This is a genomic window from Bacteroides sp. 90-K9/2, assembly GCF_047310725.1.
In the GTDB taxonomy this organism is placed as follows: Bacteria; Bacteroidota; Bacteroidia; order Bacteroidales; family Bacteroidaceae; genus Bacteroides; species Bacteroides vicugnae.
In genome coordinates, this window is record NZ_JBCGVL010000004.1 from 115,344 (window position 1) to 346,029 (window position 230,686).

A 230,686-nucleotide genomic window follows, 5' to 3' on the forward strand; every position below is an offset into this window, starting at 1 on the left:
AATCTAGCACCTTTTGGTAAACTTCTGCCCCGTGTTCAAAAGCGTAGTCATCGTATATACCAGCTTCTTCACCTCCGCAGAGCGAGGGCCAAAGGGTGTTTACCCAGATTTTGGAACCTTGGGCAAGGATATCCTTCATACATTTTCTTACTTCTGGAGTTTCTTGTTGCCAGCATACTTCATAAGCCAAAGGGACGATTTTCTTGTCCATATATTGGCGGAATAATTCCTGTCCGCTTGGTTTGTTAATATCAATAATGGGCATGTACATCATAGCATGCTTATACTTCTTTGTCTGTGCATCTACAAAATCTACCGGTTTTTTGCCTTTAATCAGGATTTGTTCTGTGACTCCCAGTTCTTCTGTAATAGCCATCACTAAATCATAATATTGATACCCTTGGTCTATATTAACCACTATACGGTCTTTGCAAACAGCCAATGCTTCTTTTAAAGTCGGCATCTTGTATTTGGTAGGGCAGTTATGTCCAGTTTTCAGGAAACAGTTTTTGATATAATCGTAAGGTACGTCGCTGACTCTGCCTTTTCCTGTAGTAGTCCGGTCAATGGTACCGTCGTGGCAGAGGACAAGTACACTGTCGGCTGTTAGCTTCAGATCCAGTTCCATAACATCAACTCCCATTCGGATAATTGATTCAATGGCGGGGATCGAGTTTTCCGGGTAATCCCTCCAGTCTCCCCGGTGAGACACTACTACTACATAGTCTGTTTTCGGGTTGTGGATGGCTTCTACTATCTTTTGCGCATGTGTCTTGCCCGAAGTGACAGGAGTAGCTGCAAAAGTGCTTAGAGTCAGCAAGAGCAGAAGTCCGGCGAATAAAATTCTTTTTTTCATATTCATATCATTTTAAGGATTAATTCTTTTTGAATAAAAGAGGGCGAAGCACAAGATGTTGAAGATCGTAGGCTGTGATGATGACATGGCCTTCGTCAAAATCATTCTCGAATGTCACTGTAAGAGTATGAGTCTCTTTGTCGAGTGTTGCTTTAACGTTTACTGCCTGAGCAATAGTAATTATCGCGTCTCCTGCTGATGTTCCCGTCACTTCATATTCAATTTTCAGAGGACTGGAAAGGTCAGTCACCTTGGTAACCGCTTCAGCTTTCAACTTGAGATTCAGTGAGTTGAATACTTCCAATGTAAGGGTTTCTCCGTTGCCCAATGTGATATTGAGATATCCATCGTCAGTTTTGGATATACTCTTAAAAATGGCAGTCGCGTCGGTGGTAGCTGTAATAGGAGTGCCTTTGCTATCTTTAAGGACTTCACCGTTGACTGTCCAGTAACCGTCGGCGTTTACCCCCATTTCGGGGGTATAGCCGCAGACTGGGACTTTTTTCCCGGCATCATCAGTGAGCCAGTTTGTTTCATTGTCAATGGTTGTAGTCCAATAATACAATTGGTCATCATCGCTGAGGCGTACACCTAGTATCGGAGCTTCTATTACATCTTCCTGGGTTGCTACGACGACTGCTTTTTCTTCATTATTGCTATCTTTGTAGGTAATGACATATTGTCCATCCGAGTTCCGGGTAACGGAGGTGATAACATTTCCTTCCGTCAGATAGCTCAGCTTTGAAATATCTTCGTTGAGTTTATTCGCTTTTGTTTGAAGAGCAGTTATTCGTTCTTTGAAATCATTGAGCTTATTCTGAATCGCGGAGTCGTCATAATCCCCACAACTGGTTAGCAGGAGGGAAAGAAGCAACGAACAGAAAAAATATATTCTTTTCATATCTTGTGTCTTTTAGAAATTAATACTGGGATCGAAATTCTGGTTTGCATGGCAGAATGCATTCTCGTTGGTGGCATCCGGTGCAGAAGTGGGATCGTCCTTATACTTGCTGTAATCACCGACATAACCTCCGCATACACAAGCTTTGCAATTAGTCCAGGTTGCGGTAGAAGCACCCGAATAACCACATAACCACCCCGGACCATGTCTGTTGGTTCCATTTCCTTCGGTAAATACATCTCCCAGAACAGCCCCTTTGTTTACACAGCCGATAATCTGTATGTTGGAGTGACCGATGATACCTCCGGTGCGGACACTTAGGTGAGTCATGACATTTCCATAATTTGTGCAGGACTCTACTGTACATTCTGGTTTCGTTTTCAGGTCATCCGTACCTCCCACAATTCCACCCATACGTTTGTAATTGTAGGTTATGCTCGCTTCTTTACCTTCGAATTGTCCTACCTTATCATCTTCGATGGTTCCTCTATTGTCGCAGTTGTAAATGTTGCCATACATCAGTGTTGCTACAATTCCGCCTGTTCTTCCACTCGGACAACTAATATCACCATAGTTAGTACAGTAATTCAGTTTGCCACCTTCTGCTTTAGCCATGAAGGCGCAGATTCCGGCAGTCTGCATGCCCGTACCTCCATTGCCTGTATTACTGATGTGTCCTGTGCGGACAAATCCTCTGTTGGCACAACCTTGTGCTTTGGATTCTCCTCCGATCGTCGTATTTATAATAGCACCTACCAGACCGGAAAGTGCGTTAAATTCTCCAGATTTATTATCGGCTGTGAAGTCGATATTATAATAGTTAGTACAGCCCTCTATTACTGAATTTTTGGCGAAGCAAACAAGAGGAGCGATAACAGTATATTTAGGTGCTGTTCCACTCATGATCCAAATAGTAGCGGTACCAGCATCTCCTAAAGCCAAATTCTTGACCGTTGCGTTTTCTATTGAACCGAACAGGCCGTATGCCAGCCCTCCGTTCGTTATATCTGCACTGCAATTCAGATTCTTGATGGCGTAACCTTGTCCGTTGAAGGTTCCGGTAAACGGATGTACGGAAACGTAAGGTTCGGCAGTTGTATAGTTGGAAGCATCTATGTCGCCTATCGGTGTCCAGCTGGTCACGGATGACATATCAATGTCATTCAGCAAAACTACTTCTCCGGCATCATTCTGCCAACGGGAAGTATTTGTTCCATTATTAACGGCTTTCGCAAAGTTAACCAAATCAGTGGCCGTACTGATTCCTCCCTTAGCTTCCACTTCTTTTGCTTCCTGTATCACGTCAATGCTTGAAGAAATATTATACAGCGAGTTGGAGAATGTTATTTTTCCGGTACGTTCGTCGCCTGTTTCATTGGCCAGAATGGTGAAAGCGTGTGTGGTTGTAACCAGTGCGCGAGTCCCGTTGTAGGTGATCCACTCATTTTCTGTATTGACCTGATAGGATATGTTCGCAGATATTTGCATCTCAATATTCATTTGTGTACCTTTAAGTTGGATAGGTCCTACATGACCTTGATATATTGGTTCGTCCAGAATAGCAGTACCATATGTGAAGTATATCGGTTTCAATACGGTATTATTACCAGCACTTGCCAGTAACAGGATATTCCCTTCAGTTGCCCCTTCTTTCATGGTGGCGATAAGGGTGGAAGAGATCTTGTCTATTTTGACTTCCATATTGTAGGCAGTAAACAAGTCTACATATGCATTTTCCGACTGTGTACCATATATTTCGTATGGGATACTTACGGGAGTGGTATAGTCTGTTACTGCGTTGTATACCGGACTGTTGAAGCGGATGCCGAGTGCTTCCTGCAAACTCATCCGCAATTCCTGGCCGTCTGCCAGAATAAATACGGCTTCTCCTGTTTTATCATCGATATAGGCTGATTTGAATAACATATTACTTAAATCATTAGCCAATACACCGGTACTACTACCGTTCACACTCCAGTAACCATTCTCGTTTATTTTAACGTCAGGCATCGTTCCGCCAATCGGGAATTTCTTTCCGTCACCGTCAAGGATGAATGTGTAAGTCTTCCCCTTATCAGTAGTCTGTGCCCAGTAGAATTTACCGTCACTATCTTGCTTTGCTGTGATGATTGGGAATTTGATAACATCTCCTTGGGTGGCGATGGTAACGGTGTGGGTTTCCCCACCACCGTCGCTGTAAGATATTATGTAGTTACCATCAGCATCCTGACTGATTAAAGTGATAAACGAACTTCCGAGCACTTTGGACAGTGAGGCCATTTGTGCAGTCAATGTTTCGGTTTGAGCTTCATAATCTCCAATCGTTTTTTCTATTTCGTTGAGGTCCTGCCAAATTCGTTCGTCGTCGTAAGAACTACAACTTCCTAGAAAGCAGGCAGATATAAATAATGATATACTTATAAACTTTTTCATATATTCAGTGATTAACATTCGTTTGATTCATTATTCAAGTACTCTGACATGCAGATAGTTCATGCAGCTTCTTTCACCATTCGCATCCGACACATGATTGATTACATTTCCGATACCATTTTCATAAGTCCACATTACCGTAGAACCTCCTCCATCGAAACGGATTACATCATATAACCCCAACTTTTTGCAGACACGATAAGCTTCATAAAAATCAAGTCCTCTGTCGTTATCTGTTCTTCCGTCTACACAGAATATAATTACCTTCGATTTATCTTGTGTCATTCCAAGATTAGTAGTCGGGTTGATTGTCTCTGCATCTTCTTTCTTGGGAGGAGCGGAGTATATACCATTGTATACGTAGCGATACATGCTGGAATTATGTACTTTAATCGGATCGGTAGAACTACCTATTTTAAGTTCGGCACTAATTTGTACTTTATCTCCTGTTTTCAGACTTTGAGCCAGTTCATTGGCTTTGTCACCTGTCACTTGCAATACCCATTCATTTTTATCTATTACGTATGGAGCTTCTACAGTAGTGCTTCGCCCGTCAATGATTTGGGTAATTGTAGCTTCAAAATCACCGGAATTAACCTTCAATGGTTGGTTATTTTTGCCTATGATAAACAAAGCTTTGGTTCCTATTGGGTTGGTCAACCCCGGATGAGGCTCTTTCACATATCTGAAAGTATATAAATTTGCATCGTATGATGGCTTGCCATTCAAGCGGACAATGGTGTCATTGACTGAATAATATTCATATTCTTTGGTTCCGACTTTCAATTTACCAGTAAAGTCTCTCTTTTCGAAACTGATGGAACGGTTATCAAAGAAGGTGAATCCCCAGACATGATTGGTCAAAGTGGAACGCACATACGGATTATTGACGAATACAGGTTCTCCTTCTTCAATATGCATTCCTCTGGGGAAGCCGTCGTGAGAATTGAAAAAGCCGGTATTGATACCTACGACGATATTTCTTCCTTCTCCTCTTCGTCTGACACAAGTCTCTGACAATGTTTCGCGAAGAATTTTACCATTATTAGAGTTGTTGTTACCATTAGGATTCGGGCAGATCTCATCTGCCATGACTGTTTCGAACGTCACTTTCGGATTGTTCATATCAATCTCGATAGCATAGATATTCTGATTGAAATTGGTGAAAGAATAGTGTTTGTATACGATACCCGATGCCAATTCGCGGTCTTCGGTCACCTGCCAGTCATAGTATGCTTCATCCTGATTAGAGAAGTTATTAGCTTCTTTGGAGAAAGCTCCGTGGCGGACGGCATTGCTGTAAGTGGCAACCGGAGCATCTTCCGGATTGTTCTTGTAAACACTGTAATCTCCGATTTTGCCTCCGATGTGGCAGTCTGTGATATAGTCTGTGCCAGTTTTTGTACCGCTATAGCCACAAGCCCATCCGGCTCCATGTTTGTTGGCTCCGTCTGCGGTTGCATCCGACAGAATGATTCCGTTGTTTGTACATGATTGAACAAATCCGGCGTTGTGTCCGACGAATCCGCCTGCACGACTTCCATTTTGAGAGTAGACGTTTCCGTTGTTAATACAATTCTTGAGGTATTTATCTGTGTTGATTCCCCCTGCAAGTCCTCCGATACGTTTCACATTATATCGTTTGGAGTTTGAGGCAAATACATCGTTCACGTCATCCTGAATAAGTCCTTCGTTAGTGCTGTTTTCAATCGTTCCTTCCTGTAAAGTTCCTACGATTCCTCCGCCACGTCCGGAAGGTGCACTGATATTTCCTTTGTTGATTGCATATCCGATATAGGCTTCATCAATTTCTATATATCCCGCAATTCCTCCCTGGTTGAAAGCGGAATAGGCCCCGGAGCCCGTGTTGACAATATTGCCGCAAGTCAGGTTGCCTTCATTTATACAGCCATTTGTTTGTGTTGTGTCGCCTATTTTATTTCCATACAGTACACCAGCCAAACCTCCCATTCGAACACCGATATTAGCGGCGTTTGTTCCTTCAAAGGATAAGTTTATTTTATTGGTGCATGCCAGTATGCTTCCTTCACAATAGCCTACCAATCCGCCAATAGCTGCCCCTTGCGGAGCTTTACCTGTAATGGTGGCATTACCGGAAACCACTAAATTTCTGATAATTCCCGAACTGCCGAGTGAATTAAATAATCCGTGGGCGATATTGCCGTCTTCAAGATTATACGTACAAGTTAGGTTGTTAATTGAATGTCCTTTACCGTCAAATACCCCGTTGAAGGTTTGCTCGCCGATTGTATAAACTACTTTTGTATTAGCACTGGTAGTATTACTTGTAACTTTACTTCCTACACCGCTCGTCAGTGTAATATCTTTCATATCGATATCATTCAGTAGGATTACGTTTCCTTCTGTGTCTTTGAATTTACGTAAACTACCTCCATTCGTGACCGCATCTATAAATGCTTTAAAGTCTGTTGCAGTAGCAATGCCTCCGTTTTCGACGATTGGTAGAGTAAAGCGTACCGGCTTGATTAATACATTATCTTCAGTATCATAGAGCATAATCATGGTTACTCCCTCTTCAAAATCATCGGTAAAGGTAACAGCCAGTGTTTTATTGCTGCTATTCAACTTGACTTCTACTCCATCGTCGCTACGTGTGATGAGCACCAGTGTTTGTGCTGCCTTTTTCCCGATAATATTATAATTTAAGGTAAGGCTTTTCGTTCCTTCCTCTATAATAATAGGAGAAATGGCAGGTTGACCTGCATTTTTAAATTCTACATTAAATAGCGTAAAGGTACTGACCGATAGAATTTCTCCGTTGCCTAGTGTTATTGAGGCAGTTCCGTTATCGTTCATTTCCACTTTAGTAATCAGTGAAGCCGTTTTACCTTCGGCCTTAATCGGCTTTTGGTTACTGTCGAGAATCTGCTGGCCATTGATAACCCAATATCCATTCTCATCCACTCGTATTTGAGGAGCGCTACCCGATACTGGGATTTTTTGTTTGTTGGTATCCAACAGGAAAGTTGTTTGTCCTTTGGTGGTAGTAGTCCAGTAATAAGTTCCGGCTTCTTCTTGTATTCCGATAATCGGACTGGAAACCATTTGATCGGTGGTAGCGATGGTGAAGCTATGCTCTACATTGTCACTTCCTTTATAAGAAATGACATAACCGCCATTAGCAGCTTCTGTGACAGAGGTGATTGCTCCTCCTTTCACAATTTGGCTCAACGCATTCGCTTGTAGTTGCAAACTGTTTAGCTTCTCTTTCAGTTGATCGAGATCTTTGTAGATTCCATCAATGTCCTTCCAGGCAGCCGAGTCATCATAGTCATCGGTGCAACTGCCAATCACAGGCATGAGTAGCAAGAATAAAAGTAGAAAATTTCTCATGTTTTTTAAATAATTTGATTCAATGGTTAATAGCGCGCTATTTATAACTCGTTTCTATAATGAAGAACACATCACTTGGAGGGGGTACGTAATCGGATTTGAACTTTTTTTTTAATCATCACTATTTTCAATAAGACTTGAATTTTTCATATTAATTTCATAGTTTTGTCATCAGAAGCATACTATTTCCTGTTTACTCCTCCCTTACATATTACAATATGATGTGATTTTAAATAGGGTTTGGTATATCTTCTATATTATTTATAGCTTTGTTGCCTAGAAATCTTTTTCGGAATAAACGATGAATAAAACTGATTTATCTTCTGTTACTGAAGAACAACTGTTGTTACGGCAGTTGAGAGAAGGGGATATAGGGAGCTATGAGACCCTGTTTCATCGTTATTATCCCACCTTTTTTGCTTTTGCCAGAGGTATGCTGAAGGATGCAGGGGCAGCAGAAGATATTATCCAGAATGTATTTATGAAGATCTGGATACATCGTGAAGCTTTGGATGAAACGATGTCAATCAAGAACTATATTTATGTACTTTCCAAACGGGAGGTTTTCAATTATCTTCGGGCCAAATACAATACCCATGTTGTGTTAACGGAAGACATGATGACATTGGAGCAATCTTCAAGTACGGATGAGCCAACTACAGACTATCGTGAATTGCGTGAAGCAGTACAAAGTGTGATTGATACGATGCCGCCTAAACGTAGGAGTGTGTTTTGTCTTAGCCGTTTCAAATCCCTGACTAACCAAGAGATTGCTGATAAACTCGGTATTTCTATTCGTACCGTTGAGAAGCATATAGAATTGGCTCTTCGCACTTTTAAAGAACAGTTGGGGAGTTTCTTTGCTCTTTTTGTGGGGTGGTTCCTTTGAATGAGGCTGTAGCGACTGCAGGGGGGCTACTTGTATAACAGAAAGAGATATGGTATTTGAACACCATATCTCTAAATAACTTATTAAAAGTGAGAGGAATAAGCTGAATTAAACTCGTATTTCCCATCCTTTTTCATACTCTCTTCCCCAGAGCTTATTAGCCTCCAAATCGTTGAGAATACGGCCGCTTCCCGGATCGATTTGTAATGAATGACCGACGCGCTGAGCGATATTACCCAATTGTACTAGCTGGGTACTGATACAGGCATCTACAATTCCGGAGTTTAACTTAGTACCTTTGCGGATAGCATCAAACCAGTTCCGGAAGTGGAAAGAGTCCAGCTTTTCTGAAGGATTCAGGAGATTTCCGGTTTCAAACTTCAAATCACTCTTTACCTCCTTGATCGTTTTGCCTTTGATATCTGCTATCTTATATTCGTTACCACCACCAATAAAAAGAGTGCCCGTATCTCCATAGAATGCAGTACCGACTCCATATCCGTCTACCGGCATCGTATTGCAACTACGTCCCTCCCAGGAGAAAGATGCTTCGTCGCCAAACTGGAAAGTGATAAGCTGTGTATCCGGCGTCTGCCAATCATCCTGAAAACGATAACGTCCTCCGATTGAATCTACTTTGGTTGGATAATCCACACCTAGTCCCCAGCGAAGCATGTCGACAAAGTGAGTACCGTTATTTAAAGCTTCTCCAGTTCCCCAGTTCCAGAACCAGTGCCAGTTGTAATGAATGAAGTTATCCTTGAAATCGGGTACACGAGGGGCAGGGCCTTGCCACAAATCCCAGTCCAGATAATCCGGTACGGGAATGACTTTACCTGTTCCGATAGAAGGACGGTTGTTGACATACCATGATTTGGCATATCTCACTTTTCCGATGGTGCCGGACTTGATTTCCTCCATCGCTTTGATTACATTCGGGAATGATCTGCGTTGATTGCCAACCTGAACGATTCGATTGTATTTTAAAGTGGCTCTAACCAACATTTCATTTTCTGCCGGATTGTGGCTGGTTGGTTTTTCCAGATAAACGTGTTTGCCGGCTTGCATAGCCATAATGGCTGCCTTAGCATGCCAATGGTCCGGAGTGGCGATTACTACTGCCTCAAACTCATTGGATTCTAACATTTTGCGTATGTCTTTTTCTCCTTTTGGAGTCCGTCCGGTCAGTTTGTGAATCGCAGCTTGGCATTTTTCAAGTGCTCTTGAGTCTACATCGCAAATGTAAGTTACTTCACAATCGGGTTGTTTGGCAAATCCTTGCGCGAGAGCACTGCCTCTGGAATTTACGCCAATAACTCCGATACGTATTTTCTCATTAGCTCCCAGAATATCTTGATATCGGCTGGAACCAAACCCTGGAAGTATGCTTCCTAAAGAAAGTGCAGCTGTACCTGCTACTGTTTTTTTGATGAAATCTCTTCTTGTTGTCATAGTATCTATTTTTCTCCAAAATTAAGTTGTTATTAGGATATGTGAATGAGTATTTCCGTCAATTCTCCCTCAAAAAACGTAAATTTCTTATTTTTTTCTTCGGAAAAGACGGATCAGGATGCTAAGAATTCCCCGGGGAATCCATAGGATGAAATAAATGAAAATGCTGATGACAATCACATATCCGATTTGAGAAATTACTTCGATCCATGGTCGGGAATAGACAATGATTGCAATAACATTGACGATAAACGCAAGTATGAAACTTAGAAGATAGATATTTCTTTCTCGTTTCAGCTTTTGGGATGTGATGATAATATCTTTCATGGTTTAGAATTTCATATAAGGTATTTTATATTCGTCAGGAAAGAATATGTGGCGTTGTTCTTCCATGGCCTGATTTCCAAGTAAACAAAGAACCGTTGAACAATATGCTTCTTCAACTATATTCTGTGCTTTCTCTCCGGTGATACATGACTGGCAGAAAGAGGACAGGATAATGTCCGAACCGTCTTTGTCTGCTCCGATCATACTCAATCCACTGTTTACGTGGATATCTCCATCAATGATAAAGTGTGGTGTATACTCCATTTTTGTTTCTGGTCTCCAACTAGGACCTGCTGTCGGGATAGCGGCAAAGACCTTGTCTTTTACCTGGTCAATCAGTTGCCGGATACCCGAAGTTAAATGATCTTCTTCCAGATAATAAATACCTTTTGCCATTTCCACGGTTCCTTTACTTCCCAGAATTTGGTCTTCCATTCCGTTGAACTTATTGGAAATCAATGATTCGTATGCAATCTTAACTCCATCCGAGTATCTGTAAGTGACATTGACGCTATCATAAACCTCTCGTCCATCTTTCCAGTATACAATGTCACCCATTCCCATAATGGATTCCGGCATTTTCTTGGCTGCCCAGTTACAAACTTCCAACTGATGGCATGCTAATTCCGTCATTAATCCTCCGGAGCTCTCTTTGTATAATCTCCAGTTAATCTTGCGTTCCAGCTCTGGTGAAGGAACCGGACGACGCCAGTCTGCATTACGGAACCAGTGACAGCGAAGACCTACCACATCTCCGATGAGACCGGAATGGATCATCTGCATTCCCTTGATGTACTTCTCGTCATACATTCGCTGCATACAAAAGTAGAGAACCTTGTCTGACTGGTTGTAAGTGTCATAGATAGCTTTGCACTCGTCAAGAGTACGTGCCATTGCTTTCTCGCAAAAGACATGTTTGCCGACAGCTAATGCGTCCAATACAATAGGTGCATGCCAGTTTAGTGGTGTGGATATGATGACTCCATCGATGTCTTTCGATTCCAGTAGTTTGCGGTAATCCGTATATGACTTTGCATCCGGACAAAGTTCCAATGCTTGTTGAAGATTGGGTGCATAATTATCACATACGGCAACAATTTGTGCATGAGGTATTTCTTTGAGGTTATGGATGTGGTATTGTCCTCTGGACCCGGTACCAATCAAAGCGATTCGTGCTTTCTCATGCTTGATCTCTTGTAGTTTCTCCGGAGTACAGGAAGTCAGCCAAGGGGTGGTCGCCAATAATGCGGTTCCTCCGGCAACGTATCCCAGGCTTTTGATGAATTGTCTGAGTCCTAAGTCTACTCCTTTTTCTTTATGTTCTTTCATATCATAAATTGTATAGGGTTGCTTGTATATTATTGAACTTTTCTGAAATCTTTTTTTGTTCCTGTTCATTGGCAATCATCCAGACCGTACTAAGAACTTCGGCTTCCAACGGGTCGGGGGACAGGATAGAACTTGCTTTTCGTTGTTCATTAAATATGCCTGTAAGCGGATTCATAATGTGTCCGGTATATTGTAACGTATTACCGGAAGTGGATAATGTTGTATCCTGCAGATCGAATTCTTTTAGAAGAGACTGATTGTACGGGTTCAGAAAACTGACTTTCCAACAATCTCCATAAGGATGATGTCCCATACCCAGGATCGAACTGTTTCCAAAATTAGCAAATGCATCACTAATATTCTCCTGTTCAATGAATTCTCTTATTTTTTTCAAAGCATATCCTTTGGCAAAACCTCCAAAATCAAGTGAAATATCAGGAGATATAAAGGAGATGCATGAATATTCATGAAGTTGTATTCTGGAGAAGTTTTTTAATGTAATGTCGAATAAGTGTGAAGTGGTCTCATAATAGTATGAGCAAAGCTGTAAGATTGATTCCATCTCTTTGCTGATTTGAATCTTGCTTTGAGAAGCATGATTATTAATCTTGGAAACTTCACTATGAGGATCAAAACGATTTAATATTTTATTCAATCGCTCCAGCTCATAGGTGATATCTGCCCAAAGTGTATTCAATCGGTCGATATCGGAATGAATGAGCAGGATATCGAATCGGGTCCCCATGATATGAGGAATGAAGCCATGAAACATGGCTTCATTTTCATAATATTTGCATCTTGTTTCTAACACCTATTGTTTTGTTTATTTGTTTCCTTTCTTTGCCATTTCTACAGCAGTAGTAGTAATGTAATATTTAGCTAGTGTATTTTCATTTTCCCATTTCGGCGTATCCTGATTGTGTACATAATGCAGGAAAGCCTTTGCCACTTTGCTGAAATGTTCTTCGTGTCCTAATCGTTTTTCCTGTGGTATGTCAATCAGATAAGTTCCATTCTTTTTGTTTTTGACAGATAAGAACGGATAAGTTATTTGAAGCTGTTCCACTGTTTTTTGCAATTGAGCTTCAAATGTCCGATTGTCAATGTCCGATTCTTTCTGTATATATAGCTCTTTTACAAATCCATTTTTTTTATCCTGAACGATTTTTAAAGTGGCTTTACTTCCTTTCTTTATGGAAGTAAATGTATCTCCTCCGTTGGTGGGTGGAGTATAATTCCATGTGACTTTCATTCCTATACAAATCCCTTTAACGGTATAGTTGAGACTTCCGTTTGCCATCACCTCCAATACATCGTTTTTTATGTATCGGTTAAGATAAGCGGGAAAAGAATCGATTTGTGTCGATTGACTGAACTCTGCTAATGTAATTGGAGTTGGCCAGTGTTTGGCGGCATTCACAGTGACATCCGATAGATAATGAATCGTTTCATCAGGAAAACATTGCCAGTTGATGAGGTCGATCAGATGTGTTGTAACATCTGCAATGCCTTCTCCTTGTTGCTCTACATCATAATACCATGCCGGGCGAATTAATGGTTTGCCGGAAACAGTCTTGAAAAAATGATGTACGCTTTCCATTATGACAGATGGATTGTCCGGTGAACCTTTTTGTAAATTTCCGAATAATTCCGTCTGATGCAAAAGCTCTTTTTCTATGATATTGAGGATATCATATCGTTCCGTCATCAGATCGTATAAAAGAAGATTCTTTTTTTGGGCGAGTTGATAGGCTTCTGTCAATAACTTGAAATCCTGTAGATTGATAGCCAGTGGCTTATCGGCAAGGACATGATATCCGGCTTTGATAGACTCCATGATATAGCGCGTCTTTTTCTGATTGTTTCCAGCCAATACTACTACATTACCTTTATGATCGGCAAGCATTTTCTGGAGATAGTCATCTCCGGTATATACTTGTTTTTTCCATGTCGTAGGAGATTCTGCCCGCTGGTTATAAGAATCAATGCTTTCCAGATATTGATTGACGCCTGTTCCTTCGGGGGCATATATCCGGATGGTGTCACTGACATCTGTCAACGTCTCTTTTTGAAGCAGGCTGGCATGGAAATGTCCGGGATCGAGTACAATCAGATCTATTTTATGATATCCGCTTATATCTGCTTCATCGGTAGTCTGTCTTTTAGATAAAGAGCATGAGGCAACCACCAATAAAAACACTAAAAATCTAATGTTGTATGCGAGTTTCATCCTTTTATTTCTTATTATAAACCTTGACTAATTTCTGTGCATCTTTCCAGCCTTTCTGATACGCTTCTTTCAGTGTAATAATCTTGCTATTTTGCTCTTTACTCATATTAGAGGCTTTCATAAAAGTGAAGATTTCAATCGTTTCTTCTTTTGAAATAGGTGGAACTCCGGTTCGGAAGAATATTAATATTTGTTCAAGGAGCACTTTATATCCCTGATATCCTCCAACGGCTATTGCGCCTTTCGAGGTAAAAGCTGTCCCTCCGTAAATTTGCGGTCCTTTGGTGATTCCTCGGAATGTGCCGATTCTTCCATCCTTCCAACGTCCCACTACAATATCCCCTTTGTCGGAAGACATGCGATTGACGGATTCGCATCCCGTACCCATGACTGTATACAGAGCCTCAATTCCATGGATTCCATAAAAACCGAAATCTGGATGAGTGGGTTCCACTTTATGTGGAGAATAGCAGTCAGCTCCTAAGATTTGCCCTAGTTCACTGTTTCGTAGTTTTTGATTTTGAGGAGTAAACCGCAAGGCAGAGGATGAGAAGATTGGTATATTGTATTTTTCCGCCATCTCATAGATAGCAATGGCATCTCCTAATGTAGCTCCGATAGGCTTGTCTATATAGCAGATTTTACCGGCTTTGAAGACCTCCATTGCTTGCTCCAAGTGAAGCCGTCCGTCATTCGTTTCTAGAAGTACGCAATCCACTTTTTCCAATAAGTCTGCTATGGAAGAGGTGATTTCTACTCCTTGTGCCTTTACTTTTTCAATATATCCGGGAATACGTTCATAACTGGATTGAATTGTTTTAGAACCATATGGATAGGCGGCTACTACCCGGAAATCTTTAGAAAATGTTTCGTCCGAGCTGCTATTGATCAATTCAGTAAAAGCGGTAGAATGGGAGGTGTCCAAACCGATAATTCCTATTCTCATTACTTTTTGTGCGTATATACTGGTACTGATCATCAGCAATACAAAGAAAAGAGTGATTCTGTTTTTCATGATTGGTTATAGATTTATCTGTTCTGCACTTTCGGTGTCCAAATATAGCGAAGATTTTTCTTTTCTTCGCAATATACTTGCTGGACATTTTTCTGAAATTTCACCGTAAATGGCTCGATATACCGCATGAGCTTTATTCTTGAAAGGAACAATACAAAACATCCATTCGGCCTTTAGTAAAGCAGGTATTGTTAGTGTCAAAGCTTCTTTAGGTACTAAATCTAGTCTTTCGAAGCATTTTTCGTTAACTTGCTGTTGGCGGCATACCGGATCAAGTTTTACGATTTTCACCAGTTTGGGATCATTGAAATCGGCTACATCCGGATCATTGAAAGCAATATGTCCGTTTTCTCCGATACCCAGGCAAACAATGTCTACTGGATATTTAGTAAGCAGATCGGCATATCGTTTGCATTCCTCTTCAAGACTCTCTGCGAGTCCATTCAGGTAGTTCACCTTTTTGAAAGGAACTTTGTCAAAGATACGAATACGGAGGAAATGCCCGAAACTTTGTGGCGCGTCCGGATGAATACCTATGTATTCATCCATATGGAAGGCGTTGATTCTGGTCCAATCTATTCGCTTATCATGGATTAGATGATTTAAAAATTCGTCTTGTGAAGGAGCGGCGGCAAAGATCATATTGATTTCAGCCTTTTCTTCCAAGAGCTTGCAGATTCTGTCAGCTACTTCCTTTGCGGCTTCATTGCCCATTTGTTGGAGAGTGGGGTAAATTTTAATGGTTAATAGCTCTTGTTGAAATACTTTGGTTTCAGATTCATTTACTATAGATAACATGGCCTTCTGATATTGTGTTAATAACATTGATTTGATTGTCGAAAATGATAATGTCAGCATCTTTACCTGCTTCAAGAGAACCTTTTGATGCGTCAATGTGTAAAATGCGGGCAGGGGTGAGTGTCATCATGCGGATAGCATCGGTGAGGGGGATGCCAGCTAATTGTACCATGGTTCTAACTAAACGGTCAGTGGTGGCTACACTACCTGCAAAAGCAGAACGATCCGGCATTTTTGCAACGCCATCTTCAATAATAACTTTTTGTCCGTTAGTCAGGCTTCCTAGAATGGACTCTCCATCTGGCATTCCAGCGCCTCGCATAGCATCGGTACAGAGTGCGGTTTTGTCAGGTCCTTTGAATTTATAAACAAATTGAAGGAGCGGCTTGGGGAGATGTATACCGTCAGCGATGATTTCGACTGTTATATCATCAATCAAATAGGCAGCTTCCACTACTCCTGCATGTCGAAAAGCATTTCTGCGTGTTACGGATGACATGGCCGAATATAAGTGAGTTATATGAGTATATCCGGCTTTGTTTGCTTTTTCCACCTCTTCATAGGTTGCGTCAGTATGTGCAATGGAAGGGAGGATATGCTGTCTTTGCAACTCTTCCCCCATTTCGATAGCTCCTTCCAATTCTGGCGCAACGCTCCAGCGTACAATATCCTGTGAGATATTTATAAAATGGTTATATTCTTTCGGACATGGTTTTTTAAGATAATTAGGGTCTTGTGCTCCACACTGGGAAGGTGAAAAATAAGGACCTTCAAGATGTATACCTATAAATTTAGCACCTTTATTATTCAGAACTTTCGCTTTTTTATAAATAGTAAAAGTATTCATTAACTCTTCATCGGTGCAGGTCAGAGTTGTAGGCACCATAGCTGTTGTTCCATACTTCGCATGAACTTCCGCTATTCTTAGAAATGCCTCTACTGTTCCGTCCATGAAATCATGTCCGCCACCTCCATGAACATGCATATCGATAAAACCAGGAGATACATATTGTTGTTTGGCATCTATTATTTGGTCGTCTGGGTTTATCTCAAGCATTTTGTCGGCAAGGATTTGTTCGATCTTTCCGTTTTTGCAAATCAATGCCTTGCCCGTATCTATGCGATCAGGAAAGATGAGTTGTCCGTTTAGAATGATTAGTCTCTTCATTTTATATTGTTTGAGGTTTATTCATTTGTTTTTTATCTCCATGAAGTGATTTTGTGTCCTTTGACAGCAAAGAATACAAGATAAAGGAAGCAGGGGATTAATACCCAATAGCCGATACATAAATCGTATATTTCAGCAAAATGACCATAAACTAACGGAAGGATTGCATTTCCGCAGAGTCCCATGATTAACAGTGAGGAACCTGTTTTGGTAAACTTTCCCAAGCCATGAATGGATAACGGCCAGATACCTGCATAAATCAGTGCATTTGGGAAGCCTAATGCATTGAGAAAAAAGATGGAGGCATTGGCTTGATGGCCGAAAAGGGTTACATTAAAGTCGGCAAATACAACTCCGAATGAAAGGAATAATCCTAGTACTGTACATATAATCAGTGCGTTTTTCTGTGAGATATATTTAGGAATTACGATGATCCCTAATATATAGCCGATCATCGTACATGCCAGAGTATATGAGGGAAATGCTTTTGCCTCCAATAGATCCATGCCCATGGAATTGGCATAATTGATGATGGTATCAATGGCTATTACTTGTGTTCCTACGTGAAAGAAGATAGCCAATGCGCCTAAAATAAGGTATGGAAAACCAAAAATGTTTTTCTGATTACTATGACCGCTTTCTTTTTCGTCTGTCGCGTTCTGTTCATCCGTATTAATTTCGGGTAAGACAGAATATCGAATGACGATACCCGCTAATAAAAGTAGTATTCCTAGTATAGTGTACGGAACGATGACACGTTGTATCAGTTCGTCAAGCATAACACTTTGGGTTATAGTGTCCAGTGTACCCGATTCTATCAGGGCAAAAAGTTCGCTGTCATCAGCTTTTAGAATCAATGCGGCGAAAATGAGAGGAGAAATAATTCCGGCAAACTTGTTACATATACCCATGATACTGATACGGCGGGCAGCGCTGTCAATCGGACCAATAATGGTTACGTACGGATTAGCTGCCGTTTGCAGGATTGCCAGACCTGTTCCTATGGAGAACAAACCGATCAGGAAAATTTCGAATTGTCGAGCTAAAGCGGCTGGAACAAATATGAAGGCTCCTAATGCGGTTAACATAAAGCCATACATGATTCCTCGTTTGAAGCCTACTTTCTTTAATAGTATCCCTGATGGAACAGCCATCACAAAATAGGCAATGTAGAAAGCAAATGCTACAAAGTAGGATTCGAAATGTGTAAGTTCGCAGGATATACGGAAATAAGGAATGAGTATGGAGTTGACCCAGGATACAAATCCAAAAATAAAGAACATTCCGGCTAGAATGGCTATTGAGATGTAGTAGGTTTTTTTTTCGTTTGATAGGTTCTTATTTTTCATAGTAACTGTGTTCTATTGAGTAATTATTTAAAGCAAAAGTATGCTTTCTTTGGTTTATGGATTGATGAAAAAGCGAAAAATCATATTCAAAAAACGTATTCTTATCAAGTATTATTTTATAAAATCATTCTGTAGCTCTTTGTATATGCTTTTCATTTGCCAGACATCCATACTAATAAGAGTAGCATCTCTTCCTTGTGATTTTAGAGAAATCCCTACACTTTCTTTTTTGCCTGGATAAACTCGGGTTGTTACTACTTGTTTGTCATTAACAAAGATTTCAATAATACTTTTGTCTATAAATATATGTAACTTAAGCGTTTCGTTCGGCTTAAGATATACAGGAGCAAGTTCTGGTGCTCTGGATATTACATCCGGGAGTATGGAAGAGTGGGCGGTTTCAAGTGAAATCAAACTCCATCTTTGATTTTTCAGTGCAGGATTTGTTCTGACTAAGTCAACTCCTCTATCTTTGAAAAATTTGATAGAAGTAAATTCCTCTTTATCAGGTGAACGTAGAACATTCATTTCTATCATTGGTGAAGATTTTATATTGATCTCAGCTTTGATTTCAAGTGCATTTCCCTGTATGTTATCGATTATGATTTCTTTGTTTGCCGGTAGATGGGTCTTATCTATATGTTGATGGTGGGTACGGAGTGATTTATAATCTCCATAAGGTTGTATGTTGATTGTGTCACATTTGTCTAATGTGAGTTTTCTCGGAAGTGTTGTAATACCTCTCCAGCCGGGAGATTTTTTGCCTGTATGCATGTTATGTATAACTATAACTCCTCCTTTGCCATCACTTGTTGCGCTTGGAGCATGTACCCCTCCGGGGAGAAAAGACATGAAGTTGAAACGTCCGTGAAATGTTGGATAAAAACAATGTTCTTCTTTATCGTAGTCTCCTAATAAATACTGGCTACCGGTTGTATGGCTAAAAAATAAAAAGATGTATCTGTTTCCTATTGGCCAAAAGTATGGACATGAAGCATCCTCTCCTGGTGGTAAGAAACATTCATTTTTCATGAAGTTATGTTCGTATTTCCAGTTTTTTAAGTCTTTTGAAGAGAAAAGAGAAGTTGATCGCATCGCTTTGTTACCAGGACCTGTATTTGTCCGTCCTCCCGTCACGGCATAGTATATGCTGTCTTCTTTCCAAATGGCAGGGTCAAACACATAGTATGGCAGAGTCTCTCCTGATTTTACTCTTGGAATGGCCGGTGTTGCTACCTTTTCCCAGTTTAGTAATAACGGATCGTTGGATGTAGCCACAATATCTCCTAAGTCAACTCCATAATACATAGCTATGACTTTGTCTTTTTCGGCTAGGGTGGCACCGGAATAACACATGTTTTCCGGGCTGGGATATAAAGCTATGGGCAGATCTTTCCAGTGAATTAAATCATGACTGACTGCATGTCCCCAGTGTTGTCTAAAATCTTTAGAGGGCAAATATTGATAAAATAAATGCCAATTCCCCTGCCAATAGCATAAACCGTTAGGATCGTGCAAAATACTTTCCGGACTAGAAAAGTGATAGATTGGTCTGTAGGGGTTGTTCTTCCATTCTTCCCGGCATTCGTTTAAATATTGTACGAAAGAATCTTTTTCTAGTTCTCTTAATTGATCTTTAAGATTGTTGGAAAAGTTTTTTTGTAATATCTTTGATTTGGGATAAGATGCCTGTTGAGCATAACATCCTATTGCAAGGAATATCGTACAAAATAGAAACGTGTAAATATTAACTCTGATCATTTTTTTTGATTGTTGATTTTATCTAACTGGTTCTCCAGTCTCTTTAGGGGTAAAAGGATCTGAATAGTAGATATGATCTTTCTTATATAAATCAAATTGTTTTTTTAGACGTATATTGAAAGAATTGATATTCTTATTCATTTCTTTTGTCCATGCATTTTCAGCTAGCGCTGCTATCCGAGGAAATAGCATATAATCGAGTCTGTCCTCTGTTTCAATACGCTCTGTCCATAGATTAGCTTGTATTCCTAGTATGTTACAATTTTTAGGATATTTGACTGGTATATCTTGTGGACTGAAAGAATATACTTTCTGATAAGAGTTGCATGAAAATTTTCTCCAGTCAACCCCATGTACTTGTAAAGTGTCTTGTGCATAATCAAGATACATTGGTAATCGTGGACATAATACAATATTAAATTTTCTAGCTAATGATTTCTGGAGTTGTTCAGGTCTATTCTGTCTCCAGAAAAATACGATGGTATGTTCAGGAGATAATTGGGAATCAGCAACTTCGTCCCAAGCTGCAACTTTGTTATGAATAAGCAGAAGAGAATCAGCCATCCTTTGAAAAAAGTAATTTTCTACGTCTTTTAAATTCTTCATTTTTTCATGTTTCATCAAGTCTTGGATATCCTTGTTAGTATTCCAATCCTGATTGCCATAATGTACTTCATCTCCTCCAAGGTGGATTACTTGCGAGGGGAACAGCGCATCTACTTCTTTTAGGATGTCCGTTAAATAAGTGTATACGGAATCTTTCCCGGGATTAAAGGTATATCCAGGATATTTAGGAGAACCGCCACCGCTAAATTCCGGATATGCTTTAGAAGCTGCAGATGCATGTCCCGGCATATCGATTTCAGGTATAATGTGGATGTTTCGTTCTAGAGCATAAGTTACGATTTCTTTTATTTCTTCTTGTGTGTAGAATTGAGCAGGAGTGTATTCTTCTCCATAATTGCCGATTCCTCCTATGAGGGCTAGTTTGGGATATTTTTTTATTTCTATTCTCCAACCTTGGGAATCGGTTAGATGCCAATGGAACCTATTTAGTTTATAAAGGGCCATCCAGTTTAAAATCTGTTTTACTTTTTTTATACCCCAGAAATGACGGGCCTCATCTAACATAAAACCTCTCCAGGCATATAAAGGGTTGTCCTCTATTTCCCAGCACTCGATAGGTACAAGGGGGGCTTGTTGCGTGGATAATCTAGTTAATTGAATTAGAGACATGATACCATTTATCATTCCGCTTGGTTGTTCGGCTGTAATAGTTATGTCTTTGGTATGCATTTTTAAAGAATATCCTTCTGTTTTGAATTTATAGCCTTTCTTGAGTTTTATAATATTGTATACTATGTTTGAATTCTGAGTTTCTTTATCAGGAAGTGTGCTTACGGCGATTGAAGTATATCGGAGAAGCTCTTTCTGTAAAAGGTAAGCTTGAGGTTCAAACTCTTCGTTATATACAATAACACATCTGTTTGATAGTTGGAATGTTTCATTTATCCTACTACTGTTTTGTGGACATGGAATTAGAGGACAAGTATTCTGTCCACGTATGATGGTAGTATTTAATATGTTTCCAATGAGAAATAATATTAGAAGAATTTTATTCATGTTTTTATCGGATAAAATGAAGAATATTACAGTTTAATATAAATGAGTTAAGATTCCATTTATATTAAACTGTAATTAAAGAATGTTCTGTTATTTCGTTTCTGTTAAACTGATGTCATCTAGATTGACTAATGTTTTCAGTGTCTTTTGTGCACTGTCTATCTCCGGTACAATGTTGAAAAATATGGCACATTTTTCAAAACTTTTACCTGGATTTTTCTGGATAATATCGGGAAGATCAAAAGTGATATTATATTCTTTCCAACCTTCTGTTTTCTCTAACGTGATAACTTTTTCATACGTATAGTCTGTATTTGTGTTTGCTCCTGTTGAGGACACAATTCCCACGACTATTTTTTCTGCATGGTTTATATTTGCAGCAACATTCGTTGTACCCCAAACAAGATTTGGACGATAATAGAAAAATTGTAGTTTGTATTTTTTGCTGTCATCCAGGGATAAACGTTGTGCAACTCCCTGAAGGTGTTCTAAATTATTGGCATGACTGCTATATTTAGCTGCATCAGCATTAGCTGCAGTATAAATAACTACAGATTTGTTCCCAGAATGTGAGATTGGTGTCCCGCCACCTGCATAGGTAATAGATGTATCATCAATATAGGTAAACCAGAACCATGAGTTATTGTTACATCTATGGAACCAGACATTATCAGGAACAGTAATGGCACCATCTGCTGTAGGAAATGTTTTTTGTGCTGTAGTATCAAAGAAACCGCTAAGCCTTAGAGGGCGGACAAGTTCGTTTGTATGTACAACGGGGGCTATGGAAGATGGCTCTATCTTATCCTCAAATCCGCCATTTGTAATTAGGTTATCAGTAGCAGGCTTTTCTTCTTCGGGTAATGTCTTGTCGATAATATTTTTATGATTTTCGTAGAAAGTTTTTGTAGCCTTCATGATACCTAAGTTTTCACTATATTCGATAGGGTCATTTTTTTGGCAATTACCGATAATGACAATACCATCACATCTTCGGTACAAATATTCAAGAGCATTCAACCAGGTAGCTTCCTTGATTGGCTTGTATGCATCGGCAAAAGCTTCATAGTCTTCTGGTATAGTTCCTGTCTTGTTGAAATAATTAGTCATGATACAGGCGAATATTTTCTTGTTTGGATTGTTCCACTTAGCTTCTTCCAGAATTGCGGAGCAATCTTGTTTCCAGGTATCCAAATCGTCATTGATGATTGTAACTTCAGGATATAATACATCCGCATATTCCCTGATTCCTCTCATGGGTTCTACCGCGTATCTCTGCCATGAGTCATTTCTTTGAAAATCAGATTGAGTATAGTTGGTGACTCTGAGAGAGGTGAGACTTGTGGGACCAACACCACGATACCCGATTGTAACTTTTGAGTTATTATCTTTGAATGTGCTATATACAGTTTGGAAACGTGACATCATTGCACTATTATCTGTAGAACGGTCCGCATGCCATGTACTGATAGATATACAAACTGGATGTGTGGCATCAGTTGCTAAATTCTTGATCTTGTCGATGACAGGAGGATATACACTACCTTGCTTTTCTGTTTCGGAAACATTAGCTTCACTGATTACTGATATGGGTTGTATACCATAGCTTAATAGATTTGAAGGAGTATTCTGGAAATTTAATGAACCATATACATAGAATTCTGTAGGCTCTGATCCGCCATCATCGCCACCGCCTATCGGCTTGTCTAATTTAATGTTAGCTTTGTGCCGTTCGATAAATGTTTTTGTAGCACTATACATTGCCTGGACTTTTGTGTCATTCCACGCAACGTCAGTTTCACCATCTTCACCTTTTCCATTCGACCATATCACTGCTCCATCTAAATATGTATAACATCCTTCCAGTATCTTATCCCATTTTTCAGCAGGAATGAATTTCATATAGTCAGGATTGTTTTTGAGATTATAATATTGCGGCCAGATATATCCGATAATCTTTTTATCAGGAAATTTCTCTTTGATATATTCTACTGTCGTTTTCAAATCTTTCAGCCATTGATCTACGTCCGGAGTCATGATATATAATGAGGGATAAAGAACATCTGAAACTTCACCGGCAGAGAGCCTTCTTTCGCTGTTTTTCTTCCATAATTTAATAATCTCTTCTTCTGGTTCAGTTCTATTATATCTGAAAACATTTAAATCGCTCACAGGTATACCATAATTACCGACAGTACAACTGGGAATTTCTTTTTTAAAAGCGTCAAATACGGTTTTCAATCCGGTTTTAATTTCTTCATCGGTCTTGTTTGAATACCAAGCTTCAATGTCAGTGCTGACGGCTTGATAGTTGGATGTTTTTGTGATACTGATTTGAGTAGCAACTTTATCCATATCAATCTCTTCATTAGTTAACAAGAAAGCTTCATAAATTAAGCGTATGTTAGAGATCATATCCGATGTAAGATCCGGTTTATTTTTATAACTCATCGCATCGTAAACAACAAATTCTTTTGTTTCCGGAGTAGGTTCAATTTCCTCTTCTAAATAAGGAGGACGAATGGTGTCGTCACTACATGCAGTAATGAACAGCATGGCAGTGAATAGTAACATGGTCAACCATTTAATCTCTGATGTTTTCATATAGTTCTTGATTTTGTGATAAATTACTTAATAGCCAGGGTTGTTTTTCCAACCTCTGAGTTCGCATTGTCTTACAGGTATCGGGAAAAGATAATTCTCTTTATTAGCGTTTAATCTCGCTCCAATTGCTGCATTCTTGCCTATAGCCTCGTCTACTTTTTCTGTTCTTACCAATTGGAACCATCTTTTGAATTCAAATACATTTTCCCAGCCAAATTCATCGAATACCGCATCTGCAAATTTTTCTGGTGTTAAACCTGCATATTGATGACTTTGATCTCCAAATGCTCTGTCTCTGACTCTATTTAAACATTTATACGCAAGAGTGTTGGGGGAACCCTCTGCTTTATTGCTGGCTTCGGCATAAATTAGCAATACGTCTGCAAATCTGTAAATAGGAGTGAGACCTTCTGAAAGTGAACTACGTGTAGAGGTGTTTCCATCAATACCGTATGTTCCACAGCCTCCATAGTTCCTGTATTTCTGGATAAAAGGTGCGCCTATATCAAAGTCTTCCCAGTCAATCCGATTTCCTTTAGTATCCACGGTTGATGTAATATAGCAGAATTCTTTTCTTTTGTCATTAGGGAAGTTTTTGAAGAATACAGGATCACCTACATAGTCATACCAGCCATTTTCTTCTTTTCCAAGATAGGATATGCCGTATTGGCTTGGTAAATAAGACAGTGAATGCTGTAGTGCGAATATATGTTCAGTTTTATCCGTCTTTTTAGCGTTCATCCAAAGATCTTTATATTCACCGACCAGATCGTAAGGTCCGTTTTCGATGATATCTTTTGCAGTTTTAGCAGCTTCTGCATAATAATTTTCTTCTTTTAATGGCCATCCAGCCATGGTTATATATACGTCACTAAGCAAAGTCTTGGCGGCCCAGGTGGTTGGAGCCTGATTGTTATTGTCACGGCTTTGTAATGGTAGCAGGTTGATTGCATTACTTAAATCAGGAAGAATTATTCTTTCATAGATGTCTTTCACCGGTTTACGTGGCATATTACTACTCCCATCTATGTCTGTACTTGAGTTAGGGTCTGTAATAGCAGGAGCATCTCCCCAATATCTTACGATATAGAAATAGGATAAGGCTCTGAAGAAATAGGCTTCTCCTAAATACTTATTACTTATTTGGGTGTCGAGATTTTCGTTTTCATTGATTAGATATATTATATTATTTGCAGAGTATATTGTTTGATAAAAATATTTCCATAAATTTAGCACATCTGCATTATCTATTGGAACTTTTAGTTGATCGTCCAAAACATTCCTTACTTTGTCCAAAGCACCTGAAGTCATATCGTCACCAGCCAATGCGAGTGATGCCAACCGGCAGTTAAAGCCGAAATTTTCTCCCCATAAATCTTTGTAAAGCCCATTGGTCATGCTTTCAAGAGTTTGTTCTGTCAACTCGATGGTGGCAGGCGTTAATTTGCTTTGCGGTTCTTGCAATAAGTCTACGCAAGAAGTTAAAGAAAAACTTGTCAGAAGTATGAATATATATTTTTTCATTGTATTCTTGTATTTAGAATGAAACATTTAAGCCAAGTAGATATTCTCTTTGACTGGGATAAGTTCCCATATCAAGTCCGGGGCGTAGAGGGTTACTTATTGACAATTCAGGATCGTTTCCGGAATATTTGGTGATTGTACAAACATTCTTTATCGAAAAATATACTCTCGCTGCACTTAGATTTATTTTTGACAATAAACCTTTGGAGAAATTATAACCTAAAGTAATACTTTTCAATTTTACGAAATCTCCTTTTTCTATAAATGTAGATGATGCTACCGTTTCAGGGCTTGTTATAGCGTCCCGGTCCTTACCGAATCCGGCAATAATTGCATTCTCATTTTTGCCTGCAATCCAGCGTTCGGCTAATTCGGGGAATGGAGATAAGGAACTTGTAAGTCTGGCTCTTGGGTAATTGTAAATATCAAATCCATGAAAACCGATTAAGAAAATATTCAAGTCAAAGTTTTTATAGGTAAATGAATTATTCATTCCCCAATTGAATTTGGGTTGCCCGTTACCAATAATGACATAATCATCTGCATCTATAGTTCCACTATCGTCTTGATCAACGTATTTGTAAGAGCCGGGTCTTACTGTAGGAGAAGTTGGTTTTTTAATATCAGGGTTATTATACTCTTCGGTACTCCATACTCCCGTGGATTGAAGACCGTAGATTGCACCGATCGGTTCTCCTACAAAGTAACGATAGAATGAATTTCCCCATCCTGTGCCTATTTCCATGAAATCCGAATCTATATCTCCTAATTTTTCAATTTTAGCTTTATTGTGAGCCAATGAAATGTCGGCTTTCCAATAGAAGTCTTTTGTCGTAAGCGGAGTGATTCCCAAAGTAATTTCAAACCCCTTGTTGCTGATTTCAGCAGCGTTTCTTAGTCCGGATGATAAACCTGTATCTGCCGGGAGAACTACAGTATTAATGGCATCTTTTGTTTTTTTGTCGTAATAATCGAATGTGAATGAAATTCTGCCATTTAGAAAAGCAGCATCGACCCCATAGTTATGTTGATGTGTTTTTTCCCATTTTAATATAGGATTACCCGGGACAAGCGTATAAGCTATTTGGCCGTTTCCTATTGTTGCATTATATTGTGTATATGCCGAATAAACTGCTACTGCCTGGTTTCCGGAAACTCCATATCCATATCTTAGTTTCAATTGGTCTAAAGAATTAATATTTTTAAGGAATGATTCTTCTTTTAGATTCCAAGCCAGACTGAAAGAAGGAAAGTTATCCCATCTATGGTCGTAAGACAACAAGGAAGAACCGTCTCTTCTGAATGTTACTGTGGCCATATAGCGGTTCATTAAGACATAGTTGATTCGTCCGAAATACGATATGGCTGTTGTCTTGCTAACCTCATTGTCTTCTAGTTTGCTGGTTTCTGCCAACATCATATTTTTCCAGCCGATGCTTTCGGAAGTTAATCCTTCTGCAGTCTGCCTCATGATGTATGAACGTGATAGGCTTTCTTCTACACCAATAGTAGCGTTGATGCGATTATTTTTGTTTAGTTCCTTTGTATAGTTAAGTGTATTTGTCATGCGCCACCCCCATGAATTTGCATCATAATATGTAGCTAATGATTTTCCTTTTAGGAACCCATTCATACTTTGTTTGCTGCTTGTGGTTCCATAAAAACGGTTTCCTATATTTATTTGCTGTTCATTTCTGAATGTTAATCCGGGAATAATTTCATAACTGATATATGCCTGTAACCAGTTATTAAAAGTCATATCCTCGTTGTTATTCTTTTTTTGTTCATCAATGAAACCTATTGGATTGTAAATACCGGTATTGTCGATAGTTCCTTGGGTGAGGTTTCCTTCTTTATCATACGGAAGTACAGTTTGCGGAAATTGTTGTGCCAAAGTGAGTAGACTGTATTGTCCGGAGAAGTTATTTCCTGCAGCACTATTAATCATTCCATAAAAATTAGCTCCAAATTTTAGTTTTTTAGTGATATTAGCATCCACTTTTAAACGATAGTTCCATCTGTCATTTGTGGAATGGCCGGCAATTCCTTTATTATGAATATATTGAGTGGAAAATAAGAAGCTCATTTTATCATTTCCTCCTTTGATGCTGATGTCATGAGAATGGCTGATGGCATAATCATTGATGATATTTCCCATATAATCATAAGTATCATATCCATTGGTGAAATTAGTGATTTGTCTTTCTGTATATAGGTCTTTACCATAATATGCCTGATTCCAATCATTGGCCATACGGGCGAACTCATTTACGGGCATGATGGAAGGTTTGTCGGCTGGTGTTCCGGCAACAACATAACCATTGTAGTCTACTGATAATTTGCCCTCTTTAGGAGATTTTGTTGTAATCAAGATGACACCGTTGGCTCCTCTTGAACCATATATTGCTGTTGATGAGGCATCTTTTAGTACTTCAATAGATTTTATATCTGCGGGATTTATAGCACTGAGGTTACCACCAGGAAAACCATCGATAACGACTAATGGGCCACCGTCTGCTTTTATGGAGTTTACACCGCGGACACGTAGCGTAGGGGTAGCCCCTGCAGCTCCGGATGAGTTTACAATACTAAGCCCGGCAATGCGTCCTTGGAGTAAATCGGCTACTTGGGCCGCAGGCATTTTTTTTAGAGTCTCAGCTGCATTAATGGAAGATATAGCTCCGGTTAAGTCGGACTTTCGTTGTACTCCATAGCCAACCACTACGACTTCATCTAAATTGCTAGTTTCTTCATTCATCTTTACATTGATGACATTTCGACCTTGTATTTTAATTAGTTGTTCTTCATAGCCAATATATGAAAATCTTAGTGTTGCATTTGTGGAACTTATATTGAGAGAGTAGGTACCATTCATATCTGTGATGGTCCCATTTGATGTTCCGGTTTCCAAGATACTAACTCCAATAAGAGGGTTTCCTTGAACATCTTGTACGCTTCCTGTTATTTGCTTTCTACTCTGGGAATAAACAAAGGGAGTAAAAAGGAAAAAGAACATAAAGATGCATATCGGTAAAAAATTTATTCGTGATGCATCTCGCAGAATTTTGCTTTTCAATAGTTTTATTTTCATCTTGTATTAAATTTAAATTTGGCATTGCAGTTTATTGATTGGATATCCTAATAGTGCAAATATAGCTTGATATGTCAAGGTGTCGATTTGATTTTACGCAGACTAGTCCTCAAAAAACGTAAGTTTAATCTACTGTATTCTTCATTTCTCTTATGAATTTTAAAGTTTCTTGCCATATTGCTGTATTCGTGTCAGGTAGATTGTTGTTTATATCATGTATTATTATACCGTTACACCATTGGTGGGCGGTTTTCAATGCAGTTTTCCATTCCGTTGCTTTTATTGTATAATTGTTATTAAACGAGGCGGTTGGCAAATATACATATATTGGTTTTCCTTCAGATTTGAATTGTGCTTCTTTTATCGTAATGTATAATTCTTTCTTCCAAGTGATTGTGTCATTATCAACGATAGGGGCATTTATGATAATGGCATCTGTGAATTTTTCCAGCTCTTGCGGAGAATTCATTGTATTTATTGCCCAACTTCCCATGTTGACATGCATATTTGAATTATGAAGCCTTAGTTTACCTAAACTTGTGGAGGGTATTTGCCATATTTGATTACCATTGTCTTTTTTAAATAGTTTGTAAATTTCTTGATAATCTGATGTATCACTCTTTTTATTAATCGGTGCAATACATATAGGCGTATTGGAGGATTTTGGAGTTTGTATGGCAAGTTGTTTCACTTTGTCTACATCAAGAACAAAAGTTTCATTGCTACAGTTTCCCAAATCTTTTTCATTAATCATTTGTATCGTCTGAACTCCATATTGGGCTAATTGGGGATGATTTGTGTTTAAATATATATTGAATTCTTGTGGAGTAGAAGTTAATATGGACAAGTTTTCTTTTTCAGGAAACACAATCTGTCTTTTGTGGGAATGGATAAAATGTTTTGTTACTTCCCAGATTTGTTGCACCCGAAGATCTTCCCAGAATACTGATTGGTCATTTTCATCAGTTCTACTTGACCATATGATACTTCCATCACAATATGTATAAGTAGCCTCTAGCATTTGTTTCCAAATGTGGGGGGAAATGAATTGTTTATAATATGGACTATCTTTTTTATCATAGTATTGGGGCCAAATATATGCTATAATTTTTTTATTAGGGTAGTGCTTTTTTATTTCTTTTACTGTTATTTGCAGATCTTTTATCCAAGATTCGATATTAGGCTCGGCAATGTAAAGAGAGGGTTGAGCTACATCTGCGTATTTGAGTGCAGCCCAACGTTTTTTATTGCTTTTTCGCCAAGTCATCAATATACTATCTTCTGACATTTTGGAATGGTAGTATCGGTGTACACATAAGGCTGTAGGAGCGGCTCCATAGTTGCCGATTGTTATGTTTGGTGAAATTTTTTGTCTAAAGTAACTAAATAATGTGTCGAATCTTTGTTCTATTTCCTGGTCTGTAAGTGAAGGCTCGTAATACCATTGTTCTATATCCGTTGAAATCATAGTTCTCGGAAATAAGGATGCAAGTTTGGCTTGTTTCTCGATTTTGTTGAAGTCAAGTATGACTTTTGAAGAATGATCGGAGTGTTTTTTTGTCAAGGTTACTTCATACATTAGATAAACAGGCTGAAGACCATAGTGACTTAAGTCTGGTTTGCCGATGTATGACATAGCATCATAAATGAGAAATTGTTTTATTTCCTGTTCCTTATTACTACAATATGCTGTGAAAATATAGCATAAAGTGAGAGAGAGCAAAATGAATCGATTGATAGTGGCTCTGCAATTAATTTTTGAGTTTTTCATAAGATATTTTTTATTATGTAATGTTTTTTGTCAACTAGTGGGACATAAATACCACTCGAAGAAATTGTAAAGGATTTCATTTGATTCGGGATCAGGATCATGTTTCGCTCTATTGGTCATCGCTACCCTGTTTTCATACCCTAGAATTCGATTAATGAGTATTGTATGATTTAGAGGTATCCATCTTTCAGGTCCGTCAGAGAAGCCTCCGGAAACAAGAAAAGGGCGGGGAGCCATAAGTGCATGAATTTCATGTAAATCATGCCCATTTTTACGTAACTGCGAATAAATTCCTTTTACTTTAGTATATCCGTTTTTGTTCCAGGTATCTTTCCAGGGCGGAGGGTAATAGCCAAGATACCAAGGTTCCCAATAGTTGATGTATCCCCCTTTTGTTTCATCAAAAACAATACCCGGATCACTCCATGCAGCGCATGCAAATTTGTCATAGAGGCAAGATGCAAACATTGCCCATTTTCCTCCATATGAATGTCCGACAATGCCAATTTTAGTAGAGTCTACATCAGGGACTTTGGCTAATGCTTCCCATGCATTGGCAGCTGCATAGGCTAATGCTGATAGAGGTTGTAGAGAAGCATTATTGATCGTCGGATAATATATGGAGTATGTTTTTTCTTTCGTTGTTTGGGTTGTTCCTAATGACAGGGTGATAAATCCTCTTTTAGTAAGTTGATAAGCGAAGTCACGATTAGGCTTTCCATCGATTCCAATGGCAGTTTCAGGTTCATAAAAAACAGAAATAATAGCAGGCTTCTTCCCTCTCTTATCAGGGATTAGTAAATACCCCTCTGTTTGTTCATTAGGAACCCAATAGAAGCGGACACGATATTGATAGAAGTTCTCACGTTTAAGCGTATCTAATATTTCAAATTTTTGATTTTTAATTATAGGAGGCCATTTCCCCATTAAATTCATCCATGTGTCCTTTATTTCTTTTCGTTTTTTATTCCAATCATTTACATTCTTGATAGTGTCTCCATTATTCAGTAACAGAGGGGAACGATAATTTCCATAATTATCTTTATATATCACTGGCGGATTGAAATAATCTTTTATTTTATTCCATGCTTTTGTATTATATTGCGGTGAATTAGTTTGTTTATTCTCTATACAACTAGCAGTGCAGAACCCTATGCAGATAATTATATAGTATATAAAAAACTGTTTGGAAAATCCGAACTTTATTGTTAGCTGCATTTTCCTTTTGCATTGTTTTTGAATGGTACTTGACATTTTAGAAATTATATATAGTATATTTATTTAAGGATATAACAAAGATTGGATATAGCTAATACATTCTTCGTTACTTTGAGAGAGTATTAACTTTTATGGCAAAAGTAGGTTGTTTCTATAATAGTTTTTATAGTAAAAACGAAAAGTACTATTCAAAAAACGAAAATTAAATATGACTAGTCTTCTTTTGGCGATATTCCAGAGGTGAACAACCTTTATATTTTTTAAAGACACGCGAGATATTATTATAATCTTTGAACCCCACCTCTATTGCCAAATCGGCTAAAGACCGATCTGTCGTGAGTAATAAATCTGCCAGATGGTTACAACGACAATTCAGGATATACTGATATATAGAAGTATTCATTGCATGTTTGAATTTCACCTCAAAGTTTCTGCGGGATAACGGAATGTTGGCAAGCAAAGATTCTATCGTTAGGTCGGAACTGTAATGTGAATCTATATATTTCACCACTTCGAGAATATAAGGGTCTTTAATATTGTGTTTCTCTGTTGATTGGCGTAGTTCGATGCGGATGGGGTTGATAACAATATTGAAAGTGCCTTCATGTTCCTTCTTTATTTGTTGGTGGATGAGTCTGCCGATAGAATAGCCTCCTCTTTCTACTTCAAGCTCTATGGATGAAATAGGCGGGTCGGAAATATTACACATTAGTTCGTCGTTATCTACACCCAATAGAGCGATTTCTTCCGGGATATGAATGTTGTTCATCCGGCAAGTTTCAGAAATGAACAGGGCATGTGCATCATCGCAACAGAATAAGGCGACAGGCTTGGGAAGTTCCTGTAACCACTGGCTTACTTCCATTCTTATCTCGTCTTCCTGCTTATCCGATTCGAAACTGAAAAATTCGCCTCCGATACGTTTTACCTCCTGCCGATAACCTTCGCAGCGTTCGTCAGACCATACGACTCCTTTAACACCGAAATAAGCAAAATTGCGAAACATTCTTTTGGCAAAAAACTGGGCTGCCATTCTTCCCGTACCTTTATAATCACCTGTCAGGTTGGAGTAAGTAACACTTCGGTGATGATAGTTTTGTAGCACTACCGGAATATTCAACTCTTTCTGCAAATCGATCGTGTCGTTATTCCATTGACCAATAATGGCATCCGCTTTCCATTCTTTCGCCCATTTCAGAATACCTTGTTCCCCATACATCGCGCTATAATAAGAAGGTAGCCGATAAAAGAGCCAGGGGCCGTTTTCTTTGGAGTATTGGACAAGTCCCCGTAGCAGTTTCCTGTCAAATTCGCTTGAATAGTCTATCAATAGAAGAATCTTAATCATAGTTCTATGTTTTTCTTTAGTATAATGTAGGGATGCACAAATATAGAAGAATTCTTTTGTTCTCTCGCAATAAAGACTTAATTTTGTTGCAGCCAACACTTATCTGACACCCGGGTCTCATGAGCACTGACACCCGGGTGTCAGATAGAACACGAGTATAAACGAAAAAAGAAAGGAGTATAGACGATGGCAGTACCTTATGTAGTGAGAAAAAAAGCCGATTTAACATCGGGAGAAAGAAAAGAATTATGGTATGGTGTACCCAAAAAACTGATAGATCCGATTCGGAATAGAGAATTTGCTGAGTACATGGAAAAACGGAGTGGATTTCATCGCGGGCAGATAGATGGTATATTGACGGAAATGGTTGATGCTATCCGTAGTCTGTTGTCTATCGGACAGCCGGTTACTATCGAAGGACTTGGCACATTCCATACGTCACTGACCAGTCCGGGATTTGAACGCCCCGAACAGGTAACTCCGGGAAAGGTGTCCGTATCACGTGTCTATTTCGTGGCTTGTCCTGAATTTAGCCGGGAAGTGAAAAAAATGAAATGCATGCGTATTCCTTTTAATCTGTATATACCCGAAGAGATGCTGACCAAAGAAATGAAGAAAGCGGACTGGGAGCAGGAGCGAGAAGAATATGACCGTATGGTGGCACCGGAAATCGGTGAAGAAGTTCAGGAATAAGATAAATTAATACCCTCCCTGTCTTATTTATGAGATAAATCCCTATCTTTGTGGCACTTTTTACGAAAAAAGCAAATTCAAATTAATAGATATAGAAAAGAAAATGGCACAAGAAGACGTTTTTAAGAAGCTTGTATCGCATTGCAAAGAGTATGGTTTCGTATTCCCTTCGAGCGATATCTACGACGGACTAGGCGCTGTGTATGACTACGGTCAGATGGGCGTTGAATTGAAGAATAACATCAAGAAATACTGGTGGGACAGCATGGTGCTGTTGCACGAGAACATTGTCGGTATCGACTCTGCCATCTTTATGCACCCTACTATCTGGAAGGCTTCCGGACACGTAGACGCATTCAATGACCCTTTGATTGACAATAAGGATTCTAAAAAACGTTATCGCGCTGACGTACTGATTGAAGATCAGTTGGCAAAGTATGACGATAAAATCAATAAAGAAGTAGCGAAAGCTGCCAAGAGATTTGGTGAATCTTTTGATGAGGCTCAATTCCGTTCAACTAACGGACGGGTATTGGAACATCAGGAAAAACGCGACGCACTTCACACTCGCTTTGCTAAAGCTCTGAACGATGGTGATTTGGAAGAATTACGCCAGATCATTATTGATGAAGAAATCGTATGCCCGATCTCCGGTACTAAGAACTGGACAGAAGTTCGTCAGTTCAATCTGATGTTCTCTACTGAAATGGGTTCTACTTCCGAAGGAGCAATGAAGATTTACCTTCGTCCGGAAACTGCACAGGGTATTTTCGTAAACTACCTGAATGTACAGAAAACAGGCCGCATGAAAGTTCCTTTCGGTATTGCACAGATTGGTAAGGCTTTCCGTAACGAGATCGTTGCCCGGCAGTTCATCTTCCGTATGCGTGAGTTCGAACAGATGGAAATGCAGTTCTTCGTGAAACCGGGGACAGAACTTGACTGGTTCAAGAAATGGAAAGAAATCCGTCTGAAATGGCATAAGGCACTTGGCTTCGGAGATGCAAGCTATCGTTATCACGATCACGATAAACTGGCTCACTACGCAAATGCCGCTACTGACATCGAGTTCCTGATGCCGTTCGGATTCAAAGAAGTAGAAGGTATCCACTCTCGTACTAACTTCGACTTGTCTCAACATGAGAAGTTCTCCGGCAAGAGTATTAAATACTTTGATCCGGAACTGAACGAGTCTTATACTCCGTACGTAATCGAAACTTCTATCGGTGTTGACCGTATGTTCCTTAGTATCATGAGCGCATCTTATTGCGAAGAACAGCTGGAAAATGGTGAAAGCCGTGTTGTTTTGAAATTGCCTGCTGCTCTGGCTCCGGTGAAACTGGCAGTTATGCCGTTGGTAAAGAAAGACGGTCTGCCTGAAAAAGCCCGTGAAGTTATTGACAGCCTGAAGTTCCACTTCCATTGCCAATATGACGAAAAGGATAGTATCGGTAAGCGTTATCGCCGTCAGGATGCTATTGGTACTCCGTACTGTGTAACAGTCGATCATCAGACATTAGAAGATAATTGTGTGACATTGCGTAACCGCGATACCATGCAGCAAGAGCGTGTCGCTATCTCTGAACTGAATAATATCATCGCAGACAGAGTAAGCATCACTTCTCTATTGAAAACTTTACAATAAACCTTTGACGAATGAGTAAAAAGATCTATTTATTCTCCTTAGTATTGCTGGCTCTTGCGTTCACTGCTTGCAGTGAGACGGAAGAGACGAGTCGTTATGATAATTGGCAGGCACGTAGTGTGGCTTTTATAGACTCGATCGCTAGTGTGTATGATAGTCCTGAAAATCAGGCTTTAGCTAAGAATGATCCGGAGAAACTTTATCGTTATCAAGATGAGGTAACTGGTCAATGGATATATGTTAAGAAGGTGAAAAAAGGGACGGGCAAAGAGGTGCCTCAATATACTTCTACAGTAAGTGCACATTATCGTATGTCTTATTTCAATGGAGATGTAGTTCAACAGACTTACACAGGAACAGAACCTACAGACTTTGATTCTCCGGCAAATTTTACTTTGAATGGTGTTATTTCCGGCTGGTCTTATACGCTGATACATATGGTAGTTGGTGATTTTTGGACTTTGTATATTCCTTATCAAAGTGGATATGGCTCAAGCACTAATGATGGTAATCTGCAAGCTTATTCGGCATTAGTATATAATGTTAGATTAGAGAAGATTGTAGAGAGATAATCTTATAACAATATAATAAATATAAATAAGGTGTTGTATCGTTTAGATGCAACACCTATATTTTTTATTTATCTCAATAGCAGAATTTACTTTTTCATTTTTCTACTATATATTTCTTTCCTGAATTTATTTTATACTACTCTCCCTAATCTGCAGATGTGTCGGAATTGTAACCTGTTTGATTGTCTTATTTCCTTTAATCTGATCTATTAATAGTTGGCAGGCAGTTTCTCCCATTTTATAGGTTTGATGCGAAACGGCAGATAATTTAGGTTCTACGTAATTGGCATGCTGCTCGTCGGTATATCCGATAATAGCAATGTCATTCGGTATACGAAGTCCACGGCTTTTGATAACTTCCATAGCTGCAAAAGCCAGCGTATCATTCATGGCAAGGATAGCATCGGGAGGTTGGGGGAGAGATAACAGTGTCTCTGTGGCAATCTTCCCCTCTTCATAATCAATCTTCCGGCAAACGACTAACTCTTTTTCGATAGGAATCCGATTTTCGCGTAGAGCTTCCAGATAACCGTGCTTTCTTCTCTTTACAATATCCAAGTGATTCGCTCCTCCGATAAAGGCTACCCGTTTGCTTCCATTATTGAGAAGATGTTGCGTTGCCATTTGTGCAGATTGCACTCCGTCCGCTACCACTGAAGAAAATTGGTCGGTCAAACAAACGCGGTCGAATAGGATAAGTGGCATATTGATGTTTTTCAAGGCGGATAAGTGGGAAAAATCGGTTGTTTCTTGAGATAGGCAGGCGATAATACCCTCTACCCGCATATTCACCAGATTCTCAATATTCCTTTTTTCATGTTCGTACGACTCATGCGACGTGGTGATAATCACGAAATATCCGTTGGCAATGGCCATATTTTCTATTCCGTTCAGAATAGACGCAAAGAAGTGAGTCACAATATCCGGAACTACTACTCCGATGATGCGCGGTGCATTCTTCCGTAAGCTCATGGCAAAAGGATTGGGACGGTAGTTCATCTCTTTGGCCAGTTCTTTTGCTTTGGCACAAAGTTCACGACTGATCTCCGGACTGTCTTTCAGTGCTCTGGATACAGTGGGAATCGATACCCCCAGTGCTTGGGCGAGATCTTTGAGTGAAGTATGTTTCCGGTTTTCCATTTGAAAGTCTGTAACTTAGATTCTTTTTACAAAGAAAGCACATTCCCGGAAAATTAAAAACATCTGAAGCAATCTTTTTTACGTAAACCGTTACGTTGGTTTTTCGACTGTTCTCTGCTGCACTGAAACCATTCCTTACCTACTTTTGTCACATACAAAATGATTTAAAACCTAAAAGTTATGCAATACCATGAAATCGGAAAAACAGGGATGAAAGTGTCATCTCTTAGTTTCGGAGCTTCTTCCTTAGGAGGAGTTTTCCATGATTTGAAAGAAAAAGAAGGCATTCAGGCCGTGTTCACAGCTGTTGAATCGGGAATGAACTTTATAGATGTCTCTCCTTATTACGGACATTACAAAGCAGAGACAGTTTTAGGAAAAGCACTGAAAGATCTTCCCCGCAATCGCTATTATCTCTCTACCAAAGTGGGACGCTATGGAAAGGACGGAGTGAACCTGTGGGATTACTCTGCAAAACGTGCGACGGAAAGTGTGTACGAGAGCATGGAACGCTTGAATATAGATTTTATCGACCTGATTAATGTGCACGATGTGGAATTTGCCGATTTGAATCAAGTGGTCAATGAAACACTGCCGGCTTTGGTCGAGTTGCGTGAAAAAGGTGTGGTAGGTCACGTAGGAATTACTGACCTGCAACTGGAAAACTTGAAATGGGTCATCGATCATTCACCCAGCGGTACGATTGAATCTGTACTTAGCTTCTGCCATTACTGCCTGTGTGATGATAAATTAGCAGACTTTCTGGACTATTTTGAATCCAAAGCAATCGGTGTGATTAATGCTTCTCCGCTTTCAATGGGATTGTTGAGTGAACGTGGTGTTCCTGTCTGGCATCCGGCTCCCCAACCATTGGTAGAAGCTTGCCGTAAAGCCATGGAACATTGCAAGGCAAAAAACTATCCGATAGAGAAACTGGCTATGCAATTCTCCGTCAGCAATCCCCGTATAGCAACGACTTTGTTTAGTACGACTAATCCGGAGAATGTGAAAAAGAACATCGCTTTCATCGAAGAACCTATTGATTGGGAACTCGTTCAGGAAGTGCAGGAGATTATCGGAGAACAGAAACGGGTAAGCTGGGCAAATTCATAAAACAGAATCATTTGTATGGACTATACAATTATTGATGCGCACGCTCATCTGTGGATAGAGCAGAACACGGTAGTAGATGGTTTACCCATTCGTTCTTTACAGAATGGACGTTCGGAATTTATGGGAGAGATTCGCCAGATGCTTCCTCCTTTCATGGTGAATGGGGTGAATGATGCGGAGACGTTTCTTTCGAATATGGATTATGCGCAGGTAGCTGCCGCAGTCATCACGCAAGAATTTATTGATGGAATTCAGAATGATTATCTGGCAACAGTAGAGGAACGTTTTCCCAATCGTTTTATTGTTTGCGGCATGTGTGAATTCCGTAAACCGGGATTTCTGAATCATGCCAAAGAACTTATTGACAATGGTTTTAAGGCAATCAAGATTCCGGCACAACGGTTATTACTGAAAGAAAGAAGAGTGATGCTGAACAGTGAAGAGATGATAGATATGTTCCATTATATGGAAGATAAGGACGTTCTGCTTTCTATTGATTTAGCCGACGGAGCCACACAGGTTCCTGAAATGGAGGAGATTATTCAGGAATGTCCGGATTTGCGGATAGCTATCGGACACTTCGGAATGGTGACACGGCCCGACTGGAAAGAGCAAATCCGTCTGGCACGTCATTCCAATGTGATGATTGAATCCGGTGGAATCACCTGGCTTTTCAATGACGAGTTTTATCCTTTTAAAGGAGCCATAAAAGCCATCTGTGAAGCGGCAGATCTGGTAGGAATGGAAAAACTGATGTGGGGCTCGGATTATCCGCGTACCATCACAGCGATCACCTACAAAATGTCTTATGATTTTGTGGTGAAGTCTTCTGAATTGACGGAAGAGGACAAAAGACTCTTTTTAGGAGAGAATGCCCGGAATTTCTATGGATTTACAGATCTCCCCGTGCTTCCTTACATTAAGAACATGTCCGAATGATTGAGAAAACAATCTTATCGTGAAACTATATTTATACCATGAAAAAGAATACATATACAATACCCTTAGCTTTGGTTTTCTGCCTTTTCTTCTTGTGGGCGATAAGCAGTAATCTGCTTCCTACGATGATCCGGCAATTAATGAAGACCTGTGAACTGAATACCTTTGAGGCTTCTTTTACAGAGACAGCCTATTGGCTTGCCTACTTTATTTTTCCTATTCCGATAGCTATGTTCATGAAACGATATAGTTATAAAGCGGGAATTATATTCGGACTTATCCTGGCTGCTATCGGAGGTCTGCTCTTTTTCCCTGCTGCCATGCTAAAAGAATATTGGGCTTACCTTTGCATCTTCTTTATCATTGCCACCGGAATGTGCTTTCTGGAGACGGCTGCCAATCCGTATGTAACAGTGCTGGGTGCCTCTGAAACGGCTCCCCGCCGATTGAACCTAGCGCAGTCTTTCAACGGACTCGGAGCCTTCATTGCTGCCATGTTCTTAAGCAAACTCATCCTTAGTGGGAACCATTACACACGGGAAACACTTCCTGTAGATTATCCGGGTGGTTGGCAAGCCTATATCCAACTGGAAACAGATGCCATGAAACTTCCTTATCTGATATTGGCCTTACTGCTCATTGCCATAGCCGTTGTATTTGTCTTTTCAAAGTTGCCGAAGATTGGAGATGAAACAACCTCTTCAGATGCAATGGTGACTGATGCTAAGAAAGAAAAACTGATAGACTTCGGAGTATTAAAACACTCGCATCTTCGTTGGGGAGTGATTGCCCAATTCTTTTATAATGGCGGGCAGACAGCCATCAATAGTCTTTTCCTGGTCTATTGCTGCACCTATGCAGGATTGCCGGAAGATACGGCTACCACTTTCTTCGGACTCTATATGCTGGCTTTTCTTTTGGGGCGTTGGATTGGTACAGGCTTGATGGTGAAATTCCGTCCTCAAGATATGCTGTTGCTCTATGCCCTGATGAATATCCTCCTGTGCGGAGTGGTGATGATATGGGGAGGAATGATCGGACTATATGCGATGCTGGCTATTTCGTTTTTTATGTCCATTATGTATCCCACTCAATTCTCATTGGCTTTAAAAGGACTTGGAAATCAGACGAAGAGCGGTTCGGCCTTTCTTGTAATGGCGATCGTTGGTAATGCCTGTCTCCCGCAGTTGACAGCTTATTTCATGCATGCCAATGAGCATATTTATTATGTGGCTTATTGCGTGCCGATGATTTGCTTTGTCTTCTGTGCCTACTATGGCTGGAAAGGTTATAAAGTAATCGATTAATAAAATTTTATCAAATACATATCAAATGAAAGCAGTTCAAATTATCAATCCCTCCGAAATGAAGGTGGTTGAACTGGAAAAACCGACCGTTGGAGCCGGTGAAGTATTAGTAAGAATCAAGTATGTTGGTTTTTGTGGTTCCGACTTGAACACATTCCTGGGTAAAAATCCGATGGTGAAATTGCCTGTGATACCGGGACATGAAGTAGGAGCAGTCATTGAGGAAATCGGCCCGGATGTTCCGGCGGGTTTTGAAAAAGGTATGAATGTGACCTTGAATCCGTATACCAACTGTGGAAAATGTGCTTCTTGTCGTAATGGCCGTGTTAATGCCTGCGAACATAATGAAACATTAGGCGTGCAACGCAATGGAGTGATGTGCGAATATGCTGTATTGCCTTGGACAAAGATTATTCCGGCAGGTAATATCTCTTCTCGTGACTGTGCCTTGATCGAACCGATGAGTGTCGGTTTTCATGCCGTATCTCGTGCACAAGTAATCGATAATGAATTTGTGATGGTGATTGGTTGTGGTATGATTGGTATCGGTGCCATTGTACGTGCCGCTTTGAGAGGTGCAACGGTAATTGCTGTTGACCTGGATGATGAAAAGCTGGAACTGGCGAAAAAGGTAGGCGCCTCTTATGTGATTAACTCCAAGACAGAAAATGTGCACGAACGGATGCAGGAGATCACAGAGGGATTGGGTGCTGATGTTGTGATTGAAGCTGTTGGCAGTCCGGTGACTTATGTTATGGCAGTAGATGAAGTCGGTTTCACAGGACGGGTGGTTTGTATCGGCTATGCTAAGAGTGAAGTTGCTTTTCAAACGAAACTCTTTGTTCAGAAAGAACTGGATATTCGTGGTTCCAGAAATGCCTTGCCGGCAGACTTCCGTGCAGTCATCAATTATATGAAAGAAGGAAATTGTCCGGTAGAAGAGTTGATTTCGAAAGTTGCCAAACCTGAAGGAGCTTTAGAAGCTATGCAGGAATGGGCGGCTAATCCGGGGAAGGTATTCCGTATTTTAGTTGAGTTTTAAGTAACTGTTTTGTCGGCTCTTATGATCAGATCAGGATTGCACGGAACAGGGATTTTTATTTGATCCGTGCAATCTGCATCTAAGAAGATGATCGATTGAGTTACTGCTGCAATCTACTCCATTAAGAACTGGCGTATTGAACAGTGGCGTATCCCTTCATAGCTATTTCCATTGAAGTTATCCTCTGTTATTACCATTTTAGGATAATTATCTTGTATTTTCAGTAGATTCCCGAATTCTCTTTCAGCGGTTTTTTCGCTGTCTATTTTTAAAGAAACTTGTATGTAGAGTTTTTCTCCGTTTTTTTCTCCGATGAAATCAATTTCCTTATCTCCATAATAACCAACCTTTACTTCATATCCTCTATATAAAAGATGATTATAAACCAGATTCTCTAATATTTTGGCTTTGTCTGTAATGCGATATCCAATAACAATATTGCGGATTCCCATATTTTCGAAATAGTATTTCTCTCCTATTTCAAAGACACGTTTACCTATTAAATCATATCTTTCTACCCGGTGAATAAGAAAAGCGTTGCTTAGGTATTCTGTATAATTTTGAATTTGATTCACAGAAACTGTCGCATGTTGTGATTTTAAATAATCACTGATATTTTTAGCCGAGAACAGATTTCCTATGTTTTCGGATAAGAACTGGATTAACTTCTCTAAAAATAATGTGTTTCGTAGTTTATACCGACTGACTACATCACGAAAAACAATCGTAGAGTATATGCTTTTTAGATATTCATTTACTGTTTCGTCTTCGAGAGGAAGGTTCAACAAGTAAGGAAGCCCACCATAACGACTATATAGTTCATAGCTTTTTTCATTGTCAGTTAATCCATGAAATTCGAGGAATTCCAAATAAGAGAGACTGTATATTTTGAATTCAATATATCTGCCGCTTAAATAAGTTGCAAGTTCTCCTGAAAGCATATTGGCATTGCTACCGGTAATGTATATATCGTTATCTTCATTGAGGAGAAGAGAACGAATCACTTTCTCAAATCCCGGAATGTCCTGTATTTCGTCGATAAATATATAGTTCTTGTCTTTCTTCTGACTTTGAGAAATGATGTAGGAATGTAAATCTTGGGCTGTTTGTAATGAACTGAATTCAAAGTCTTCCAGATTGATGTAAATGATATTGGCATTTGGCTCTTCACCTAAAATTTCTTCAATAAGTTGATAAAGGAGAAAGCTTTTGCCTACACGTCTCTGACCTGTCAGTACCTTAGCTACAGATTTCCGCATGAAAGGTTTTATCCGTTCGATGTAGCCTTTTCTTTTTTTGAGAATTCTAGGAAAGTCCATTTTATTATAGGTTTTATTTGTATTTAAAACTTTTGCTAAGATAAGGAAAAGTTTTAAGTATACTTCAAACTTTTATTGGAAATCGGGAAAGTTTTAAGTCTATTTTAGTTCTGTTGAAATGTAATATCAGGAAATCTTGGTTTTTCTATGCATATATGTAACACGAATACAAGTCTTTGATACATGATTATATATACTATTGGCTGAAATCCGTTAACTTTGCGTTGAAACAAGATAACCTACTAATATGTAATAACATGAATACAGGACTAAAATTTGCGCTTGGAGTATGCAGTCTCTCTTTACTTTTTTCTTGCGCTCAAAAATTACCTTATCAAGACACTTCTTTAACGGCTGAACAACGGGCGGAAGATTTATTGCCCCGATTGACTCTGGAAGAGAAAGTTGCACTCATGCAGAATGCCTCACCCGCTATTCCGCGTCTGGGAATCAAAGAGTATGACTGGTGGAATGAAGCGTTACACGGAGTCGGACGCGCAGGGTTGGCCACAGTTTTTCCCCAGGCTATCGGTATGGGGGCTTCTTTTAATGATTCGTTATTGTATGAAGTATTTGATGCTGTATCCGACGAGGCTCGTGTGAAATCCCGTATTTTCAGTGAAAACGGTGTTTTAAAACGCTATCAGGGACTGACATTCTGGACGCCGAATGTAAATATATTCCGTGATCCTCGTTGGGGACGCGGACAGGAGACTTATGGCGAGGATCCTTATCTGACAGGACAGCTGGGAATGGCTGTCGTTCGTGGCTTGCAGGGACCGAAGGATGGTAAATACGACAAACTGCATGCTTGTGCCAAACACTTCGCAGTCCATTCCGGACCGGAGTGGAACCGCCACAGTTTTGATGCGGAGAATATTGCTCCCCGTGATTTATGGGAGACTTACCTACCGGCTTTCAAAGACTTGGTGCAGAAGGCGGATGTAAAAGAGGTGATGTGTGCCTACAATCGTTTTGAGGGAGAGCCTTGTTGTGGAAGCAACCGTCTGTTAATGCAGATTTTACGTGATGAGTGGGGATATAAAGGGATTGTTGTTTCCGATTGCGGTGCAATTTCCGATTTTTACAGGCCGGAAACACATGGAACTCATCCGGACAAGGAACACGCTTCTGCCGGGGCTGTATTATCAGGAACAGACCTGGAATGTGGTGGTGAATATGGCTCGTTGGCAGATGCTGTGAAAGCCGGATTGATTGATGAAAAGCTGATTGATGTTTCGCTGAAACGTTTGTTGACTGCACGTTTTGAGTTGGGAGAGATGGATGAACAACCTGCCTGGGCGGAGATTCCTGCTTCTACTCTTAATAGTAAGGAACATCAGGATTTAGCCCTGCGTATGGCGCGTGAGTCATTGGTGCTTTTGCAGAATAAAAACAATATTCTTCCTTTGAATACTGGTCTGAAAGTGGCTGTTATGGGACCAAATGCCAACGATTCTGTGATGCAGTGGGGAAACTATAATGGTATACCGGGACATACAGTTACTTTACTGGAAGCTGTCCGTTCCAAATTACCCGAAGGACAAGTGATGTATGAGCCCGGTTGTGACCGCACGAGTAGAGAAGCACTGCAAAGTCTGTTTAGTGAATGTAGTATAAATGGTAAGCCCGGCTTCTTGGCAGAATATTGGAATAATCGGACTCGTGAAGGAGAAGTGGTTGCCACTGACCAGATTTCTACTCCATTCCATTTTGCTACAACAGGGGCTACTACATTTGCTCCCGGTGTAGAAATAACAGATTTCTCGGCTCGTTATGAATCTGTTTTTCGTCCTTCACAGTCCGGTGATGTTGCTTTCCGTTTCCAGTTGGATGGTGAAGTAACTCTGATGGTTGATGGTGAACAAGTAGCTCAAAAAGTATATGTCAAGAATCCGACGAATCTCTATACGTTACAGGCGAAAGCTGGAAAGGAGTATCATATTGAGATTCTGTTTAAGCAACGGAATGAGAGAGCTACATTAGACTTTGATTTGGGTAAACAAGTCGAAATTAATTTGAATTTGGCAGTAGAGAAAGTGAAGGATGCTGATGTCGTTCTTTTTGCCGGCGGAATTTCTCCCAGTCTGGAGGGTGAGGAAATGCCGGTGGAAGTGTCCGGATTTAAAGGGGGCGACCGTACGGATATTGAACTTCCTGCTGTTCAGCGCGACTTGCTGAGGACCTTGAAGAAAGCTGGAAAGAAAGTAGTCTTTATCAATTATTCCGGTTCAGCCATCGGATTAGTGCCGGAATCAAATACTTGTGAGGCAATTTTGCAGGCGTGGTATCCGGGTCAGGCAGGTGGTACGGCTATTGTAGATGTACTGTTTGGAGATTATAACCCGGCAGGACGTTTACCGGTCACTTTCTATAAGGATGCCGGTCAGTTGCCGGACTTCGAAGATTATTCCATGAAGGGACGTACTTATCGATATATGCAACAGCAACCACTTTACCCATTCGGGTATGGGCTGAGTTATACAACGTTTATTTATGGTGAGGCTAATCTGGGTAAGAATACGATTGGAAAAGGAGAAACAGCTATGTTAACTGTTCCGGTAAGTAATGTAGGGCAGCGGGACGGAGATGAAGTGGTTCAGGTTTATCTGCGATCTCCGGCAGATAAAGACGGCCCCCGTTATACCCTGCGTGCTTTCAAACGTGTCCATATTCCTGCCGGGCAAACAAAATCAGTAACTATTCCTCTTACACATGAGAGTTTCGAATGGTTTGATGAGGCGACTAATACAATGCATCCGGTGGCAGGTACTTATGAATTGCTGTATGGAGGCTCTTCCGATAAAAATAAATTGAAAGCGATAGTGATGAACGTGCAATAATCATACTTCCTGATTTTATCCAGTATATTGGAACTATCTACCTTCTACAACCAATATAAATTGAGCGCTGAATTCAAATTTAAATTCAGCGCCCTGCAAACGATTTTTCATTTTCATTTCTCATATTCTCATCATTTTATATAATATATAGATTATCAGGGAGATGCATTATGAGAAATACTTTCTAGAAATTCATTTCTCATACTTTTCTCCTATTTTAGTCCCGAAATCCTTTTATTCTCATCCTATTCTAGGGCATATCAAGGTATTTCTCATACTAAATGTTCTACTTCGCTTCTCTATCCAATGAGAAATATAGGAATACTGTACGCAAACCATTAATAGAAAAGTTTCTCTTCATTACCGACAAACATGTTTTTAGTTACCGGTAAAGTTGTTTTGCGCCTATTATAAACTATAAACGCAAGTTTTGTTTTTATAAATGAAGCTTGCATTTTTATAATTGCAAGTTCTGATTTTATAATCAAAGCTTGCAATTATAGATTGTAATTAGGGAAGAGTAAGTTTGTATACTGATCTACAGAAGTTTCCCCTTAATAGTGAACAAGTTTATTATTAATAGATTAGATTCTTTCTATTAATACTTATCGTGAAATCTTCTCATTCCATGGACAACTGTCCCTAGTTGTCTTTTCAATGTAACATTTCTCTTACCATTTTATGGATTTAAATGCTTGTGTAACACCAAGAAAGAAGAATGTTACATGTCTGTGATAAATGTAACCTCTATATAGAAGCCTGTATCGTGATTATTCAGATACGATGAAATCAAATCAATACATTTGCCATCACTACTATGGAACAGGAAATTATAGAAAATAAAAAGTGATAATATGAGAACATTAAAATTGATTTTGTCGGGCTGTCAATCCGTGGGCCTTGTCGTATTTATTATGCTGTTTTTTAATATGGAGGTGAGTGGCAAGGGTAAAATAACGAAAAATGCTCCTGTCTTTACGCAATTTATTTATCAGGGGGAGGATGCTATTTATCAAAACAATCCTTTAAAGCCGGGTGAGTTCTATAATCCTATTTTGCAGGGTTGCTATCCCGATCCGAGTATAACGCGGAAAGGGAATGATTATTATTTGGTGTGCTCATCTTTTGCCATGTTTCCCGGGGTACCTATTTTCCATTCTAATGATCTGGTCAACTGGAAACAAATCGGTCATGTGCTGGACAGAACGTCACAATTAAAGGTTGAAGATTGTGGTATTAGTGCTGGTGTATATGCTCCTGCTATAAGATATAATCCCAATAATGATACGTTTTATATGATAACCACTCAATTTTCCGGAGGCTTTGGAAATATGGTGGTAAAGACAAAGAATCCGGAGAATGGTTGGAGTGATCCGGTCAAACTTCAATTTGAAGGCATTGATCCTTCTCTTTTCTTTGATGATAATGGCAAGGCATACGTGGTGCATAATGATGCTCCTGCTAAAGCAAATGAATGTTACTCAGGACACCGTGTCATAAAAATATGGGATTATGATGTGGAGAATGATAAAGTGGTTCCGGGATCGGACCGGATCATTGTCAATGGTGGCGTCAATATAGAAGAAAAGCCAATATGGATTGAAGCTCCTCATATCTATAAGAAAGATGGACGTTACTATTTGATGTGTGCGGAAGGTGGAACCGGAGGCTGGCATAGTGAAGTGATTTTTGTAAGTGATTATCCGAAAGGACCTTATCTTCCGGCAAGTAACAATCCGATTCTCACCCAGCGTTATTTTCCTGCAAACCGGGTGAATAAAGTAGACTGGGCTGGTCATGCAGACTTAGTGGAGGGACCGGATGGAAAATATTATGGTGTATTTTTGGGGATACGTCCCAATGAGAAGAATAGAGTGAATACCGGACGTGAAACTTTTATTCTTTCGGTGGACTGGAGCGGAACATTTCCTGTTTTTGAGAATGGGCTTATTCCTATGAAACCTACATTGAAGATGCCTTCAGGAGTAGAGAACCAAACAGGGCAAAATGGTTATTTGCCTAGTGGTAACTTTGTCTTTAAGGATGATTTCTCCGATAAGACATTGGATTTTAGATGGATCGGTCTTAGAGGTCCTCGTGAGGAATTCGTGGATATCACCGGTAAAGGTTTACGAATCATTCCTTTTACCACAAATATCAATGAAGTGAAACCTACTTCTACCTTGTTCTACCGCCAGCAGCATAATCAATTTACAGCGGCAGCGACAATGGAGTACAAACCGAAAAATGAGAAAGATTTTGCCGGTGTAACATGTTATCAGAATGAAAGATATCACTACGTTTTCGGTATTACTAAAAAAGAAAAAGACTATTATCTGATACTGCAAAGAACCGAAAAAGGGCAAACAAGTGTTCTAGGCGAGGTGAAGATAGAGATAGAGAAACCTGTGACACTGCAAGTAACAGCCAATGGAGATGATTATCGTTTTAATTATTCGACTGATGGCAAAAGTTTTATAAATTTAGGAGGAACCGTTTCCGGTGATATTCTTTCTACTAATGTGGCTGGTGGCTTTACAGGAGCAATGATCGGCCTGTATGCAACATCTGTTGGTAATTAATTAGAAACCTTATCATTCTGTAATTATGAAAATACATCCTTTGAAGAATCTAAAAAATAGAAATATGATGAAATTTTTTATAGCAATGGCTATGTTATTGGTTAGTAGCGTTGCGAGTGCAGAAGATAAACAGATAGCAAGTCCTGATGGGAAGCTGGTGGTAACAGTTTCGGATAGAGATGGGAGACCCTCTTATTCTGTCAGTTATGACAATGTTCTCTTTTTAGAGCCATCTCCATTGGGGATTGTTGCAAATATCGGAGATTTTTCATCGGGGATGTCGCTAGAGAAAAATGTTTTAATAAACGAAATAGATGAAACCTATGAGCTACCTTCTATTAAACAGAGCAAGGTTCATTATGTGGCGAATGAAGCTGTATTTTTGTTTACACAACAAGGGAAAACAGTTTATGATGTTATATTCCGCATAAGTAATAATGATGTTGCTTTTAAATATAAGATGTATCCGCAAGGTGAGACACTAAATTGCGTGATTAGGAAGGAAGCCACAGGATTTGCGTTTCCTGACGGAACCACCACTTTCCTTTGTCCGCAAAGTAAACCGATGGGGGGATTTGCCCGTACTTCTCCAAGTTATGAGACGTCTTATACAGCAGATGATGTCGCAGGGAAAAATGGCTGGGGAGAAGGATATACATTTCCCTGTCTGTTCCGTAATGGAGATAACGGTTGGGTGCTTGTTTCCGAAACGGGAGTAAATGGCGGATATTGTGCGAGCCGTCTGTTGGGACAAAAAGGAGGAGTATATACCATTGGATTTCCGCAAGAAGGTGAAGCGAATGGGAATGGTACGGTTTCTCCGGGGATAGCATTACCGGGCGAGACGCCTTGGCGTACTATTACTTTAGGTAAGACTTTGGCTCCCATAGTGGAGACGACCGTTCCTTTTGATGTTGTAAAACCGCTTTATCCGGCAAAAGGAGAGTATACGTATGGCCGGGGTTCATGGAGCTGGATTATCGGTATGGATGGAAGTACTAATTACAAAGAGCAACTCCGGTATATTGATTTCTCGGCAGCGATGGGGTATCAATCTGTGTTGGTCGATGCCTTGTGGGATAAACAAATTGGGCGTGATAAAATTGAAGAATTGGCTAAATATGGGAAGGACAAAGGGGTAGCTCTTTATTTGTGGTATAATTCGAATGGGTATTGGAATGATGCTCCGCAAACTCCGAGAGGTATTATGGATAATGCGATAGCCAGACGTAAGGAGATGAAATGGATGCAAAGCATTGGTATCCGCGGAATAAAAGTTGACTTTTTCGGAGGTGACAAGCAAATGACTATGCAGTTGTATGAGGATATCTTGGCGGATGCAAACGAGTACGGCCTTCTGGTTATTTTTCATGGATGTACTTTGCCTCGTGGTTGGGAACATATGTTTCCTAACTACGCATCGAGTGAAGCTGTGTTGGCTAGTGAAAATCTTCATTTCTCTCAAGGTAGCTGTGATCATGAGGCTTTTAATGCCACCCTGCATCCGTTTATCCGTAACACGGTAGGTAGCATGGATTTCGGAGGTAGTGCATTGAACAAATATTACAATGCGGATAATGCTCCACGAGGAAGTCGACGGGTGACATCAGATGTCTTTGCATTGGCTACGGCGGTTTTATTTCAAAGTCCGGTACAACATTTCGCTTTGGCACCGAATAATCTGACTGATGCTCCTGCGTGGGCAATTGATTTTATGAAAGAGGTCCCAACGACTTGGGATGAGGTACGTTTCATTGATGGTTATCCTGGCAAATACGTTATTCTTGCCCGTCGTCATGGAGACAAATGGTATATTGCCGGAGTAAATGCGCAGAAGGAAACACTGAAACTTAAAATTAATTTGCCGATGTTCTCCAATGGAGAAAAGGTGAGACTGTATGGTGATGATAAGGCATTGCAGGGTAGCGTAAAACAAATAGAAATAGGTAAGAAACAAGAATTGCAATTGGCCATTCCTTGCAATGGTGGAATATTAATAACCCAATAACTTTAAACTGATAGAATATGAAAAACTTGAATTTTTGGGGTGTATCACTCCTGTTGGTTATGATGGCTGTTTCGGGAACGGCACAAAATCCTATTATCCAGACAAAATATACCGCTGATCCGGCTCCAATGGTATATAATGATACCGTTTTTCTTTATACCACTCATGATGAGGATGATGCCGAAGGTTTCAAAATGCTGGACTGGCTGCTTTATACTTCTACAGACATGGTAAACTGGACGGATCATGGTGCAGTCGCTTCCTTGAAGAGTTTCAATTGGGTGAAGCGTGATAACGGTGCCTGGGCAGAGCAAGTCATCGAACGTAATGGTAAATTTTATATGTATTGCCCGATTCACGGTAATGGTATCGGCGTATTGGTATCCGACTCTCCTTACGGTCCTTTCAAAGACCCTTTGAATAAACCGTTAGTATGGCAAAAAGAGCATTGGGATGATATCGACCCTACCGTATTTATTGATGATGACGGGCAAGCCTATATGTATTGGGGCAATCCAAATGTCTATTACGTGAAACTGAATGAGGATATGGTTTCTTATTCGGGAGAAATCGTAAAACTGGCTGATAAGCCGGAACATTATCAGGAAGGACCTTGGACGTATAAGCGGAACGGACATTATTATATGGCTTTTGCTTCAACTTGTTGCCCGGAAGGTATTGGCTATGCCATGAGTGACAAGGCTACCGGTCCATGGGTTACAGAAGGATATATCATGCGTCCTACGGAAAGAACCAGAGGCAATCACCCCGGAATTATTGATTATAAGGGGGACTCGTATGTGTTTGGCCTAAATTATGATTTGCTTCATCTGGAGACTTTCGATCATAAAGAGCGGCGTTCGGTATCTGTTGCAAAAATGCATTATAATCCGGATGGGACAATTCAGGAAGTCCCCTATTGGCAGGATACAAAACTGGAGCAAATCGGGACCTTTAATCCTTATCGCAGAGTGGAGGCTGAAACGATGGCTTGGGGGTATGGGCTGAAGACCGGGAATTTAGAGAATGGAGGTTTATATGTGACAGATATTGACAATGATGAATACTTGTGTGTGCGAGGTGTTGATTTTGGAGCAAAAGGGGCGAAGAAGTTTAGTGTCAGCGCTGCCTGCATTGAAAAAGGAGGAAATATTGAGATTCGTTTGGACGGTGTTGACGGACAGATAGTTGGTAATATCAGCATATCTTCTACAGGAGGAATGGATATCTATAAACTGATGTCATGCAAGATAAAGAATGCCAAAAGGGTGCATGATCTTTATTTTTGTTTTAAGGGAGAGAAAGGGAAGAAACTTTTCAATTTGGATTATTGGGAATTTAAATAGTTCCAATACACAGCAATTGTTTTTTAATTTTATATATCAAGAATATGGTCATGAGAAAACTGTTTGTTTTGTTTTTGTTACTACTATCCGGGATAATGGGATATGCAAGTGATACATTTCGTAATCCGGTTATTTATGCGGACGTTCCTGATATGTCTGTGATTAGGGTAGGTGATGATTTTTATATGATCAGTACTACAATGCATCTGATGCCCGGAGCGCCTGTCATGAAATCAAAAGATCTTGTAAATTGGGAAATTGTAGGTTATGTATTTGATAAACTGACGGATACTCCGAATTATGACCTGAAAGACGGTACTGTCTATGGACGGGGACAATGGGCGTCATCGATTCGTTATCATAATGGTAAGTTTTATGTATTCTTTTCCCCTAATGACAAGCCGCACAAAGGATATATTTATTCGACAACTGACCCGGGCGGTAAGTGGGAGTTGGTATCTCGTACACCGCATTTTCATGATGCATCTCTTTTCTTCGATGATGATGGTAAAGTGTATATTTTTTACGGGACAGGCTCTCTTGTTGAACTAAAGAGTGATCTTTCAGGAGTGCAACCCAATGGTGTCAATATGAAAATCTTCGAACGTGACGAGACGGAGAATGGACTGTTGGAGGGAAGCCAGGTGATAAAACATAATGGAAAGTATTATTTGTTGATGATTTCATGGCCGAGAAATGGCATCCGCAGAGAGGTATGTTATCGTGCTGATAATATAACCGGGCCATATAAAAAGAACGTGATTTTAGAAGATGCTTTTGATACGTATGGAGGAGTGGGACAAGGGAATATTGTTGATACACCGGACGGTCGTTGGTATGGCATGATATTTCAAGACCGTAACGGAGTGGGACGTGTTCCTACCTTGATGCCATGTCGTTGGGTAGACGGTTGGCCGATGCTGGGGGATGAAAATGGACATGTACCTTTGGTGATGGAGAAGCCGATTCAAGGCTATCCGGAAATCCCTTTGGTGGTAAGTGATGATTTTGATGTCTCCAAGTTAAAGCTTAACTGGCAGTGGAACCATAATCCGATGAACGATTTCTGGTCCTTGAGTGAACGTCCCGGTTACTTGCGGCTTAAGACGGATCGGATAGTCGATAATTTGTATGCTGCTCCCAATACCATCACACAGCGTATGGAAGGACCTGCGTGTAGTGGAACTATTTCTATGGATATATCCCACATGAAAGATGGGGATGTCGCCGGATTTAGTGCATTTAACGGGGATTCGGGGTTATTGTCTATAATAATGGATGGAAATAAGAAATATCTCACAATGAGTACGAATGTTGTAGAATTGAATGATTCTGACAAAGCGATTCTGAAAGTTGACGCTGTTGAGGAAGAGCGGATAGGCTTGGATCAGAATATGATTTATCTGCGTATTGACTGCGATTTTAGTCAGCATCGTGATTTGGCTACTTTCTATTATAGTTTGGATAATCGCAAATGGATAAAGGTCGGACAGGATTTCAAAATGAAGTTTGATTTTACCAAGTTTTTTATGGGAACAAAGTTTGCCATATTCAATTATGCTACGAAAACGAAAGGTGGATATGTGGATATTGATTTCTTTCATTATAAAAAAAATAGAAATGTAATACATTGATAATCAGTGTGATTGTTTTACTGTGCTACAAGGGAAAAGATAGATGTAACATTGAAAATGAAGATGTTATTTTGGAAAAGAAGCCCGTAACATAATTATGTCTGTAGTTTTATGAGCTGGGATATCTTTGCAGAAAAGATCAGTAATTCATATTTGATTATAAAGAAAATAAGAAGTATTATGAAGAATACACAGGTTATGCAATCAATGTCAATCGTTTGGCTCTCCATATTTATGTTAGGGATAACAATGATGTCATGTAACTCAAAGAAAGAACAACAATTACCGACTATTGGAAAATTTGTGGCTCTCTTTGATTATTTTTCCTACAAAGGAAATGATGATTTTTATATTTCCAATCCTCTGTCAGGTGAAGATTATTTTTATAATCCTATTTTGCCAGGATGGTATTCCGATCCTAGTGTTTGCACAAATGGAGAAGGTGATTATTTCCTGGTAACATCTACATTCACCTATTTTCCCGGTGTTCCTATTTTTCACAGCAAGGATTTGGTGAATTGGAAACAGATAGGACATGTGTTGAATCGCGCTTCGCAATTAGTGAAGATGGAAGGACAGAAAGTGAGTGGCGGTATTTTTGCTCCGGCTATTTCTTATAATCCGTATAACAAGACATATTATATGGTAACAACCAATGTCGGAGCCGGGAATTTCTTTGTTAAGACGCAAGACCCGTTTGGTGAATGGTCGGAACCCGTCATGTTGCCGGAGGTCGGAGGTATTGATCCTTCTTTCTTTTTTGATGAAGATGGTAAGGCATATATTGTTAATAATGATGAGGCTCCGGATAATAAACCTGAATATAGCGGACACCGTACTATACGCATACAAGAGTTTGATGTGAAGGCGGATAAGACGATCGGTCCCCGTAAAATTCTTGTAAACAAAGGAGCTCAACCGGCAGATAAACCAATTTGGATAGAAGGCCCTCATTTATATAAAATAAATGGAAAGTATTTCTTGATGTCCGCCGAAGGTGGAACGGGGAACTGGCATTCGGAAGTGATTTTCCGTGGTGATTCTCCGATGGGTAAATTTCTTCCATGGAAAAACAATCCGATTCTGACGCAAAGACATTTGAATTCTGACCGTCCTAATTCGGTAACCTGTGCTGGTCATGCAGACTTGATTCAAACAAAAGAGGGAGATTGGTGGGCTGTTTTTCTGGCTTGTCGCCCTATTAATAATCAGTTTGAGAATTTGGGACGTGAAACATTTATGATGCCGGTGAAATGGAGTGAAGACGGATTCCCGTACATGACACAAGGCGATGATTTAGTACCTATGATTGTAAAACGTGAAGGTGCGAAACGCGATACGACAGTTACTTATGGTAATTTCGAGTTAATAGAGAACTTTGATTCTCCTGTACTTGATATGCCATGGATGACTTTAAGAACTTCTGCATCCGATCTATATTCTTTGTCGGAAACACCCGGATATTTGACCTTGAAGTGTGCAGATATTAGCGCTACGGAGAAGAAGACTCCGGCATTTGTCTGCCGTCGGTTGCAACATCATAAATTTGAATGTGCTACCCGTATGTTGTTCAATCCTTCTGACGACAAGGAAATGGCAGGAATGCTGTTGTTTAAAGATGAGACGCATCAATATTTCTTCTGCTTGAATAAAGTGGGTGAGAATAAAAATATTTCTCTGAAACAAATTGGTGAAAAGGAACAGACATTGGCTTCAGATGAAATAGACGCAAATACAAATGAAGTATATTTGAAATTAGTATCTCAAGGAATTGGTTACGATTTCTATTATTCTATTGATGGTGAAAAAAGCTGGAAACTGCTTTGTAAAGATGTAGATTCCAGTTATCTCTCTACTACAACGGCTGGTGGATTTACTGGTACTACAATCGGATTATACGCTACTTGCAAATAATTATTTTTTTATATAAATCTAATACTAGTAACTATGAGTGGTATTTATAATGACGGCTAGTGCAATTAAAAAAAGAATGATGATTAGAAAACAATGTGGTTAATTAACATCTTAAACTAATGGTAATGAAAAATGTAACGAAGAAAATTCAAAAGATTCCTTACTTGTTTCTCCTTATGTTGTTTAGTTTTGTAACAGCACAAGCACAAAAAGAAATGACGGTGAGGGGAACAGTTCTTGACAGTAATGGTGAGACGATTATTGGGGCCTCAGTAGTTTTAAAGGGTAATAATTCAATAGGTACGATTTCAGATATAGATGGAAATTTTGTATTGACCGTACCCAATGAGAAGTCTACCCTTATTGTTTCGTATGTAGGAATGAAGCCACAGGAAGTAAAAGTGGTTTCCAAAGGTCTTATTAAAGTGGTGTTGGAAGATGATACTAAACAACTGGAAGAAGTCGTAGTTGTAGGTTACGGACAACAGAAGAAAGCGAGTGTGGTAGGTGCTATCACGCAGACCACTGGAAAAGTATTGGAACGGGCGGCTGGCATTTCTGATATTGGTGCGGCGTTAACCGGTAACCTGCCGGGGGTTATAACGACTCAAAGCTCCGGTATGCCGGGTGAGGAAGAACCGAAAATCACAATACGTGGGACTAGTTCATGGAATAATAGTGACCCGTTGGTACTGGTGGATGGCATAGAACGTCCGATGAGCAGTGTGGATATTGCTTCTGTACAATCTATTTCTGTCTTGAAGGATGCTTCTGCAACTGCTGTTTATGGTGTGAAAGGTGCAAATGGTGTCATTTTAGTAACGACCAAACGCGGAACTGAGGGAGCTGCCCAAATAAACATTGCAGCCAATGCCACGATGAAGATACCTTCTAAACTTCCTAACAAGTTGGATTCTTATGATGCTTTGATGGCGCGTAATATGGCTATTGAGCATGAGTTGAGCTTGTATCCGGATTCATGGTCGTACATAAAGCCGCAGGCAATAATTAATAAGTATCGTAATCCGGCAAATTTGGAAGAAGCGGAACGCTATCCGAATGTGGACTGGCAGGATGTATTGTTCAAAGACTATGCGATGTCCTACAATGCAAATGTGAATGTCAGCGGTGGTACTCGATTTGTAAAATATTTCGCTTCTGTCGATTATGTGCATGAGGGAGACTTGTTCGATGTATTTGATAATGGGCGTGATTATAATTCCGGTTATGGGTATGACAGAATTAATGTACGTAGTAATCTGGATTTCCAGATAACCAAGAGTACTGTTTTTAAGGTTAATGTAGCAGGCTCTAATGGATACAAGAAAACTCCTTATAATAATTCCAATTATGATAGTTCGGCCGACTGGTCGATTGCCCAGCAGTGGGCGGGGGCGTATAATATTGCTCCGGATGTATTCCTTCCGAAATATTCGGATGGTTCGTGGGGATATTATCCGAATATCTCGAATGTTACCAACTCTGCAGAAAATGTGTCATTGGGAGGTACGATGACTACCACTACTACACAGATAACAACTGACTTTGCATTGGAGCAGGATTTGAGCTTTATAACGAAAGGATTGAGTGCAAGAGCTATGGTTTCTTGGGATAATACTTTTGTAGAATGGAAGCGCGGTATCAATGACCTATATAACGACGCACAACATAAATGGATTAATCCGGATACAGGTGAGGTCAGTTATAAAAAGTCGTATGACAACAATACTGGTTTTGATTTTATGCAGGGTGTAATGTGGAATACGGAAGGTGGTGAAGTCAAGAATTGGGCGACACAGCGTAATCTTAATTATCAGGCACAATTAAATTGGGCCCGTAGTTTTGGAAAGCATAATGTTACCCTTATGGGATTGTTCAGTCGTCAGGAAACGGCTACAGGAAGTGAAATTCCTCACTATCGTGAAGACTGGGCATTCCGTACTACTTATAATTGGTCGGATCGGTATTTTATTGAATATAATGGTGCTTATAATGGTTCCGAGAAGTTCAGCAAAGAAAATCGTTTTGCGTTTTTTAATTCCGGTGCTATCGGATGGATGGTTAGTGAAGAACCGTTTATGAAATTCTTGAAAGAACGCAGAATTTTGGATATGTTGAAAATTCGTGCTTCTTACGGTGAAATTGGTGATGATAATGTAAAAACACGTTGGTTGTATATGAACCAATGGGCTTACGGCGGAACCTCGTCTTTGGATGTAGATCGTGGTGAAAGCCCATATACTTGGTATCGTGAATCAGCAGTAGGTAATTCTGATGTGCATTGGGAGAAAGTAAAGAAATTGAATTTTGGTATTGATTACTCGTTTTTGGATGGCTTGTTTGCAGGTAGCGTGGAAGTCTTTCGTGATAAACGTACTGATATTCTGGTGGGTGGAAGCGATCGGGCTATTCCTTCTTATTTTGGTACTACAGCAGTTACCGCTAACTTAGGTAAGGTTAGAACCAAAGGTTATGAGTTGGAACTTCGTATCAACAAGACATTTTCCAATAGGATGCGCGTTTGGGCTAATATGAGCATGACCCATGCGGAAAATAAGATACTTGAAAAAGACGATGCTCCATTGTTGGCTGGGTATCAAAAGGTGGCTGGTTATGCCATTGGTCAGAATAAGGCATATATTGATAATGGATATTTGAATTCTTATGACGATGTGATTGGTAGCCCGCAGCATGATACAAACAATTCACAACGTCTTCCCGGAGACTATTATATCGTCGATTTCAATGGTGATGGCGTAGTCGACAGCAAGGACCAAGCTCCTTACGGTTACTCTGATACTCCACAGAACACATATAATGCTACTCTTGGCTTTGAGTGGAAGGGATTCAGCGCTTTTGTACAGTTCTATGGTGTAAATAATGTGACTCGTGTCGTTCAGTTGACCAGTTTCGGCAGTCAGATGAATACGGTGTACGACCAGGGTAGTTGGTGGTCTGAGGCTGGCGATGCGGCCGATGTTGTAACTCCGCGCTGGTTGTCAAAGGTGAGCGGTTACAGTAATGGTACGCAATACTATTATGACGGTTCTTACATTCGTCTGAAAAATGCAGAGATAGCCTATACCTTTACAGATGGATGGGTGCGAAAACTCGGGGTGAAAAATTTGAAGATTTACTTAAATGGAAACAACTTATGGGTATGGTCTAAGATGCCGGACGACCGTGAATCGAATTATGCAGGTTCGGGCAATCAAGGGGCGTATCCTACGGTGAAACGTTTCAACTTAGGTGTTAAATTTACATTATAATCAAAGTACTATGAGAAAAATATATAGAACTCTTTTATGCGGTAGCTTATTGCTCTTCTCGTTGGGATTTTCATCTTGTGAGGACTATCTGGACAAGGAAGCTGACTCTACCGTGTCTGAAGAAGAAGCATTTAAGAACTTTAGGAATTTTCAGGGGTTTATCGAGGAAATATACAACTGTATTCCTGATAAGGAGAAGAACAATTATACTACTTCCTGGAACTGGGGAGATGATGAAATATTCAACCCGGAAGGTGACAGCCACATGACGCATCAGGTCGATTTGGGTAACTTCCGTGCATGGTCTACCAATAATCAATGCTGGCTCTATCGTACCGGCAGTGATCCTACGGCTACTTATCATCCGAACAGTGACGGCAATGCTAAGTTTAAACATTCACTGTGGCCACATGCATGGTATTGTATACGTAAGGCTAACATTGGCATCGCTAATCTAGAAAGGTTAACGGAAGCTACGGATGAGGAGAAAAACCTGATTGCCGGTCAACTTTATTTTTTCCGTGCATGGTGGCACTTTGAAATGATGCAATATTTTGGCGGATTGCCCTATATTGATACAGTCTTATCTGCTACAGAGAAAATGTCTTTGCCACGTCTGAGTTATCAGGAATGTGCGGATAAAGCGGCAGCCGATTTCCGTATGGCAGCGGATTTGCTTCCTATTAATTGGGATAACACAACTGTTGGCAAACAAACCGCGGGTAAGAATGATTTGCGTATCAACAAGATTATGGCATTAGGCTATCTGGGCAAGAATTATCTTTGGGCTGCCAGTCCTTTGATGGAGCATGGTGCGCAGCTAGGTGGAAGCAATACTTACAATTACAATACAGAATATGCAAAAAAAGCTGCAGAGGCATTCGGAGAGTTACTGACACTTGTCGAAAGCGGGCAGACGCAATATGCATTGGCGCAGTTTGATTATAGTGATATTTACAATCATACCAAATCGGCATCTGCTTCTGATAGTTATTCTGAAATATTCTATACTACTGGTCAGAACTGGAAAATGCCGGGTACTACAGAAGCTATTTTCCGTGGTCCGTCCGAAGACTTCAACGGTAGTAACTGGAATATGACCAAATTGTGGGGACCTAAAATTTATGGTTTGGTTGAACATGATAATATCATTCACCAGCCTACCGCCAACTATGTGAATTTGTATGGTATGGAGAACGGTTTGCCATTGAGTGAAGATGAAACAAAATCCGGTTTTAGAAAGAATTTTCCATTTAGAAATCGTGATGCCCGTTTTTATCATGACATAGTTTTTGACGGATTCCATTATGTCAATGCAGCTATTCCTGAAGCAGACAAGGAATTCTTGCGCTATTGCACCCTGTATACGGGTGGAGCTATGAGAGCCGTGGCCAATGCCAGCCGTACCGGCTATTTCATCCAGAAATTAGTACCGCATCAGGCTAATAAATATGATGGGCTCTATAATTGGTCAGGTAACCTGCATACATACTTACCTTACATGCGTTTGGCGGATATTTATCTGATGTACGCTGAGGCTTGTGCGGCAGTAGATGGTGCTGCAGGTAAATCTACGAATTTTGGTAAAACGGCCGAAGATGCGATCAATACTTTGCGTAAACGTGCGGGAGTAGGCCCTGTTGGTGGAGGAGAGCCGGGTGATGAAAAAGGTACTCTTTGTCCGGAATATATTTCCAATTCCCGGAAATTTATGGATGAAGTTCGTCGTGAACGTGCTGTCGAGTTGTCTTTCGAAGGTTTCCGCTTTAACGATTTGCAGCGTTGGTTGCTGCTGACCGAAGAACCCTATATTATTAAGACTTCACAAGAATTCGAACGTGTAGAGAATGAAGACTTTTATAAGAATAATGATCCGGCAGAGGCAGAAGTGAGAAACTTCCGTGAGGTGACTATTTTGAAACGGGTATTTGGAACGAAGCATTACTGGTTCCCCTTATTGGATAATGACGTGTATCTGTATGCTGAATTCCCGCAGAATCCGGGATGGTAATTCCTTATGGTTACTGAATGTATAATTATAAATGAATAAACAATGAAACATATATATAGAAGATTCATTCTCAGTGCAGTGCTTGTTTTTCCGGTTGTTATTTCTACCGGTGCACAAGAGTTGGCAGGGGATAATGCAAGTTCGCTGCAAAACGATTCGTTGGTGCAGGTAGCTTTCCGAAAGGTTTCTCAGAGCAATTTATTAGGAGGTGTCTCAGTAGTAAATGTAGAGGAATTGACGAAGAAAAATTACAATACATGGAGCTTGACCGATATGCAGGGATATGTCGGTGGTTACAATGGAAACTCATTGTGGGGAATGGATGAAAAGCTGATATTGGTGGACGGGGTACCTCGCAATATTGATTATATTTCTCCTACGGAAATCAGCCAAATAACCTTTTTGAAAGGTGCGCAAGCTGTGGTGCTCTATGGTAGTCGTGCGGCTAAAGGAGTAATTATGATTACAACCAAAAGAGGTAAGAGTACGGACCTTCAAGTAGATGTACGTGCTAATACAGGGTTTTATGTCGCAAAGAGTTACCCCGAATATTTAGGTTCGGCCGAATACATGACTCTTTATAATGAAGCACGTGCCAATGACGGGCTCGGTACTCTCTATAGCGCGGAAGATATTTACCATTATGGATCCGGTGAGAATCCTTATCGTTATGCTAATGTGAATATGTATTCGTCGGACTATATCAAGAAGGCATATAATCGTTCGGATGTTACAGCCGAAATTTCGGGTGGCAATCATCGTGCCCATTTTTATACGAATATAAATTATCTTCGTTCCAATGACGTTTTCAAAATCGGTGAAGCGAAGCATAATGGGACCAATGGTTTAAATATTCGCGGTAACGTAGATTTGACATTGAATGACTTTATTACAGCTTATGTGAATGCTAAAGTATCTTTCTATTCACGTCGTAGTGCCAATGGCTCTTATTATTGGAGTGCGGCATCTGCATTGCGTCCCAATCGTATTTCTCCGTTGATTCCGTTGAGCTATATTGATGCAAATGCAGCCAGTGCATGGGATTTGGTGGCGAATAGCAATAATATAGTTGATGGAAAATACTTTTTGGCAGGAACACAATCTGATATGACAAATGTATTTGGCGATTATTATGCTTCAGGTTATAGCAAAGCAACAGATCGTTCGTTCCAGTTTGATGCGGGAGTGAACATTGGTTTGGACAAGGTGTTGAAAGGACTCTCTTTTCATACTCGGTTTTCTGTAGATTACTCTACTGCTTATATCACTTCTTATAATAACAGCTATGCCACATATGCTCCTACCTGGTCTAATAATGGGGGGAAAGATATTATTGTCGGTTTGACAAAATACAATGAGGATAAGAAGTCTGGTGTGCAGAATATCAGCGGCAGTTCGGATAACCAGACTGTTTTATTCTCCGGTCAGTTCGATTACGAGAACACTTTTAATGATGATCATCATTTGGCTGCCATGTTAATAGCCTCCGGTTATCAACAAAGTTATTCAGGAGAATATCATAAGACAAGCAATGTAAATTTGGGCATGCAGTTGGGATATAACTTCCGCAATAAATATTATGCCGATTTTGGTGGGGCTGTTATACATTCTGCAAAGTTGGCTCCGGGACATCGTAATGCTTTCTCACCTTCTTTGACATTGGGCTGGAGATTATCCAACGAGAGCTTTCTGGAAAAATCTCCGGTAGTGGACGAACTGATGTTGAGTGTGTCTGGCAGTATCTTGAATACGGATTTGGGAATTGACAACTATTATATGTATGATGGTTATTACAACCAATCGGACGGTGCATGGTGGGGATGGCGCGAGAGTGTATCACTACACTCTACTAACTCTAAACAAGGGGCGAATGAAGACTTGAGCTTTATCAAGCGTAAAGAGCTTTCTGTTAATCTGAAAACTTCTTTATGGAACCGGATGATAACAGCGGATGCATCTTTCTTTGTTAATTCAATCGAAGGTAAAATCGTGACTTCTACTACTCAGTATCCGGAGTATTTCTTCACTTATTACCCGACCGCTTCGTTTCGTCCGTACATCAACTACGATAATGACCGTCGCATGGGATTTGATTTCAACGTAAACTACAACAAACGTTTCGGTAAGGTTGATTTTACAGCGGGCGTTACCGGAACTTACTATACAACGAAAGCTACCAAGCGGGATGAATTGCATCAGGATAAATACCAATACCGTAAAGGATATGCTGTTGACGGTATTTGGGGATTACAGTGCATCGGATTCTTCAAGGATGAGCAGGACATCATAGATTCTCCTGAACAGCGTCTTGGCGGTACAATAAGACCGGGTGATTTGAAATATGTAGATCAGAATAATGACGGTATAATTGATGATAAAGATCAGGTTTATCTGGCTCGTGGCGGTTGGTATGGAGCTCCCTTGGCGTTGGGTATAAACTTGACTGCTAAATGGAAAGGATTAACTTTCTTTGTATTGGGTACAGGTGAGTTTGGCGGACATGCCATGAAAAACAACGAGTCTTATTATTGGATATCCGGTGAAGATAAATACTCGGCAGTAGTCCGGGGGCGTTGGACTCCGGAAACGGCAGCAACAGCTACTTATCCGCGTTTGACTACAGAAAGTGGAACTAATAACTTTTATTCTTCCGACTTCTGGATGTATAAGACGGATGCTTTCCGTCTGGCAAAAGTACAGGTCACGTATGATCTACCTTCCAAGTGGTTTAAGAATAGTTTTGTTCATGGAGTATCCGCATATATCAGCGGTTCTGATTTACTCACAATATCCAAGGAACGCAAGGCGCTGGAATTGAATGTTGGCTCCGGCCCGCAATGCCGCTTCTATAATTTAGGTGTGACTGCAACTTTCTAATACAGATTATTTCAATAATTAAAGAACGAAATTATGAAAAATATATTCAAATTATTGGCTTTCTTACCTCTGCTGACTGCTTGTGACGATTTGTTTGAACCGGCACTGGAGAACAACAGAGATCTTGAAGCTATGCATAAAGAGCCGAGCTATGCGCAGGGTATACTTGCGAACGCTTATATTATACTCCCTTACGAAACTTCACCTACAAGTGACTTGGCTACGGATGATGCTGTGACTAATGAGATTTCCAGTAACTATCTGCGAATGGCTACAGGTTCCTGGACTGCCAATAATAATCCGGTTTCCCAATGGCAGAATCGTTTCAACGCTATCCTGTATATCAATCTTTTTTTAGAGAATGTGGATAAGGTAGAATGGGCGAAAGACGAACGTATCTCTACTATGTTTCTTGATCGTTTGAAAGGAGAGGCTTATGGGTTGCGTGCACTGCATATGTATTATTTGTTACGTGCACATGGTGGTAAGATTGCGGACGGCACATTGATGGGAGTACCTATTATTTTGAAATCAGAAGGACCGGATGCGGATTTTAATCATGCTCGTGCCACTTATTCCGATTGCGTGAAGCAAATAATGGAAGATGCCGGTAAGGCTATCGAATTATTGCCGCTCGATTATAAGAAATTTGCAGATAGTGAGATACCGGAAAAATATAGAAACATCGGTGTGACGAATGCGAGTGATTATCGGCGTGTTTGTGGTGAAGAATATAGAGGGTTGATGAGCGGACGGATTGCATTGGCAGTCCGTGCACAAACGGCTCTGTTAGCTGCCAGTCCGGCATTTCAAAGCGGGTCGGGAATGACTTGGGAACAAGCTGCCGATTATGCTGCTGAAATTATAGAGAAAGCTAACGGTGGCGGCGGCTGCGGGCTGGATGCAGATGGATTGGAGTGGTATACACTTGCGGATAAAGATTATGGAACGGGCGGCAGTCCCGCCGAGGTTATCTGGCGTAGTAGTACAGATGATAATAATACATTGGAAACAGCTAACTTTCCTCCATCACTTTACGGAAACGGTCGTGTCAATCCTACCCAGAATCTGGTGGATGCCTTTCCTATGGCGAATGGTTACCCTATTTCTGAAACATCAGGCAATTACAATGCAGAAAACCCGTATGATAACCGTGATCCGCGTTTGGCAAAATACATCGTTTACAATGGTAGCAAGCAAGGTCCTAGTGATACGGAAATTATTACAGGGACTTACGGTACGAATACGGACGTTGTGAATAAGGAAAGCGGAAAGTCTACTCGTACAGGTTATTACTTGCGGAAACTATTGCGTAAAGAGTGTAACCCTAATTCACAGTATAATACAAAGAAGAAGCATTATACGGCACGTATCCGTTATACAGAGATGTTTCTGATTTATGCGGAGGCGGCTAATGAGGCTTGGGGACCACAGAATAATCATGGACATCTTTTTAGTGCTTATGATGTAATCAAAGCCATTCGTACGCGTGCCGGTTTAGGTCTGGATAATGGAGATGCTTATTTGGAGAGCATAAAGGATAATAAAGACAAGATGCGTGAACTAATCCGTAATGAACGCCGTATCGAACTTTGTTTTGAGAATTTCCGTTTCTGGGATTTACGTCGCTGGAATGTTGATTTGACCAAACTGAATGAAACTGCTCTTGGGGTGGAAATAAGCAAGAGCGGTTCTATAATGAGCTACTCTCCGCTTACGGTAGAGAAAAGAAAGTATGAGGAGTATATGATTTACGGGCCAATACCTTTTGCTGAAGTAATGAAGTGGAGCAATCTGGAACAGAATGCCGGTTGGAAATAATTGTAAAATAATAAATAATGAAGCATATGAAATTAATTAAATTAATATTTGCCATGTCAGTTGGAGTTTTTGTTTCATGGACGATGACATCCTGTGAAAATCAAGATAATGAATTTCCTGATTATGAGGGCGGCACTTCAGTCTATTTTGCAACCCAGTATCCGGTGAGAACGTTGGTTATGGGTGAAGATGAGTATGATACGACGTTGGACAACGCTCATAAATGTAAGATTAATGCTACTATGGGCGGTGTTTATGCTAATAAGAAGGATATCACGATAGATATTGAAGTAGACAATACATTGTGTGATAACCTTTATTACTCGTACACTTCTACATCTGAGAATGTGCCGGTAAAAGCTATGCCTTCCAATTACTATACATTATCCGATGATAAGATCACTCTGAAGAATGTATTGATGGATGGTGTGGAAGTCTCATTTACTGATGCTTTCTTTGCTGATCCCGAAGCGCTGACCGCTACCTATGTCATACCTTTGGTAATGACAGGTGTGACTAATGCTGACCGTATTTTGAATGGTACTTTGTCCGAAGGAGCAGAAGCCGTCAGATGTAATTCGTCAGTGTGGTTGGTGCAACCACAGGATTATGTACTTTATTGTGTGAAATACATCAATAAATGGACTGGTAAGTATCTGCGTCATGGCGTGGACAAAGTGACAGAAAACGGGACAACTACCGAGAATGATCGTCATAACGAGTATGTAGAAGATGATGAAATATGTCAGACTGTAACAAAATCCTTGACTGAAACCATTCTTACAGTTACTACCAATTTGGGGACAACGGACAATCCGCGTAATATCAGTTATAAGTTACTGCTGGCTTTTAATGGCGATGAATGTGTGGTTTCCGGGTTGGACGGCGTTACGGCTACTGGTACAGGTAAGTTTGTTCAAGACGGTGAGAAGAATAGTTGGGGCAATAAAGATCGTGATGCCATTTATTTGAAGTATACTGTGGATTTCAGTAATGGATTAAAGTTTGAAACAGAAGATACATTGGTTGCGCATAGTCGTGGTGTGGCAAGAGAAGATTTTACGCCGGTCTATGTGAAGAATTAATCGTTAAACTAGAAGAATATGAAATACTATAATAGAATTTTACTGCTTGCTATGGTTGTCGGAATAACTGTATCTTGTGCGGATGCGCTTTTTGCGGACTACAAGACGGAGAAACCGGAGAGTCTGAAAAAGTATGAGTACTTGAACGAATATGGTGATTTGAAAACATATATTGATCGTATCTCCCATCCCGACTTCAAGTTGGGAACGGGAGTCACGGTGAGTGACTTCTTGAAGCAAGATTTGGTTTATACTTTGACTGTCAATAACTATGACGACGTGACGGCTGGTAATGCCATGAAATATAGCTCCTGTGTAGATGCCAAAGGAAATATGGATTTCGGTACAGTCAAGAAGTTTGTGAAAACTGCTAAAGAAACGGGAATCAGTATTTACGGGCATACGCTCTGTTGGCATTCACAGCAGCAAAATGCTTATTTGAATGGGCTGATTGCTGATAAAGAACCGGAACCGGTTCCTGGAAGTTCAGAAATCGCACTTCATATAAAAACCTCGAAGCCTCAAGCGAATGTATGGGATTGGGAATTGTATTATGATTTAGATGAATCATTAATAGCAAATCAAGAATATACCATAAGTGTGCGGATGAAGGCTTCTTCGGCTATAACCTTTCCGTTCTGGCCCGGGAAGAAAGATGGATCTGACACTCAATATGGTGCAGGGACTTTTTCAGCGGGTGAGCAATGGTCAACTAACACATTCACGTTTACGCCTTCTGCTGATATAGATAGGTTACGATTCTGTTTCGGTTTGTTTGGCGGTGATTTGTATTTTGATGATTTAACATTGACTGCCGCGGGCTCTGATAGAAATTTGATTATAAACTCTACTTTCGAAGAAAGCAAAGATTTGTCCCGATGGAGCAAAGCGAGTTGGATTGATTTTACCTATGGTATAGAGGAGGTTCAGGAAAGTGGATCCGTGTTAACTAATGTATATATATTAGAGGATGACTTTTCAAGTGGAACAGCTATGATGGGGTGGGGAAATAATTCGACTCGGCAGGTGATTGACGGAGTACATCAAATGACAAATTCGTCGGAAGTAAATCCTTGGGAAGCACAGGCTGGCTATGATTTTTCAGCTCCTTTGACAGAAGGGACTACCTATTTCTTAAAGATGAAGATTAAAGGCAGTGTAGCAGGTAGTATTGGGGCGGCCTTTCAAAAACCGGACGGATTTGCCGGGCGTGGTGACTTCCCTTCTATACCAATTACAACAGAATGGGAAGAGGTTACTGTATTTACCAACTGCACGGGAGATGCGGCTACTCGTATTCTTTTTAATTATGGGAAGTATGTCGGTACCATCTATATTGATGATTTGTCTATATATTGGCAGAAATCGGGTAATACGATTCCTCTGACTCCGGAAGAGAAAGAAGAAATCCTAACGAACGAATTGGAGCGTTGGATTAAAGGTATGTTGGAATCTTGCGGTGGTTATGTTAAGGCATGGGATGTCGTGAATGAACCTATTTCCGGAAAAGATTCGGATGGGGATGGCTATTACGATCTTCAGTCAGCTTCTCAAACAGATGATAATGGTGTCTCCGGTGAGAACTTCTATTGGCAGGATTATTTGGGTGATGATTACGCCCGTATTCCGATTAAGTTTGCGCGTAAGTATTTTGCGGAGTTCGGTGGTAATCCTGATGAGTTGAAGCTTTTTATTAACGACTATAATCTGGAATCCGACTGGGATCAGAATAAGAAGTTAAAGAGCTTGATACATTGGATCGAACGTTGGGAGTCTGACGGGGAAACAAAGGTGGACGGTATCGGTACTCAAATGCATGTGTCTTACTATATGAATCCTGCTACTCAGGCTAGTAAGGAAAACGCCATTATCAATATGTTTACCCTGTTAGCTTCTACCAGTAAGCTCATAAAGATCACAGAATTGGATATGGGGATTGTCGATGCAACCGGTGAAACGATACTGACAGAGAATCTGACAGACGAAATGCAGCAGAATATGTCTGATTTCTATCAGTTTATTATTGAGAAATACTTTGAGATTATTCCAGTGGCACAGCAATATGGCATCACTCATTGGAGTCCGACAGACAGCCCTTCTGAAAACTCCTTCTGGAGAAAAGGACAACCAATTGGTCTGTGGGATTTGAATTACAATCGCAAACCTGTCTATGTTGGTTTCCTTGAAGGTTTGAAAAATGGTACTGCCAGTAAATAAATGAGATAGAGAACTATCATGTAGTTTATGCTGATTTAGATTAGGCACGCTCGTCCGGATAGCGGAGTCTCTCGATAGAGCTCCGCTATTATTTTAAATAGATGTAATTAAATAGATTGATGAAATTATGAAAAGAATAATAGGTATATTAACTTTGTCTTGTCTGCTGTTTTCTGCTTGTGGCAAGGATGAAATTTCGCAAGAGGAAAATGAAAAGAAAACAGAAGAAACAACAGTCGGTGATGATACCGGTGGTGATAAATCGGATGATGATCCTGATTCTCCGAAACTGGTTGTTTCTTTACATGTAGAGGGACGTTATCTGAAAAATGAACAAGGGAAAATTGTCAACTTGCATGGATTTACGCAGACCTATAGTCCCTATTTTAATAACAACGCATGGAGTAATTATGATGTAAGCAGTTGCCTTAGCTATAACAAAAGTATGGTGGATAAAATACTGGCTGCCGGATGGAAATTTAACTTTGTACGTCTGCATATGGATCCTTATTGGAGTGATGATACTACGCTGCCTTATGTACGTTATGAAGAACATGAACGTTTTTCGGAAACACGTTTCAAGAAGTACCTGAAAGAGTTGTTTGTCCCGATGGCGGAATATTTTATTTCTAAAGGGATGTATGTGGTGATGCGCCCGCCGGGAGTTTGTCCACATGCAGGTGATACTGAAGATAACAGGTATCTAGGTATAGAGTTGGGAGATTCTTATCAGGAGTTTCTACTGAAAGTGTGGGACATTGTATCGCAGAATGCTGTTGTGAAGAATAATCCTGGGATTATGTTCGAGTTGGCTAATGAACCCGTTCATATAAAAGGTGCAGACGGTATATATGGAGGAGACGGTGATGCTTGCTTCATTAATATGCAAAAGTATTTTCAGGCGATTGTTGATAAAATACGTGGAAATGCTTGTAACAATATCATTTGGGTACCCGGATTGGGCTGGCAATCTCAGTATAGTGGCTATAAAGACCATCGTATAGAAGGAGAAAATATAGGTTTTGCCGTACACTGTTATCCGGGCTGGTATGGAAGTGATGCCGAACAGGACAGTGGTGAAGGAAATGGATCCTCTATAGGAGGGGGATATGAACCTTTCCAACGTGGTTGGGACAAGCAAGTAGGTCCGGTAGCTAGTTTTGCTCACTGAGATAGACTGGGCACCGAAGAAATATGATGCAACATGGGGGAAAAGTATTACGGGAGTGGCGAAAGGCGGAGGTTTTGGAGCTAATTTCAAATACATAGCCGATCAATCCGGCAATGTTTCCTGGCTGTTCTTTACTACAAAGTCTCATGAACTGGCTGCTTTTAGGGATGTAGCGGGTGAACCGGGAAACTATACTTTTTTGAATGACCCGGAAGCGTGCCCGTGGGCTATTTATCACTGGTTTAAAGAGTATGCTGAAATGGATGAATAATAATATCAATTTTGTTACAAAATGAAAAATATTATTTTATTGAGCTGTATGTTATGTGCAAGCATATTTGCCTTTGCACAAGACCCTAATTTCCATATTTACCTTTGTTTAGGACAATCCAATATGGAAGGGAATGCAAAGATTGAAGCGCAGGATACGTGCAATGTCAATGAACGTTTTCTGATGATGGCGGCTGTTGACTGTCCGTCTTTGGGACGTGTCAAAGGACAGTGGTATAAGGCTATTCCTCCGTTAGTACGTTGCCATACAGGGTTAACACCGACCGATTATTTCGGGCGTACGTTGGTGAAAAGGTTGCCTGATAATATTAAGGTAGGTGTTATCAATGTAGCTGTAGGTGGTTGCAGGATTGAACTGTTTGATGAGGAGAATTGCGAAGAACATATTGCCTCTCAACCGGAATGGCTGAGAATTACCGTGAAAGCATACGGTAATAATCCTTATCGTAGACTAAAGGAATTGGCTGTAGAAGCACAGAAAGCTGGGGTGATTAAAGGTATTTTGTTGCATCAAGGCGAGTCTAATACCGGTGATAAAGAGTGGCCTCAAAAAGTAAAGAGAGTCTATGAGAATCTGTTGAGGGATTTGAATCTTCAGGCAAAGGATGTTCCCTTACTGGCGGGAGAAGTAGTGCATGCCGACCAGAATGGCAGATGTGCAAGCATGAATGAGATAATCAATACGCTGCCACAGGTGATTCAGAATGCGTACGTGATTCCTTCTTCAGGCTGTCCTGCCGCAGAAGATAATTTGCATTTCACGGCAGAAGGATACAGAAAATTGGGAGTGCGGTATGCCGAGAAACGACTCCTTTTGTTAGAGAAAGAACCAAACTCCGGGATTACTACCCAACCGGCGTCCACTAATATTCTGGGATATGACTATCCTCGGGTGGATAAAGAGGGGCGTGCTCATTTTCGTTTCTATGCTCCGCAGGCTAGCAAGCTACAAGTGGATTGTTGCGGAAAGAAGTATGATATGTGGAAAGATACCGGAGGACTCTGGACGGTAACGACCGACCCTCTACCTGTAGGATTCCATTATTATTTCCTGATAGCAGACGGAGTGTCGGTAACAGATCCTTCCAGTTATACGTTCTTCGGTTGTTGCCGTGTGGCAAGTGGTATCGAAATCTCTGAAGGTGAAGAGGGGGAGTATTATCGTCCTCAACAAGTACCTCACGGACAAGTTCGTTCCTGTACGTATTATTCGGAAACACAAAAAGAGTTTCGTCGGTGTATGGTATATACGCCGGCAGAGTATGAAACTCATCCGAAGAAGCGTTATCCGGTACTATATTTGCAGCATGGTATGGGAGAAGATGAAACCGGCTGGGGCACACAAGGACGTATGAATCACATTATGGATAATTTGATTGCATCTGGCAAGTGTGTGCCGATGTTGGTAGTGATGGATAGCGGAGATGTGGAAGCTCCGTTCCGGCCGCGTCCCGGAAAGGATATAAACGAAGAGCGGGCTCTGTATGGCGCAACTTTTTATGATGTTATCCTGAAAGACTTGATACCTATGATAGACCGTACGTTCCGCACCAAGACCGACCACGAACATCGTGCAATGGCAGGATTGTCGTGGGGAGGACACCAGACTTTCAATACTACACTGCCCCACCTTGACAAGTTCTCTTATATAGGGAGTTTTAGCGGAGCAATTTTCGGACTGGACATGAAAACTTGTTTTAACGGAGTATTTTCTGATGCGGACGGATTCAATAAAAGAGTGAATTATTTCTTTCTTGGTTGTGGTACGGAAGAACAAATGGGAACAAAGAAAATGGTAGAATCACTCCGTGAATTGGGAATCAAAGTGGATTATTATGAATCGAAAGGTACGGGACATGAATGGTTGACTTGGAGACGTTGCCTGAAAGAGTTTCTTCCAAATCTGTTTAAACATTAAATAATACGAATATGAAATTTAAACAAGTTGCAGCAGTATTGCTGTTTTTAGGGATATTGCCACATCATTTATCTGCGCAAAATCCGATTGTACAAACATGCTATACTTCAGATCCTGCCCCTATGGTGCATGATGGCACATTGTATGTCTATACGGGACATGATGAAGATAAGGCGGATTTTTTCTGGATGCAGGAATGGCGCGTGTATTCTACCAAAGATATGGTGAACTGGACTGACCATGGTTCTCCTCTTGCTATTGAATCATTTGCTTGGGCGGACGATCGTGCCTGGGCAGCACAGTGCATCGAACGTAATGGTAAATTTTATTGGTATGTCTGTTTGCACTCTAAACTGACCAATACCATGGCGATCGGTGTGGCAGTCGGTGATACGCCTGTCGGTCCTTTTAAGGATGCCATCGGTAAACCCCTTCATGACGGGAGCTGGGATTATATAGATCCTACCGTATATATAGATGATGACGGTCGTGCTTATCTGTATTGGGGAAATCCGAATATCTATTATGCAGAATTGAATGAAGATATGATTTCTTTGAAAGGTGAAGTGGGTAAACTGGAACAGACTGTTGAGAGCTTTGGTGCACCCAATCCGGAAAAACGTGTCAAAGGTGTTAAGTATAAAGATACTTATACAGAAGGCCCATGGCTTCATAAACGGGAAGGAAAATACTATCTTCTTTATGCTGCCGGAGGTGTACCCGAACATATTGCCTATTCTATGAGTGACGGACCTCTTGGGCCGTGGAAGTATATGGGAGAAATCATGCCTTTACAAGATACAGGCTCGTTTACTAACCATTGTGGGGTGATAGACTATAAAGGCAATTCTTATTTTTTCTATCATACGGGTAAGCTGCCGGGGGGTGGAGGCTTCGGGCGAAGTGCAGCGGTGGAGCAGTTCAAATATAACGCTGACGGTACTTTCCCGATTATTAATGCTACCCGGGGAGGGGCATCACCGATAGGTACGCTCAATCCTTACGAAAGGGTGGAAGCTGAAACTATAGCGTTTTCTGAAGGAGTGAAGTCCGAGCCAAATGTGAAAACCGGTATATATATATCTGAAATTCATAATGGAGACTATCTAAAGGTACGTGAAGTGGATTTCGGCAATAAATCTCCCAAACGGTTTACAGCTACCGTTGCCAGTGCCCTTCGTGGCGGGACACTTGAAGTACGTACAGACAGTATAAGCGGACCATTAATTGCGGAACTGACTATTCCTTCAACGGGAGGTTGGGAATGCTGGAAAACATTGCAGGCTGATATTGTAAAACCGGTCACAGGAATACAAGATATTTATTTTGTATTCAAAGGACGTAAAGGCTGTAAACTGTTTAACTTTGATTGGTACAAGTTTAACAGATAAACATGCTAGAGAGCAGTTGGGTTACTCTTCTTTTTTACTCAACTGCTCTTTCATATACATTGAAGGCGGCATTCCATACAATTCTTTGAATGTTGTCGAGAAATTATTAGGATCAGTGAATCCTGTTAACATGGCTATCTCGGATATAGTATGCTGTTTTTCGGACAATAGACGAGCGGCTTCTTTTAAACGTATATTACGTATAAAGTCACGGGTTGTCTGGTTGGTGAGCTCCTTGAGTTTCCTGTGAAGATGTACGCGGCTGATACCTACTTCGGTGGTGATTGTCTCTATTGTCAAGTTAGGGTTACTGATGTTTTCATTGATCACTTTCATAATACGTTCCATCAATTTCTCATCGGGTGATTTCACTTCCAGTTTCTGAACCTTGTTCTCCTGGTTTTGCTGGCCTGTAAATACTTTGCGTAACTGCTGCCGTGTATTAATCAGATTTTCTACCGTCTTTTGCAGAATTTCGATATTGAATGGCTTCATGATATAGGCGTCGGCTCCTGTATTCAGACCTTCAAGGTTGTCTTCTTCCCTCGTTTTCGCAGTAAGCAAAATGACTGGGATATGGTTGAGGTTTACATTCTGCTTGATCTTCCGGCATAAGGTAAGTCCGTCCATTTCGGGCATCATGATGTCACTAATGACTAAATCCGGAGCCTTTTTAAATATTTGCTCTAATGCTTCTTTACCATTACGGCTTTCCATGATATGAAATTTGTCCCCAAACTCCTTCGCTATATAATTTCGGATTTCTTCTTCGTCTTCTACAATTAATACGCGATATTTAGTTTTTACCCTGACTTTCTTTTCTTCCTCATTTTCTATAATGGAAGAGATGACAGGAACAGTTGGTACGGTAACTGTTACCTTTTGCTTATTGTTGTCAACTTCTTCAGGTCGTAGATGCTTGTTACCCAACGGTAATCGGATAATAAAACGGCAACCCGGTTGTTCTTTATTATTTTCTACATAGATAATTCCATGATGTAATTCCACTAATGAACGAGTCAGATGTAATCCTATTCCTGTTCCGCCTTTTGGATTCTGTTGGCTGTTACGGATCTGGTAGAAACGTTCGAAGATATGTTCTTTTTCCTGTTCATCGATGCCTGTTCCGGTATCCGAGATAATTATTTCGGCATATTGTTTCAAGGGAGTGGGCAGCGTATTATCTTCTCCCGTACGGATGGTAATATCTATGTTTCCTTTTTCAGGAGTAAACTTGAAGGCATTAGACAGAATATTCAGGATAATCTTATCAAAATTACCTGTGTCTACCCATACATTTAGTTCCCGGAGCGTACTGTGAAGTTGTAGCCGGATATTTTTTGTATTTGCCTGTTGACTGAAAGTTGTACATAAATCCTCAATAAAAGGAATAATGTTGGTTTCCCGGAACATCAGGAACATTTGTCCTTTATCAATTTTCCGAATATCCATTAGTTGATTGACAAGATTCAGAATACGTTCCGCATTTCTGTAGATAATATGATATATTTTCAGGCGTTCATTGTTGTCCTCATTCTTAATCAGTTTCTGTAGAGGGCTGATGATTAGAGACATCGGAGTGCGTATCTCATGAGAGATGTTGATAAAGAACTGCAATTTTGCTTCATTGATTTGTTCGGCATGGATATGTTGCAGCATTTCCTGATGCATTCTGTACCGATGTCTGATCTGAAGAATAATGATAAATATAATGGTCAGTAATAATAAGGAGTAGATAACTTTGGCCCACCATGAAGCATACCATGCAGGAGATATAAAGATGGTAATATCTTTTATATTTGAATACACAGTGTTGTCTTTTGCTCTGATTTTAAAGTTATAGGTACCGGGTTTCAGATTGCTGAATGAGATACGGTTTACACCTTTGGGCAAACTAATCCATTTTTCATCGTTGATAGAATAAAGGTAGTTGATATGTTCGGGGGCATTTAATTCCAGAGTGGCAAACTCGATACTGAACACATTGTCTTTATGGGATAGATAAAACTCTTTTGCGTTGAATACAGGGCAGTTGATAATATTATGAATACCGGATTTCATTCCTTTTCTAACCGGATTGTTATGCAGGAAAAAGTCGGTGATCCGGATATTCCATGTTTTTGCCGGATTGATAATGTCTTGTGGATTGAAATAGGTGATGCCATTCATTCCGCCAAACCAGATAATACCTTGTTTATCTTTGAAGGAGGCATTCTTGTAGAACTCATTTCCCTGTAATCCGTCGCTGACATAATAATTGATAAATTTGTTGTTTTTCTTTTGGAATTGGGAAATTCCGGCATTGGTGCTTATCCAAAGAAAATCATTTCCATCTCCTTGTATGGCATATATTGTATTACTGGGCAATCCGTCTGCAGTAGTATAACTGGTTAGTTCTTTCGTTTTTTTATTCCAACCGGATAATCCTTCGGAACTGCCTAACCAGACAACTCCGTCGGCATCTTCAAAGATTGAATAAATAACATTTTGTGAGAGTATCTTATGACTTTGAAAATCAGGGCTGTCAAGGTCTATACAGTTGACACCGTCATAAGTTCCGACATACAGTTTATTGTCATCGGAATAGTGCAGGCAACCTATCCATTCGTTGATTAAAGATGTTTGAGATTGTACGGATGTAAATTCTTTCGTTTTCAGGTCATAGTAGAACAAACCGAATCCCATTGTCGCAATCCAAAGACGCTTGTTTTTATCTTCTGCGAAGTCATATACACGTTGTATATAGTTGTTGTTCTTATCTACCAGTTGGTACTGGTAATCGCATAATCCTGTCTGTTTGTTCAGCTTTCCCATACCGTTGATAAATGAACCAATCCACATATTGTGTTCGGAGTCTTCATACAATTTAATAACAGTTGAGGGGACTGAATGAGGATGGGTGGTGTGTGAGAAATGTTTTGCCGGCTCTAATTTTTCTGTAAGGGCATAAATACCGTCATTATCCGTTCCTACCCATAGAGTCCCGTTATTATCTTTGCAGAACGAAGTAATGCAACAGGAGCCTATGCAATTTTTATCTGTTGATTTATGTCCGATATACTTAAAGCTGTTGGTGCGGGCTGGAATTAATATAACTCCTTTCTGATAAACAGCTAACCATAAGTTACCCGAATTGTCCTTTAGGATGGAGTGTATTTTCGAGTTCCCCGAATCAAAATAATTATTGTCAAACTTGTATTCGGAGATTTCGTGTGTTCGGATATTATAAATGGCTACTCCCTTGCCGTCAGTGCCGATATACAATTCATTTGGTATACCAGAATAAAGGAAGCAAACAGGAAGTTCTCCTTTCTCTTTCAAATCGACAGGGACAAAGGTTTTACATTCTTTGTCGTAAATGAATAGCCCTTTTCGTATACTTCCTACATAAATGTTGCCTCGCTGATCCTCACATATACTTTTGACGTATCCGTTGTCTTTAGACAAGTGTAACGTAAGCTGATTGTCGGGAGTGAGTTGATATACTCCTTCTTCCCCTTTTGCCATCCATACATTTTGTTTTTTATCTTCAAACAGGCTCCCGGGTGAAGTGACTGCAATATCGACTTTCCGGACAGTCAACAGATGGTCTTTGATGTTTAGTTTGCACAACACATTTCCAGATACCCATATCTCTCCGTTTTTTCGCTCGATGAAAGAATTAATGTTGCTTTCAAGCGTTTCTCCGGTATCTTCCAATTTGGCAAGTGGAGTAAAATTGTCCGTGGCCGGATCATACATTTGAATTCCTATATATGTGCCGATAAGCAAATGACCTTTGCTGTCTTCAAAAACAGTACGAACAAAATTGTGTGCTAACGAATGTTCATTATTAGGCTCATGTTTGTATATGGTAAATTTAGCACCGTCATAACGGTTCAGACCATCTTCTGTTGCAATCCAAATGAAACCGTTTCGGTCTTGATATATTTGATTAATCAGACTACTGGATAGCTCTTTGTCAGTAGTGAATAACTTAGGAGATTGTCCGTTGCATAACAAAGAAAACAATGATAATAGAAAAATCAATACATTTCTCATAGTTTATAGATCGTTGTTGGTAGTACAAAGAAAACTAAAAACCTAAATATAACCTAATAAAAGATGAATATTTTCAATAGGCTCCGGGAGTGCAATCGGATGTTGTAACATCGTTCGTGAAAAATGTAACATGAGAAAAGATTAACCTTTCCTTATGTATTATTGTTTTCCTTTTATTGTATTTACAATATAGCTTTTACCGGCCTTTGTTTCGATGTCATATTCGTAAACCTTCTGCAGTTTGGGAGACTGCGCACTTACCCCTTTGGCTACAAGAGGTTGCTTGATAGGAGTGGTGGCGAATAATCTATTTGAGCACTCTTTCCCGTTTACTTGTTTTAAGCCTTTCCCTTTCAGGGGAACATAAGACCGGATGCGGAGCGTACCGCCTATATTCGACTGGATGATCGCTTTATTTAACACATTGTTTTTCCAGTCCATATCAACAGTAAAGTTTCCACGTGCCACCAGCCCCTTCACACTCCCTTCTTCCCATGCATCAGGCAATGCCGGCAATAAATGTACGGCACCGTCATGACTTTGGAGCAACATTTCCGCTACTCCGGCTGTATAACCGAAATTACCGTCAATCTGGAAAGGCGGATGAGCATCCAGCATATTGGGATAGGTACGTCCGCTCGGATATTCTTTAGCCAAGTTATCGTTGGGCAATAGTTGAATCATATTTTTGATGATTTGGAAGGCATGGTTTCCATCCAGCATACGTGCCCAGAAATTGACTTTCCAGCCGATACTCCAACCGGTAGCCTTATCACCGCGTTGCACCAATGTGTTTTTTGCTGCCTGAAATAACTCGGGATTCGAGTATGGAGAAATTTGGTTACTCGGATATAGCCCGTACAAATGTGAAATATGACGGTGCTCGTCCTTGGGATTGTCAACATCTTCCAGCCATTCTTGTAGTTGGTTATGTTTCCCTATTTGCATAGGTGGCAATTTCTCTAGCGTTTGTTTTAGGGAGTCTTGGAAAGAAGGGGCTTCACCAGCGATGTATGAAGCCAGTAAGGTATTATGCAGTGCATCAAAAGCAATCTGGTTATCCATGGTGCATCCGGCAGTGACCGGACCATGTTCCGGTGATACGGAGGGAACTACCACCAGCCATTTATAGGTAGGATGTTCCACCAGAAAGTCCATATAGAATTGTGCGGTTCCTTTCAGTATCGGATAATATTCTTTTAGAAATTCTTTATCTCCGGTGAAAAGATAATGTTGCCAGATATGTTGGGCCAACCAGGCGCCGCCGCTAGGCCACATGCCGGCTGCTGCAAAATCGACTACACCACAGATTCTCCATAAGTCGGTGTTATGATGTGCCACCCATCCGCGTGAGTTATACATGCTTCGGGCGGTTTTGGCTCCTGTGACGGATAAATCTCTCAACATTGAGAATAGCGGGCTATGTGTTTCACTTAAATTAGTGACTTCTGCCGGCCAATAGTTCATTTCTGTATTGATATTGATGGTGTATTTGCTATCCCAGGGTGCATGAGTACTGTTATTCCATATACCTTGCAGATTAGTCGGTTGCCCACCCGGTTGCGAAGAAGAAATCAGCAGATAACGCCCATAATGGAAAAGTAGAGCTGCCATTGCCATGTCTTCCCCATTTCCGAAGTTTTCAATTCGTTTGGGAGTCTCCAGTTGGGAAGCTTTGCCTGCCGGTAATGTAAGGCGTACACGGTCAAATTGTTTTTTATAATAAGCGATATGGTTTTTGAGAGCTTTTTCGTAAGGTATTTGCATTGCTCTTTTCAGATATTCGCTGGTCCGGTGGGATTCATCGGCGCTGACATCCTGGTAGTTTACGTAGTTGGTTGCTGCCGATATATAAAGGGTGGCTTCTGTTCCTTCATTTATTTGGAGAGTATTTCCTGCCGGGCGGAGAGTGCCATTCGTTTTTACTTGGATTTGACATTCTGCCCGTAGTGCGGCTTTCAAACCTTCCTGCTCTTTCCCTTGACAGGTGACGGTCAGCTTATCATTCTGAACATTCACCTTATGTACTAAAGGACAGTTATATGCAATAGTAAAGTTCAGTGCGTTTGCTTTACTTGCTTTGATATGCATAATAATGACATTATCAGTAAATGAAGTAAAAGTGGTGCGGGTATAAGTGACGTCATCCACTTGATAACGGGTAGTTGCCGTTGCATTCTCCAGGTTCAGATCGCGGTAGAAGCCGGATGCATTTTGGTGTTCCGGAAATTCTAGGTAAAGACTACCTAATGTCAGATAGCTCATTCCGTGTTGCCGGGTTAAGAAGTTGGCGTCAATGAGCCTTTGCGCTTCCTTGTTTCTCCCTTCAAAAATCAGTTTGCGTACAACCGGTAGCACATGTACGGCATTCGGGTTATTGTTATTGTATGGAGAACCTGCCCAAAATGTTTCTTCGTTAAGTTGTAATTCTTCGCGTTCGATTCCGCCATATACCATGGCTCCAAGACGGGAGTTACCAATAGGAAGAGCTTCCGACCAATTTTGTGCAGGTTGACTATACCACAGCTTCAGGTCCTGTCCTGAAACAAGGTTGCTTATTAATAGGAATAATACAAAAAAAGTGTTTCTGTTCATATTGTATGGATTTGTAGCAAAGGTAGTTCATTTCCCAATACATAAGGCAAAAAAGTGTTTCTGAAATCTATCTTGGAAGTAACTTCTTTCTATATTTATGTTACTAATGTATAGGGTGTATGTTCCACAGGATAAAACCATGCATCTTCTGTTGACTGTCATTATATTCTCTAGTTGTTTTATATATTTATTGCAGGTTTGTTCTCTTATTCTTTGATTCGTTCATAAACAGATAGGATTTCTTGTAACCTCCGTAATCTACAACCAACTTCTCAAGTACAATGCCCGGATCAAGAGGTTTGAAAGTGATTGTTTGCATACCGTCTGATGTATTCGGTACATTCAGTTTTGCTTTTTTCTCAACGATGCGTCGTGCAACTGTCGGATAGTATATGCTGTATACATTTTCAGGAAGCTCATTTAAGTTATGATTGAAATTGATCGTCTGATCCTTTCCTCCTTCAAATCCGATACTATACTCATGTCCTTTGCGATCGTGGAAAGCAAGAGTTGATTTAACTATCACATGGACAGTCACCTTGTCAATTCCTTTAGGCAACTTTATCTTGTAGGAGATAGAAGCTCCGCTGGTCGGTTGTGTGTAAGGCATCAGAGCCATGCCACTAAGGGTACGTCCCATATAGGGAATCACTGTCCATTCCGTCCTTGGTGCTGCTTTAGCGCTGTAATAATGCTCGGCTTCCATAGCTACATATCCGTCTTGCCCAGTGAAGACGTATCCGCCGGCAGCCTTTTCCGGATGTTTGATTCGGTAGATTTTAGGCAGTGTATCAGCAGGGAAGTTATCATTCCATGATGTATAACCGATATGTTTCTGAATCATCATATTCTTCCATTTGCCGCCGGACATAACGTTGTTATAATCGTCACTCAACGCTTTATCCCGTGCAAAAGCCTGTTCCACTTTATCTGCCCATTCGTTAGCTTGCGGATTGTTTTCTTTGTACAATTTATGGTTCATGGCTTGTGCATAATACATTTCGTACAGGTTTGCCATGGCTTGAACGGGGAAGAGGATTAATTGCTTGTAGGCATCTTTATATTCCGGTTCTAGTGATATGTATTGTCTCAAAGCTTCCGCTTCCAGTTTCAGATATTCATCAGATACTTGTTTCCATTCGCCGGTCTCCAGGTTATAAGTATTCCGGTCGAGCATTTCTCCCGTCACTCGGCCGTTGTATTTGCTGTACAGGTTTAAGATTCGCATAGCTTCATCCGCCTGATCTTCGCCAAACTGCTGCGCGCAGAAACGACGGGGATGATCCAGCAAGTTAGAGACGTTGAATTGTTTGGGATTCCATGCTATATCCATGAAGAGCGTGATCGGATATTCCATTGGTTTCAAATCGCCTACATTCAGTATCCACAGCTTTTCTACTCCATAATCGTATGTGAGTTGAAGTTGCTCCCACATATTTTGTATAGGGGTTACGTTCAGCCATTTGGAGTTTCTCGGAGCACCTACGTAGTCTACATGGTAATACATACCCCAACCGCCCGGATGCTTACGTTCCTTGGCATTTGGCAGGCGGCATACATTGCCCCAATTGTCATCACACAATAGCATGATTACATCATCGGGCACACGCATACCTTTATCGTAATAATCCAATACTTCTTTATACAACGCCCATACTTGCGGAGTTTCTTTGGCCGGACGTTTGGTGACTTCTTCAATAATCTTGCGCTGATTCTTGACTACATTCTCCAGAAGTTTCACATTGGTACTTTTACTCATGGCTGCGTCACCGTCTCCGCGCATACCGATGGTTACGATATCTTCTGTGCCCTGCATCCGTTCGATGCCTTCACGGAAAAACTGATCGATCACTTTTTTGTTAGTTGTATAATCCCATGCACCATATTCTTTGCGCTTGCGTGACCATTCTTGATGGTTGCGTGCCATCGGTTCGTGGTGGGACGTGCCGATAATGACTCCCATTTCACTTGCTGTCTTGCTGTTCTGCAGATCGTCAGCATAGAAAGCCCAGTTCCACATGGCCGGCCAAAGGAAATTACCTTTTAGGCGTAGTATCAGTTCACACACCCGTGCATAAAAACGATGGTCGCCATAGTTGGTGCTGTAAGTGTGTTTTACCCATTGGGTAAGACACGGTGCTTCATCATTCAGAAAGATACCGCGATAGGTTACGGCCGGCTCTCCGTCCGAGTATTGTCCGGGTTTAATATATACGTTGGGTTGTTTCATGACGGGAACATCTGCCCACCAATACCAGGGAGATACTCCCATCTGTTCGGAAAGTTCGTAGATACCATAAATAGTACCACGTCTGTCGCTGCCGATGATAACTACCGCTTCATCTATTCCCTCACAAGGATTGGCGATGATTTGCAGGATATATTTTTCATTTTTCCCATCCAATTCCTTTTTGTCTATTTTTCCTGCCGACATCAGCTTCTTTATAAAAGGAGTGCCATAAGTACCTGCAATGATACATTGTTTTGAACTTGCGCTTGTTAAGAGTTCGGGCTTTTCTCCGCATACCTGCAGTATGTCTTGTTGAAGATTGCCGGCAGCAATCATGACTCCTTTGTCTTCGGAAGAATCTATGTATATCGGACAAGGAACTCCGTTGGCAACCAACGGGAAATGATTGCCGGTTGCTGTGAATACTACGAATGGTTCAGCGGCAAATGCCGCTATACCCACAACAGAGAGATAGAAGAATAGAAATAACTTTTTCATGGTTTCAATATTTAATAATTTGTGGTTAATTATTTATTATTCCACTTGTATTGTGACACGATGCAAAGATAGTTGGTATTGATAAGAACGGGCTTTTGGTATGTTACAATTATTTATACTGTTGATACCTATCGACTTTTTGGGGAAGTTTTTTCTTTAGAAATAATATGAGGGAGTGTGAACAAACAGATTTGCTCAATAAATATTTTTGATTTTGTTTCAAAATCTTTTTATCTTGTATGTGTGGGGGCTTTAGTGTGCTTAATAGTCTTTTGAGTGTTGATAAGCGCCAATCGCTTTTTTAACCGAACCGTATAACAGCAACAATTTTTGTGCATGGTCATGCTCTAATCCCAATTCCTCCATAATCATTCTGGTTCCTCTTTCCACTAGTTTATGGTTACTAAGCTGCATATTTACCATCTTATTTCCTTTCACCCGTCCGAGTTGAATCATCACCGACGTACTAATCATGTTCAGAATCATTTTCTGTCCGGTGCCTGATTTCATTCTCGAACTTCCCGTGACATATTCCGGACCGACAATCATTTCGATGGCGACATCTGCTTCTGCCGCCATCGGAGAATCCGGATTGCTGGTGATGCAACCTGTCAGAATGCCATGCTTGCGAGCTTCCCGCAAGGCACCGATTACATAAGGAGTAGTGCCCGAAGCAGCAATGCCAATCACGGTGTCTTTGGGGTTGATATGATATTCCGTAAGTTCTTCCCATCCCCGGTTCATATCGTCCTCGGCACTTTCTACCGGATTGCGCAGGGCGGTATCTCCACCGGCTATCAATCCGATAATCCAGGTAGGAGGCATTCCGAATGTCGGTGGTATCTCCGAAGCGTCCAGCACTCCCAAGCGGCCGCTGGTACCTGCGCCCATGTAAAAGATGCGTCCACCCTGTTTCATGCGGGGCACAATCTGGTTGACGAGCAGTTCGATCTGTGGAATGGCTTTTTGAACGGCTAACGCTACCTTTTGGTCTTCCCGGTTAATGTCTTCTAATATTTCCCGTACGGACTTCTTTTCTAAATTGTCGTAGAGCGACGATTGTTCGGTTATCTGCATATTGGTAATGGCGATTGACTAAAAATACAAATTACAAGGATTGAGATGAAGCGGTATGATATAAAATTAATCCCTCCATCGGACTTTGCAGAATCTTTCCAATTCTGATTCCTGTCTCTTGTGCAGCTTCTTGTAATATCTCCCTGTAGCAGTGAGCCACTGATCCGATAAAGTGTATAGGATACTGCGTGTAATCATATTGCATTACGTTTCTTCGGAAGAAAGCAATAAAACTGCCAAGCACTAATTGTCTTATCCCCGGCTCTTCCAGATGTTGCGCTATAAAAGGTGACAGACTTGCCAGAAAACGATTCGGGAAGGGCTGACGGTAAACCCGGTCGATGATTTCGGGAGCTGTCAGGTCGAATTGTTTTAGAAATGCTTCTTTGATGGCAGGCGAAAGTTGATTCTTCAGAATGTCTCCCACCAGTAATTTGCCAAGGACGGCTCCACTTCCCTCGTCTCCCAGGATAAAGCCTAAAGGAGAGATGTTGTTGACAATCTCTTTTCCATCATAGAAACAGGAGTTGGAGCCTGTTCCCAGAACGCAGGCAATGCCTGCTTCATGGCCGCATAATCCACGGGCAGCAGCCAACATATCCGAGTAGGCTTTGATATTTCCGACAACAGGTAAACTGTCGGCTATCGCCCGGCGGAGAACGGGAGCTTTTTCGGGTGTACAACCTGCACCGTAAAAGTAAACGGAATTGATGGTCCCTTCTGGCAATTGTGGCAGGAGGGAATGTGTCAGCTCTTGCTGAATTTCTTCTTCTGACTGGAAGAAAGGGTTAAGCCCTTTCGTTCCAATCCGTTTGATAGGTGTGCCGTTGAGGATGACACACCAGTCGGTCTTGGTAGAACCACTATCTGCAATAAGTATCATATCTTGATGTATCTTTTTAATGTGTTAAGTTATTCAGTAAGTAAGTTCATTGTTTCTTTCCAAAAGAATCTTCCAGCCGGTTACGAATCATTAGTGCGGCAATAATACCAGGCAGAGTACAGATACAAACCCATATAAAGAAATGAGTATATCCGATATGTTCCTGTATCCATCCTGCCGGCATGCCCGGAAGCATCATTCCAAGTGCCATGAATCCGGTTCCGATGGCATAGTGGGCAGTTTTGTGTTCACCCTCCGCAATATAAATCAGGTAAAGCATGTAAGCGGTAAAGCCGAAGCCATACCCTAGTTGTTCGATGGCTACGCAACTGGCAATCAGTATTGTATTGTCCGGAGTAGTGGCTGCCATCCACACATATAATAGGTCGGGAATATTGATGGCTAATGCCATGGGCAATATCCACTTCTTGAAACCGTCACGGGAAACGAGAAAACCGCTGATAATTCCTCCCAGTAGCAAAGCTACGACACCTATGGTCCCGTAGATCATTCCGACTGTTGCCGTAGATAGGGACAGACCTCCTTTTTCAGCGGTATCCAATAGAAAGGGGGAAGCTATTTTGGCTAGCTGCGATTCTCCCAATCGGTAGGTGAGCAGGAAAAAGAACATGAGACCCAGGTGTTTCTTTTTGAAGAAAGTGACAAAAGTCAGAAGAAAGTCTTCTAATAGCTTACCTGCTGTGAGTCTGGGACGTTTGACATCGGAATCGGGATGGGGGAGGATAAAGCGATGGTACAAAGTAAGAGCCAGGAATAATCCGGCCAGGAGGTAAAAAGTGATGCTCCATGCCAGAGGGATATTGCCTTGAGAGGTTTCCAACCATCCTGCCAGCATGACGAGAATACCTTGCCCGAAAATATTGGCGAGTCGGTAGAATGTGTTTCGGATGCCTACAAAGAAAGATTGTTCCTTGTTGTTGAGTCCGAGCATATAAAAACCGTCTGCTGCGATGTCATGCGTAGCCGAACTGAATGCCAATAACCAAAAGAAAGCAAGAGTGAATTGTACGTAATGTGTCGTTGGAATAAAAAAGGCGATGCCTGCAAATCCGGCGGCGATGAACCCTTGCATGGCGATAATCCAGGAACGTTTCGTTTTTACCAGATCGACGAATGGACTCCATAACGGCTTGATAGTCCAGGGAAGATAAAGCCAGGAAGTGTATAAGGCTATTTCGGTATTGGATAATCCCAGACGTTTGTACATGATGACGGCAATAGTCATTACCGCTACATAAGGCAATCCTTCTGCAAAATAGAGGGTTGGAATCCAACTCCAGGGATTTCTTTTTATAGTGGGTGTTGTCATGGCATTCGTTCGATTTTATTTATATTGTTTTTCAAGTGTACTACCGGGGTAATAGTGGGATAGTATTTCTTCATACTTATAACCTTGTTCTCCCATCACGGCGGCACCGATTTGGCAAAGTCCCACTCCGTGTCCCCAGCCGGCTCCGGTGAGGATAAATCGGGAAGGAAATTCATCTCCGTACTCCTTGTCTACTACAAAAGCGGAACTGTAAAGATGGGAAGTCGATAGAGTGCGGCGTATCTCCAACTCTTTTCCAATGATGAGTGTCCGTAAGGTTCCTACAATCTTTAGCCGGACAAGACGTCCGGATGTTCCCCGTTCTACAGGAATTAAATCAATGATTTGTCCGAAATCAATCCCTGAACGTTGATGAATCAGCTCTGAAAGCTCTTGTTGGGAATAACTGACTTTCCAACGATAGAAGTCTGCTGTTTCCTGATCGTAATTGTTTAGTACTTGGTTTAGAATTTTCTTATTCTGCGTGTTACAGAAAGCAACAGGCGAGGTACGTATCCATTTATCAGCTTCCGTCTCTATGGTCAAATCGGGAAGTCGTTTTTCAGTCTTGCTATCCCGTTGTCTGATTAGATAAGGATGCTTTACGTTTTCCCAACAATTTTGGAACTCTTCAAAAGCTCCACCACAACATTTAGAGAAACGGGCATCACAAATTGCTCCTTTATACATCAGTACTTCCCCCCGCGTGGCGGAGACTGCTTCGATGGCTTGTGGTGTTGAGGCTCGTGTAATTCCCTGATAACGCTGGCAATGATCGTCTGCACATACATCGAAATTCTTATGTGCTTCATGGTCATACCATTTTATAAATTGAGAATTGAGAATTGAAAATTGAGGATTGGCTGCGCTGTTTGACGGCATCGTATTTTTTAATTTATCATTCTCAATTCTCAATTTATTAAGTAACCAGCTTCGGGAGATGACGGCGTGAGCCTTTAGTAGTTCTAAAGAAGCTGTTGCACTCATCTCTGATGAAATGACACTGGTGAGATATTCTTCAATGGAAATCACATTGATAGCGGTTAGTTGTTCTCCTTCGATGATAATTTTTAATTCCCCTTTGAATTTTTGGACTTCTTTGCGTTCCCAATGGAAGTTGATTCCGATGGTCACATCTTTCAGTTCAAAGAAAGCATGTGCATTTTGTTGGGAAGTGAAAGATAATTCATTATATTCTTTCCCTTGCCAATGAATCTTTCCATTCTGATAAATAACTTTCTGTGTTCCGGAAATTTCCGTTCCGACAGAAGAATTAAATTTCACCGGGAAAGAGAATTCAATCTCTTTCCCGGAAAGGATACCAACACTTATTAGAGGGATTTGCATACTATTTTATTGCTATTCCTTTTTGAATAATTGATCGCATAGAGTATTTAACTGTTGGGGAGATAAACTTATCTCCTTGTAAATCTCTGTGAGTTGTTGGGCGTTTAATTTATCCATGTCTTCTTCTCTGACAATCGGGAATATGCCACCCATTTCTGCAACAGCCGGACTTATTAATAGCCCTTTTTCATTTGGGGTATAATAGCAAACGGGACGATGTTTTGAGCGTAGGAAAATGATGCAATTCCATACTTCTACTTCGTCACCTCCGAAATGGCTGATTTTATCGAGGCCATACCAGGTTATCATGTTGATTAAAGGTTCTTTATCCGAATAAATGGCGGAAAGATTTTTGTAGACCTTTTCAAATTGTTGCAGTAATTCAACTTTCAGGCTTGATGTAATACCTATGCAAGTTGTAAATAAATCGTCTACATAAGTTGTTACGCAGTTTCCATTTTCTAATATATCCGTCAAGAAATTCAGCTCAAAAGGATTAGTCAGTTCTTCTTCTTTTCCTGCTGCCTGGAAATGCATGTGGTCAGGGGCGGAAGCACCGCACTCCGGTCCGTTATAGAGTATATAGAACTCGTCCAGATTTTCAGCTAAGTGAAGCATATCTTCAAAACGTCCTTTCATGCTTTGTGGAGTATGTTCCTTGTCGATGATTGTCAAGTGACGCTGAAAAATGGGGTAAGGATTGAGGCATACCTCATAATGTCCGAATGGTAGATATGTTTGCTCTGCGGGGCGGTTTTTCCCGCATAAGAAACAAGGTCTTTCTTGGATAGAATGACTATCTGTTTTTGCCATGGTCGAGAGGATGCGTTGAGGATTTGGGAAAATTATAACTTTCATCTCTCTGTCTTCTTTCTTCAGCTTCAATACTTTTTTCTTTTCCAGATTTTCTTCCAACGCTTCATAGTTCCTTTTCGCAAGTTCCCAGTTTTCTTTTTGGTTTTCTATCATTTCTTCTACAAGTTCCTGAAACTCTTGATCGATAGTATGCATCTGGATTCTGCTCTTAATTTCCCATGTGCGGATTCGGTCTTTGTAGAAGTTGTTCCGATTGATCTTTTCTGTGCTTAATGCGGCGTCGGAGTTACCTTCCCAACGGCGACAGAGGTATATTACATCATAGATACGTCCGATCTTATATTCCCGTGAGATTCGTAATCCTATGGCATAATCTTCTCCATAGCTGGTATTCGGCAATTTGATATCACGAAGAATAGGAGTGTAAAAAGCTCGTGGAGCACCCAAACCATTGATACGTAGAGCGTTGTTCTTTCCATTTTCCGGTGTCCACTCTTTGTGATCAATAATACCGGGGGCTATTTCGTTTAGCTGGAAGTCGGTCATTAGATAAGTGCCTATTACCATTGCGCAACTTTCCTTATAAAAAGTATCTACGACTTTCTGTAAAGTGGATTCGTCTTTGTATAAATCGTCACTGTCTAACTGTATGGCGAACTTTCCACATTTTTCGTGATGTATACCTTTGTTCCAACAACCTCCTATGCCTAAATCATTCTCTTGGGGAATGATATGGATCAATTTCTTATCGGTACTTAGTTCCTGGAGTATTTCCGTCGTTCCATCGGTGGAATGATTGTCGATAACAATAATGTTAAAAGGAAAAGTGGTCCGCTGGTTTAAAGCCGAGTTGACAGCATCACGGATGGTATGAGCACGATTGCGCACAGGGATGATGACAGATGCCTCGAATTCAAAGTTTTCGCTGTGAAGATTTACAGGCCGTGAAGAAGTAGGCATGAAATAAGCATCAATACATTTCAGGTATTCGGTGCAGGCAGCTTCCATTTCAATTTGCACTTTCCGATTTTTGGGGTTTACATAGTCGAATTGTTTCTCTCCGCTTTTCCTGGTATCTGTTTCAATTTCGGTGTATAGATATTCATTGATGTGCACAATTGAATATTTGTAAGAGATGAATAGACGCATAGCATATAGTCCTGCGTATTCGTACTCTTCACGCAAAGCATTTGCTATTTTAGTGAAGGCAGAAGAACTGAATAGAAGCATAGAGCCGAAGTCGAAATCATCCCGGACGCTTCCTAATTGGTAGTCAATGACAGGTGCTTGTTTAAGTTCTCCGTTAATCAGCTGATAGTGGTCGGTATAAACTATTCCATTCTTTTTATCGTTCTCCATGATTTGCACCATGCGTTCCAAGGCATACAGTCCCAGTTTTAATGGAGTTTGTTTCAAGTAGAACAGAGTATATTCCGAATTGGCATTGGCTGCAATTGTTTTCATTGTGTCTGTGGAATAGAACCCTTTAACAGAGAGATATTCACACCCCGGAAGAGCTTTCTTGCCGGGCGCCGAACCTAATAAATAGATTTTATTTACTAGCTCTGACGCTTGTAGTTCTTTCACTGTCTGCATGATATCTTCCGGGGTGCCGAAAGGTATGAAGCAATTAATTTTCTTCTTCATCTTGATTTTAATATTAAAGAACTGTCGTATTGTCCATAGTTGATTTCTTTCGAATGAGGAAGCAAAGTCCGATGAAAGTAAATGCAGCGTTAAATAATAGCAGCTCGTAACTAATTTGGTAACCGTTGAACCATGCTTCCGAATTTCTTTGCAGGATATAGCAAAGAATAGGAGAAGCGATAGCTACCAACGGAATATATTTATCATAAACTTGTTTCTTGGTGAAGATGCCGAAAGCGAACAACCCTAAGATAGGACCATACGTGTAACTGGCCAATGTGTAAATCGCATCAATCACACTGGTGTTGTTCAGCAAATTGAATACGAAAATGACTGCCCCCATCACAATTGCCATACCGATATGTACATGTTTGCGTATCTTGCTAAGTGTCGCATCTCCTTTTTTCTGTGCATGTAAAATATCTACAGTAAAAGAAGTGGTCAGTGCCGTCAAGGCAGAACCCGCTGCAGAATAGGCGGAGGCTATCAGTCCGATAATGAATAATATTCCAACTATGCCGGGAAAATAATTTCCGGTAGCGATCATCGGAAACAACTCATCGCTTTTTCCCGGATTCTCAATGCCTTGCTGTGCTGTAAACGTATATAGGAGTACTCCCAGCATCAGAAAAAGCAGAATGACAAAGAACTGTGAGATTCCACTGGTAATCATATTCTTCTGTGAGTCCCGGAAGTTCTTGCAGCTAAGATTGCGCTGCATCATATCCTGGTCGAGTCCGTTCATGGCAATAACGGTGAATACACCTGCCAGGAATTGCTTGAAGAAGTATCGTTTGTCATTGACATCGTCAAAAAAGAATGTCTTGGAAAAGTCACTGTCTGAAATCGTACTAATCAAACCACTGAAATTCAGATGCAGGCTGGAAGCAATATAATAGATGCAAAGTACAACCGACACTACCAGGCAGAATGTTTTTAGAACATCCGTCCATATCAATGATTTCACTCCACCGCGGAAAGTGTAAAGCCATACGATAAATACCGTAAGGATCACGTTCAACAGGAATGGAAGATGAAAAGGAGCAAAGATAAGAAACTGCAATGTCAGACATACGAGAAAGAGCCGGACAGCTGCCCCTAACATCTTTGAAATAAAAAAGAACCATGCCCCCGTCTGGTAGGAGGAGCTTCCGAACCTGTTCTCCAGATATTCATAAATGGAAACCAGGTTCATACGATAAAAGAGAGGAACGAGTACAAACGCAATGATAATTTGTCCTACTATGAATCCCAGCACCATCTGCAGATAAGAAAAGCTGCTTGCCTGTACCATGCCCGGAACGGAAACGAAAGTGACTCCGGAAATGGTGGAACCGATCATGGCAAAGGCAACGATATACCAGGCTGATTTACGGTTTCCTACAAAGAATCCTTCATTGTCGGCTTTGTGTCCTGCTATATAAGAGATAGTGAACAGGATGATAAAGTATGCCACAATAGTAATAGATATAACGGCTGGACTCATATCTGCTGTTTAAATTCATTTGAGGATGAAATATCCCAATCTGTTCATATTGTATGTCCTAAATAAAACGTGGTAAAGATAGTTGTTTTCAATGATACAATCTAATAAACAGATGTGATAAATGAAGGTATATTTCATCCTGCCGGAAGTTCTATAACATCCGTAAATCAAGATTCGTCGGTGGAGATAGCCACAGACTGGATTCTTAGTGGTTTGAAAGATAGGTTTTTACTGTCGTTTTTATGCTGTATTGAGGTTCTTTAATATCTGCTCTTGTTGTACGTGAATTGTAGTTCTCATAGATTTGTATATCTATATCATACATATAATTCCGATACGGTACCGGCAGGTCGACCGAAAACTCTTGCTTCACGGAAGAGTTGTTTATCCGGGTATATACATAAATCTGCGGAGCCTTTTCCGCTTCATACATATAAACAGTATTCATATACTTTCCGCTTCCATCCGGTTCGAGGGCCAGGGGACTGGCAATGTTAAAATAGTCAGAGTCCTGAATACCGCCTCTTAAACCGTCAACGATATGGGTGTAACTTGCCTCATTGGCAATGACAAATGTATTATCTGTGCTCAAAACCGGATTTTCCGGAAATGTAAGTGTGATCTTGTACTTGGCGCAAGTACGTTCCGCATTCACAATCGCCGAAGAGTTTGTATTGGTAAAGTCAAAGTTCAGTAATTTTCCATACATACAAAAGCCCTCATTCGGGTCTAGCACATGGTTTTTATCCACAGCAGGAGTATTTAGTTTCTTTATGTCGTCCATTGTCTCGACCGCAGATAAATTTGTACTCCCATAATTAGTTATCAGATAAATATCCTTCTTCCCGAGTTCGGATTCCTGAAGGGGGAGAGTAACTAGTTTATATTTATCCATATCCATTGAACCAATATTGATATATTTGTAAACAATCTTGGTAGAGGAAGGCTCGGTGAGAAATAAGGCAATTGTTTTAATTGTCTGTTCGCTCTCAAGATTGTCTTCGTCTACCATGGTTGCACTTCTAAAAAGGTTCTGCCGGATCTTAATGTACGCAGTTTTATTTATATCCGGTTCGGGCATATGATCGTCACTGCAACTCACATTACACAGCCATATCATCGAGATTATAAAAATCAGTCTATACATACTTCTTTTCTCCTATTCAACAGTTCTTACACAACGGGTCGTAGCATGGAAATCATACCGTTGGAAGTTTCCGTATAATACTTTATACCAATTAGCACGCTTGGACAAATCGACGTATCCGCTGGAATACCAGAATGCCTTTACTTGAATAGCCGCTTCGTTGTAAATCCAGGAATCACCGGCAGACGTGCCGGGAGGAGCTGGAAACGGCCATCCTTCAGGATAATCATCTACTCTTTCTTTGATATCTCCGGGGGTGTAATAGGTGTCTACCACTCCCAATTTCTTGTCACTGATATTGTCTTCCCAGTTATTCTCATTTTTCAATACGGTTGCCGACAAGTCCACTCCTGTCAGTTTTTCCAGCAGGGATTGGGCGGCTCGCCTGAAATGCAGGGAATAATAAGGGACAGGTGCCTGCGGGTGATCCATATTATAAGTATGAGCATCCCAAGTATTTGACATCCATATGGTATACGTCTGGTCAAGCAGTGCCATATAAGACATTAACTCACAGGAATTAATCATGCGCCACCCTTTGCCATATTTTTTCTCACAATAGTAAGGTGGATTCCCTTCCTTGATGCCCGGTAGGCCGGTTGCAGGATCATAATAAATAATTTCATCCCCATAAGCTCCTTGCAACCCTTGCGGCAAAACTTCATCTCTTGCCATCAACTCAATTTTACCGCAATCGGTAGGCATAACGATACTTGAATCTGTGGGGAATACCGGAGGAATCACAATCTGCTCATTTCCCTGAAATATATACGTATATGTGTCTTTTTTCCAGGGTTCCACTTCAATCAGTGTTTCTACCCCTCCTTCAGAATTGATATATGCATTTATGATATAATGATAATTACGAATCACGCTGTTGTCCGACAAAGCCGGAACAGAACGTCTTTGGGCTGTAATACCCGTTTTTTCGCTATCACTTTGCATTGCGAATCCTTTATTGTTGATATATAATTCTGTATACTCTGTCCCGCTTTCGGGCAGGAGCAATTCGGGAATATAGAATACGACGGCTCCTATGCTGTCATTCAGAAAATCAAGTTCCGAAAGAGATGCTTCCGGTGAAGAACTTTTGCCTCCTGCATAATAATTGTCATAAGGAGGTACGGACAAATTGGAAGCAACATTCTTCAGTTGAACAGAAGTCACGGCACGATCCGGAAGGGTACTGCCCGGCACTTTTTTGCGGAAAATGACTTCCACTTTCGCCATCGCCCTTATTAGTTCCACCTTGCTTGTGGGTAGGGGCAATGATATGGGAGCTTGCTCCGTACCGCCCTTGACTACAGTTATATTTTCATAAATGGCCGACATCAGAAAACGTCCTTCCGGAGTACTTCCGTCAGGTTGGAATCCGGCATTATAGATCATACCGTTAAATCTTGCATCAGTAGCTAAATCCGATTTGTTGGTTATATCAAGTAAAGCCGGAACAAAATCTCCCGAATATACTGATTCATTGGCTATGAAATAGAAATCGTACGTCCCCGGTTTGATAGTGACCGGATGACTCTTTGCCTTAAAACCATCAGGGAAGTAGAGTTGCTGGTTGAAAACGACAGAGCCGCTGCCGGATTCGAAAACAATCATCCGGAGCTCATCGACACGATCCTCCCAGAAATATGTGTCATCATTAATGCTGGATGCTGAAGTACGAACTGACAATGCTATATGAGCATATTCATCCGTTCCACCCTCAATACGTTTTTCATCCGAGCAACCATTCATTGCCATCAGGATGAAAAACAAAACAGCCGGACAATATATATATAGTATGTTATTTCTTATCAACTTCATCATTCTCATGTATTAATAGCCGGAAATCATATCTCTGTATCATAACTGTGCACCAGCCAATTATTCACCCATATCTCCTGAATGGTATAAGTCCCACACTCACATTGGTCTTGTGTCGTGAACCTAATGATAAAATCATGGTCACAGTCTAAATTCACTTCAGGATTTTTCAACAAGAGAGTTCCCAACAAGCTGCCTCTATAAAGTTCTTTTCCGCTGATTTTATGCCTGATTACTATCGTATTATTATGCCCTGTTTCAAGCTTCAGAAGAGAAAACCTCTCGTTCAGCCGCCCGTTATTAATTGAGATCATAGGGTTGAATCTTACGATTTCATCTTCGGCGATACTTCCGTCCAGTTGCATGGAACCATTGTCCGATTCAATATAAACTTCATATTCCTCTTCATTCCTGTTAAGTCCTTCTATAGTAACTGTAAGCCGGTTTGTAATCTCCTGAAGGTTGACTGAGGCTCTTTCCGAGCGGGAGATTGCGCCATCCATATAGACAGCACGGCTTTCACCGGCATAAACCTGTATTCCTTCTATTGATACGGCTATATTCTGCAAACGTTTCAGGTGGAATAACCAGTCTTTTTTCGTGGTTTGCCCTAATTGTGGCTGGTTGAGGTCAAAATATCCTGTATAAATCCCTGACCATGCCATGACAGTGTAAATACCTTTTTCGGTAACGGTTATTTCCTCTGTATATCCTTTTCCTAGTGTCACATTATCCTTATGGACATATGCTACCAGTATATCGTTCTTGTCAAATACACATAATGTTATATCTTTGATTCCTGTCGGATAAACCGTATCAGTCTCACAAGGAGACATGGAATATAGAGATACTATGAGCGTCGGAGAATAATAACAATCGGTATCATCCCTAATACATCCGGAAAGAAAAAGTGAATAGAAGATTATGCTTATCGACAAAACTGATTGAAAACATAATTTCATAAAATTAATTTTAGTAACGATTAATATGCTTGTACTATTCCGGATCGGGTTATCCATCTGTGTCCGGAATAGTATAATATATTAAAATTCAATGTCATAAGAATGTGTAGTCCACTGCAGAACATTGACCTCAACAGACATATTGGTTTGTTCGGGAGTCAGAGGGTCAACAGGATCAATGGGTATTTCCGGTTCCTCAGGACCCGGTTTCGGATCAGGATTCTGCGGATTTGCAGTATTGGGGTCTTCCGGAAATAATGGGTTCCAGTTGTAACTAAGTCTTTTGAAGCCTGTGATATTGACATGATAAATGTTATTTCTCAGGACGGGAGAATTCAACGGTTTCACCAAGTCATCAGGATTCAGCCAGGCATAGTTAATCATATTGCCACCGACATAAGTGGCTACTTTCTGGTTAGGGAAAGCTGCGAGTGCAGCTTGTTTGGAAGAATAGATTTTTCCGTCAGTCTGACCTACATAGAAGGTCCCTCCTGTCAAGCTTCCGCCATCAGCTATAGCGTTTGCTTCTGGAGTAAACTTGGCTCTGACCAAGATGTAGGCAGTATTCCCTTTTCTATACTGTGTGCTTTCCAAATTCCCTTCTGTATGGGTGTTTTCAAACAGAAACTGACCTTTCAGGGCTTTGTAACCGTCTGCGTCAACCGGTTTCTGAGGAATAGCATTCTTTACGGACAGGTTGGAATAGTCATAATAAGTGTCAGCTTGACCTGCATATTCACCCAATGCTGGTACGTATTCGCTTCCATAGGATACATAGTTAGGTTGACTGAGCCAGTAAATCTTGTTGGTACCTTGGGCTACAGAGAAGTTTACATCGGAGACTGAACCTATTTTTTCTCCATTTTCATCGATAAGATCTGCTGAGGCTGTAGTAGTCACAATGACTCTCGATGCCATACGGTCTACACTTACTGCTATCTTATTGCTGCCCTTTGCTACATCCTGTATGGGGACATCAGGTTGTATGTACACATTTGCTGATTTCCCCGTCATCGTAATCAGGTCATACTCTTTTCCATTGGCAGTTACTACCTGAGCCAGATTATCCGTTGCTATAAGATCATGCTCGGTCGTTATGACAGTTCCCAGCGGGTTCGGATTATTTATGACTATATAGATAGTCTTGTATCCGGAAGTGGTTCTGAACGGTTGGCTCGGAGACACTACCGTTCCTGTATGTGAAATATCCAATCCGGTGAAACGTTTGGCCTCGACAGTCCCGTCTGCCGATTGCATATATACATCGAGTGTTTGCAAGCTGTCTAGCCCTTCATAAGTCCCGTCATTATTATAATCACCGGGAAGTGCCCTGCTCGTTGTTCTTCCGGGAAGACTGACCGACAAGTTTACGTATGTAGGTTTTCCTTCTTGTTGTTTTTCTGTTTCTGAGACGTTGTCATCGCTGCAAGCAATGGAACAGAGTCCCATTACAAGGGTTGATAAAAATATTTTGATATTCATAATACCTAATTTTTAAAATAAAATAATAAAGCACCCTTTACTTAATTAAGAATTTAGTAATAAAATGCCTGTGTTTTGTTTCTCTCATAAATTATTGGCTACATGTAGTAATAGTGATTATCATCAATAACAGTTTTGATTAAAAGAAAGTTTTCCATTTTCATATATATATCTGAAGCTAAATCTTCATTTAAGGTGGAAACAAATCCCCAAACGTCAGATTTATCAGTAGAAAAATCACGAAACAGTGACTTTAAATTCTATATTTGATAAAACTTACTCTTATAAATTTCTTATTCCGGGTGTACCTCCTGTGACGTGTTTCGATGAATACCAATTCTTATTGAGGGAGGGCAACTCCGGGGATTTCTTTTCGAGTGAAACTCCGGTTGTCTTTTCTGATGTATGCATCTCATCTCTAAAACAACAAGTGTCGAAAGTATGTCCTGCTGCTGTCTCTTTACTACTTGAAAGTGCCAGATAACCTCCATCATTGCTTAAAGCAGGGAAGTTCGGTATTATAATCAGAGTTTCTCCTCCGACTTTATGTTTTTGAACTACCTTGTTGAAGTATTTGGTGAAACAAAGATATCCTTTGGATGGAATGCTAAGAGGGCTGGAAGTATTCTCATTTTGAAGGGTAGTAGTACTGTATATTGTACCATCTTTATACATTTTATATAGATAGAGGAATGGTACGCTGATTGTTGTTTCGGTCGGATTATAGATTTCTATATATTCTGCGCCATCAGCAGCATTGTCATACATTATTTCATTGAAAAGAAGCATGCCTCTCACATTTTCCGGTAATTCGGGTGTGTCCGGATTATCCGGTATGTCTGTTCCCGGTTCTTCAGTCGTTCCGTCGGGCGTGGTGGTCGTTTCTACGTCATTAGATAGCTGTATGTGATGAAATGTAAATCCTTTACAACGGGTTTTGGTGTAGATACAGTATATACCGCAGCAGAGCGAAGTCGGTATATCTATATTTTTCACTTGCTTCTCTTTTACATATTCATTCTCTGATTCGAGACGTGTCCAAAAGGTCCAGTAACCGTTATTGTCACATTCTACTTTGATAGATAGCTTCGGTGAGTTATTGCCTTTCATTAGTTCTCTGCCTGAAGCCAGTAGTTTGGAACCGTCTTCGTTTTGACGGTAAAGAGCTACATTATCTTTGGAGCCTCCTATCTGAATATAATAGCCGTTTAGTTTACCGGAAAGTACATTGGAGGATGAGGTTAGATAAAACCGTGCATAATTGTTGGCGGAAGGATTGAATGTGAGGTGAACTCCAAATTCCCAACGGGTATTCTTCACCGAAGTGGACGGTATGGTGACATAAGCCGCTCCGGCATCTTCTTGTGGGTCATTCAGATGAATTCCTTCTTTAGAATTGATGGTGAACTTATTTGTTTCTCCTTCCCAGGAAAGTTCGGAAGTAGCCGTATCTTCTCCTTCTACATCTCCTTTTTCTTCGTCATCAGCAGGAAGTGAACAATGATAGAATAACATCATGAAGAGGCTTAGGAAAACAAATACTTTATAAACTTTCATACGGTTTTGATTTTGAGCTTTTATTTTACCGTATTTGTTTGTGTATAATGCAGAAGCAATTGCGGCTTGAATATTTGAATGAGTGAGCAAAGATAAACCTTCTTGCCGGAAAAAGACCATACTTACAGAAGAAAAGATTGTAATTCTTTTTGTTTTCTATAAATACATGGACAGAAAACAGCGAAGGACTATCTGAAGTCCTATTTAATAGATTGACTTTTGATAGTCCTTTACAACTGTTACATTTAATATTGGAATATTATTCGAAACGTGGCATTACATATTTATCTGTATAAGATGTGAAAGTAATACCGGGCATGGAATGAGTGGACGATTCGTTCTCTAATTTTTTTATCAATGAATAATCGTCGGCATTCAATGCGTAATAATTATCAGAGGTCGGGGTAGTCACACGTACCGTCCAATCGAACATATTACCGATGATGGTTAATGCATCCGTTTCGGGATTGAATACAGGAATTCCTGTTTTTACCACTTCGTATGTCCGGTTCTGCAGTACATAGAAAGCATTGTTGACATCGGTCATGAAAGCAAGTGTCTTCTTGTTTCTGAACTCTGTCAGATACAGATGTTCCAGTGTCAGTCCTTCGGGCAAGGTGATGGCACGAACATACGGACGCCCTTTCACTTGTTTCAGATGAAACAAACGGCGGTCGGCATCCAATAGGAGATAACCTTCGTCATACTCCTTTTTCACCGTTGGATTTCCTGCGATTTCCGTTGCCGGAAAGTGGAAATCCTTTTTAGTCATAGCTTCGGTAAACTGAAGACTCTTGTCTTCCTTCACGCTGTTGGAGGCCATGTCGATAAATTCGATTCCTTTGGAGGTGATGCGGAATACGTCATCCGGCATTTTCAGGTCTACACGTCCCGACATGGATTCCATCAGAGGATAAAGTCCGATAGAAGGCGCATTGATATCCGAAGGAACACTACGGAAGTTGAAGTTCTCCGTCTGTACCATTTTAGGAGTTACTGCTATCCCTTTAATGGTATCCGGGAAACGCTCATCAGACATCAACTGACGAAAATAAAACATAGGCAGGATACTGTCGAAAGCTGCTTCCGAATAAATATTACCAGCCAGGTCGCGACGTACACTTCCTTTTCCCTCTTCCTGTCCCATCTGTGCGAAATCGCCAATTACGAAACTGTACAGGGTAAAGGGAGTCTTCTCCGGCTTTACGACAAAGAAATTGTAACACCAGGGCAACTGCCAAAGAAGCAGAAAAGCGATGGTTACATATAATAATATAGTACTGAAACGTCTCATTACTCTATCTTTTAATTTTTAGTCTTTAATTTTTAATTGTTCCTAGTCCTGCTTTCCGGCCTTGAATCGTACGATAGAAAGCCACGAGAAAGAAGCTGTCAACAAAGTATAAACCACTAAATAAGGGAGGAACTTGTTATATGCTTCCGGTGTGGGCGACAGAAAGAAGATTCGGAGTAATAATACTGCGATAATGAGATTCAGAATACGACGTTTCCATGCCGGTTCGAGGCAGATCCATGCCACAAGCAGATAACCGGAAATCCCGGCAAGATACCACGTTAAAGCGGTGAGCAATATGTGGTTCTTCAGTTCATGGGCAAGTATTCCATTCAGGTATACTTCCATCAACAGAAAATTGGAAGCGAAGCAGACAAGTAGCAACACTAATCCCGAAAGTAGCATATTACCTGTCATCTTCAACTCCGGATAAGGCAGATGGAGAGTCAGTTTCAGGCATTTGCGCTGCATTTCGGGAACAAACTGAACAATAGCCATCAAAATTCCCGCAATCAGAGGGATATATTGTAACATATCAATGAAGATGACATCTCGTTGCAGCATCACTTCCCACACATGAGCAGCCCCTTTCATTTCTACCACCCGGTTGATGCGGAGCATACAGTAGCCTGTAAAACCAAGTGTGGCGAGCACGGCAAGTAGAAAATACCACCGTGTCTTTATCCATTCTTTATAAAATATAGCGTACATTGTTTTTATCAATTATCAACGATTCTAGTATTTGCCTGTCAGGCCGATAAATGCATCTTCCAGATTCACCTGTTCACTATGAAAATTAGTGTAGGGCACTGACATGGATTTCAGTTTGGCTTCTGTTTCTGCCGGTTGAAGGAAGGAGAAAGTCTCCAACTGGTTCCGCATGACAGAAGGATGATAGAAATCATCGGATGCAGGAAGTTCGTAGCCCTCGGGAATAGTGAAGGTGTAGCGACGTCCTTTTTCCAGTAGTTCGGCGATTGGTTTCTGAATCAGTATCTTTCCGTAGTCCATGATGATGCAGTCGTCAACAAGCCGTTCCATGTCCTGAATGATATGCGAGGTCAGGAAGACTGTTTTTCCTTCTGAACGGGCATAGTCGCGGAGATAATCGACAAACAGGCGACGATAGCCGGGATCGAGTCCGAGAGAGAAATCATCCAGTACGAGAAGTTCCGGGTTCTGTGCGAGAATCAGTCCGAGGGCTACTTGTGAACGTTGTCCGCAGGACATACGCGAGATACGTTGTCCGGTGGCTACTTTCAATTTATTCATCAGTTCGTAGTAGGCTTCCTTTTTCCATTGACCGGGATAGAAAGCTGCGTAGAATTTCTCTATCTCGTTGATGGTCATGAATTGGTATTGCACATGACCTTCGATGAGCAGTCCGATATTGCGACGCAGAGCCGGTGTCATTGTCTGTATCTCCTGTCCGAAGATGCGACATTCTCCCGAACGGGGTTTCAGGTAACCGCTCAAGATATTGATAGTGGTGGTCTTGCCCGTACCGTTCTTTCCCAACAGTCCCAGGATGCGCCCTTTGGGTACTGTGAAACTAAGATTTTCGTAAATCAACCGTTTGCCGTAATAGTGCGTCAGGTTGTTACATTCGATAATATGTTCCATTTGATTTTATCTGTTATTCTATTCAAAAGAAGAAAAGGAAAAGAATGGGAATCAAGATTCCGACAATTAGTTCGATTCCTCCTCTGCCGATAATACCCTTATTTCCTTTCAGCATGATGATGCCGGAAAGAGTAATGATAATAAGAGCGATAGCGAAAATATCCGCAAAGTAAGTCCACCATTGTCCCGGGTTGTAATGTAAGCGGGACATTGCTCCGATAAGCGGACGGCGGGTGACGGATTCATATACCGCTTCCCCTGTCTTCACATCTACCAGGAGGTTGGAGCCGCCTTTCAGGAATACTTTCATTACGTCCGTTTTCGGGAAGTAATGTTTGGTATAGTTGCCGCTTTCTCCTAATGGTTCCAGGAGGGTGAGCACTTTCTCCTTATTCATTCCTGCTTTATCCGGTAGCTTTTCTGCTATCTTATACTCTTTCCGTGTGATGGAGAAGTTCGGGTTAATCGTGTCACGGTGATTCATTACAATTCCGGAAATGGCATATATCAATACCATTCCGGAAAAGAAAAATGATAGGTCACGGTGTATGAGTCGACTCCACTTACGGATGTTACTACTCCACTTCATACGAGTTAGCTTCCATGAAATAGAAAGATAAATACTCTTTTCCCGTCTCTGCTTTGCGGTCGGCTATTTTTGCACGGAAATCTGCAATGCGGGCTTCGGGGCTGTTGGCTGTTTCGCCACGTGCTTTCTTTTCAGAGTCGCATCCGGCTTCACCGGTTCCGTGTTTCTCGGCAGCCTGTGCTTTGAGTTGTGCTTCCCAGTTCTGGAGGTAGGCTTCGTCAATGCGTTGTTCTTTCAGTGTTCCGGTAACACGAACGATGGAGTTTACACATTTAGGGTCGAATGCTCCCAAGGTTCCTGCTTCTACACGGATCACTTGGGTGTCGTCGCTACCCATCAGGAAGATTTTCTTTGCTCCATGTTTGCAGGTGTGTGTGCAGACGCCTTCAATGGTCACTTCTTGTCCTGCAAGGCTTTCGGCATTGGCAAGGAGAGAGTCGATTTCCAAAGCGGAAGAAGCAGACTGTTCTGTAGTCGCTTCTGATGCGCTTTTCTGTTGTTTGTTACCACATGAAGTTCCGATAAAAGTCATTGCCACGATGGCAATTGCGATTGTTAGCTTTTTTGTTTTCATTGTTCTTGCTTCGTTTTTATATAGTTTGTAATCTGTTTATCGTTTGTTTATAGCTTATCATAGTTCGCCTTACGGGCGAGGAGTCTTAACCTTACTTGGGACTTTGAGTTTCATGCCGGGAAACTGTTGTTTCCTCACCGAGAAACTATTGTTTCCCCGTAGGGGAACTAAAGGTTTCCCGGTGTGAAACAAATGTTAGTCCTTTAGTTGCCGGCTTGATCCCTTACGCAACGGAGTTGCATACCGGACTTGGTGCTGATATAACCTAACGTTAATCTGCCTTCCAAATATTTGGAAGTAAACGTACTCATTAATGCAAAAAATTGTATGTTGGTAAGTTCGTTGTTAGCATTAAGTATTGCTTTATATGGAGTTGAAGTCATATAATAATTCAATGCTGGTTTTCCAATCCACTCGGTTATTGTACTAGTAGTGCTGGATATTACAGTTTTCTGGTAACTTGGAGTAGATGCGAAATTTGTCACCATACGCACTCCTGAAAATTGGTAATTGAATCCTGCATTATGAAGTGACAGTACTTTAGCTCCATCATAGATTGCATCATAAAAGAGAGCTTTATCACCATCTGCTGGAGTATTTCCATCTTCATCATTGTTGCTTTTGCCAACAAGATTAAAATATTCCATTTGCGTCGGTATGTGCCACCCTTTCGGACAGATACCTTGTGCGCCTTCAAAGTCTTTCAGATTATTTTCAGTAATTTCCTTACCACCTAGCGCAGCTTGCAAATCATAAAGATAGCCTAATTCTTTTATAGCACTTTCGTCTGTTGTGGCTACGGCTACATTGTTAACAATCTCATATGGATACCAAATATGTGAATCAGCTGTCGGATCAGTAGAGGGTGTATATCCTTTAGGTAAATAGCAAAGTGGTTCAGCCATCCATGTCGTACCGTTTGAGAGAGTTACAGTCTTATATTTCACATTATCATACAGGAAATAGTTCTGATCGAGATGTTCCTCAAAAGGAATTTCATTATCAGCTCCAATTTCGCCCTCATCTGTCCAGTTCTCAATGTCACCGCTAAGTTTGACTTCTATATCGTCAGGTAACACGCGAATGTTCACACTGTATTGTCCTCCTTGTGCCAAAGTGGTAGATGTGAGCTTCTGTGACAAGGTCTTGCCGTCGGATGTTGCTACTTCAAGTGTCAAGGCTACTGTTTGGGGAACGATAATAGCACGGTATGTCTCATTCGCTTTAACGGCTTGTGCAACAATGCTTGTAGCAGAGGCATTTGCATCAGCAGTCACTGTGAGAGCACTCAAATCAAGAGTTGCAGTCGGGATAGAACCTTTCAATGCAATGGACGAGATGTTAGCTTCTACTTCCTTTGTTACATTAATCACTAATTTAGTAAACATGTGTTTGAAGTTCATGCTTATAACGTTGGTAGTCGGAAGTACATCCGATTTCTTTGCTGCCATAAAATCTGACGCTCCATATCCGCTAGTCTGATCGGTTTCTACAGTAAATGAAGCCGGAGTATTGCCCTCTTTATAGGGATAATAGGCTACTATTTGCGATTTGTCATTTCCTTCCGGATACCAAAGTAAATCACCGGCAAATACTCCGTCATTGTATGTCATCAGTTTATTTTCCGCATATACGAAGTCACCGTTTTGGGTGATTGTAACACCGATTTTATCTCCGGTCTCAAAGTTAACTTCCGTAGCACGTGTAATAATAGGAGAGATAGTAATACGACTGTTTGCAGGAGTCGTAGCTTCGTTCTCCTCTTGTTGGCAAGATACCAAAAGTGCTGCTGCGAAGATAAATGTCAAACTCTTTTTCATTGCTTAATAATTTAGTTTATATATATTCATTGTTTTCAAAAAGTATATCCTAATTTGACAGCCTCGTTCCAACGGTTCGAACCATCTATATATTGCAGGTTGAAACCGTGCGTATAACTACCCTGTACTTCCGCATAAATTCCATAGTTGAAATGGTAGCGCAATCCGAGATGAAATGTCGCCTGCGGGGCGGTTGCATATTCATTTTTCAGATGGTAATAATTAGTCAGCCGATAAGGCGGATCACCCGGTTCCGTATCTGTTGCCGTAGTCCTGTTTTTCCCGGTAAAGTTTCCTATGGCAAAGGATGCAGCCGCTTTCAGGTCGAGTTTCCCCAGATGAAATACACTGGAGATATAAGTCCGGCTGCAAAGCATCTTTTCCGAAGTCACATAAGGATACATCTGTGTGGTCAGTCGTCTGAATGTTGATATATTCGTTCCCAAACAAAGTTCCGTGCGGGGACTTATGAATTCATATTCAGGATGGACGGAGAAAATATCCTGCTCAAAAATACGATTGGAACCATGTACGTAAGTGGTCGTTATCCCGTTCACCGTTTCTTTAGTTATCACATTCTCGTTGTTGGCCAGATGTGACCATTGCAGGTTCAGTCGCAGAAAATGCTCTTTCTTTCCCTGTTTGAAATGATAACTCAAATGGGAGGTAATCCGGTGGGTGGGAAATTTAAACCAGATAGCATCTTTTTCACCGGCAGAACCTGAAGAATACGTGTATTCAATATCTCCGTAAATTCCTTTCCATTGAAGTTGCAAGGCTCCCCCGTTCGACAATTCTTTGATGGGAAAACCGTTGACACCCGATTCACTAAGATGGATTCCGCTGCCGTCCCATGCCTCGTAAGCTCCATACATAAGTCCTTTATCCAGAAAAGCATTGTAAGAGTTTTCGGCTGTACCAATGACTTCTGCTTTCACTGATTCGCTGTTTTTACCGAGAATATAGGAAAAACCGATTGCCATATCTCCCGAATGATACATGACGCTGGGGGCTACTTTCAAATCCAGTCGGTAATTGGTATGCCGCAAGTCCTTTCGTTTGGAATAGTTGGAAGCGGCAAAGTCAATCTTTCCTCCTAATCGCCAGTTGGGTGCAATATCAGTTGCAATACCACCCATGAAAGCGTAAGTTTGCAAGTCTTTGCGTCCGGGCGTGAACTCCAGGAGATCTACGGGATAAAATCCCGGGTGGATGAACATCGAACCGCTCATATCCTTGCCGGAAGTATGGTCGAAGGAGAATGAACCCGTCAACGAATAACCTTTCAGATGAGTGATGGACTTTGCTACCGCTCCGGTACTCCATGCTTCTTTTGCTTCGTAATAGTTGCGGAAATCACCGTGATTATTCTTTCCGTACAGTTCGGCATAGGAAGCAGAAATACTGTCCGTCATGATACCTGTGACATTTGCCCCGGCATTCCAGGAGTTACGCCGTTCGATGATGTCATAAGTCTGTGCCGAAACTCCGGATGCCAGACATAGGACCCAAAGGCCTGTTATATATATTTTCTTCATCTCACTCATGCAAAGATTGTTTTTCCCGTTCATAAAAATCGGTAGAAGAATTGTTCGTATCTACCAGTACTTCATAACCCGCTTCCTGTGTCGCTTCTTCATCCACATGACGGTATAAACTGCGTCCGTTGTACGTGGCACTTTGAATGACATATCCCGCATCAATGGATGGGGAAATGCGCTTTTTATTGTTGGAGGAACCGCCATAATACACTTCCGTCCCATCAATCACCCAGTCGAGCGGTACCGCTATCACCCGTTCGGTGGTGCTTCCCGGCTTCTGTATGACGCTGCCTTCTTTAAGAACGAAGTCCTGTATCGTGGTATCTTTGGCTTTAAAAATAATCGTGGCCGGAGAAAAGATGGAGAATGTATAAGCGTTCGCCTGTCCTGTTTTCAACACTACGTTCAGGTAATGGTCCGGTGTAATCTGATCGCCGGGAGCCGGATGATATTGCGTGTTCGGGAAATAAACATTGTTGTAACATACAAAATATCCGGGTTTGTTCAGATTAACAGATTGCGTATATTGTGCCGCATGGTCAACTGCTCCGTTGATGGCAATCACCGCATCTTCTCCCGGTTGAAGCGGAAAAGTTTTGCCGGTACCGCCAAACTGCCAGATACACTGTGCGATAGGAGCGAAGTTGGGGAAGATGGTTGCTCCGGTTGCTTCGTCCTGTGTCACCCATACATTGGTGGCTTGTGAATTGTAAGGGTCGAGAGCTCCGAAACACAAGCTATCCAGATATTGCACTTCCGAGTCGTTATTATGCAGGATAATGTACTTGTCGGACTGATAATTTCCTTCCAGCGGTAACTTGGTACATCCTCCGCAGTAAATCTCTTTAATAATGATCGTTCCAGCTCTGGAGTGAATCAGCGGGAGATTAAATGATATATCACTACTGGTCAGTTTTACATTATCAGCTAACCCGTTGAAAATATCCTGTCCGTCTTTGTCACTGATTTGCACACGGTATATACCTTTGGTCAGAGAGAATTGTGCCACTCCATTCTTGTTGGTTTTAGCCTTATAAGAATTTCCACGGTCGACATCTTCAATCTTTACGGTCACTCCTTCCCTGAGATGCTCCGTGTATCCGTCCGGATATACGGCGGTAACCTGCAGGTTGTGCAATTGGTTGTCATACGGATTCTCTTTATCGATATCCGTGCATCCTGCAAAGATGCCGGTCACTGTCAGTAATAATATGTAGATGGATTGCTTCATATAGTTAGAATTTGATACGGCAAGTAAGTCCATAATAGAAATCCGGGGTGAAAAGAGCGCTTACACCCGTTGCATGAGATTTTACATAAGGCCGTGAGTTGGTGAAATTAATCGCATTGAGAGAAAGAGATACATAGTCTCCAATCTCTTTGGTGATATTGATATTGGCAGAAAAATAAGGATCATATCCGTCTGCAGCAAATGTATAAGCATTGCCCGATTTACGTATCAGGTAGGAGAATTCCGGATTTGCGGCTTCCGCTGACGTGAAAGGATGCATCTCATTATTCAGGTCGAGGTATGCCACCGGCCAGATTGCAGTATAAGAGTCTCCGTCATAGATACTTCCTCCGGTTTGGGTATTGCTGCTTTCGCTCACATTGAAAGCATATTCTTTTCCTTGGTATTCGGAGATATTCTGCGAACGCTTCACAAGCGAAGCTTCCAGTCGGCACGAGATAATCAGTCTGGCTTTCGGAATACGGGTGATGGCTGTGATATTGGCATCCAGCGAGTGGGTACGCTTGCCGTTGGCAGTACTCGATAAGTTGTCGCCATTGGCGTAGATACCTACATATTGGTAAGAACGATTGGCAAGACTGGTGTGCGACCATCCATTCTGATAATAATACGATAAAGAGTTGTCGATGTATTTCGTATAAGTATAAGCGGCATCTATCCGGAATTGCGTGCGAATCGGAGTAATTTCCGGGAAATCAACGATCATTTCCGCTCCGCGACGAATCACGTCCATTCCATTGTCGGGAGAAGTTGACTTTACAAAAGTCTGGTCGGTCACTTTGACATCCATAGGAGTCCAGTAACTGGATGCATTGTCGCGTATGTAAACCATACCTGTCTGGTTGTCCACATTGATTTGCGGATTAGTAGGCATAGTGAATCCTTCCGGCAATTGGAGAACATCGTAGGAGAACGGAGTATAGGTATTTGTGTATTTATACGGCAACTTGGTACGGTTGAAATAACCGACTAATGAAATTCTGGTACGGGCGATGTTGACGTCCAGACCGATTTCAGCGTTCTGATTCCGTTGCCACCGGAGGTTCTCATTGTGCAATAACGTGTAGGGCTGACTATAATATATATAAGATGATTCAATCTTATTATAGGAAAAGCCGAAGGTCTGTATGTCCCGATATTCCTGTTTGGGATACAAGGTATAAAAAGAGGGAAGCTTTTCGGTAATTCCCCAACCGCCACGGATAGCGATATATTCGTTCAACTGCCATCTGGCATTGAAACGCGGAGATAGAGTATTCAGATTTTTATAGTTCGTTCCCTTGATAAACAAGTGTTCCCAACGTACCCCTGCCATCAGTCTAAGCATGGTATTTCCCACAGGAAATGAGAGACTTTCTTCTGCATAAAGCGAAACATTATGCATATATGGGTAAGTAGTGTAAGGACGGGGACGATAACCGTTCGGAGCCAATGCTGGGTCTTTGTAATATTCTCCTTCACCCACATTGCCTGTTGCTTTCCATTGAACACCCGCTTTCAGGTTACTGTTTACAGTCTTAAAGCGTCTGTTCCATTCATATTTTAACGATGCGGCATAATCCAGTTCTTTGGAGTCGATGATTTGATCGGCAAAGTAAGTATATGGCAGTTTGTTTGCCATAAAATATCCTTCCTCCGTGGCATGAACAGTCGGTTGCTCCGATGCATACGAGTTGAACGTATGCGCGTGGGAGTTGTTATCATTATAATATATCGATGCGTCGAACTTGAGGTTGGTTATCCACGATTTATTGAGCAGCCAAGCGAGTGACGTGTTTGCCCGGAATACGTTGTCTCTCACTTTGTTGTATTCTCCCGAATAGGCATCGGGATCATCTTTGGTATTCATTCCTCCGATATTGCCTGTAACACCGATGTCGAATCTCAATACGTTGTGGAATGTGTTGCTATATCCGGCAGAGAATCCCCTTCTTGTATAAGAAGAATAGGGAGATACCAACTTTTGAGTAGCTTTGGTCCATTCACCGTTTATGTTGATGACTCCTTTATCGTTTCCTAAATCCAATCCTTTAGAGAATGACACCTGTTCGGTGCGAGGATTGATAGACAGCAATATGTTCCAAGGTGTTTTCCCTTTTCGGGTGTGAATTTTGATTATACCACTATTCAAGTCTCCATATTCTGCCGAGGGCACTCCCGTAATGACTTCCACCGATTCAATATCTGCAACAGTGATATTCCGGGTATCCGCTCCGCTCATATTGCCAAACGAACCATTGTTTCCAATACGCACCCCATCCACTTCCACTGCAGTTCCGAATGCGGCATTACCGGCTGTTGACCCTCCGTCACGTAATGAGAAGATATGGTTGGCGGTGAGATCCGGTACTTTGGTCTTTCCCCCCGGAAGAAGAGCGGAGATATCGCTCACATTCGACACCTGTAGGTGTTCCAATGCATTATTTCCGATAGTGAGCGTGGTGTTTAATTCATTCTTGGGTGCTTGTGCAGTAACGACCACATCATCCAGTGCAAGTGTATTTTCTTTGAGTATGATAGGAACGTTATTGATATTGCTGCGTACATTTACGGGAATGGTTGCCGGTACATATCCAAGAAAAGAAACCTCCAGATTGTATTTTCCCTCCTGTACTCCATGTATCGTAAATTCTCCTTTCTGATTGGATACAGCCCATAAATAGGTACCTTTAATGAGAATAGAAGCACCGGGTAAAGGGGAATTCGTTTTTGCCTCGGTCACACGTCCCGAGATTGTATAGATGTTTGAATTAGCTGCGGCTTCAAATAAATTGAAAAATAGTAGCCCCCAGAATGCTATATTAAAAAGACAATATTTCATAGATAAGTTTTGCGCAAAATTCGATAAAAACCGAGTTTGTATCAATCGCTATAAATAGTTATTTTGGCAAATTATGATACCTATAACTAGTGATTTCTTACCTACGAATAGGTATTTCCCCTCTAACTATAGCTTAGAGAATAAAAAACCGGCTTGCACTGCGATCACTATCACATTGCAAGCCGGTTGATTTATTGGGCTTATCTATAGCTGTCCGGATATTATTTCCAGTCCGCTATATTAGATATTTTTTACTTTAATCAGATATTCGGCAATCTGAACTGCATTCAGGGCAGCCCCCTTCTTGATCTGGTCACCTACAATCCAGAAAGTCAATCCGTTTTCGTTTGTCAGGTCTTTGCGGATACGGCCTACGTATACCGGGTCTTTACCTGCCAGGAACAACGGCATCGGGTATTCTTTTTCGGCAGGATTGTCCTGCAGAACCAGACCTTCACCGTTAGCGAATGCTTCACGAGCTTCTTCTACGGAAATCGGACGTTCTGTTTCTACCCAAATACTTTCAGAGTGAGCGCGTAATGCAGGAACACGTACACAAGTTGCACTAACCTTTACGTCAGAATGCATGATCTTACGCGTTTCATTATACATTTTCATCTCTTCTTTCGTATAACCGTTTTCTGTAAACACGTCAATCTGCGGAATCAGGTTGAAAGCCAACTGATAGGCAAACTTTTCTACAGTCACAGGTTCGTTTGCCAATACCTGACGATATTGTTCGTACAATTCGTCCATGGCAGCGGCACCCGCACCACTTGCTGCCTGATAGGTAGACACGTGCACGGTTTTTATATGAGAAAGCTTTTCGATGGCTTTCAGTGCAACTACCATCTGGATAGTCGTACAATTCGGGTTGGCAATAACGCCGCGCGGACGTTCCAATGCATCCTCTGCATTTACTTCAGGCACTACCAAAGGCACATCGGCATCCATACGGAAAGCGCTGGAGTTGTCGATCATCACAGCACCATACTTGGTGATTGTTTTCTCGAACTCCTTAGATGTTCCTGCACCGGCAGAAGTGAAAGCAATGTCTACCCCTTTAAAGTCATCGTTGTGTTGTAAGAGTTTCACCTCGATCTGTTTACCGCGGAAAGTATATGTTGTTCCGGCACTACGTTTAGAACCGAACAAAACTAACTCGTCCATCGGGAAGTTTCTCTCATCGAGCACGCGCAGGAACTCTTGTCCTACGGCTCCGCTTACGCCAACAATAGCTACTTTCATCTTTTTCTTTTGTTAAATTGTGAATATTGAATTTCTCTCCTTCATCCTGTCGAATCGGAAAGATTTGGCTGCAAAATTATAACAATTTAGCATATAAACATCGCTTTTGAGAGAAATATTTCAGCCTTTCGGAGGATTTCTTTAACCTTACGTATCGTCAGGTATGGTTGTTGGACGGGATAAACGTACCAAAAGGGAGCCATTTCCTGTCGCGATGCGAATCGGATTGATTCCGTAGCCTGATAAGATTCTCTTTATTGCCTAATATTACTTCGTTCCACTATAGTTATCCGCAAGAGACACTATAGTGGAACGAAATAAAAGTGCCTAACGAAATATATCCTGTTAGGTAAGCGGTGGGAAAGAAGTAGTAAGTAGTCAAGTAGTAAGTAGTTACCTACTTGACTACTGAATAATCCGTCAGAACATTCATTGTGATTCTGCAAACTTTTTTGTTCCTTTGCAGAGAATTCCTAAAACCACAGTCTATGAACCTGTTTGATCTCAATTTAACGCTGCCTATTTCTGATCCGACCTGGGTATTCTTTTTGGTACTGATAATCATTCTTTTTGCTCCGATGATTTTGGGGCGTCTCCATATACCTCATATTATAGGCATGATTCTGGCAGGTGTGCTGATTGGCGAACATGGCTTTCATGTGCTCGACCGTGACAGTAGTTTCGAACTGTTCGGCAAAGTAGGACTCTATTATATCATGTTCCTTGCCGGTCTTGAGATGGATATGGAGGATTTCAAGAAGAACCGGACAAAAAGTTTCGTGTTCGGCTGGCTTACCTTTCTGATTCCTATGGCGTTGGGAATATGGAGTAGTATGAGTATGCTGGGGTACGGTTTTCTCACGGCAGTGCTGTTGGCAAGTATGTATGCTTCCCACACCTTAATTGCCTATCCCATTATTAGTCGTTATGGACTGTCGCGTTTGCGCAGTGTCAATATAACCATTGGTGGTACTGCTGTCACCGTCACCCTTGCTTTGATTATTCTTGCCGTCATAGGAGGCATGTTTAAGGGGACTGTCGATGGCTGGTTCTGGGTATTTCTTGTGGCAAAAGTGGCTTTCCTCGGATTCCTGATTGTATTCTTTTTCCCCCGTATCGGACGCTGGTTCTTCCGGAAGTACGATGACAGCGTGATGCAGTTTGTGTTTGTGCTGGCGATGGTTTTCCTCGGAGGAGGATTGATGGAATTTGTAGGGATGGAGGGAATTTTAGGAGCTTTTCTGGCCGGTTTGGTATTGAATCGCCTGATTCCTCATGTATCTCCTTTGATGAACCGGTTGGAATTTGTGGGAAATGCGTTGTTTATTCCCTATTTCCTGATTGGTGTCGGAATGATTATTGATGTAAGAAGCCTGTTTACCGGAGGTGAAGCATTGAAGGTAGCTGTTGTGATGACAGTGGTGGCAACCTTTAGTAAATGGCTGGCTGCCTGGATCACACAAAAGATCTATCGGATGCAGTCGAATGAACGGAGCATGATATTCGGTTTAAGCAATGCGCAGGCCGCAGCTACGCTGGCGGCAGTGTTGATCGGTCATGAAATCATAATGGAGAATGGAGAGCGGTTGCTGAATGATGATGTCTTGAACGGTACGGTAGTGATGATACTTTTCACTTGTGTCATCAGTTCTTTGGTGACCGAACGTTCGGCCCGTCGTTTTGCTTTGGATGAAAATGTGCAAGCGGAAGAAGAAGCTAAACAGATAAATAAGGAACAAATCTTGATTCCGGTCGCTAATCCGGAGACGATTGAAGATCTGGTCAATCTGGCTTTAGTGATAAAGGATGCCAAGCAGAAGAATGCATTGGTTGCATTGAATGTTATCAATGATAATAATAGCTCGGAGAAAAAAGAGCAGCAAGGCAAACGTAATCTGGAGAAGGCTGCCATGATTGCCGCTGCCGCTGATGTGCCTGTTACGATGGTGAGTCGTTATGATTTGAATATTGCTTCGGGGATTATCCATACGATCAAAGAGTATGAGGCTACGGATATTGTGATCGGTTTGCACCGGAAGGCAAATATTGTCGACTCTTTCTTCGGACATCTGGCTGAAAGTCTGCTGAAAGGTACGCATCGTGAAGTGATGATTGCCAAATTTCTGATGCCTGTTAATACCCTGCGTCGAATCAATATTGCCGTTCCGCCGAAGGCTGAATATGAATCGGGGTTCTCTAAATGGGTGGAACACTTCTGCCGTATGGGAAGTATCTTGGGCTGTCGGGTGCATTTCTTTGCCAATGAGCGTACGTTGATGCGTATTCAGCAACTTGTGAAAAAGAGACATGCAGGTACCCCGACAGAATTCTCCATATTGGAGGAGTGGGAGGATCTCTTGCTGTTGACAGGGCAGGTGAATTATGACCATTTATTGGTAGTTATCTCTGCCCGTCGCGGATCTATCTCTTATGATCCCTCTTTTGAGCGCCTGCCGGCACAATTAGGAAAATATTTCTCTAATAATAGTTTGATAATCCTGTATCCCGACCAGTTTGGCGAACCGCAGGAAATTGTGTCATTCTCCGATCCTCGTGGACATAATGAGTCTCAACATTATGAGAAGGTCGGCAAATGGTTCTATAAATGGCTAAAGAAAAACTAATGGAAAGATACGACTGGCAACAGAGAACGGAACTCCTGTTAGGGGAGGAAAAGATGGAGCGCATCCGGAATGCACACGTATTGGTCGTGGGACTGGGTGGAGTAGGTGCTTATGCCGCCGAGATGATCTGCCGTGCAGGTGTCGGGCGGATGACGATTGTAGATGCCGATACGGTGCAGCCTACCAATCTGAACCGTCAGTTGCCGGCCATGCATTCCACGTTGGGGAGGACGAAAGCGGAGGTGTTGGCAGCCCGTTATAAAGATATAAATCCGGCGATTGAGCTGACTGTCCTGCCTGTTTACCTGAAGGATGAAAATATACCGGAACTGCTGGATGCCGATAAATATGATTTTATAGTAGATGCTATTGATACGATCAGTCCGAAATGCTTTCTGATTTATGAAGCGATGAAACGTCGTATAAAGATTGTCTCCAGTATGGGAGCAGGGGCGAAGAGTGACATCACCCAGGTTCGTTTTGCCGATCTTTGGGAGACGTATCATTGCGGTTTGAGCAAGGCGGTACGGAAGCGTTTGCAGAAGATGGGAATGAAACGGAAACTTCCGGTGGTGTTCAGTACGGAACAAGCCGATCCGAAGGCCGTATTGCTGACGGAGGATGAGCAGAATAAGAAATCGACATGTGGAACAGTCAGTTATATGCCGGCCGTGTTCGGGTGCTATCTGGCTGAATATGTCATTAAACGATTATAAGGCTATGATGATAAAACTAGAAGGGATTACGAAGAGTTTCGGCTCATTACAGGTGCTGAAAGGCATTGATCTGGAAATCAACAAAGGAGAAATTGTTAGTATTGTAGGCCCGAGCGGTGCGGGTAAAACTACGTTATTGCAGATAATGGGTACTTTAGATGAACCGGACGCAGGTGTGGTACAGATTGACGGAACAGTGGTGAGCCGGATGAAAGAAAAAGAACTATCCGCTTTTCGTAATAAGAATATTGGTTTTGTTTTCCAGTTTCACCAACTACTGCCGGAGTTCACGGCATTGGAAAATGTGATGATTCCCGCCCTAATTGCCGGGGTGTCTTCCAAAGAGGCGCACGAACGCGCTGTGAAGATTCTGGATTTTATGGGACTGGTTGACCGGGCTTCTCATAAACCGAACGAATTGTCGGGAGGGGAGAAGCAGCGGGTAGCGGTAGCGAGGGCTTTAATCAACGATCCGGCAGTTATTCTGGCAGACGAACCATCCGGTAGTCTGGATACACATAATAAAGAAGATTTACATCAACTGTTCTTCGATTTGAGGGACCGTCTGGGGCAGACTTTTGTCATTGTGACGCATGACGAGGGGCTTGCCAAAATTACGGACCGGACCGTTCATATGGTGGATGGTATGATTAAAAAAGATTAATTAGAGAACCTAATTTCTAAAAATGTATACCAAAAAGGTAGAGCCTTGCAAGTGTTCTATCTTTTAGTTATATATTTATAGTCGCTTCTCTACGGAAGTCTGTGAAGATGATAGTAGAGTGTTTGTTTTGTTTGTGTGTGATGCATTCTTGTCTGGTGTGATAGGAATGCATCTTTTTTTTATTAATTATAACAAATGTAGGGCTCTAGCCGTTCAAGATCAATAGGAGTGAACTCCTCGTAAAGAGATAATTGCTTCAGACTTTTTAAGGGTCCTTTCTTTTTCCGATATTCTATGATAACCTTTGCTTGGTAGTAGTTTATGTATGGATGATGCAGCATTCGTTCCATACCGGCTTTATTTAAATTGATACGGCGTGTCTGCTGGATGTCAATGGAAAACCACGGACGGAGTTTCTCTGCCTTTAGATGAATCTCCTGTAACTGCTCTATTCGGAAAAAGCCTCCCAGCCGTTCGCGGTAATTCACCATCATCCGGGCAATGCTGCTTCCGATTCCCGGAATCTTTTTCAGTTCGGTGGTATCTGCGGAGTTGAGGCTGATGATGGTTCCGGGGAGATATTTCATGAGTGTGTCCCGTTGTACACTTTGTGCGGTTAATAATCGTACCGTATCCTTTGAACTGAAATCTTTTGTAATTTGGATATAGGGATAAAGAGTCCGGTATTGTTCTTCGGTTAGACCATAAATCTTCCGGAAATCCTCCGGATGGCGGAATTTGCCTTGTTTATTACGATAATGCAGGATATTCTTTACCATCCGGGAAGGTAGTCCGAGTGACAGGAGAGTGGTGGAGTCTGCGGTGTTCGGGTCGAATATCGCAAGCTTGATTTCCCTTTGAGGGGATGATTGAAAAGAAGGACCGGACTTTTGGTGAGGTTTGGTTTCCCGGAGGACAGAAATAAAGTCGTTGTATTCTTTATCGAACTTCTCATTCTCTTTGCAGTCGGTATCTTCAGCGTGCTTGAAAAAGGAGAAGAGTTTAGGAGCGGCATATACTCCTAAAATAAGAACGACAAGGACGATAATGCCTTGTCGTTCAGTTTTAGTATAATAAAGGAAGTCTTTCCACATTATAGCTTGATCAATCCCAGTTCATTGATAAATATCAGTGAGATGGCGATTGGTGCGATATATTTTAATATAAAGATAATGAGTTTGTATACCGGTATCTTTAATGAACCGTCGTTGGTAATCTCTGACCATACAATCTTCTTGTCCAGATACCACCCGGTGAAGAGCGAAATACACAATCCGCCAAGTGGTAACATGATTTTAGCTGTTAAGAAGTCGAAGAGATCGAACAGACCCAGTCCGAAAATAGTAAATCCTTTCATGACTCCCAGTGATAATGAACAGAATATTCCGAGGAAGATACAACCGCCGGTGACTAACCTTGCTGCTTTTCCACGGGAAAGCTTGAACTCCTCATGTAAATAAGCGGTTACTACTTCGTGCAAGGAAATGGTGGAGGTTAAAGCAGCCATTGCCAATAACGCGTAGAACATGACAGAGAATATATATGCCAGTATGGGGACTCCGCTGAATGCCTGTTGGAATACATTAGGCAGTGTGATAAAGATCAGGCTCGGACCTGAATCAGGTTGTATGCCTACTGAAAAAGCAGCCGGGAAGATGATAAAACCGGCTAGTATCGCTACAAAAGTGTCAATGATTCCTACGCTGAAAGCTGTTTTAGTCAGGTTGGTTTCTTTACTGAAATAGGAGGCGTATGTACAAAGACATCCCATTCCCAAGCTCAAAGAGAAGAAAGCCTGTCCCATGGCACTCAAGAACACATTCCCGTCCACTTTGCTAAAGTCAGGCTTGAGCAGGAATTCAATGCCTGCACCGGCTCCCGGCAAAGTAACCGAGCAAACTACCAGTATGAGGATAATGATAAATAAGGTAGGCATCATGATTTTGGAGGACTTTTCGATTCCTTTTTCCACTCCTTTCACGATGATGAAATGAGTGATTAACAAGAAGGCTACCAACCATACAACCGGTCTCCACGGACTACTGGAGAATTGCTGGAAAGAAGAGATGAATTCTCCGGAGTTTTTTCCGGCAAAGCCGTTGGTCGCAGCTTCAAGAATATATTCAAGCGTCCAGCCTGCTACTACGGCATAATAACTAAGTATCAGGAAACCGGCCAATACTCCCATGCGTCCTACCCAACGCCAATGTGTTCCAGGGGCTAATTTCTGATACGCTCTTGCTGTGTTGGCTCTCGAACGGCGTCCTATCAGAAACTCGGCAATCATAATAGGTAGTCCCAGAAGAAAGATGCAGCCTAAATAGATCAATATAAATGCCGCACCTCCATGATTTCCCGTTTCATAGGGAAACCTCCATATATTACCCAGTCCGACTGCAGAGCCGGCAGAAGCGAGTATGACCCCTAATTTACTGCCGAAGTTCGCTCTATCATTTTTTGCCATAAATCTTGTTTTATCTTACAAATCGTTATAAAATGCACGTATAAAATGCAAATATAGAAAATGATACTTATATTTGCACGATAATTGTAATATTATTTAGATATGCTATCTTATATTAAGAAATATCCGATCTCGCTTTTTATTATTCTGACAGTGATTTATCTGTCGTTCTTTAAACCGCCTAAGACGGATTTAAATGAAATTCCCAACCTCGACAAACTGGTTCATGTCTGTATGTATTTGGGTATGTCGGGCATGTTGTGGTTGGAGTTTCTGCGTGCGCATCGCAGGGACAATGCTCCGATGTGGCATGCGTGGGTAGGTGCATTCTTCTGTCCTGTACTTTTTAGTGGTTGTGTGGAATTACTGCAGGAGTATTGCACTACTTACCGGGGAGGAGACTGGTTGGATTTTGCAGCTAATACTACGGGAGCGATTCTGGCTAGTTTAGTGGCCTATTATGTCGTACGACCGAGGATGATGAAGGCTGATTGAAATTTGCTGGCTAGAAGGATTTTCAGGCACGGATTACGCGGATTACACGGTCGCTTTATAAATGCTAATTCTAAAATCCGTGTAATCCGCGTAATCCGTGCCTGAAAAAATAGTATAATTATAAGTATTCTACCGTTGAACTAAGTTTGATTCCATTGGAACCTTTAATTAGAATGGTATATCCTTTAGGTTTGTCTGCTTGCAGATTCTTTATAACTTCCTGCGCATTGGCGTAAGTTTTAAAAGAATGTTCGCTTGCGGCAAACAGTTCTCCTACGAGCCATACTTTCTCAAAACCACTTTCTTTGATGTAATCAACGATTTTCTGATGTTCGGCCGGGCTTTCAGCACCCAGTTCGCGCATATCTCCTAATATGATCATCTTGTGAGGGACTGTCATGTTCCGGAAGTTTTGCAAGGCAGCCATCATACTGGTCGGGTTTGCATTATATGCGTCGATGATCAGCGTGTTATCTTTTGTCTTTTTAAGTTGAGAGCGATTGTTTTGTGGTGTATACCCTTCCAAAGCTTCGTTGATCTTCTTTGCTTCCACTCCGAAGAAACGGCCGATGGTGATGGCAGCCAGGGCATTCGGGAAATTATATTCTCCGATCAACTGTGTGCGAACCTGATGGCGTTCACCGTCCTTACCGGCTTTCCATTCGAAAGCGAGATAAGGTGAATTGCCGGTGATTCGCCCGTTAACATAGAGATCCTCTTCTGTTCCATAAGGAATCAGGTTCAATCCCTGTGAGATATTCATCAAATAGGTGTTATCGTGATGGATAAAGGTAATGGCGTCTTTCTTACGGAGGAAATCGTACAATTCTCCTTTAGTCTTAATCACTCCTTCGAAAGAACCGAATCCTTCCAGGTGAGCCTTGCCTACGTTGGTGATAATGCCATAATCCGGTTCGGCTATTTCGCAAAGAAACTTGATTTCTCCCGGATGATTGGCACCCATCTCGATGACAGCAAGGTCATGTTCCGGCTTCAATCGTAGCAGAGTGGTCGGTACACCGATGTGATTGTTGAGATTACCTAAGGTATAAAGCACATTATGAGCTTGGCAGAGAACGCTGGAGATTAACTCTTTGGTGGTCGTCTTTCCGTTAGTTCCGGTAATGCCGATCACTCGCGTCCCGAGTTGGCGGCGATGATAGTTGGCAAGCTGCTGCATTGTTTGCAGACAGTTGTCTACAAGTATATATCGTTGATCGCCTTCTATGGCATATTCGGCCTCATCGATAACGGCAAATGCGCATCCGGAGTCCAGCGCTAACTTAGCAAATGCATTACCGTTGAACGACTCACCTTTCAAGGCGATAAATAAAGAACCGTCCGGGCAGTTCCGGCTATCAGTAGTAACTGATTGGCAATCCAGAAAAATCTGGTAAAGAGCAGAAAGTTTCATAACCTGATCTTTTATTTAAAACGTTGCAAAGATAGGCTATTCTTTCGGATTTGACGGGAGTTCGGACAGATTTTTACTTAGGCATATACCAAAGGAAGAGTCAGTATCATCCGGCATCCGTCCGTATAGGAAGAATCGATCCGGAGGCTGCCTCCTAACTTCTCGGCGATACTCCGGCATATCGGAAGTCCGAGACCGGTTCCCTGTGTGAAAGAATCCATTTTGTAGAAACGTTGAAATACTGCCTCCTGTTGATTTGTCGGGATGCCTGTTCCTGTATCGGTGACACTGATTTCAATTTTCTTTTCAGCTTCCAGTATGGAATAAGCTATGCGAATACTGCCGTGAGTCGTGAATTTAGCGGCGTTATGCGCCAAGTTGTTCAACGCTTGTGATATACGTTCCGAATTACTGCGTATGAGCAGGTTTTCTCTTGCAGGCTCGAACAGCACTTCCACTTCTTTCTGCCTGTTGTCTTTGGCCACTTCAGAGGCAAGTTGACAGATCGTATTCATGTCTGTTTCATCATCTGTGGGCAGTTGTTCGTATTGATCCAGTTCGGACAGAGCGAGTACATCAGTGACCAGTCGGAGCAAGTCGTTACTGTTGCTCTTGATAATATTGACAAATTCCTGTGTTTCCGGATTGTTGCTATAGTGATCGCTTAACACCTGCGAGAAGCCTACAATGGAGTTGAGAGGTGTACGGATTTCATGAGTCATGCTTTGGATGAATGTGGTTTTCATCCGGCTGTTTGCTTCCGCTATATCCTTCGCTTTACGTAATTCTTCCCTCGATACAGTAAGTTCTTCATTTCTTGTTTTAAGTTCCGCTTCCGAAACTTTCAGTTTGCGTTTCAGGAAGTTTTCTCTATAAAGGAATAAGAAAAGAACGCCTAATAAAATAATCAATGAGATAATCAATGTTGTTTTATTATGCAACTCTTTTTCCTGTGTCTGGAGCGTTAATTCTTTCTTTTCGGCATTGAGCTTCTCAACGTTTAGCAAGGTGGCGAATTCGCTGCTGGCTACTTGCTCATTGGCTATTTTTAAAGAGTCATCTGCGTTGATATACATTTGCAGAAATTTGACTGCCATGTTCATATTCCCCATCTTTTGGTAGATTTCTCCCTGTGTGCGATAGTGGTTGCTGCTAAGTATACTTTCACTTAAACGGCGCTCTTCCTTTTCTTGCCTTTCTGCAGCTTCCAGTGCTTTTTGATATTGCCTGGTCTGCTGGTAGTATAAACATTCTATATTATATAGCCTTTTTTTGATCGATTCCAGTCTTTTATCCTGTTCGAATGCGGCCTGGCATTCCTTCAATATTTTTTCGGCTGCCTGAAAGTCACCAAACTTACTGTAGTAGTTTACGTACTCCAACTTGGCAGATATTTGCTGTGTAGAAGAATTGGCTGTTGCAACGGCCTTTTCCATAGCTTCCAATGCTTCTTTTTGTTTTTCCCGGCTGATGTAATAGTTGGCTATCTGGGCATAGGTCTGGGAAATGTTATAGTTTTCGATATTGTATTTTTCAGTCAGTTCGATTTCTTTCAACCGCCATTCACCCGCCATCGAATCGAATCTTTTGATGGTGTAGATTTGTGACATGATATTGTAGCAACGGGACAGACCGGTTTTGTCATCCTCTTCCTGTGCTTCTTTTAACATCTTTTGCACTTCATAAAGTGCTATGTTTGTTCTGCTTGTTTTTAGATAGTAAGTGATTAATCTGTTCGCCCATGCAAAATAATAATATTTAGGCTGATGGGTGGCTTTGGCGAATTCTTTTACTTTGTTGGTATAGTAGATTACGCTATCTTCATGGGTCCCCTGGAAATAATAGTAATCCAGTTGGGTGGCTATGGCTACTGCCTGCATTCGTTCATCATGCCGTTCACCGGCCATTCTGAACAATGTGTCGGACATGTTAAGCACAATAGGATCTAATAAGTATTCTTGACAACGTTGATAATATTCATAGAGAGTAGAGTCAACATTGAAAGTTTCAGCCTCTTTTTGAGCTTTAGCAGTAGTGGCAAAGGGCAAAATGAGGAAAAGAAATCCTACGTGAAATAGGGTTAATCGGCTCATGGTATGAATTTTTCGGTTTCTTCTATAGTTTGCAAATATACGTTTATTTCTTCTTTTTAGTACGAATACTTGCTTTTTTTATCTACATTTGTAGGCGATCTAAAAGGAATGTTGTCAATGATGAAACCTATATCTCCTACTTATATAAATGTAAAAGGGCGGTTGCTCGATCTTGCTACTCCGCAGGTGATGGGAATTTTGAATGTTACTCCCGATTCTTTTTATTCCGGCAGCCGGATGCAGACTGAAGAAGACATTGCTGCCCGGGCGCGGCAGATACTTGATGAAGGTGCTTCGATTATTGATATAGGAGCTTATTCTTCACGGCCGAATGCCGAACATATTTCTGCTGAAGAAGAGATGGGCAGACTGCGTACCGGTCTGGAAATTCTGAACCGTAATCATCCGGAAGCCATCATTTCTGTTGATACTTTCCGGGCTGATGTAGCGGAAGAATGTGTGAAAGATTATGGAGTTGCTATTATTAATGACATAGCTGCCGGTGAAATGGACCACCGGATGTTTCAGACAGTTGCCGACTTGGGAGTGCCCTATATTATGATGCATATGCAGGGAACTCCCCAAAGTATGCAGAAAGAGCCGTCTTATGATAACCTGATTAAAGACATTTTCCTGTATTTCGCTCGTAAAGTGCAGCAACTTCGCGACTTGGGAGTGAAAGATATCATTCTCGATCCGGGATTCGGATTCGGAAAAACGTTGGAGCATAATTATGAACTGATGGCACATCTGGAAGAGTTCCATATATTCGAGCTTCCCGTTTTAGTGGGAGTTTCGCGGAAATCAATGATTTATAGATTATTGGGGGGAACCCCGCAAGATTCATTGAACGGGACAACCGTATTGGACACTGTTGCGTTAATGAAAGGAGCGCACATCCTGCGTGTACATGATGTGCGTGAGGCGGTGGAAGCTGTCCGGATCACAGAGAAATTAAAAATAGAGAGTGGATATGACAAATAAGAGGAGGGTGCATGTTTTTTGAGTTTGGCATAAAAGATTTTATCGATATTCTGCTGGTGGCTTTTGTTTTGTACTATACCTACAAACTGATGAAAGCTTCCGGTTCTATTAAGGTATTCACCGGTATCCTGGTTTTTATCCTGATCTGGCTGGTGGTGACTCAAGTGTTGGAGATGAAGCTGTTGGGTTCTATTTTCGACACATTGATGAATGTGGGTGTGATAGCGTTGATTGTTCTTTTTCAAGATGAGATACGCCGTTTCCTTTTGACTTTGGGATCTCACCGTCATGTCAGTGCATTGGCACGTCTCTTTAGCGGATCGAAAAAAGAGTCGTTGAAGCACGATGATATCATGCCCGTGGTAATGGCCTGTTTAAGCATGGGCAAACAAAAAGTCGGCGCATTGATTGTCATTGAGCATAACACTCCTTTAGATGAAGTCGTTCGTACGGGCGAATTGATTGATGCGGCAATCAATCAGCGTTTAATCGAGAATATCTTTTTTAAGAATAGTCCGTTGCACGACGGAGCGATGGTCATCAGCAAAAAACGTATCAAGGCAGCGGGATGTATTCTTCCTGTGTCCCATGATTTGAATATACCGAAGGAGCTTGGCTTGCGGCATCGCGCAGCGATGGGAATTTCACAGCAATCGGATGCGCATGCCATTATTGTTTCAGAAGAAACAGGTGGTATCTCCGTAGCCTATCGCGGACAATTCTACCTCCGCCTGAATGCGGAAGAACTGGAAAGTCTATTGACAAAAGAAAACTGATTTTATATTGGTAAGGCAATGGTCAAACAATGATGGTCATTTTATGACCATCATTGTTTGACCATTGTTGTTTTATCTGCTATTTGGCGCTATTTTGCTTTATTTCCAACCCTTTTTGAATGATAATTATGCCCTCCTTTTTAGGTGAATCGCCTACCTTTGCCGTATACTATTAAAATTCTATTTTTGAATAAACCATGAAAAACAGATTGATTGCTTTACTGGTACTTTTTACAGTTATTTTCTTTAGTACTGCACAGGCGCAAACTACCGCACGGAAGTTTGAGGCAGGCAAGAACACATTCTTGCTGGATGGAAAACCGTTTGTGGTGAAGGCTGCCGAGTTGCACTACACCCGCATCCCGCAAGCTTATTGGGAACATCGCATTGAGATGTGCAAGGCATTAGGCATGAATACTATTTGTATTTATATTTTCTGGAATATCCATGAGCAGGAAGAAGGTAAGTTCGATTTTTCCGGTCAGAATGATATTGCAGCTTTCTGCCGTGCGGCACAGAAACACGGTATGTATGTCATTGTCCGTCCCGGTCCGTATGTATGTGCGGAGTGGGAGATGGGGGGACTTCCCTGGTGGCTGTTGAAGAAAAAAGATATAGCCTTGCGTACGCTCGATCCCTATTATATGGAACGGGTAGGCGTCTTTATGAAAGAAGTAGGCAAGCAACTGGCTCCGCTGCAAGTGAATAAGGGGGGAAATATCATCATGGTGCAGGTAGAGAACGAATACGGTTCTTATGGAATCGACAAACCTTATGTTTCTGCCGTGCGCGACCTGGTTCGTGAATCCGGTTTTACCGATGTACCTCTGTTTCAATGTGACTGGAGCAGTAACTTCACCAATAATGCGCTCGATGACCTGATTTGGACAGTGAATTTCGGAACGGGTGCCAATATCGACCAGCAATTTAAAAAACTCAAAGAACTTCGCCCCGAAACTCCGTTGATGTGTAGCGAGTTCTGGAGCGGATGGTTCGACCACTGGGGACGCAAACATGAGACACGTCCTGCAAAAGATATGGTACAGGGCATCAAGGATATGCTCGACCGGAACATCTCTTTCAGTCTGTATATGACTCACGGAGGAACGACTTTCGGACATTGGGGAGGTGCGAACAACCCGGCTTATTCCGCCATGTGCAGCTCATACGATTATGATGCTCCGATTAGCGAACCCGGATGGACGACCGACAAGTTTTTCTTGCTTCGTGACTTGTTGAAAAACTATCTTCCGGCAGGTGAAACACTGCCCGCAGTACCCGCAGCTTTGCCTGTTATTGAAATCCCCGAGTTTCACTTCCATAAAGTGGCTCCGCTTTTCTCGAATCTGCCGGAGGCAAAACAAACGGTGGATATTCAACCGATGGAATCATTCAACCAGGGATGGGGAACGATTCTGTATCGCACCACATTGTCCGAAACTATTCTTGCAGGCACCACTTTGAAAATTACGGAAGTGCACGACTGGGCGCAGATATATGCCGACGGTAAACTGCTGGCACGTTTAGACCGTCGTAAAGGAGAATTTACAACGACCCTGCCCGCACTGAAAAAAGGCACACAACTGGATATTCTTGTGGAAGCAATGGGACGTGTTAACTTTGACAAATCTATCCACGACCGCAAAGGAATCACCGAAAAGGTGGAACTTATTTCGGGTAACCGGGCTAAGGAATTGAAAAACTGGACGGTGTATAACTTCCCGGTAGATTATTCCTTTATAAAAGATAAGAAATATAGCGATAAAAAGATGTTACCGACTATGCCTGCCTATTACAAGACTACCTTCACACTGGATAAAGTAGGAGATACTTTTCTGGATATGAGCACATGGGGGAAAGGCATGGTCTGGGTGAACGGTCATGCAATGGGGCGTTTTTGGGAGATCGGTCCGCAGCAGACTCTCTTTATGCCGGGGTGCTGGCTGAAAGAAGGAGAGAATGAAATTCTTGTTCTGGATTTGAAAGGTCCTACCCGGGCTTCCATCAAAGGTTTGAAGAAACCAATTCTCGATGTGCTTCGTGAAAAAGCTCCCGAAACACACCGCAAGGATGGAGAGAAACTGAAACTGACGGGTGAGAATGTGGCTCACGAAGGAGCTTTCACTCCGGGCAACGGCTGGCAGGAGGTACGATTTATCACTCCGGTGAAAGGACGTTATTTCTGTCTGGAAGCACTTTCTCCGCAAGCAAATGATAACATCGCAGCGATAGCGGAGTTTGATGTCTTGGGAGCTGATGGTAAACCGGTATCCCGCGAACATTGGAAGATTCGTTATGCCGATAGTGAAGAAACACGTAGTGGCAACCGTACAGCCGACAAGATATTCGACTTGCAGGAATCCACTTTTTGGATGACAGTGGACAATGTTCCTTATCCTCATCAATTGGTAATTGACTTGAGCAAAGTGGAAAATGTGACCGGTTTCCGCTATCTGCCCCGCGCCGAAAAAGGGTATCCGGGTATGATTAAGGAATATCGCGTATATGTGAAACCTGCTGATTTCAATTACTAAACAGTGAATGAACAAGAATAAAACAATGGATGAAAAAGCATTGAAATGACGATGAATATGAAGAAAAATATAATTCTTTTCGCATTCCTGTTTATAGGAGTGCTGACTGGGTATTGCCAGCAATCTGCTTACCTGTTTGTTTACTTTACCGGCAATCGTATGAGTGAGGAAGCCGTCCGGATGGCTGTTAGTCTTGATGGATATAATTATAAAGCCTTGAATGGAAATCAGCCGGTACTTGATTCCCGTGTGATTAGTTCGACAGGTGGAGTGCGTGATCCTCATATTCTGCGTTGTGAAGATGGGAAGACGTTTTATATGGTGGTTACGGATATGGTATCCGGAAATGGATGGAGTTCTAACCGTGCCATGGTACTTTTGAAATCAAAAGACCTTGTACACTGGACTTCCAATGTCGTGAATATCCAAAAGAAATATCCAGATCAGGAGGATCTGAAACGTGTGTGGGCACCACAAACTATTTATGATAAGGAAGCTGGGAAGTACATGGTTTACTGGTCTATGCAACATGGCAATGGTCCCGATATCATTTATTATGCTTATGCCAACAAAGATTTTACAGATATAGAAGGAGAACCGAAGCCACTGTTTCTTCCGAAAAACAGAAAATCATGTATTGATGGCGACATTATTTATAAAGATGGACTCTATCATTTGTTCTACAAAACGGAAGGGAATGGAAATGGAATTAAAAAAGCGACTACTTCCTCTCTGACCTCCGGACAGTGGGCGGAATCGGATGATTATAAGCAGCAGACGAAGGATGCGGTAGAAGGTGCAGGCATTTTTCCATTGATTGGTTCGGATAAATATATCTTGATGTACGATGTGTATATGAAAGGCAAATACCAGTTTACCGAAAGTTCCGATCTGGAACACTTTAAAGTGATTGACCATGCCGTCAGCATGGATTTTCATCCACGTCACGGTACTGTTATTCCGATTACTCAAAAAGAATTGCGACGCCTTTTCAAGGCATATGGTAAACCGGAAAGTTTCTAAAACTTTGCGATTGATAATCTTAATGCAATATATACCATGAGAAAATTATTCCTCTTTCTAGTTGTCTTGTTTTTGTCGTTTCAGCAGGTCACTTTAGCTGCAATCAAGGAAATGACGAGTACACCCGATTCGGTTTATCTGTTTTCTTTTGCAACTTCCGGAGACGACGGACGCAGCGGACTCCGTTTCGCCTGGAGTACAGATAAAGAAAACTGGTTTGAAATTGGCCGGAACTACGGATATCTCCGGTGCGATTATAGCCGCTGGGGATCACAGAAGAAAATGCTTGATCCTTATTTGAAACAATCGCCCGATGGCGAATGGATTTGTACCTGGAAACTGAATGACCGTGATGGATACGGCCAGGCTACTTCCAAGGATTTAATCAACTGGACTAGTCAGAAATATCCCCGTACTACGCCGGATTTTGACGGAGTGAGAGTGAAAGCTATTGTTGCCGGAGAAGAGCAGAAAGGAAATATCAACCGGGTAGTTTGGACCTTGGTGGATGGATTGGATAAAAATTATGGCTGGAATCAATATCGGAACTCATTACATGGAGAACGTCCGGTACAGGATGGAGAACGTTTTGCCGGTTTGAAGCCTGTAAAAGCAACGGTCACTGTACAACCGGAAGGTGCAAAGGCCATTAGTGATGTATTGCTGGGCGCTTTTTTTGAAGACATCAATTATTCGGCAGACGGAGGACTCTACGCAGAACTTATCCAAAACCGCGACTTCGAGTACGACCCTTCGGACAGGGAAGGAGATAAGAACTGGAACAGCACTCATTCCTGGGCACTGAAAGGAGAGAAAACGACTTTCACTATTGATACTACCGACCCTATTCATATCAATAACCCACATTATGCCGTGCTGAATGTGGAACAACCCGGAGCTGCATTAGAAAATACAGGTTTTGATGGAATCGCACTGAACACCGGAGAGAAATATGATTTTTCCATCTTCGCCCGGGTTCCGCAGGGTAAATCAAATAAATTGCAGGTTCGTCTGGTAGATGGAAAAGGAAATGTGTGTGGAGAAACTTCTCTAACAGTATCTTCCCGTCAATGGAAAACATATAAAGCAGTGATAGCTGCTAAAGCTACTGCGGACACTCATCTCGAAATCATCCCTCAATCTGTTGGTGAATTGAATCTGGACATGATTTCCTTATTCCCGCAAAGTACATTTAAAGGACGTAAGAACGGGCTTCGCAAAGATCTGGCTCAAGTGTTGGCTGATATTCATCCCCGTTTCATCCGTTTCCCCGGTGGTTGTGTGGCTCACGGTGATGGTTTGAAGAACATTTATCAATGGAAAAATACAGTAGGCCCGTTGGAAGCAAGAAAAGCGCAGCGTAACCTTTGGGGATACCATCAAAGCATGGGATTGGGTTATTTTGAATATTTCCAGTTTTGCGAAGATATTGGTGCGGAACCGCTTCCAGTGCTGGCGGCTGGTGTTCCTTGCCAGAACTCTGCCTGTCACGGCGACTTGAGAGGAGGGCAGCAAGGCGGTATTCCAATGAGCGAAATGGGAGCCTATATTCAGGATATTCTTGATCTGATAGAATGGGCAAACGGTGACGCAAAGAAGACAAAGTGGGGAAAGGTACGTGCCGAAGCCGGGCATCCGAAACCATTCAATTTGAAATACATCGGTATCGGAAATGAAGATCTTATCACTGATATCTTCGAAGAACGCTTCACGATGATCTTCAATGCCATCAAAGAAAAATATCCAGAAATGATTGTTGTCGGTACAGTGGGACCATTCAATGAGGGTACAGACTACGTGGAAGGATGGAAGTTGGCGGACAAACTGGGTATTCCGATGGTCGACGAACATTATTACCAGACTCCGGGATGGTTCCTGAACAACCAGGATTTCTACGACAAATACGATCGTTCGAAAAAGACAAAAGTATACTTGGGCGAATATGCAACTCACATACCGGGACGAAAGGCGAATATCGAAACAGCACTGACAGAAGCTCTTTATCTTGCAGCCTTGGAACGTAATGGCGATGTTGTCCACATGACTTCCTATGCCCCTCTTCTCGCTAAAGAAGGACATACCCAGTGGAATCCGGATTTGATTTACTTCAATAACCGGGAAGTGAAACCTACCACCGGCTACTATGTTCAGAAACTCTACGGACAGAATGCCGGGAACGAATATTTTCCGTCGCAGATCACTCTTGATAATAGAGACGATCAAGTGCGGAAACGCATTGCTTCTTCTATTGTCCGTGACTCGGCAAGTGGTGATGTGATTGTGAAACTGGTCAATTTACTTCCCGTAGAAGTGAATATGAATGTCGACCTTTCCGGAATCGGTGCTATACAGTCTTCTGCAAAAAGAACCGTACTGACCGGCAAACCGGTCGATACCCCGCTACCTGTTGAAGACACGATGGAAGTAGCAGAAAAGTTTGACTATCAATTACCTGCCTATTCTTTTACGGTGATCCGCATAAAGAAGGCAAATGAGAAATAACAGAAAAAAGTGAAGATAATAACGACATAGATAATATGAAGAAGATAATAAGTACCCTGCTGGCTAGTTGCTGTCTGACTTCTCTGATAGCACAGGAAGTGGTAGTGAAAGGGCCGGATGAAAAACTGCAATTGGTTGTATCTGCTTCTCCAGCCGAAAAGCCAAGTTATTCGATTACCTACAATGGAAAGACAATGTTGGAGAAATCTCCTTTGGGTATGAATACGAATATCGGTGATTTTGCAAAAGGGATGAAACTGACAGGACACGCTGTTACTCCGATTGATACTGTCTATCATCAGGATCGTATTAAAACCTCCAAAGTGCATTATCAGGCAAACGAACTGATTTGTAATTTTGAGAATCCGAAAGGGCAGAAAATAGATGTAGTCTTTCGTGTCAGCAATCACGATGTAGCTTTCCGTTATACTCTTCCGCGTCAGGATGGAAAAGGAAGTGTAACGGTAACTGCCGAAGAAACCGGCTTTTGCTTTCCGCAACAAACAACTACTTTCTTATGTCCGCAAAGCGATGCCATGATAGGTTGGAAACGTACCAAACCCAGTTATGAGGAAGAGTACAAGGCAGATGCTCCCATGAGTGACCGTTCGCAGTACGGGCATGGCTACACGTTCCCTTGTCTGTTCCGTATCGGTGACGATGGTTGGGTATTAGTCAGCGAAACAGGTGTGGACAGTCGTTATTGCGGTTCTCGTTTGAGCGATGTAAGCGAAGGCAATCTGTATACGGTTGCTTTCCCGATGGCTGAAGAAAATAACGGTAACGGAACTTCTGCTCCGGCATTTGCCCTTCCCGGTGCTACTCCCTGGCGTACCATAACTGTTGGCGAAACCTTGAAACCGATTGTGGAAACAACCGTTATCTGGGATGTCGTACGTCCTCTTTATGAAACGAAGCATGACTACCGTTTCGGACGCGGCACATGGAGCTGGATTCTCTGGCAGGATGGTAGTATCAACTGTGACGATCAGGTGCGCTATATTGATTTTGCAGCTGCAATGGGGTATGAGTATGCCTTGATCGATAACTGGTGGGATACGAACATCGGCCGTGACCGTATGAAATCTTTGATAGAATACGCACGAAGCAAAGGAGTGGAACTCTTCTTATGGTATAGCTCTTCCGGCTATTGGAATGATATTGAGCAGGGGCCGGTGAATCACATGGACAATGCCATTATCCGCAAACGTGAAATGAAATGGTTGCAAAGCCTTGGAGTGAAAGGAATCAAAGTTGATTTCTTTGGTGGCGACAAGCAGGAAACGATGCGCCTGTATGAAGATATTTTGAGTGATGCTGACGACCACGGTCTGATGGTAATCTTCCACGGTTGCACCATCCCTCGAGGATGGGAACGTATGTACCCGAACTATGTAGGCAGCGAGGCTGTACTGGCCTCCGAAAATATGGTTTTCGGCCAGCACTTCTGTGATGAAGAGGCTTTCAATGCCTGTCTGCATCCGTTTATCCGCAATGCGGTGGGTTGCATGGAATTCGGTGGTTGTTTTCTGAACAAACGGCTGAATCGCAACAATGACGGAGGAACTACCCGCCGTACTACTGATATATTTCAATTAGCCACTACCGTATTATTCCAGAATCCGATACAGAATTTTGCGCTTGCTCCCAACAACCTGAAAGATGTTTCCCCTGTTTGTATGGACTATATGAAAACGGTTCCTACCACATGGGATGAGACACGTTTTATTGACGGATATCCGGGGAAATATGTAGTTTTGGCGCGTCGCCACGGTGATACCTGGTATCTGGCAGCAGTGAATGCCGGGAAAGAAATCGTAAAGTTGAGGCTGGATTTAGATATGTTTGCCGGAAAAACTGTTTCTCTGTATGAGGATGATAAAAAAGGAGAACCGCAGCTTCTGCCGTTGAAAGTGAAAGAAAACGGAAAAGTGCAACTGGAAATCCTTCCACAGGGAGGTGTTCTATTGGTGAATAGAAGCGTGGCGGGATCATATGGGAAATGATTGTTCGGCAAAAGTTTGGTAGAATCATTATTTATAGCGTAATTTGTGTAGCATAAAAAGTACTACAATAATTACGCTATAAATAATTGCTTGAATATGAATGACGTAAATAATCCTTTTTTGATTTATGCCTATGCTGGTCCTAAGTATTTCTGTGATCGGATAGAAGAAACGGAACATTTGATTTCCGCTTTACGGAATGGAAGAAATGTGACCTTAATGAGTCCTCGCCGTATGGGTAAGACCGGATTAATACAGAACGTCTTTCATCAGATACGACGGGAGTATCCGGAGGCAGCTTGTTTTTACATGGATATTTTTTCTACGACATGTCTGGATGATTTTATCATTCAGTTCGGGCAGACTGTGATTGGTAAATTAGATAATTTATCGCAGAAGACGCTGGCGACAATCAGTGGCTTTTTTAGAAGTTGTCGTTTAGTGTTTTCCCCCGATGTCTTAACGGGAGTGCCACAAGCAACTCTTGATTTTCAACCTTCCCAGGCACAGGCAACATTAAAAGAGATTTTTGATTACCTGGAACATTCGGGAAAAGAATGTTATATCGCTATTGATGAATTTCAGCAGATCACTGAATATCCGGAAAAAGGAGTAGAAGGCTTGTTGCGTTCTTACATTCAATTTTTACCTCATGTACATTTTATTTTTTCAGGAAGTAAACAACATCTGATGGCAGAAATGTTTGGTTCAGCGAAACGTCCTTTTTACCGGAGTACGGAAAAGATGAATCTGGCATCCATCCCTTTAGAGCATTATTCTCTTTTTGCCATACGTTGGATGCAGGCCGGAGGAAAGGAATTGAGTGATGAACTCTTTCAGATGATTTATCGACGTTTTAATGGGCATACATGGTATGTACAGTATGTGCTGAACCGACTTTATGAACAAAAGGAGCCCGTCTTGAATGAAACCATATTTGAGAAATGTTTGGCAGATATAGTTCGTTCCGAGGTGGATGAATACCAGCGTTTATATGGTATGTTGACCGAAAATCAGTCAACTTTGTTGCGCGCTATCGCCCGGGAGCAATTCGTAACGGCTATTAATAGTTCTATATTTATTAAGAAATATGGATTGAAAGGTTCGAGTAGTATTAATGCAGCCCTTAAATTCCTGATTAATAAAGAATATGTATTTAAGGCGGAAGAGGGATATTGTGTATACGACCGTTTTATGGAATTGTGGTTGCAGACATTACCTTACGCTGGTATACTAAAATAATCATATTCAAGAAAATACCCTTCACCTTTCACAATGCCCTATTCATCGGTATTAGCGGGTGAAGGGCAGGCTTTCACTTTCCTTTCACCTTTCTACCCTGACTTTCACAGATTGTCCAGTTTGCTAAATCCTTCATCTATAGTTGGCAGAAGAAGTGTTAGCAGATAGCTTCCGGACTATTATAGGAAAACTTCTTTTCTATAAAGGATAAACTTCCTTTGTATAGGAACCAAACTTTCTTTGCCTTATAAGAAAACTATAAATGCAAGCTTTGATTATATAAATGAAACTTGCATTTGTATAATCAAAGCTTTTGTTTTTATAAACGCAACTTGCAATTATAGATTGCATTTAATGAAAAGCAAGTTTACATACTGGTAATAAGAAGTTTACCAGTAATCAAAAGAAAGTTTGTTGTTAATGAAAAAGAAGTTAGTTAGTAATGAGTAGGAAACAGGTTAGATATGTCTTTAGAAGTAACAGGTGGAGAAGAATTATGCAGGGTTAAGAAAACGGAGGGTGAAAGGCGGATGAAAGAGTAACCTTCACCCGCAAATGCCGATGAATAGGGCATTGTGAAAGGTGAAGGCTGTATTTGTGAAATTAAAAAATAGGTGTTAGGGGGAAATCTACCGATTGGTTACTGTTTATTTCCCCAGTGTGAGATGGTGGGAATAAAGTTGAAACTTTATAATTTTAAGCCAACTCTCTTTCCCTTATAAGAAACTGATTGATCGAACGTCGTAGCATCACCGTCACCACAACCTTTTCCCGGTTCTACAATGATAATATTGAATTTACGATTTTTCAGCATTCCTTTGTAATTACCTTGGCGGTCGTTAATCGTCAGGGTGCGGTCTTTATCATTCCACTTCATGGCAATGGTAGTGTGTGCTCCCTTTTCGTAATTGTAGTTGTCGAACTCATCTTCGTAAAGAGTAAATTCAGCGTCGGCGCCCGGATAAATGCGAAGTGTCAGATTATCCCATTTCTTTTCGGTGGAATATTGTACAGCCGGTCCCCAAGGTAGGATAGAACCTGCACGGACATAGACAGGCATGATGTCGATAGGCACTTCACGCTGGATGGTTTGTCCGCCTTTCAGGCTTTTTCCGGTCCAGAAATCAACCCATTGGGCACCTGCGGGTAGATAAACATCTGTCTTTCCTATCTTATTCATATTCTTCTGATAGCCGTTCTGTTTGTTGTCCTGCCATGTATAAAGCGAATCAGTTACGGGGCGGACAAGGAAATTACGGCCAAACATATACTCTGTATCCATCTCAAGTACTTTCTTATCTTTAGGAAAATCCATCATGAGTGGTCGGATGATGCTGCCCGCTTTGTTGGTAACTTCCCATGAAGTGCTGTAGAGATAGGGCAAAAGGCGATAGCGCAGGTGAGTATATTTTTCGAGTGCGTCATAAGCCCAGTCTCCTTTCTTGCCGAACTGGTATATTTCCACAGCTACCGGACTGGAATTGTGTGAACGCATGATCGGCTGGAATGCTCCCCACTGATACCAGCGCACGTGCAATTCATGATAAGCGATATTGTGTACATTATTGTTATATTTCCATGCGAAGAAGCCGCCCAGGTCGGTATTCCAGTATGGTATGCCGCATAGTGAGTAATTTAGTCCTGCCGCCAGTTGTTTCTTCATCACTTCCCAGGTAGAGACTACATCGCCGCTCCATGAATGTGACGCATAACGTTGCTGTCCTAGGAAAGACGAACGTGTGAGCAGGAATACCCGTTTGTCGGAAGTGGTGGCACGTTGATGTTCGTATACACCCTTGTTGGACATCAAAGGAAAAGCGTTGTGCACTCTGCGGAATGAACCCAGATAAGTGGGGGTATCAAAATCTTTGTCCTTGATTTCCAGATGATCCGGCTCGGTAGAGTCGAGCCACCAGCCATCCATTCCGAGATCGAAGATATTCTTTTTCATTTCTGCCCAATACATATCGCGTGCTGTCGGATTGAACGGATCGTAAGGTTTTACTCCGGCTTTGGGAGGCCATGTCTCGAAGTGAAGCAATGCTTTCAGGCTATCCATTTTCTGGTACATCTCTGTCCACGGACCGAACGAGGCCCATACTGAAATCATGATATGTGCATTCTGTTTATGTACATAGTCGATCATTTCTTTCGGACTTTTGATGCGTGGCGTTCCATAATTAGCATTTCTGTCTTCTCCGTTCGGGAGGAATTTCATGTATTCCGGATCACCCATTTTGTTGATATAGCGTGGGTTTTGGAATTTCATCGAGTTCCAGTTTTCGTTGCATCCCCAATATTGCCAGTCTTGGATGATACCGTCCAGTGGTACTTTCAGTTCACGGTACTTGTCTACTACTTCGCAGAGTTCGTCCGGACTTTTATAGCGTTCGCGGCATTGCCAGAATCCCAGTGTCCAGAGCGGATAGAGCGGGGCCTGACCGGTCAGCTCGCGCACTCCGGCTATTACACCGTCCGCATTGCCACCGTAAATGAAATAATAATCAGCGCAGTCGCCTACTTCCGAGTCGAACGACATCTCTTGCGGATTGTCGAGGAAAGTAGTGGGAGAGTAATTATCCCAATAAAGGGCATATCCTTTGACGGAATGAATAAACGGAATACAGATACTCATATTTTGATTGCGGAGGAGTAGTTTCTGGTTACGTTGGTTCACTTTACCCGTCTGCTGCTGTCCCAATCCGTAGATTACTTCGTCTTTATCCAGCAAAAAAGCCTGGCGGACATTGAAAGACGGAACACCTGCATCATTGAAAGGAGTGAATTGCGTTCCGTAATCTTTGTCCGTCAACAGACATTGGCCGGACGAATCGAAAAAATGGATACCCCCAGTCTTCGGGTTCACTTCCAGTTGGATAAGACGACTGCTTAATGTCACATTTTTCCCCTTTTCACCGAAAGAAACAGGAGTTGTCTCAGGCGTTTTGACAATGACCAGACTTTCTTTATTGCAAGATTTCTGACTGGGCGTCTTATAAACCCTGACAATGGAGGGTGAATAAAACTCAATGTTGACATCCATCCCCTGTGTGGCACACTTGATGCCTTGTGAGGTACGTTGTACATTTTGTGCTGTACCATTGCCTGCTGCAACCATTGTTGCACATACCAGCAAGAAACCGGCTTTTCTAATAAGATTCATTTTCATGGTTTTTAGTGCTTTATGATGCAGCAAAAGTAGGGCAGAGGCAAGTAAAACGGACAATAATCAGGTTGAAACAAACAGTAATCACGTTGATTTCTTCACTTTTTCGGCATATTCTGACGGGCGGCATCCGTACATTTCCTGAAAGCATTTGCTTAAATAACTGGAACTGCTAAAACCTGTGTGTTCCGCAATTTCTGTAATACTTAGCTTGCCCTCTGTTATCAGTTGTGCTGCCCGTTGCAGACGAATGTTGCGGATAAAGAGGCTGGGAGACTGATCGAGCATAGTCACCAGTTTGCGGTATAATCCCGTTCGCTCCATACAGAGGTCGCGGCTTAGTTGCTCCACCGAATAGCCATTGACGTGCAGATTCTGTTCCACCAGTTTGATGGCTTGTGCCAGAAATGCAGATTCTTCCGTGTCCTGTTGCTGATGGTCGGGAGACGTTTCTTCTATGCTACAGGTTAGAGAATTATTTTGTTCGATCAGGTTGCGTATACGGAGTAATAGAATCTCTTCTTTATGCTTGCGTTCCATTTCCTTTCTGCTCCAATAGATATACAATCGGATACCGGTGAAAACAATCAGTAATAAAATGATTGCATACAGGATATAAGCCGTGGTTGTTTTCCACCACGGTGCATGGATGGTTAATTTTATTGCTGTCACTTTGCCGTTCCACTGAAGAGGATTGTCCGAAGCCATGACTTTGAATGTATAATCTCCCGGTGGTAAATTGGTGTAAACAGCTTGAAGAAGACCTTTCCCCACAGTCGCATTTCCCTGTCTTCCTGCAAATGTACTCATCCATTGCGGGTCGATACCTTCCAGTTGATAACGGTAGTATGTGCGTTCATGATTGATATAATTCAATGCCGAAAATTCGAAAGTCAGGAAGTTTTGGTTATAGTCCAGTTCGATTTCGGTTGTATAAGGAGCAGCCTTGGACAGGATGATGCGGTTGCCATATTCTTTTCCAGTATTCACCTTTTCTCCATACAAGCGTAAGGCTGTGAAAACCGGCGGATCAGGAAGCATCGGATGAATGGAGTCCTTGTCGGGATGGAATATGTTAAAGCCATCAATACCACCCAAATAGAGAGTGCCGTCGGAAGAACTGAATACGGCATCTTTTATGTATTCGCCGTCCAAAGCACCGTCCAACTGATTGAACCGGGTGAAACTGATGTTCTTATTCTCCGGATTTATGTGGATGCGTGTGACACCATTACTGGTCGTTACCCAGATGTCTCGATATTTATCCTCAATGATACCCTGGATAAAGTTATTGCTCAATCCGTTTTCGCGGTAGAAGGTACGTGGGATAGAGTCGTTTTCGCTGGTGAAAAGTTCCAGTCCGTCAGGAGTTCCTGCCCATGTCCAGCCGCGTGTGTCGGTATATAATGTATGATATACTTTGTTTCTGAAATAACAGTTCCTTGGGGTGTTCAACCGGTTCAGGATTTCAGGAGAAATTGTAGGGATAGCTGCCGATTTCAATACATGGGATTTCTGCTCATTGACTGTCAGTCGATAAACTCGGGAATGAGCTTTTAGATAGATATTTCCATCTTTATCTTCGGCGAAAGATTCAATATTGATTTCTTCTTCCGGGGAGACGGGAAATGCATTGCGACCTATATGAGTCAGTTTATGCATGGACGGGTGATGATATAATAATCCCCGATTGAAAGTTCCGAGCCATAACCCTCCTTGCCGGTCTTGAAAGACAGTGCTGATTTCGGTAGAGACAATCTGTCTGTTTCCGGTTTCCAATAGGGGGATGTATTTTTGTGTTCCTGTGTGGAGGTCAATAATCCAAAACCCGTGAACGCAACTGATATAGGCTTTCTCACCATTAGGGGTAATGATAAGGGTATTGAGAGTATAGTTCTGTTCGAAGAGTTTTTTCCATGTGCGCTTGTGGCTATTGAAATAGAATAAACCGCCTTTACGCCCGTTGCGTAGTTGATAGAAGCCGTCTGCGCTTTTGATGACGAGAGAAGTATTTTGATATTCAGCCTGTTCGGATGCAGGATAAGCGGCTATATTGTATACAGTTTTTTGGTCGGCTATGTGGTAACAGGACACTTCGCCTGTGTCATAGAATAAATATAGGGAGGTACTGTCGGCATTCAGGTCCTGCAATTTTCCGGAATACTTGCCGGGCAAGGTTATACGGGTCTTGTTGTTTAATTCCAGTAATTCGTTAGCAATGAGTAGCCAGGTGTGTCCTGAACCGTCTACAAAAAGGTCTTCTACGGGGGCTTGTATCTCTCTGTTCTTAAAGTAAGCATCTAAATCAGGAATGTATTCCTCTCTGTACAGGTCAATGCACATCAGTTTGTGAGTATCTTTAATCCATAACAGAGAATCCCCACTCTGGTAAATGCGGTAATGCCCGTTATATTGGTTTAATGGATATACGTATTCCGTGGTGCGGTGAAGATAGCTGAAATGTACACCGTCGTATAAATTTACATTACCGCTGGTGGTGAATACCATTCTTCCGTCGGGCAACTGGAGGATATAACGTATTTGGTTATCACTCAATCCTTGCGACGCATTGATGGTGGTGAACAGGAATCCACCGGCATATATGAACGGTGTCATCCTGAAACAGAAAAATAAGCAGAGCAGAATCCGTATGTTTCTCAAGCTATTGGTAGTCATGGCTATTTCAATATTACAAAGGTAATTGTTTCTTTCGGAAATAAAGAGGATAGGGGGAATAATTATGATATAATCATTCTTGCGATATCATTCCTAATCTTTTAACACCCTTCACTTTGTCTACGCGAGGAAATCGTTTATCTTTGCGTAGTGAATACTTAAATATCATCCCATTATGATTTACCCCATAGGAATACAGAACTTTGAGAGTCTGATAAATGACGGTTATGTGTATGTGGACAAGACGGCGTTAGTCTATCAAATGGCTACTACCGGACGTTATTATTTTCTTAGCCGTCCCCGACGTTTTGGGAAGAGCTTGCTTCTTTCTACGCTGGAAGCTTATCTGAGTGGGAAAAAGGAACTTTTCAGAGGGCTTGCCATCGAGAAGCTGGAACATAAATGGGAGGAACATCCTATTCTTCATCTTGACTTGAACACCGCCAAATATGACGCGATGGATAGCTTGAATCATGTTCTTGATGACAGTCTCAAAAAATGGGAAGAGATATATGGCACCTTTCCTACAGAAGTAACCTTCGCCCTGCGCTTTAAAGGAATTGTAGAACGTGCTTACGAAAAGACCGGTCATCGCGTAGTTATTCTTGTGGATGAATATGACAAGCCTATGCTGCAAGCTATTGGCAACGAGGTGTTGCAGGCTGAATATCGCAGCACGCTGAAAGCTTTCTACTCTGTACTCAAAACGCAGGACCGCTATATCAAACTTGCTTTCCTGACAGGTGTGACGAAATTCGGCAAGGTGAGCGTGTTCAGTGATTTGAATAACCTGAATGATATCTCTATGGACGGCCGTTACATCAATATTTGCGGTATCACAGACGGAGAACTTCACGAATATTTTGATAATGATGTGGTACTGTTAGGTGAAAGAAATGGGTTGACAAAGGAGGAATGTTACACTAAACTGAAGGAACAGTACGATGGTTATCATTTTGACTACAAAACCGAAGGACTCTATAATCCTTTCAGTATCCTCAATACTTTAGCAAAAATGAAGTTTGCCGATTATTGGTTTGAAACAGGTACACCTTCATTCCTTGTTTATCTGATGAAGAATTCGAATTACCAATTAGATAAACTAACCGAAGAGCAAGTTCCCGGTGACTTTTTGAATAGCATTGACTCCATGTCACGCAATCCTATTCCTGTCATTTATCAGAGCGGATATCTCACGATAAAGGGATATGACGAACGTTTCGGCAACTATCAGTTGGGTTTTCCGAATAAGGAAGTGGAGAATGGTTTCATTAAATATTTGATACCTTTTTATACACCGGTAGAAGAGGAAAAAACCGGATTTTTCATTACTAACTTTATCATGGACATTGAACGTGGAGATCCCGAAAGTTTTATGCAGCGGATGCAATCCATGTTTGCCGATACTGACTACAAGATAACGGGGAAGATGGAACTTTATTTTCAAAATGCAATGTATCTGGTGTTCAAAATGTTGGGCTTTTATACCGACGTAGAACGTACCACTAGTAATGGGCGTATAGACATTGTGTTGAAAACCAAAGACTATATTTACGTGATGGAACTGAAACTTGATGGTACTGCCGACGATGCTTTGCGTCAGATAGAGGAGAAGGACTATGCTTTGCCTTTTGCTAAAGATTCCCGCAAATTATATAAGATAGGTGTTGACTTCTCTTCCGAGACACGCGGCATTAAGGAGTGGAAAATAATCCCTGATGCTGATGCATAGTGCATTGTGAAAGTTATGTAGCGGCCTTAGGGATTAATATATCTTCCCAAAAACAACCAATATCAATATCATGCAAACAGTATAGTTGGTCATTGAAATATGGAATAATGGATAGGTGGAAAGTGGAGTAATGTCGTATTATATATAATGGCAATGAGACTCATTTGCGAAAAGATGGCCTTATAAAAGCTTTTCATACGAATAATGGTCTTTTTGTATCCCTTTTTGACGTAAATTTGGACTCTATTTATCTAAGTATGGAGTACCTTTGTAGACGAAAAACCTAAAATAATATCATGAATTTGAATAGACATTACTTACTACTGTTGCTGATAGCAATGTTGTTGATCCCTGCACAGGATCTGTCTGCGAAAAAGAAAAAACAAGTAAAAGAACCGAACGACCGTGAACTGTGGGCGGGAGTATTATATCGAATGGCTGAACCCGTGCTTAGTAATATGAGTGAGGGCAAGTTGCAACAGAACATGTTGGTAGAGTTGAGTCCGACATGGGATGGACGAAATAAGAATGTCACTTATATGGAGTGCTTCGGGCGTTTGATGGCAGGACTGGCTCCCTGGATTTCATTGCCGGATGATGATACGGCAGAAGGTGTTCAGCGTAAACAGTTGCGCGAATGGGCGTTAAAGAGTTATGCGCAGGCTGTAGATCCGGAAAGTCCCGATTATTTGTTGTGGAGAAAAGAGGGACAGACGTTGGTGGATGCAGCCTATATTGCAGAAAGTTTCATAAGAGGATATGATGCCTTGTGGGTTCCGCTGGACAGTGTGACAAAACAACGTTATATTACCGAATTTACACAACTTCGCCGAGTAGACCCTCCTTATACTAACTGGTTGTTATTCTCTGCCACAGTGGAATCTTTCCTGCGTAAGGCTGGTGCACCGAGTGATACTTATCGCATTGCTTCGGCTCTACGTAAAGTGGAAGAATGGTATGTGGGAGATGGCTGGTATTCGGACGGTCCGGATTTTGCTTTTGACTATTATAATAGTTTCGTTTTGCACCCTATGTATATAGAACCGTTGGAAATCATGACAAATGCCGGTAAGAACAAAGTCTGGAATATGCCGGATTGCGATTATAATCGTGCAGTCAAACGGATGCAACGCTTTGGAATAATTCTGGAACGGTTTATTTCTCCGGAAGGTACGCTCCCAGTATTCGGGCGTTCTATCACGTACCGTACAGGAACTTTACAACCTTTGGCATTGCTGGCATGGAGAGAGTGGCTCCCTAAAGAATTACCAAATGGACAAGTACGTGCAGCTATGACGGCAGTTATCAAACGAATGTTTAGTGATAATCATAATTTCAATGAAAAAGGATTCCTGACTTTAGGATTCAATGGTAAGCAGCCGAATATATCAGACTGGTATACGAATAATGGTAGCTTATATATGGCTTCACTCGCATTCCTCCCATTGGGACTTCCGGCAGAACATCCATTCTGGACTTCACCTGCCGAGGATTGGACAAGTAAGAAAGCCTGGGAGGGGAAAGATTTCCCGAAAGATCATGCTGTTCATTAAGATGGACTAACTAATAAAGATTTATATATGACTAGACTATTATTATTTATTGTAGTTTGTCTTGGCTTGCTGCCGATGCCGGTACAAGCTCAGAAAAACGCTGCATTTATCCCCAGAGAAGTTTGGAAAGATACGGACGGGAATCCGATCAATGCCCATGGTGGTGGACTTCTATATCATAACGGCACTTACTATTGGTATGGCGAATACAAGAAAGGGAAAACCATTTTGCCTGACTGGGCTACGTGGGAGTGTTATCGTACGGATGTGACCGGAGTAGGTTGTTACTCTTCTAAAGATTTGCTGAATTGGAAATTTGAGGGTATTGTACTTCCGGCAGTTAAAGACGATCCAAATCATGACCTGCACCCCTCCAAAGTATTGGAACGTCCGAAAGTGGTTTATAATAAGAAAACGGGCAAATTTGTAATGTGGGCCCATGTGGAAAGTGCTGATTACAGTAAGGCTTGTGCCGGAGTGGCAGTTTCCGATTCTCCTGTCGGTCCGTTCGTTTATCAGGGAAGCTTTCGTCCGAATAATGCGATGAGCCGCGATCAGACTGTTTTTGTGGATGATGATAGACGTGCTTATCAGTTTTATTCTTCAGAAAATAATGAAACGATGTATATCAGCCTTCTGACTGATGATTATCTGAAACCGAGCGGACGTTTTACACGCAATTTCGTAAAAGAATCGAGGGAGGCTCCGGCTGTGTTTAAATATAATGGTAAATATTATATGTTAAGTTCCGGTTGTACTGGTTGGGATCCTAATATAGCCGAGATCGCAGTAGCCGATTCTATTATGGGAACATGGAAGACAATCGGAAACCCTTGTACGGGACCGGATGCAGATAAAACGTTTTATGCCCAGAGTACTTATGTCCAGCCCGTTGTCGGAAAGAAGGATGCATATATTGCCATGTTCGACCGTTGGAAGAAGAAGGACTTGGAAGATTCCCGTTATGTATGGTTGCCTGTGTTGGTAAAAGATGGGAAAATAACGATCCCTTGGCATGAAAAATGGAACCTATCTATCTTTGACAAATAAAAAATAAATATGAAACGGATACTGCTACTACTTTGCGGAATAATGCTCGTTCCCGTTATTGCCTGTTCCCAGCATCTGGTTGAAGTGGGAAAGGGGTATAGCTGTACTTCGGTCAATACGACGGTCTTTCGGAATAACTCGCTGGTTACACACGGTGATGAACAATATATCAGTTATTACGATAACGATGGCTATCTGGTACTTGGAAAGCGGAAACTGGATTCGGAACAATGGACATTACATCGCACCCAATATCAGGGAAATGTGAAGGATGCTCATAATATAATTAGTATGATGATAGATGGAGAAGGATACATACACGTTTCTTTTGACCATCATGGACATCCATTGAATTATTGCCGGAGCATTGCTCCCGGTTCTTTGGAACTGGGGGATAAAATGCCCATGACCGGAGTTGACGAAGCAAATGTCACCTATCCGGAGTTCTATCCTTTATCCGGAGGAGATTTATTGTTTGTTTACCGCTCCGGTTCTTCGGGGCGTGGAAATCTGGTAATGAACCGTTATTCGCTGAAAGAACATAAATGGACTCGTGTGCAGGATATACTGATCGATGGGGAAAATAAACGGAATGCCTATTGGCAGTTATATGTTGATGAGAAAGGGACGATTCATCTTTCATGGGTATGGCGCGAGACCTGGCATGTGGAAACAAACCATGATATTTGTTATGCCCGTTCTTTCGATAATGGGGTAACCTGGTATAAGACGAGTGGAGAACAATATGAACTCCCGATCAAATTGTCCAATGCGGAGTATGCCTGTCACTTGCCTCAAAACTGTGAGTTGATTAATCAGACGAGTATGAGTGCTGATGCGGGAGGAAATCCGTATATAGCTACTTATTGGCGGGAACCCGATAGTGATGTTCCTCAATACCGCATCGTCTGGAATGACGGGAAGGTGTGGCATCAACGGCAGATAACCGATCGCCAGACACCTTTTACCTTGAAGGGTGGAGGTACGAAAATGATCCCTATTGCCCGTCCGCGTATTGTGGTAGAAGGTGGAGAAGTCTTTTATATTTTCCGTGACGAAGAACGGGGAAGTCGTGTGTCGATGGCATATGCGAATGATGTGGGTACGAGTAAGTGGACGATAACGGATCTGACGGATTTTTCCGTGGATGCTTGGGAACCCTCTCATGATACGGAACTTTGGAAAAAGCAGCGGAAACTGCATCTCTTTGTACAACACACCCGTCAGGGAGATGGTGAACGCACAGCGGAAATTGAGCCTCAAATGATATATGTATTGGAAACGAATATGGATACAAATAAATAAAGGTATGAAGAAACGATATGCAACTCTTTTTTCTGCACTCTTTCTAGGCGGTGCAATCTGTGCAAGTTGTACGGATAAGAAGGATGCTTCTGCTGAAGAAGTGATAAACACCATTCATAAAGTGAATCATTATTGGCAGACGAATCATCCGGAACACGGACGTTCTTTTTGGGATAATGCCGCCTATCACACCGGAAATATGGAAGCTTATTTTTTGACTAAGCAGCCGGACTATTTGGAATACTCGAAAGCCTGGGCGGAACATAATGAATGGAAAGGGGCAAAATCAGATCATAAGGAAAACTGGAAGTACAGTTACGGTGAAAGTGATGATTATGTGCTTTTCGGTGACTATCAGATTTGTTTCCAGACGTATGCCGATCTCTATAATCTGGAACCGGATACACAGAAAATAGCCCGTGCCCGCGAAGTGATGGAATATCAGATGAGTACCCCCAATCATGATTATTGGTGGTGGGCAGATGGCTTGTATATGGTCATGCCGGTCATGACAAAGATGTATAATATAACTAAGAATCCGCTCTATTTGGAGAAATTGCATGAATACCTCGCCTATGCTGATAGTATTATGTATGATGAAGAGGCCGGACTCTATTATCGGGATGGAAAATACGTGTTTCCTAAACATAAAAGTGTGAACGGCAAAAAGGATTTTTGGGCACGTGGAGACGGCTGGGTATTGGCCGGATTGGCAAAAGTCTTGAAAGAACTTCCTGAAACAGATAAGTATCGTCCGGAATATATAGACCGTTTCCGTACCCTGGCTAAGTCGGTTGCTGCTTGTCAACAGCCGGAAGGCTACTGGACACGCAGTATGCTCGACCCGCTGCATGCACCGGGACCGGAAACCAGTGGAACGGCTTTCTTTACCTATGGTTTACAATGGGGAATCAATAACGGTTTCCTGGATGCTGCAGAATATCAGCCGGTGGTTGAAAAAGCATGGAAATATCTTTCAACAGTTGCTTTGCAGCCTGATGGCAAGATTGGATATGTGCAACCGATTGGTGAGAAAGCGATACCCGGTCAGGTGGTAGACGCAAACTCCACTTCGAATTTTGGAGTAGGTGCGTTTCTATTGGCAGCCTGCGAACGGGTTCGTTATTTGAATAAATAAATACAGGCACGGATTACACGGATTTCACAGCTCTTAGAGGCATGTCTTAATATAAGTCAACAGCGTAATCCGTGTAATCCGTGCCTAAAATTTAATTCAGCATCAAGCTCATATATGGCTTTAACGGCCGAAGTATTCTATTGGTTAATTCGCTAATATTCATTTGTATATGTGCACCGGGCAGTCGCTCGGTATTATACATGCACTTTCCTTTGCACAGGTAATAATAGCCGTTATTTACAGACAATTGTTTGTCTGATAATTCCAGTTGCATTTCATCTTCGGGAAAAGCTGCGGCATAGATTTGCAGCACTTCTTTGGCATTGATGATACGTGCCATGCCTAGCGGATGTTGAGGCTGTTTATCTTCGGGAGGCAGTAGTTGAACCATGCGCTTGCATCCGGTGTGCTGCCTGATCGCATACAATAAACTATATTCCACATCCTTATCATCAGCGCAAAGTTCATTGATAATGATCTGTTTTTCTCCTTTATATATAATGGTTATTCCTTTGATTTCGTTTTCCTGTCTGGCTACAAATAAATAACCTCCGCTAATGGCAAGATCGGTCATAATAACCTGAAAGTCTTCCGGTGTGTGCTGAATACAGCAAGGCCGTTCGGAAAGCTTCTTATTCAAATAGGAATAGACCTCCTCCTGAAATTCTGAAACAACACTGACCGCTATCTCTTTAGAAGGGATAAACTCGGGCAAAACGATCTCTTTAGTTGAATACTTGAATACCGAAGCATATCCCATGCGGGCATAATAATCGAACAACCAGGGTTCCGCCGGTATCAATGTGCTGAAGTGTACCCCATTCCGTAACATCCGGGCGAAAGACTGTGATAAAAGCTCGCGCATGACCCCTTTGCTTCGATAATCGGGATGCGTACAGGCTCCTGAAATATAGGAGGTCTGCACGGTCTCTCCACCAAAAGTCATCGGATAAGGAAGCATCTGAAGGGCAGAGATTACCTCATCACCACTTTGGATGGCGACGTTCACCTCTGTCTTGTAGCGCAGTCCGAAGTACATCTCGACGAATTCTTCACTATCGTCAAAACAGACTTTCCACAATGCTTTTACTTGCTCCTTTATCATCATATTTATAAAGAGTTTACCATTTAACCATATTCATGGGATGCTCCTTGAGGCAAGCCATGTATTTCTCCAGAATCGTCACCGGTTGGTAAGACAATTTGGCTTTGCGCAAACCTTCAATACCTAAATCCTCTTCCCGGTTGATATAAATATATTGCTCAGGAATCCGGTTGGCGAATTCATAATTAATCATAGCATATGCACCCTCAATGCTGGTATCCGCTTTTTCTACATGTACACCGAACGTTTCATGATTGATAGGCATACCGAATGTAAATGCCACGATTTTACCGTTCACATGAAGAATTCCACCCGTCAGCCCGAGTGCTTCGAAGTTATGAAGTGCATAGATCAGGGCACGGCGTTCATTGCCCGTTCCTTCCTGTTGGTCACAATTGTTCACTTTACACCATTCTGCTTCCAGATCGAGGCATTCCTGAATACGGTCTGGGGTAATCGGTGTATACTCATAATCCGGATAAGTGTTGCGGAACCGGTTGATATGATTTCTTTTCGCTTGGAATTTCTTACCTTTCAACGTCGAAAGATCGCTTCTTAAATAGATATAATCAGCATAGTCGCGATCTTCTGTGAAAGTGAACTGTTCCGGAAGGATGGTCTCAAGTTCGGTGCGCATATTACTACACACTCCTAACATACAGAAATGATGGTTTTCTTTGCGGGCATCTTCTATCAGCTCCCGCAATATTGCTTTCAAATCTCCTGTACCTACGGGCATCATATAAGCAAGCTGATCTCCTGCCCAGAACTTGAACACCAGAAAATTATCGACTACTGCAAATTGGGTATCATATAAAAACCTCCAGCTACAAAGATTTGAGAATGAAAGATCGCAATTGCGGCGATTACTTTTCATCGTGAATGAGGTGATTGTGTCCCTGTCTGTTAATGTAATATCTTTAAATGGAATCATAAGATTGCTTTTTTGCGTTTAACTCTTTATATAACGGAAAATCAAGAGATTTTGTTTTTACAAAACACCTAATAATCGAAGGATTGTAGGTGTCAGCAATGCAGTGAATATTCCATTCAACGTCAGTCCCAGACTAGCATAGGCTCCGTATTTGCTGCTGATATCCATTGCGGTAGAGGTGCCGACGGCATGGGCGGCTGTTCCCATTGAAAGTCCTTGGGCGATCGGGCTGCCTACATGCATGATTTTCATTGTTTTAAAACCACAGATAGCGCCTAATAAACCTACTGCTACAACAACTGCCGCCGTCAGTGACGGAATACCGCCGATGGCTTTGGTTACTTCCATCGCAATGGGAGTCGTAACCGATTTTGGAGCCAGCGACAGGATTACTTCTTGTGAAGCTCCCATGAACTTTGCAATCAGTACTACTGAAATAACTCCGACGATGCAGCCTGCCAGTTGAGACAGTAGAATAGGCAACAACTGTTTTTTTATCATTTCCAGTTGTAGATATAAAGGTACGCCTAAAGCCACAACGGCCGGGCGTAGCCAGAATTCGATCAGATGTCCTCCTTTATTATATGTCTCATAAGAGATATGGGTCATTTTAAGGAAGATGATTAATAGTGCGATGGTCAGCAATATAGGATTTAATAATACCAGTCCTGTTTTCTTCTGAAGCAGTTTGGCAAAGAAGAAAATCCCGAAGGTAATAGCCAACAGGAAGAAATTATTTTCTAAGAAACTCATTTGTCTTTATTCGTTAAGTTGATTTTATCTTTAAGGTGTAGTTTCTCCGGTAGATGGAAATCTGACAGATGAAGTTTGCGTGCCAGTTTGATCTGATGCGCCAGTCTGAACTTGCGAACGATCTGATGTACCCATCCCGTTACGACAAGTACAAGTGCGGTACTGACAATGGTAGCTATCACAATTGGCCAGAATTCTGCCGCAATAACATCAAAGTATAGCATAAGAGCCACACCGGGTGGAACGAAAAAGAATCCCAAGTTAGCAACCAGAAAGTCAGACAACCCCTGTACCCAGTGTAATTTAATCCAACCTAATTTTAAAAAGAGGGTGAGCAGCAGCATGCCAATGATGCTGGAGGGGAGCTTGATACCCGTAAAATAAACAATTAATTCACCCAAAGCCAAACAGCCAAATAAAATGGCGCACTGACGTATCATATACTAATAACCTATTGATTTTGTTTTGAAAACGCTGCAAAGGTATGAAAAATAGGAGTACAGTGTTAAATATTATAATATTTTAGACTTGAAAGAGAAAAATAGGCGAAATTGTAATGTGGATGTTGCAAAATTGAGTACTTTTGCACCGCAAATTACAAATTGTAATGAGGTTTTATAATAATATTCAATATATCTATGCTCAATTTAATCAACCAAATCGTGGCGCGTGCGAAAGCAAATCGCCAACGTATTGTTCTTCCGGAAGGAACTGAAGAACGCACATTGAAAGCTGCCAATATGATTTTGACAGACGAAGTAGCCGATCTAATTTTACTGGGTAAACCGGCTGAAATTAATGAACTTGCTACAAAATGGGGATTGGGAAACATCGGTAAAGCTACTATCATTGATCCTGAAACTTCTCCGAAACACGAAGAATACGCACAGTTGTTGTGTGAACTTCGTAAAAAGAAGGGGATGACTATCGAAGAAGCCCGCAAATTGACGAGCGATCCTTTGTTCTATGGTTGTTTAATGATTAAGAGCGGTGATGCTGACGGTCAGTTGGCCGGTGCCCGCAACACGACCGGTAACGTACTGCGTCCTGCTTTACAGATTATCAAGACTGCACCGGGAATCACTTGCGTGTCTGGTGCTATGTTGCTTTTGACTCATGCTCCTGAATACGGAAAGAACGGTATTCTAGTCATGGGAGATGTTGCCGTAACTCCGGTTCCGGATGCTAACCAGCTGGCACAGATTGCTGTTTGTACCGCTCAAACTGCGAAAGCTGTTGCCGGTATTGAAAATCCGAAAGTAGCTCTGTTGAGCTTCTCTACCAAAGGTTCTGCTAAACACGAAGTAGTGGATAAGGTGGTAGAAGCTACTAAGATTGCGAAAGAGATGGCTCCTACTCTTGATCTGGATGGTGAAATGCAGGCTGATGCTGCTCTTGTACCGGAAGTCGGTGCTAGCAAGGCGCCGGGTTCTCCAGTTGCAGGACAAGCAAATGTGCTGATCGTTCCGAGTCTGGAGGTTGGTAATATTTCTTATAAATTAGTTCAACGTCTGGGACATGCTGATGCTGTCGGCCCGATTCTTCAGGGTATTGCTTGTCCGGTAAACGACTTGTCTCGTGGTTGTTCTATCGAGGATGTATATCGCATGATTGCTATTACGGCTAATCAGGCCATTGCAGCAAAAGCGAATAAATAAGTATTAGATATAAAGTATTAAGTATAAATCGACAACAACATGAAGATTCTGGTATTGAACTGCGGAAGTTCATCTATTAAATATAAATTGTTCGATATGACCACCAAAGAGGTGATTGCACAAGGTGGTATTGAAAAAATCGGTCTGAAAGGATCATTCTTGAAACTGACTTTGCCGAATGGTGAGAAGAAAATTTTGGAAAAAGATATTCCGGAACATACAATAGGAGTAGAGTTTATCCTGAATACATTGACCCACCCCGAATATGGTGCTATCAAATCTTTGGATGAGATTAATGCTGTAGGTCACCGTATGGTACACGGGGGAGAGCGTTTCAGCGAATCTGTATTGCTGAATAAAGAAGTTTTGGAAGCTTTCGCAGCTTGTAATGACTTGGCTCCACTTCACAATCCTGCTAACTTGAAAGGGGTGAATGCTGTTTCTGCTATTCTTCCTGACATTCCGCAGGTAGGTGTATTTGATACGGCTTTCCATCAGACAATGCCGGATTATGCTTATATGTATGCTATTCCTCACGAACTGTATGAAAAGTATGGTGTACGTCGTTATGGTTTCCACGGAACTTCTCATCGTTATGTGTCAAAGCGTGTATGTGAATTCCTGGGTGTAAATCCGGTAGGACAGAAAATTATCACTTGCCACATTGGTAACGGTGGTTCTATCGCTGCTATCAAAGATGGTAAATGTATGGATACTACGATGGGCTTGACTCCGTTGGAAGGCTTGATGATGGGGACTCGTAGCGGTGATATTGATGCCGGTGCAGTAACATTTATCATGGAAAAAGAAGGCTTGAATACGACCGGTGTTTCTAATCTGTTGAACAAGAAGAGCGGTGTACTGGGTATTTCAGGCGTATCAAGCGATATGCGTGAACTCTTGGCTGCTTGTGCGGCTGGTAATGAGAAAGCAATCCTTGCTGAGAAGATGTATTATTACCGTATCAAGAAATATATCGGCGCTTATGCTGCTGCATTGGGTGGTGTGGATATTATCCTGTTTACAGGTGGCGTTGGTGAAAATCAGATGGAATGTCGTCGTGAAGTTTGTAAGGATATGGAATTCATGGGTATCGAACTTGATAATGAAGTAAATGCTAAGGTTCACGGTGAAGAAGCAATCATTTCTACTCCTGCTTCTAAAGTGAAAGTGGTAGTGATCCCGACAGACGAAGAACTGTTGATCGCATCGGATACAATGGATATCCTGAAGAAATAACAGATTAATCAGTTAGAAATAAAAAAGATGGATTCAATTTTGAGTCCATCTTTTTTTATGTGAGTCCGTCCGGGTACTTATAGTTTGGTAACTTTAGTAATTACACCTATTCTGCTGCCAGTTGCTATTGTTTGGATGCATCATCCAATACCTTCCATTTATTTTTTGTCAATCAGAGAAGCAGTTTCCTTTTTTTTGTCTTACTTTGCATATCAATAGTTATATCCCGTTTTTGATATGCGTTACTCCGTCATAATTCCCGTTTATAATCGTCCCGATGAAGTGGATGAATTATTGCAAAGTCTTACAGTGCAACACTTTAAGGATTTTGAAGTTGTTGTTGTTGAAGATGGTTCTTCCATTCCCTGCAAAGGAGTAGTAGACCGGTATGCAGATCGGTTGAATATAAAATATTTCTCTAAACCCAATTCCGGTCCGGGACAAACCCGTAATTACGGAGCAGAACGTAGCGAAGGAGAATACCTTATTATATTGGATTCTGATGTCATCCTTCCCGAAGGCTACTTCGATGCGGTAGAGAAGGAGCTTACCACTTCTCCTGCCGATGCTTTTGGTGGCCCCGACCGTGCACACGATTCTTTCACTGATATTCAGAAGGCAATCAACTATTCCATGACCTCTTTCTTCACGACCGGAGGTATCCGTGGCGGAAAAAAGAAGATGGACAAATTCTATCCCCGTAGTTTTAATATGGGAGTTCGCCGGGCAGTGTACGAGGCTTTGGGAGGTTTTTCAAAGATGCGTTTTGGGGAGGATATTGATTTCAGTATCCGTATCTTTAAGAATGGGTACACTTGTCGTCTTTTTCCTGATGCCTGGGTATATCATAAACGTCGGACTGACTTGAAGAAATTTTTCAAGCAGGTGCATAATTCCGGCATTGCCCGTATTAATCTTTATAAGAAATATCCGGATTCTCTGAAACTGGTGCATTTGCTTCCAGCCGTATTTACATTGGGAGTGGCGCTTCTATTATTAGGAACCCCCTTCTGCCTCTTCAGTTTCACGCCGATCATTCTCTATGCATTGCTCGTATGCATTGATTCTACTATTCAGAATAAAAGTCTGTCTATTGGCGTTTATTCCATTGCTGCCGCATTTATACAGCTTATAGGCTATGGTACAGGTTTTTGGCGCGCATGGTGGCAGCGTTGTATCAGAGGGAAGGATGAGTTTGAGGCTTTCCAAAAGAATTTTTATAAGTAATCCATTTTTTATTTGCCTATTACCATTCCTATTTTTGTTTAAAAGACAAGTTGTCTGACACCCGGGTGTCAGACAACTTGTCTTAGCATAGAAAAAAGAAGATGGCTATAGCCAAATTGTTTTCCGTTACCTCTATCATTAAATAAAATAAGTCTACCTTTACATTTTCAAAACATAGCAAATGGAAAGTAAACACAAACTATCCATCAACCAATGGGCACTGGAGGACCGCCCGCGGGAGAAAATGATGGAGAAGGGAGCAGCCGCATTGAGTGATGCCGAACTACTCGCTATATTAATCGGCTCCGGAAATACGGAAGAGAGTGCTGTTGAACTGATGCGACGCTTGCTTCTGTCTTGTGATAATAATCTTAATTCCTTGGCAAAATGGGAAGTCTGCGACTATTCCCGTTTTAAAGGTATAGGACCGGCGAAGAGTATCACAGTGATGGCTGCATTGGAACTTGGAAAACGAAGGAAACTGCAGAGTATAAAAGAAAGATCTCAAATAAGCTGTTCAAAAGATATCTATGATATTTTTCAACCTCTGATGTGCGATCTGGAACAAGAAGAATTCTGGGTTCTTTTGTTGAACCAGGCAACGAAACTGATTGATAAGGTGCGTATCAGTACTGGCGGGATAGATGGAACATACACCGATGTGCGTACCATTCTTCGGGAAGCATTGTTGCAAAGAGCCACACAAATAGCTGTGGTCCATAATCATCCTTCAGGGAATATCCGTCCTAGTCAGCCCGATAAAACCTTGACGGAACATATTCGCAAAGCAGCGGATACAATGAATATCCGCCTGATAGATCATGTGGTCGTTTGTGAAGAAGGATTCTTTAGTTTTGCAGATGAAGGATTACTTTGACTGTTTGGCTTTCTACAACAATTTGCCATCCCGATACGTTTTCTTAATCAGCCGGAGGTAGAGAATAAACTGCATATTCTTTGGATACGTGATATGCATTCTGTGTCTAATTTTTTATGTTTCATTTTTTATCTCTATCTTTGCGATATATAAAAAAATAAGAGGACGTATGGAAAAGATTGAAATAGAAGAAAAGATTGTAGCCATGCTAAAAACGGTGTACGACCCGGAAATCCCGGTGAATGTATACGATCTTGGACTGATTTATAAGATAGATGTTTCTGATAATGGGGAAGTAGTACTTGATATGACACTCACCGCCCCTAATTGTCCGGCAGCTGATTTTATAATGGAGGATATCCGTCAGAAAGTGGAATCGGTGGAGGGGGTGACTGCAGCCACCATTAATCTAGTGTTTGAACCCGAGTGGGATAAAGATATGATGAGCGAGGAAGCAAAACTTGAACTGGGCTTTCTTTAGTTACGAGTGATAGCTTCATAATCAATCTCTTATAACTAACAACTCAAAACTCATGAAGAATGTTTATTTCCTTTCCGATGCGCATCTGGGGTCTCGTGCCATAGAACATGGACGCACCCAGGAACGACGCCTTGTGAACTTTCTCGACAGTATAAAGCATAAAGCTTCTGCCATTTATCTGTTGGGAGATATGTTCGACTTCTGGTATGAATTCCGGTTGGTGGTTCCTAAAGGCTATACCCGGTTTTTGGGGAAAATCTCCGAGCTGACGGATATGGGAGTGGAAATTCACTACTTTATTGGTAACCACGATATCTGGTGTGGGGATTATCTTACGAAAGAATGTGGTGTCATTATGCACCGTGAACCGTTGACTACAGAAATCTATGGGAAAGAATTTTATCTTGCTCATGGTGACGGACTGGGTGATCCGGATAAGAAGTTCAAATTACTCCGGCAGATGTTTCATAGTAAAACTTTGCAAACGATGTTTTCAGCCATCCATCCCCGGTGGAGTGTGGAATTGGGACTGACGTGGGCAAAGCGTAGCCGACAGAAACGGGTTGATGGAAAAGAACCGGATTACATGGGAGAAAATAAAGAACATTTGGTACTATATACAAAGGAGTATCTGAGAAGCCATCCTAATATCAATTTCTTTATCTACGGGCATCGTCACATTGAATTGGATCTGATGTTGAGTGCAACCTCCCGCGTACTGATTTTGGGAGACTGGATTAACTTCTTCTCTTATGCCGTATTCGACGGAGAGAATCTCTTTTTGGAAGAGTATATCGAAGGAGAAACGCAAGCTTGATTATTATACTACCAATTACATAGATTGGATTGTAACTTATTTATTTGCAATATAACAGGGATATTCTCTAAATATTAAAATCAAAGGCAACTAATTCATTGCGATTTAGTTGCTTTTGATTTTATCTTTCAGTAAAGATATTCAGTAAATATCCCTACTGAATCTGTATTAACCAGCGTAATTCCTAATGAAAAACTTATTTTTTCGTTACGATCAACTTGGCTTTTGCTTTATTAAAGTATAGTTTAATGGTATAAGTGCCATTCTCGCTTACTTTAAAATTATTATCGCTGCCCGCTTCTTCAAATTCTCCTTCAACATCATTGGTACCGAATGAATTCGTCCATTTGTTATCTGCGCGGATTTTCCATGCGTTATCGGCTTTTAGGTCCAATGTGGCAGTTAAGTAATAGGCTCTGTTGCCTGAAGCCTCCGATTCAAAAGCTAAAGTCATAGGAGTGTCCGCAGCTGCATTTCCCCAATCGTTATGTGTACCTGCAATTCCCCATGCATCGGCTGATGCTTTCGTAGAAAGTTCCAGAGTCGCCTTATTAAAAGAGAATTTGTAAGAATACTTATCATAGCAGGCAATATTACCCGTACTGGTAGCCAGCGTGATGGAAGCAGGATTCTTTTCGGTGACATCATCTGTTCCCCAACTCGTTTTCCAGGATGCTTCAGGAGAAATCTTCCAGCCGTCTTTTGCCTGATTGCCAAAGACTACCCATCCTTCATAGATGCCATCATCATTGGCAGAGAACAGTAATTGGCATTGCTTGAACGAATCATCCGGATTTCCCCAGTCGCAGTAGGCTCCCGGTAGGTATACTTTCGGATATTCGGGTTCGCCGATAAACGGAGTGATCTGGGCGGACTCTATGTTTGAATAGAAGGAATCGACAGCATCTGAGATAGAAGAGGCGATACGGAATTCAAAATCATAAGGTTCTACGGTGACTTCCATTTCATAAGATTTGAACAGCGTCATTATTTTACTGTTCAAATCCAGTGTAGTGATGTCATAAGACCCCTCTTCTGTAGAGGAGTACAAGGTTATTGCATTTTCAAAATCCTTGCCTTTCAAGGCCATTTGCAAAGAATTGGTAATCTGGGCTGTATATCCGGCTTGTGGATTGGTCCATTTTATCGCAATAGTCTGGGCTTTATTCGCGTCCAATACATAAGTGTCGGCAATGCCGGACAATACGGCAGGAGTCACTTCGCTCTCATTGTAATACACTTTGTCCAGGTCGCTCTCGCAAGCACTGAATATCAATAGTGATAGGCAGATTGCTGATATATATTTTACTATTTTCATATCTGTAAGTCATTTTATTATTTATAACCTTCGTTTTGTTCCAGTGATCCGTTTACGCTGATGTCCGAAATAGGAATAGGGAATATATTGTATCTTTCGTTGACACCTACTCCGGTAATGACACCACCTTTGGCAGGCCACGTGTAGGAGGAAGATGTGTATTTGCCGAAACGAATCAGGTCTATGCGACGGACGCCTTCCCAGTAAAGTTCACGGCCTCTTTCGTCCAAGATATTCTGATAGTTGTTAGCTGTCAGCCAGGCTGCGTCGATCTTATTATGTGGGGTTTCTCCATAAGCACGGTCGCGTAACTCATTTACATATCCGACAGCCGTATTGATATCACCGCCTTCGCCGCCACGTGCCACTGCTTCTGCATACATCAGGTAAACATCGCCCAGACGGAACAAAGGGAAATCAGTATCTACCCACAGAACGTCCTGTCCCGGCTCTCCTGTACTGGTGAGGTTCGTATATTTGATGACTCCCCAGCCTTCGGTATCAAAATTACCTACTACTCCGGTTGTTATCTGATAGTTACATTTACCGTTATAGTCATCGAAGATGCCTCGTTTATCCAGAATTTCTTCCGGCTTAGGAGTTGTGTTGTCTTCAAAACTAAACAGTCCCACTAAATTCTGTGTGCCTCGGAACACACTCCATCCTTCGCGAACACCACCGCCTGCTTCTTTGCGTGCGCCGACAATCAGTGCTGTCATTCCCCAGGATTGAGTTTTTCTGCCATCAAAAATGACCGGATAGATAATTTCTTTCAAAGTTTCCGGGTTCTCTCCATTGTCCGCTTTAAACAAATCGGCATAGTTGCTTGCCAGGGAATAATGAGGGATGATGCGTTTGCAGGCGGAGATACAATCGGTGTAGCGTGGCTGTCCCGTATAAACTTCGGCGTTCAGATACATACGTGCCAATAATGCGTCCACTACAGTTTGGTCGGCTCGTCCGTATTCTGTACGGGTAGCAGGCAGATCGGTTCTGATGGTATTCAGTTCGCTTTCAATCCAGTTGAACAGTTCCGTGCGTGAAAGCTGTGATGGAGTGAGCGAATAATTCTGTTCGGTGATGAACGGAGGTCTGCCATAAGCATCCATCAGAACGTAATATGCGAAAGCACGATTGAATCGAGCTTGCGCCGCATAGCTTTTCTGGTCGATTTCTGACGGTGCATTATCTATATTCTTCATAAATTCATTGGTAAGTGCCACCACAAACATGCAGCGTTGGTACACTCCCTCTATGATTTCATTCTTGCTGGTACTCCAGGTCAGGCTATTGATTTCGCTCGACCAGGCTTCGTTCGCTGCATTCTTGCATTCGTCGGTGGTCTGCTCCTGCATCGTCCACCAGCAGCGCATCAATACAGTGTTACCTCCATCCAAACCGGCAATATCGGAATCACTTCCATTCTGTCCGGAAAGTGCCCAAACTGAATATATTTTATTTAATCCTTTGGTATAACTTGCTGCATCTGTATAGGCTCTTTCCGCTGTAACAACGGTCGGGTCTAAAGGCTGTACATCTAAATCACCCACGCAACCGCTGAAAACGGTGAGGCAAGTCAGTATTGAAACTAATATATAATATTTCTTTTTCATGGCATTCCGTTTTAAAAGTTAAGATTGATACCTAAAGTGAATGTGCGGGGACGAGGCCACATACTTCCGTCTACTGCTGATGTTTCTGGGTCCAGACCGCTGTACTTTGTAATCGTAAATACGTTCTGCACCGAAGCGCTGATACGTCCCGACAATCGGTTGGTGAAGAGCTTTTTGAAGGAGTAACCCAGCGTGATGTTATCCATTTTCAGGAAAGAGGCATTTTCGAGGAAGTAATCGCTGGCTCCCTGCTCCGTACTGTTGATCTGGGTGAATCCGGTTTTATAGATTGCTTCGTAATAGTTTACGAGGAAGCCTTTACCACTGTAGTTGTAGGTAGTGCTGTTACCGGAAGCAAGAGAATTAAATACATAGTTTCCGAGGTTGGCACGCAGGTTGAAGCCCAAGTCCCAGTTGCGGTAAGTAAATTCCGAGCTTAGTCCCATAAAGACTTTTGCCATCGGACTTTTACCTGTCAGATAACGGTCGGCTTCTGTAATTTTTCCATTGCCGTCACGGTCGACAAAAGCATTCTGGATCGCTTTTCCATCTTTATCATATACTTGTTGGAAAAGATAGAAAGTGTTAGGCTGTTCATTGATCTGATGTTTTTGATTCGTTCCGGCATCGATACCTTGATATTCGGGATTATAAGTAGCCGTCAGTTTGGTAATCTTGCTGTCATTCCAAGTGATGTTGTAGCCCACATTCCAGGTAAAATCTTTGCTTTGTATAGCCATTGCATTGATATTGAATTCGACTCCTTCATTCTTCATTTCACCCACGTTAGCTGTAATCTGATTGGTGAAGTTGGTGCCGGCAGGTGCGCTGACAGTATTCAATAGGTCTTTGGTATGTTTCTGATAATACTCGATGCTACCATTGATGCGATTATTCAGGAAACCATAGTCGATGGCAAAATTATAGGTCGCGGTCTGTTCCCATTTCAAGTCGGGGCTGTAGCCATTTGGTTTCAGTAAAGTTGTTCCCAGATAAGTCGTGTTGGGGTTGGTACTGAATGAATAAGTGGTCAGATATTGATAGTCGCCGATTTCTTGCTGACCGGTGACACCATATCCCAAACGAAGCTTCAGTTTGGATAAAACATTTTTTGTTCCTGCCATGAATGCCTCATCGCTCACTGTCCATGCCAGTGCTGCCGACGGGAATAGGCCCCAGCGGTTGTTTTTGCTGAAACGGGAAGAGCCATCCCGGCGCAGGGTTGCAGTGAGCAGATAACGTCCCATGAAGTTGTAGTTCAAGCGACCAAAGAAAGATACAAGATAGTTCTCGTAAGGAATACGATAATGGCTGTCCCGAACATATTTTCCTATTTCCTTATCATACGTATACCCTTCTTTGTCACCCTCGCTTCCGTCTGTCGGGTTGGAGTAGGTGATATCATGGTTGGCATAGTAGAAGTGTTGCCAGGAATAACCTGCCATTACATCAATATGGCTTTTGATTGATTTTATATCTTTGGTATAGTTCAGATAAAAATCCAGCAAATGGTTGCGACGCAAATTATTCCATGTATTGCCGCTTCCCAGATTTTTAAAGTTGGTGTCTTGTGCGCTTTGGATAGAACCGGGTGCAACAAAGTTGTGTCCCGTTGTTTTTGCCACGTCGTAACCTATGTTCAAGTTCATGTGCAGGTCTTCCAGGCCATGAATCTTATAGTCCAGTTGGATGTTGCCTAAGCTACGGTTTGTCTTTCCCTGATTATCTCTATCATATAATAAAGATAGTGGATTGAATGTTGCTACCGATTGAACGGCACCGGGCACTTCCGACCAGTTCCAATAGCCGTGATAATTTCCGCTGTCTGTGTATATTGGTTTGGTTGGATCGAAGAAAGCAGCGGCACCTACGGCTCCCGAATCAGCAAAACGATTGTTGTTGATCGTACCTTTTACATTGATATCTACACTCAAATGCTCTTTAAAGAATTTCGGATTAAGATTGATGGCAGCGGTGTAACGTTCGTAAGAAGACGTTTTGAGAGTACCACGTTCGTTATTGTAACCTAGGCTGACACGATAGGGCAGTATACCTGTCTTGCCGGAGATGGCGATATTCTGGTCGGTGCTCAAACCTGTCTGGTAGATGGCGTCCTGCCAGTCGGTAGATTGGTGAGGGTACTTGTTCACGATCTGACTGATCGCATCCTCTTGTGTCGTCCCGCTATACTGATTCTTTAGTACTTCGCGGAATTGATCGGCATTGAGAGTAGGAACACGTTGATAAACATCTTTGGCTGTGAAACTACCGGAATAGGTAATCTTCACCTTGCCTTGCGAACCTTTTTTAGTTGTGATAATGATAACACCGTTCGAAGCACGCGAACCGTAGATGGCGGTAGCCGAGGCATCTTTCAAAACGGTGAATGTTTCAATATCATTGGGGTTGATTGTTGCCAGTGCATTAGGTGTACCCGGAGCAGCATCATTGGAAGTAGGAATACCATCAATAACAATCAACGGATCATTGGATGCGTTCAACGAAGCGCCTCCACGGATACGGATGGTAGAACCGGCTCCGGGGCTACCATCACCCGGAGCTACAAAAAGTCCCGGCACTTTGCCTTGGATTAATTCCTGCGGTGATGTAACAGCACCGCGATTCATGTCTTCCGCTTTGATGGCAACAACTGAACCACTCAAATCGCTCTTCTTTACGGAACCATAACCAATGACAACGACATCATTCAACAATTGGCTGTCATCTTGCAGTGTCACAGTAACAGAAGGAGCAGCTTTCACTTCAGCAGGTTTATAACCTACAAAGGAAATAGAGAGTATGGCATCTTTGGTAGCATTCAGTGTAAAGTTACCGTCGAAATCGGTAATTGTACCAGTGGTAGTACCTTTGATGATCACATTTGCACCGATTACCGGTTCGCCCGTGGTGTCTTTTACATGTCCTTTGACAGCCATCTGTTGTGCATAGGAACTTAATGCGAAGAACAGCCCCGGCAATATGAGGAGAATCACTTGAAAGATTCTGAAATTAACTTGCTTCATGCATTCTAAAAATTAAAGTTAACAATATAGTGATATTATCATATCCTTGAAAATATTTAGTAAAAATGCCTATTGAAAACATTTATTCTTTAAAGGCTATATGATTATAGCCTTTTTAATCCTTTTACTTCTGCTTTATCTTTTACTTCTTTGATACTGATTGCATATCCTCCGCCGTTGGCTGCACGCAAAGTCATCTTACTCTTGTTGGTCAGAATACCTTTTTGGATGGTATATGCCTGTGGATTCTCTTTCCAGTCAGCATCTTTGGCATCTGCATAAACGGTGGCGATATACTGCTTGCCCGGAGTAAGAAAATCGAATGTCAGTTTAGAAGTATGTCCATTCTCACCTGCTGTACAACCGATATACCAGTCGTTAGTACCTTTCGCTTTACGGGCAACAGTGATGTATTCTCCCGGCTCTGCTTCCAGATAGTTGCTCTCGTCCCAGTCGATGGCTACATCTTTGATGAATTGGAAAGCATCCATAAACCGTTCGTAGTTTTCGGGGACATCGGCAGCCATTTGTAAAGGACTGTACATCGTCACGTATAAAGCTAGCTGGCGGGCGATGGTAGAACGTACCTGAGAATTATTGGCAGGATTCATTTTATTGCAGTGAGTTTCGAAGATACCTGGAGTATAATCCATCGGACCGCCAATTAATCGTGTGAAAGGCAGGATAGTGGTATGATATACCTTGTTCCCTCCGAATGATTCATACTCTGTACCGCGTGCCGATTCGTTGCCGATTAAGTTGGGATAAGTGCGGCAAATACCTGTCGGCCGGGTTGCTTCATGTGCATTGACCATGATTTTATAGTCGGCGGCTTTCTTTACTGCATACAGGTAGTGGTTGTTCATCCATTGACCGTAATGGTGTTCTCCACGAGGAATAATATTGCCTACATAACCACTCTTTACAGAGTTGTATCCGTTATCTGCCATGAACTGATAAGCCTGATCCATGTGGCGTTCGTAGTTGCGTACAGAAGCGGAAGTTTCATGGTGCATCATCATTTTAACACCCTTACCTGCTGCATAGCGATGTATTTCCTGTACATCGAAATCAGGATACGGAGTTACGAAATCAAATACGTAGTCTTTACTGTTGCCGAACCAGTCTTCCCATCCTTCATTCCATCCTTCCACTAACACTGCGTCGAATCCGTGAGCAGCTGCGAAATCTATATAACGTTTTACATTGGCTGTATTGGCGGAATGTTTGCCGTTCGGTTTTGTTTTAGAATAATCAGTTTCGCCAAGTTTCACGCTGGTCAGTTCGTCGGTATAAGCCCATGAACCTTTTCCGGTAATCATGTCCCACCATACGCCGATATATTTCACAGGTTTTATCCATGAAGTATCTTCCAGTTTGCAAGGTTCGTTCAGGTTAAGGGTAATACGTGAGGCAAGGATATTGCGGGCATCGTCGCTGACAATCACCGTACGCCATGGAGTATTGCAAGGAGTTTGCATATAACCTTTATCTCCTTTGGCATCCGGAGTCAGCCATGACTCGAATATCATATTTTTATCGTCGAGGTTCAGGTTCATGCAGGAGTAATCAACCAAAGCGGCTTCATGAAGGTTGATGTATAAACCATCGTCGGTTTTCATCATCAATGCGGTCTGTACACCTGTTGGTGAAAATACGGTCTGTGAAGTATTAGGGGTGACAGCTTGTTTCATCAATCCTCTGATTTCTGACAGGCGGGAAATGGTATAATCATATTCCTGTGTGTCATAATCACCCGGAATCCAATAAGCGGTATGGTCACCTGCCATTGCAAATTGTGAATGCTCATCCTTGATGATAAAGTAGTTCAATGTCTTCTGCTGTGGGAACTCATAGCGGAAGCCCAGACCGTCGTTGAACAGACGAAAACGTATCAGGATGGAGCGGTCGTTTACCGGTTGGTATAAGGTCACTGCCAGTTCATTATAATGATTGCGGATTTCCTTTTCTTCTCCCCATACCGGTTTCCAGGTTTCATCGAAAGTAGATGTATGGGCATCTTTCACTTCAAACCCATCAGATAGATTTGTTTTTGAATCAAGTTTATCCATGTCTCTGCGGTCTACCCAATCGAAATCAGTCTTAGTCGCATTCTCTTTTTTCAGTTCCAATCCCAGTTTACTAGGTTTGATGACAGCTTTTTCTTTGTAACTCAATTCATATATGGGAGCACCTTCTTTATTTAATTGGAAGGTCATAACCAGATTTCCATCCGGTGAGGTCAGTTTCTGTTGTGCGTTCGCGATGAACGAAATACAGAGTAAGGCAATAATCAATAAATTCTTCTTCATTTTATCTATGGTATTAAATTGTAAGCTAATTAATTTGAGCTTTCAGGTGTTTTGCATTAGGAATATCGCAAATGTAAAGACTATCCTTGCCGGCTTTATGAATTAGAATAAAAATACAAGTCTGTGTAAATGTCAATACGTTGTTTCCTAGTCAATTAACTGGCAATGTCACCTCCGTAAATATAAGTCGTTATGAACTTGTTCAGAAGGATAAAATCAAAATTCCACGGCTTGGAAGGGTCCATTCTTTTTCTAGTTTGACTGTCTCTCCTGTCAGCACATTATGAGCAGATGAAGCGGGTAGTATTTCCTGATATTCATTCAGGTTTATGGTTTGTTCCCGATTGTTTCCGTTAAGGAATACCGCTACTGATTGGTCACCATATTTGCGTTCGTATACATAAACACCTTTGTTAGGAGAAAAATGTTTTAATTTCCCTTTGGCGATCACTTCATTTCCTTTTCTCCATTGAAGTAGTTTTTGCAGGAAAGAGAAAGCTTCATATTGTTGTGCTGTTCGGTTGGTTGCGTCGAAGCAATTCCGTGTATCATTCTGCCAGCCCCCAGGAAAATCACAGCGGAGTAAACCGTCGCCATTAGCTTTGTCGGCAGCCATTAGAATTTCAGTTCCATAATATATTTGTGGAATTCCCCGGGTTGTCAACAGAAATGTGAGTGCCTGTTTGTAGCGATCGAGGTTTTGTGTGGCAGCTTCCGAACGGTAGAAGCGGGAAGTGTCATGATTGTCGAGAAAGATTAATAGATTCATCGGGTCGGCATAGACGATATCTTGTGATAGATAGTCGAAGAGCCGGTAAAGTCCTCCGTTCCAGTCGTTCGTTTCCTCGTCGAAAGCATTATTCATCTGATCCATCAGCGGGAAATCCATCACTGTACGCAAATAGGAATTTTGGGGAGCGGCTACTTTACTGTCTTTTTGCCAGTAAGAGACAAGCACGTTACTGCCTATCCAGGTTTCTCCTACAATATTGAAATTCGGATATTCTTCTGTTACCGCTTTACACCAGTCAGACATCATGTTGAAGTCTGCATAAGGATGTGTGTCCTGGCGGATGCCATTGATACCTGCATATTCAATCCACCAGATACTGCTTTGTATCAGATAAGTAGCTACATGGCGGTTACGTTGGTTAAAATCGGGCATACATTCGCTAAACCAGCCGTCTACTACAATCTTTTTCGCATAGTCCGAAGCATACGGATCTGATGGAGTAGCTGTCTTGAAAGTCGTTTGTACATAGTTGCCTTTGAAGTTGAACCAATCCTTGGAAGGCATATCTTTGAAGAGATAGTTTTGGTCTCCGCAATGATTGAAGATCATATCCATTACTACTTTTAAGCCTTTGTTGTGTGCCTGTTGCACCAGACTGCGGAATTCCTCATTACTTCCGAAACGCCGGTCTACCTGATAGTAATCGGTAATGGCATAACCATGATAGGAGCCTTCTTTCATATCATTTTCCTGAATCGGATTGAGCCATATACTCGTCACTCCCAAATTGGCAATGTAATCCAGTTGATTCTCTATACCTTTCAGATCACCGCCATGACGTGCAAAAGGATCATTACGATCTACTTTAGCTTCCAACATTCCGGGGATTATATCATTAGAAACATCGCCATTGGCAAAGCGGTCCGGCATAATGAGATAAAGAACGTCGCTTGAATTAAAACCTTCCACTTCGGAAGCTGACGGTCTTCTTTGTTTAAGCTCGTAGGGGACTACAGTTTGCTTTTTTCCTTGTTTCAGAATGATTTCGAATTTCTGTGGGGCTGCTTCCGAAATATTCATATATAAAAGCAGGTAATTCGGATTTTCCTGCTTTACAACTTCTTGTAACATGATGTCTTTAGAAGAAATGCTGACCTCTGCAGAAGCTATATGTTCCCCATACAGCATGACTTGCAGTTCGGGGTTTTTCATTCCTGCCCACCAGAATGCAGGGGCTACTTTTTTTATTGCAGTTGCGGCGAATAGTGAGCTGCAACTAAATAAGGATACAAGTAAGATGACGGATAAAAAAAACTTTTTCATGGTAACGTAGATTTTAAATGTTTGCTCGGCGAACCGATGTTGCAAATGTAGAGGGATAGGATGCTATATTTGGAAACTAGAATATAAATATAAATGCTTTCGGGAGTTAATGCGTTGTAAATCAATAGTATGTTAGCGAAATAACGATGAGGAAATATAAGTGAAAATTAAAATAGTTATGAATATATATTTCATTCTCATTACTATATTTATTATATTTGTGACATCTTTAAAAAGTATCCTATGAGAAATATAGCCTGTTATATTTTATTTTTTCTCTTGGCTTATCCTGTTTCATTGTCTGCAAAGCAGACGGAATATGGAGCAGCTCTTAAAAGACTGGACGACATCATAAATAAGAAAGAAACTTATCAGCTTCAGAAAGAAAAGGAGATTGATGGCTTGAAAGTCCAGCTTGCTCATTCGGTTGATCCTGTTGATAAATACCGGCTATATGGTGCTCTGTTTGATGCTTATCTCCATTATCAGGCAGATTCTGCACTTCATTATATAAACAGTAGAAAACAGATTCTACCTCAACTGAATCGTCCGGAGTTGGAGAATGAGATTATGATTAACCGGGCAACAGTGTTGGGGGTGATGGGGATGTATATTGAAGCAATGAAAGAGTTGGAGAGAATTCGCCCGGCGAAGTTGGACAAAAGAATGTTACTGTCTTATTATCAGACTTACCGTGCCTGCTATGGCTGGCTTGCTGACTATACTACCAATAAGGAGGAAAAAAAGAAATACTTGAAAAAGACAGATTTATATCGTGATTCTATTATCAGTATCATGCCTCCGGAAACAAACAGGACGATTGTTGCAGCTGAAAAATATATAGTCAATGGTAAAGCCGACACAGCTTTAGTCATGCTTAATGATGCATTGAAAGACGTTGTTGATGAACGCCAGAAAGTTTATATCTACTATACGCTGTCCGAAGCATATAGTATGAAGAAAGATACAGAGAAAGAAGTATACTATCTGATATTGACAGCGATAGCGGATTTGGAGTCTTCAGTGAGAGAGTATGCCTCTTTGCAGAAGTTGGCCCATCTGATGTATGAGCAGGGGGATATTGATCGTGCTTACAAGTATTTGAGTTGTTCGATGGAGGACGCTGTAGCTTGTAATGCCCGTTTACGTTTTATCGAGGTAACTGAGTTTTTTCCGATTATTGATAAGGCTTATAAACTGAAGGAAGAAAAAGAACGTGCGGTTTCCCGAACCATGTTAATCAGTGTCAGCTTGTTGTCATTGTTTCTTTTGGTTGCTATCTTCTTTCTGTACCGTTGGATGAAGAAACTGTCTATCATGCGGCATGATTTGAGTTTGGCCAATGAACAGATGCAAGTAGTCAACAAAGAACTGGAGCAGACGGGGAAAATAAAAGAGGTATATATTGCCCGCTATCTGGACAGGTGTGTCAACTATCTGGATAAACTGGAAACCTACCGTCGCTCATTGGCTAAACTGGCGATGGCATCCCGTATCGAAGATTTATTTAAGGCTATTAAATCCGAACAGTTTATCCGGGATGAGCGGGATGAGTTTTATAATGAATTTGATAAGTCTTTCCTGAAATTATTTCCGAACTTTATTTCCGCTTTTAATGAATTGCTGGTAGAAGAAGCAAGGGTTTATCCGAAATCCGATGAGCTTCTGACAACAGAACTTCGTATCTTTGCCCTTATCCGCTTGGGAGTGGTAGACAGTAACAAAATCGCTCATTTTCTCGGTTATTCTTTGGCCACTATCTATAATTATCGTAGCCGGATGCGTAATAAAGCTGCCGGGGACAAAGATCAGTTTGAGCAGAATGTAATGAACCTATAGTGCTATTCACAGATAGCAATGTGTTATTGCTTCGTAATATGCGAGCAAGTAATACTGGCATATTCAGCAAATATCCACTTTTAGTGTTCGATAATCCGCTGCATCTCTTTCTTTTTTTTCTAACTTTGTAGGCAACTAATCTAATAATAAATATACTAGAGAATGAAAAAGTTAATCTACACACTGTTCTTTGTCCTTATCTCCGTTGTAGCTAACGGGCAAGCAAAGTACGTATTCTATTTCATCGGAGATGGAATGGGAGTCAATCAAGTAAATGGTACGGAGATGTATCAGGCGGAAATTCAAAATGGCCGTATTGGCGTCGAGCCTTTGTTGTTTACTCAATTTCCGGTTGCTACCGTAGCAACCACTTTCTCTGCTAAAAATTCAGTAACAGACTCTGCAGCTGCAGGTACTGCATTGGCAACAGGAAAGAAAACCTATAATGGTGCTATTTCCGTAGGAGAAGATAAAAGTGCCATTCAAACTGTTGCTGAAAAGGCAAAGAAAGCTGGAAAAAAGGTGGGCGTAACGACTTCTGTCAGTGTAGATCATGCTACTCCTGCCGCATTCTATGCACATCAACCTGATCGTAATATGAATTATGAAATCGCTCTTGATTTGCCGAAAGCCAATTTCGATTTTTATGCAGGCGGTGGTTTCTTGAAACCTACCACTACTTATGACAAGAAAGAAGCTCCGAGCATTTTCCCTATTTTTGAAGAAGCAGGATATACAGTAGCACGTGGTTACAATGACTATAAGGCAAAAGCTGCAAAAGCAGAAAAGATGATCTTGATTCAGGAAGAAGGAGCCAATCCTTCTTGTCTGCCTTATGCCATTGATCGCAAAGAGAATGATTTGACATTGGCACAAATTACGGAAAGTGCTATTGACTTCCTTACTAAAGGTAATAATAAAGGCTTTTTCTTGATGGTAGAAGGAGGTAAAATTGACTGGGCATGCCACGCCAATGACGCCGCTACTGTGTTCAACGAAGTGAAAGACATGGATAATGCTGTCAAAGTAGCTTATGAATTCTATAAGAAACATCCGAAAGAAACACTGATTGTGATCACTGCAGATCATGAAACAGGTGGTATCGTGCTCGGTACGGGAAAATATGCGTTGAACCTGAAAGCATTGCAATATCAGAAAAATTCTACTGACGGACTTTCACAACGTATCAGTGAATTGAGAAAATCAAAAGACAATAAAGTCACTTGGGAGGACATGAAAACATTCCTTGGCGAAGAAATGGGCTTCTGGAAACAATTCCCAATTTCTTGGGAACAGGAAAAAAAGTTGCGTGATGAGTTTGAGAAATCATTCGTGAAGAATAAAGTCGTATTTGCTGAAAGTATGTACTCTAAGAACGAACCGATGGCTGCACGTGCGAAGGAAGTGATGGATGAAATAGCCATGATAGGATGGGTAAGTGGCGGACACTCTGCCGGTTATGTTCCTGTATTTGCTATTGGTGCAGGTTCTCAACTGTTTGGTGAGAAGATTGATAATACAGAAATACCTAAAAGAATTGCGAAAGCTGCAGGATATAAATAATAGAACTGTATGAATATAAAAATAGCCGGAAGTCCAAAGACTCCCGGCTATTTTTATATGTTCTTTTAAATTATGCTTTCACACGTCCTACGTAAGAACCGTCACGAGTATCGATTTCGATTGTTTCACCCTCGCTGATGAACAAAGGAACACGTACTGTTGCACCTGATTCCACAGTTGCAGGTTTCAGTGTGTTAGTAGCTGTATCACCTTTCAGTCCTGGTTCAGTATAAGTGACTTTCATTTGCACTTTGATTGGCATATCTGCATAAAGTACAGTTTCTGTAGAAGCATCGGAAACCACATCCAATATCATACCTTCGAGTAGGAAGTCAACGCCGTTAATCAAATCGTGAGCGATAGGATGTTGGTCGAATGTTTCTTGGTTCATAAAGATATAATCTTCTCCTTCTTTATACAAAAATTGGTATGGACGACGTTCTACACGTACATCTTCCAACTTTTCACCGATGTTGAAACGGCGTTCGAGAACGTATCCGCTAACTACATCTTTCAGTTTAGTACGCATAAAAGTGTTACCTTTACCTGGTTTTACATGCAGGAATTCTATACAGAAATAGAGCTTTCCGTCCATACGGATACAAGTTCCGTTTTTGATGTCTTGAGCATTAATCATACTGCTATTTTTCTTAATCTATTATTGTTATTTAATTGTTTTCGCAGGAATTCGACTGCAAAAGTAATCTAAATCGGTAAAAAACACAAAAACTTTTGAGCAAAAATGAGTTATCTCTTGGTTAATTTAAAAAAAGTGCCTATTTTTGCAGCCCGATTACGTAGAATAATAACATAAAAACAAGATACAGTAATGAAAAGAACATTTCAACCCTCTAACAGAAAGAGAAAGAACAAACACGGTTTCCGTGAGAGAATGGCATCGGCTAATGGTCGTAGAGTATTAGCTGCTCGTCGTGCGAAAGGCAGAAAGAAACTGACTGTTTCTGATGAGTACAACGGACAGAAGTGATAATCACTTGTCATCAGGAAACAAAAAAGGCGGAGAATTTAATCTTCGCCTTTTTTGTTTCTCTGTTTTTCAAGGGGATAGTATGTTAAAAAGCGATATTATTTGCTCTTGTTTATGACTTTTTGCTTTTCTTTGTGAGATTAAATAAAACTCATAAACGAACATATGCGATGGTAGAGTATATCCGGGACTTGAAATCCCGTATCATTATAATAAGGTTGTTGAAATCTATAAGAGTGGGGATTATAGTTGCAGCAATTCTGGTGATGATAAGTGTCCTTGCATAATAGGTAGGGACATTTTTCATCGCCTACTTTTTAAAAGTTCAACTATTTTGTCGTATCTTTGGCGCATATTAACAGCAATGCGTATGACTATTAAGGAATTCTTTTCTTTTAAAAACAATAAATATTTCTGGGTGAATATTATCGCCATGATTGTGGTGGTGATAGTGATGATATTTGGTGTGTTGAAATGGCTTGATATACATACACATCATGGTGAAAGCGTGGTAGTTCCCGATGTGAAAGGAATGACAGTGGAAGAAGCTACGAAGATGTTCCGGAATCACGGTCTGGTATATGTGATTTCCGATACTAAATATGTCAAAGATAAAGCAGCGGGTATCATTCTTGAACTGAAACCGGGAGCCGGTGAGAAAGTGAAGGAAGGACGTACGGTATACCTGACTGTTAATACACTGGATGTCCCTTTACGTGCCATTCCTGATGTGGCGGACAACAGCTCGCTCCGGCAGGCACAGGCTAAGTTACTGAATGCCGGTTTTAAACTGAATCAGATTCAATTGGTAAATGGTGAGAAAGACTGGGTGTACGGTGTGAAATATCAGGGACGTCAGTTGGCTGCCGGAGAAAAGATTCCTTTGGGAGCTTCTTTGACATTGATGGTAGGAGACGGCTCCGGTGATATGTCGGAAGAAGAGGACTCGGTCGAAGTTTTCGTGGATACGGAGAAGCCGGTTACGTCGGAATCATCATCTGCCCAAGATGATAGTTGGTTTTAATAGATAAATAACAGAAACGGACTCGCATGATAGAGGAAGAACTTCCGGATGAACTGGAGAATGATTTGGATGATATAGAACCTGTCGGTGACGAATCCCAGCTTTACGAGCACTTCCGCGTGGTTGTAGACAAGGGGCAGGCGATGGTCAGAGTCGACAAATATCTGTTCGAACGTATTGTCAATGCTTCGCGCAACCGTATTCAGAAAGCTGCCGAAGATGGATTCGTTATGGCCAATGGCAAACCGGTGAAGAGTAGCTACAAAGTGAAACCGCTGGATGTCATTACAGTGATGATGGACCGTCCCCGTTATGAAAATGAAATTATTCCTGAAAATATTCCCCTTACTATCGTTTATGAAGATCCTTATCTGATGGTTGTGAATAAACCGGCGGGATTGGTCGTGCATCCGGGACACGGAAACTATCACGGCACGCTGGTCAATGCGCTGGCTTGGCACATGAAGGATATACCGGATTATGATGCCAATGACCCGCACGTGGGACTTGTTCATCGCATCGATAAAGATACTTCAGGCTTACTGGTGATTGCCAAGACACCGGATGCCAAAACAAATTTGGGAATTCAATTCTTTAATAAGACTACCAAACGCAAATATCGTGCTTTGGTGTGGGGTGTTGTGGAACAGGATGAAGGAACGATTGTCGGTAATATTGCCCGTAATCCGAGAGACCGGATGCAAATGGCGGTGATGTCCGATCCGACAGTGGGCAAACATGCCGTTACACACTACCGCGTACTGGAAAGACTGGGATACGTAACCCTTGTGGAATGTATACTTGAGACAGGACGTACTCATCAGATTCGTGTCCACATGAAACATATCGGTCATGTGCTGTTCAATGACGAACGCTATGGCGGTCATGAGATACTGAAAGGAACCCATTTTAGTAAATACAAACAGTTTGTAAATAATTGCTTTGACACTTGTCCCCGACAGGCTTTGCATGCTATGACGTTGGGGTTTGTGCATCCCGTCACAGGTGAAGAGATGTATTTTACTTCCGAACTTCCGGATGACATGACCCGGCTTATCGAGAAGTGGAGAGGCTATATAAGTAATAGAGAATTAGAATGAAACGCAACATCGCTATCGTAGCAGGAGGAGATACCTCTGAAATCGTAGTTTCCCTGCGTAGCGCACAGGGTATTTATTCCTTTATTGATAAGGAAAAGTATAATTTGTATATCGTGGAGATGGAAGGCCGTCGCTGGGAAGTACAATTACCGGACGGAAACAAAGTGCCGGTGGATAGAAATGACTTTAGTTTTATGAACGGAACGGAAAAGGTTGTGTTCGACTTTGCTTATATCACCATCCATGGTACGCCGGGTGAGGATGGCAGGCTGCAAGGCTATTTTGATATGATGCGTATTCCGTATTCCTGTTGTGGAGTGTTGGCGGCTGCCATTACTTATGACAAGTTTACCTGCAATCAATATCTGAAAGCTTTCGGGGTGCGCATTGCCGAATCACTGTTGTTGCGCCGGGGACAATCGGTTTCTGACGACGAAGTAGTGGAAAAGATCGGCCTGCCTTGTTTTATCAAGCCTAGTTTGGGAGGTTCGAGTTTCGGGGTTACGAAAGTGAAGACAAAAGAACAAATACAACCGGCCATTGTTAAAGCTTTCGGAGAAGCGGAAGAGGTGATTGTTGAAGCGTTTATGGACGGAACGGAACTGACTTGCGGCTGTTATAAGACAAAAGAGAAGACGGTGATCTTTCCGCCTACGGAAGTAGTGACGCACAATGAGTTCTTTGATTATGATGCTAAATATAATGGACAGGTAGATGAAATCACTCCTGCGCGTATCTCGGATGAATTGACCAAACGCGTACAGATGCTGACTTCAGCTATCTATGATATATTAGGTTGTTCCGGTATTATCCGTGTAGATTACATTATAACTGCCGGTGAAAAACTGAATCTTCTCGAAGTAAACACTACTCCGGGAATGACTACTACCAGTTTTATTCCCCAGCAAGTGCGTGCAGCCGGACTGGATATAAAGGATGTGATGACTGATATTATTGAAAACAAGTTTTAAGTATTAAGTATCAAGTATCAAGTATTAACCATGCGGTTTGTACGCAGTCTAATACTTTATACTTATTACTTAATACTTGAGCACATAATACTTGAGACTTATGGATCTGACAGAGTTTAATGAAATTCGTCCTTACAATGATGAGGAACTTCCTCAAATCTTTGAGGAACTGATTGCCGATCCGGCTTTTCAGAAAGCTGCTACCGGTGCTATACCGAACGTTCCATTTGAACTTCTGGCGCAAAAGATGCGTGCCTGTAAGACTAAGCTTGATTTTCAGGAGGCATTTTGCTATGGCATTTTGTGGAAGATAGCGGCAGATCATACTGCCGGACTGACACTGGATCATACCGCCATACCGGATAAAAGCAAAGCTTATACGTATATATCGAATCATAGAGACATTATTCTTGATTCGGGCTTTCTCTCTATTTTGCTGATTGACCAGGGAATGGATACGGTAGAAATTGCGATTGGCGACAATTTGCTTATTTATCCCTGGATTAAGAAACTGGTGCGTGTCAATAAATCATTTATTGTACAGCGGGCGTTGACTATGCGGCAGATGTTGGAATCTTCAGCGCGTATGTCCCGTTATATGCATTACACCATTTCAGAGAAGAATCAGTCTATTTGGATTGCGCAGCGTGAAGGACGTGCAAAAGATTCGAATGACCGTACACAAGACAGTGTATTGAAAATGTTGGCAATGGGAGGTGAAGGCGATTTGATAGACCGCCTGATGGAAATGAATATTGCTCCTCTTGCTATTTCATACGAATATGATCCGTGTGATTTTCTGAAAGCGCAAGAGTTTCAGTTGAAGAGGGACATCGAAGGATATAAAAAGACGACACAGGATGATTTGATTAATATGCAGACTGGTCTTTTCGGATATAAAGGCAGGGTACATTTTCAGGTTGCTCCTTGCCTGAATGATGACTTGCAAGACTTGGACCGTTCGTTGCCGAAACCGGATTTGTTTGCCCGTATTTCTGCCTGTCTTGATTGCCGCATCCATCGTAATTATCGGATATATCCGGGAAATTATGTGGCGTATGATTGGCTGAATAGCACAACGGAATTCGTGTCCAATTACACGGAAGAAGAGAAACTGCAGTTTATGAACTATATTGAACAACAATTGGCAAAAATCAAGATTCCGAATAAGGATGAAGACTTTTTGCGTGAGAAGTTGTTATTAATGTATTCCAATCCGTTAGTTAATTATTTAGCAGCTTGCCGATGAAAAGAAGAAAATTACATGTCGTTTGGTTGTGGGGATTGCTTTTCCTGATGACTGCCTGTGGAGATGATGACTATTATTATCCTTCGGTGAAACTGGAATTTGTGACTGTAGAGGCCGGAGAAGACGGTCGCATACAAACGCTTATTCCTGATAAGGGAGAAGTCTTGACTGTTTCGGAAGACCGTACGGGTTCTACTATCTCTCCAAACACTTCCAGACGTGTAATGAGTAACTATGAGGTGCTTTCCGGTGAGAACACCGCTACTATATATTCTTTGCAATCGCTCATAACGCCGGTACCTAAACCGGAAGATGATCCGGTTTACAAGGACGGAATAAAGCTGGATCCGGTAGAGATGGTCAGTATCTGGCTTGGAAGGGATTATCTGAATATGATTTTGAATCTCAAGGTCAGTACGGGCAAGGGACATGTTTTCGGTATAGTGGAAGATGTGTCCGAACTTAAAACAAATGGCATTGTGAATATGTTGTTATACCATGATGCGAACAGTGATGGAGAATACTATAATCGGCGTGCTTACATTTCTGTTCCTTTGGCGCAATATATAGATGAAGAGAATCCGGGTCGGACGATAAAGGTAAAGTTTAAATATTATACGTACGATAAGGATGGCTCTCCGATAGAATCTGATAAGTACAGTGATCCCGGGTTTGACTATACTCCGGGACAGAATTGAATAATGGAGTGTATATGTTTAAATTGAATCAATTAATCGTGGGAATATTTTTGTTTCTCTCTTCCCTTTTCTCTTGTCAGCAGAAAGGGGATTTTCAATCAATGAATGTAGAGGAGTTTGATTCTCTTATTCAGAATGAGGATATACAACGTCTGGATGTTCGTACACTTGCGGAATATTCGGAGGGGCATATCACGAAGACAATGAACATCAATGTGATGGATGACTCTTTTGCTTCAATGGCTGATTCTTTGTTGCAAAAAGACAAACCGGTGGCTGTATATTGTCGCAGTGGAAAACGAAGCAAGAAGGCTGCGGCAATTTTGAGCGAGAAGGGATATAAAGTCTTTGAGCTTGATAAGGGATTTAATTCCTGGGAGGAAGCAGGTAAAGAAATAGAAAAATAAAGTGCTGATTTATCAGCACTTTATTTTTTGGGGTTATTTCAGTCCTTCCAATAATCTTTTCAGAACGACAGTTGCCGAGATTTCACGGTTGGCAGCTTCCGGAATCACAATAGATTGCGGACTTTCAATGACATCGTCTGTCACAATCATATTTCTACGAACCGGAAGACAATGCATGAAATAAGCATTGTTGGTAACTGCCATTTGGCGGTCGCTGACAGTCCAATCACGATCCTTGCTTAATATTTGTCCATAGTTGTCGCCAGAATAAGCAGCCCAGTTCTTGGCATATATGAAGTCGGCTCCTTCGAAAGCCTTCATCTGGTCATATTCTACTTTTGCATTACCTACAAATTGCGGATCAAGCTCATAACCTTCGGGATGAGTGATGATAAATTCGTAATCCGTTGCATTCATCCATTCGGCAAAGGAATTAGGAACAGCCTGTGGCAATGGACGTGGATGCGGAGCCCAGGTCATAACTACTTTGGGACGTGCTGTTTTCTTGTATTCCTCGATGGTAATCAGGTCTGCAAAGCTCTGCAATGGGTGGCGTGTTGCCGCTTCCATCGAAAAGACAGGACGTCCGGAGTGTTGGATGAATTGATTGATAATCGTTTCCTGATAGTCAAAGTCACGGTCTTCAAAACGGGCAAAAGAGCGTACTCCAATGATATCACAATAGCATCCCATCACCGGAATGGCTTCTAATATATGTTCCGGTTTATCTCCATCCATAATTACACCACGTTCAGTTTCCAATTTCCATGCACCTTGATTGATATCCAGCACCATGACATTCATTCCCAGATTGAGTGCAGCTTTCTGTGTGCTAAGGCGGGTACGTAAACTAGAGTTGAAGAAGATCATCATTAAAGTCTTGTTTCGTCCCAGTTCTACATATTTGAAGCGCTCTTTTTTGATTTCGAATGCTTCTGCAAGGGCTGATTTTAAATCGCCAATGTCCTGTACACAAGTAAATTTCTTCATATCATTTATTTTTTAATTCTTAATTAGCTTCGCTCAAAACCTTGTTTGATTTCTAACATATAGGTATAGTCTCAATTTTCAATTTCTTCTCGTTTGTCCATCTCCTTCAATGACCCATTTGTAAGAAGTGATTTCCTCCAGTCCCATCGGACCGCGTGCGTGTAGCTTTTGCGTGCTGATTCCGATTTCGGCTCCTAATCCGAATTGTGCCCCGTCAGTGAAAGCGGTAGACACATTGGTGTATACGCAAGCTGCGTCCACGATTCTGGTGAATAAGGCTGCACGTTCCCCATTCTCGGTAACAATACACTCGCTATGTTTAGAACTGTTTTCCTGAATATGTCCTAAGGCATCTTCGAAGCTCTTTACAGTCTTGACAGCCATTTTATAATCCAGAAACTCCGTGCCGAAGCTTTCTGCTTTTGCATGTTCCAAGAGCTCGGCAGGATAGTGGCCTTCCAATGCCTGGTAAGCTTGCGGATCAGCATAAATAATGACATGGCTGTCTTTTAGTTTCTCGCAAATCAGAGAGAGGTCGGCCAGTCTCTTCTCATGTATAATGGTGCAATCCAATGCATTACATACGCTAACTCTACGTGTCTTAGCATTATGAATAATGTCTGCTCCCTTGTTTGTATCCCCAAATTCATCGAAGTAAGTGTGACAGATACCTGCCCCTGTTTCAATGACAGGAATCCTTGCATTCTCGCGTACGAAATGAATAAGACTGCTGCTGCCTCTGGGGATAATCAAGTCTACGTAGCCCACAGCATTCAGTAACGCTGCCGTAGCCTCTCTATCAGCCGGAAGTAATTCTACAATGTGCGGATTGATTTTGAACTTCTTCAATACTTTGTGAATCACACTGATGATGGCCCGGTTGGAACAATCGGCGTCACTTCCTCCTTTCAATATGCAGGCATTTCCGCTCTTCAGACAAAGGGAGAAAACATCAAAGCTAACATTAGGGCGCGCTTCATAAATGATTCCTATGACTCCGAAAGGAACGCTGACTTTCGTCAACTTCATTCCATTGGGACGAACACTCTCTTTCAGCACTTTACCCAAAGGAGAGGGGAGTGTTGCTACATTGCGTGTATCTGCGGCAATGCCTTTCAAACGTTCTTTCGTCAGTTTCAACCGATCGTACTTCGGATCATTTTTGTCCATCCGTGCGAGGTCTTTTTCGTTCTCTGAAAGAATGAAAGGTGTTTCTGCAATTGCTGCGTCAGCTACTGCGTTTAAAATCTGATTGATGACATCATCATTCAGCAGGGCTAATTCCCGACTTGCTACTTGTACAGCGGCAAAGGTCTCGTTTAAATTTGTAGTCATTTGCTCCTTTTTTGCATTAAATGGAAAGATAAACTATGCAAATATAGTGAATGATGTGAATAAAACTTGTTGAAAATAGAAATAAATGTTGCTCTTTACTTATAATATTCCTTTTTGAACCAGAGTTTGGAAATGAGATTGGAAAGTACATGCCTATCTCCATCTTTTTCAATAAAGTCTCGTTCTGGCAGCATTCGTTTATTTCGTGTGATTATTTGTTTACTCTCGATTAATAAGGAATATATTTTAGGCACGGATTACACGGATTTCACGGATTTAATGCTATGATTACGAAAAGCTACCGTGTTTATCCGTGTAATCCGTGCCTAATCCTCAATTTATGATTTAGTTCATAACGGGTGCAGAAATGAGCCAAAGATGCTATCGCTGACAATAACGCGTCAATATGCCGCTTTTACTTCTTTCTCTTACCTATATTATTTTTTCAATTGCCTAACAAGTTTTCGTTTGACAACTGTCAAGCGATAGTTTAACTATAGTCAAGCGTTCGTTTAACTTAAGTCAAACGAAAACTCATTCGGCTATGAAATACATATCAATAGAGAAGCGATCACCTAAATTTAGTATCGTATGCAAATAGTGTCACTATATTACTGACATAGCGACACTATCCTTTGAATATAGCGTCATTATCCAGTCGTGATAGTGACGCTATATTTGTAACACAGAAAAGCACTCATAACCGTACAGAAACAAGCTAATTTTATTCTAAAATCGGATAAAACAGAAATTCTTATTATTAATTATTCAATGTATAGATAGTCATAATGTACTACTGGTTTCTTTCCATGCTTGCCAATCGCTTCTTGTGCCTGTTTCGAATCACAGTTCACTTTTCCAACACCGATCTGGTTTCCTTGAAAATCCATGATACGCACAATGTCATCTTTCTCAAATTCACCTTCAATATGAGTGATTCCGATCGGGAGGATGCTGACAGCTTTTTCAGAGTTTAGAACTTCTGTAGCGCATGCATTGATGTGAATTTCCCCTTTGGCAAAACCTTCGCTATGGGCAATCCATTTTTTGACACTGGATACTGGTTCGTCTGATGGTATAAAACGTGTACAAAGAGTTTCTTCAGGATGCTGTAGCAAATCTACGAGAATATTATCCCGCTTCCCGTTGGCAATAATCACTGTAATTCCTTCATCGGCAACTTTACGGGCAATATTGGTTTTCGTCAACATTCCCCCTCGTCCGAAACTGGACTTAGTTGTCTGAATATAGTTGGATAAGTCTTTGCCGTGACCGATCTTCCGGATAACAGAAGAGTTAGGATCGGAAGGAGAACCATTGTAAATCCCGTCAATATTACTTAGGATAATGAGTGCCTGCGTATCCATCATGGAAGCGATGAGTCCGGACAATTCATCATTATCGGTGAACATCAGCTCGCTGACGGAAATCGTATCGTTTTCGTTGACAATAGGAATGACATTATTTTCAAGCATTACCGTCATGCAATTTTTCTGATTCAGATAATGGCGGCGAGTACCAAAACTTTCCTTCGTTGTCAGTACCTGACCCACAGGGATATTGTGCTCGCGGAAAAGTTCGTAGTAACGGTTGATTAGTTTGGCCTGACCCACAGCAGAAAATAACTGGCGCTGATCTACACTATCGAGTTTTTTCTGCGGATGCACTTCACTGCGTCCGGAAGCAACAGCTCCCGAAGAAATCAAAATGATTTCCACCCCGGACTTATGTAATTCCGCTATCTGGTCAACAAGTGCCGACATACGGGTAACGTCCAGCGTTCCGTCGCGGCGTGTCAATACATTGCTTCCTACTTTTACTGCGATTCGTGTAAATTCCTGTTTCATCCTTACTAACGATTTGAAAGCGCAAATATAGAGCTTTTTGCCGATATGTTACCAAAACAGGCTAAAAAGAATTATCTTTGCAGCCAGATAGAGAAAAGATTAACAATGAAACATACAAATCCACAAGTAGAACAGATGACCTCCTTCATTGTAATGGATGTGTTGGAGAGGGCAAACGAATTACAGAAACAAGGTGTTGATATTATTCATTTGGAAGTTGGTGAACCCGATTTTGATGTGCCGTCTTGTGTGTCGGAAGCAGCAAAAGCGGCTTATGATCGTCATCTTACTCACTATACGCATTCTTTGGGGGACCCGGAACTGCGGCGGGAAATTGCTGCTTTTTATCTACGGGAATATGGAGTGATGGTAGATCCGGATTGTATTGTAGTGACTTCCGGTTCTTCTCCATCCATTCTTCTTGCATTAATGTTGCTCTGCAATACGGATAGCGAAGTGATTCTTTCCAATCCGGGATATGCTTGTTACCGTAATTTTGTGTTGGCTACCCAGGCTAAACCCGTTTTGGTTCCTTTGTCTAAAGAATATCTGCAATACGACATAGAAGCTATTCGCAAATGTGTGAATCCACATACAGCGGCTATCTTTATCAATTCTCCGATGAATCCGACCGGAATGTTGCTGGATGAAAAATTCTTGAGAGAAGTGGCAGCACTGGGAGTTCCTGTTATTTCAGATGAGATTTATCACGGACTTGTCTATGAAGGACGTGCGCACAGCATTCTTGAATATACCGATCAGGCTTTTGTCCTGAACGGATTTTCTAAACGTTTTGCAATGACGGGTCTTCGGCTGGGTTATTTGATCGCACCTAAATCTTGTATGCGTTCTTTGCAGAAGTTGCAGCAGAATCTATTTATTTGTGCGTCCAGCGTTGCTCAACAGGCTGGGATTGCTGCATTACGGCAGGCTGATTCGGATGTGGAACGGATGAAGCAGATTTATGATGAGCGTCGCCGGTACATGATTGCTCGTCTTCGGGAAATGGGGTTTGAGATTAAAGTAGAACCTCAAGGAGCATTTTACATTTTTGCCAACGCACGTAAATTTACAACCGACTCTTATCGCTTTGCATTCGATGTACTCGAGCATGCGCATGTCGGCATTACTCCCGGGGTAGACTTTGGAACGGGAGGTGAAGGATATGTACGCTTCTCCTATGCAAACTCATTGGAGAATATCAAAGAAGGACTGGACCGTATCAATCGCTACCTTTCTCGTCCCGGCTTCTGATTAGCTCGGTGGCTGCTTCGTATTCTTCCTCTGTCACGAGGACGGATACGGAAGGAGCGATATAGGGTGCTAATGTCCCCATAATTCCATCTTTAATCACACAACGGATGTTGTTGCTTTCTAATAACCCTTTAATGATCTCGGCTTCCCAAGGGGATCCGGAGAATACTTCTATTGCCTTGCTGTAATCTTCTTCTTTCATGCTCTTACTTATTAGGGGTTGTTATTTACAAATATAACAAAAAAGAGAGAGAAATAGTTATTTATTTTCTTAAAAATTATTCGAGTGTGATATGTTTTACGCTAATCTGCTGTTTCAGGAAAGTAGAGGCCGATTCTGAAAACTTTTCTTCCGCTTCGGTTGTGTAAAACTGGCAGTTGCCATTCTTGGTACATTTGGCATCCATTTCGGGATGTCTCTTCAGATAGTCTTTCAGGCTTTCTGCGACATACTCTCCTTGTGCAATTATACTGATATGATCCGGAATGTATTGCCGGATTTTAGGTAGGAGTATGGGGAAATGGGTACATCCGAGGATGACAGTATCTATTTGAGGATCCTTTGACAGTAATTGGTCGATGTACTTCCGGATAAAATAGTCGGCTCCTTCGTCTTGTGATTCGTTATTCTCAACTAAGGATACCCACATCGGACATGCCGTTCCACTTACCTGAATTTCAGGAAACAGTTTATGTATTTCTAATGGATACGATTCGGATTTGATGGTGCCTGCTGTTGCCAGTACACCGATATGCTGATTCTTGCTAATCTCTCCAATACATTCTACAGTGGGACGGATGACTCCGAGCACACGGCGGGCAGGATCGATTTGGGGTAAATCATTCATCTGAATGCTACGCAAAGCTTTGGCGGAAGCTGTATTGCAAGCTAATATAACCAGATGGCATCCCATATCAAACAGCTTGTTGACGGCTTGTCGGGTGAATTCGTATACGACTTCGAAAGAGCGCGTTCCGTAGGGGGCACGTGCATTATCTCCCAAATAGATATAATCATATTCCGGTAATACTTCTCTAATCTTGTCTAAGATGGTCAGACCTCCGTAGCCGGAGTCGAATACTCCGATTGGGCCGGGCGTATGGGATAGATGTTGCTTCATGACAAACCTGATTTATATATGCAAATGTACACCAAAAAAAGGGAAAGAGAAAGAAGATGATCCTTCTTTCTCTTTCCCTTTTGGTATTTCTTTATTCTTGGTCAGATCTTATTTGATACCAAGATTTGCTTTTACCTTGTTAGTCAAGTTGATGCTCTGTGATTCGTTCACGTAAGGAATCGAAGTTCTTGCCAGGTCGAAGATATAGATCACGCCTTCAGCAGCACCTACTGCTTTGATGGCATTGTCCAACTTCTGGTAGATAGGAGCCATTGCATCATTTTGGGCTTTCTGCATTTGTTGTTGAGCATCCTGTTGGAATTGCTCTTGTCTCTGCATCATATCCTGCAACTCTTTTTGTCTTCTTTCAGCGATGTTGGGAGGAAGAGAATCCTTAGCGATAGCTTGTTGGAATTCCTGATATTTCTTGTTGAATTCTTCCTGCGTTCTCTGTAGTTCGGCAGTAAGTTGTTTTTCTAAAGTCTGAATATCATTTTGGGCTTTGGTGAATTCCGGCATCACAGTGATGATTTCCTGTGCATTAATGTGGCCGAATTTCAGGTTCTGTGCAAATACACCCATTGGGAGTGCAAGCAACATTACAAGTGCAATTTTTTTTAGCATAGTTCTATAATTTATTTGAATGATTTTTAGTTATTTCCAGCTGCAAATGTATGAAATTAATTTGAATATCCTAATTTTCTTAGGATTTCATCACTAATATCTATGCGTGGATTTGCAAATATTATACCTGTAGCAGAGGCTCTGTCGATTACCAAATCATATCCATGTTGCTGTGATATAGCTTTTACAGCTTCATAGATATCGTCTTGGATCGGAGTAATCAACTTGTCTCTCATCTTGGCTAATTCGCCTTCCGGACCGAAGTAACTACGCTTCAGTTCGGCTGCTTCTTTTTCCTTTGCTACGATTGCATCTTCTGTCTTTGTTTTTTGTGCGGCAGAAAGAGTGGAAGATTTTGCCTGGTAATCCTGGAACATCTTCTGTGCTTCTTTAGCCAGAGCTTCTACTTCACTCTGGTATTTTTTCGTAGCTTCTTGCATTTGCTCATTAGCGCTTTGAGCTGCCGGAATATTCTTCATAATATATTCCGTATCGATCAGTGCAAATTTCTGTGCATTTGCTGCCATGCTGACAGTAAATAGCATCATAATTAATAGAACAGACTTTCTCATAACGTTTAGTTTTTGATGATACATTAGAATTCTTGTCCTAAGATAAAGTGGAACTGGCTTCCTCCATATTGTTTAGAACCAAATACTTTGTCGAAACCGTAACCCCAGTCAATACCCATCATACCAATCATCGGAAGGAAGATACGAACACCGACACCGGCAGAACGTTTCAACTCGAATGGATTGAATTTCTTGATATCATGCCATGCGTTACCTGCTTCAAGGAAACCTAACACATAAATGTTAGTACTTGTTTCCAGCATCAACGGATATCTTAATTCGATGCCGAGACGTGCATAGGCATAACCTTCAGAACCGTATGGCGTTAATGAGCTGTTTTCGTAACCACGCAAAGCGATACTTTCAGTTGCATAAGTTGAATAACCGGTCATACCGTCACCACCTACATCGAATGTACCGAACGGAGATTTCTTGTATTGGTTATAGTGACCCAACAGACCGAATTCCGTACGTGTCATTAATACCAGACATTTTGGATGAGCAACCGGATCCATCAGCGGAGTATATGTTTTGCCTTTGAATTTCCATTTGTGGTATTCTATCCATTTATGAAGTTTATTCATGTTGTCCTGGGTGATGCTACCTGTTTCAGGGTTGCTGTAATATCCCTTATAGTCTTTACCGTCCATCAACGAGTAAGGCGGTGTGAACTGAACTGACAGTGAGAAATCTGAACCCGAACGAGGGAAGATTGGGTTGTCAATAGAGTTACGAGCCAAAGTCAATGAAATGCTAAGGTCATTACATTTACCGTTGGTTACCGGGAAATACTGCCAGTCGCTCAAGTTATAGCGTTGGTAAGCTAATTCAGCGGAAAGAGTGAAGTAGTCATCCGGCCATTTCAGACGTTTACCCCAACCTACGGAAAGTCCCCACATCTTGATAGATTTATCCGGGTCATAATAGTTTTCGTAGTTGTTATAGTTACCATAGTTATACATACCATAACCACCGTAGCCGCTATACATACTGTTGTAGTAGTTGTTGAAGTAGCTGGAGTTATAGTAACGGCTGCTGATATCTGTTTGTACAGAGAAGAATGCCGATACGGAGAATGAGTTCGGACGTTTACCGCCAAACCATGGGTCGAAGAATGAAATACTGTATGACTGGTAGTATTTAGCATTCGTCTGTCCGCTGATAGTCAATGTCTGACCGTCACCTTGTGGAAGGATACCACGGTAGTTTTCACCCGGGTGCAACAAGTTGGCTACGGAGAAGTTGGTGAACTTCAAGCTCAACTTACCGATAATACCTGTCTGTCCCCAACCAGCAGAGAATTCCACCTGGTCGTTGGCTTTGGAAGTCAAAGGCAAGCCTATGTCAACAGTTCCGTTCATCGGATCCGGTTGAATATCCGGTTGCAGCTTTTCCGGGTCAAAGTGTCCCATCTGCTGGATTTCACGCAAGGAACGCATCAAGTCTTCTTTGCTGAACAATTGTCCCGGACGAATACGAAGTTCCCGGCGAACAACGTTTTCATACAAACGGTCATTACCACTGATCTTGATCTTATTGATAGTAGCCTGACGGCCTTCATAGATTCTCATTTCGAGGTCGATAGAGTCGCCGACAATATTTACTTCTACCGGGTCGAGGTTATAGAACAGGTAACCGTTGTTGTAATATAAGTTACCGATAGCGTCATCATCTGTAGAAACACGTTCGTTCAATAACTTCTGGTTGTATACGTCACCTTTCTTCATGCGAAGCAAGAAGTTCAACTGTTCTGACGGATAAAGAGTGTTACCCACCCATGTAACATTACGTAGATAATATTTCTGTCCCTCGTCTATATTCAAATAAACGTTTACAGTCTTTTCGTCATACTGTGAAACGCTGTCTTTTACAATCATTGCATCACGGTATCCCAACTCATTATACTTGTCGATAATCAGCTGCTTATCTGCTTCGAAGTTTTCCGGCACGAATTTTTTGGTGCGGAACAAATTGCGAAGTTTGCCTTTCTCATTGGTTTTCTTCATTACTTTCTTCAGCTTGGAAGCCTTGATTGCATGATTACCAACGATTTGGATTTCGTGTACTTTGATTTTTTCTTTCTTGTCGATATCAATGTCAACGATCACCTGATTTTCGCTGGATGGATCGTCTTTCTGCGAGATAATAACTTCTGCATTTTTGAATCCTTTATCGTCGAAATAGCGTTTGATCAATGTCTTGGCACGGTCTACGGTATTCGGAGTGATTTGCATACCTTTTACCATCCCTAACTTGGCCTCAAGATCGGTGCGTTCCGACTTCTTCACACCGTGATAGCGCACATCTGCGATACGCGGGCGTTGTGTCAGACTGATTTTTAACCAGATTTTGTCGCCTTCAATTTTCTCGGCTGTGATTTGTACATTTGAGAACAAACCATGACGCCAATAACGTTTGATTGCTCCAGTAATTTCGTCACCCGGCACAGTAATTGTTTGTCCTACCGATAGTCCGGATAGTCCAATCAATACATAGTCTTCATAATTCTTTACGCCTTCGACTTTAATATCTGCTATCTCATACTTTTTGGGTGTTCCAGAGTATAAGATGACAGGTTTCGAGTCTTCATCAGTGTTAGCATTTTGCGCAATGCCTGTTGTCGCAAAGCAGCACAGGCAGACAAACGTTATGAATATAAAGGAAATACGATAATGCATTTATGTTATAATTTGATGTTTCGAGTTATATTAGCTGATCTGTTCACTGGTTTTGCCGAATCGGCGTTCCCTTTGTTGATATTCCCAAATGGCTTTGTAGAGTTCTTCTTTGTTGAAGTCAGGCCAAAAAGTATCACAAAAATAAAGCTCCGAATAAGCGCATTGCCATAAGAGGTAATTGCTTAGCCGGATTTCTCCTCCCGTGCGGATCAGTAGATCCGGGTCGGGCATAAACTTAGTTTCCAGATGAGATGCGATGCATTCATCAGTTATTTGTTCGGGAGATATTTCTCCAGTTTTTATCAGTGTTGCTATTTGTCGTACAGCTTCGGTTATTTCCCAACGGGATGAATAACTAAGAGCTAATACCATACACATGCCACTATTTTGGGATGTGCGTTCTATGCATGATGCCAAACTTTTCTGAACTTCAACAGGTAACTTTTTGAAATCACCGATTACATTGAAGCGGATATTGTTTTTCATCAATGTCTCTTCTTCAATAGATTCTAGCAATAGATTCATCAGAGCCGCAATTTCGTCTTGCGGCCGATTCCAGTTCTCGGTTGAGAAGGTGTACAGTGTCAGGTACTTGATTCCCAAACGGGCGGCATCTTCGGTAATATTCTGTACCGTTTCTGCGCCAGCACGGTGACCATAAGTACGTTCTTCCCCTCGTTGTTTTGCCCATCGTCCGTTCCCATCCATAATGATGGCCACGTGTTGTGGTATCCGAGTTTTGTCTATTTGTTCTATATAGGACATCTTTTTATTTTAAACGTATACGTTTTTATTTGCCAGCTTTTGCCAAATCAAACCATAGCTGATTAAGACGGCCACGCCAAACTTCTGATTTATAAGAATAAGTATGGTGGTTCGTAGCTCGTGTACTATCGTCATCTTCTACTTCTTCATCAAAGCTAGCATTGCCTGCACTGAAAAGAATATAGATACTGTTGTTGTCTTTATTTACTACGGTTGAATAGCTTGTTCTACCCCTGAATTCCGGCTTCTCCGGACTTGGTTTAAAGTCTGACTCACTCCAATCCTGATAAGGTAGATAAAATTTCTTATTTGCCTTTTTCCATGCAATACCTGCTTCAGAAATATAGAAAGATTCAAATTTCTCTCCGAAAATATAGAACTTATTGTTATAATATATTATGGAAGGATTAGTCAATGCAGGACAACTTGTATCTACATTATTGGGTGGTAGTGGAATCCATATCTCTCCCATATATGCCCAAGGTACAATCGTTTCGGTTTCTCCAACAGTTGGTTGATCTTTATATTTACCGATTAACATGATACCTTCCTGGTTCGTAGCTGTTGTATAGGTAGTGTAGGAAATATTGCCAATCGGGAAGTCATCCGGTACTTCTTGAAGCTTCTTTTCTGCCTCTGCTATAGATGCGATTTCAGCGGTTGAATCAAATACTTTCTTGCCGTCATCAGTCTTGATATATGTTATTTTATTACTTAGTGGTGCCAGAAGCAAATTGACGTGATTGCCACTAAACAAATCTGACTCTAACCATGTTGTTCCGTCTGTAGACTCATATACCTTTCCGTCTTCTGTTGCAGATGTTGCATACAGTTTCTTCTTATATGATAAAATAGAAGAAGGGAGCTTGTCATCAAATTTAGATTTGCTGTCACTCACAACACTTGAGCTCCAATTCATCGTGTTACCTATTTGTGCACGATATACCATAAGGCTACCATTAACAACAGAATAAGTTAGGATATCATTTTCTAAAGCTACTGACTTTTGTTCTCCTGTGAGGTTAGCTTCGTCAATGTTCCCACAGTAATTCCATCTCAACGAATCAGGATCATGCCGATGTACATTTACCTTAATAGTATATTCCTTAGTCTGATTAGGAGATACTCCTGCCAAAGCTTCTGTCGACCATACCTTTATAATAAGTGGTTCTCGGAGATCAATAGAATCATTGATGTTTATGACAGAATCGTTACCGCTTTTGTCTTTCATTGTTACGACACCAGATGCCGTAGTTAATGTTTTGATTAAAATCTTGTCAATGATGGTGTCGGCATGAACAGGAAGAGAGTCTTCGTTATAAATTTCACGTGATAATTGATCAATAGTGAATTTATAACTCCCAAGGCCTGCTGTGTCAAGTTCAAACGCATGGATAGTTGCATCCGGGCTATATTCGATGTTATTATCGTCATCAAGACATGACGTTATAACAAATGACACCATGAAAAAACTCGCAATGAATGATAAAAACTTTATTCTCATTTGAAAGATTGTGTTTATTTACAAGTTGCAAAAATAGAAACATTTTTTCCGATAATGAACATTACAGGTAAGTTTTATATAAAATTATAGATAATAATACTGTTTTTATCGACGTAAAACCCCCTGAATAGAACTATCTTAGCTATATCCGGTGAACATAATGCCAAAATTGTCTTTCGAAGTGTTCTTCTATCGAATAACTATAATTATCGTTCATTTGGGGTGCTTTAACACCGGAATGTAGCCAGCTGGGGCACTTCTCGATATACGCCTCGTCCCATAGTTCATTATCGATGAATGATTGCAGCAATTGACTGCCTCCTTCTACCAGTAAGGATTGTATTTTCCGTTGATACAGTACCTCCATAATCTGCTCCAGTGGGTTATGATTGAAGTCGATGGAGATATATGTGATGTTGGTTCTTTCTGGCTGTTTCTTTTCAGTAAAGACTAATGTTGGCACATTTCCATCGAATATTTGTAAATCATTCGGAAGAGATAATGTGCGATCTAATACGATGCGTATTGGATGATGCCCATACCAGTTGCGTACCGTTAGCGACGGATTATCCAATAAAGCCGTTCGTCTGCCTACCATAATAGCATCGGCCTCCGCTCTTTTTTTATGTACTAGCATTGAAGTGAGAGGAGAGGAGAGTATCACAGGCATTCCACCTGTACGTTCTATGTCAATAAAATGATCGGCTGACTCTGCCCATTTTAACGTGATAAAAGGCCGATGAAGTGTATTGAAAGTAATAAAACGACGAATCAGCGATTGACATTCTTCCTCTAATATGCCGACTGTAACTTCCCGTCCGGCATCCAGTAATTTCTGAATTCCTCGTCCGGCTACTTCAGAAAAGGGGTCCTGACAGCCGATAACAATGCGTGGAATCTGTTTCTCTATAATCAGATCCGCACAAGGAGGCGTTTTCCCGTAGTGGGAGCAAGGTTCCAGACTGACATAAATCGTAGAATGTTTCAATAAAGACTCATCTTTGACAGAACGGATTGCATTGACCTCCGCATGTGCCTCTCCGCAACGAATGTGATAGCCTTCACCGATAATACGTCCGTTACATACGATAACAGCCCCTACCATCGGGTTTGGAGGCACATTGCATAACCCGTTCTTTGCAAGCTCAATGCAACGCCTCATGTATTTTTCTTCTTCCATTTTGGTGCTCTTCGCCATATTATTCTTACTTTTGCACTCCGAAATTGTGAAAATATGAATCGTATCACCGCTTACATTCGCCATTCTTTGCAGGAAATCTATCCGCCGGAAGAGATAAAAGCTCTTTCAATGCTGATTTGTTGCGACATGTTAGGCTTAGATGCGCTCGATATTTACATGGGCAAAGATATAATTTTATCCGAATGCAAACAGCGTGAATTAGAAAACATTATATTCCGTTTACAGAAAAATGAACCTATACAGTACATTCGCGGTTTTGCAGAGTTTTGTGGAAGGAATTTTAAGGTTGCTTCCGGCGTGTTAATCCCTCGGCCGGAGACCGCGGAACTCGTAGAGCTAATAGTAAAGGAGAACCCGAATGCACGTCGTTTGTTAGATATAGGTACAGGAAGCGGATGCATTGCGATCTCTCTGGATAAAAAACTTCCGGATGTAGCCGTAGAGGCTTGGGATATTTCGGAAGAAGCGTTGTCTATTGCCTGTAAAAACAATGAAAATTTAGAAGCCGGGGTGAGATTTCTGCAAAGAGATGTGCTGTCCGATGACTGGGAAAAAGTACCGTCTTTTGATGTGATCGTCAGTAATCCGCCTTATGTGACTGAAACGGAAAAGAACGAAATGGACGCTAATGTCCTTGAGTGGGAGCCGGGTTTGGCTTTGTTCGTTCCTGATGAGGACCCTTTACGGTTTTATAATCGTATAGCCTGTCTGGGAAGTGAATTGTTATTGCCGGGCGGAAAACTTTATTTTGAAATCAACCAGGCCTATGGCCGGGAAACAGCACACATACTTGAAATGAACCAATATCGTGATGTTCGTGTTATAAAAGACATATTTGGAAAAGATAGAATAGTTACAGCTAACCGATGAGTGCACAATTAACTGATGAAGAGGCTTTAAATCGCGTAGCCTCTTACTGCTCCACTGCCGAGCATTGCCGGGCAGAAATAAATGAGAAGTTACAACGTTGGGGGATTGCCTATGATACCATTGCGCGTATTCTTGACCGACTGGAATCAGAGAAGTTCATTGATGATGAACGTTTCTGCAGGGCTTTTGTGAATGACAAGTTCCGCTTTGCCAAGTGGGGGAAAATGAAAATAGTCCAAGGGCTTTACATGAAGAAAATCCCTTCTGATGTGGCATGGCGTTATCTGAATGAAATTGATGAAGAAGAATATCTTTCTATTCTGCGTGACTTGCTGACTTCCAAGCGGAAAAGTATCCATGCAGCAGACGATTACGAATTGAATGGAAAGCTGATGCGATTCGCTATGAGTCGTGGATTTGAATTGAAAGATATCAAGCGTTGTATTGACATTCCCGATGAAGAGGAACAAATTGACTGAAAAAATAAACGGATTCTTCTTTTTATTCTCATTCAATTTCTGTACTTTTGCGGCAAATAATTAATAGTTAGTTTAGTTATGAAAAACTTAGAGAGACTATTTGCGGAGAAACTGTTGAAGATTAAGGCTATTAAACTTCAACCCGCTAACCCTTTTACATGGGCTTCTGGATGGAAATCCCCCTTTTACTGTGACAACCGTAAAACTCTGTCCTATCCTTCTCTTCGTAATTTTGTGAAGATTGAAATTACACGTCTGATATTAGAACGATTCGGACAGGTGGATGCGATTGCTGGTGTGGCTACAGGCGCTATTCCGCAGGGAGCTTTGGTAGCTGATGCATTGAATCTGCCGTTCGTGTATGTTCGTTCTACCCCCAAAGATCATGGATTGGAAAACCTGATTGAAGGTGAACTTCGTCCGGGCATGAAAGTCGTAGTCGTAGAAGATTTGATTTCTACTGGTGGTAGTAGTTTGAAGGCTGTTGAAGCAATTCGTCGCGATGGTTGCGAAGTGATCGGTATGGTTGCAGCGTATACATACGGATTCCCGGTAGCTGAAGAGGCGTTCAAAAATGCGAAGGTGACTTTGGTAACATTGACCAATTATGAAGCAGTACTTGATGTCGCTCTTCGTACAGGCTATATTGAAGAAGAAGACATACAGACATTGAACGAATGGCGTAAAGACCCTGCTCATTGGGATGCTGGAAAATAAGATTCATTTTTTGATCAAACATATTTGGTAAAAAGAACTGTTCGGACAATATTTGGCCGGATTGTTCTTTTTTTGTTTTATACTAATAGAAATTTATGAGTAATTTTGAGAGTAGTGTCAAGGTAATACCTTACAGTCAGGAACGCGTATATAATAAACTTTCGGATTTGAGTAATCTGGAAGCTGTCAAAGATCGTTTACCGAAAGATAAGGTACAGGATTTGAGTTTTGATTCGGACACGTTAAGCTTTAGTGTCCCTCCTGTTGGGCAACTGACTTTGCAAATTGTAGAGCGTGATCCATGTAAATGTATAAAGTTGGCAACAACTAACTCTCCACTTCCCTTTAATATGTGGATTCAACTGGTTGAAACTGCAGAAGAAGAGTGCAAGGTGAAGGTGACTATCGGTATGGATCTTAATCCGTTTATGAAAGCAATGGTACAGAAACCTCTTCAGGAGGGTTTGGAGAAGATGGTTGATATGCTGGCAGTTATTGAATATTAAAAAACAAGTATTAAGTATTAGGTATTAAGTATTAACCGCAGTCACTTTGGCTCATGCTGTTGTGCTTAATACTTAATACTTAACACTTAATACTTAACACTTAATACTTAAACTTATTTTTTATGGCACAGAAACTTTGGGAGAAGTCCGTACAGGTGAATAAGGATATCGAACGTTTCACGGTAGGTCGTGATCGTGAGATGGATCTTTATTTGGCCAAGCATGATGTGCTCGGCTCTATGGCTCACATTACGATGCTTGAAAGTATCGGTTTGTTGACAAAAGAAGAACTGGAACAGTTGCTGGCAGAGTTGAAGAGTATTTATGCCTCGGCTGAAAAAGGTGAATTTATCATAGAAGACGGGGTGGAAGATGTACATTCACAGGTAGAACTGATGTTGACCCGTCGTTTGGGTGATATCGGAAAGAAAATACATAGTGGTCGTTCCAGAAATGATCAGGTCTTATTGGATTTGAAACTTTTTACCCGTACACAAATAAAAGAAGTTGCCGAAGCTGTAGAGCAACTTTTCCATGTACTGATTCGTCAGAGCGAACGATATAAAAACGTTTTGATGCCAGGGTATACCCACTTACAGATTGCAATGCCTTCTTCTTTTGGTTTGTGGTTTGGTGCCTATGCCGAGAGTCTCATGGACGATATGCTGTTTTTGCAGGCCGCATTTAAAATGTGTAATCGTAATCCATTAGGTTCTGCAGCAGGGTATGGTTCGTCCTTTCCTTTGAACCGGACAATGACAACCGACTTGCTTGGCTTTGATTCGATGAATTACAATGTTGTGTATGCTCAAATGGGGCGTGGGAAAATGGAACGTAATGTTGCTTTTGCATTGGCTACGATTGCCGGAACCATTTCCAAGTTAGCTTTTGATGCCTGCATGTTTAATAGCCAGAACTTTGGTTTCGTGAAATTGCCCGATGACTGTACCACGGGGTCCAGCATTATGCCCCATAAGAAGAATCCCGATGTTTTTGAACTGACACGTGCTAAATGTAATAAACTGCAATCGCTTCCTCAACAGATCATGATGATTGCGAATAATTTGCCTTCCGGCTATTTCCGTGATTTGCAGATTATAAAAGAAGTTTTCCTGCCTGCTTTTCAGGAATTGAAAGACTGTTTGCAGATGACAACTTACATCATGAATGAAATAAAGGTCAATGAGCATATCCTCGATGATGATAAATACCTCCTTATTTTTAGCGTGGAAGAAGTGAATCGTCTGGCGCGTGAAGGTATGCCTTTCCGTGATGCATATAAGAAGGTTGGTTTGGATATTGAAGCTGGAAAATTCTCTCATACAAAAGAAGTACACCATACTCATGAAGGTAGTATTGGCAACCTTTGCAATGCGGAAATCTCAGCATTGATGCAGCAAGTGATCGATGGATTCAACTTTTGTGGAATGGAGAAAGCGGAGAAAGCACTGCTTGGAAGATAAAATAAACTTTCGGAGGATAGTTTTTTAAACTTTCCTCCGAAAAGATTTGGCAGAAACAAGTAAACTGCTTATCTTTGCACCCGTTGAAAAAACGCGGAAATAGCTCAGTTGGTAGAGCATAACCTTGCCAAGGTTAGGGTCGCGAGTTCGAGTCTCGTTTTCCGCTCTTTCTTTGAAAGGATGCTCGAATGGTGGAATGGTAGACACGAAGGACTTAAAATCCTTTGGCCATTGCGGCTGTGCGGGTTCAAGTCCCGCTTCGAGTACGAGTATTCTTTATAGGCTTTATGAATCATTGATTCATAAAGCCTTTTTTATTTTTATGGGTGTGTAATCTACATTTGTTTTGTTTGAGGGAGCTTTGTAGTAATGGCTACTTGAAAAAATAAATCAAAAAACAGTAATAATATTTTTTTATTGTGTTATTAATCTTTTATTTTGCTTTCAGATTATAAGCTTGTAATAGATATTATATTAATCATTTCTTTAACCTTATACATGGTACATTTGATTTAACCGTTAACACTGAAAAATACTAGAGAGATGGAAAATAACGACAAGCAGATTGAATTAAAGTTTCAGAGGTTTTTTACTGTGAATTTTCCGAAAGTAAAAAACTTTGCTCAAATGCTGCTTAAATCGGAAAGTGATGCAGAAGATGTGGCTCAAGATGTTTTTTGTAAGCTTTGGCTGCAGCCGGAGTTATGGCTGAATAATGATAAAGAACTAGACAATTATATCTTTATAATGACTAGAAATATAGTTCTGAACATCTTTAAGCATCAACAGGTAGAGCAAGAATATCAGGCGGAGGTTATAGAAAAGACTTTTCTTTATGAATTGACAGAGAAAGAAGAGATCTTGAATAATGTATATTATAGGGAGATGCTGTTGATTATTCAGTTGACCTTGGAAAAGATGCCGAAACGTCGTCGGTTGATATTCGAACTTAGCCGTTTTCGAGGATTAAGCCATAAAGAAATAGCTGATAAACTCGATGTTTCTATTCGTACTATAGAGCATCAGGTTTATCTGGCATTGATCGAATTAAAGAAGGTACTCCTCTTTTTTATTTTTTTCTCCAATATTTTTAAGTAGTGTGTTCGTAGTAGTTGTATTTAGTGTATAAAGCCCAAAAAAGAAAGAAAAAGATTCATGAAAAATTATATTCAACAACTCATAGAATTGTTCGGCCATAACAACTATTCAGCCGATACACAGAAGAAAGTGCAACAGTGGTTGGCTGATGAGGAGCATGTTGATGAAAAGAATGAGGCTCTTCATGAGCTTTGGAAACAAGCAGAAGGACAGAGAGCACCTGATGGTATGCAACAATCAATACAACGAATGCGGCAGAATCTGGGAATGCAGTCTGCCACTTCGCAGAGAAATTACCAGTTACTTATATGGAGAGCTGCAGCTATTTTCTTGTTAGCTGTCTCATCCATTTCTATCTATCTGATGTTGGAAAAGGACCGACCAGAAAAAGATTTGGTTGAATGCTATATACCAACAGCCGAAACTCGTGAACTTACATTACCGGATGGTACACATGTCATGCTGAATTCAAAGAGTACACTACTATATCCGGAACAATTTACAGGAGAAACTAGAAGTGTATATTTGATTGGTGAGGCCAACTTTAAAGTGAAACCGGATAAGAAGCATCCTTTCATTGTAAAGGCGAATGATTATCAAGTTACAGCTTTGGGAACAGAGTTTAATGTAAATGCTTATCCTGACAGCAATGAATTAATTGCCACATTATTGGAAGGTCGTGTGAAAGTGGAATTTAATAATTTAATGTCAAATATTATTTTAAAGCCTAATGAACAGTTGGTCTATGACAAACATACGAAAGCGCACAATCTGCGGATGCCTGAGATAGATGATGTGACGGCATGGCAACGTGGGGAATTGGTTTTTAGTAATATGCATCTGGAGGATATTTTTACAAATCTTGAACGTAAATTTCCTTATGCCTTTGTATATAGCCTTCATAGTCTGAAAAAGAATACATATAGTTTCCGTTTCTCCAAACAGGCTAATTTGGAGGAAGTTATGAAGATTATATCGCAAGTTGTAGGAAATGTAAACTATGTTGTCAAGGGAAATAAGTGCTATGTAACTAGCAAAGAATAAATATATTGTAGAACCTTTTTTAATTTAATACGTAATGCAAAAAAATACCCGGAAGGAATGGCCGTTCCTCCCGGATATGAAATCAATTTCTTTTAATATTAGCGTAATATTGACGCTATTCTGAATGATCCTAGAATAATAACCAATTAACTAATACTAAAGATGCTACAAATCTACGAAAAAATAGCAGAAAAAATAGCTCATAAGCGGGTCTTTCTCACTTTTTTAAGTCTTATTCTTATACAGACTTTCGCTTTGGCTCAAAATGATAGTAAAATAACTATCCAGCAAAAGAACATCACTGTCATTGATGCCTTAAAGACTGTGGAAAAACAGTCCAAAAAGTCTATAAATTATAGTGATTCCGAATTAAAAGGAAAAGTAATAGCCCAGTTAAACTTGCAGAATGCATCCCTCGAAACCGCACTCGATACCATTTTAAAAGGGACAGGCTTTTCATTCCAGATTCAAGGTAACTACATCATAATAACTGAAAAGAAGCCTGTAGTTACGCAAACCCTTAAAAATATCAAAGGAAAGGTTACCGATGAAAGCGGTGAACCGTTGATTGGAGTAAATATATCTGTGGATGGTAGTTCTACAGGTACGATTACCGATTTCGATGGTAACTTTACGATCAAAGCGGCAGAAAAATCGATTCTCAAAGTATCTTATATCGGATATGCTACACAGACAATTCCTGTCTCCAAGAAAGATTTTTATCCGGTTGTAATGAAGCAGGATACCGAAGTGCTCGATGAAGTTGTTGTGACGGCATTGGGTATCAAACGCGCAGAAAAGGCGTTGTCTTACAATGTACAACAAGTCAAGGGAGATGCTTTGACTGCGGTAAAAGATGCTAACTTTGTAAACTCGTTGAACGGTAAGATAGCCGGAGTGAGTATTAATAAAAGCGCTAGTGGAGTTGGTGGTGCGACACGTGTTGTAATGCGTGGTGCAAAATCTATCGAAGGTGATAACAATGCTTTGTATGTGGTGGACGGTATTCCTTTGTTCAATACCAATATGGGAAATACCGACAGTGGTATTATGGGTGAAGGTAAGGCCGGAACAGAAGGAATCGCCGACTTCAATCCCGAAGATATTGAAAGCCTTTCTGTTTTGAGTGGTCCTTCGGCTGCCGCGCTGTATGGTAGTAGTGCTGCCAACGGTGTAATTTTGATTACCACTAAAAAAGGAAAAGAAGGAAAACTTTCAGTGCAGTTCTCTTCTTCTTCAGAGTTCAGCAAAGCTTATATGACTCCTGAGTTTCAAAATACGTATGGTAACAAAAAAGATATGTATGAAAGCTGGGGTGAGAAACTTTTGACTCCTACAAGTTATGATCCTAAGAAGGATTTCTTTAATACCGGAACAAACTTTATTAATTCAGTTACGTTGACCACCGGTACGAAATCGAATCAGACTTTTGCTTCTGTTTCTTCTACCAATTCCAAAGGTATTGTGCCTAATAATGAATATGAACGTTTGAATTTCACAATCCGTAATACGGCAACTTTCCTTAATGATAAATTACAACTTGATTTAGGTGCGTCGTATGTGAAACAGAAAGACAAGAATATGGTATCGCAAGGACAATATTGGAATCCGGTGATGGCCGCCTATTTGTTCCCTCGTGGTGAAGACTTTGATGGAATTAAGTCATTCGAGCATTTCGATGAAAGCCGTCAACTTCCGGTTCAGTATTGGCCGGTGGCAGATCCGGTATATGCTTCACAGAACCCTTACTGGACTGCTTATCGCAATGTAGCTACGAATGAAAAGAGTCGTTATATGTTCAACGTAGGGTTGACTTATAATATTACCGATTGGTTGAATGCGGCAGCCCGTTTCAGAATGGATGACACACATGTATTGTTTGAACGCAAGATTTACGCTTCATCCGACGATAAATTTGCGGAAGGCAAGAAAGGACTGTATGGATACAATAACTATGAAGACCGTCAGGAATATGCCGACTTTATGTTGAACGTAAATAAACATATAGCTGATTTCAGTATTTCTGCCAATGCGGGTTGGAACTATTCTAACTATTGGGCATTGGAGAGAGGATACAAAGGGACATTATTGGGAGTGCCCAATAAATTTGCAGCTTCTAATATCGATCCGGCTAATGGTCGTATTTCAGAAAAGGGTGGTGATAGTCGTGTACGTAATCATGCTGTTTTTGCCAATTTGGAACTTGGTTGGAAGAGTATGCTTTATTTGACGCTGACCGGACGTAATGACTGGAATTCACGTTTGGTGAATACCGATGAAGAATCTTTCTTCTATCCCTCAATCGGTCTGTCCGGGATTATTTCCGAGATGGTCAAATTGCCCGAATTTATCTCTTACCTGAAAGTTCGCGGTTCGTATACGGAAGTCGGTGCGCCTGTATCCCGTTCGGGACTGACTCCGGGTACGGTAACTACCCCTATTGTGGGTGGTGCATTAGATCCTACCGGTATCTATCCGTTTACAGATTTCAAGGCAGAACGTACAAAGTCATACGAATTTGGATTAAGTCTGAAGTTGTGGAATAAATTAAGTGCGGAGGTAACCTACTATCATTCTAATACATACAATCAGACCTTCTTGGGTGATCTTCCGGAATTTACCGGATACAAGCAGATTTATTTGCAGGCCGGTAATGTGGGAAATCGTGGTTGGGAGGCTTCATTAAGCTATTCCGATCAGTTTAAGTTCGGATTAGGAGTCTCTTCAACATTGACATTCTCTCGTAATATAAACGAGATTAAGGAGATGGTTGAAAACTATCATACGGATTTGATGGATGAACCGATTAATATTCCGGAGGTTTTGAAGGATGGTGGTCGTGTCATCTTGAAAGAAGGTGGAAGTATTCACGATATTTATGCCAACACCTTCTTAAAGAAAGACCACTTGGGATATGTTGAGGTAAAGAGCGATGGAACCTTTGGAATGGAAAAGGGGGAACCCGTTTATTTGGGAAAAACTTCTCCTGATTTCAATATGGGATGGAGTAATATGTTGACATACAAAGGCTTTGGGCTCGGATTCCAGATCAACGGACGTTTTGGTGGCGTGGTGACCTCTTCTACAGAGGCATTGCTCGATCGTTTCGGTGTGTCCAAACGTTCGGCTGAGGCTCGTGAAGCGGGAGGCGTATTGTTGAAGGGACAAGGTCTGGTAGACGCGAAGTCTTATTATCAGATGACAGGTACGGGAAATTATGAAACTTCCGGTTACTATGTATACAGTGCCACCAATATTCGTTTGCAAGAACTTACCTTTAGCTATACTATGCCTAATAAGTGGTTTGGTAACGTGTTGAAAGATGTTACAGTTTCGTTTATAGCCAACAATCCTTGGATGTTGTATTGCGAAGCTCCGTTCGATCCGGAACTGACTCCTTCCACTAGTACTTACGGACAAGGTAATGATTATTTTATGCAACCGAGTGTTCGTAGCTTTGGTTTCGGTATTAAATTTAAATTATAATACACCTTCTTTATTATGAGAAAAATGAATCAGTTTAAACTATTAGCGGTGATATGCGCAATGGCGCTATTTGCCTCATGCAATTTTGAAGAAATCAATACCAACCAATTTGAGATGAGCGACGGAGAAGGTGCGATGGATGGTTTTGAAGTCGGAGGGCTGATTACAGCTATGCAACGGACAGTGATTCCCGTAGGCACACAGGCTGATGATACAGATGTTATCAATGAATATCAAATAGCTTATCATCTATCGGCCGATAATTGGAGTGGATTTTTTGGCGAGAACAACAGTAACGGTTGGAACGCAGGTAGTAACAATACTACTTATTATTTGTTGGACAATTGGATAAAAGCGACCTATACACAGTCCTATACCAATGCTCTTGATCCTTGGAAGAAATTGAAAATAGCGTCCGAAAAAAATGGTACGCCCGAAGTCTTTGCTTTGGCTCAAATTCTGAAGATTTCCGCTTGGCACAAGACACTTGAAAGTTTCGGTCCGATGCCTTATTCTCATGCGGCGGACGCTACAATGAACATTCCATTCGATTCGGAGAAGGATGTTTATGAAGCTATGTTTCAGGATTTGACTGCTGCCATTGCCGTATTGACGGAAAAAGCTGAAAATGGGGTGAATGTGATGGGAGCTTATGATGCGGTATATGCCGGAGATGCTACTAAATGGGTGAAATACGGCAATTCGCTGATGCTTCGTTTGGCTATGCGTGTCCGCTTCGCTAATGCGGAACTGGCGAAAAAATATGCTACTCAAGCAGTAAATCATTCTATCGGTGTGATGACGGCTAAGGATGATGCGGCCCAAATGAGTCAAGGAGCAGGCATGACTTTCCGCAACAACATTGAATGGCTGGCAGGCAACTATAATGAAGCTCGTATGGGTTCTTCCATTTTTTCTTATCTGATGGGATATGAAGACCCGCGTTTGAGTGTTTATTTTTTGCCGATGGATGGTAATACCTCTTATGGTGTTGAGGCTTTCGACGGAAAAACATATCAAGCGGTGCCGGCAGGGCATGCCAATGCGCAGAATGATATCTACAAATCTTGCTCAAAGCCCAATATTCAAAGTGGGACTCCTACATATTGGCTGCGTGCGTCGGAAGTTTATTTTTTGCGTGCGGAAGCAGCTTTAGTCTGGGAAGGTTTCGGTAGTGCGGATTCATGGTATAAACAGGGCATTGATATGTCTTTTCAGGAGAATGGCGTGACCGATCCTGTAGATGATTATATGAATTCCAATTTGTCACCTCGGGCATTTGTGTTTTCCCATTATCAGTATGGGCAAACACTTTCTGCTCCGTGTGAGACTACTGCCAAGTTTGAAGGAACAACTGAGCAGAAGTTGGAAAAGATTATGATTCAGAAGTGGATTGCTTTGTTTCCTAACGGACAGGAAGCGTGGACGGAATGGAGAAGAACCGGTTATCCGAAGTTGAATGTCATTAAGACTTTGAAAGGAGCAGTGCAAGGCGCAACTCTTGAGGGCGGTATTCGCCGTATGATTTATCCCACCAGTTTTTCTCAGACTAACGAGGGAAAGGCTATCTATGAAGCAGCCTTGAAGTTGTTCAATAACGGTGCCGGTGGCGAAGATAGGTCTTCTACCCGTTTGTGGTGGGATTGTAAGAGATAACCTACATGTATCATTTTAATACAGATGAAAAATATGAAATCATTAAGAAAATTGTTATATATTATTCCATTGACAGGCATGATGGTAACTTCTTGCATGGATGTGGAGAATATTGAGATAGACCATATAGGCGGGTATGCCACAATGAACAATGCGGAGAGTGAGGCATATTATGCCAATCTGCGTGCCTATAAGGCGACTGCCTGGAATTACAATCGTCCCGTAGCTTTCGGATGGTATTCCAATTGGGCGCCTGCTGGAGCTTATCGAAGAGGATATCTTTCTGCTATGCCCGATAGTATGGATTTTGTTTCTATGTGGAGTGGCGCTCCAGGACGTTATGAAATCACTCCGGAGCAGAAAGCTGATAAAGAGTTTGTGCAAAAGGTGAAAGGAACGAAACTGTTGCAGGTAAGTCTGCTTTCTTATCTTGGTAAGGGTGCGACACCAAATTCGGTATACCTCGAAGTGGAAAAACAAGCGGAGGAAGAAGGCTGGTCGGCGGCTCAATTGGAAACAGCGAAGAAACAAGCCCGTTGGAAATATTGGGGATTTGAAGGTCAGTTTGAAAGTGAAAACCATTATGCATGTCTGGCGAAGTTTGCCAAAGCTCTGTGCGATTCTTTGTATGCAAACGAATGGGACGGTTATGATGTAGACTGGGAAATCGGTAGTGGTGTGTTTGATATGGATGGCACATTGAGTCAGAACAAGCATTTGATTCATTTGGTTAAAGAGATGAACAATTACATTGGCCCGAAAAGCGATCCGGAAGGTAAAGGACATAAAATGATCTGTATTGATGGAAATATTTATGGGCTTACCAGTGAATTGGATGAGTATGTCGATTATTGGATTATACAAAGTTATGGTAGTTCCAACCCCAATTTAGATGGTTATGGCGTTGATCCTAAGAAAATAATCTGTACTGAAAACTTTGAAAAGTATGCCACAAATGGAGGTCAATTGCTGAGACAGGCTGCTGCTATGCCGCGGAAAGGTTATAAAGGTGGAGTAGGAGCTTATCGCTTCGATAATGATTATGACAATACACCAAATTATAAATGGATGCGTCAGGCTATTCAAATCAATCAGCGGGTTTTCAATGAATGGAAAGCGAAACAAAACGAAGCGGAAAATAAACCGCAGGAATAAGTGGATTTATAAAATTCTAAAACAGTAAAAAGATGATGAATAAACATATATTCTATTATTTGATGGTAGGTAGTATGGCATTATTGTTGGGCGCTTGCAACGACAGCATGAATGACCTGCTGGAGCCTAAGGTTTATTTCGAAAGCAAGGAATATAATTTCTCGGTGGAAGATGAGATGGATGTAATGACATTTGATCTGGTTTCAAGACTCTCGTCAGCAACTTCCTCTCAGGTAGACGTATCATATAGTGTAGCCGAACCAAGTGTAGTAGACGAATACAATGCAAAGTATGGCACAAATTATGAGATGCTTGATGTTTCGCAGGTAAAGCTAAGCAGTACGACATCTTCTATTTCGAGTGGAAAATTGTATGCGAATAATGTAGAAGTCGAACTTTCCGGGTTAGAAGCCTTGAAAGCCGGGAACTCGTATGTTTTGCCTATGCGGGTACATTCGTCTTCGGTGTCGACTCTTTCCGGAACAAACATTGCATATTTCTTTTTCTCCAAACCGTTGAAAATTACCAAAGCTGGTAATTTCAGTAATCACTATATTTCTGTGAAGTTCCCTGTCGGTACTTTCTTCTCGTCATTCACTTACGAAGCATTGATTAATGTGGATTATTTCCTCGATAATAATACGATTATGGGAACCGAAGGTGTGATGATTCTCCGTATCGGTGATGCGGGAGGAGGAATTACTCCTAAAGATTATTTGGAAGTGGCCGGAGGACAGAACTACCGTGTAACGAAACCGTTGTTAACAAATCGTTGGTATCATGTAGCGTTGACTTATGATCAACCGACAGGAAAAACCGGCATTTATGTAAATGGTGAAAAATGGGCTGGTTCAGATTGGGGTATTGACGGTTTTGATCCGAATTCGGATATGGGTTTTTATATTGGTAGAATCTATGGTTTCAAATGGGGTGAACGTCCATTCCATGGTAAAATGAGTGAAGTCCGTGTTTGGAGTGTAGCCCGTACGGAAAATCAACTTAAGCAGAATATGCTAGGGGTTGACCCTGCTTCAGAAGGCTTGGCACTTTATTATAAACTAGACGGATCGGAGACTCAGGAAGGTGGAGTTATCAAAGATGCCACAGGGCGTATAAACGGTACTACAAATGGAATTACTATTAAGACGTTGGATGCTCCGATAGCTATTAATTAATGGAACACACAAATTTGTGAGAGTTTTGCTCTTTGCATTTTTGAATATGAGTGAAAGCCTGCTTACTGAAAAGATAATATTCTTTTGGTAAGCAGGTTTCTTTTATTTATGTTTGTTTTATGAAGAAGTTACTATTTATCCTGTTTATATCTTTTTCATCTAAATGTTTTTCTCAGTACATCAGAAGGGGATTTAATGCTGACGTGCAAATTATAATCAGCACCCCTTTTCTTCTTTATATGAAAAAGGAATTTTAGCCAAATTTAAATTTTCTCTAAAAAGTTTTCTTATTATAAGTAAAATGCATTCCTTTGCAACATTTAATACTTATGGATATACTGGCGAATGGCTCAAATCAACTTCAACTCGATATATACTGCTTATTATAGGAAAGCCTTCCTATTTACCTTGTCCTATGTCCATAATGACTTAGTAGCAGAAGATATTGTATCAGAAGCCATTATCCATTTATGGGAACTAAGTAAAGAACGGGAAATCCCAAGTGTTGAAGCGATCTTAATTACTTATATTCGCAGCAAATCACTCAATTACCTGAAACATATACAAGCACAGGAGAATGTTTTTCAAACTTTGCTTGATAAGGGACAGCGTGAATTGGAAATTCGTATATCAACATTGGAAGCCTGCGACCCAAAGGAAATATTATCAGAGGAATTACGGGCAAAAGTGCACGCATTACTGGAGAGTATGCCGGAAAAAACTCGTACTGCTTTCATCCGCGATCGCCTGGATGGAAAATCCCATAAAGAAATAGCCGAAGAACTGGGCATTAGTGTAAAAGGAGTAGAATATCATATCAGCAGAGCAGTTAAAATACTGCGTGATAATCTAAAAGATTATGCTCCATTCCTTTTCTTTTTCATCTGAAAAGAAGGAAAATACCTCCTTGCTTGCTATTTTTTTTAAGCAATAACAAAAAAAATCACATTTCTTACTAGGGAATCTCTTTAGTGAGTGGTATTCTTAATGAAAGGAGAATAATACCCCTATTCTCATTACTCATAAATTATTTATTATATGGATAAGGAATTACTATTAAAATATATTGCAGGCAAGGCATCTCAAAAGGAAAAGGAAGACGTTGCTACATGGATTGATGCGGATGCAGCCAATCTTAAAGAATTCATTTCTCTTCGTAAGAGTTATGATGCATTCATCTGGCAAGACACAGGCGCATTCTCAAAGAAGACAAAAAAGATAATTTCATTGCATCCTGTTACACAACGAATCTTGCGGATTGCGGCAGTGTTTGTCGTAGCTTTCGGATTAAGTTATGCAATGATACAGGTTCTCCAAAAAGAGGATATAGAAATGCAGACTGTTTATGTGCCAGCCGGACAACGCACATTCGTGACACTTGCTGACGGAACTACAGTATGGGTAAATGGAAAAAGTACATTGACTTTCCCGAGCCATTTCTCTTCCCGTACACGTACTGTGGAACTTGATGGAGAAGCCTATTTTGATGTCCGGAAAAATCCGGAAAAACAGTTCATAGTCTCTACCGCTCACCAGTCTGCCATAAAAGTTCTGGGTACAAAATTCAATGTAAAGGCATACAAAGAAGCAGATGAGGTAATTACTACTTTAGTTGAAGGGAAAGTTAATTTTGAATTCAACAATGCTAGTCAACAACCGCAGTATATTGTGATGGCTCCGGGACAGAAACTGGTCTATTATTCCCAGAATGGAAAGACGGAACTCTATACGACTTCCGGCGAGAGAGAACTTTCATGGAAAGATGGCAAAATAATTTTCCGTCAAACGTCATTACGGGATGCACTGGATATCTTGGAAGATAGATACAATGCCGAATTTGTCATACAGGAGAATGTACCTCATGACGACTCATTCTCCGGGACATTTACTAACCGGAATCTGGAACAGGTACTTAATTTTATCAGTGCCTCCTCGAAAGTTCGTTGGCGTTATCTGAATAATAACGCAGATGCCGGTAAAGAGAAAATAAAGATAGAGATATTTATTTAGTACTAAAAGATAAAAACCTTAATTCCCAAAAACTTATTGCCATGAAAAACAAAGATCCCTAGCAACCAAAAAAATACGGGATGATATTGGCCGTATCCTCCCGTATGAGCTTCAGTAATTGTGAACCTACTTGTTTCCCGACAAGTATAACTACCAATTTTCTAATTAAACTCGTTACAAATTTATGCAAAATTATTGTATCGTCCAATTTCTTGGAGGATTAAAGTCCTTTGAACGAACCTTTAAAGAAATATCATTGACTATGAAATTACTGTTTATACTTTTGATTTGTTCTGTTGGATTAGCATATGCGTCAGACGGATATGCACAAAAGACTTCTATTACTTTGCAAGTAAACGATTGCGCAATAGAAGAAGTGCTGCACAGGATTGAGCGTGAATCCGGATTCAGCTTTTTTATAAATAGCAAGAATCTAAATCTTAATCGCCGGGTATCGGTTTCTGTATCAAAAAAGAATATTTTTAAAGTGTTAGAGCAAGTCTTCGCAGGTGTGAATATCGAATATAAAATATTGGATAATAAGATTGTGTTGGCTGCAAAAGCAACAGAAAGTGTGCAACAGAAAAAAGAACGGCTTATTGTAGGCACGGTAAGCGACAAAAATGGCGAGCCATTAATCGGGGTTTCCATCATTGAAAAAAGTTCTGATAATGGAACTATTACCAATCTTGATGGTAGCTATCAGATTGTGACACAATCAGCTTCTCCCATTCTTGTATTTTCTTATGTAGGTTATAAAACAAAAGAAGTTCCTGTAAAAGAAAAAAATGTAAATGTAATTTTGGAAGACGCAACGCAAGAGTTGAATGAAGTAGTTGTTACGGCATTGGGCATTAAACGGTCAGAGAAAGCATTATCCTATAATGTGCAGCAATTGAACGGCGATGAACTAACTGCTGTAAAAGACGCCAACTTTATTTCTTCCCTGAATGGTAAAGTGGCAGGTGTTACTATCAATTCATCTAATACTACCGGTGGTGCTTCCCGCGTCGTGATGCGTGGTGTTAAGTCTATCACTTCGTCTAATCTTGCTCTTTACGTAATTGATGGGGTACCTATGTACAACATGATGAATGGTGGTGGCGGAGGTATCTATGACCAACAAGGTACAGACGGTGCCGCTGATATTAACCCGGAAGATATCGAATCTATCTCTATGTTGACAGGTCCTTCTGCAGCAGCCCTTTATGGAAATGCCGCTGCTGCCGGTGTTGTGCTGATAACTACAAAGAAAGGTTCTGTAGATAAGACCTCTGTTACAGTTTCTAACAACACTACTTTCTCAAAAGTGACTATGATGCCCGAGATGCAAAGTAAATATGGAAACTTACCTAACAGTTTGGACAGCTGGGGACCAGTGGTAAACAGTAGTTATAATCCACGCGATTTCTTCCGGACAGGAGCTAATGTTATCAATTCGTTTGCTTTGTCAACCGGTAATCAGAAGAACCAGTCTTATCTGTCGGCTTCTACTACTAACACGACAAATATCTTACCTAATAGTGGGTATAACCGTTATAACTTTACGGTGCGCAATACGACTAGTTTTTTGAAAGACAAGATGACGCTTGATGCAAGTGCAAGCTATATTCTTCAAAATGACAAGAATATGATGTCGCAAGGGTATAATTATAACCCTTTACCGGGACTTTACCGTTTCCCACGTAGTGAGAATTTTGATGATGTGCGTATGTTTGAACGCTACAATTCCGGTATGGACTTGATGGAACAATATTGGCCTTATGGAGGTATTTCAAGTGGACTTGCCAATCCTTATTGGATACAGAACCGCCAATTGCGTGAGAATAAAAAGACCCGCTACATGGTTAATGCTTCTCTTAAATATCAGATACTTGATTGGTTGGATGTTGTCGGACGTGTGAAAGTTGATAATTATGAGAATCGTAGTACTTACAAAGCGTATGCTTCTACAGGCAGCTTGGTGTCAGGTGACCGTGGAACATATAGTGACACATCTTCACAATCAAAGAACACCTATGCTGATGCGATTGCTACGATGAATAAGAATTTCAATGACTGGTCTGTAAATGTCAATCTAGGTGTTTCACTGAATGACAGCCGTTATGAAATGATTGGATATGATGGTGGCTTGAAGCTTATTAATTTCTTTGCTGTTCATAATCTTGATTTCAATAAAGCTTGGAAAGCCAAACAGGATGGATGGCATGACCAGACACGCGCTATATTCGCTAATGCAGAAATTGGTTGGAAATCGATGATTTATCTTACTGCTACTGGTCGTAATGACTGGGATTCAAGACTTGCTTTCTCCGATTACAAATCATTCTTCTACCCATCTATAGGTTTATCTGCCATCTTGACGAGCATGTTCAATGCTCCTGATTGGTTGTCATTCTTGAAAGTTCGTGGTTCGTATACAGAGGTTGGCAACTCATATGGACGTTTCATGACTACTATTACTTATCCGTATGATGAACAGACACAGAATTGGACCAGTGCTTCTTCTTATCCGAATACCAAACTAAAACCGGAACGTACTAAATCATGGGAAATAGGTTTGGATGCCCGGTTCCTCAATGACATTAGTTTTAATTTGACTTATTATCGTTCTAATACTTATAATCAGACATTCTATGCAGACTTGTCACTTTCTTCTGGATATTCTAATATTCCTATTCAGAGCGGAAATATAATGAATGAAGGTGTTGAGATGTCATTGGGCTATGACAAGCATTGGGGAGATTTCTCTTTCAATACTAACTATACACTGACTTGGAATAGGAATGAAGTGAAACGTCTGGCCGATGGTGCATATAACTATGCTACTGGTCAACCTATTCAGATGCCAGAATTGTCTCCGCTTACTTATGGAAATACAGATGCGCGTCTTATCTTGCGTGTCGGCGGCTCAATGGGAGACGTATATGGTCAACGCGTTCTTAAACGTGATTTGAATGGCTACATTCTCAATGAAGAAGGTACAGGTTTGTCTATGGAGAACAAAGAAACTTATCTGGGGTCTATTCTACCTAAGATGAACATGGGATGGAATCTTGGCTTTGGTTATAAAGGTATTAATTTGGGCATGACTTTCACAGGACGTTTTGGAGGTATTGTTATCAGTGAAACCCAATCTGTTCTTGATGCTGCGGGGGTATCTAAAGTTAGTGCAGATGTACGTGATGCAGGTGGTATACAAATCAATCAGACTAAAGTAGATGCACAAACCTATTTCCAGACTATTCAAGGTACTTCTGCTTACTATACATATAGTGCTACTAACGTACGACTCGGCGAACTCTCACTCAGTTATACATTACCTAAGAAATGCTTCAATAACAAAGTGGGAATGACTGTTGGTTTTGTAGGAAAGAATTTGTGGATGATTTACTGTAAGGCTCCTTTCGATCCGGAACTGACTACTTCGGCCTCGTCTAACTTCTATCAAGGATTTGATGCTTATATGCTTCCGAACACAAGAAATATCGGATTCAATGTAAAATTTCAGTTTTAAATAATAATAGGTATGAACAAGATAATAAAATATATTGGAGCAAGTGCAGTCGTATGCATAATGGCAGGGTGTACTACCAATTTTGAAGATTTTAATACGAATCCTTATCAACCGTCAAAAGTGCCGGCAAGTAACTTACTGTCAACGATGTTTAATGTATATGCTTGTCCACAGCAGAATGCTTGTCAGGAGATTAATTGTATGTGGGCTAGTTTTAGCGGACAAGTAACGGCAACGGCCAACTGGAGTTTTGGAACCAATATCTTTGCCTATTACAATGCATTAGATAAGCACAATGATAGCTCATGGGGAAGAATCTATGGCTATGTTTATCCTTCTTTCTTCCTAGTTGAAAACTCTACAGAAAAGAAAGGTGTTATTTATGCTATAGCACAGCTGACTCGTGTTTATGGTATGCAATTACTTGCTTCTCTGCAAGGTCCTATTCCTTATACACAGATGAAAGCTGGTGATACGGAAGCGCCTTATGATAACGAACAAACAGTTTGGCATGCCATGTTCGATGATTTGGACAATGCGATTACAATTTTGAAGTCTGCGGCTTCACTCGGCACCAATCAGGATTTAGCTGCTGTAGATCAATTCTACAAAGGGGACTGTACTAAATGGCTAAAATTTGCTAACACATTGAAACTAAGAATGGCTATTCGCATTTCGGGAAAAGAATCGGGCTATGCTCAAACGAAAGCGCAGGAAGCCGTACTTGATGGTGTGTTGGAAAGTGTGAGTGAAAGTTCTTATGATACCACTAACGGAGGTATTAATGAGAATGGATATGCTATTGTTAGTGGATGGCCTGAAGTTAGAGCTAATGCTTGTCTGGTATCCTATATGAATGGTTATAATGACCCACGTCGTCCTGCTTATTTTACTCCGCAAACTCAGACTGCTGTTGGTGGATATGTAGGTGTGCGTTCAGGATCGGCGGAAATTCCAGAACCTACCACATATTCAAACTATAGTAAGCTTTTTATTGCTACTGATAAAACATTGCCGCAACCGGTTATGTATGCTGCTGAAGCTGCCTTTCTGCGTGCAGAAGGTGCTTTGAAAGGATGGAGTATGGGGGGCGATGCAAAGACTTTCTATGAAAAGGGGATAAGACTCTCTTTTGAAGAGTTTGGTATATCAGGTGTAGATGCTTATTTGGCTGATGACACATCCGTTCCGGGGAATTATGAGGATAATTTAGTTAGTGGACACACTGGAAATAATTATACTAACCAATCGTCTGTCACTATTAAGTGGGATGAAAGTGCTGATCCTACGGAAAAACTAGAGAGGGTACTTACGCAGAAATGGATTGCTTGTTATCCGGATCCAATGAATGGTTGGGCTGATTTTCGTCGCACAGGGTATCCTAAGATTTTCCCGGCTACTAAATCTATGAATCCTGATTGTACTACGACACGTGGACAGCGTCGTATCCATTTCACCCTTAGTGAATACAATAATAATAAAGCGAATGTGGAAGCTGCTGTCGGTATGCTTAGTAATGGAAAAGACTCTAACGGAACCGATCTTTGGTGGGCTATGAAAGAGGATGGAACTTATTAACTGTTAAACTTAAAAAATACATTATGAAGAAATTACTATATGTCATTCTTGCGTCAATGGGTGCACTGATGTTCATCCAATGCAGTGATTGGACGGAAATGGAACCTAAATTCACAGAACCTGTAAATATCAATGGTGAAGACTATTATAAAGCATTGAGAGAATATAAGAAAAGTGACCATCAGGTTGTTTTTGGTTGGTATAGTGAATGGACAGGAACCGGTACCAATATGAATAATCAACTGAGAGGGATTCCTGATTCGATGGATATAGTCTCTTTGTGGGGAAATGCTTTCAATTTGACTGAGGCTCAGAAAAGTGATCTAAAGGAAGTGCGTGAGAAAAAAGGTACAAGAGTATTGTATTGCCAGCATATTATGGATATCGGTAGAGCACATACCCCTGCATCTGTTGAAAATGATTTTATAGTGGATGGAGTGCAGTATGCTTCAAAAGGCGAAGCTATGGCTGCTTATTGGGGCTGGTATGAAGGTTGGCCGAATAGAAACGGTTATGGTGATACTTCACCTGAAGGCATTGAAAAAGCTATTCGTAAATATGCACGTGTTATTGCGGATTCTATCATTAAATATGGATATGATGGTTTTGATATTGACTTTGAGCCGAATTATACTTTCCCAGGAGATATTTGCAGCTATTCTGATCGTATGCACATTCTCCTTGATGAATTATCGAAAGACTTTGGTCCTAAATCAGGAACAGGACGTTTGCTTATGCTTGATGGGGAACCACAGACCTTGATAACTGCATCCGGTCCTTTGTTGGATTATTATGTAGTTCAGTCTTATTATTGTTCGGGAGATGCAAATTTAGATTATCGTTTTGGCTTATTGTTAAACAAGTTCGGTTCTGTAGAAGATGAAGCTACCATTCTTAAGAAAACGATATGGTGCGAAGATTTTGAAAAGCATAAGGGTGATGGGGGACCAGTATTTACGACTCGTGATGGTGTCGTGACTTATTCATTGAAAGGAATGGCTATGTATTATCGTCCGGGAGTGGATGCACGTCTTGGCGGAGTCGGTGCTTACCGTTTTAATTTATGCCGTCCGGTAAACGACTATTTATTTATGCGCGAGGCTATTCAGGTATTAAATCCGGCCAAGCATTAAAAACATGATTAAAAAAGAAGACTATGAAGATGATTAAATATTCCAAATATCTTGCGTTGGTGGCAGTCTTAATATCTGCTGCCGGATGCGATGATGCCAAACTGTCAACCATTGATAACGGTTTATATATTCAGGAAGCTGCTCCATCCAATACTTTTGGGCAACAAATAGAAGCACAACTGGTAGATGATGGTGATGTGACGAAGACACTAACTGTTCGTCTGGTTCGTGCCATAACAGAAGACGTGACAGTAACTTTAGATATAGACCAACAACTTATTAATGACTATAATCAAAAGCATGAGGCTGCTTATGAACTTTTGCCTGAAGAGTTTTGGAGCTTTCAACGTACGGTTACAATTCCTGCAGGAGAAGTGTCTGCTCCGGTTATAAATCTTACGATCAAGCCATTTACTACTCCTAATAATGAAGCTTATGCCATTCCAGTACGGATTACTTCTGTAACAGGAACAGTAGGAATAGTAGGAAATGCTAACCATATTCTTTATCTGCTTACTTCCCCCAATAAGCAGAAAACATTGGTTCTGAAATCGGGAAATAAAACGACTACGGTTTTTAACAGTGAAATGCCTGCTGCTCAATGGACAATAGAATATTGGATAAGGTTTGATAACACCACAGGACAACCTACTGGAGCTTGGGTAGGGCCGGCTAACATCGGCTTTAGAAGAAATATCTTTGCTGATAATGCTGCTCCTATATACTTCAATGATATCTTGCTACGTTATTGGGCGGATGGAGCAAAGAAGATAGCTCCTACTTTACAATGTCAATTGAATGGAAACTATTTTGATAGTGAAGAATTTTGGTATCCTGATACATGGTATCATATCGCTTATACTTATGATGGATCTACTATTCGTTTGTATAAAGATGGTACATTGAATAACTACAAGGCTGATACAAGGGACTTTGTGTTTAAAAACATTAGCTTTGCCGAAAGCTTTGGATGGAGAATGCAGGTAGAATATGCTCAGATTCGCCTTTGGAAGAAATGTTTGACGGATAATGCTATTCAGGAAGGAATGTCACGCCAGATACCAGGAGATGCAGAAGGTTTGATTGGTTATTGGAAGTGCGACGAAGGAGAAGGTAATGTTTTGAAGGATAGTAGTCCAAGTGGCAATAACATCACTCTTAACGGAATCCCTAGTTGGAGTAAACAGTATAATTTTTATCATCCTAATGATGATGAAGACTAGTTGATCTTTTTTAAGAGAGGGAATCCTTGTGAGGTCCCTCTCTTTTTTGATAATGCAGAACTTTCCGAGCTGTTCTACAAAAGAAAGGATTGCGGGCGGCAACGATGACATTCGGCATTAACATGGGAGTATGGGCATTCGATCGCTATATTCGGAAAGCGGATTTTGCCTATATTGACTTTCATACAATTAAAGACAATATCAAGCACGGTTTCGTTTGGGATAATGATGCAATGGGAACAAACATGTTTATGCATCCTTATCATGGCAGTTTGTATTTTAATTCGGCCCGGTCAAATGGATATAATTATTGGCAATCCGGGCTATATGCCTTTGGAGGAAGTTTCATGTGGGAGATGTTCGTGGAAAATGAATATCCATCTACCAATGATATTATAGCAACACCGATTGGAGGGATGGCGTTGGGAGAAGTGTTCTACCGTGCATTCGATTTAATCCTTGATGACAGGAAAACAGGAGCATCCCGTTTCGGGTTAGAGTTTGCTTCGTTTGTTGTTTCTCCTATGCGTGGACTCACTCCTCAAGATATGGATTGGGAACATTATAACTCAAAGACGCTGAATGCACAGGGAGATCGTTCAATGGCAATTCTTCATGCAACAGGGCTGCGGTTGGATATCAAACTGCGAAAAGGATTGTATCTCACCGGAGATTATATGAACTATACCCATCATACGCGGTATAAACATTATGAGAATATTTTTCCAGTACATCAGAAGGGAGATTAATGTTGACATGTAAATTATGAGACAGAGGCTGAATTTCTTAGAGGGAGATGTCGATATACATACCATTAATGAATATTTGAGAAATATATATTCATAAAGAGAAGTAGATAAGGATGCAACTATCCGGAAAAAACTGATAGTTTAAAAAGAAGATAATCGGAATATTTCTCGTGAAGTTTAATTTCAAATCCTACAATTACTATGATTTGTACCTGTTTTATTGTCATACTGTCAGAATTCTATTCAAGTAGATGAATATCAGTACTCTATCACCTGATAATAACCATTGATAATAGGCTGACAATAAAATATCTCTACTTTTATTGTCAGCCTTACTTTTATCTCTTATGATACCTTTATTACCTGATAAACAGTACCTTTATAAGTGTGTTTCGAGGTAATTCCGCATTTTTGCAGTAATCTCCCGAAGTGATATACTTTATTGTCGGACAATGAAATACCGCTTTTTTTCTTCAGATAATTCAGAATTTCGACCGGAGTAAGAAATTCTCCTTCCTCTTTCGTTTGCGCAGCCTTAAAATATTGATAAAACAATTGCAGCATAGCCGGTGTTTGCTCAAACTCACGGTTGTTTTCAGTCATAATCTGCTCATCTTCGCTATCAAACCAATAACGCTCACCATGATAAATCTCGTGCATGGCTTGTGCATAAAGCTGTTCATAATCTATTGGTTGTGTAGTGTCGATGTTTCCCGTCACTTCAATGCAGATAAAACGACGGCTTCCCGAAGGATCAGTCAGCAAATCCTTCTGATTGCTTGTGCCGATAAATGAAGCATATCGTTGCAATTCAAGTACCGAGCGACCATGCGGTTTCCGAAGATTGACCACGGGCTTTTGGAGAATATGTTTCAGAAATCCCTGTTGCGTCAGAGTAATCTGGTCGAACTCATCAATGTTGATGAGCGCGAACCGATTCAGATACAGTTCCGCATCCCGTTTCTGGCTGAAATCAATGCTGTCCGTATAGTAAGCTCGAAGTGCAGGCGGAATCATTTCACGGCAGAAAGTTGATTTATGAGTTCCCTGTGCCCCTACTAATATGGGTGATGTACTATTCGCGTGCATTTTATCTACCCCTCTCCAATGCGAAACCATATTCAGGAACCAACGATGGAAAAGCAATTCCCAATGTGGATTGTTGCAAGGAACCCTGTTTGCCAAAGCATGAATGCGGTCTTTACCGTCCCAATGCGGCAAATGAAACAGAAATTCTTCCAATGGATTATAGATAGGCACACGGTTGGAATGTAAGTAACGGTCTATATCCCTGTCCCATACCCCGATTCCTTCAGATTGGGCGTCCAGCATAATACTGTTTTGCGCCCGTTTGTCGATGGGATGGAAATAGAACTGAAATGAGAAACGCTCCCGGTATTCCACCTCCCCGATCTGCGTATTGTAGCGAAACTCATAACGACGATTCATAAATTCGTCCATTTGCAGGCTAAGGCGTTGTTCTTTAGTCAGGCAGTTGCCTTTGGGCACTCCCTTACATTCCTTATACACGTTTCTTATCATTTCGCGTACCAGCATCGGATTTTTTCTTTTGTAATAACGCATGATGGTGCGTCTGGTTGCCTCCTCTTCCGGAATGCCTGAATAGTAGCAGTTTTCGGCAAGCGGGACTACTAAAGTTTGCAAATCATGATCGTTCCGGTGCCAATCTGTTTCCATTTCTTCGAATGTTTTCCGCAATGCCGCTTCATAGAGTAATGCTACAGTATCTTCCGTATCATATCCCGGCAAGGCACGATTCAATGGAGATGTTTCAGAGCTCGATTTCTCATGATAAGTCATCTCGCCGGGCATACCGATAGGTTGTGAAAGATAGAAAGGGACAGGGGTGGAACGATAAATCAGGTCCGGATCATAGCTAAGACGTGAGAATTGTTCCAGTTTCGGCTCTTTTAGCAGAATATTAAAAGGGAGTTGAGGCTGATAACATTTGATGGCGAGGCGATAGGCATGCGCTTGAAATACTTCGGCCTCTTCCGTTGTTTGTGGCAAAGTGCCGTCCGGTCGGGTGAAGCAAGTCCATATCTTGACACTTTTACCGCTTGCCCCCATGAAAGCCAACATTGTCTGGGGAAGTTCGGCAGCCTTTTGCTTCACAATATCCACTTCTGCTTTTCTGGCTAACGGACCAATGGTCAGTTCTACAATACCATTGTAGGTTTTCATTCGTTTCACTCCGTTCACTCGCCCGAAAGCTGCGGCAGGAATCACTCGTGGTAGTTTGCTGGCGAGGGAACAAGGTTCATCGGGCAGAACAAAATGCAGGGCCTGACGTAGTCCGGATACCGGGCGGAGCTTGGTTTCTTTCTTCATTTTCTCTATCAGCAGGTCAATGTCCATCACGCTTAGTGCTTCCGTATCTCCGTTTTCCCTGATTTGTGTAATCTTCATTTCTTTTTATCTTGAGTTTTATAGACTTGTAAGTGTTTGTTATTGGTTTCAAAGGTACGGATAAGGTACTCGTAAAACAAGCTATTTGGGCTTTATCATGACAAAGAATGAACTTTTTTAATTCGGATTTTTTTAATTTGCAACTAATGACGTTCGGAACTAATGATGCTGGGACTGATACATTGGAAAGTGGGTATGGATGTGCTGTCTACCGTGTATTGTTATGATAAGAAGCAGGTATACTTCCATTCACCTGCCGGTATAGTTCCGCTAAAGTGTTGGTATCTTTAGTTCGTCACGGCCATGATGAGATCTTCCCACGGCCGTGGTAGGAACTTGTCACGGCTGTGGGAAGAAGTCACCACGGCCGTGGGAAGGTAAAGATACCGTTACTCTAGCCGAACAATACCTACTTGTTAAGTGAAAGATACTTATGGTGCTACTTCTATCTGACTCAGTTTCTTCATTGCTATCATAATATCCGGTTTTAGGAAGTATAATAGTATTATTTGTGATTGTTGAAGTTATCATCCATGTCTCCACATCCTCTACGTAATAAGATTCACCTGTTTCATGATTATACCGGCGAATTTTTTAGCTTCCAGCAACTTTTTTACTCACCTGCAGGATATTACCTTCCCCCGGGAAACGAAATAGCCAATAGGACAATGCCTGCCACAAATTCTCCCCAACATACCGAACGGAAGATTGCAAAAGAAGAATATGCAGCATTCATTTGGATATGTGTTGAAATATATGTTAATTTGCGGTCTAAGTCATAATAAAATGGATACTTCTCACATCAACGCCGATATCCTGCATAAAAATATAAAAGATATATACAACGAATATCATGACTCTTTATTGGCATTCGCCAAGAGTTATGTTATGCGGGAGGATATTGCGCAAGATTTAGTACAAGAAGCATTCATAAGACTATGGGAAAAAGACCATGACTTTTTCTCGGAGGTGGCTTTGCGTTCTTATCTGTTTGCTTCAGTCAAAAATCTTTCTCTCGACTATTTGAAGCATTTGGATGTAGAGACCCGTTATGCAGAAGCGTATATGGAAAAAACATCCCAAGAAGATGTGATTGATGAACAGTTCGACAAAGAAGTAATGGAGCTCCTTTTTAAGACAATCGACTGCCTGCCCAAACGTTGTCGGGAAATCTTTTTATTGCATCTGGACGGATTAAGCAGCACAGAGATTGCTGATAAACTCTCCCTTTCGATTGATACCGTACGGACACAAAAGAAACGCGCCATGAAATTTCTAAGAGAACATTTTCAAAGCCAGTCTTCTCCCAATATTTCATTTACTTTTATCTTTTTTAAATTACTCTGCTCCATTTAAGAAGCAACTGACAGCTATACATCGTTGTCTTTCAGGTCTTTCAGTTTTCTTCTAGTTATCTGAACAATAGCGGATTGCACTGGAACCCTGATTCCATGTCTTTACTGATGGAAAGTCTCTGTATTACTCAATGACTATCAGATGATTGCCGGATAAACCTAAAAAACATCACCATTCTTCATTTTTTTTTAAATTCTTGTACCCAATTTAAGGAAGTTTGTCGTTTTAATAATAAAACGATAGTCAACATGAGAAAAAAAGAACTTTTAGTTAAGTATATCTTAGGAATACTTAGCACAAAAGAACGACAGTTATTGGACTTGTGGATGAAAGAATCTCCGAACAATGCTCTTTATTTGGAAAAACTTAAAAAGAGAAACTATAGCGAACGATATCAAGAATATAAGCGCTCCCATCGGAATTTCAGCGTCCGGCAATCCGGTTGGAAACACGTGCTTGTGCAAGCGGCTTGCTGGACGATCCCTGTGCTAGTAGCATTCAGCCTATATCTCGGACTGCGCTCGGACAAAGAGATACAAATAGAACCGGGCACCTCAAAGGCGATTCTTTATCTCGACCCAACTACCAAGATTGAGTTGGGAAACTCTAAGGAATTTGAATGGATACGCTTGAACCGGCTGGATATGGTTGCTGAGAAACAAGGCATTCTGGATTACCACCAAACTTCTTCCCGACAAGACATACACCAGAACAACCTTTTGGAAACACCGCGCGGAGGCGAATATCGTGTCATTCTGGAAGACGGAACCCGGATACACCTGAATTCACAATCCACCCTTTCTTATCCGGTCTGTTTTGAAGCGGACAATCGAACCGTAGAGCTTACCGGAGAGGCCTATTTTGAGGTAGCCAAAGATCCGAAACGTCCTTTCATGGTGAAAGTGAATGGAGTGACCGTACGGCAATATGGAACAAAATTCAGCATCAACGCGCGTTCTCCCCAAAATACGATGATTGTTTTGGAAGAAGGTTCCATCGGAATGATTTCTCCCGATGAAGATGTAAGAATGCTCAATGCCGGCGATGTGGCTGTTTGGGATCGAGTTCACTCTACAATTTCAATTACTGCTCCCGAAAGCTTTGAGGCTTACGTGGCATGGCATCGCTCCCGTTTTGTCTTTGACGATCAATCATTGGGAGAAATCATGGAAAATCTTTCACTTTGGTATGACATGAACGTACAATTCGAAGATGAGGCTCTCTCTAAAATACATTTCACCGGTAGCGTGGGACGCTACGAGAACGTCAACATTCTTTTGAACGCGATTGAAGCAACGTCTAGCGTCAAATTCCACATAGACGAGCACCAAATAACCGTTATGAATAAATATTAAAGAATACACAATGAAAAAAACAGCGAGAAAGAAGAAGCTAATGTGGATAGCTACATTAGTTTCAGGACTTTTATTATGTCAACCGACAAGCGTATGTGCACGGGAGGTGAAAACAGACGTGCATGAGACGGATTGGTCATGGGATAAGGAAAGGACGGTGACTCTAAATTTGAAAAGAGCGACAGTCAAACAATTTTTTGATGCTGTGCATCAACAGACCGGATTGGATTTTGTGTACAACACGAAGCAGATGGCTGCTATGGAACCTATCAGCATTTCGGTAAAGAACGAACCGATAGAGAAACTGCTGAACTTGGTCTTCGGAAAGAAAGGATTCACTTTCAAAAGAAACGGGAACATGGTGACTGTCGGTCTGGAAACGCAAAGTCAGAAAACCCCTGTTCCGTCGGGGGCAAAGCTGCAGAAACAAAAAGTGACAGGGCGAATCTATGACCAGCAAGGAGAGCCTCTAGTCGGAGCGAGTGTCCGCATAAAAGGGACTAACATTGGCAGTGTAGCGGATATCAATGGAGTGTACGAAATAGAAGCGGAACCCAATGCCGTATTGCAATTCAGCTATATCGGAATGGAAGCTCAGGAAATCACCTATAAAGGAGGGAATAAACTGGATGTATCGCTCAAAGCTGATAATAAAACCGAATTGGAAGCGGTTGTCGTAACCGGTATTTTCCAAAAACCGAAAGAGAGTTTTACAGGAGCTGTCTCTACCATCACTTCTGAACAACTGAAAATGTACAAGGGACAGAATATGCTGCAAACATTACGCAATGTAGACGCTTCCATCAATCTGGCTGTCGATAATATTTCGGGTAGTAACCCTAACAACCTGCCCAATATCAATATCCGCGGTACCTCCTCCCTGCCTATGAGCGTAAAGGAATTTAACGAAGGTGTAAAGGGAGAAGTCAATACTCCGCTGATCATCATGGATGGTTTTGAGATTTCACTCACCAAACTGATGGACTATAATGACAATGATATTGAATCCATCAATATCCTGAAAGACGCATCGGCTACAGCCTTGTATGGCTCACGCGGAGCCAACGGAGTCATTGTAATTGTTTCAAAACGCCCGGTTTCCGGTCGGCTGAAAGTGACAGGTACGATAGGACTCAACCTCGAAATGCCCGATCTTACTTCATACGATCTGCTGCATGCCGCAGACAAACTAGAGCTGGAACGCCTGACGGGACTTTATGTATTGGAAGGTTATCCTACGACAACGATAGAGCGACAGGAAATCTACAACGGACGTTTACGAAAAGTCCTTTCCGGTGTAGACACTGACTGGTTGAGCAAACCGCTACGTACAGGAGTCGGGCAGCGTTATAATCTGCGAATGGAAGGCGGCAATGAAGAATTTCGCTGGAGCACTTCCGCTGACTATAACGACACGCAAGGAGCTATGAAAGGTTCTTCACGTAAAGTTTTCAATGGAAGCATTACCTTAATGTATTCCATTAAGAATCTAATTTTCAAAAATCAGACCAACATAGGGATAACTAACAGTAGGGAAAGTAATTACGGTTCATTCAGCAATTATGCCAATCAACAACCTTACAATGCTCCCTATGATGAGAATGGTAATATTGTGCGTTATTTCGACGACTTCTATGCCAATCCGAACTCAAGGACGCAGAATCCGCTTTATGACGCGACTCTCAACTCATTTGATAAAAGTAAATATCAGGATATAAGCAATAATTTCTCTATTGAATGGAATATCTTTGACGGTCTGAAATTACGTGGACAATTAGGAATCAGCGGTCAGACACACTCCAGTGATTATTTTTTGCCGGCAGAACATTCCAAATTCAATACCGATGAATACAAGAGCGCCAGTGGATATTTTCGCCGGGGACTTTACCGCTACGGTACAGGAGAGAACCAGAATTACGATGGTGCCCTCACCCTGTCTTATACCAAAATTATTGCCGACAAACATCAGTTATATACAGGTCTGGACTATTCCATTACCGAATATAAGTCACACTCGTATGGATTTGAAGCGGAAGGTTTCAGCAATGAGAATATGAATTACATAAACAATGCATTGCAATATAAGAAAGACGCGACTCCTTCAGGTTCTAAAAGCACCAATCGCCGCATTGGTCTGACAGCCAATGTGAACTACACTTATGACAACCGTTATTTCCTCGATTTATCTCTGCGTATGGACGGAAGTTCCAATTATGGGACCGACAAGAAGTACGCTCCTTTCTGGAGTACCGGTATCGGATGGAACCTGCATCATGAGTCATTTCTGAAAGAAAACGATGTGCTCACCCAACTGCGTTTAAAAGCCTCCTATGGAGAAACCGGTTCCATGAATTTCTCAAGTCTGGCGACGGAGACCTCCTACAAGTATGTAACCAACAACAAATACCTGAACTGGACGGGAGCTTACCTCGTTGGTTTAGGAAATCCCGACCTGACATGGCAAAAGACGGCTCAATACAATGTCGGTCTTGAGGTCGGTCTGTGGAACGGAAGATTTTCAGGAACCTTCGATTACTATGTGAAACAGACCAACAATCTGCTGTCTTCTATGAATATTCCTCTTTCAATGGGCTTTTCTTCGTATGCCGCCAATGTGGGGGAGGTGAAAAATAACGGGTTCGAAATAGGATTGAACGGTATCATACTCCGTAATCCTGCGCATCACTTTTCATGGTCAGGACGCGCCCAATTGGTATACAACAAGAACCGTATTGTCAAGGTATCCGAAGCTATCAAAGCTCAAAATGAAGAATACTTGAAACAAAATGTAGATGTAAGCAGTCTTTTCTATGAAGGACGCCCGCAAAACGGTATCTATGCCGTGCGATCATTGGGCATTGATCCCAGCTCGGGTAAAGAAATCTTTTTGGATAAAAATGGGAAGATCACTAGCACATGGAATCCGTCGGATAAAGTGTATCTTGGTTCCGGTGAACCACTCTATCGGGGCATAGCCGGGACGATGGTCAGTTGGAAAGGCTTGAGCGTTAATCTCTCATTTGCTTATCATTGGGGTGGAAAAGTCTATAATCAAACATTACTCGATAAAGTGGAAGTGAGTACCTACACCATTGCTTCACAAAATGTAGACTCACGCGTATTAAGTCAAAGATGGATCAAAGAAGGTGATTTGACCTTCTTCAAGGGATTCTCAAACCAAGCCACTCGTGCCACGTCTCGTTATGTGATGGACGACAATGTTTTTGAATTGCAATCACTTGATATACAGTATCGTTGGGACTCTGCCGCCTTTCAGAAAGCTACCAGATTTAGTTATTTGATATTCGGAATCAATATGTCCGACTTACTTTATATCTCATCCGTCAAACGTGAACGTGGAACTGGTTATCCTTATGCCAGAGGCATCAGAGGTACTCTTTCCTTTGCTTTTTAGTTCAAATTAAATAAGAAAAGATATGAAAATAAATAAGAAACTGATAATCATACTGTCCGGCATTACTTTCATGTGTACATCTTGCCGCGATTGGCTGGACATCAAACCGGAGGACGAGGTGTATGGAAAAGACCTATTCTCTTCGTACCAGGGTTTCAAAGATGCTTTGAACGGCTGCTATATGGCATTAGCCGACTGTAACGCTTATGGTGAGAGATTGACAATGAGCAATGTTGAAAGTCTTGCCGCACAATGGAATCTGACCAGTGACTACTATCGTAAAGCTGACTACTATTTTTTACATCACAATTATACCCAGGATGATGCAAAGAATGCCATTAAAACGATATACAGTCAATTATTCAATGTGATTACCCAGGCGAATATGATTATCGGAGCTTGCGAGCAATATGGCAACAACATTGCGGATCCGGCGAGTCGTGCCATGATAGAAGGAGAAGCGTATGGCATACGCGCGTTTTGCCAATTGGATATACTGCGTCTCTTCGGGCAGCTTCCGCAAAATGCGACGCTCACAGTGTCGCTCCCTTATTCAGAAAGTGCTGATATAAAGATTATGCCGGTGTATTATTCTTTTGAGGATTACGTGAAGAAGTTGGATGAAGATCTGGACAAAGCTTGTTCTCTACTAAAAGACTATGATCTGATCTTTAAATACACATTCGACCAACTGAATACTCCTTCAAACATTAATTTGAACGATGATTATCTGGCTTATCGCCAATTACACTTCAACTACTGGGGAGTGAAAGCCTTAAAAGCGCGTCTCTATTTATATATCGGAGATGTGACAAAAGCACATGATAACGCAATGGAAATTATCAACGCAAAAGGAGCGGATGGCAAGTCTCTAATGAAATTAAGCGGAAGAGAAGATCTCCTCAAAGGTCTTTATGCCTGCCCGTCAGAATGTCTGCTTGCTATACACAAGTACAATTTACGGGACTATTCTCCTACTGTACTAGGCGGTGACGCAGACCGTAAGATAAATCCATCGGAACAACTTTGTCTGAACGGCACATGGAATTTGCAAAGGCTCTTCACAGGCTTTTCTATCACGTCACACAACAGATACATTTACCAATGGGAATTGAATACGGAGTCAAGTTCCAATGGACAAAAGTTTCCAACACTTAAGAAGTATTATAGCAAATACAGCAGCGATAATGATATGGTGAAAGGACAAATTATCCCTTTGCTTCGTATTTCCGAACTGTACTTGATTGCTATGGAAACTACCACTAGTCTGGAGGAAGCCAATGCGTTATATAAAGAATATATGGCTTCTCATGACATATCTATCTCTGCGGAGGACAGTTTTACTTCTTTGGATGCTGTGGCGAATTTCATGTTGGCAGAGTATCAGCGTGAATTTTATGCGGAAGGTGTCATGTTCTATCAGTACAAGCGTCGTAACTCAACGTCTATGACTTTTCTTTTTGGTGAAACCATGAATGAAGGACTGTACGTCTTACCATTACCGGAAACAGAATACAATCCAAATGCAATTCAATAAAAAACAGAATTTATGAAACATTATAATCATGCATTCCTATCATTGCTTTTAGGGGGGATATTTGCCATGCTAATGAGTGGATGCGAGAAAGAACTACCTGTATACAGTGATCCGAATAACCGTCTGATCTTTGATTATTCCAATCCGGCGGACACACTGAAGCGATACTCGTTTGTCTACGAGAAAGCCACTACCACAACAGATACTCTGTGGTATAAAGTACATACTATGGGTTTTGTCACCCCCTATGACCGTCCTTTCCAGTTAGAGCAAGTAACTTATGGAGTGTCAGATAACGCTGTACCGGGTAAACATTACGTAGCTTTCGATGACCCTGAATTGCTAAAGAAATATTATTATATTCCTGCAAACTCTGCCGGTACTACTATTCCAATAGTACTTAAACGGGATGCTTCTCTAAAATCACAAGGCTTCATGCTTGTATTTACCATCAAAACCACAGATGAGTTTTCTGCCGGATACACCAACAAGAGCTTCATGAGCATTTATATTGCGGACTTTTTGGCTAAACCTTCCGGATGGAAAACTTTATCAACCTATTATTTCGGCGAATACGGAGTAGCAAAACATCAATTTTTGATAGACACGACAGGAGATAAGTGGGATGATGACTTCCTTGCCAACGAACTGTCTATTGAAGATGCCGCTGTTTGTGATAAATATTATATTGCTTATTTGGAAAGTGTTTTACGCGAGGCTCTTGACAAACTGAATGCGGAACGTGAAGCGCAAGGACTAGGAAAACTGAAAGAGGCAGACGGGACGGAAGTCTCCATTCCCCTGATATCACTATAGAAAAAATGAAATGAATCAAAATAGTAAAGATATGAAAAGGCATTACTTTATAACATACATGATTATAATGATGGCGATACTCTCTGCCTGCTATAGCGACAATAGCGAGGAGGCTTCCGTTGAAGTGGGAAACATTTCCATCAGCGGGATAAAAGAGAAATATTCAGCCATGTCCGATAATGGTGAAGTACTACAGATCAATCCCGTTATCAAAAGTGACTATCCCAAAAAAGACTTGGAATACCATTGGTTCTTATATGAAAAATCGAAAGAGAATGCATCTACAGATAATGATGGAAACCATTACGAAGAAGTCCTTATCAGTGAAGATGAGAATCTGTCCTATCCTGTCAATTTGGGGGTAGGCGACTACACCATTGTGCTTCGGGTTAAATCCCTAAGCAATGGCTGTGTGGCCTACCAACGTACATCACTGAATGTATCTACCCGTTATACAGAGGGATTCTATATACTGAAAGAAGTGAACGGAAACACGGAATTGGATTTCCTGTCCCCTTCGAATGAAAAGATAGACAATGTCTTTACTCGACTGCACCAAGCACCGGTAAGCGGAAAGCCTAAAAGCTTGTCGGTCGTATATAATCATGCGTACATTGATCCGGAGACTAACAAAGCGTCTTACGACCATTCATTGTGTGTCATTACTGATGACAGAAAAGTACGCTTTCTGCGTGCACCGGATTTAGCGGTAGTACATGATGAGAAAACCATGTTTTATGCATCGGATGGAATAGACGAGGTTCCTTATACAAGTGTGAACACTACTTTTAAAAATCTCTATCTTTCCAGCAGGGGAGCATACATTACCGCTTGCGGCGACGCCACTGCAAAACCCATGCCTATTGGTAAATTCAGTCATCCGGAAGAACCGGCGGGCGCCAGTCCCTTTGTGGTAAAAACCGGAACATACGAAACTGTCTTCTGGAATGAAAAGAACCATACGATTTATCGTATAGACATGAATGGAGGTATAAAGACTCCTAGTCCAAAAAAGAATGCATATCAAGAAGTTGCAGTAGAAAACCTGACCAATTATGAATGTGTTTCTGCCGGACAGACTTACATTAACTATGATACCAAACTCTTTTTCTTGTTTAATGAAACATCTACCGGCGATAAGATTTTCTACCGCATGACAGCCAATTGGAGTAATTGCACTCCGGATACCATGCTCACCGTGAATCCCGATATGCATTTCGCCAAAGCGACTTATCGTTCTTACAATGCTCGTTGGGCATCTATAGCCTACTGTGTAGATGGTGGAAAACTTTATGCCTATTCGTTAAATTATCAACAAGATCCTAAGAAATCGATAGAAGAGATAGAGAAAGAGGCTGAATGGGAATTAAAGCCGGAAGGCATTCCTGCAGGTGAAGAAATTGTATATGCAGAAACAATCTATTGGGAACAATTCAATCAAGACAGGTATGGAGACAGTTTCAGATACCTTGCAATAGGAACTCAAACGGGGGATAGCTATCAATTATATTTATATAATATGTTAGGTGGTTCTCCCGATGGGGAACCGGTAAAAACGATTAGCGGAACCGGTAAACTGAAACGCGCCGTATATCTTGCACCAAAATATCCGGGAAATGATTCCGGTCCATTCATGGGATATCCCTACTAATATTGATTTATCAAAAGAATTATGAACCGACTGTTAAAGCATATCATAGTAACATTACTTGCTTGCTGGACTACCATCACGTACGCCCAGCAAGGAGAAGGGGTTTCTTTCCTCGACAATCCCGCATGGCAATCCCTGCTGACGCAAGCGCAGGCTGCCAACAAACCGATTCTGGTAGATTGCTACACCGCTTGGTGCGGACCATGTAAAATGATGGTAAGCCAGGTTTTCACCCAGAAGAAGTTGGGAGATTATCTGAACGGGCGCTTCGTATGCGCCAAGATAGACATGGAAAAAGGAGAGGGGCCGGAACTTGCCAAAAAGTTCAGCGTAAAAGCCTTTCCTACTTTTCTCTATCTGACCAAAGAGGGGACGTTGATGAATTCCGCCGTGGGCGGTTGTACAGCCGACGAATTTATAGAACGTACGGAACGCACCCTATCCGGCAAAACGCTGGAAGTCCTGCAAACGAAGTATGAGGGAGGGGAACGCAGTGAAGAATTTATGGTGCAGTATATTGTGACTCTCGATGAACACATGAAACGTAAAGAGGCTATGCAACTTGCATTGGAGCTGCTGGAAGGGAAAGAGAAGGAATTGTTGGAGAGCAAAGGTCTTTACGACCTTTTCTTCCGCTATATCCGCGAACCGTTTCATCCTCTTTTCCGCTACGTGCAGGAACATCAGGACGAATTTAAAGCCCAATATGATCCGCAACAGTTAGACGATAAGTTGTATCAAGTGTGGTCGGCACATGCAAGCGACTTCTTTAAACAGGAAGGCTCTGTATATAAGATTGATGAAGAAGGGTTAAAACGCTATTTCGAAGAGATGACCCGCTTCCCACTCTTCAAAGGAGACGAAATAATGTTGCGCAACCATCTGCTGGTGGCGGAATACCAAAGAGACTGGAACAAATATGCGCAAATTTGCAACGAAGCAATCCGCAAACAAGACGTCTCGGATGGGATTCTTTATAACTGGGCTTCACGCATAGGAAACGGAACAATCACCTCCGCCACCCGAAAAATGATAACGGGCTGGGTGAAGAAACGCCTTTCCGAGATTCGCAAAAATACGACGGCGGAAAACTACCGATACATAGCATACTATGAACAACTACTGGCAAGCTTCAATCCAAAGAAATAATATTCAAACTTAAAAGAAAGTATATCGTATGAGAAAATTACTACTAGTGTCATTGGCGGCATTTTGCATCCCCATGCTTGTATTTGCCGGACCTAAGTCTGACAAGAAAACGACCAAAAAGAAAAAAGGTAAAACAGAAGCCGTAACGCCTCCCGCCGACCCTAAAAAAACGGAATATGACAAACTGATAGAGGGCATGAAAAGGCAGGAAGGCATGCTCTGCGCTTATACCAAAGAGGGAAAGCTTCTGCTGGAACTCGGTTCCGAAGCCTTTAAGCATGATTATCTGTTGGCTACCCGATTGGCGGAGACCAGTAATACTGGGGTAGGAGTGGCGGGACAAATGCAGTGTGAACCACTTTGCTTTTATTTCTCTACTGACAGCATCAATGTGTACATACATCAGCGCCAACTTGTATTCGCTGTACCGGAAGGGGACCCTGTACTTCCATCGTTCCATAAGAACTTTACCAATCCCGTGGTAGCTGCCTTCAAAGTGAAAAGCAAATATCAAGGGAACTTGACGATTGATGTTACCGATTTCTTCACCACCGACCAACGCATCATCTCTCCCATACACGACGGTATACGCAAGTCCTACTCCTTTGCACCGGACGCTTCCATTATCAAAGGAGTCAAACTGTTTCCGTCCAATATGGAAGTACGCACACAAATGAATCTCCGCAACAATCAAAACGGCCAGTGCATCACGCTGATGCTCAACCGCTCGATACTCCAATTGCCGGATACGCTGATGGAACAGCGCTTTCAGGACAATCGTGTGGGATATTTCCATTCATTCCGTAACCTATTCGACACCCAGGAAGATAAAGTAACCACCTATAATTTTATCCATCGCTGGAGGCTGGAACCTAAAGACAGGGAAGCCTATTTCCGTGGAGAGCTGGTAGAGCCCATAAAACCCATCGTATTTTATGTAGATACAGCATTCCCTCAAAAATGGCGTGAAACAATCATACAAGGTATCTTAGACTGGAACACTGCCTTTGAAGCTGCCGGATTTAAAAATGCCGTCCAAGCCAAGATGTATCCGAACGACCCTAACTTCGATCCGGATGATATGCGCTATAGTTGTGTGAAATATGCCACATACGCGATACCGAACGCGATGGGCCCCAGTTACGTAGACCCCCGTTCGGGAGAGATCCTTACAGCCGATGTCATTTGGTATCACAATGTCATCCAACTTGTACACAACTGGCGGTTTGTACAAACCGGTGCCGTAGATAAACGGGTACGTGCCAATGTGTTTCCTGACGATGTAATGTGCGAATCACTGCGTTATGTCATCTCTCATGAAATAGGACATACGTTAGGTTTGCTCCACAACATGGGAGCTAGCCATTCCTACCCCGTGGAGAAATTGCGCGATCCGGCTTTCACACAGAAATACGGTACGACTCCCAGCATCATGGACTATGCCCGCAACAACTACGTTGCCCAACCCGGCGACTTTGAGAAAGGCGTGAGACTGACGCCTCCTATTTTAGGAGTGTATGACATATATGCCATCAATTGGGGATATCGCCTTATTCCGGGCAATAAGACTCCCAAAGAGCAATCTAAGGTTCTAGCCAAATGGATTGAAGAGAACGCCGGTGACCCGATGTACCAATTCGGATTACAGCAAATGGGGATTATTGAAGACCCGACCGCCCAAACGGAAGATTTAGGCAATGACCCGATAAAGGCGGGTGATTACGGTATCAGCAATCTGAAAATCGTCTATAAGAACTTGGAAGACTGGATGGGCGTGAAGGGAGATACTTATCAGGATTTAAAAGATTACTTTGCCAGCATTGTCGGACAGTATTCTAATTATTTGGGACATACACTGGGGTATGTGGGAGGAGTTGTATATACTTACAATCGTGTAGGAGAAAAAGACGGCGTACGTGTATTCGTACCCAAAAGTCAACAGTCCGCATCCATGAAATGGGTTGTCAGCCAACTGCGGGAAGCAAACAATTGGCTGATTATACCGGAGAAAATAATCCGCTTCGGATTTGACTTGAATGGTGCCGACGGTCTGATTCAAGGAGGTGCGGCAACACTTTACGATGCCCGTCGGTTGCAACGTATTTATGAAGGAGGCGTAGTAGACGCAAAGAACAACTATACACTCACGTCTTATTTGGATGACGTCTATCGTACTATATTCCAATCTACCATTGCCGGACAGGCACTCAATTATACTGAGATGAAAATGCAGGCGGCAGCCATCGAAGCACTGGCTACCAATGCGGGATTTATACAACCACCCATGGGGGGACTTCGAATCGGATTGGCCGATTCATTCTATTCGGAGAAATGGCGCTGCTGCTGTTCCGCCGCATCCGAGGAACAGTCAGCCACCATGCGTATGCCTGTCATTCCTCCTTTGAATCAGAAGTTGTTGCAATCTTCCTCTTTCGGGCAATTGCAGAAAATACTTCAGCTCTATAAGGCGAATAGTTCCGTAGGCAATCAGGAAAGCCGTGATTTTTATCGTTTCCAGATACAATATATCGAACGCTTGATGAAAAAATAGGCGGATGAGGGATCATTCTCTTTAAACTGAGAAAGCGATATTACAGTTCATATAATATCGCTTTCTTATTGATTAGAAACTATTTTCTACTTACTTGTTGTCATTCTCGCGAATCTCTACCCGGCGAATCTTGCCGCTGATCGTCTTCGGAAGTTCTTCCACGAACTCAATCACACGCGGATATTTATAAGGAGCAGTCACTTTCTTCACATGATTCTGTAACTCCTTAATCAGTTCTTCGCCGGCACGTGCTTTATAATCTTTAGATAGAACAATTGTGGCTTTTACTACCTGACCGCGAATCTCATCGGGTACTCCGGTGATGGCACATTCCACAACAGCCGGATGAGTCATCAATGCACTTTCCACTTCGAATGGGCCGATGCGGTAACCGGAGCTCTTGATAACGTCATCTGCGCGACCGACAAACCACAGGTATCCGTCTTCGTCTTTCCAGGCAACATCACCGGTATAATAAATACCGTCGTGCCAAGCTTCGTGAGTGCGTTCCGCATCCCGGTAGTATTCTTTGAAAAGTCCGAGAGGTTTGCCTTTGCTGGTGCGGATTACAATTTGTCCCTGCTCACCGGCTTCAACAGAGCGACCTTCATGGTCGATCAGGTCTACATCATATTGAGGATTCGGCAGTCCCATGCTTCCCGGTTTCGGTTCCATCCACGGCATGGTAGCGATGGTAAGGGTTGTTTCCGTTTGTCCGAAACCTTCCATCAGTTTGATACCAGTCAATTTCTTGAACGTTTCAAATACGGCAGGGTTCAATGCTTCTCCGGCAATGGTGCAGTATTTGAGTGAAGATAAATCGAACTTCGTCAGGTCTTCGTGAATCAGGAAACGGAAGATGGTAGGAGGTGCACAAAGGGAAGTGACATGATATTCCTGGATTTTTTCAAGAATAGCTGCCGGGGTAAACTTCTCGTGGTCGTAGACGAAGATATTGGCTCCGGCAATCCATTGTCCGTAAAGTTTGCCCCATACCGCTTTCCCCCAGCCGGTATCGGCAATGGTGAGGTGAAGGCTGTTCTCATCCAGATTATGCCAGAAGCTACCGGTAACGATATGTCCTAGCGGATAAGTGAAGTCGTGTGCCACCATCTTAGGCTCACCGGTAGTGCCGGAAGTAAAATACATCAGTGAGATGTCGTCGTTAGTGTTCGCATGGCGGGGACGTACAAACGGGGCGGCATGTTCGATACCCTGATGGAAGTCCTCGAAACCTTCCGGAATATCCGGACCGACACTGATTAACTTTTCTACAGTAGGACATTCGGGAAGAGCATCTATGATATGTTGCAGGATGATTCCTTCACCGGCAGCTACAATCATTTTGATATCGGCAGCATTGCAGCGGTAGATAATATCCTTTTTAGTCAGCAGGTGGGTAGCCGGAATGACGGTTGCTCCCAGTTTGTGGAGGGCGATGGTGCTATACCAGAACTCATAACGCCGTTTCAGAATCAGCATCACCATGTCGCCACGGCCGATACCCAGACTCTGGAAGTAAGAAGCGGTCATGTCTGTATAGCGTTTCATATCGGCAAATGAGAACTGGCGGCTTTCGCCTTTGTCATTTGTCCAAAGCAAAGCGTTCTTGTCGGGTTGTTCGGCAGCCCAGGCATCTACTACGTCGTAGCCGAAGTTGAAATTCTCCGGAACGTTTATTTTTAAGTTTTTGATAAAGTCCTCTTGTGAACTGAAAGAGGTCTGTGATAAAAATCTTTCTACCATGATGTTATTACATAATTACTGCCAGAAAACGTACCGTTTTGCCATCGAGCGCTTTCATGCCATGTGGAAGTTTAGAGTTAAAATAAATGCTGTCGCCTTGGTTGAGGATGATTTCTTTGCCTTCGATGTTGATAAGCATACGTCCTTCGATGACAAGGTTGAATTCCTGTCCGTTATGTTTGTTATAATGGATCGGCTCGTCGATTGCTTTCGGTTCAACGGTAACGATGAACGGGTCGGCGGTACGGTTCATGAATCCTGAAGCCAGCGATTGGTATTTATAAGCTTTGGTACGTTCGATGCTGACACCTTTGCCGGCACGGGTCACAAAGTAGCTGCTCATTTTAGGCTCTTCGCCAAACATCAGGGCGTCGAGAGCTACATTGTACGTACGGGCTATTTTTTGTAACATACTGACGGAGATATCGTACTCTCCAGTTTCCGCAAGCCGGTATTCCTCAGCAGAAATGTCGCTGTCGCGGGCAATGTCTTCAGAAGTCAATTCGAGTACATCACGTAGTCCGCGAAGGCGTTCTGCTATCTGTTTAATTTGGTCATTCATATTGTTGAAGTTATAAGTGATTAGTTATAGTAATTTTGCGAAATGATTTCATTTTATTCAGGCACGGATTACAC

At 41.5% G+C, this 230,686-nt stretch carries 157 protein-coding genes, 2 tRNA genes and 1 pseudogene (1 of these 160 running past the window's edge); 83 read left to right on the top strand and 77 right to left on the bottom strand.

The features are described 5' to 3' along the window. The 4 genes in view from AAHJ11_RS11690 to AAHJ11_RS11705 are tightly spaced (at most 30 nt apart) and all read right to left on the bottom strand, a layout consistent with a single transcriptional unit that may run on beyond the window. Positions 1-862, bottom strand: partial view of a glycerophosphodiester phosphodiesterase family protein gene (locus AAHJ11_RS11690; protein WP_148364063.1) — the 5' portion only. Its footprint begins 77 nt before the window's first position; the window shows 862 of its 939 coding nt (coding positions 1-862); it begins with the start codon at positions 860-862; its stop codon lies off the left edge, out of view. A gap of 13 nt (positions 863-875) precedes the next feature. Beyond that, positions 876-1,757, bottom strand: coding sequence for a PL29 family lyase N-terminal domain-containing protein (locus AAHJ11_RS11695; RefSeq protein ID WP_259022041.1), 882 nt, complete (start codon positions 1,755-1,757; stop codon positions 876-878). A 12-nt stretch (positions 1,758-1,769) separates the two neighbouring features. Next, positions 1,770-4,190: a PL29 family lyase N-terminal domain-containing protein gene (locus tag AAHJ11_RS11700; RefSeq protein ID WP_259022042.1), complete on the bottom strand. Its 2,421-nt coding sequence runs from the start codon at positions 4,188-4,190 to the stop codon at positions 1,770-1,772. 30 nt (positions 4,191-4,220) lie between these two features. Continuing rightward, the gene (locus AAHJ11_RS11705; RefSeq protein ID WP_022198910.1) at positions 4,221-7,565 is read right to left on the bottom strand and encodes a PL29 family lyase N-terminal domain-containing protein; all 3,345 of its coding nucleotides are present in this window, start codon (positions 7,563-7,565) and stop codon (positions 4,221-4,223) included. Between the two features lie 301 nt (positions 7,566-7,866). On the opposite strand from AAHJ11_RS11705, the gene AAHJ11_RS11710 reads away from it, so the two are divergent. Then, entirely contained in the window at positions 7,867-8,454 is a 588-nt protein-coding gene (locus AAHJ11_RS11710; RefSeq protein ID WP_148364060.1) for an RNA polymerase sigma-70 factor, read from the top strand. 108 nt (positions 8,455-8,562) lie between these two features. Here AAHJ11_RS11710 and AAHJ11_RS11715 read toward each other — a convergent pair whose 3' ends face one another. From AAHJ11_RS11715 to AAHJ11_RS11795, 17 genes are all read right to left on the bottom strand, one after another. After that, positions 8,563-9,906 (bottom strand): Gfo/Idh/MocA family oxidoreductase, encoded by a 1,344-nt coding sequence (locus AAHJ11_RS11715; protein ID WP_022199333.1) that lies wholly within the window; start codon positions 9,904-9,906, stop codon positions 8,563-8,565. 87 nt (positions 9,907-9,993) lie between these two features. Next, complete coding sequence (locus tag AAHJ11_RS11720; RefSeq protein WP_148364059.1) at positions 9,994-10,233, bottom strand: hypothetical protein; 240 nt, start codon at positions 10,231-10,233, stop codon at positions 9,994-9,996. 3 nt (positions 10,234-10,236) lie between these two features. Continuing rightward, on the bottom strand, positions 10,237-11,562 hold the full coding sequence (locus tag AAHJ11_RS11725) for a Gfo/Idh/MocA family protein (RefSeq protein WP_148364058.1): 1,326 nt from the start codon (positions 11,560-11,562) through the stop codon (positions 10,237-10,239). Position 11,563: 1 nt separating this feature from the next. Further along, the gene (locus tag AAHJ11_RS11730; RefSeq protein ID WP_148364247.1) at positions 11,564-12,334 is read right to left on the bottom strand and encodes an FAD:protein FMN transferase; all 771 of its coding nucleotides are present in this window, start codon (positions 12,332-12,334) and stop codon (positions 11,564-11,566) included. A 51-nt stretch (positions 12,335-12,385) separates the two neighbouring features. After that, positions 12,386-13,792 carry a putative oxidoreductase C-terminal domain-containing protein gene (locus tag AAHJ11_RS11735; RefSeq protein ID WP_148364057.1) on the bottom strand — a complete coding sequence of 469 codons (1,407 nt, stop codon included), beginning with the start codon at positions 13,790-13,792 and terminating at the stop codon, positions 12,386-12,388. A 4-nt stretch (positions 13,793-13,796) separates the two neighbouring features. Then, positions 13,797-14,807 carry a Gfo/Idh/MocA family protein gene (locus AAHJ11_RS11740; RefSeq protein ID WP_148364056.1) on the bottom strand — a complete coding sequence of 337 codons (1,011 nt, stop codon included), beginning with the start codon at positions 14,805-14,807 and terminating at the stop codon, positions 13,797-13,799. 6 nt (positions 14,808-14,813) lie between these two features. Continuing rightward, positions 14,814-15,605 carry a glucosamine-6-phosphate deaminase gene (locus tag AAHJ11_RS11745; RefSeq protein ID WP_148364055.1) on the bottom strand — a complete coding sequence of 264 codons (792 nt, stop codon included), beginning with the start codon at positions 15,603-15,605 and terminating at the stop codon, positions 14,814-14,816. Then, positions 15,586-16,773 carry an N-acetylglucosamine-6-phosphate deacetylase gene (nagA, locus tag AAHJ11_RS11750; RefSeq protein ID WP_148364054.1) on the bottom strand — a complete coding sequence of 396 codons (1,188 nt, stop codon included), beginning with the start codon at positions 16,771-16,773 and terminating at the stop codon, positions 15,586-15,588. The genes AAHJ11_RS11745 and nagA overlap by 20 nt, the downstream gene beginning before the upstream one ends. A 32-nt stretch (positions 16,774-16,805) precedes the next feature. After that, positions 16,806-18,122, bottom strand: coding sequence for a sugar MFS transporter (locus tag AAHJ11_RS11755; protein WP_148364053.1), 1,317 nt, complete (start codon positions 18,120-18,122; stop codon positions 16,806-16,808). 111 nt (positions 18,123-18,233) lie between these two features. Further along, on the bottom strand, positions 18,234-19,883 hold the full coding sequence (locus AAHJ11_RS11760; protein ID WP_148364052.1) for a glycoside hydrolase family 32 protein: 1,650 nt from the start codon (positions 19,881-19,883) through the stop codon (positions 18,234-18,236). Between the two features lie 18 nt (positions 19,884-19,901). Continuing rightward, positions 19,902-21,506 carry a beta-N-acetylhexosaminidase gene (locus AAHJ11_RS11765; RefSeq protein ID WP_148364051.1) on the bottom strand — a complete coding sequence of 535 codons (1,605 nt, stop codon included), beginning with the start codon at positions 21,504-21,506 and terminating at the stop codon, positions 19,902-19,904. A 90-nt stretch (positions 21,507-21,596) separates the two neighbouring features. After that, a complete protein-coding gene (locus tag AAHJ11_RS11770) occupies positions 21,597-24,110 on the bottom strand; it encodes a hypothetical protein (protein WP_148364050.1) in 2,514 nt (837 codons plus the stop codon). Positions 24,111-24,137: 27 nt separating this feature from the next. Further along, a complete protein-coding gene (locus AAHJ11_RS11775; protein WP_148364049.1) occupies positions 24,138-25,634 on the bottom strand; it encodes a RagB/SusD family nutrient uptake outer membrane protein in 1,497 nt (498 codons plus the stop codon). A gap of 13 nt (positions 25,635-25,647) precedes the next feature. Then, a complete protein-coding gene (locus tag AAHJ11_RS11780) occupies positions 25,648-28,725 on the bottom strand; it encodes a SusC/RagA family TonB-linked outer membrane protein (RefSeq protein ID WP_259022047.1) in 3,078 nt (1,025 codons plus the stop codon). Positions 28,726-28,849: 124 nt separating this feature from the next. Then, on the bottom strand, positions 28,850-30,496 hold the full coding sequence (locus AAHJ11_RS11785; RefSeq protein ID WP_148364048.1) for a hypothetical protein: 1,647 nt from the start codon (positions 30,494-30,496) through the stop codon (positions 28,850-28,852). Positions 30,497-30,526: 30 nt separating this feature from the next. Continuing rightward, positions 30,527-31,750, bottom strand: a complete 1,224-nt coding sequence (locus AAHJ11_RS11790; protein ID WP_148364047.1) for an alpha/beta hydrolase family protein — start codon at positions 31,748-31,750, stop codon at positions 30,527-30,529. Between the two features lie 166 nt (positions 31,751-31,916). After that, complete coding sequence (locus tag AAHJ11_RS11795) at positions 31,917-33,062, bottom strand: XylR family transcriptional regulator (protein ID WP_148364046.1); 1,146 nt, start codon at positions 33,060-33,062, stop codon at positions 31,917-31,919. Between the two features lie 186 nt (positions 33,063-33,248). On the opposite strand from AAHJ11_RS11795, the gene AAHJ11_RS11800 reads away from it, so the two are divergent. From AAHJ11_RS11800 to AAHJ11_RS11810, 3 genes are all read left to right on the top strand, one after another. Beyond that, entirely contained in the window at positions 33,249-33,755 is a 507-nt protein-coding gene (locus tag AAHJ11_RS11800) for an HU family DNA-binding protein (RefSeq protein ID WP_148364045.1), read from the top strand. Between the two features lie 103 nt (positions 33,756-33,858). Next, positions 33,859-35,400 carry a glycine--tRNA ligase gene (locus tag AAHJ11_RS11805; protein WP_087317094.1) on the top strand — a complete coding sequence of 514 codons (1,542 nt, stop codon included), beginning with the start codon at positions 33,859-33,861 and terminating at the stop codon, positions 35,398-35,400. 11 nt (positions 35,401-35,411) lie between these two features. Further along, a complete protein-coding gene (locus AAHJ11_RS11810; RefSeq protein ID WP_148364044.1) occupies positions 35,412-35,972 on the top strand; it encodes an FKBP-type peptidyl-prolyl cis-trans isomerase in 561 nt (186 codons plus the stop codon). 126 nt (positions 35,973-36,098) lie between these two features. On the opposite strand, the gene AAHJ11_RS11815 is transcribed toward AAHJ11_RS11810, so the two are convergent. Continuing rightward, the gene (locus AAHJ11_RS11815) at positions 36,099-37,112 is read right to left on the bottom strand and encodes a LacI family DNA-binding transcriptional regulator (protein WP_148364043.1); all 1,014 of its coding nucleotides are present in this window, start codon (positions 37,110-37,112) and stop codon (positions 36,099-36,101) included. Between the two features lie 180 nt (positions 37,113-37,292). Here AAHJ11_RS11815 and AAHJ11_RS11820 point away from each other — a divergent pair, with 180 nt between their 5' ends. The 4 genes from AAHJ11_RS11820 to AAHJ11_RS11835 are packed head-to-tail and all read left to right on the top strand — an operon-like array spanning position 37,293 to position 41,513. Beyond that, positions 37,293-38,225, top strand: a complete 933-nt coding sequence (locus AAHJ11_RS11820) for an aldo/keto reductase (protein WP_148364042.1) — start codon at positions 37,293-37,295, stop codon at positions 38,223-38,225. 15 nt (positions 38,226-38,240) lie between these two features. Then, positions 38,241-39,164: an amidohydrolase family protein gene (locus tag AAHJ11_RS11825; RefSeq protein ID WP_148364041.1), complete on the top strand. Its 924-nt coding sequence runs from the start codon at positions 38,241-38,243 to the stop codon at positions 39,162-39,164. Between the two features lie 38 nt (positions 39,165-39,202). Then, positions 39,203-40,471, top strand: a complete 1,269-nt coding sequence (fucP, locus tag AAHJ11_RS11830; protein WP_148364040.1) for an L-fucose:H+ symporter permease — start codon at positions 39,203-39,205, stop codon at positions 40,469-40,471. Positions 40,472-40,496: 25 nt separating this feature from the next. After that, complete coding sequence (locus AAHJ11_RS11835; RefSeq protein WP_148364039.1) at positions 40,497-41,513, top strand: zinc-binding alcohol dehydrogenase family protein; 1,017 nt, start codon at positions 40,497-40,499, stop codon at positions 41,511-41,513. A gap of 113 nt (positions 41,514-41,626) precedes the next feature. Here the strand turns inward: AAHJ11_RS11835 and AAHJ11_RS11840 are convergent, their stop codons facing one another. After that, positions 41,627-42,832 (bottom strand): ATP-binding protein, encoded by a 1,206-nt coding sequence (locus AAHJ11_RS11840; RefSeq protein ID WP_148364038.1) that lies wholly within the window; start codon positions 42,830-42,832, stop codon positions 41,627-41,629. A gap of 257 nt (positions 42,833-43,089) precedes the next feature. Between AAHJ11_RS11840 and xyl3A the strand changes: the two genes are divergently transcribed. From xyl3A to AAHJ11_RS11915, 15 genes and pseudogenes are all read left to right on the top strand, one after another. Then, positions 43,090-45,675 carry a xylan 1,4-beta-xylosidase gene (gene xyl3A / locus AAHJ11_RS11845; RefSeq protein ID WP_413579562.1) on the top strand — a complete coding sequence of 862 codons (2,586 nt, stop codon included), beginning with the start codon at positions 43,090-43,092 and terminating at the stop codon, positions 45,673-45,675. A gap of 854 nt (positions 45,676-46,529) precedes the next feature. Then, a complete protein-coding gene (locus AAHJ11_RS11850; protein WP_258979308.1) occupies positions 46,530-48,257 on the top strand; it encodes a glycoside hydrolase family 43 protein in 1,728 nt (575 codons plus the stop codon). Positions 48,258-48,324: 67 nt separating this feature from the next. Next, positions 48,325-50,265, top strand: a complete 1,941-nt coding sequence (locus AAHJ11_RS11855) for a glycoside hydrolase family 97 protein (RefSeq protein WP_258981907.1) — start codon at positions 48,325-48,327, stop codon at positions 50,263-50,265. A 17-nt stretch (positions 50,266-50,282) separates the two neighbouring features. Further along, entirely contained in the window at positions 50,283-51,611 is a 1,329-nt protein-coding gene (locus AAHJ11_RS11860; protein WP_217721821.1) for a glycoside hydrolase family 43 protein, read from the top strand. A gap of 50 nt (positions 51,612-51,661) precedes the next feature. Then, complete coding sequence (locus AAHJ11_RS11865) at positions 51,662-53,245, top strand: glycoside hydrolase 43 family protein (RefSeq protein ID WP_259011325.1); 1,584 nt, start codon at positions 51,662-51,664, stop codon at positions 53,243-53,245. Positions 53,246-53,425: 180 nt separating this feature from the next. Next, entirely contained in the window at positions 53,426-55,159 is a 1,734-nt protein-coding gene (locus AAHJ11_RS11870; RefSeq protein WP_320974540.1) for a glycoside hydrolase family 43 protein, read from the top strand. 119 nt (positions 55,160-55,278) lie between these two features. Next, complete coding sequence (locus AAHJ11_RS11875; protein WP_259011327.1) at positions 55,279-58,428, top strand: SusC/RagA family TonB-linked outer membrane protein; 3,150 nt, start codon at positions 55,279-55,281, stop codon at positions 58,426-58,428. A gap of 10 nt (positions 58,429-58,438) precedes the next feature. Continuing rightward, positions 58,439-60,439, top strand: a complete 2,001-nt coding sequence (locus tag AAHJ11_RS11880; RefSeq protein WP_148364032.1) for a RagB/SusD family nutrient uptake outer membrane protein — start codon at positions 58,439-58,441, stop codon at positions 60,437-60,439. 42 nt (positions 60,440-60,481) lie between these two features. Continuing rightward, positions 60,482-63,316 (top strand): SusC/RagA family TonB-linked outer membrane protein, encoded by a 2,835-nt coding sequence (locus tag AAHJ11_RS11885; RefSeq protein WP_259011329.1) that lies wholly within the window; start codon positions 60,482-60,484, stop codon positions 63,314-63,316. Between the two features lie 33 nt (positions 63,317-63,349). Next, positions 63,350-65,137 carry a RagB/SusD family nutrient uptake outer membrane protein gene (locus AAHJ11_RS11890; RefSeq protein ID WP_297284752.1) on the top strand — a complete coding sequence of 596 codons (1,788 nt, stop codon included), beginning with the start codon at positions 63,350-63,352 and terminating at the stop codon, positions 65,135-65,137. Between the two features lie 26 nt (positions 65,138-65,163). Beyond that, on the top strand, positions 65,164-66,222 hold the full coding sequence (locus AAHJ11_RS11895) for a DUF5627 domain-containing protein (RefSeq protein WP_143867439.1): 1,059 nt from the start codon (positions 65,164-65,166) through the stop codon (positions 66,220-66,222). Between the two features lie 18 nt (positions 66,223-66,240). After that, positions 66,241-68,439 (top strand): endo-1,4-beta-xylanase, encoded by a 2,199-nt coding sequence (locus AAHJ11_RS11900; RefSeq protein ID WP_258979319.1) that lies wholly within the window; start codon positions 66,241-66,243, stop codon positions 68,437-68,439. Between the two features lie 127 nt (positions 68,440-68,566). After that, positions 68,567-69,869 (top strand): annotated as a pseudogene (locus tag AAHJ11_RS11905) (cellulase family glycosylhydrolase); the annotation flags it as partial. Between the two features lie 33 nt (positions 69,870-69,902). After that, complete coding sequence (locus AAHJ11_RS11910) at positions 69,903-71,819, top strand: sialate O-acetylesterase (protein ID WP_258979322.1); 1,917 nt, start codon at positions 69,903-69,905, stop codon at positions 71,817-71,819. Positions 71,820-71,830: 11 nt separating this feature from the next. After that, entirely contained in the window at positions 71,831-73,210 is a 1,380-nt protein-coding gene (locus AAHJ11_RS11915) for a glycoside hydrolase family 43 protein (protein ID WP_148364026.1), read from the top strand. A gap of 21 nt (positions 73,211-73,231) precedes the next feature. Here the strand turns inward: AAHJ11_RS11915 and AAHJ11_RS11920 are convergent, their stop codons facing one another. The 24 genes from AAHJ11_RS11920 to AAHJ11_RS12035 form a co-directional block, all read right to left on the bottom strand. Next, on the bottom strand, positions 73,232-77,251 hold the full coding sequence (locus AAHJ11_RS11920) for a two-component regulator propeller domain-containing protein (RefSeq protein WP_258979325.1): 4,020 nt from the start codon (positions 77,249-77,251) through the stop codon (positions 73,232-73,234). Positions 77,252-77,410: 159 nt separating this feature from the next. Continuing rightward, a complete protein-coding gene (locus AAHJ11_RS11925; RefSeq protein ID WP_148364024.1) occupies positions 77,411-79,846 on the bottom strand; it encodes a glycosyl hydrolase family 95 catalytic domain-containing protein in 2,436 nt (811 codons plus the stop codon). A 187-nt stretch (positions 79,847-80,033) separates the two neighbouring features. Beyond that, complete coding sequence (locus AAHJ11_RS11930) at positions 80,034-82,574, bottom strand: glycosyl hydrolase 115 family protein (RefSeq protein WP_148364023.1); 2,541 nt, start codon at positions 82,572-82,574, stop codon at positions 80,034-80,036. Positions 82,575-82,835: 261 nt separating this feature from the next. Next, the gene (gene murQ / locus AAHJ11_RS11935; RefSeq protein ID WP_258979327.1) at positions 82,836-83,651 is read right to left on the bottom strand and encodes an N-acetylmuramic acid 6-phosphate etherase; all 816 of its coding nucleotides are present in this window, start codon (positions 83,649-83,651) and stop codon (positions 82,836-82,838) included. A 31-nt stretch (positions 83,652-83,682) separates the two neighbouring features. Then, positions 83,683-84,534, bottom strand: a complete 852-nt coding sequence (locus AAHJ11_RS11940) for an ATPase (protein WP_195648826.1) — start codon at positions 84,532-84,534, stop codon at positions 83,683-83,685. Positions 84,535-84,580: 46 nt separating this feature from the next. Further along, positions 84,581-85,864 carry an MFS transporter gene (locus tag AAHJ11_RS11945; RefSeq protein ID WP_259011331.1) on the bottom strand — a complete coding sequence of 428 codons (1,284 nt, stop codon included), beginning with the start codon at positions 85,862-85,864 and terminating at the stop codon, positions 84,581-84,583. 15 nt (positions 85,865-85,879) lie between these two features. Beyond that, complete coding sequence (locus AAHJ11_RS11950) at positions 85,880-87,211, bottom strand: SpoIID/LytB domain-containing protein (protein ID WP_258979330.1); 1,332 nt, start codon at positions 87,209-87,211, stop codon at positions 85,880-85,882. Between the two features lie 12 nt (positions 87,212-87,223). Further along, positions 87,224-89,674: a DUF4922 domain-containing protein gene (locus tag AAHJ11_RS11955; protein WP_297284750.1), complete on the bottom strand. Its 2,451-nt coding sequence runs from the start codon at positions 89,672-89,674 to the stop codon at positions 87,224-87,226. 13 nt (positions 89,675-89,687) lie between these two features. Continuing rightward, positions 89,688-91,160: a sodium:solute symporter gene (locus AAHJ11_RS11960; RefSeq protein ID WP_258979332.1), complete on the bottom strand. Its 1,473-nt coding sequence runs from the start codon at positions 91,158-91,160 to the stop codon at positions 89,688-89,690. A gap of 205 nt (positions 91,161-91,365) precedes the next feature. Beyond that, positions 91,366-92,307 carry a hypothetical protein gene (locus AAHJ11_RS11965; RefSeq protein ID WP_148364016.1) on the bottom strand — a complete coding sequence of 314 codons (942 nt, stop codon included), beginning with the start codon at positions 92,305-92,307 and terminating at the stop codon, positions 91,366-91,368. Positions 92,308-92,319: 12 nt separating this feature from the next. Next, positions 92,320-94,125 carry a FimB/Mfa2 family fimbrial subunit gene (locus AAHJ11_RS11970; RefSeq protein WP_259011332.1) on the bottom strand — a complete coding sequence of 602 codons (1,806 nt, stop codon included), beginning with the start codon at positions 94,123-94,125 and terminating at the stop codon, positions 92,320-92,322. A 23-nt stretch (positions 94,126-94,148) separates the two neighbouring features. Further along, entirely contained in the window at positions 94,149-95,084 is a 936-nt protein-coding gene (locus AAHJ11_RS11975) for a FimB/Mfa2 family fimbrial subunit (RefSeq protein ID WP_148364014.1), read from the bottom strand. A gap of 81 nt (positions 95,085-95,165) precedes the next feature. Beyond that, positions 95,166-96,566 (bottom strand): Mfa1 family fimbria major subunit, encoded by a 1,401-nt coding sequence (locus AAHJ11_RS11980; protein WP_148364013.1) that lies wholly within the window; start codon positions 96,564-96,566, stop codon positions 95,166-95,168. A gap of 282 nt (positions 96,567-96,848) precedes the next feature. Continuing rightward, positions 96,849-98,123: a lamin tail domain-containing protein gene (locus AAHJ11_RS11985; RefSeq protein WP_258979345.1), complete on the bottom strand. Its 1,275-nt coding sequence runs from the start codon at positions 98,121-98,123 to the stop codon at positions 96,849-96,851. 259 nt (positions 98,124-98,382) lie between these two features. Continuing rightward, positions 98,383-99,417, bottom strand: a complete 1,035-nt coding sequence (locus tag AAHJ11_RS11990) for a DUF4857 domain-containing protein (RefSeq protein ID WP_258979348.1) — start codon at positions 99,415-99,417, stop codon at positions 98,383-98,385. Between the two features lie 42 nt (positions 99,418-99,459). Further along, positions 99,460-100,128, bottom strand: a complete 669-nt coding sequence (locus AAHJ11_RS11995) for a hypothetical protein (RefSeq protein WP_004305102.1) — start codon at positions 100,126-100,128, stop codon at positions 99,460-99,462. 24 nt (positions 100,129-100,152) lie between these two features. After that, positions 100,153-101,040 carry an ABC transporter ATP-binding protein gene (locus AAHJ11_RS12000; protein WP_004305101.1) on the bottom strand — a complete coding sequence of 296 codons (888 nt, stop codon included), beginning with the start codon at positions 101,038-101,040 and terminating at the stop codon, positions 100,153-100,155. Positions 101,041-101,062: 22 nt separating this feature from the next. After that, the gene (locus tag AAHJ11_RS12005) at positions 101,063-101,629 is read right to left on the bottom strand and encodes a PepSY-associated TM helix domain-containing protein (RefSeq protein ID WP_258976830.1); all 567 of its coding nucleotides are present in this window, start codon (positions 101,627-101,629) and stop codon (positions 101,063-101,065) included. Further along, positions 101,616-102,203, bottom strand: coding sequence for a hypothetical protein (locus tag AAHJ11_RS12010; protein WP_004322225.1), 588 nt, complete (start codon positions 102,201-102,203; stop codon positions 101,616-101,618). Before AAHJ11_RS12010 ends, AAHJ11_RS12005 begins: the two co-directional genes overlap by 14 nt. Positions 102,204-102,406: 203 nt before the next feature. Next, positions 102,407-104,023, bottom strand: coding sequence for a fimbrillin family protein (locus AAHJ11_RS12015; RefSeq protein WP_258979351.1), 1,617 nt, complete (start codon positions 104,021-104,023; stop codon positions 102,407-102,409). A gap of 35 nt (positions 104,024-104,058) precedes the next feature. Continuing rightward, the gene (locus tag AAHJ11_RS12020) at positions 104,059-105,570 is read right to left on the bottom strand and encodes a DUF6850 family outer membrane beta-barrel protein (RefSeq protein ID WP_258979352.1); all 1,512 of its coding nucleotides are present in this window, start codon (positions 105,568-105,570) and stop codon (positions 104,059-104,061) included. Further along, positions 105,563-106,795, bottom strand: coding sequence for a DUF4876 domain-containing protein (locus AAHJ11_RS12025; RefSeq protein WP_347035155.1), 1,233 nt, complete (start codon positions 106,793-106,795; stop codon positions 105,563-105,565). The genes AAHJ11_RS12020 and AAHJ11_RS12025 overlap by 8 nt, the downstream gene beginning before the upstream one ends. A gap of 4 nt (positions 106,796-106,799) precedes the next feature. After that, positions 106,800-109,637: a TonB-dependent receptor gene (locus tag AAHJ11_RS12030; RefSeq protein WP_258979354.1), complete on the bottom strand. Its 2,838-nt coding sequence runs from the start codon at positions 109,635-109,637 to the stop codon at positions 106,800-106,802. Between the two features lie 240 nt (positions 109,638-109,877). After that, on the bottom strand, positions 109,878-110,885 hold the full coding sequence (locus AAHJ11_RS12035; protein ID WP_004299708.1) for an aspartate-semialdehyde dehydrogenase: 1,008 nt from the start codon (positions 110,883-110,885) through the stop codon (positions 109,878-109,880). 488 nt (positions 110,886-111,373) lie between these two features. Between AAHJ11_RS12035 and AAHJ11_RS12040 the strand changes: the two genes are divergently transcribed. Genes AAHJ11_RS12040 through AAHJ11_RS12050 form a run of 3 tightly spaced genes read left to right on the top strand, consistent with a single transcriptional unit; the run spans position 111,374 to position 114,889 of the window. Next, positions 111,374-113,509 (top strand): cation:proton antiporter, encoded by a 2,136-nt coding sequence (locus AAHJ11_RS12040; protein ID WP_148364005.1) that lies wholly within the window; start codon positions 111,374-111,376, stop codon positions 113,507-113,509. After that, positions 113,491-114,225 (top strand): ThiF family adenylyltransferase, encoded by a 735-nt coding sequence (locus AAHJ11_RS12045; RefSeq protein WP_234132554.1) that lies wholly within the window; start codon positions 113,491-113,493, stop codon positions 114,223-114,225. The genes AAHJ11_RS12040 and AAHJ11_RS12045 overlap by 19 nt, the downstream gene beginning before the upstream one ends. A 7-nt stretch (positions 114,226-114,232) precedes the next feature. After that, a complete protein-coding gene (locus tag AAHJ11_RS12050; RefSeq protein ID WP_148364243.1) occupies positions 114,233-114,889 on the top strand; it encodes an ABC transporter ATP-binding protein in 657 nt (218 codons plus the stop codon). 182 nt (positions 114,890-115,071) lie between these two features. On the opposite strand, the gene AAHJ11_RS12055 is transcribed toward AAHJ11_RS12050, so the two are convergent. Both AAHJ11_RS12055 and AAHJ11_RS12060 read right to left on the bottom strand, forming a co-directional pair. Continuing rightward, entirely contained in the window at positions 115,072-115,983 is a 912-nt protein-coding gene (locus AAHJ11_RS12055; protein WP_258979355.1) for a helix-hairpin-helix domain-containing protein, read from the bottom strand. Further along, on the bottom strand, positions 115,983-117,353 hold the full coding sequence (locus tag AAHJ11_RS12060; RefSeq protein ID WP_195650101.1) for a sodium-dependent transporter: 1,371 nt from the start codon (positions 117,351-117,353) through the stop codon (positions 115,983-115,985). The genes AAHJ11_RS12055 and AAHJ11_RS12060 overlap by 1 nt, the downstream gene beginning before the upstream one ends. 102 nt (positions 117,354-117,455) lie before the next feature. Between AAHJ11_RS12060 and AAHJ11_RS12065 the strand changes: the two genes are divergently transcribed. Continuing rightward, positions 117,456-117,848: a VanZ family protein gene (locus AAHJ11_RS12065; protein WP_148364001.1), complete on the top strand. Its 393-nt coding sequence runs from the start codon at positions 117,456-117,458 to the stop codon at positions 117,846-117,848. 118 nt (positions 117,849-117,966) lie between these two features. Here AAHJ11_RS12065 and AAHJ11_RS12070 read toward each other — a convergent pair whose 3' ends face one another. Then, positions 117,967-119,262: a UDP-N-acetylmuramoyl-tripeptide--D-alanyl-D-alanine ligase gene (locus AAHJ11_RS12070; RefSeq protein WP_258979356.1), complete on the bottom strand. Its 1,296-nt coding sequence runs from the start codon at positions 119,260-119,262 to the stop codon at positions 117,967-117,969. Between the two features lie 77 nt (positions 119,263-119,339). After that, positions 119,340-121,355, bottom strand: a complete 2,016-nt coding sequence (locus AAHJ11_RS12075) for a sensor histidine kinase (RefSeq protein ID WP_148363999.1) — start codon at positions 121,353-121,355, stop codon at positions 119,340-119,342. A 117-nt stretch (positions 121,356-121,472) separates the two neighbouring features. On the opposite strand from AAHJ11_RS12075, the gene folP reads away from it, so the two are divergent. From folP to AAHJ11_RS12110, 7 genes are all read left to right on the top strand, one after another. Continuing rightward, positions 121,473-122,339 (top strand): dihydropteroate synthase, encoded by an 867-nt coding sequence (gene folP / locus AAHJ11_RS12080; protein WP_195650099.1) that lies wholly within the window; start codon positions 121,473-121,475, stop codon positions 122,337-122,339. Positions 122,340-122,350: 11 nt separating this feature from the next. Continuing rightward, complete coding sequence (gene cdaA, locus AAHJ11_RS12085) at positions 122,351-123,115, top strand: diadenylate cyclase CdaA (RefSeq protein WP_148363998.1); 765 nt, start codon at positions 122,351-122,353, stop codon at positions 123,113-123,115. A 197-nt stretch (positions 123,116-123,312) separates the two neighbouring features. Further along, entirely contained in the window at positions 123,313-125,649 is a 2,337-nt protein-coding gene (locus tag AAHJ11_RS12090; protein WP_258979357.1) for a beta-galactosidase, read from the top strand. Between the two features lie 45 nt (positions 125,650-125,694). Then, positions 125,695-126,672: a glycoside hydrolase family 43 protein gene (locus AAHJ11_RS12095; protein WP_217721866.1), complete on the top strand. Its 978-nt coding sequence runs from the start codon at positions 125,695-125,697 to the stop codon at positions 126,670-126,672. Between the two features lie 36 nt (positions 126,673-126,708). Next, on the top strand, positions 126,709-129,174 hold the full coding sequence (locus AAHJ11_RS12100) for an alpha-L-arabinofuranosidase C-terminal domain-containing protein (protein ID WP_258979358.1): 2,466 nt from the start codon (positions 126,709-126,711) through the stop codon (positions 129,172-129,174). 35 nt (positions 129,175-129,209) lie between these two features. Continuing rightward, positions 129,210-131,180, top strand: coding sequence for a glycoside hydrolase family 97 protein (locus AAHJ11_RS12105; RefSeq protein WP_258979359.1), 1,971 nt, complete (start codon positions 129,210-129,212; stop codon positions 131,178-131,180). A gap of 96 nt (positions 131,181-131,276) precedes the next feature. Next, the gene (locus tag AAHJ11_RS12110) at positions 131,277-132,422 is read left to right on the top strand and encodes an AAA family ATPase (protein WP_074556753.1); all 1,146 of its coding nucleotides are present in this window, start codon (positions 131,277-131,279) and stop codon (positions 132,420-132,422) included. A gap of 688 nt (positions 132,423-133,110) precedes the next feature. Here the strand turns inward: AAHJ11_RS12110 and AAHJ11_RS12115 are convergent. After that, a complete protein-coding gene (locus AAHJ11_RS12115) occupies positions 133,111-135,591 on the bottom strand; it encodes a glycoside hydrolase family 31 protein (protein WP_409012860.1) in 2,481 nt (826 codons plus the stop codon). An 81-nt stretch (positions 135,592-135,672) separates the two neighbouring features. After that, positions 135,673-138,264, bottom strand: coding sequence for a helix-turn-helix domain-containing protein (locus tag AAHJ11_RS12120; RefSeq protein ID WP_258979361.1), 2,592 nt, complete (start codon positions 138,262-138,264; stop codon positions 135,673-135,675). Positions 138,265-138,439: 175 nt separating this feature from the next. Between AAHJ11_RS12120 and AAHJ11_RS12125 the strand changes: the two genes are divergently transcribed. The 5 genes from AAHJ11_RS12125 (at position 138,440) to AAHJ11_RS12145 (ending at position 145,042) form a co-directional block, all read left to right on the top strand. After that, positions 138,440-139,996: an ATP-binding protein gene (locus AAHJ11_RS12125; protein ID WP_148363992.1), complete on the top strand. Its 1,557-nt coding sequence runs from the start codon at positions 138,440-138,442 to the stop codon at positions 139,994-139,996. Between the two features lie 296 nt (positions 139,997-140,292). Then, the gene (locus tag AAHJ11_RS12130; protein ID WP_217721876.1) at positions 140,293-141,549 is read left to right on the top strand and encodes a DUF2264 domain-containing protein; all 1,257 of its coding nucleotides are present in this window, start codon (positions 140,293-140,295) and stop codon (positions 141,547-141,549) included. Positions 141,550-141,576: 27 nt separating this feature from the next. Beyond that, the gene (locus AAHJ11_RS12135; protein WP_258979362.1) at positions 141,577-142,599 is read left to right on the top strand and encodes a glycoside hydrolase family 43 protein; all 1,023 of its coding nucleotides are present in this window, start codon (positions 141,577-141,579) and stop codon (positions 142,597-142,599) included. A 9-nt stretch (positions 142,600-142,608) separates the two neighbouring features. After that, positions 142,609-143,904, top strand: coding sequence for a BNR repeat-containing protein (locus AAHJ11_RS12140; RefSeq protein ID WP_258979363.1), 1,296 nt, complete (start codon positions 142,609-142,611; stop codon positions 143,902-143,904). Positions 143,905-143,908: 4 nt separating this feature from the next. After that, positions 143,909-145,042 (top strand): glycoside hydrolase family 88 protein, encoded by a 1,134-nt coding sequence (locus AAHJ11_RS12145; RefSeq protein WP_258979364.1) that lies wholly within the window; start codon positions 143,909-143,911, stop codon positions 145,040-145,042. A 91-nt stretch (positions 145,043-145,133) separates the two neighbouring features. Here AAHJ11_RS12145 and AAHJ11_RS12150 read toward each other — a convergent pair whose 3' ends face one another. The 4 genes from AAHJ11_RS12150 to AAHJ11_RS12165 are packed head-to-tail and all read right to left on the bottom strand — an operon-like array spanning position 145,134 to position 148,274. Then, positions 145,134-146,150 carry a GNAT family N-acetyltransferase gene (locus AAHJ11_RS12150; protein ID WP_217721884.1) on the bottom strand — a complete coding sequence of 339 codons (1,017 nt, stop codon included), beginning with the start codon at positions 146,148-146,150 and terminating at the stop codon, positions 145,134-145,136. A gap of 13 nt (positions 146,151-146,163) precedes the next feature. Next, complete coding sequence (locus AAHJ11_RS12155) at positions 146,164-147,081, bottom strand: DUF2156 domain-containing protein (RefSeq protein WP_258979365.1); 918 nt, start codon at positions 147,079-147,081, stop codon at positions 146,164-146,166. Positions 147,082-147,138: 57 nt separating this feature from the next. Further along, positions 147,139-147,834 (bottom strand): LrgB family protein, encoded by a 696-nt coding sequence (locus tag AAHJ11_RS12160; RefSeq protein ID WP_148363985.1) that lies wholly within the window; start codon positions 147,832-147,834, stop codon positions 147,139-147,141. Further along, positions 147,831-148,274 carry a CidA/LrgA family protein gene (locus AAHJ11_RS12165; RefSeq protein WP_148363984.1) on the bottom strand — a complete coding sequence of 148 codons (444 nt, stop codon included), beginning with the start codon at positions 148,272-148,274 and terminating at the stop codon, positions 147,831-147,833. Before AAHJ11_RS12165 ends, AAHJ11_RS12160 begins: the two co-directional genes overlap by 4 nt. A gap of 198 nt (positions 148,275-148,472) precedes the next feature. On the opposite strand from AAHJ11_RS12165, the gene pta reads away from it, so the two are divergent. The 6 genes from pta (at position 148,473) to AAHJ11_RS12195 (ending at position 154,133) form a co-directional block, all read left to right on the top strand. Then, positions 148,473-149,492: a phosphate acetyltransferase gene (gene pta, locus AAHJ11_RS12170; RefSeq protein ID WP_148363983.1), complete on the top strand. Its 1,020-nt coding sequence runs from the start codon at positions 148,473-148,475 to the stop codon at positions 149,490-149,492. A 39-nt stretch (positions 149,493-149,531) separates the two neighbouring features. Next, a complete protein-coding gene (locus tag AAHJ11_RS12175) occupies positions 149,532-150,731 on the top strand; it encodes an acetate kinase (RefSeq protein WP_148363982.1) in 1,200 nt (399 codons plus the stop codon). Positions 150,732-150,968: 237 nt separating this feature from the next. Next, on the top strand, positions 150,969-151,958 hold the full coding sequence (locus AAHJ11_RS12180; RefSeq protein WP_148363981.1) for a glycosyltransferase: 990 nt from the start codon (positions 150,969-150,971) through the stop codon (positions 151,956-151,958). A gap of 181 nt (positions 151,959-152,139) precedes the next feature. Further along, complete coding sequence (gene radC / locus AAHJ11_RS12185; RefSeq protein WP_148363980.1) at positions 152,140-152,835, top strand: RadC family protein; 696 nt, start codon at positions 152,140-152,142, stop codon at positions 152,833-152,835. Positions 152,836-153,004: 169 nt separating this feature from the next. Continuing rightward, on the top strand, positions 153,005-153,316 hold the full coding sequence (locus AAHJ11_RS12190) for a metal-sulfur cluster assembly factor (protein WP_074909760.1): 312 nt from the start codon (positions 153,005-153,007) through the stop codon (positions 153,314-153,316). Positions 153,317-153,368: 52 nt separating this feature from the next. Further along, the gene (locus tag AAHJ11_RS12195; protein ID WP_258979366.1) at positions 153,369-154,133 is read left to right on the top strand and encodes a UDP-2,3-diacylglucosamine diphosphatase; all 765 of its coding nucleotides are present in this window, start codon (positions 153,369-153,371) and stop codon (positions 154,131-154,133) included. 196 nt (positions 154,134-154,329) lie between these two features. Here the strand turns inward: AAHJ11_RS12195 and AAHJ11_RS12200 are convergent, their stop codons facing one another. From AAHJ11_RS12200 to AAHJ11_RS12220, 5 genes are all read right to left on the bottom strand, one after another. Then, the gene (locus tag AAHJ11_RS12200) at positions 154,330-155,451 is read right to left on the bottom strand and encodes a SusE domain-containing protein (protein ID WP_413579570.1); all 1,122 of its coding nucleotides are present in this window, start codon (positions 155,449-155,451) and stop codon (positions 154,330-154,332) included. A 17-nt stretch (positions 155,452-155,468) separates the two neighbouring features. Continuing rightward, complete coding sequence (locus AAHJ11_RS12205) at positions 155,469-157,064, bottom strand: RagB/SusD family nutrient uptake outer membrane protein (RefSeq protein ID WP_148363977.1); 1,596 nt, start codon at positions 157,062-157,064, stop codon at positions 155,469-155,471. Positions 157,065-157,075: 11 nt separating this feature from the next. Next, positions 157,076-160,087, bottom strand: coding sequence for a SusC/RagA family TonB-linked outer membrane protein (locus tag AAHJ11_RS12210; RefSeq protein ID WP_413579572.1), 3,012 nt, complete (start codon positions 160,085-160,087; stop codon positions 157,076-157,078). Between the two features lie 104 nt (positions 160,088-160,191). After that, positions 160,192-162,399 (bottom strand): glycoside hydrolase family 97 protein, encoded by a 2,208-nt coding sequence (locus AAHJ11_RS12215; protein WP_413579574.1) that lies wholly within the window; start codon positions 162,397-162,399, stop codon positions 160,192-160,194. Positions 162,400-162,601: 202 nt separating this feature from the next. Beyond that, complete coding sequence (locus tag AAHJ11_RS12220) at positions 162,602-164,455, bottom strand: glycoside hydrolase family 13 protein (RefSeq protein ID WP_259022079.1); 1,854 nt, start codon at positions 164,453-164,455, stop codon at positions 162,602-162,604. A 243-nt stretch (positions 164,456-164,698) separates the two neighbouring features. Here AAHJ11_RS12220 and AAHJ11_RS12225 point away from each other — a divergent pair, with 243 nt between their 5' ends. Beyond that, entirely contained in the window at positions 164,699-166,294 is a 1,596-nt protein-coding gene (locus AAHJ11_RS12225) for a DUF6377 domain-containing protein (RefSeq protein WP_148363973.1), read from the top strand. A gap of 162 nt (positions 166,295-166,456) precedes the next feature. After that, positions 166,457-167,857 (top strand): alkaline phosphatase, encoded by a 1,401-nt coding sequence (locus tag AAHJ11_RS12230; protein WP_148363972.1) that lies wholly within the window; start codon positions 166,457-166,459, stop codon positions 167,855-167,857. Positions 167,858-167,927: 70 nt separating this feature from the next. On the opposite strand, the gene efp is transcribed toward AAHJ11_RS12230, so the two are convergent. Beyond that, the gene (efp, locus tag AAHJ11_RS12235) at positions 167,928-168,494 is read right to left on the bottom strand and encodes an elongation factor P (protein ID WP_148363971.1); all 567 of its coding nucleotides are present in this window, start codon (positions 168,492-168,494) and stop codon (positions 167,928-167,930) included. Positions 168,495-168,686: 192 nt separating this feature from the next. Here efp and rpmH point away from each other — a divergent pair, with 192 nt between their 5' ends. The 7 genes from rpmH (at position 168,687) to AAHJ11_RS12270 (ending at position 174,294) form a co-directional block, all read left to right on the top strand. Then, positions 168,687-168,845 (top strand): 50S ribosomal protein L34, encoded by a 159-nt coding sequence (gene rpmH, locus AAHJ11_RS12240; RefSeq protein ID WP_004299762.1) that lies wholly within the window; start codon positions 168,687-168,689, stop codon positions 168,843-168,845. Between the two features lie 370 nt (positions 168,846-169,215). Then, positions 169,216-169,869 (top strand): PASTA domain-containing protein, encoded by a 654-nt coding sequence (locus AAHJ11_RS12245; protein ID WP_148363970.1) that lies wholly within the window; start codon positions 169,216-169,218, stop codon positions 169,867-169,869. A 26-nt stretch (positions 169,870-169,895) separates the two neighbouring features. After that, positions 169,896-170,969, top strand: coding sequence for an RluA family pseudouridine synthase (locus tag AAHJ11_RS12250; RefSeq protein WP_117935519.1), 1,074 nt, complete (start codon positions 169,896-169,898; stop codon positions 170,967-170,969). Further along, on the top strand, positions 170,966-171,940 hold the full coding sequence (locus AAHJ11_RS12255) for a D-alanine--D-alanine ligase (RefSeq protein ID WP_234133277.1): 975 nt from the start codon (positions 170,966-170,968) through the stop codon (positions 171,938-171,940). The genes AAHJ11_RS12250 and AAHJ11_RS12255 overlap by 4 nt, the downstream gene beginning before the upstream one ends. A 100-nt stretch (positions 171,941-172,040) precedes the next feature. After that, on the top strand, positions 172,041-173,189 hold the full coding sequence (locus AAHJ11_RS12260) for a 1-acyl-sn-glycerol-3-phosphate acyltransferase (RefSeq protein ID WP_217721903.1): 1,149 nt from the start codon (positions 172,041-172,043) through the stop codon (positions 173,187-173,189). Next, positions 173,186-173,887: a hypothetical protein gene (locus AAHJ11_RS12265; RefSeq protein WP_259022081.1), complete on the top strand. Its 702-nt coding sequence runs from the start codon at positions 173,186-173,188 to the stop codon at positions 173,885-173,887. The genes AAHJ11_RS12260 and AAHJ11_RS12265 overlap by 4 nt, the downstream gene beginning before the upstream one ends. Before the next feature lie 14 nt (positions 173,888-173,901). Beyond that, entirely contained in the window at positions 173,902-174,294 is a 393-nt protein-coding gene (locus AAHJ11_RS12270; RefSeq protein ID WP_195650066.1) for a rhodanese-like domain-containing protein, read from the top strand. Positions 174,295-174,327: 33 nt separating this feature from the next. On the opposite strand, the gene AAHJ11_RS12275 is transcribed toward AAHJ11_RS12270, so the two are convergent. From AAHJ11_RS12275 to proB, 3 genes are all read right to left on the bottom strand, one after another. Further along, positions 174,328-175,284: an acetylornithine carbamoyltransferase gene (locus AAHJ11_RS12275; RefSeq protein ID WP_320974553.1), complete on the bottom strand. Its 957-nt coding sequence runs from the start codon at positions 175,282-175,284 to the stop codon at positions 174,328-174,330. Positions 175,285-175,362: 78 nt separating this feature from the next. After that, positions 175,363-176,619, bottom strand: a complete 1,257-nt coding sequence (locus AAHJ11_RS12280) for a glutamate-5-semialdehyde dehydrogenase (protein ID WP_320974554.1) — start codon at positions 176,617-176,619, stop codon at positions 175,363-175,365. A gap of 764 nt (positions 176,620-177,383) precedes the next feature. Continuing rightward, positions 177,384-178,466 carry a glutamate 5-kinase gene (gene proB / locus AAHJ11_RS12285; protein WP_320974555.1) on the bottom strand — a complete coding sequence of 361 codons (1,083 nt, stop codon included), beginning with the start codon at positions 178,464-178,466 and terminating at the stop codon, positions 177,384-177,386. 105 nt (positions 178,467-178,571) lie between these two features. Between proB and AAHJ11_RS12290 the strand changes: the two genes are divergently transcribed. After that, positions 178,572-179,720, top strand: coding sequence for a pyridoxal phosphate-dependent aminotransferase (locus AAHJ11_RS12290; protein ID WP_320974556.1), 1,149 nt, complete (start codon positions 178,572-178,574; stop codon positions 179,718-179,720). Here the strand turns inward: AAHJ11_RS12290 and AAHJ11_RS12295 are convergent. The 8 genes from AAHJ11_RS12295 to ribD all read right to left on the bottom strand — a co-directional run bounded on the left by AAHJ11_RS12295 (position 179,689) and on the right by ribD (position 188,182). Further along, entirely contained in the window at positions 179,689-179,922 is a 234-nt protein-coding gene (locus AAHJ11_RS12295) for a DUF2007-related protein (RefSeq protein WP_004299777.1), read from the bottom strand. The genes AAHJ11_RS12290 and AAHJ11_RS12295 overlap by 32 nt on opposite strands. Positions 179,923-179,998: 76 nt before the next feature. Further along, a complete protein-coding gene (gene murI, locus AAHJ11_RS12300; protein ID WP_148363961.1) occupies positions 179,999-180,841 on the bottom strand; it encodes a glutamate racemase in 843 nt (280 codons plus the stop codon). Positions 180,842-180,949: 108 nt separating this feature from the next. Continuing rightward, entirely contained in the window at positions 180,950-181,465 is a 516-nt protein-coding gene (locus AAHJ11_RS12305) for an OmpH family outer membrane protein (protein WP_117935535.1), read from the bottom strand. 56 nt (positions 181,466-181,521) lie between these two features. Next, positions 181,522-182,037: an OmpH family outer membrane protein gene (locus AAHJ11_RS12310; protein ID WP_234133264.1), complete on the bottom strand. Its 516-nt coding sequence runs from the start codon at positions 182,035-182,037 to the stop codon at positions 181,522-181,524. Positions 182,038-182,060: 23 nt separating this feature from the next. Next, complete coding sequence (bamA, locus tag AAHJ11_RS12315; RefSeq protein ID WP_074556722.1) at positions 182,061-184,715, bottom strand: outer membrane protein assembly factor BamA; 2,655 nt, start codon at positions 184,713-184,715, stop codon at positions 182,061-182,063. 30 nt (positions 184,716-184,745) lie between these two features. Further along, positions 184,746-185,480: an isoprenyl transferase gene (locus AAHJ11_RS12320; protein WP_008997927.1), complete on the bottom strand. Its 735-nt coding sequence runs from the start codon at positions 185,478-185,480 to the stop codon at positions 184,746-184,748. A gap of 25 nt (positions 185,481-185,505) precedes the next feature. Continuing rightward, positions 185,506-186,984, bottom strand: a complete 1,479-nt coding sequence (locus tag AAHJ11_RS12325) for a DUF6242 domain-containing protein (RefSeq protein ID WP_320978845.1) — start codon at positions 186,982-186,984, stop codon at positions 185,506-185,508. Positions 186,985-187,126: 142 nt separating this feature from the next. Further along, positions 187,127-188,182, bottom strand: coding sequence for a bifunctional diaminohydroxyphosphoribosylaminopyrimidine deaminase/5-amino-6-(5-phosphoribosylamino)uracil reductase RibD (ribD, locus tag AAHJ11_RS12330; protein ID WP_148363959.1), 1,056 nt, complete (start codon positions 188,180-188,182; stop codon positions 187,127-187,129). A 36-nt stretch (positions 188,183-188,218) separates the two neighbouring features. Here ribD and prmC point away from each other — a divergent pair, with 36 nt between their 5' ends. The 20 genes from prmC (at position 188,219) to AAHJ11_RS12430 (ending at position 212,044) form a co-directional block, all read left to right on the top strand. After that, the gene (gene prmC / locus AAHJ11_RS12335) at positions 188,219-189,055 is read left to right on the top strand and encodes a peptide chain release factor N(5)-glutamine methyltransferase (RefSeq protein WP_148363958.1); all 837 of its coding nucleotides are present in this window, start codon (positions 188,219-188,221) and stop codon (positions 189,053-189,055) included. After that, positions 189,052-189,534: a regulatory protein RecX gene (locus AAHJ11_RS12340; RefSeq protein WP_320978844.1), complete on the top strand. Its 483-nt coding sequence runs from the start codon at positions 189,052-189,054 to the stop codon at positions 189,532-189,534. Before prmC ends, AAHJ11_RS12340 begins: the two co-directional genes overlap by 4 nt. Positions 189,535-189,612: 78 nt before the next feature. Continuing rightward, positions 189,613-190,251 (top strand): orotate phosphoribosyltransferase, encoded by a 639-nt coding sequence (gene pyrE, locus AAHJ11_RS12345; protein WP_004299787.1) that lies wholly within the window; start codon positions 189,613-189,615, stop codon positions 190,249-190,251. Between the two features lie 95 nt (positions 190,252-190,346). Continuing rightward, on the top strand, positions 190,347-190,757 hold the full coding sequence (locus AAHJ11_RS12350) for an SRPBCC family protein (protein ID WP_148363956.1): 411 nt from the start codon (positions 190,347-190,349) through the stop codon (positions 190,755-190,757). Between the two features lie 122 nt (positions 190,758-190,879). Continuing rightward, on the top strand, positions 190,880-192,220 hold the full coding sequence (gene argH, locus AAHJ11_RS12355; protein WP_148363955.1) for an argininosuccinate lyase: 1,341 nt from the start codon (positions 190,880-190,882) through the stop codon (positions 192,218-192,220). 93 nt (positions 192,221-192,313) lie between these two features. Continuing rightward, positions 192,314-192,386 (top strand) — tRNA-Gly (locus AAHJ11_RS12360). 16 nt (positions 192,387-192,402) lie between these two features. Next, positions 192,403-192,486, top strand: a tRNA-Leu gene (locus AAHJ11_RS12365). Between the two features lie 277 nt (positions 192,487-192,763). Continuing rightward, complete coding sequence (locus tag AAHJ11_RS12370) at positions 192,764-193,318, top strand: RNA polymerase sigma-70 factor (RefSeq protein ID WP_148363954.1); 555 nt, start codon at positions 192,764-192,766, stop codon at positions 193,316-193,318. 57 nt (positions 193,319-193,375) lie between these two features. After that, positions 193,376-194,362 (top strand): FecR family protein, encoded by a 987-nt coding sequence (locus AAHJ11_RS12375; protein ID WP_258979377.1) that lies wholly within the window; start codon positions 193,376-193,378, stop codon positions 194,360-194,362. Between the two features lie 162 nt (positions 194,363-194,524). Further along, entirely contained in the window at positions 194,525-197,848 is a 3,324-nt protein-coding gene (locus AAHJ11_RS12380; protein ID WP_320974560.1) for a TonB-dependent receptor, read from the top strand. Between the two features lie 15 nt (positions 197,849-197,863). Beyond that, positions 197,864-199,504, top strand: a complete 1,641-nt coding sequence (locus AAHJ11_RS12385; RefSeq protein ID WP_117935555.1) for a SusD/RagB family nutrient-binding outer membrane lipoprotein — start codon at positions 197,864-197,866, stop codon at positions 199,502-199,504. A 33-nt stretch (positions 199,505-199,537) separates the two neighbouring features. Further along, positions 199,538-200,659, top strand: coding sequence for a glycoside hydrolase family 18 (locus AAHJ11_RS12390; RefSeq protein ID WP_217722896.1), 1,122 nt, complete (start codon positions 199,538-199,540; stop codon positions 200,657-200,659). Positions 200,660-200,691: 32 nt separating this feature from the next. Further along, positions 200,692-201,834 (top strand): DUF1735 and LamG domain-containing protein, encoded by a 1,143-nt coding sequence (locus tag AAHJ11_RS12395; protein ID WP_148363950.1) that lies wholly within the window; start codon positions 200,692-200,694, stop codon positions 201,832-201,834. 345 nt (positions 201,835-202,179) lie between these two features. Next, the gene (locus AAHJ11_RS12400) at positions 202,180-202,722 is read left to right on the top strand and encodes an RNA polymerase sigma-70 factor (RefSeq protein ID WP_008997914.1); all 543 of its coding nucleotides are present in this window, start codon (positions 202,180-202,182) and stop codon (positions 202,720-202,722) included. 150 nt (positions 202,723-202,872) lie between these two features. After that, a complete protein-coding gene (locus AAHJ11_RS12405) occupies positions 202,873-203,844 on the top strand; it encodes a FecR family protein (protein ID WP_320978843.1) in 972 nt (323 codons plus the stop codon). A 262-nt stretch (positions 203,845-204,106) separates the two neighbouring features. Further along, positions 204,107-207,361 carry a SusC/RagA family TonB-linked outer membrane protein gene (locus tag AAHJ11_RS12410; protein ID WP_320974562.1) on the top strand — a complete coding sequence of 1,085 codons (3,255 nt, stop codon included), beginning with the start codon at positions 204,107-204,109 and terminating at the stop codon, positions 207,359-207,361. Positions 207,362-207,373: 12 nt separating this feature from the next. Beyond that, positions 207,374-208,939 (top strand): SusD/RagB family nutrient-binding outer membrane lipoprotein, encoded by a 1,566-nt coding sequence (locus tag AAHJ11_RS12415; RefSeq protein ID WP_148363947.1) that lies wholly within the window; start codon positions 207,374-207,376, stop codon positions 208,937-208,939. A gap of 23 nt (positions 208,940-208,962) precedes the next feature. After that, complete coding sequence (locus AAHJ11_RS12420; RefSeq protein ID WP_148363946.1) at positions 208,963-210,072, top strand: glycoside hydrolase family 18; 1,110 nt, start codon at positions 208,963-208,965, stop codon at positions 210,070-210,072. A 23-nt stretch (positions 210,073-210,095) separates the two neighbouring features. After that, a complete protein-coding gene (locus AAHJ11_RS12425; protein WP_148363945.1) occupies positions 210,096-211,295 on the top strand; it encodes a BT_3987 domain-containing protein in 1,200 nt (399 codons plus the stop codon). A gap of 104 nt (positions 211,296-211,399) precedes the next feature. Further along, positions 211,400-212,044: a DUF3943 domain-containing protein gene (locus AAHJ11_RS12430; protein WP_229128599.1), complete on the top strand. Its 645-nt coding sequence runs from the start codon at positions 211,400-211,402 to the stop codon at positions 212,042-212,044. Positions 212,045-212,389: 345 nt separating this feature from the next. Here AAHJ11_RS12430 and AAHJ11_RS12435 read toward each other — a convergent pair whose 3' ends face one another. Continuing rightward, on the bottom strand, positions 212,390-214,474 hold the full coding sequence (locus AAHJ11_RS12435; RefSeq protein ID WP_148363944.1) for a BT4734/BF3469 family protein: 2,085 nt from the start codon (positions 214,472-214,474) through the stop codon (positions 212,390-212,392). A gap of 786 nt (positions 214,475-215,260) precedes the next feature. Here AAHJ11_RS12435 and AAHJ11_RS12440 point away from each other — a divergent pair. The 8 genes from AAHJ11_RS12440 (at position 215,261) to AAHJ11_RS12475 (ending at position 228,304) form a co-directional block, all read left to right on the top strand. Next, positions 215,261-215,830, top strand: a complete 570-nt coding sequence (locus AAHJ11_RS12440; RefSeq protein ID WP_148363943.1) for an RNA polymerase sigma-70 factor — start codon at positions 215,261-215,263, stop codon at positions 215,828-215,830. 248 nt (positions 215,831-216,078) lie between these two features. Continuing rightward, the gene (locus tag AAHJ11_RS12445) at positions 216,079-217,185 is read left to right on the top strand and encodes a FecR family protein (protein ID WP_148363942.1); all 1,107 of its coding nucleotides are present in this window, start codon (positions 216,079-216,081) and stop codon (positions 217,183-217,185) included. A gap of 10 nt (positions 217,186-217,195) precedes the next feature. Continuing rightward, complete coding sequence (locus AAHJ11_RS12450; RefSeq protein ID WP_148363941.1) at positions 217,196-220,600, top strand: SusC/RagA family TonB-linked outer membrane protein; 3,405 nt, start codon at positions 217,196-217,198, stop codon at positions 220,598-220,600. Positions 220,601-220,622: 22 nt separating this feature from the next. Further along, the gene (locus AAHJ11_RS12455) at positions 220,623-222,137 is read left to right on the top strand and encodes a RagB/SusD family nutrient uptake outer membrane protein (RefSeq protein WP_148363940.1); all 1,515 of its coding nucleotides are present in this window, start codon (positions 220,623-220,625) and stop codon (positions 222,135-222,137) included. 12 nt (positions 222,138-222,149) lie between these two features. Continuing rightward, complete coding sequence (locus AAHJ11_RS12460; RefSeq protein WP_148363939.1) at positions 222,150-222,953, top strand: DUF4843 domain-containing protein; 804 nt, start codon at positions 222,150-222,152, stop codon at positions 222,951-222,953. A 31-nt stretch (positions 222,954-222,984) separates the two neighbouring features. After that, a complete protein-coding gene (locus AAHJ11_RS12465) occupies positions 222,985-224,604 on the top strand; it encodes a PKD-like family lipoprotein (protein ID WP_167511702.1) in 1,620 nt (539 codons plus the stop codon). 21 nt (positions 224,605-224,625) lie between these two features. Further along, positions 224,626-225,753: a thioredoxin family protein gene (locus tag AAHJ11_RS12470; RefSeq protein ID WP_148363937.1), complete on the top strand. Its 1,128-nt coding sequence runs from the start codon at positions 224,626-224,628 to the stop codon at positions 225,751-225,753. Between the two features lie 28 nt (positions 225,754-225,781). Then, entirely contained in the window at positions 225,782-228,304 is a 2,523-nt protein-coding gene (locus AAHJ11_RS12475; RefSeq protein WP_320974564.1) for a zinc-dependent metalloprotease, read from the top strand. 90 nt (positions 228,305-228,394) lie between these two features. Here the strand turns inward: AAHJ11_RS12475 and AAHJ11_RS12480 are convergent, their stop codons facing one another. Both AAHJ11_RS12480 and AAHJ11_RS12485 read right to left on the bottom strand, forming a co-directional pair. Beyond that, entirely contained in the window at positions 228,395-230,050 is a 1,656-nt protein-coding gene (locus tag AAHJ11_RS12480) for an AMP-binding protein (protein WP_148363935.1), read from the bottom strand. Between the two features lie 7 nt (positions 230,051-230,057). Continuing rightward, entirely contained in the window at positions 230,058-230,612 is a 555-nt protein-coding gene (locus tag AAHJ11_RS12485; protein ID WP_148363934.1) for a helix-turn-helix domain-containing protein, read from the bottom strand. Positions 230,613-230,686 lie beyond the last annotated feature (74 nt).

Coding starts and splice junctions, on each gene's coding strand:
- AAHJ11_RS11695 (WP_259022041.1), bottom strand. CDS start 1,757: ATGAAAAGAATATATTTTTTCTGTTCGTTGCTTCTTTCCCTCCTGCTA.
- AAHJ11_RS11700 (WP_259022042.1), bottom strand. CDS start 4,190: ATGAAAAAGTTTATAAGTATATCATTATTTATATCTGCCTGCTTTCTA.
- AAHJ11_RS11705 (WP_022198910.1), bottom strand. CDS start 7,565: ATGAGAAATTTTCTACTTTTATTCTTGCTACTCATGCCTGTGATTGGC.
- AAHJ11_RS11710 (WP_148364060.1), top strand. CDS start 7,867: ATGAATAAAACTGATTTATCTTCTGTTACTGAAGAACAACTGTTGTTA.
- AAHJ11_RS11715 (WP_022199333.1), bottom strand. CDS start 9,906: ATGACAACAAGAAGAGATTTCATCAAAAAAACAGTAGCAGGTACAGCT.
- AAHJ11_RS11720 (WP_148364059.1), bottom strand. CDS start 10,233: ATGAAAGATATTATCATCACATCCCAAAAGCTGAAACGAGAAAGAAAT.
- AAHJ11_RS11725 (WP_148364058.1), bottom strand. CDS start 11,562: ATGAAAGAACATAAAGAAAAAGGAGTAGACTTAGGACTCAGACAATTC.
- AAHJ11_RS11730 (WP_148364247.1), bottom strand. CDS start 12,334: ATGTTTCATGGCTTCATTCCTCATATCATGGGGACCCGATTCGATATC.
- AAHJ11_RS11735 (WP_148364057.1), bottom strand. CDS start 13,792: ATGAAACTCGCATACAACATTAGATTTTTAGTGTTTTTATTGGTGGTT.
- AAHJ11_RS11740 (WP_148364056.1), bottom strand. CDS start 14,807: ATGAAAAACAGAATCACTCTTTTCTTTGTATTGCTGATGATCAGTACC.
- AAHJ11_RS11745 (WP_148364055.1), bottom strand. CDS start 15,605: ATGTTATCTATAGTAAATGAATCTGAAACCAAAGTATTTCAACAAGAG.
- nagA (WP_148364054.1), bottom strand. CDS start 16,773: ATGAAGAGACTAATCATTCTAAACGGACAACTCATCTTTCCTGATCGC.
- AAHJ11_RS11755 (WP_148364053.1), bottom strand. CDS start 18,122: ATGAAAAATAAGAACCTATCAAACGAAAAAAAAACCTACTACATCTCA.
- AAHJ11_RS11760 (WP_148364052.1), bottom strand. CDS start 19,883: ATGATCAGAGTTAATATTTACACGTTTCTATTTTGTACGATATTCCTT.
- AAHJ11_RS11765 (WP_148364051.1), bottom strand. CDS start 21,506: ATGAATAAAATTCTTCTAATATTATTTCTCATTGGAAACATATTAAAT.
- AAHJ11_RS11770 (WP_148364050.1), bottom strand. CDS start 24,110: ATGAAAACATCAGAGATTAAATGGTTGACCATGTTACTATTCACTGCC.
- AAHJ11_RS11775 (WP_148364049.1), bottom strand. CDS start 25,634: ATGAAAAAATATATATTCATACTTCTGACAAGTTTTTCTTTAACTTCT.
- AAHJ11_RS11780 (WP_259022047.1), bottom strand. CDS start 28,725: ATGAAAATAAAACTATTGAAAAGCAAAATTCTGCGAGATGCATCACGA.
- AAHJ11_RS11785 (WP_148364048.1), bottom strand. CDS start 30,496: ATGAAAAACTCAAAAATTAATTGCAGAGCCACTATCAATCGATTCATT.
- AAHJ11_RS11790 (WP_148364047.1), bottom strand. CDS start 31,750: ATGTCAAGTACCATTCAAAAACAATGCAAAAGGAAAATGCAGCTAACA.
- AAHJ11_RS11795 (WP_148364046.1), bottom strand. CDS start 33,062: ATGATTAAGATTCTTCTATTGATAGACTATTCAAGCGAATTTGACAGG.
- AAHJ11_RS11800 (WP_148364045.1), top strand. CDS start 33,249: ATGGCAGTACCTTATGTAGTGAGAAAAAAAGCCGATTTAACATCGGGA.
- AAHJ11_RS11805 (WP_087317094.1), top strand. CDS start 33,859: ATGGCACAAGAAGACGTTTTTAAGAAGCTTGTATCGCATTGCAAAGAG.
- AAHJ11_RS11810 (WP_148364044.1), top strand. CDS start 35,412: ATGAGTAAAAAGATCTATTTATTCTCCTTAGTATTGCTGGCTCTTGCG.
- AAHJ11_RS11815 (WP_148364043.1), bottom strand. CDS start 37,112: ATGGAAAACCGGAAACATACTTCACTCAAAGATCTCGCCCAAGCACTG.
- AAHJ11_RS11820 (WP_148364042.1), top strand. CDS start 37,293: ATGCAATACCATGAAATCGGAAAAACAGGGATGAAAGTGTCATCTCTT.
- AAHJ11_RS11825 (WP_148364041.1), top strand. CDS start 38,241: ATGGACTATACAATTATTGATGCGCACGCTCATCTGTGGATAGAGCAG.
- fucP (WP_148364040.1), top strand. CDS start 39,203: ATGAAAAAGAATACATATACAATACCCTTAGCTTTGGTTTTCTGCCTT.
- AAHJ11_RS11835 (WP_148364039.1), top strand. CDS start 40,497: ATGAAAGCAGTTCAAATTATCAATCCCTCCGAAATGAAGGTGGTTGAA.
- AAHJ11_RS11840 (WP_148364038.1), bottom strand. CDS start 42,832: ATGGACTTTCCTAGAATTCTCAAAAAAAGAAAAGGCTACATCGAACGG.
- xyl3A (WP_413579562.1), top strand. CDS start 43,090: ATGAATACAGGACTAAAATTTGCGCTTGGAGTATGCAGTCTCTCTTTA.
- AAHJ11_RS11850 (WP_258979308.1), top strand. CDS start 46,530: ATGAGAACATTAAAATTGATTTTGTCGGGCTGTCAATCCGTGGGCCTT.
- AAHJ11_RS11855 (WP_258981907.1), top strand. CDS start 48,325: ATGAAATTTTTTATAGCAATGGCTATGTTATTGGTTAGTAGCGTTGCG.
- AAHJ11_RS11860 (WP_217721821.1), top strand. CDS start 50,283: ATGAAAAACTTGAATTTTTGGGGTGTATCACTCCTGTTGGTTATGATG.
- AAHJ11_RS11865 (WP_259011325.1), top strand. CDS start 51,662: ATGAGAAAACTGTTTGTTTTGTTTTTGTTACTACTATCCGGGATAATG.
- AAHJ11_RS11870 (WP_320974540.1), top strand. CDS start 53,426: ATGAAGAATACACAGGTTATGCAATCAATGTCAATCGTTTGGCTCTCC.
- AAHJ11_RS11875 (WP_259011327.1), top strand. CDS start 55,279: ATGGTAATGAAAAATGTAACGAAGAAAATTCAAAAGATTCCTTACTTG.
- AAHJ11_RS11880 (WP_148364032.1), top strand. CDS start 58,439: ATGAGAAAAATATATAGAACTCTTTTATGCGGTAGCTTATTGCTCTTC.
- AAHJ11_RS11885 (WP_259011329.1), top strand. CDS start 60,482: ATGAAACATATATATAGAAGATTCATTCTCAGTGCAGTGCTTGTTTTT.
- AAHJ11_RS11890 (WP_297284752.1), top strand. CDS start 63,350: ATGAAAAATATATTCAAATTATTGGCTTTCTTACCTCTGCTGACTGCT.
- AAHJ11_RS11895 (WP_143867439.1), top strand. CDS start 65,164: ATGAAATTAATTAAATTAATATTTGCCATGTCAGTTGGAGTTTTTGTT.
- AAHJ11_RS11900 (WP_258979319.1), top strand. CDS start 66,241: ATGAAATACTATAATAGAATTTTACTGCTTGCTATGGTTGTCGGAATA.
- AAHJ11_RS11910 (WP_258979322.1), top strand. CDS start 69,903: ATGAAAAATATTATTTTATTGAGCTGTATGTTATGTGCAAGCATATTT.
- AAHJ11_RS11915 (WP_148364026.1), top strand. CDS start 71,831: ATGAAATTTAAACAAGTTGCAGCAGTATTGCTGTTTTTAGGGATATTG.
- AAHJ11_RS11920 (WP_258979325.1), bottom strand. CDS start 77,251: ATGAGAAATGTATTGATTTTTCTATTATCATTGTTTTCTTTGTTATGC.
- AAHJ11_RS11925 (WP_148364024.1), bottom strand. CDS start 79,846: ATGAACAGAAACACTTTTTTTGTATTATTCCTATTAATAAGCAACCTT.
- AAHJ11_RS11930 (WP_148364023.1), bottom strand. CDS start 82,574: ATGAAAAAGTTATTTCTATTCTTCTATCTCTCTGTTGTGGGTATAGCG.
- murQ (WP_258979327.1), bottom strand. CDS start 83,651: ATGCAGATAACCGAACAATCGTCGCTCTACGACAATTTAGAAAAGAAG.
- AAHJ11_RS11940 (WP_195648826.1), bottom strand. CDS start 84,534: ATGATACTTATTGCAGATAGTGGTTCTACCAAGACCGACTGGTGTGTC.
- AAHJ11_RS11945 (WP_259011331.1), bottom strand. CDS start 85,864: ATGACAACACCCACTATAAAAAGAAATCCCTGGAGTTGGATTCCAACC.
- AAHJ11_RS11950 (WP_258979330.1), bottom strand. CDS start 87,211: ATGCAAATCCCTCTAATAAGTGTTGGTATCCTTTCCGGGAAAGAGATT.
- AAHJ11_RS11955 (WP_297284750.1), bottom strand. CDS start 89,674: ATGAAGAAGAAAATTAATTGCTTCATACCTTTCGGCACCCCGGAAGAT.
- AAHJ11_RS11960 (WP_258979332.1), bottom strand. CDS start 91,160: ATGAGTCCAGCCGTTATATCTATTACTATTGTGGCATACTTTATCATC.
- AAHJ11_RS11965 (WP_148364016.1), bottom strand. CDS start 92,307: ATGTATAGACTGATTTTTATAATCTCGATGATATGGCTGTGTAATGTG.
- AAHJ11_RS11970 (WP_259011332.1), bottom strand. CDS start 94,125: ATGATGAAGTTGATAAGAAATAACATACTATATATATATTGTCCGGCT.
- AAHJ11_RS11975 (WP_148364014.1), bottom strand. CDS start 95,084: ATGAAATTATGTTTTCAATCAGTTTTGTCGATAAGCATAATCTTCTAT.
- AAHJ11_RS11980 (WP_148364013.1), bottom strand. CDS start 96,566: ATGAATATCAAAATATTTTTATCAACCCTTGTAATGGGACTCTGTTCC.
- AAHJ11_RS11985 (WP_258979345.1), bottom strand. CDS start 98,123: ATGAAAGTTTATAAAGTATTTGTTTTCCTAAGCCTCTTCATGATGTTA.
- AAHJ11_RS11990 (WP_258979348.1), bottom strand. CDS start 99,417: ATGAGACGTTTCAGTACTATATTATTATATGTAACCATCGCTTTTCTG.
- AAHJ11_RS11995 (WP_004305102.1), bottom strand. CDS start 100,128: ATGTACGCTATATTTTATAAAGAATGGATAAAGACACGGTGGTATTTT.
- AAHJ11_RS12000 (WP_004305101.1), bottom strand. CDS start 101,040: ATGGAACATATTATCGAATGTAACAACCTGACGCACTATTACGGCAAA.
- AAHJ11_RS12005 (WP_258976830.1), bottom strand. CDS start 101,629: ATGAAGTGGAGTAGTAACATCCGTAAGTGGAGTCGACTCATACACCGT.
- AAHJ11_RS12010 (WP_004322225.1), bottom strand. CDS start 102,203: ATGAAAACAAAAAAGCTAACAATCGCAATTGCCATCGTGGCAATGACT.
- AAHJ11_RS12015 (WP_258979351.1), bottom strand. CDS start 104,023: ATGAAAAAGAGTTTGACATTTATCTTCGCAGCAGCACTTTTGGTATCT.
- AAHJ11_RS12020 (WP_258979352.1), bottom strand. CDS start 105,570: ATGAGTGAGATGAAGAAAATATATATAACAGGCCTTTGGGTCCTATGT.
- AAHJ11_RS12025 (WP_347035155.1), bottom strand. CDS start 106,795: ATGAAGCAATCCATCTACATATTATTACTGACAGTGACCGGCATCTTT.
- AAHJ11_RS12030 (WP_258979354.1), bottom strand. CDS start 109,637: ATGAAATATTGTCTTTTTAATATAGCATTCTGGGGGCTACTATTTTTC.
- AAHJ11_RS12035 (WP_004299708.1), bottom strand. CDS start 110,885: ATGAAAGTAGCTATTGTTGGCGTAAGCGGAGCCGTAGGACAAGAGTTC.
- AAHJ11_RS12040 (WP_148364005.1), top strand. CDS start 111,374: ATGAACCTGTTTGATCTCAATTTAACGCTGCCTATTTCTGATCCGACC.
- AAHJ11_RS12045 (WP_234132554.1), top strand. CDS start 113,491: ATGGCTAAAGAAAAACTAATGGAAAGATACGACTGGCAACAGAGAACG.
- AAHJ11_RS12050 (WP_148364243.1), top strand. CDS start 114,233: ATGATAAAACTAGAAGGGATTACGAAGAGTTTCGGCTCATTACAGGTG.
- AAHJ11_RS12055 (WP_258979355.1), bottom strand. CDS start 115,983: ATGTGGAAAGACTTCCTTTATTATACTAAAACTGAACGACAAGGCATT.
- AAHJ11_RS12060 (WP_195650101.1), bottom strand. CDS start 117,353: ATGGCAAAAAATGATAGAGCGAACTTCGGCAGTAAATTAGGGGTCATA.
- AAHJ11_RS12065 (WP_148364001.1), top strand. CDS start 117,456: ATGCTATCTTATATTAAGAAATATCCGATCTCGCTTTTTATTATTCTG.
- AAHJ11_RS12070 (WP_258979356.1), bottom strand. CDS start 119,262: ATGAAACTTTCTGCTCTTTACCAGATTTTTCTGGATTGCCAATCAGTT.
- AAHJ11_RS12075 (WP_148363999.1), bottom strand. CDS start 121,355: ATGAGCCGATTAACCCTATTTCACGTAGGATTTCTTTTCCTCATTTTG.
- folP (WP_195650099.1), top strand. CDS start 121,473: ATGATGAAACCTATATCTCCTACTTATATAAATGTAAAAGGGCGGTTG.
- cdaA (WP_148363998.1), top strand. CDS start 122,351: ATGTTTTTTGAGTTTGGCATAAAAGATTTTATCGATATTCTGCTGGTG.
- AAHJ11_RS12090 (WP_258979357.1), top strand. CDS start 123,313: ATGAAAAACAGATTGATTGCTTTACTGGTACTTTTTACAGTTATTTTC.
- AAHJ11_RS12095 (WP_217721866.1), top strand. CDS start 125,695: ATGACGATGAATATGAAGAAAAATATAATTCTTTTCGCATTCCTGTTT.
- AAHJ11_RS12100 (WP_258979358.1), top strand. CDS start 126,709: ATGAGAAAATTATTCCTCTTTCTAGTTGTCTTGTTTTTGTCGTTTCAG.
- AAHJ11_RS12105 (WP_258979359.1), top strand. CDS start 129,210: ATGAAGAAGATAATAAGTACCCTGCTGGCTAGTTGCTGTCTGACTTCT.
- AAHJ11_RS12110 (WP_074556753.1), top strand. CDS start 131,277: ATGAATGACGTAAATAATCCTTTTTTGATTTATGCCTATGCTGGTCCT.
- AAHJ11_RS12115 (WP_409012860.1), bottom strand. CDS start 135,591: ATGAAAATGAATCTTATTAGAAAAGCCGGTTTCTTGCTGGTATGTGCA.
- AAHJ11_RS12120 (WP_258979361.1), bottom strand. CDS start 138,264: ATGACTACCAATAGCTTGAGAAACATACGGATTCTGCTCTGCTTATTT.
- AAHJ11_RS12125 (WP_148363992.1), top strand. CDS start 138,440: ATGATTTACCCCATAGGAATACAGAACTTTGAGAGTCTGATAAATGAC.
- AAHJ11_RS12130 (WP_217721876.1), top strand. CDS start 140,293: ATGAATTTGAATAGACATTACTTACTACTGTTGCTGATAGCAATGTTG.
- AAHJ11_RS12135 (WP_258979362.1), top strand. CDS start 141,577: ATGACTAGACTATTATTATTTATTGTAGTTTGTCTTGGCTTGCTGCCG.
- AAHJ11_RS12140 (WP_258979363.1), top strand. CDS start 142,609: ATGAAACGGATACTGCTACTACTTTGCGGAATAATGCTCGTTCCCGTT.
- AAHJ11_RS12145 (WP_258979364.1), top strand. CDS start 143,909: ATGAAGAAACGATATGCAACTCTTTTTTCTGCACTCTTTCTAGGCGGT.
- AAHJ11_RS12150 (WP_217721884.1), bottom strand. CDS start 146,150: ATGATGATAAAGGAGCAAGTAAAAGCATTGTGGAAAGTCTGTTTTGAC.
- AAHJ11_RS12155 (WP_258979365.1), bottom strand. CDS start 147,081: ATGATTCCATTTAAAGATATTACATTAACAGACAGGGACACAATCACC.
- AAHJ11_RS12160 (WP_148363985.1), bottom strand. CDS start 147,834: ATGAGTTTCTTAGAAAATAATTTCTTCCTGTTGGCTATTACCTTCGGG.
- AAHJ11_RS12165 (WP_148363984.1), bottom strand. CDS start 148,274: ATGATACGTCAGTGCGCCATTTTATTTGGCTGTTTGGCTTTGGGTGAA.
- pta (WP_148363983.1), top strand. CDS start 148,473: ATGCTCAATTTAATCAACCAAATCGTGGCGCGTGCGAAAGCAAATCGC.
- AAHJ11_RS12175 (WP_148363982.1), top strand. CDS start 149,532: ATGAAGATTCTGGTATTGAACTGCGGAAGTTCATCTATTAAATATAAA.
- AAHJ11_RS12180 (WP_148363981.1), top strand. CDS start 150,969: ATGCGTTACTCCGTCATAATTCCCGTTTATAATCGTCCCGATGAAGTG.
- radC (WP_148363980.1), top strand. CDS start 152,140: ATGGAAAGTAAACACAAACTATCCATCAACCAATGGGCACTGGAGGAC.
- AAHJ11_RS12190 (WP_074909760.1), top strand. CDS start 153,005: ATGGAAAAGATTGAAATAGAAGAAAAGATTGTAGCCATGCTAAAAACG.
- AAHJ11_RS12195 (WP_258979366.1), top strand. CDS start 153,369: ATGAAGAATGTTTATTTCCTTTCCGATGCGCATCTGGGGTCTCGTGCC.
- AAHJ11_RS12200 (WP_413579570.1), bottom strand. CDS start 155,451: ATGAAAATAGTAAAATATATATCAGCAATCTGCCTATCACTATTGATA.
- AAHJ11_RS12205 (WP_148363977.1), bottom strand. CDS start 157,064: ATGAAAAAGAAATATTATATATTAGTTTCAATACTGACTTGCCTCACC.
- AAHJ11_RS12210 (WP_413579572.1), bottom strand. CDS start 160,087: ATGAAGCAAGTTAATTTCAGAATCTTTCAAGTGATTCTCCTCATATTG.
- AAHJ11_RS12215 (WP_413579574.1), bottom strand. CDS start 162,399: ATGAAGAAGAATTTATTGATTATTGCCTTACTCTGTATTTCGTTCATC.
- AAHJ11_RS12220 (WP_259022079.1), bottom strand. CDS start 164,455: ATGAAAAAGTTTTTTTTATCCGTCATCTTACTTGTATCCTTATTTAGT.
- AAHJ11_RS12225 (WP_148363973.1), top strand. CDS start 164,699: ATGAGAAATATAGCCTGTTATATTTTATTTTTTCTCTTGGCTTATCCT.
- AAHJ11_RS12230 (WP_148363972.1), top strand. CDS start 166,457: ATGAAAAAGTTAATCTACACACTGTTCTTTGTCCTTATCTCCGTTGTA.
- efp (WP_148363971.1), bottom strand. CDS start 168,494: ATGATTAATGCTCAAGACATCAAAAACGGAACTTGTATCCGTATGGAC.
- rpmH (WP_004299762.1), top strand. CDS start 168,687: ATGAAAAGAACATTTCAACCCTCTAACAGAAAGAGAAAGAACAAACAC.
- AAHJ11_RS12245 (WP_148363970.1), top strand. CDS start 169,216: ATGACTATTAAGGAATTCTTTTCTTTTAAAAACAATAAATATTTCTGG.
- AAHJ11_RS12250 (WP_117935519.1), top strand. CDS start 169,896: ATGATAGAGGAAGAACTTCCGGATGAACTGGAGAATGATTTGGATGAT.
- AAHJ11_RS12255 (WP_234133277.1), top strand. CDS start 170,966: ATGAAACGCAACATCGCTATCGTAGCAGGAGGAGATACCTCTGAAATC.
- AAHJ11_RS12260 (WP_217721903.1), top strand. CDS start 172,041: ATGGATCTGACAGAGTTTAATGAAATTCGTCCTTACAATGATGAGGAA.
- AAHJ11_RS12265 (WP_259022081.1), top strand. CDS start 173,186: ATGAAAAGAAGAAAATTACATGTCGTTTGGTTGTGGGGATTGCTTTTC.
- AAHJ11_RS12270 (WP_195650066.1), top strand. CDS start 173,902: ATGTTTAAATTGAATCAATTAATCGTGGGAATATTTTTGTTTCTCTCT.
- AAHJ11_RS12275 (WP_320974553.1), bottom strand. CDS start 175,284: ATGAAGAAATTTACTTGTGTACAGGACATTGGCGATTTAAAATCAGCC.
- AAHJ11_RS12280 (WP_320974554.1), bottom strand. CDS start 176,619: ATGACTACAAATTTAAACGAGACCTTTGCCGCTGTACAAGTAGCAAGT.
- proB (WP_320974555.1), bottom strand. CDS start 178,466: ATGAAACAGGAATTTACACGAATCGCAGTAAAAGTAGGAAGCAATGTA.
- AAHJ11_RS12290 (WP_320974556.1), top strand. CDS start 178,572: ATGAAACATACAAATCCACAAGTAGAACAGATGACCTCCTTCATTGTA.
- AAHJ11_RS12295 (WP_004299777.1), bottom strand. CDS start 179,922: ATGAAAGAAGAAGATTACAGCAAGGCAATAGAAGTATTCTCCGGATCC.
- murI (WP_148363961.1), bottom strand. CDS start 180,841: ATGAAGCAACATCTATCCCATACGCCCGGCCCAATCGGAGTATTCGAC.
- AAHJ11_RS12305 (WP_117935535.1), bottom strand. CDS start 181,465: ATGCTAAAAAAAATTGCACTTGTAATGTTGCTTGCACTCCCAATGGGT.
- AAHJ11_RS12310 (WP_234133264.1), bottom strand. CDS start 182,037: ATGAGAAAGTCTGTTCTATTAATTATGATGCTATTTACTGTCAGCATG.
- bamA (WP_074556722.1), bottom strand. CDS start 184,715: ATGCATTATCGTATTTCCTTTATATTCATAACGTTTGTCTGCCTGTGC.
- AAHJ11_RS12320 (WP_008997927.1), bottom strand. CDS start 185,480: ATGTCCTATATAGAACAAATAGACAAAACTCGGATACCACAACACGTG.
- AAHJ11_RS12325 (WP_320978845.1), bottom strand. CDS start 186,984: ATGAGAATAAAGTTTTTATCATTCATTGCGAGTTTTTTCATGGTGTCA.
- ribD (WP_148363959.1), bottom strand. CDS start 188,182: ATGGCGAAGAGCACCAAAATGGAAGAAGAAAAATACATGAGGCGTTGC.
- prmC (WP_148363958.1), top strand. CDS start 188,219: ATGAATCGTATCACCGCTTACATTCGCCATTCTTTGCAGGAAATCTAT.
- AAHJ11_RS12340 (WP_320978844.1), top strand. CDS start 189,052: ATGAGTGCACAATTAACTGATGAAGAGGCTTTAAATCGCGTAGCCTCT.
- pyrE (WP_004299787.1), top strand. CDS start 189,613: ATGAAAAACTTAGAGAGACTATTTGCGGAGAAACTGTTGAAGATTAAG.
- AAHJ11_RS12350 (WP_148363956.1), top strand. CDS start 190,347: ATGAGTAATTTTGAGAGTAGTGTCAAGGTAATACCTTACAGTCAGGAA.
- argH (WP_148363955.1), top strand. CDS start 190,880: ATGGCACAGAAACTTTGGGAGAAGTCCGTACAGGTGAATAAGGATATC.
- AAHJ11_RS12370 (WP_148363954.1), top strand. CDS start 192,764: ATGGAAAATAACGACAAGCAGATTGAATTAAAGTTTCAGAGGTTTTTT.
- AAHJ11_RS12375 (WP_258979377.1), top strand. CDS start 193,376: ATGAAAAATTATATTCAACAACTCATAGAATTGTTCGGCCATAACAAC.
- AAHJ11_RS12380 (WP_320974560.1), top strand. CDS start 194,525: ATGCTACAAATCTACGAAAAAATAGCAGAAAAAATAGCTCATAAGCGG.
- AAHJ11_RS12385 (WP_117935555.1), top strand. CDS start 197,864: ATGAGAAAAATGAATCAGTTTAAACTATTAGCGGTGATATGCGCAATG.
- AAHJ11_RS12390 (WP_217722896.1), top strand. CDS start 199,538: ATGAAATCATTAAGAAAATTGTTATATATTATTCCATTGACAGGCATG.
- AAHJ11_RS12395 (WP_148363950.1), top strand. CDS start 200,692: ATGATGAATAAACATATATTCTATTATTTGATGGTAGGTAGTATGGCA.
- AAHJ11_RS12400 (WP_008997914.1), top strand. CDS start 202,180: ATGGCTCAAATCAACTTCAACTCGATATATACTGCTTATTATAGGAAA.
- AAHJ11_RS12405 (WP_320978843.1), top strand. CDS start 202,873: ATGGATAAGGAATTACTATTAAAATATATTGCAGGCAAGGCATCTCAA.
- AAHJ11_RS12410 (WP_320974562.1), top strand. CDS start 204,107: ATGAAATTACTGTTTATACTTTTGATTTGTTCTGTTGGATTAGCATAT.
- AAHJ11_RS12415 (WP_148363947.1), top strand. CDS start 207,374: ATGAACAAGATAATAAAATATATTGGAGCAAGTGCAGTCGTATGCATA.
- AAHJ11_RS12420 (WP_148363946.1), top strand. CDS start 208,963: ATGAAGAAATTACTATATGTCATTCTTGCGTCAATGGGTGCACTGATG.
- AAHJ11_RS12425 (WP_148363945.1), top strand. CDS start 210,096: ATGAAGATGATTAAATATTCCAAATATCTTGCGTTGGTGGCAGTCTTA.
- AAHJ11_RS12430 (WP_229128599.1), top strand. CDS start 211,400: ATGACATTCGGCATTAACATGGGAGTATGGGCATTCGATCGCTATATT.
- AAHJ11_RS12435 (WP_148363944.1), bottom strand. CDS start 214,474: ATGAAGATTACACAAATCAGGGAAAACGGAGATACGGAAGCACTAAGC.
- AAHJ11_RS12440 (WP_148363943.1), top strand. CDS start 215,261: ATGGATACTTCTCACATCAACGCCGATATCCTGCATAAAAATATAAAA.
- AAHJ11_RS12445 (WP_148363942.1), top strand. CDS start 216,079: ATGAGAAAAAAAGAACTTTTAGTTAAGTATATCTTAGGAATACTTAGC.
- AAHJ11_RS12450 (WP_148363941.1), top strand. CDS start 217,196: ATGAAAAAAACAGCGAGAAAGAAGAAGCTAATGTGGATAGCTACATTA.
- AAHJ11_RS12455 (WP_148363940.1), top strand. CDS start 220,623: ATGAAAATAAATAAGAAACTGATAATCATACTGTCCGGCATTACTTTC.
- AAHJ11_RS12460 (WP_148363939.1), top strand. CDS start 222,150: ATGAAACATTATAATCATGCATTCCTATCATTGCTTTTAGGGGGGATA.
- AAHJ11_RS12465 (WP_167511702.1), top strand. CDS start 222,985: ATGAAAAGGCATTACTTTATAACATACATGATTATAATGATGGCGATA.
- AAHJ11_RS12470 (WP_148363937.1), top strand. CDS start 224,626: ATGAACCGACTGTTAAAGCATATCATAGTAACATTACTTGCTTGCTGG.
- AAHJ11_RS12475 (WP_320974564.1), top strand. CDS start 225,782: ATGAGAAAATTACTACTAGTGTCATTGGCGGCATTTTGCATCCCCATG.
- AAHJ11_RS12480 (WP_148363935.1), bottom strand. CDS start 230,050: ATGGTAGAAAGATTTTTATCACAGACCTCTTTCAGTTCACAAGAGGAC.
- AAHJ11_RS12485 (WP_148363934.1), bottom strand. CDS start 230,612: ATGAATGACCAAATTAAACAGATAGCAGAACGCCTTCGCGGACTACGT.